This window comes from Thermosipho atlanticus DSM 15807, from assembly GCF_900129985.1.
In the GTDB taxonomy this organism is placed as follows: domain Bacteria; phylum Thermotogota; class Thermotogae; order Thermotogales; family Fervidobacteriaceae; genus Thermosipho_A; species Thermosipho_A atlanticus.
The window spans coordinates 173,015-342,297 of the sequence record NZ_FQXN01000002.1 but is presented as its reverse complement, the minus strand read 5'-3'; the positions used below and the strand labels follow the sequence as shown (position 1 = coordinate 342,297).

Here is a 169,283-nt window from a genome sequence, read left to right as displayed (position 1 = left end):
GAGCTTCAAATATGCATTCTCAGCTCTTAACCTTTCCATTTCTTCTTCTAATGTTTCCTTCTTTGGCCTACCCCTTTTTAGTTCAACTGTTCCATGAGTAAGATAGTTGTTAATCCACAAACGAACTCTGTTTTGATCAATGCCTAAAAGAGATGCAATGGTTCGTTTTGGAAGTTGTTCTTCAAAGTAAAGTCTAATGACTTCTTCTTTTAGTTTAGAAGAATACTTCTTAAATTTCTGTCCTTTCTTTGCCAAAGAAAAACACCCCCTCGTTGGTTTTATTTTACCACTTCGGGGGTGCTTTTTTTTATTGTTTCTTTTTTGGGGTTCAGTGCATTTAATGGGGCTTATTTTTTTAACAAATTTCCAATCATTTCAAAAATTTTACCTTCACTTGCATCCACGAGATTAATTTCACCCGTTCTTTTTTTAATTTCTACTTTTCCATTCTTAAACGCCCTTCCAACGGTTACTCTTAATGGAAAACCGATTAAATCGGCATCCTTAAATTTCACACCAGGAGATACTTCTCTATCATCAATTAACACGTCTACTCCTTGTTCTAGTAAATATTTATATAACTTCTCACTAAATTGTCTCTCATTTCCCCTACCTACAACAGTTATCACTACTTCAAATGGTGCAATTGACACGGGCCAAATTATTCCATTGTCATCATGTAGTTGTTCCACAGCGGCACCTAAAGTTCTTGACACTCCCCATCCATAACATCCCATTATAAATGGTTTCAATTTTCCTTCACTATCCATATATTTTACATTCATAGTTTCTGAGTATTTTGTACCCAATTTAAAAATATGTCCTAATTCAATTCCTTTCTCTCCCTTTAATGGTTTACCGCAAATCGGACAGGGATCTCCTGGTTCAACAATTATTAAATCTGTCCATTCCTGAATCTTAAAGTCTCTACCATGATTCACATTAACATAATGATAATCTTTTTTCATTCCACCAACTATGAAATTTCTCATATATTTCAATCCATGATCTGCAATGATACGAACATCTTCCAGACCAACTGGCCCCAAAAAACCAATAGGAACACCAAATTTTTCTAAAATTTCTTCAGGTAACGCCATTTGTAATGACTGATCATTTAAATATGCTTTCAATTTTTCAAAATTAAGTTCCTTATCTCCTGGAACCAACGCCATTACGAACCCTTCTCTTCCTTTAAAGATCAACGACTTAACAATTCGTCTTACTTCAACATTTAAAAACTGAGCAACTTGTTCAACTGTTTTTACATTTGGGGTAAAAACTAATTCTAAGGATTTCTCCTCTTCATCATATATTCTATATTCACCTTTATAAGGTACCCTCTCATCACTTCCAGCATAACCGCAATCACAATAAAGAATATTACTTTCTCCTGTATTTGCAAATGCTACAAATTCATGTGACTCGCTTCCCCCAATTGCTCCAGAAGAAGCTTCAATAACTGTATATCTTAATCCCACTCTTTCCATTATTTTGGAATACGCTTCTTTAAATTTTAAATATGTTTCATCTAAAGACTCCCATGAGTCGTGAAAACTATAAGCATCTTTCATAATAAATTCTCTAGCTCTTAAAACTCCAAATCTTGGCCTAATTTCATCCCTGTATTTATTTGCAATTTGATACAAACTTATTGGTAATTGTTTATAGGACGTTAGCTCATTTTTTATTAATTCAGTCACTAGTTCTTCATGAGTTGGCCCTAAAGTAAAATCTCTTTCATGTCTATCTTTTAATTTCATCATTTCTGGGCCATAATCATCCCATCTGCCACTTTTTTCCCATAATTCAGCAGGTTGGATTATTGGCATTAATATTTCTTGAGCACCAATTTTATTCATTTCTTCTCTAACTATATTCTCAATCTTCAACAAAGTTTTTCGAGCAAGGGGTAAATACGTGTAAATACCTGCAGCAACTTTTCTAATAAATCCTGCTCTTTGTAATAAAGATTGACTTGGAATTTCCGCATCGGCAGGTTCTTCTCTTAAAGTAGGTGCATAAAGCTGTGAAAATCTCATTCATTCACCTCCAAAAATTTCTCCCACTTTGTTCCTTCAGGAGTATCCAATACTTTTATTCCTGCATTTGCCAGTGCATCACGTATCTTATCTGCAGCCAAATAATTTTTCTCCTTCCTAAACTCTTGACGTACTTTTAAAATTTCATCAATTACTTTTTCTTCGGCCGATTGAACTTCAATTTTTGTACCACTTTCAAATATTCCTAGAATACTACCAAAAACCCTAGTAATTAAATGATATCTTTTCAAAGCTTCGTCATCTTTGCCTTCATCCATTGATTTATTTAATTCTTTTGATAACTCGAAAATTAATGCAATCGCTTTTGGAGTATTGAAATCATCCTCAAGTACTTCGATAAATTTCGCTTCAATTTCTTTCATATATTCATCTCTCTTAGGTACTAAAGGATAAGAGTACTTTTCTTCAAAACGATTTAAAGTTTTTATTACTTTTAAAGCTGCTCTCTTGTTTTCAAGTAAAATTTCATCCGAAAATTCAATAGGAGTCCTGTAATGTTTCGACAATAAAAACAACTTCAACGCATCTTTTCCGTATCTTTTTATTGCCTCTCTTACTAGAAAAACATTACCTATAGATTTACTCATTTTATCTCCACGGGTAATAATCATTCCGTTATGCATCCAATATCTTGCAAAAGGCTTACCGGTCAAAGCTTCGCTTTGGGCCTTTTCATCCTCATGATGAGGGAATATTAAATCTTCTCCACCAGCATGTATATCGAAAGTATCACCCAAAAGTTTCTGCGACATAACTGAACATTCGATGTGCCATCCAGGTCTTCCACAACTCCAAGGACTTTCCCAATTAGGTTCTCCTGGCTTTACAGCCTTCCAAAGAGCAAAGTCAATAGGATCATTTTTCAATGAATTCACTTCTACTCTTGCACCAGAAATAAGTTCCTCTATCTTTTTCCCTGAAAGTTTTCCATACTCCTTATACTTTCTTACACTAAAATAAACGTCCCCATTATTTGCAACATATGCATAGCCCTTTGAAATCAATTTTTCAATTGCTTCAACAATATCATCTACGTAATCAGTAGTTCTAGGATGGAAATTTGCTGCCCTTATTCCAAGGCTTTGAACATCTCTCCAATATTCTGCAATAAAAGTCTCCGCTACATCTTTAAAATCAACTCCCCATTCATTTGCTTCATTTATTATCTTATCATCAATATCTGTAAAGTTTTGAACCATTATAACCTTATAACCTCTATATTCTAAAAATCTTCTAAAAGCATCAAATACTACAGCCGGCCTTGCATTACCAACATGTATATAATTATATACTGTAGGACCACATACATACATTTTCACTATTCCAGGTTCTAAAGTTTCTAATTTTTCCTTTTTACCAGTTTCTGTGTTAGTTATATAAATCGACACTTTATCACCCCAATTGCTTTTCTAACCTTCTAATGATTTTTTCTTTCCCCAGTAAATATACTATGTCAATAAGCTCTGGACCTTCTTCTTTCCCAGTTAAAACAATTCTTAGCTTCATATAAAAATCTTTACCTTTTATCCTTACACCTTTCATAGCATTTTTAAATGCTTGATAAATGTTCTTTTCGTTCCAATTATCTATACTTTGAAGTTCTTTAATTAACTTTCTATATACTTCTTTCAATTCCTGCGCTAATTCAACTTTGATCTCTGGCTCTTTGAAGAAAAATTCAACTAAATGGGGGATATCTATTAATTCTTCTACTCTATCCTTTATCGATTTTAATAACCTAATAAACCACTCTTTATTTTTTTCAAACTCATCCTCTGATACAAACTTAAGAAAATATGGTTTCGTAACTTTCAGCATTTCTTCTTCATCCAACATTCTAAAATGTTCAGCGTTCATCCACTTTAACTTTTTTGGATCAAAAATAGCAGGATTTTTCCCCAACCTATCTAATGAAAATGCCTCTATCATTTCTTCCAGGGACATAATCTCTTTTCCTTCGGGATGGGACCATCCTAGCAGTGCTAAAAAATTTACAACAGCTTGTGGTAAATATCCTCTTTCTCTAAATTCTTCAACCGACGTAGCACCATGTCTTTTACTTAACTTCTTCGCATCTGGACCTAAAATCATTGAAACATGTCCAAATTTAGGGGGTTCCCACCCAAATGCTTCATACAGCGCAATTTGCTTTATTGTATTTGACAAATGATCATCACCTCTAATTACATGAGTAATTTTCATCAGAAAATCATCAACTACACAAGCAAAATTATATATAGGCACACCATTACTTCTTAAAATTGCAAAATCTCCTATTGTTCCCTCTTTAAATACTACCTGTCCTTTAACAATATCGTCAATAACATACTCTTTTCTTGGCATTGAAAAATAAATAGCAGGACTTAAACCTTTTTCTTTATATTCTCTTATCCTTTCTGGTGTAGTAAACTCTTTTAACATTTCCTTTGTATAATGAGGAGGTTTACCTTCGGATAAAAGTTTTTCACGTAATTTTTCTATTTCCTCAGGATATGCATATACTTCATATGCTTTTCCTTCCTCAACTAGTTTTCGAGCATATTTATGATATATTTCAAGCCTTTCACTTTGTCTATATGGACCATATTCTCCTCCAATATCCGGACCTTCATCCCATTCAAGACCAAGCCATTTTAAAGCATTTATTAGTCCTATTTCAAACTCTTTTTCCGATCTTTCAATGTCAGTATCTTCTATTCTTAAAATAAAAGCTCCTTTCATCTTCTTTGCATATAGAAAATTAAACAAAGCAGTTCTTGCACCCCCAACATGTAAAAATCCAGTGGGACTAGGTGCAAATCTTAACCTAACAGTCATTCAGACACCTCCTAATTAGCTTTCTTTAATTATATCACAACTACTTTATCTAAATTTGTCTGAAAAATTAAAATATTTTCATTTAACAAAGAGATTTGTTACAAAAAAGCAGGGAGATAACTCTCCCTGCTTTTGAAAAAACACTAGCTTGTTTTGAAAATATTAAAGACTATTTTTTCATAGAAGGTGGAAGCCATTTCCCGAAACTTCCTTCAGGATTAGTATGCCCAGTCAATGAACCATACATTGTAATAAACCAAGCTAAGAGTGTTAATATTAGTAATATAATTGCCAATGTTTTTACAACTTTATTGTTTCTAAATTTCCACACAATGGGGCTGAGAATACCTGTTAATCCGGCTCCTAAATATGCTAGAAATGTTTCTGTTGGATTTCTTGTAATGCCATATCCTAGAATAACTCCAGATAAAATTACAGCATATGCTCCCGCAGTAAGTGCAAAAATTGTAACCGGCATTAAATCCCAACCTTTTGCAAGTGCATATGCCGCGGCTAAAAATACAAAACCATATAATACAAACGCTTCACCAAATACAATGTTATGTACTCCTGGAAGTGGCCAAGTTAAAACCATATGCAAACCAGAAATTACACCGATAAGACCAACAGCACCAAATGCTGGAGCGAATGATTTGCTTTTTTCAATTTCCATACCAGACCATACAAAGAATAACAACAAAGCAAAACCAGCAACAATATCTCCCATAAAAAGTGTTAAATAATCTACAAACATACTCTCACCCTCCTTGTTAGAATATGGTTTTATTTAAAATACTGTCTAAAAACACTCATAACATACTCTTTTAACCAAGGATACGTTTTTACAAAGTCAAAAATCATTAATTTTAATTCATGTCTAGCCTGTTCCAAAATTTTATTTTTTAATATAAAGTTATACACTACTTTCCATTCATTTTTCTCATAGGCCTCAATTAATGACGGTTCTTTTTCAAAGGCTAAAATAACAGGATAAGAAATTATCCCATTTTTTATATCAAGCATAGTAGATTTTCCAACTTTTTTTGGATCCTCAAAATCCAAAACATCATCTGCTATTTGGTAATACTGCCCTAACCTTTTACCCATTTCATAAAACTCTTCCCCGTGATCTCCTTTAAAAATAGAAGGTATAAAAGTTGATAACCCAAATAAACTACCACTTTTCCCATTTATAATTTCAAAATAAGTTTCTTTAGAAATTGGTTTTCCTTTATTAAACTGCTCTAACATTTCTCCAATTGACATCATTTTAATAACTTTCAAGAAAGCTTTTCTTAATTTTTCAAGTCCTATTTCTTCTACAAGTTCAAAGGCCAAAACTAGTACTATATCACCAATAGCTACTGCTGCAGTTTCTCCAAACAATACATTTATAGTATCTTTTCCCCTTCTTAGTGTAGAGTGATCAATTACGTCATCGTGTAACAACGATGCCAAATGAACAAGCTCTAAGGCTACTAAACTTTTTACATGTTCTTCTTTCAACTCTTCGAAAAATTTTCTAAAGATCATAATTGCTAATTTTACTCTAAGCATCTTACCGGAAAGAGGTAATGATTTAAAAACACTTTCCGGTAACGCTTCTTTCAATATATTTCTAATTTCTTGCCGGACACGACTCAAATCTCTTTCTAACTTTTCAGAGTAACTTTGGATTTGGCTGTTTATTTTTGTCAACAGCATACACCTCCGGGTAATTATCAACATAACTATTTTCTTGCATTTCAATTTCTAATGATCTTTTTAGTTTTTTTAACTGTGATTCCAGTTTTTTAATTTTTTCAATAGTTTCGTCAATAAATTTAATACTATTTGTAATCACATTTATATTCTGATGGCCACAATTAGGACATGTTGTAACAATTATTGAATGTAATTTTTGTTTACTATCAATTTTATAACTCTCACCGCAAATGTCACATAAAATAGTTCCTTCAGTTTCTACACATGGAATTTTGTGTCTATCAATTTTAACAAACATACTATCACCTCATCCAAATTTGTATAAAATACCATAGTTACCCTTTGGATACTTCCACTCTATATTATTAAATGGACATCCTATTCTACAAGTTCCGCATTCTAAACATCCTTCGAATTTTACATCAATTTTTTCTCCATCCCATTCATATACATCTGCTGGGCAAAAATAAGTGCATGGTTTATCTATACATTTTTCTGCACAAATTTTTGGATCTTTTATTTTTAAATGAGCATTTTTTTCATCCGTTCTATACCTATTTAAAAATAATTTATCTTCAATCCTGGGCATTTTCCATCACCTCACAGCTCTCAACAATCTTAAAATATCAAACGTTATTCCGCAAATCCCTCTTTCTTTTAAAATCATTTGAACAATTTCTTTTTCAATTTTTTTCTTTGGAGTCCCATCAACTTGTAAAAATCTTGTAGCTACCTTATTTACAAGTTTTGGATAAAGGTTAATAAAGTGTCTGTTTTTTTCCATAATTGGCATTAAATCTTTGTATTTTTTCAAATCTTTTAATATAAATGAATCATTTAATTTTTCATAATAACTTTTTAAAGTTGTCTCAGATAAATCGCCTTTTTCAAATGCTTCAATTAATGTTTCGGCTGCTAATCGACCAGACGTAATAGCATGATTTGAACCTTCCCTGTGTATTGAATTCACAAGCATTGCAGAATCTCCACAAACAAGAACTCTATTACCATAGATTTTTGGCATGGCATAATATCCACCTTCAGGAATCAAATGTGCCATATATTCCATCGTATTATTTTTAAACTCACCTAATATATCCGATATAACTGGGTGGTTTTTCAAATTCTCAAGAAATTGATAAGGCTTGATTTTACTTTTAATAATATCTTCAATTAGTACTCCAGCGCCAATTGAAATTGAAGATTTGTTTGAATACAAAAATGCCATACCAAACATTCCCTCTGACCAACTTCCCAGAATCTCAATAGTACTACCCTGATCACTATCTACACCAAACATTTTATTCACGACATCTTCGGGTACATTTATTAATTCCTTTACCGCAATAGCAGCCATATTTGGTTTCAAATCTTCTTTTCTTAAACCTGCCTTCAAAGTTAATATTGGATTTACTCCTTCTGCTATAATAACAGCTTTACAATAAATATCCCCTTTCGGTCTTGAAGTTTTAACACCAATAATCTCATCTTTTTCATTCCTTATAAAATCATCCACTTTTGTTTTTGGAATTATTAACGCACCTACTGATTTAGCCTCTTCTGCAAACCATCTATCGAAATTTGCCCTCAAAACAGTAAACGCATTGGGTTCTTCTTTCCATTTTACATTTCTATGACCGACTTTTACTACACCGGTATCGCCCAAAATCCACATGTTTTGCTCTATAACATTCCTTTCAACTGCATTCGATTTCTTTAATTTTTCTACCACGTCAGGAATCATTTCTTTTAAAGGATTAACGTACAAAACACCTCCCATTACATTTTTAGAACCTGGATATTCTCCCTTTTCTACAACTGCAACTTTTATACCATTTTTAGCTAAAACATAAGCAGCAGAAAGGCCAGCAGGACCTGCTCCTATCACGACAACATCAAAATCTATCTTCATTTTTTCACCTCACTTTTGGCTAGCAGCTGCTTTAACTTATCAATGAGGGCAGGGATAACCTTATGTAAATCCCCAACAATTCCAATATCAGCAATATCAAAAATAGGGGCATTTTCATCTTTGTTTATTGCAACAATTATTTCCGATTCCTTAATCCCAACAATATGTTGTATTGCTCCCGAAATTCCACAAGCAATATATAAAATAGGCCTCACAGTTTTACCAGTTTGACCTACTTGATATTCATCGGATATCCAACCAGCTTTTACTGCTGCTCTTGATGCCCCAATCTCACCACCAAGTAAATTAGCAAGTTCTTTAAGTTTTTTAAAACCGTCAGGCCCTCCAACACCTTTACCACCAGAAACTATTACTGGTGCATATTGTAAATTAGATTCAGTTTTAACAGGAATCGTTTCAAGAAATTCAATTAATTTCTTTAGATCTTTTAATTCAATGTTTTCAACAATTATTTCACCTTTTCTTTTAGGATCTATTGGTAAACTTTTCATGACACCTGGTCTAACTGTTGCCATTTGTGGCCTATGTTGAGGACATGTAATTGTTGCCATCAAATTGCCACCAAAAGTCGGTCTTGTCATTGCAAGTATTTTCTTCCCAGTTCTATTATCACTAACTATATCTAAACCTGTACAATCCGCTGTAAGTCCTGTTTCTAACTTTGTGGCTACCATGCCCGCGAGTTCTCTTCCCTCCAACGTTGCTCCAATCAAAAATATTTCCGGATTATATTTTTTTACTACGTTTACTATTGCAGTTTGATATTCGTAATTTATATAACGATTAAATCTGCTATTTTTAACGTAAATAACTTTGTCTGCACCTCTTTTTATAGCCTCATTACATATATTTTCTAATTCATCACCCAATACAATTCCCCACACCTCTGAGTTGTCAAGTTTCGCAGCTAATTCCCTCGCTTTACCAATCAATTCCCACGAAACCGGATGAACTTTTTTGTCATGATGTTCAACTAATACAAAAATTATCTTTTTTTCCATCAGTTATCACCTTCCAAAAGAGATTTCAATGAATCTATAAGTCTAATAGATTCTTTCTTTAGCAATACCTCTAAAAACTTCTCAACAGCTTTTTCAGGTTCTTCATTCTTAGATATAATATCTCCACCTTTTCTAGCAGGTGGAATGTTTGTGTTTATAACTCTAGTAGGTGAACCAAAAAAACCACATTTCTTTGGATCAAGTTCTAACTCTTTCAATGTCCAAGTAGTTGGTTCATATTTAATTGCCCTAATTAGATTTGGTAAATCTGCATAGCGCGGTTCGTTTAATTCATCTGTCACTGTTAGAACAGCAGGCATTTTAATCTTTATTTTTTCGTAGCCTCTATCAAGTCTTCTTACGACTACTAACTCTTTATTTTCAAAATCAATTTTTTCAATTCTAACTACATAAGCTCCTAATGGATAGCCATATCTTGTTGCTATTCCAGGGCCTACTTGTCCTGTATCTCCATCAACCGCTTGTTTACCAAACAAAAGAAGATCAATTTGACCTATTTGTTTTTCTAGTTTTTTCAATCCTCCAAAAATAGTATATGTAGTAGCTAACGTATCTGCCCCCGCAAAAGCTCTATCACTTAACAAAAATGCTTCATCAAGTCCAAAGGAAATAGCATCCTTTAATGCTTCTTTTGCCTGAGGTGGTCCCATGGTTACAACAAATACTTTCGCTCCAAAATTCTCTTTCAATTGTGCTCCTAATTCTAAAGCCCTTTGATCATCAGGATTTATAATCGAGGGAACACCTTCTCTAACTAAGTTATTTGTTTTTCTATCAATTCTGACATTTGTTGTATCTGGAACTTGCTTAATACAAACAATTACATTCATAGCGGATCCCTCCTTAATTTAGCGGGAAAATAACAAAAATTAATATACCCCAAATCGCATGTATAAAAGCGGTAGTGCTTACCTTTCCTGTAAATATATAAATAAATCCCATAATTAACCCTAAGAAAAATGCCCCAGCCATAAGAGCAACATTTCCCGTAAAAATGTGAACAACAGAGTACAATATTGAAGAAATAATTAATGCAGGTGCAATATCCATATTCTGTAGTAAAAATTCTGTAATAAAACCTCTCCAAATTATCTCTTCAAAAAAAGATATTATTATCAAACAAAAAATAATTACCAAGATATTTTGCTCGTTCGCAAGGTTATAAACCAAAACAATATGTTCTTTAAATAGCGGAACAAAAAAAGATATTAAATCGAAAAATAAAAACAGAACATAGCTCAAAACACTCACTATCAAAATGATAGGGAGTTCTAATCTGTTGGGAACAATATTAGCTTTGCCATTTAACATAATAGCGAAAATACCTAAAATAAAAGTCATCGATGTCATACGAATCCAAAAATCAAATATATCAACTTGAAATGCGAAATAAAAACCAATAAACAAAAATACAAGCATGATCACAAAACTTTCGTATTTTATTTTTCTAACTGTTTCCACTTTAAATCACCTCATCATGGAAATTACAACAATCCCTGTAATAATGATTTGTGCCAAAGCTGTCATTTTATCAACATTTGCTACCTCATGAGGAGCTTTTTTCTTTTCACTTTTTTCTTTGATTAGTTTATAAACCTTAAAATATATTGGCAAAACTGCAACACTTAAAAATATAAAAGGAGTAAATACTTTCAAAAAATACAGGATAGTTAAGAAAAAGTAAGCAATAATCGTAAGAAAAATATACAAATATGTTGCATTTTTATCCCCTATTAAAATAGCTAAAGTTTTTATACCAGCTTTTTTATCATATTGAGAATCTCTAATATCGTTGGCATGCAATATTAAATCAGTAAAAATCCCAATTGGAATAGAAAGCAATAAAGCTTTATACGAAAATTTTTGTGTTTGAACATAATAAGAACCTAAAACCATTAACGGACCCATAAGTATGAATACTTGGAACATTCCAAAAGCTTTATATTTCAATTGCAAAGGCTTGCCAGTATAAAAATAGCCAAAAATAATTCCTATAACACCGTACCATATTAACCCTGAGCCTACCTTTTTAACAAGATATAATCCTAAAACTACCGCTAAAATATAACATACAATACTTATACTTATTATTTCCTGAGGGGTTGCTTTTCCATGGATAAGTAGACCACTGGAGCCCAGCGATTCTTTGTCATCTACTCCTTTCATATAATCAAAATAATCGTTAGTAGTATTCACCCCTGCCTGAATCAAAATAGCTGAAAAAAGTGATATAATATAAAGTGAAAAATTGAACTTTCCAGCCAATAAGGCACCAGCAGTTACAGGTAAAAAAGATGCAATAAAAGAAAATGGTCTGACTGCAATTAATATTTTTTTCATTCCCAATCCTCCCTTGAGGTGAAAATGTGTTTGGAAAATGCCAAAAAGACATTAGATACTCAGTAAGAATTTTAATTAGGCTCTCTCTCGAAGAAAAACCAATAAATTCAAAAGCAATTTCTGAACTTGAAAACATTTCTCGGAAATATGCTATGAAACTTCTTTTTTATTTGAAAGAAGCCAATTTAGTGAAAACTATTCGAGGAAAAAATGGTGGTTATACTCTTGTAAAAGACCCACATGAAATATATTTAATAGACATAACTAGGACCTTTAAAAGTAACATAGAAATTGTTAGTTGTCCAAAAGATTGTCCAAATCACAATTTTTGCAAAGCTAGAAAGTTCTGGAAATGGTTAAATAAAGAAGTTTTTAAATTACTTTCCTCAACCTCTTTAAAAGACATAATAGATGGTAATTTTAAAAATTATTTTTCATTTCAATAATTTTTTTAATGTGGGACTTTTCTTGTTCGATGATTTTTTTGATTAAATTCTTTATGTCATTATCATTTACCTGTTCTTTTAATTCATAATATAAAATTATTGAATCCTTTTCAATTTCAATTGCTAGTTCGAAGATTGAATTTAAATTCCTCTTATCAAATGATTCAACAATCCTTTCAAGATCAGGAATTATATAGACACTTGCATACGAAGAAATGTAAGAATCTATTTCATCCCACTCTTTTGTATCAGCAAGTTTGATAAACACCTCAGCGTGCTGTTTTTCCTGTTCAGCAAGTTCCAACAAAGTATCAGTAAATTTTTTGTTAACAACTTTTGCAAGTTCTTTGTAAAAAAATTCACCTTGTTTTTCTACGTTAATAGCCATATTTACTATATTTATAGATTTCATATCTTCACCTCTTTTGTTATATTTTTCGCATAACGTAATATATTATACCAAAAAAGTATATTTTAAAACAAGAGTTAAACAACATCAAAAATTATTTAATATTACAAATCGTTGACAAAATAACTTTTCTGTGTTATACACTTCGAAGAGCACCTTTAATTTGGTCCAGTGAGGCCAGAAAGGAGGAATAGTATGATTCAATTTGAAGAAACGCTGGGAAATTACTACAGCGTAAATGGCTGGAGAAAAGTAGTCCTTTCCATTCAACATTTTGTAGCTATGTTTGGTGCCACCATCCTTGTACCTCTTCTAACTGGTCTTGATCCTTTAGTTGCCCTCTTTACAGCTGGTTTTGGAACATTAATTTTCCACCAAGTTACAAAAAAAATAGTTCCAGTTTTTTTAGGTTCCAGTTTTGCTTTTATTAGCCCAATACTGTTGGTAAAAGAACAAACTGGGAATTTACAATATGCAACTGGTGGAATAGTTGCAGCAGGGGTGGTTTACCTTTTATTTTCATTGTTAGTGAAAATCATAGGAATTCAAAGAATCAAAAAACTTTTTCCACCCGTAGTGACAGGACCCATGATTATAGTAATAGGTTTAAGCCTTAGCCCAGTAGCCATTAATATGGCTTCCAAAAATTGGGGAATCGCCATTATAGTTATCATTTCAATTATCTTAGCTTCAACAGTTTTCAAAGGATTTTTCACCCTTATTCCCATATTAATAGGAGTAACTGTGGGTTACATTGCATCAATTTTAACCGGAACTGTGAACTTTGAGCCTATATATCACAGCTCATTAATCTCTTTACCTAATTTTTTGTTCCCAAAATTTAATCTATCATCTATTATCATTATTGCTCCGGTAGCAATTGCAACTTTCATGGAACATATAGGTGATATAACTACAAATGGAGCTGTTGTCAATAAAAATTTCATAGAAAACCCTGGACTCCATAGAACTTTAGTTGGCGATGGTCTTGCAACAATAATTGCAGGATTTTTAGGTGGCCCCGCAAATACTACATATAGTGAAAATACCGGTGTATTGGCTTTAACAAGAATATACGATCCATCAATTTTGAGACTTGCGGCAATTTTTGCAATTTTGATGTCGTTTTTCTCCAAATTCGGAAGTGTTCTTCAAACAATTCCTAAACCAGTTATTGGCGGAGTAAGCTTAATATTATTTGGAATGATCGCCTCTGTTGGTATAAGAACAATTGTTAATGAAAAAGTCAATTTTTCAAAAGCAAAAAATTTAATAGTAGCATCACTTATACTAACTATTGGTATAGGCGGAGCAAACATTAAGATTGGAACAGTTGAATTTAAAGGTTTAGCTTTAGCAGCAATTGTAGGTGTTATCTCAAACCTGTTAATCCCCGATAAAAACTAATTCAGAGTCCCGTACGGGACTCTGAAGTTTTTAACTATTACGTTTTCCTCAGTAGATAAAATTGACCTGATAAGAAATAAATTACCTTTTTAGGCACAAACTTTAAAAATAAATATAAAATAGTTACTGAATAACCGTAATAAATGTACCAGTACTTTTCTACAAACGAAAGAGGGTCTTTCAAAACAAGAGCTATTAACCCAGAAAGAACTAAATGATACCCGAGAACAAAAATAGTATATCTTCCAAACAACTCCATAAATTTTTTCAATTTCTCAATCTTAATTAGGTTAGATAATGAAATAATTAAGATAATAAATGCTAATTCTCCTATATAAGATAACAAGGGATACTTTCCATAATTGGAATCTCTCCAATCATTGAAACCATTAATTTTAGCAATTATTACAACTATCATAATAGAAAGCAATAACATGATAAAAGGTCTCTTTAATTTATATTTATAACCTTTTTTTCTAAACCAATATCCAAAATAAAACCAAATTAATCCGTGAAATGCTACCTCTAACTTGAAAAATCGAGTTTGATTATGCAAAAAAAACGTTGTGAAAACAGATAGAAAAGGTGTAAAATGAACTAGATTTAGTTTTATTAAAATCATAAACACTATTTCTGCAACAGCAAACATGTACAAATACCACAAAGGCAAAACATTCACAGGCATGTCCATAGGTGCATATCCAAAAATTATGAATTCAAAAAACGTTGTAAAAACAGCGCTACTGTAATGAGTAATTTTATTAATATAGAAATAAATAATGTATCCAATTGTACTCAAAAAATAAAATGGAAACAATAAATTCAAAAAAATCTTTTTTAATTTTATGAAAAAATTCTCATCCTTAAAAAGATAACCTGAAATAAACATAAAAGCAGCTAAAAGATACGAAAGATAAACAACCAATGAATATGGGATATAAGAATGTAAGAGTACAACTATTAAAATTAGTATTCCTTTAGAAATGTCAATTTCACGAATTCTCATTTTTCTCCCCCACTTTTTTAATTATTTTAACATATTTAACAGTTCTGTTAAATTGTATTTGTAGAAAAAATTTTTTAAAATGATAGAATTAATTTGCATAATCTATTAGGGAGGGGAAAAATGAAAATATACATTAAGACATTTGGTTGTCAAATGAATGAAAACGACAGTGAAGTTGCAAAATATTATCTTGAATCCGAAGGCTATGAAGTTATTGACAATGAAGAAGAAGCAGAATTAGTTATACTAAACACTTGTGTTGTAAGAAAAAAAGCTGAAGAAAAATTTTATAGCGCAATTGGTGAGTTGAAAAAGAAAGGTAAAAAAATAGGTGTCATGGGTTGTGGTGCTGAAAAAGAAAAAGAAAATTTATTCAGAAGAGGTGTTAACTTTGTAATCGGCACAAGAGCAATTCCTAAAATTTCTGAAGCTGTTGAATTAATTTTCAAAAATAAAAAAGTGGCCTTTTTTGATGATTATTTAAATGAAATTGATTACAAAAACATTTTAAAGAGAAACTCAAAACACCATGCATGGATTACTATAATATATGGGTGTAACCGTTTTTGTACTTATTGTATAGTACCATACACTCGTGGAAGAGAAAAATCTAGAAAAATGGATGATATTTTAGAAGAAGTTTCAAACTTAACTAAAACTGGAATAAAAGAAATAACCTATCTTGGTCAAAATGTTGATGCTTATGGTAAAGACCTTAATGATAATACTTCACTAGCTAAACTCTTAAATGCAACTGTAAAAATTGAGGAAATCGAGAGGATATGGTTTTTAACTTCATATCCTACAGATTTTTCACTTGAAATAGCTAATGAAATAGCTAACAGTTCAAAAATAGGTAAAAATATTCATTTACCTGTACAACATGGAAGTAACAAAATTTTGAAAAAAATGAATAGAAGATATACAATAGAAGAGTATATTGATTTAGTTAGAGAAATTCGAAAAATTGTTCCTGATGCATCTATTTCAAGTGACATAATTGTTGGTTTCCCAGATGAAACCGAAGAAGATTTTGAGGCAACTGTAAAACTCGTTAAAGAAATAGAATTCGAACGTCTTAATTTAGCAATTTACTCTCCACGCGAAGGAACAATAGCATGGAAGTATTTTAAAGATAACATTCCAAGAATCATTAAGACTAGAAGAATGGCTTATCTTCTTAACTTACAAAAAGAAATCAACAGAAAATTAAATGAAAGATATTTGGAAAAGGAAGTTGAAGTAATTGTAGAATCTGAAAGTAAAAATGGTTTCTTTTTTGGAAGAGATATTAGAAATAAAATTATTGCTTTTAATGCTACTCCAGAATTAATTGGTAAAAAAGTTTTAGTAAAAGTTAACAAAATCACTGCTGGACCATTATATGGTGAGATTGTAAAAATTTTTTAACTATTAGGGGGGGATTTAATGACTAAAAATATTCCTAAAAGTGAAATAATTAAAGAATATATCTTCTCAACTTTCGGTGTTGTTTTAACCGCTCTTGGCTTAGTCATATTTTTAATTCCCAATAACATAGCTGCAGGGGGAGCTTCAGGACTTGCAATAATTTTACATTCGATCTTTTCTCTACCTGTGGGTATTTGGATGTATATCATTAATATCATTCTCTTTTTAATTGCATTTTTGACAATAGGTTTTGACTTTAGCTACAAAACAATATATTGCACCTTTATGCTTAACTTTTTTATAGATTTTTTTGATAGAATTATTAAAATACCGAAATATACTGCAGGAGATTTAATGTTAGCAATCTTTTTCGGCGATATCCTCACCGCCGTTGGGATGGCTATAACTTTTGCACAAAATTCTTCGACTGGTGGAACAGATATTATTGCAAAGATTTTCAATAGATATTTTAGTACACCAATAGGAACAAGTTTACTTATAATTGACTTTACCATAGGTTTTCTTGCAGGCGTCGCTTTTGATCCAAAAGTTGGGATGTATTCAATATTAGCAATCATAATTAATGGTATAACTATAGATTTCGTTATGAAAGGGCTAGAATTAGCAATAACTGTTACTATAATTACCGATAACAACAAACCGATAGCAAATTTTATTCTAAAAGACATGGGTAGAGGATTTACATATTTAAAAGGAAAAGGTGGATATACTGGTAAAGACAGAGAAATTATTTTTGTATCAATTAGACGTAGAGAACTAAACGAGTTAATCCATTTTGTTAAAAGAGTTGATCCAAATGCCTTCGTTATTGTAAACGAATCGAGATACGTTTTAGGTGAAGGATTCAGAAGAAGTATTTAAAAAAGGAGTGGTTAATATGAAATCTCTAGTAATCATTGATCTTCAAAATGATTTCGCAAAAAAAGGTGGAGCATTATACTTTAACGGAGCAGAAAAAGTAATTCCAAGAGTTTTAGAACTAATTAAAATATACAAAAATCAAAACTACCCTATAATTTTCACTCAAGATTGGCATGATGAAAATGATTTAGAATTCAATATCTGGCCCAAGCATTGTGTTAAAAATACCGAGGGTGCAGAAATAGTTAACGAAGTTAAAGAATTAATATTAGGATACAAAAATACTTACTTCATTAAAAAAACAAGATATTCCGCATTTTACAAAACCAATCTCGACGAAATTATTAAAAAACATAATATCAACGAAGTAGATATTGTTGGTTTAGTAACAAATATTTGTGTACTTTTCACAGTTGAAGAATTTAGAAACAGAGATATAGTTGTAAATGTTTACAGAGATGGTACCACAACTTACGATGAAAACATGTACAATTATTCTATAAAACTAATGAAAGAAGTGTTGAACGCAAATATAATCTAGGAGTGTGTTTTATGGAGAAATCGGTTAAAAAAGTTACAATTATAGCTGTATTAACTAATTCAACCTTAGCTTTTTTAAAAGTATTCACAGGATTAATGTTTAATAGTATGGCGGTATTGGCAGATGGAATAGATTCTTCTACTGATATTTTTACTTCGCTGGTAGTATTTTTTGCAACTAGATTTTCTTCAAAACCACCAGATAAATTACACCCTTATGGACATCAAAAAGTCGAAAACATTGCTGCAAAAATCATTTCTTTTGTAATTTTTTATGCTGGAATTTCATTATTAACGGAAAGTTTTAAAAGATTAATAACTGGTAATTATCAAACCATTCTCGGAATTATTCCCATATTAGTCACTATAATTTCTATGGCAGGAAAATTTATACTTTTTATTATGGAATACAAAATAGGAAAAAAATATCAAAGACAATCTTTAATTGCTGAAGCTTTGAATATGAGAAACGACATTTTACTTTCAACTTTAGTGTTTTTTGGAGTATTTTTAAATAAAATTGGCTTGTCATGGGCTGATCCTGTGGTTGGAATGATAATGTCAATTATAATTTTAAAAGTTTCATTCGAAATCTTCAGTGAAAATTTTTATTCTCTTATGGATGGTATTCATCCAAAGGAAGAATGGCTTTATGATATGGTGTTTGAAAACTGCAAAAAATGTGACGGTGTATATAATCCTCACAAAGTTAGAATAAGAAAAATAGGTAATAAATATGACATTGATTTGGATATAGAAGTTGATCCAAACTTAACTGTAAAGCAAGCCCATGAAATAACGAAATGTTTGAGATCTAAAATAATTGATTCTTTAGGTGATGAACTATATGATGTTGTTATACACGTTGAACCACTCCTAAATGATGAAATAGAACCTTATGGTCTAGAAGAAAAAAAATAAGGGCGCGAAAATCGCCCTTATTTTATAATTCAACCTCTTTAAGATATTTCGCTGCATCTTCTGGTGGCACAGGATTAATATAGAATCCTGACCCCCATTCAAAACCAGCAACTCTCGTTAATCTTGGCATAATCTCTACATGCCAATGATAGTAAATTTTACCCTCTTCATATGTTGGTGAAGTATGTATTACAAAATTATAAGGAGGATTGTCTAAAACCTTATATATCCTATACAAAATATTTCTCAAAATTTTTGCAAATTCACTTATTTCATTTTCATCTATAGAACCAAAATTATGGGAATGTACTTTAGGAACTATCCAAACTTCAAATGGAAATCTAGAAGCGTATGGAGCAAAAGCAATAAATGCTTCGTTTTCCTCAACTATTCTTTTGTTTTCAATTGTTTCTTGAGAAATCATATCACAAAAAACACATCTTTCTTTATAATCAAAATAATCCTTTGCGCCGTTTAACTCTTCTAAAACTCTTTTTGGTACACTAGGAATCGCAATTATTTGACTGTGTGGATGTGAAAGAGAGGCGCCTCCCATAATACCATGATTTCTAAAGATAAGAATATATTTTATCCTTTGATCTTTAGCAATTGCGTTAAATCGTTTTACATAAGCCCAAACTACTTCAGTAGCCTGTTTGTCGTCCAGTAAAGCAAAAGTACTGTTATGATCGGGTGTTTCTATGATTACCTCGTGATATCCAAAACCCGTCATTGCGTCATACATACCATGTCCATATTTTTGAATTTCTAATTCCGGATCAACTGCTGGAAACTTATTTGGAACAACTCGAACCCACCATCCTGGAGTATTTGGCTCTGTATCCTCTGGTCTAAATGCTAACACTTCAGGTGGTGTTGTATGCTCATTTCCATAATCGAATGGACAAAAACCACTCTTATTTTTATCTTTTGGAACAGTGAAATCATGTGGCCTTTTTGCCCTTTCAGTTGCAATAATAACCCATCTTTTTACTACAGGATCCTTTCTATACTCTGGCATCACCTTACCTCCCCTGTAATTTCTTATTTTTGGCTGTTTCATACAATTTTAAATATTCTTTTGCAGATCTTTCCCAAGATAAATCTGTTTTCATAGCGTTTTCAACCAGTTTTCTCCAATGAACTTTCTTGTTCTTGTAAAAATCTACCGCCCTCGCAATGGCTTTTAACAAGTATGCGGAACTATATTCTTTAAAACCAAATCCATTTCCTTTAAAGGTTTTTTCATCATATTCTTTCACAGTATCTGCTAAACCTCCAGTATATCTTACAACAGGTATGGTTCCATATCTCAAACTATACATTTGCCCTAATCCACATGGTTCATATCTAGAAGGCATTAAAAACATATCCGAACCTGCGTATATTTTTTGGGCAAGATTAATATCAAAAGTTATATTTGCAGAAACTTTTTCTGGAAATTCTTTTTCCAATTTTTTAAACATTTCTTCATACTTTTTATCACCTGTTCCAAGCAAAACAAATTGCACATCCATAAGAAGAATGTACCTGAGAACATCAGCTAAAATATCCAACCCTTTTTGATCAACTAACCTGGTAATAATTCCAAGAACTGGTAGATCTCCTTGTGGTAATCCCAATTCTTCCTGTAACTTTTGTTTATTTTCATATTTCTTTTCTATTTCTCTTAATGAATAATTTACGTAAATCCTTGAATCCGTTTCAGGATTATATTCCTCATAATCTATACCGTTTAAAATTCCGTATAAATCCGAACTTCTAAGTCTTAAAACACCATCTAATCTTTCACCATATTCCTTTGTTTGAATCTCTTGAGCATACGTAGGACTTACAGTATTTATAACATCTGCAAAAAGAATTCCGCCTTTCAAAAAATTAATTTTTCCATAAAATTCTATACCATTTATATCAAGCACTGACTCAGGTAACCCAGAAAATTTAATATAATCTGGTTCAAAAATTCCTTGATAACCTAGATTATGAATTGTCAAAACAGTTGAACTTTTCTTGTAAAGTGGGTCATCTTTATATAGTGTTCTTAAATAAACAGGTATTAAAGCTGTTTGCCAATCATTCACATGAATTATTTCTACATCCGGAGCTATTAATTTCAAAGTTTCTAAAACAGCTGCAGAAAAATAAATCGCTTGCTCTGCTAAATCCGGCCCACCGTACACATCATCTGAAGAAAAATAATATTCATTTTCAATAAAATAAATCGGAACATTTGTATTAGGAATTTTAGAATAATAAATATCAAATTTTTCTTTTGTATTAAGATAAGGAATCTCTATACTTTCTCTGACTTTCTCTAATTTATATGAATACTTTTCGGCATTAACTTCAACAACTTTATGCTTTGGCATAATTACAAGTGGTGAAGTAGCAAGCTTTTCCAAATATTTTGGAAGTGCTCCTACAACATCAGCCAATCCCCCAACCTTTGCAAATGGATATACTTCATAAGATATTAAAGCAACTTTCATCAATTTCACCCCCATTTTTTCAGGCTAATATAACTATCGTGTGTAAATATCAAATAATCACAACTAGATGCGATCTCACGCACAAATCTTGCACAATCATCATCTCTCAACACTCTCATTATATCATAAAATTCTACTCGAGTCATTACAATATCTCCTGGAAAAAACACTTTTCCTAGGTTTTCCGTTTCTACAACAAAAGATGAATGTTCTCTTGCATGCCAAGGAGTGTAGTAAACTTTTATTTTGTCAAACAAAACATCACCATCATCAAAAGTCTTTACCTTTTTCCAACTGTCTTTTACAAATTTATATTGTTTTCCAACGATCATTCCAAAAGATTCATAGTTTTTATTTAAATAATTTCTATGAATATATATTGTAGCATTTGGAAAAAAAATTGAATTGTAAGCATGGTCAAGATGGAAGTGTGTCAGAATTATATCTGTAATATCATCAACTGCAATACCTAACTCCTTCAAGTTTTGTTCCAAAATACTATGAGTTGAATAATCACCAGGTTCCAATAAAATTTTTCTATTAGAACTTTCTAAAAGTGTAATCGTAGAAAAAGGTGCTTTTACTCTGTCAGGAACACTTATTATTCCACCTTCAACTAAAATTCTTAACTTCATTTAAAAATCCCCCTTATCCTAATCCATATTTTTCAATCTTATAATACAACGTTCTTATACTTATCCCTAAACTTCTAGCTGTTTTAGTTCTATCACCTTTGTTTTCTTTTAAAACATTTTCAATTACCTTTCTTTCAAAGTCTTCAACTAATGATTTTAATGAGCCTTCATATTTGAAATTTTCCGAAGTTTTTTCCAAAAACAATGTCGGAAAATGCCTTTTTTCTAAAATAGTTTCATTAATATTCATATTAATAATCGCTCTACCTATAACATTTTCAAGTTCTCTAACGTTTCCGGGCCAATCATAACTTTTTAAATACTTTACTGCAACGGATGAAACATCATCTACTTTTCTTCCAAACTGTCGTGCAATTTTCTTGGAAAGATGTTTAACAAGCACAGGTATATCTTCCTTTATTTCTCTTAAAGAAGGTAAAAAAATAGGAAAAACATTTAGGCGAAAATACAAATCAGATAAGAATTTTTCTTTTTTTACCAATTCTTCCAAATTCATATTAGTGGCAGCAATTATTCTTACATCAACTTTTTTGACCGTTGTCGAACCTACAGGTAAAAATTCTTTTCTCTCGATAAATCTTAAAATTTTAGCTTGCAAACTAAGGGGCATTTTACCAATCTCATCTAAAAACAATGTCCCTCCATCTGCTTCTTCTAACAACCCCTTCTTTCCTTCCTTTCTTGCTCCTAAAAATGCCCCTCCAGAATATCCAAAAAGTTCTATCTCAAGTATATTTTCAGGAATGGCAGCACAATTCACACTTATAAATGGGCCATTTTTTCTATTACTCTCGTTGTGAATAGCGTGAGCAAAAAGTTCTTTCCCTGTACCGCTTTCCCCCCTCAAAAGAACTGTTACAGGGGTTTTGGCTACTTTTCTTGCCTGTTCTTTGGCCATAAGTATTTTTTCACTTTTTCCAATGATGTCTTCAAATGTATATTGAGCTTTTACTTGCCTCATCATTCTTCTCATTTCTTCAAGTTCTCTTGTCAAATCTAAAATTTTTGAAACGTCATGTACGACTGCAACACTTCCACTGAACTTCCCTCTCACAAACAACGGTTCAGCGTTAACTATTACTTCCTTTTTCATCGGACCAACTTTTAACCTTGCATTGTAAATTGGCTTTCTTGTTTTAGCAATCATTAAATGGATACTTTCACCTTCTGCAATATCCACTGTAGCTGGTTTTCCAATAACCTCCTCAGGTTTAAAACCAGTAAGTTCTGTATAAGCTTTATTCACTAAAATGACATTTCCATATTCGTCTGCAACTGAAATTGCATCGTAAGTTGAGTCAATAATGGCTTTTAATCTTGCCTCGATTTCATGTAAATTTGTTATTTCTTCAGCAAGTTTCTTAACACTTGTAATATCTCTAAAAACAGCAACAGCACCAACAATATTTTCTTCTTTGTCTTTCAAAGGTATCCTTGATGTAACTATAATGTTTTTTCCTACATGTTGCACCTCATCAATTTCAGGTATCCCTGTTCTTACAACAATATGTAATCTTGTATTTGGTACCACTTTCGTAACATGTTTTCCGATAAAATCACCAGATAAATTTAAAAGACGCACGGCAGTCTTGTTTATATACAAGATCCGTGCGCCTTCATCAACAATTATCACGCCTTCAATAATTGAATCTAAAACAGAACGGTATAATTGAGATAATTCCATACTATTCACCTATCACTTTTACTACTATTCTTTTTCTTCTCTGCCCATCGTATTCTGCATAAAAAATTTGTTCCCAGGGACCTAAATCTAGTTTTCCATCTGTTACTGGCAAAATTACTTGGTGATGCGTTAAAATTCGTTTTAGATGTGCATCACCATTATCCTCACCAGTCCAATGATGATGATAATCACCAGTAGGGGCAAGTTTTTCAAGCCATTCCCAAATATCTTTATGCAATCCTGATTCGTCATCATTAACTATTATACCAGCTGTTATATGCATTGCTGATACTAAACAAAAACCTTCTTTTATTCCACTTTCTTCAACAATTTTCTCGACAACATCGGTAATTTTAACTAATTCCTTTCTCTTTTTAGTATTAAACCATAAATATTTCGTATAACTTTTCATTTTTCTTCCCCCTTGTACCTCCTCATTGCACTTTCCAAAATCTTCATTATTAAATCCTCGTAAGTTATACCTGCTGCTTCAGCCATCTTAGTAATATCCGAATAAACCGGGACAAGTTGTGGAAGAGAATTCACTTCAATAAAATAAATATTTCCATTTCTTATTCTAACATCCATTCTTGCATAGTCTTTCAACGAAAGAACTTTGAAAAGTTTTTTTGCATATTTTTCAAGACTATTTTTAATTTGTTCTGGTATTCTTGCTGGACACACATAGTTCGTTTGTTCACCATAATTATGTTTTACATTATACGAATAGAACCGTTCAAGTCCTTCAGGAAGACTCGAAAAATCTATTTCAAGAATAGGCAGTACCTCTAAATCTTCATCATTACCTATTAAACCTACACTAACCTCCATTCCATCAATAAACTCTTCTACTAAAGCAGGTTGTTTAAATTCCTCATGAATCTTTTTTATTTGTTTTCTCATATCTTCTAAATTATCCACAACTGATTCTCTTGTTATACCTTTGGCACTTCCTTCTCGAGGTGGCTTCACAATATAAATTTTATCATCAATTTTTTCAGGTAATTCACCTATATCAAAATACATGAATTCTGGTGTTGGAATGTTATGATATTTCATTATAATTTTTGTCGTAATTTTATCTAAACATAAAGAATGTGAATAAGCATTTGAAGCAGTGTATGGTATGTTTAATGCATCCAAAATTGCTGGAACATGAAGTTGCTTTGTCTCTTTACCACCCTTGTTTGAAAGATTAAAAACAAAATTGTAATCCTTTATTCTACTTATAAATGTCTCATCGAAAGGTACGAGTTCACATTCGTATTTTTTAGATAAAGCTTTCTTTACACTTTCTACCATTTTCTTTTCTTCTTCATTCAAATTGATTTCGTGAACTATAGCAATTTTCATATTCCAGCCTCCTTCCTTATGATCTTCAATCTATCCTTTTCTCTTAAAACATTTCCATTATCATCTATTGCATAACTCGCTCCATTTATGATTCTAGTCTCAAATCTGCCTTTAGCTACTGAAAGCCCCTTTAAACCTGGGGCATCTAAAATCCCAACTTTTACAGCGTTATAGATTACTTCTGGCTCAATCAAAGGATCACTATAACCCTTTCCCAACAACTTTATTGATTCAATTATTTCCATGGCTTCATTTTTTAATTCTTCAACTCTATCTTTTACATCTCTATCTTTCATAAAATCTGGAAATCCAAGCATTGCGTTTCTCATAGCTTGTTTAACCATTTTTACACTTTCAATTATTTCTTTACTTGTTGCCCTTTTAATTGCTTCAGAATATGAAACAACATGTAAAATATCAGGTTTCAAATACATACCGTAAAACATTGTACTTACCAACTGTCCCATAGCTAAAAATTCATCTGCAGGGAAAGAAAGAAGTCCTGTTCTAATCATAGTATAAGAAACAAAATTTTCGTCATGCAATGTTTCTATTAACTGTTTTTTTGCAATTTGCTTTGCTAAATCATATTTTGGTGACAACCCTGGTGGTGTCGTCAACATATATTGAGCAATATAATATCTTACACCTAATTTTTTAGCATTATACGCTGCTAGGTAAAAAGTTGCAACCTCCATTGCATCATGGGCATATCTCAATGACCATTGATGAGCTTCGTTAATTTCTACGGGGACATTATTAACAGCATTCCACTTTATCGCATCTTGATTTTCTTTTATTGCACTTAATAAATCTCTATCTGATCTTCTATCAAGTTCTGAATACCAAGTCAAGGGTATAGCTGCCCAGGCATTGTTAATTGTTTCTTTTAAAATTTTTGAAAACTCAACAAGATTGCGTGTACCAGAATAACTTCTTACTAAAGGATAATTTCCTCGCCGAGAAGCATTATATAATCTTTTAAAATCTTCTGCACTTCTTATTGGTGCTCCACCAGCCCCATCCTGTTTTTTATCCATCTTTTCAGGCTCAAAGAAAAATTGTTGACAATTTTGATCTGGAGCAAGCGAAATAATGTCCAAAAGGCCGGATTCTGCTAACACCTTTATATGTTCCTCGGTCTCCTCTATTGTGGGAAGCCCAATATGATGTCTTATTAAAGGAAATGGACTCTTATATTTAATCCTTTCAGGAAGATTCTGAGGTAGTATTTTATTATCTTCTTTCTTAGCTTCTATATTTCTAAGCCAGAAAACTACTTCTTCTATCTCTTGCGTGCCATCAAATACTTTTGAAATAAAATCAAATTCTTTAGCAACCATCCCTGTTTCAATTGTTCCACCAAATACAAATATTCTATTATTTAGAATATTATTTTCTCTTAACTTATTCTCTAAAACCCTTAATAGTTGTCTTAAAGCGTTAGGATCCAATCTATAACTTATAGCCACAATATCAGGATCTGTTTCTATAATTGCACCTACAAGTTTGTCAATATCAACTGCTCCTCCAAGATAAATTGCTTTATATCCTTCAATTTCGGCTAATTTCAAAAAATTTAAAAGACCAGCAATATGAACACAACTTCCAATTGATGCACCTAATATTTTTTTCAATTTTACACCCCCTCGTTCAACAATTTTTTTATCTCATCTATATTCAAGTTATTAATCCCCAACCTTTGTAAAGTCCTACCTTCTCTGTAAAAATCTCTATTCATCATAATTGAAGCAAGGTATACTATTGAATCAATAGCAGGTGTCTCTATTCCCAATTTTTTCGCCATTGAAGAAATAGGAACAAGACTCATAGGAACATCTTCAAATATATACCTATTTTGAAGACTTGGAGGTGCTATTATACCTTGATATCCACTGTTGTTATGTATAGCATCAAACAAATTATTCCCTTGAACATCATAAGCATAATTAAGCCACTCTACAGCCGACATAGGTTCTATCCCCATAGTTCTCGCCACTAAGCATCTTTCTTGATCTATTTTTTCTAACACTTTCGCAACAGAAGGTGTTATTCCTTCAAGATAAAATTCAAATTTTCCATATGTACTTTCAACTCTTCCAGAATTTAATATTAAAGTAGCCGGATGAAAAACGGCACCTATATTATTAAAACTTGTATATAACGTTGAACTAACAACCTGAAATTCAGGTAATACTTCTTCTAAAACTTCTTTCAATCTATTATTTCTATTAGCAGGTAAAGCCGAAACTGGCACAGCATTTTTTATTCTAAAAATATGGGAAACTCCCGGATTAGAAGTTCTAGAAGCAAAAAGAAATGTTTGAGCTTCGGCAACAATTAAGTCTTTTTTTACCCCCATATTTCTCAAAACATTCCAAAACTCAAGTGCTCCAAAAGTTCTTCCAGGATTCAAAATAAATATTTGACCTTCTCTTACATAATTTGCTACTCTCTTCGCTATATCTGCATGAGCAAATGCAGGAACAACAATCATGATTAATTCTGCATCACTTAATGCCTCTTGAATGTCTGTTGTAATGTTTTCTATAGTTACTTTCCCTGAAACTTCCCCTTCTAGTTTGATAGTTTTTGATTTCATAAATGGAGCTATTCTTCTTAACGTTCGATTATACAGCGTTACTCTATATCCGCGCATTCCAAGAAAACCAGCTAAGGCAAGTCCCCCATTGCCCGCTCCAATAACTGTTATATTCATAAAATCCCTCCTTTATTTTCCCAAAACCTAAAATCAATACATTTTTTCAGGATCAACAATATTTTTGGGCTTACCAGTCTTCAAATAGGAAAGGATATTCTCAAAAAGTTCATCAATTCTTCCAATTTGACCTTCCAATGTAAAACCACCCACATGAGGAGAAATAACCACATTTTTGAAAGTATGGAATGGATAATGAAATGGTAGCACAACTCTTCGATTTTTATCTGGATATTCATACCAGACATCACTAGCAAAACCCAATAGTTTCCCATTACTTAATGCATTATATAATGCCTCCTCATCTATCAGTTCACCCCTACCAACATTTATTAAAAATTTTCCTTCCATTTTATTTAGGATATCCTTATTAATTATGTGAAATGTTTCTTTTGTTAATGGAAGAGTCAAAAATATAATATGTGCAGCCAAGATAGCATCCTCTATAGAATTAGTAATATAATCAAAGCCCTCCAGTTTTTCAATGTGTCTTTTAAAACCAATTATCTTACAATCAAAACCTTTAAGTAATTTTGCTAATTGCCTTCCTATCACACCTGTGCCTAGAATTGAAACACTTTTGTTTTGAAGTGAAATCCAATAATCTTCCTCTCTAAATCCTTTAACAAAACCATGCCAAATACCTTTTATTAAATCATTATGATACTCTACAACCCTTCCGAGTAGAGTTAAAGCAAGCGCCAAAGCTCTCTCAGCAACAATTTTCCCATTACCATGGGAATTAGAAACAATTATATTCTTTTCTCTAATTATCCTCCAAGGAAGTTTATCAGTACCCGTCCACGGAACAAATATGATTTTTAAATTTTTAGCTTTCTTTATTTGTTCTTCCGTTAAAGACGCCCCAATAACTGCTTCAACTTCTGGAAGAATCCCATCAAGATTTTCATTTGTATACCACTCAAGATCATATTTTTTTGAATATAACTTAATTAATTTTTCAAAGTAACTAGTAATTTTTGTTAAAACCAAGATTTTCATATTTATCACCTTTACTTAATAAGTATAAATCCAAAATCATTTATATTCGTCCCAGTGGGTCCTGTTTTCAAAAGATCTCCTGCTAAGAGAAGAGCGTTATAAGAATCGTTATTTTCCAAAAATTCATAAGGATCTTTCCCAAATTTCTTTATTTTTTTTACCGTCTCTCCATCTATAATTCCACCTGCAGCATCTGTTGGACCATCCGTTCCATCTGTCCCTACTGAGGCTACAACAACATTATCCATCCCTTCTATCTCAATTGCAGCCGAAAGAGATAGCTCTTGATTTCTTCCTCCTTTTCCTTTACCCTTTACTTCTACAACAGTTTCTCCCCCAAATATGATACATGCAGGAGTTATAAAACTTGTTTGATCTATACTTTTTGCGATACTTGCCACAAATCTACCTGCCTCTTTTGCTTCACAATTCAGTTGTGTAGTTAAAATATATGTATTAAATCCTTCTTTATTTGCAAATTTTTCTAAAGTTTTGCATGCAAGTTCAACACTTCCAATAATATAATGTGTTGCATTCTCAATTTGCTTTGGTGTCTCTTTTTCAATCGCTTTCATAACTTTTTCCGAAATTTTTAAATTATACTTTTTTATAATTTTTTTTGCATCTTCTTTTGTCATAATATCTGGATATGCTGGGCCCGAAGCTATCGATTCAAGTCTATCTCCTAAAACATCAGACAAAACAAGGGCTGTAATTCTTGCTGGAAAAATTATTTTTGCAAATTTTCCTCCTTTTACTTTTGAAAGTCTTTTTCTAATTGTATTAATCTCCACAATGTCTGCACCAGACTTTAATAATTGCCTTGTTATATCCTGAATCTCTTCAAAATTAATACCATCTTCTGGATATTCAAAAAGTGCCGAACCGCCTCCTGAAACTAAAAATATCAAATGATCATTTTCAGATAAACCACTCAATTTTTCGATAGCATATTTTGTTGCTTTTAATGAATTTTCATCGGGAATTGGATGACCAGCTTCAAAAATTTCAAAATGTTCAATTGGTCCTAATGAATGGTTGTATTTCGTTATCACAATTCCATACTTGACATTTAGTACTTCCGAAGCTGCTTTAGCCATTCGCCATGCTGCTTTTCCAATAGATAAAACATAAACACTTCCTTTGATATCAAGTTCATTTAATTTATCCTTTACAAGTTTGTCCGGTAGAACTTCTATTATAACCTGTTCTACAAATTTTCTCGCTAAAATTTTTAAATTCATTGATTTTCCCCCTATATATACTTAAATTTCATTAAGCAAACTTAAATTTCTAATTTTATTTCTTACTTTTCCTAATTCATATAATCTTTTCACGATAGCCACTTTTTCCGGATTTTCTTCTTGTAAACTCTCGTTAGTCTCTAGCTTTTTTAAAATTCTATCAATATCATTATAACTTAACCCTAACGCTTCTTCATCACTTAATCCTGGAATTAAATCTGGTGAAGCTGGTTTTTTAATTATTTTTTCTGGCACTTCCAGTTGCTTTGCTAATTCATATACTTCAGTCTTATAAAGATGCATAATTGGCTCTATATCTGTTGAATCATCACCCCATTTTACATACAACCCCGTTAAAAATTCTGTCTTATTCGTTGTACCAATAACTGCGTAATTTCTAAGTTCAGCTTCCTTGTATAAATAAACCATTCTAACGCGATGTTTGGCTCTATAATAAGAAATCCCTTTTAAAAACTCAGAATCCTCTGTACCAGAAACATCCATTTCATATGGATTAGAATGTCGGCTATAACTATTCCATCTCTTTTTAGCGTACTTGGCTCTAATATTCCACGGAATCAAAGATGCTGGAGGATAGTAACTATATATACCTAAAGCTTTCAAAATTTTTGAAATTCTTTTAATTTCATAATTTACACCAAACTTTTCACACACTAATATTGCATCTTTTACACTATCAGGCGGACTATCTCTTTCAGGTAATATAAAGCACTTTATTTTATCTTTCTCTATAGCTTTTACCAATAAACCTAATACAACTGCTGAATCAATTCCCCCACTAACGCCTAAAACAGCACCTGAAAAATTGTTTTCTTTTAGTGTTTTTCGAATGAAACTTACGATTTCTTCAATTTTTATCATATTTTCCCTCTTATCTTAGCAATTTCTTGCAGTAATTTTTTCTCAGTTCTCGAAACTCTTCTAGGAATCTCAACTTTAATCCTTAATATTAAATCTCCTCTTTTTCCCGTTCTCATGTCAGGTAATCCTTCACCATAGACATATATTTCTTCTCCATGTTGAACGCCAGAAGGAATTTTCACTTTTTTCTCGTTCCCATCTGGCATTTTCAAAGTTAGTTCTGTACCTAAAATCGCATCAATATAATCAATAGTTAAATCTTTTATTAGATCTCTTCCTTTTCTTATAAAGCCACCTGTACCAATCACTCTTACATGAACATATAAATCACCATAATCTCCACCATAGTATCCAGCATTACCACCTTGTGCTATTCTTAAAACAGTTCCATCTTCTATTCCTGCAGGGATTTTTACCTCAACTTTGTGCCTTTTTTTTATTCGCCCATTACCACCACAAATATGACAAACTTCCCCAGGAATTTTTCCAGTTCCTCCACACTGATTACAAGTATATTGATTCACTATTACACCCAAAAATGTTCTTCTTTCTTCTCTCACCGTACCTGTACCATGACATTTTGGACAAGTAACCCATCCACTTCCGGGTTCTATTCCTTCGCCTTTACAATGATAACATGTTTCGTACCTATCATATTCTAGAGGAACAGTAGTGCCCTTAAATAACTCTTCAAATGATATATCAACAGTTATATTTATGTCTTCACCTCTTCTAGGAGACTTCTGCTTCCTCCTTGAAGAAGTCCTTTGATTCCCAAAAAAAATATTGAAAATATCATTATTAATAAAATCCCCGAAATCTCTAAAAATATCTTCAAAACCACCAAAACCACCAAAGCCGCCAAAACCTTCTGCATTTGGTGGAACGTCACCTACATACCCATATCTATCATACATTGCTCTTTTTTCAGGATCCGACAATACTTCATAAGCTTCTTGTATCTCTTTAAATTTTTGTTCCGCTTCCCTCTTATTCTCGTGGTGTTTGTCAGGATGCCATTTTTTTATCAATTGTTTATATGCCTTACGAATCTCTTCATTAGTTGCATTGCGAGAAACTCCTAATATTTCGTAATAATCTTTTTTTGCCATATATTCACCTCCTAGGCTTGACTGTTACTTTGACTTTTGCAGGTTTGATTACTCTATCTCTGAATTTATAACCATCTTCAACAACTTCAATAATCGTATATTCTTCTTTTTCCTCGTCCATTATTTTTTCTACAGCCTCTTGTTCAAATGGATCAAATTTTTCACCTACAGATAGCTCACTTAAGCCTAAATCTTTAAGAACTTTCATGAAATTTTTATATATCAACTCAATGCCTTTAAAAAACTTTGTATTTTTGATTTCTTCTTCGGCATTTACGAATGCTCTTTTGAAATCATCAATAATTGGTATGAATTTCTCAACTATTCTTCCAGTAGTACTTATCGTAATTTGTTCCTTTTCTTTTGCAACATCCTTTTTGTAATTTTCAAATTGTGATTTTAATATTCTCGCATAGTTTTCAAAATCTTTTAATTGCTTTTCCAATTCCTCAATTCTTTCCTTTAGTTCTTTTATCTTTTTTTCATTATTATTGACTTTTTGGCCTTTTTCAACCTTAACTTCATTTTTTTCATTTGTTTTTTTCTTGCTATCCAAATCTTTTTTCATTCTATCACCTCCATTATTGTACGTTTCTTGATACAACTGTAAAATATTCAGTTAATCTATTCACAACGTATTCTATGCTTTCAAATACCTTGTCATAATCACCGAATTTATCAAAAATCACTGCAATTTTACCTACTTCTCTAGAACCAACAAAATAAGGCACTATAACTACCGTATACTGTTCAAAATTTCTCAGATTATGTTCTTTCCCAATATAGATTCCTTCACCTAAATTAAATATCTGAGAATAAAAATCTATAGAGGTTGATAATCTCACAATTTCTTTCAATTTATTTTCGTCAAATCGTTTTGCATTAATTAAATTAAATACTCCATCAGCAATGTAATCTTCGTATTTTTCGGAAGCAATTCGTTCAGATAATTCTATAAATTCTTTTAATCTTCCCTCAGCCCAAGAAAATCTTTCGGTTATTTCTTTCAATTTCAGTTTAAAATCGCTTAAAAAGGCAGCCTGCAAACTTTTATTTAAGAAATGTTCAATTTCATCTATGTTAAAAATCTCTGAATGTTGAATTGGCAAAACTGTAGTTAATCCTAGTTCTGTGATAATATTCACAATTGAAAAATTACTAGTAACGGGGGTCAAAACAATTCTTTTAATTCTGAGATTCATTGGACTAGGTTTTTCAATAATCACAAAACCTTTTACAGTAGTCGCAAGAAGTTTTGCTGCTCCATGAATTACTTTATCAAGATCTCCTATTGGAAAATTCATTGTCGTATCTACGGAAGAACCTTTCTTTTTTGTCTCTTGTCTTATTTTTAATATTTCATTGACATAAAATCTTAGCCCTTTATCAGTAGGTATTCTCCCTGCTGATGTATGAGGCTGAAAAATATACCCTAAATAATCCAATTTTCTTAAATCGTTTCTTACCGTAGCACCACTCCAATCAAGATTAGTAGTTTCTAAAACTTTTTTTGAACTTACAGGTACACCCGTTTTTACATACTCTCTTACAACACAATATAGGATCTTTTTCTGTCGCTCAGAAAGATCCCTCATTCAATCACCCCACTTATCACTTTCATTATCACTCTTAATAAATATCTGCTAATAGTATAACACAAAAATAATTACTAGTCAAATCACACTGATTTTGTTTAATAAAACTAAAGCGCCCATCGGGCGCTTTAGTTTACAGACATTTCTTTTGTTTCTTTTCCAAGGAGCAAAACAGTTATACCCGATACTCCCGCTAAAATAGCAATAATCAGCAAAGCAATAAAAATGGACTTATCAACAAAATATCCTGTAAAATACGGTGCAATTATTCCGGCAATTCTTGCAATTGAACCAGCCAATCCATTTGCTGTTCCTCTAAATGATGTTGGAAAAAGTTCAGGAGTATAAGCGTACACAAGTCCCCAAACTCCCAATGTAAAAAACGAAATTATCAACATTATTATTAAGAATGAAATATTTCCCGAAACAAAAGGAAGAAGTAAAGCGCTTAAACCCATAGCTATAAAATAAGTTGTTAATGTAGGTTTTCTACCCCATTTTTCAATTAAATATGCTACAGATAAATAACCGGGAAGTTGGGCCAAGTAAATATAGAACGTAAACCATTTTGCTTTAGTAATAGTTATACCAAGTTGAGCAACAAAAATTTTAGGTGCCCAAGAAAACAAAGCATAATACACAAAACTTACTACAAACCATGAAACAATAACAACTATTGTCTTTTTGATATGACTTTTACTAAATAATGCTTTGTATGTGATTTTTACCTCTTCAATTGGTTCTATTTCCCCTTTAACTCTTCCAAATATTTCTTCCAATTTTTTCTTACCATATTTTTTGAAAATATATTTTGGGGTTTCTCGTTCAAAAGATAAAGGAATTAATGAAAATATTCCTAAAATGAAAATATAAAAATTCCATCTCCAACCTAACTTTTCTCCAATTGTAACAGCAAATAAAGCAATTAAAATACTTCCGATAGCCCAACTTGCTTCTAGAAGTACCAAATACCTCCCCCTAAGTTTTATCGAAGTATACTCGGAAAGATAAGTATTTACTGCCGGAAGCAGTCCACCATACCCAACTCCAGACAAAAATCTTAAAAACATAGCTGTATTATACGAAATTGAAATACCAAAAAACACTGTGAAAATAACAGAGATCAAAAGATAAATAATCGTTCCAACCTTTCTTCCAACGTAATCTAAAACTAACCCAGAACTTAATGCACCTACTAGCATACCTAAAAAAACAGAGCTGATCAACGAACTACTTAACGTTGTACTTAAAGCCCACTCCTTCGAAATATCAGGAATAGCAAACGGCATAACCATAACCCCAGCTGCCCCAATCATCCAAAGTATCGAAGTTACCAATAATAATCTTTTCTGATGTTTTCTCGTAACAAGTTTCCCAACTACCTCATCTATTTTCATATGTGCACCTCCTTAATAAGGTAATCACTAATTGCTTCTAAAACTTTTTTCATTGTATCTTTATCAGGAGTTTCAATCGTGTGTATATGTATTCCACCAGAAAGCTCTAATAACGGTCTGGCATGCGTTGATTCCATTAAAGCTATAAACTTTGACACATCATCCATAGTACTAATATCCAATCTTCCAGTGATTTCCCCATAAAGTGGATGCTCTACTATTACATTTACAACTGTTCCTCCAGCATTTACTATTGAAACTAATTCATTGTAGATATCATCAATAGAGTGCTTCACCGCTACCATTTTTCTTATTTTTCCACTAGAATCTTCTAAGATATAACCATCCCTTGTAGAAACAACCTTGTAATTTTGAGTTTTAAGAATCGAAATATATTGAACTATAGCTTGTCTACTCACACCTAGATACTCAGCAAGTTCTTTCCCTTTTACAGGACCTTTTGATTTGGACAAAATTTCCAAAATCTTTTTTAAATTTTCTTTCATTATATCCCTCCTCGCAACAAATTTTACAGCACTTTACAGCTGCTGTCAAGTATATCTAAATACAAACATTAAGAACAAGTAGTATAATAAATAATAAATAAATGAGATACAAAAACGGAGGAGATATTTTGAACAAACACACTTTTGGTAAAGTAAAAAAAGAATTTTATGGTAAAACTTCCAAAGGAATTTCTATATTTCAATATTCACTCATTAATGCACAAGGACTAATAGTTAAGATCATCAACTATGGTGGCATTATTACCAATATCTTAATTCCAAACAAATTTGGAAAATATCAAGATATCGTTCTTGGCTTTGATACTATAGAAGAATACGAAAAATACAATTCAAAATACTTTTTTGGTGCTATAGTTGGAAGATATGCAAATAGAATTGCATATGGAAGATTTACTATTAAAGGAATAACTTATCAACTTCAATTGAACGACAATGGAAGGCCTAATTCTTTACATGGTGGTATAAATGGTTTTCACACCAAAGTTTTTAAGGCTAGTTCGCATCTTACTCCAGAGGGTCCTAAATTAATCTTAAAATATAGAAGCCCTGATGGTGAGGAAGGATTCCCGGGTAATCTAGACATAATGACAATTTATCAATTAACAAATAATAATGAGTTATCAATTGACTTTTATGCAACAACCGATAAACCAACTATAGTGAACTTTACTCAACATAGTTATTTTAATTTATCCGGAATAGGAAATATATACAACCATTTACTGCAAATAAATGCAAATTTTTATACCCCCTTAAACGAGAATTTAATCCCAACAGGTGAAATTCAATCTGTAAAAAACACTATATATGACTTTACAACTCCGATAAAGCTCGAAGAAATTCTCAAAAAAAAGAATTACGAATATGACATTAATTTTGTATTAAATACCTCAAAACATCAACCATCATTAGCTGCTCGCTTACAATCATTAGAAACAGGTATAACGCTTGAATTATATACAACCTTACCGGGTTTACAATTATATACTGGTAACTATCTCGACAATGTTAAAGGCAAATATGGGACAATCTATAAAAAACATTTTGGAATATGCCTCGAACCTCAATTTTTCCCCGATTCACCTAATCATCCAAATTTTCCAAATACTATTCTTGAACCTAATGAATTTTTTCATCACAAAATAGTATATAAATTCATATTCAAATAATATTGACTAAAAAAAAAGCGATTTCCTTTAAAGGAAATCGCTTTTACCACACTTAAATTTATTTTTCTATTCACATTTTTTCATTTTATCGATACAACTTCTACTTCAAAAATCAAATTTTTACCAGCAAACGGATGGTTAGCATCTAAATATACCGTATCACCTTTTATATCTGCTATTTTAACTATAAAACCATTCCCATCAGGTTGTTGAACTTCTAAATATCCGCCGACTTCTATTTCTTCCGGTAAATTGCTCTTCTTAACCGGGAAAATCAACTCTTCTTTTACTGGGCCATATGCTTTGTCAACTGGAATATTTATTGTTCGCTTTTCGCCTACTTCCATACCAATAACGCCTTCCTCAAATCCTGGTATTACTTCATTACTACCCACAACAAATTCGAGTGGCTCTCCCCCAAATGAACTGTCAAAAATTTCCCCATCTTCAAATTTTCCAACATAATGAAGAGTTACAGTATCTCCAATTTTAACACCCATGTTTTCACCTCACTTGTATTAATAATTCAATTATACACTATATAAACGAAAATGCAAATTTGATATATAATTATTACGAGGTGAATAATATGCAATTTAGTGACTTATTCAAAATTGTTAAACAAAAAAAGATACTCCATACAACACACATTAATCCTGATTGTGATGGTATAGCATCCATCTATTGGGGAATAAATGTATTTGGTGGGGATTATTATATCCCAAAAATAACCTTGAGAACTACCAAAGGACTTGTTAAAAAACTAAATTTAAGTGATAATCAAAAAAAAGATTTTACTGATTATGATTTTGTTTTCATCTATGATACCGAAATGAAAGAACATGTTAATTTTATTCCAAAAAACAAACCATACGTTCTATTTGATCACCATCATATGAGAGACAAAGAATTTATTAAAAACTCACTTTTTTCGTATATTTCAGAATCTAGCGCCAACGTTGTTAATTTATACGAATTGTCGAGAGAATTCAACATCGTTTTAAATGATTACGTCCTTTTTTCATTTGCAATTGCTTTATACACAGATACAATAATGTTTAAAACAGCAAGAAAGCAGGAATTTGTTTATTTTTCAAAATTTCTAACAAATCATAGATTTGAAGATATCACTGATACTATTTACTCAGAAGAAATCAATTGGAAAAAGTTTAAAAAGTGCTTAAACAAGTTAGAAATAATACAATTAAATAATTTAAATATAGGAATTTCAGACTTTGAATCTGAAAATATTTACTATTCTTTCATAGAAAGTTTATTTGATGTAATCACTTTAGATGTTCTTATTGGTATTCTACCTCAAGGTCTTAAAATCCACATGAAAAAAAAGCATATCCAAAAAATTTATCATAAACTACTTATTCCTCTCCAAAAAGAATTAAACATTAAAAGATTCCAAGGTTTTTGGCACAATTTCTTTGATTATAAAAAAATTTTAGAAAAACTAAAAGAATACGATAACTCGTAACTCTTTTACTTTTCTTTAATACCAACCAATAATGATATACCTATTAAAATTACTCCTGATATTGTGATTGCTTGTCCAATTCCATATTTATCAGCAAAATAACCTGCAATCACTGAAAACACCGCTGTAAGAAACGTCGTTGTTTGCGATTCCACTGATAGAACAGACGCTAATGCATCTGATTTTACATTTTCACTAATATACGACACTGATATTGGCCTTCTTAGATTCTCAATAATGTATAAAACCACAAAGATAACAATTGATATAACATAAAATTTAAACATATAAGTTAAACCAGCAAATAAAATAGACAAAGCTCCTAGTAACAATGTTAAATTTAAAGCTATTGTAGACCCTTTTCTATTAATTTTCCACGAATTTTTAGAAGCATATGAAGTCAATAAATACAATACAAAATATACTACGCCAATTACTATTGACGACCTCTTCTCATCATTTAAACTTACAAAAATAGGAAGTGTTAAAGCAAAAGTTTCAAGAATTGGCTGTAAGTAATCTTTTAAACTTTTAAATACAGCGGAATATGAAGAAGTATTTAATATTACTCTCAAAACTCTTACATTTGCTACAGCAGTAATGAAATCCTTTAAAGTAGCTTTTTTTGATTTCTTCATTTCCAATTTATCAAGTTCTTTTGGATACGTTGCTAAATTTATAAAATTTAAAACATAAGGAATAATTGTAAAAGCAAAAATTTTTCTGTAATCACCACTCAAAAAGACAATTGCTGCAGCTAGCAATGAATTAATTGCTGAACCCAATTGAGATGCTGCCCTGGTAGAACCATAATATTGTACTTTCAAATTTTCTATATTCTTTAATTTTAAATAATCAAAAATCATTGCTTTGTGTGTACCTGTCCTAAAAGCTTCTCCAAAAGCAAATAATATCATTGCAAAAATATATAAAACAAAAGAATAAGAAAAGTAAAATATAAAAAAAGAAACAATATATGAACTCATTGAAAAAAGCATTGCTTTTTTTCGCCCATACAAATCAGCAACTATTCCAGTAGGAATTTCCAAAATATTAGTAGCAACACTCTTTATTGAATACAGTACACCTATTTGCAAATAACTTAGACCACTGCTTAAAAGAAAAAGTATCAAAAAAGGTTCAAAAAATCTCAAGTTTTTTAGGAAACCATATAATTGGAACTTTCTAAACTGAATATCCTTTTCAAACACTGTCATTCACCTCACAAAATATTGGATCATGTGTTAAACCTAATTTTTTCGCAAATGCCCTACAACCACCCTTGCACTCCTCAAAAAGCTTACAATTTTCGCAATCTCTTGTTAATATGCTTGGATCAAATGCCTCCCATATTTCTTTAAATGACATCTTCTTAATATTTCCCATATAATATTCTGGATCATATCTGAAATGTCCGCAAGGCACAACAGTACCATCTACCAGCACCGACGCATGCGTTTTACCAGCCGTACATTCACCGCCAGAAATATTTTCCTCTACATAAAAGTTCACTTCATTTGCGTATTTCTTAATTATTTCATTTACATACTGTATCATTTCTTTCGTAGGAGTTAAAATATCTTTAAATAGTTCTCCTCTCCCAACAGGAACAAACCTATCCACGTATAAATTCATACCAAATTTCCTTGCAAATTGTACCATATCCTCAAAATATTTATAATTCTGTTTGTTAATAACATGTAAAATTGTTACGTTAAATCCTTCTGTTAAAAAATTTTGCAACCCAGTCATTGTTTTTTCAAAAGTTCCTGCCCCTCTAACAAATTCATGTATCTTTTTGATATGACCATCAATAGAAATACCAATATGCAAATCTGGATTAACTTCTTTAAGTTTTTTAACCACCTGTTTTGTTGCCAAAGAAGCATTTGTATTAAGCATCAAATTGGCACCTAATTTTCTTCCATATGAAATTAATTCAAATATATCCTTTCTAGTTAAAGGTTCTCCACCCACTAAATCAATTATTTCAACACCAGCTTCATATAAATCTTTTATAACTTTTTTCACTTCTTCCGTTGTTAGTTCATTACTTGAAGGTTTTCCAGCAAAGCAGTAACAATGTAAACAAGAATAATTACAAATCGTAGTTAACTCAACTTCAACTATTTTTGCCTTTCGCATTTCACCACCCCTTGAATTTTTTCTTTTTCTCTTTCAATTATAATTATATCAATAACCTATAATAAAACTTGAAAAATTGAAATAAAAAAATAAAAATTGTGTTAAAATTAAATTAGAATGCATAAATATGGGAGGGATAAAATTGAACACAAAAGATTTACTATTAAAATTAACTTCTATTCACGGCCCATCCGGATTTGAAAATCAAGTAATCAAAGAAATACAGAAAATAATGGAAGAATACTCTGACGAATGTCACATTACAAAATTAGGTAGTCTCATTTGCTTGAAAAAAGGAAACGGCAAAGGAAGAATTGGTTTACTTGCTCATGTAGATCAACTCGGATTTGTTGTTAGTAAAATTGATGAAAAAGGATTTGCGTACGTAGAAAAAATAGGAGGTTGGGATCCTAAAGTTGTTGCAGGACAAAGAGCTATCATATATTCAAATGGAAAGATATTTAATGGCGTCTTTGGTTTTTTAGCGCCTCACCTACAAAAATCAAAGGACAGAAAAATAATGCCAAATTTTGATGGTTTGTTTCTTGATATTAGCATGAATAAAAAATGGAAAGAAATAAATGTTGGCGACATAGTAATGCTAGATGATATAAAAGGGTTTGAAACCCAAAATTTTGTTTTTGCTCCTGCTCTTGATAATAGAGCAAGTTGTACTTCGATTATTTTAACGGCTAAAATGCTCCAAAAAATGAACCACTCTTTCGATGTTTTCTTTATTTTTACAACACAGGAAGAAATTGGAGGGCCCGGGGCTCCAACAAGTGCATATTTTTCAGAACTAGATTATGCTTTCGTAATTGATGTAACCCACGGAGATGAGAAAATACCTGGATACGCTAAAATTGAACTCAACAAAGGACCAGCTGTTGGTTTTGGCCCCGTAATAGACAGAGAATTCAATGAAAAAGTAAGGAAAGTTGCTGAAAAATACAATATTAAAACTCAACTTGAACCTATCCCACGAAATTCAGGAACAGACACCGATGAAGTACAACTTGTAAGAACTGGAATAAAAACTCAATTACTTTCCATACCTTTAAAATATATGCACACACCATATGAAAAAGTTTCTATAACAGACGTTGAGAATACAGCAAAATTAATGGCATTTACTATCATTGAAATGGAGGTGCAATGATGTTTCTAAAAGAGCTTTCAGAATTAAATGGAGTCTCTGGAAATGAACATAAAGTTAGAAATTTCATTTTAGAAAAAATCAAAAATAAAGTTGACAAATTTTGGATAGATAGAATGGGAAATTTAATAGCACTAAAAAAAGGGAAAGGAAAAGCTAAAGTTATACTTGATGCACACTTGGATGAAGTAGGATTTATGATTACAAAAATTAACGATGATGGTACTTTTTCTTTTATGCCAGTAGGTGGTGTTGATCCAAGAGTTGCAATTGGTAAAAGAGTAAAAATCAACGATGAAATCCAAGGGGTTATAGGCTTTAAGGCAATTCATCTTCAAAAAGAAGACTACCTGAAAACTCCAAAATTTTCCGATTTAAAAATTGATGCAGGTTTTACATCAAAGACAGAAGCTGAAAAAAAAGTTAAATTAGGTGATTATGTTTCATTCGATACAAAATACACAGAAATCGGAAATTTTGCCACCGGAAAAGCCTTCGATGATAGGGGAGGATGTAGTATTTTAATGGATTTAATCATTAATGATGTCAAAAGCGATTATGATCTTTATTTCGCTTTTGTTGTTCAGGAAGAAACCGGATTAAGAGGTGCAGCTGTTGTTGCTGAACAAATTAAACCCGATTTTGCACTTGCATTTGAATGCACAACAGCTGGTGATAATCCTGAATTAGAAAAAGAACACTGGGCTACACATTTAGGAGACGGCCCAGCTCTAACTTTTCTTCACTCACGTTATGTAATCGATAAAAGAATATTTGATTCTCTAGTTGATGTTGCTAAAGAAAATAAAATCCCATTCCAATACAAAAGGAGAATTGCAGGTGGAACAGATGCTGCGCGGTATGCTAGAAGTATCTATGGAGTACCAGCTGGCGTAATTTCAATTCCTTCAAGATACATTCACAGTCCCGTATCTGTAATTAATCTCAACGATTACAAAAATACTTATCAACTTGCAAAACTGTTTTTAGAAAAAGCACCTATTGAATAATAAAGATTATTTAACAACGAAAAACACCCCCATTTAAAGGAAAGTAATGGGGGTGTTTTTTACAGTAATTTTTGAAAATTATTACTTTACATTTGGAATTAAAATTTTCAAAATTTCTTCATTTTTAATCCTAACATAGCCTTCACTGAGTTCTTTTAAAGCTATACTAACATAGTTATTATCCCAAGTTTTCACATATGCTTTGGCAAATTCCTTTAAATTTTCGGCCCTTTTTGCTACAGCAATAGGAATTGCAAATTTGTATGGAACTTTCTTTAATAACTCATCATAATTGATTACTGGTTTCATCTATCACTTACCCCCTTAAAAAGGTTTTTTATTAATTCTTCTGTTAAAACTCTTTTTGTCCTATATGATTCGCCAATAATTATTGACTTCATAATCTGTATCGATTTCTCTAAATCATCATTAACTATTAAATAATCAAATTCTATCATCTTCGACAATTCCCATTTAGCATTATTTAGTCTTTTCAAGAGTGCTTCAGGTGATTCCGTTCCTCTTTTCAATAATCTATCCTTTAATACCTGATAACTCGGAGGAGCTACAAAAATAAAAACAGCATCATCATAGTTTTTCTTTACTTGTAACGCCCCTTGAACATCTATATCTAATATTATTTTATTACCTTTATCAATGTTTTCAAACACGAATTTTTTGGGGGTACCATATAAATTTCCATGAACTTTTGCCCATTCCAAAAATTCTGAATTTTGAACCATTTCCAAAAACTTTTCTTCTGTAACAAAAAAGTAATCAACTCCATCAACCTCTCCAGGTCTTGGAGGTCTTGTAGTGCAAGAAACCGAAAATACAACATTATCTATTTTATCAATTATTGAATTAATTATACTAGTTTTTCCAACTCCTGATGGCCCACTAACTACAAACAATGTTCCCTTCATATTATCCCTTTCTTCTAATTTTGTCAAGTTGTTCTTCTATTTCAAAAAATGATTGCATAAATCTTTGAGCAATAGTTTCTGGTTGTATGGCACTTAAAATTATATGATTACTATCAGAAATAAGTATTGCTCTAGTTTTTCTACCATACGTTGCATCAATAAGTTTTCCTTCATCTTTCGCATCCTCCTTAAGTCTTTTCAACGGAGCACTTTCAGGATTTACAATTGCAACAATCCTATCACCAGCAATTACATTACCAAAACCAATATTAATAAGCCCAAACATAATTACACCTCCCAAATTTTATTCCAAATTTTGGATTTGTTCTTTTAATTGAGAATTCGTAAATTTACCCTCTATTGCAAGATCACTTAACTCCAACATTCTACTTTTCGACAATATTGTATTAAATTCTCTATGAACTTCTTGAGTCAAAAAGTTAAACAACGTACCTATTGGCCCATCAGAATTCAATAACTCTTTCATTCTATTTAAATGACTTTTCAATCTAACTATTTCTTCCCTTATATCTGCTCTATCTGCAATGAGTGCTACTGCTGTCTCAAATTGATTCATATCTAACTCAATATTTTCTGGAAGAATATCTTGTACATTTTCTTTTATTCTTTGTGCAATAACATTTTTTAAATCCTTAGCATAAAATTCTATTTTAGAAACTATTTCCTCCAACCTTACTAACATATTTTTAATATCTGCCGATAATTTTTCACCTTCACTTTTTCTTTCTTCTAAAAGCTTTTCTAAAGTTTTTTTCAATACAACTTCAACGGTAACCCATAACTTTTCGATTTCTTCATCCTCAATATCAGTTCTAAACAATTCCTTGAACATAAGCAAATCTGACAATTTTATTGGTTTTTGAATACCCAAACTTTCCCGTAACTCTTCCAAATTATCGTAATAAGACTTAGCCATCGCAAAATCTAAATTTATATTAATCGGTTTTAAAAATCGTACATTTAATTTCACACTCACTCTTCCACGGCTAATAAAATTTGAAACAATTTTTGCAATTAAAACTTCCTTTGAACTTAAATAATAAGGAAGAGAAATGTGTATATCCAATCCTTTTGAATTCAAAGTCTTTAATTCACAAGTAATTTTATAATTTGTGTCATAATAATCCAATTTAGAATAACCAGTCATGCTTTTTGGCAAAATAATCACTCCCAAAGACAATTATACACAATTTTTTAAATTATTCAAAATCTTTTTCATGTTTTCAACTCAATTTAAAAAAGACGGGACCCGAAGGCCCCATAATGAAAACTTTATCTCATCCGCCTACTGCTCTCTAACTCTCTTTATTCCTTCTTCTATTGCTAATTTATTTAACTCAATTAAACCAGCTTTTTTCCCAACCAATTTCTTTTCAAGTGCTTTAAAAACACTTTCTTTTGAAACAATTGATGTTGCCCCAATAACTGCCCCCAACATTACCATATTAGCGACTTTCAAATTTCCTAATTTATCTGCTATTTCATTACACTCAATTTTAAAAACTTTCACCCCTTCTCTTTTATTAGGTTCTCTGTCAATCACAGATTTATTCAAGAAGAAGTAGCTATTTTCGGCTAAAAAATCTTGAAATTTTAACATTGAAGGTATATTCATTGCTACAATTACTTCAGCTTTATCAACTACAGGAGAAGCTACTTGTTCATCACTTACAACAACTGTACAGTTTGCAGTCCCACCTCTCATTTCAGGACCATATGAAGGCATCCAGGTAACATTTTTACCTTCAATCATTCCTGCATAAGCTAATACTTGTCCCATTAACATGACACCTTGTCCACCAAAACCTGCAAAAATGAACCTCATTTTTCATCACCAACCTTATCCACAAATACTCCAAGTGGATATTCTGGTATCATTTTCTCTTCAAGCCATTTCATAGCTGAAATAGGATCAATACCCCAGTTTGTAGGACAAGTTGACAAAACTTCAACTAAACCAAATCCTATTCCTTTAATTTGAGCTAAAAATGCTTTTTTAATGGCTTTCTTAGTTTTTTCTACATCTTGAGGTGTTGTAACTTTTGTTCTTGCAAGATATGCAACTCCCTTAGCTTCTTTCAAAAATTCACACATATGCATAGGATAACCATCATTTTCAGCTGTTCTACCATACGGTGTGGTCGTAGTCTTCATTCCAAGAAGAGTGGTAGGTGCCATCTGTCCACCTGTCATTCCATATATCGCATTATTTACAAATATCGTCGTTATTTTCTCACCTCTATTAGCTGCATGCATTATCTCAGCAGTACCAATAGCCGCAAGATCACCATCACCTTGATATGTAAAAACATAAAGATCTGGCCTTGCTCTTTTCATTCCCGTAGCAACGGCAGGTGCTCTTCCATGAGCAGCTATTGTTCCATCCATATTAAAAAATTGATATGCAAAAACCGAGCAACCAATTGGAGCTACAACAAGAGTTTTTTCTCTTATTCCAAGTTCATCAACAACCTCTGCAATTAATCTATGAATAATACCATGGTGACACCCAGGACAATATGTAAATTCCTTGCCACTCAATGACTCAGGCATTTTATATAAAAGTTTTTTCATTATTCTCGCCTCCCAATCTCTCTTTTCAATGCTTCGTAAATCTCGGTCGGTGTAGGCACAACTCCACCCATTCTCGAATAAAATGCAACTGGTTTCTTATTTTTTACTCCTAGTTTTACATCTTCTAACATTTGTCCCATGTTCATTTCAACATCAAAGAATAATTCTACCTTATCAGCCAATTTTTCAAGTGGTTCATATGGAAATGGCCATACAGTAATTGGCCTAAACAAACCAACTTTTAAACCATCTTTTCTTGCCATTTCAACAACACTTTTTACTATTCTTGCAACAGTACCAAACGCAGTTATAATAATTTCAGCATCTCCCGTTTCATACTCTTCCCATCTCACTTCATTTTTCTCAATTTCTTTATATTTCTTAACAAGTTCTAAATTCATTTTTTCCAAAACATATGGATCTATATCAAAAGAAGTAATTATATGTGGTTCTCTATTTTTGGCACCCGTCATTGCCCAACTACTGTGATCAGGTAATGTCGACAAATCTCTAAATTCTGGAAATTCAACTGGTTCCATCATTTGTCCGAGTAATCCATCAGCTAATATAAGGGTCGGCGTTCTATATTTATCTGCAAGATCAAAAGCAAGAACCGTCAAATCAACAGCTTCTTGGACTGTTGAAGGGGCTAAAACAATCAATTTGTAATCACCATGGCCGCCTCCTTTGGTTGCTTGCCAATAATCTCCTTGAGCTGGTTGAATGTCACCAAGTCCCGGGCCTCCACGCACAACATTTACAAAAACAGCGGGCAATTGCGCACATGCCATATAAGATACACCTTCCATCATCAAACTAAAACCGGGGGAAGATGTAGAAGTCATTACTCTTGTACCGGTACATGCTGCACCGTACAACATATTCACAGTCGCAACTTCACTTTCTGTTTGAAGAAAAACTCCTCCAACTTCAGGAAGTCTTTTAGACATATATTCTGGGAGCTCACTTTGAGGAGTTATAGGATATCCAAAGAAATGCCTACAACCAGCTCTTATTGCAGCCTCTCCTATTGCCTCTGTTCCCTTTACCATTACTTTTTCCATACTTTCCCTCCTCACTCTTCCCTATATACTGTTATACAAACATCGGGACACATTCTATAACAAAATCCACAAGCTATACACTTTTCCATATATTTTGCTTCTGCTGGATGATAACCTTTACTGTTAAAGCTTTCAGAAAATTCTATTACTTTTGTAGGACAAGCTTCAATACACAACCCACAACCCTTACACCTTTCCTTATCAATTTCAATATAACCTTTTACTTTAGGCATTTTTCACGACCTCCTTAAAATCCCATTTTCATAAATCTTGTGATTCTAAATACAGGATATTTAGTGTTAATAGCTTTTATAAAATCTGGAACTACTGTAAATTTAACTGGCACTTTAAGTATTTCAGATGCTTTTGAAACTATCTCTTCACCTTCTAAGATAATTTCATTAGTAGTTTCAGTTGATAAATTGGTATTATTCACCAAATACTTCACTTCAACTTTTGCTATTTTCCTCAACTGTTCGTATGTTTTTATAATTCCTTCTACAGTAGAAGTAAATGGTCTTCTAGTATTTATAACCAAGGATACTTCTGCATCTTCAAGGTATGGTTTTAAATACCCAACTACTACTACACCATTTTCTTCACCGCCAACATCCAACACTGTTTTGTATTCTTTATTTTGTAAGTATCCAGCTACAGCACCCGAAATTATCGGCAAGTCTGCATACTTTAAAACCCCTGGAGGAGTAATAACTTTAACTCCTTTTTCTTCCAACTGTTCTATAACATCCCTTGTTCTAAAATAAGGTGATATGATATCCACGTCTGCAATTGCTACTTTGTCATATTCTCCTCTTAAATACAACGCATAATTTATTGCAACCTCAGTCTTTCCACTACCAAAAAGACCAATAAAAACATAATTTTTAGACACTCTTTTGCACCTCTTCTTTATAAATTTTTGCTTTCTCGATTCCTCTCAACACCCTCAATGCTCCCATAGCGAGCGCTTTTTCCTCATCTCCTCCAGGAAATACCAGAACCGGTGCTATAAAACTTACATATTCTTTTAACCATCTCACCATATATTTTTCATCATAAGCTAAACCTCCAGTTAAAACTATTGCATCTACTTCACTTTTCAACGCTGCCGCCATTTTTCCTATCCATTTTGCAATTTGATATCCCATCGCTTTGTATATCAACTCGGCTTCTTTATCTCCCTGATTAATTCTTTGTTGGATTTCCATAGCATTATTCGTTCCAAGATATGCAACAAGCCCTCCATTTCCTTTGATTCTTTTCCTAATAAAGTTATAATCATATTTGCCCGAGAAACACATTTCCACTAATTGTGTAAGTGGTAAAGTTCCACTTCTTTCTGGTGTAAAAGGTCCATCACCATCAAGCGCATTATTAACATCAATTACTTTTCCATTTCTATGTGCACCAATAGATATTCCTCCACCCATATGCACAACAATTAAATTAATTTCTTCATATTTTTTTCCTAACCTTTCCGCTGCTTTTCTAGCAACAGCTTTTTGATTTAACGCGTGAAAAATTGATTTTCTCTCAAATAAAGGATGCCCTGAGATTTTTGCAACTTTCTGCATTTCATCTACTACCACAGGATCTACTATGTAGGCTGGTATATTGTATTTTTTTGAAATCTCGTAAGCAATTACTGCGCCAAGATTTGAAGCATGCTCGCCATACTTTGATTGTTTCAATTCTTCAACCATTAATTCATCAACTTCATATGTTCCACTTGGAATTGGCCTTACTAACCCCCCTCTTCCTACAACCGCGTCGAAATCTTCATAATGATACCCTAACTTACTTAAAAATTCCTCAATTGTTTTAATTCTAAATTCGTATTGATCAATCAACCTTTCAAATTTCGAAAGTTCTTCGGCCGAATATCTGATAGTTTCTGAAGAAATTAATTTTTCATCATTAAAAATTGCCAGTTTTGTACTCGTTGAGCCAGGATTAATTACTAAAATCTTATACATTATAAATCACCTACCATAAGATTAGAAAGTGCTAATGACAATAACTTTGTTTCATCGGAATCGGCCCTAGAAGTCAGAGCTATGGGAACCTTGGCGCCTACTATTGTAGACGCAACTTTTGCTTTTCCCAAAAATACCATTGCCTTATAAAAAATATTACCTGCCTCTATATCAGGCATTATTAAAATATCTGCATCACCAGCAACAGGACTATCTATACCTTTATGTTTGGCGGCTTCAATCGATACCGCATTATCCAATGCAAAAGGACCATCTACAATACAATTTTTTATTTGTTTTCTATCATTCATTTTCGCAAGAACTGCTGCCTCTATTGTTATTGGCATTTTTGAATTTACAATTTCAACTGCTCCTAAAATAGCAACTTTAGGATTTTCTATACCAAGAGCTTTCCTAGCAACATATACTGAATTGTTGATTATATCCACCTTTTGTTCCAAAGTTGGAGCAATAGTCATTCCAGCATCTGAAACAATCAGTAATTTATGATAAGAAGGAATTTCAAAGATACTTACTAGTGATAAAGTCCGGCCTGTTCGCAAGTTATGCTCTTCTTTTAACACTTCTCTCATTAAATCACCTGTTTTAATTTTTCCTTTCATTACAAAATCTGCTTTTTTCTCCGAAACTAAACTAACGGCAGTTTTTGCAGCTTCTGTTTCGTTTTGTTTGTCGATAATTTCATAAAAATTTATATCCATGTCATTTTTTTCAAATATTTCTTTTATTTTAGATGCTTTACCAACCAATATTGCATTAACTATACCTTCTTTTCTAGCTTTTTCAACTGCTTTCAAAACTACCTCATCTTCCGCAACTGCTACTGCTACTGTTTTAGGACCATTAATTTTTGATTTCTCAAGAAATTCACTCAACTTTTTCATATTTCTCACCCCAAACTAAGGCTTGTTCTTCTTTCTTTAAAACTCTTAAAGCTCCCAAAGCAAGCGCTTCCATCTCAAATTCACCAGGAATGGTAAATATAGGCCCAAATTTGTAAATGTAAGACTTTATTTTTTCAACAAAATTAGAATTATTCGCAATTCCTCCAGTAATGACAATTGCATCAACTTTCCCCTTCAAAACTACACACATTCCACCAATTTCCTTCGCTATTTGATACGCCATCGCTTCAACGACCAATTTTGCATGCTCATCACTTTTAGACAATTCAATGGCTTTTTTCATGTCGTTAGTCCCTAAATATGCTACTAATCCTCCCTTTCCTACAAACATTTTTTTAATTTCATTGCGCGAATATTTTCCGGAAAAACATAATTTTACAACATCTCCAACAGGAAGCTCCCCAGTTCTCTCAGGACTGAAAGGACCTTCATCATTTGCGTTGTTCACATCTATCATTTTTCCCTTTTCATGAGCTGTCACGGAAATGCCTCCACCAAGATGTGCAATAACCATATTAAGTTCTTCATACTTTTTTCCCAACTCAAATGCTACTTTCCTTGCAACTGCTTTTATATTCAATGCATGTGCAAGGCTTAATCTTTCAATTTCAGGAATCCCTGAAATTCTTGCTTCATTTATCATTTCATCAACTGATACCGGATCAGTTATGTAAACAGGAATTTTTCCACTAGAAAGTTCATATCCAATAACAGCAGCTAAATTTGAAGCATGTTGAACTCGAGATTTATCTTTTAAATATCTAACCATTTCTTCATTGACTATATAAGTTCCACTTTTTAAAGGTGGTAAAACTCCTCCTCGACAAGCTATTGCATCAAAATCTTCTAATTTATATCCTTCATCATTTAAAAATTCCAATATAGCTTTTTCCCTAAATTCTTTTTGAGCCATAAGATTGTCAAATTTTTCTAATTCACCTACCGGATGTTTCAAAACTTTTTGTACTTTTTTCTTTTCGTTTTCGAAAATAGCAACTTTTGTACTGGTAGATCCAGGATTAATCACTAAAATTAACACTATATCAACCCCTTAGATTTACCATATTCAACAATTACTTCACTTAACCTCTTCACTCCTTCTATAATTTTTTCATGTGAAGGTAGGCAGAATGACATCCTCATCGATGGTGAAACTCTATCATCAGGTGTAAATGCCTGACCTGGAATATAAAAAACTAATTTTTTCTTTGCAATTTCGAACATTTCCATTGTGTCAAAACCTTCAGGAAGTGTTACCCAAGTAAATAATCCACCATGAGGATTAATCCATTTTATTCCATTTATCTTTGAGAAATACTCATCAAAAGCTTTCATCATGACATCTTTCTTGGATTTATATAATTTTATTGTTGGAGCTATTTGCTGAACAAGATCATATCTTTCAAGATATCTTGCAGCTATTCTTTGAGTTAATGCTGAACTACAAAGATCTGTTCCTTGTTTTGCTAAAACAAATTTTCTAATTATTTCTTTATCTCCAAGCACTGCTCCAATTCTTAAACCTGGTGCAAGAATTTTACTGAAAGTATTTAGAAGAACAACTCTACCCCTTTCTGCTAATTTAAAAAACGATGGGATATGTTCCCCTTCGAATCTTAAAAGTCCGTATGGATCATCTTCTAAAATCAATAAATCATATTTTTCAGCTAATTCAATAATTTTTTTTCTTTTTTCAAAAGAAACAGTAACCCCTGCAGGATTATGAAAATTTGGTATCACATAGATAAATTTAACTTTTGGAATTAATCCCTTATTATCCAATTCATGCAATCTTTTCTCCAATAAGTCAACATTCATTCCATCATCCTCTAAAGGTATAGGAATAAATTTAGCATTTCTCATTCTAAATGCACTAGCTGCTCCCAAATAAAATGGATCCTCAACAATAGCAATGCTATCTTCATCTAAAAATATTTTTCCAACAAGCTCAAGAGCTTGTTGAGAACCTGTTGTAAACATTATATTATCCTCGTTTAAATTATCAAAACCATATAGCCTTTCAAGTAAATTGATCATCTGTTTCGCAAGTTCAGGATCACCTTCAGTAGTACTGTATTGAAGAACATAAGCATATTCTTTTTCAATAACTTCCGCTGCTATTTGAGATAATTCCCTCCTTGGAAAAGTCTCAGGATCAGGAACCCCTCCACCAAATGAAATAGCATTTGGAATAGAAGCATATTTCAAAAGCTCTCTGATCAATGATGAACGCAGAGATTTCCCCAATCTCGAATATTTCTCTTTATAATTCATCTTTACACCTCCAAAAATTTTTTATTTTTTTATTTTTTATTTTTTCTAATTTTTTGTATGCAATTTCTTGCATTTTGCAATTTTTTGCGTGCAATTTTTTGCATTTTAAAACAATTGAAAATATTCTATAATAAGTGTACAATATATTTTAGAAATAGTAAAACTCTAAATTTCTAAGTTTTAACTGAAAATTTTAATTTTTTAAGGTTTTATTGAAAAAAATTAATGAAATATACCATTTTCTATTTCTTTAATTTAATTTAAAATATATGTGTAATCTAATCAAATCATAGGAGGTGTATCAAATGATAAAGAAAAACTACTTATTGGCTCCTGGCCCAACTCCAGTTCCTTCTGATATTCTTTTAGAAGGTGCAAAGGAAACTATCCATCATCGAACTCCGCAATTTGTTAGTATTCTTGAAGAAACTCTTGAAGGGTTGAAATATTTATTCCAAACTGAAAACAGAGTTTTTACACTACTCTCTTCCGGTACTGGGGCATTAGAAGCGGCTGTTTCAAACCTTTTAAATCCTGGAGACAAAGCAATTATTGTAGAAGCTGGAAAATTTGGTGAAAGATGGAGAGAAATTGCTGAAGCTTACAACATTAATATTGTATCATTAAAATTAGAATGGGGTGAAGCTGTCACTCCAGAACAAATTAAAGAGGCTATTGAAAAACACCCAGATGCTAAGGCTGTTTTTACAACTTATAGTGAAACATCGACTGGTACAGTAATTGATTTAGAAGGAATTGCAAAAATTACTAGAGACACTGATGTTGTATTAGTTACTGATGCTGTAAGTGCTCTTTTAGCTGAACCCTTAAAAATGGACGAATGGGGAATTGACGTAGTTGTAAGTGGTTCACAAAAAGGTGTTATGCTCCCACCAGGACTTGCATTTATTGCACTTAATGAAAAAGCTTGGAAATTAGTTGAAAATTCCAATAACTCAAGATATTATTTCAATCTAAAGGCATATAACAAAAAATATCCTGACAATCCTTGGACTCCAGGAGTAAACCTCATCTATATGTTAAGGAAAGCTATAAATATAATCAAAAATGAAGGAATAGAAAATGTCTGGAAGAGGCATAAAATGTTAGCTGATGCTACAAGAGCAGCTGTCCAAGCACTGGGACTTGAACTCTTTTCAAAACGTCCTGGTAATGTTGCAACCGCTGTGAAGGTTCCAGAAGGCGTTGATGGCAAAAAACTCACAAAAATAATGAGAGACAAATATGGTGTAACTATTGCAGGTGGACAAGAACACCTTAAAGGAAAAATATTTAGAATATCTACTTTAGGTTATTTAAGTATATTTGATACAATTATAGGAATATCCGCTTTAGAATTTACATTGAATGAACTAGGTTACAAAGTTGAATTCGGGAAAGGTGTAAAAGCCGCTCAAGAAGTACTATATAAGGAGGTAAATAAAGAATGAGAATTCATGTTAATGATCCTCTTGATAAATTGGCAATGGAAAAATTAAAAGCTTCTGGATATGAAGTTACTGAAGGACATTTAGAAAAGGAAGAATTAATAAAAGAAATGCCTAACATTAATGTTCTTGTTGTTAGAAGTGCAACCAAAGTAACTGCCGATGTAATTGAAGCTGGAACAGACTTGAAAATAATTGCAAGAGCTGGTACTGGACTTGATAATGTTGATGTTGAAAAAGCAAAAGAAAAAGGGATCAAAGTCATTAACACTCCAGGAGCAAATGGTATTTCAGTTGCTGAATTAGCTATTGGTTTGATGATTGCTTGTGCAAGACACATAGCAAGAGGTACAATAGATTTAAAAGAAGGAAAATGGACAAAAAAAGAATTAAAAGGTCACGAATTATACAAAAGAACTGCTGGTATTATTGGTTTTGGAAATATTGGGAAAGAAGTTGCAAAACGACTTCTTGCATTTGATATGAAAGTTCTCGCTTATGATCCTTTTGTAAAAGAAACAGATCTTAATGTCGAAATTGTTGAGCTTGAAAGAATTTTCAAAGAATCAGACATCATTACAATTCATGTCCCACTAAATGAGCAAACAAAACATCTTATAAACAAAGAAGCTTTTGATGCTATGAAAGATGGAGTGATAATTATAAACGCAGCAAGAGGAGGTGTAGTAGACGAAAAAGCTTTGTATGATGCCCTTGTTTCTGGTAAAGTTTATGCAGCCGGTCTTGATGTTTTCGAAGTAGAACCTCCAACAGATGAGTTAAGAAAGAAACTTCTAGAACTTCCTAATGTTGTAGTAACACCTCATATAGGAGCCTCAACTGTAGAAGCACAATTGAGAGTTGGACAAATAATTGTCAATAAGATCCTTGAAGAAATCAAAAATCTTTAAATACTCTCAACAATTGAAAAAATAAAAGCCCTCCAAAAAATATTGGAGGGCTTTTTGTTTGGTGGAGCCGATGGGATTTGAACCCACGGCCTCTACCGTGCGAAGGTAGCGCTCTCCCAGCTGAGCTACGGCCCCAACACAAATAATAATTTAGCATATTATGCTTATTTGTCAACTCAACATTTAATTACTTTAAATTTTTCTAATACTTCTATTTTTGCTGAATATTCGAAAAAATCTTTGTTTTTTTTCTTATTTTGCTTTTTTTCTCATATTTTTTTTAAAATTATTACAAACTATAATACAAACAAAAGACAAAGGAGGTGTTTATATTGAATAAGGCATTGGAACTTTCATACAAATACAAGGATGACATTGTAAGGTTCATGAGTGCTCTTATTAAAGCTAAAAGTTATTCAGGTGAAGAAAAAGAAGTAATTGAAGTAATCAAAAATGAAATGGAAAAGGTAGGGTTTGATGAAGTAAGAATCGACGGGTTAGGAAATGTAATTGGGCGTATAGGAAATGGTAAATACAAAATTGCAATGGATGCACATATTGATACTGTGGATATCGGAAATGAAAAACTTTGGGAAAAAGATCCATTTAGTGGAGAATTTGACGATAAATGGGTATATGGAAGAGGTGCATCAGATCAAAAAGCCGGAATGTGTTCCATGGTATATGGAGCAAAAATATTGAAAGAACTTAATCTCATGGATGATTTTACCCTTTATATTACAGGAACAGTCATGGAAGAAGACTGTGATGGGCTATGTTGGAGATATCTGATAGAGAAAGAAAATATAAAACCAGACTTTGTTGTAATAACAGAACCAACATCACTCAATATATATAGAGGTCATAGAGGAAGAATTGAATTTAGAATTAGAACAACTGGTCTATCAGCTCATGCAAGTGCACCTGAAAGAGGCGTTAATGCTATTTATAAAATGGCAAAAATTATTAATGAAATTGAAAAGTTAAATGATAGACTTAAAAGCGATTCATTTTTGGGAAAAGGAACAATAGTTGTTTCCCAAATATTCTTCAAATCTCCTTCACATAATGCAGTACCGGATGAGTGTGAAATTCAAATTGATAGAAGAATTACGGAAGGTGAAACAAAAGAAACTGTTTTTGCCGAAATCAAAGATGTATTTAAAAAAGCAGGTGTTGAAGACGCAGAAATTATTGAATTAGAATATAAAAAACCGTCTTATACAGGTCTCGTATTTCCAACAGAAAAATACTTTCCATCGTGGTCTTTCCCCGAAGATAGCTTAATAGTACGAGCTGCAAAGGAGAATTACTTGGAGGTATTTGGTAAGGAACCACTCATTGATAAATGGATTTTCTCTACAAACGGTACTGTTACCGCTGGAGTATACGGAATTCCCACAGTTGGTTTCGGTCCAGGGGAGGAAAAATATGCTCATGCTCCAAATGAAAAGGTTGAGATTGAACATCTTATTAAGGCTGCTGCATTTTACGCTACTTTCCCAAAAACAATCGTAAATTTACTAAAATCAAGGAGGGATTAAGATGTCAACATTTTTTAGAGGAAGACATTTTATCACTACACAAGAATTTACAAATGATGAAATCGAATTAATGCTTGATCTAGCAAGAGATTTAAAAATCAAATTCACCCATGGAGTACCAACACCTTATCTACTCTACAAAACTCTATTCTTAATTTTCTTCGATGAAAGTACTAGAACCAGAAACAGTATGCAAGCCGGAATTGCTCAACTTGGCGGAACAGGAATATTTCTAACTCCTGATAAAATGCAAATCGCTCATGGTGAAGTAGCAAAAGATACGGGAATTATTCTCTCAAGATTTGGTGATGGAATAGGTATTAGATTTTGTAAATTTAAAGAAGGGAACAAATATATAAGAGAAATGGCTAAACATTCAAAAGCTCCTGTAATGAATTTACAAGATGATGTTTATCATCCATTCCAAGTTTTGGCAGATTTAATGACAATTCAAGAAAAATTCGGAAAGAACCTTAAAGGATTAAAAGTTGGAATCAGTTGGGCATATGCTGAAAGTCATCTTAAACCGTTATCTGTTCCTCAATCTCAAATCTTACTATTCACACGATTTGGAATGGATGTAACACTAGCGTATCCGGAAGGCTTTGACCTTATGCCAGAAATTGTAGAGCAAGCTAAAAAGAACGCAGAAAAATATGGTGGGAAACTAGAAATTTCTCATAAAATGGAAGATGCCTTTGTCGATGCAGACGTTGTAATTCCAAAAAATTGGGGAGGATTCTTTGTATCAGATAATCCTGATGAAATAAGAGCCGAACAAGCAAAACACAAAAATTGGATTTGTACAGAAGAATTAATGAAACTCACCAAAAAACATTCTATTTATATGCATGCATTACCTGCAGATAGAGGAAAGGAAGTAGTTGATAGTGTAATAGATGGCCCACATTCAGTAGTTTATGACGAAGCAGAAAACAGATTGCATACTGCAAAAGCTGTCATGGCATTATTAATGGGAGGAAGATTTTAATAATGCATGACATTGGCATTATAAACGGAAAGGTATTTGTGGATGGAATTTTCATCCATTTAAATGTATATATCAATGCAGGAAAAATCGTTGACTTATCAACAAATTATCAAAAATGCAAAAAAGAAATTGATGCAACCGGGAAGGTTGTCCTTCCCGGTTTTATTGATCCACATGTACATTTCGAATTAAATCTTGGAAAATATACATCTATCGATGATTTCAAGAGTGGGAGTATTTCTGCTTTATTTGGTGGTGTAACTACAATAATTGACTTTTTAGATCCAATAAATTCTCTTGAGCAACTTGAAGAAGCTTTTAATAGAAGATTAAAAGCAGCCAAAAATTCAAGAACAGATTTTTCTTTCCACGTTACTCTTGGTCAGTTCAATGGTGATTTAGATACATTGTTTAAAATGTCAAAAAAACTAGGAACAAGGTCTATAAAAGTATTTACTGCTTATTCTTCTAGTAAAAGAAGAACCTCTGATAAACTGTTGTATAAACTATTTGAAAAATCAAGAGAATATAACGTGCCAATTTTAATTCATGCCGAAAATGAAGATATGATAGTTGAAAATGTTCCAATTAATCTCCATTCGAAAGCAAGACCAGAAATTTCTGAAATTTCTGAAATAATTAAAATTTCTGAATTTATTTATCAAACAAAAGGAACCGCTTATATTGTGCATACAACTTGTGGAACTTCAATTGAAGAAGTTAAAAATAAATTTACAGAAATTCATAACAAGAATTTATTTTTTGAAAGCTGCCCACATTATTTTTATTTTGATGACGAAGTATACAATGGAAAAAATGCTTATCTATACGCCATGACACCTCCTCTTAGAAGTAAAATTGAAAAAGAAAAACTGAAAGCAAACATTGACAATATCTTTTCAATTGGCACTGATCATTGCTCATTTAATAAGAAAGATAAGAGAAAAAAGAAAACAGGAAATCTTCCCATGGGAATTGGAGGAATTGAACATTCATTCGTATTAATGTTTTCGTTATTTGGTGAGAAAATAATCAATAGATTTACAATAAACCCCGCAAAATTTTTCGGTCTATATCCTAAAAAAGGAACACTACTCCCAGGGGCTGATGCTGATATCGTAATTTTCAATCCTAATTATAACGGAAAAATAGTAGAGAGTCATACAAAAGCCGACTACGATCTTTTCTTAAATATGAAAGTCAAAGGAAAAATCGAAAAAGTGATTAAAGATGGAATTTTAGTGATAGACAATCAATTATTAAATTCACCCCTTGGAAAATTTATCAGGAGGTAATATTGATGAAAGCTATAATTAATGCTAACATATTCGATTTTGATAATTTTTATGAAAATTATTATATATTATTCGATAAAGAAATAATTGAAATTGGAAGTATGGAAAAATTTCCAGGTGCATCGTATGTAATTGATGCCCACGGAAATTTTGTAATGCCGGGTTTAGTTATTGGACACACACATATTTACTCAGCTTTCGCAAGAGGATTGAGCCTGCCATTTAATCCCACAAACTTCAAAGATATCTTAAACCAGCTATGGTGGAAACTTGACTCAAAGCTTGGCGAAACTGAAAATTATTTTAGTGCTCTTGTTTCAGGAATTGAATTTATTAAAAATGGCGTAACAACAATTATAGATCATCATGCAAGTGGAAAACAAATTAAGGGAAGTTTAAATACACTAAGGAAAGCATTGTGTGATGAAATAGGATTAAGAGGAATTTTTTGTTTTGAAACAAGTGACAGATTCAACGTAGAAGAATGTATCCAAGAAAATCTTTCATTTTTAAATGAAAATAGTTCTGATATGTATGCAGGATTATTTGGATTACATGCATCTTTAAGCTTATCTGATGAAACTTTAAAAAAAATATCCGAACTTTACAAAGGACCTATTCATATTCACACGGCAGAAAGTATAGATGATGTAGAAGATTCACTGTCAAAATATGGAATGCGAGTTATAAACCGCTTGAATAAATTTGGCCTACTTAGAGAGAATTCTATTCTTGCACATTGTGTTCACGTTACTGAGGAGGAACTTAAACTCATCAGTAAAAATAACTGTTATGTTGCTTTAAATGTTTCTTCTAATATGAATAACGCAGTTGGTCTTCCAGATTACAAAAAAATGAAGAAACATAATGTAAAAACGATAGTAGGTAATGATGGTTTAGGATTTAACTTGGCAAGAGAATTACTAAATCTATTTTTCTCGATGAAATTAAAAGGTAAATCCCCTCTTGCATTCTCGTTAGATGATCTAAAATACTCTATATCAAATACATACGAAATAGCAAGCAAATTACTTAGAATCAAGTTAGGAAAAATACAACCAGGGTATGCCTCTGATTTAATAATTGTTCCATATATTCCACCCACACCTATTAATAAGGAAAACGCTTATGGACATGTTGTTTTTGGCTTGTTCGATAACTTCAGACCATCTCATGTGATTGTCAATGGTAAATTGCTAATGGATAATTACAAAATAACGGTTCCCACAGATGATGTCAATGAAATTTATAAAGAAGCTAGAAAAGTCTCACAAAGATTGTGGGAGAAACTTGGAGGAAGTTAATGTGAAAAAAATCCTTTTAGTTTTTTTGATTGTGTATAATCTTGTTTTTTCAATTGACAATGTTTTTGTTTTCAGAAATAAAGGAATTATTAATGTTCAACTTCCATTTACTTCTGAGCTTGTTCTGCCTTTGAAAAATGAAGAAAACATTATTTTTCTTGAAAAATCTGAATTTTACAAAGTGGATTATTCTGATTTGAAGTATATTGAGTTTCTGATTGTAAGCACAAAGGAAGATTTACAAAATCATTTATCAAAAGAAGTGAAAATTATAAATAATAATCCTTTAGTTTTGGAAAGAAGAGATAGTTCAGAAAAATATGTGTATTTTTATCATCCACAACTCAATTTGTGGTGCAAAACGGAAAAAAACAATTTAGAAGCATTATTATATAACAAAAGGCTTATCGCCAAAAATGCTGAAGGAACCTTATTAATTTCAAAACCAATGTCTTGGAACTTGATTTACGATTTAAAAACAAATGGTGATTTATATTTAACATATATGATTAGTGGTAACTTAGATAAACAAAGTAACGTTTTTTTGATAGACAGTTATTATCAAAGTGATCTATATTCTACAACTAATCTTAAAAAACAAACACTGTATGAACAAAATTATCAAAACTCTGAGAATTTTGGAATACCTGAAATAATAAACGAAAAAGCGGTGATTAATCTCGGAAAAGTTGAAAAATTTAATGGAAAATATTTTAAAGTTTTTAAACTCGGAACCATTAAAAGTTATGAAGATATACCTTCTTTATCTTTTAACTTTTATACAAATTCTTTTGAAAATAAATTTTTCAACATTTACAGACTATTCGAAAATTCTAAAGATAATGGATTAGGTGTTCCATTATTGTCTGGACAAATTAGAATTTATGAAAGATATAATGACACAGAATTTATAAAATACATTTCCAATCTACCCAAAACAGGAGAAAATAAATTTTCTGAAATAAACCTTGGTGAAGGATGGACCGTATACGCAAATCTAGAATTAATAGATAATTATAAAACTGAAAAGTTTGAAGAGAGAACCTTCAAAATCCATATATTTAACACTGAAAACACTAAAAGAAAAATAATGATTTCAATTTCTGGTAATAACCTTGAGTTGAGAAGGATAAATTCTAGTATGGAAATTTCAAAAAAAATAGTTCTCAAAGATAAAATCAAATTGTACTTAATAATTGACAAATCTGGCGTATTAGATATTTCTTTAAGATCTAACCATAAAAACAACTAAAGGGGGAGTTCTCATGGATCTTTCAACAGAATTTTCAGGCATAAAAATCCAAAATCCTGTAATGCCAGCATCAGGACCTTTAGTAGGCGATTATGAAAAGATTAAATTCATTGATTCTACTGGAGTCGGGGCCATCGTTACAAAAACAATTTCTACAAAAGCAGCCGAAGTTCCAAGACCATGTATATACGGAGAAAATAACTTTGCTATGAATGCAGAACTATGGTCAGAATATCCTCCCGAAAAATGGTTGGGTGAATTTTTACCTCGTTTGAGGGAGGAATTGGACAAACCTTTGATCATAAGTGCAGGATATTCAAAAGAAGACATGAAACAATTAATACCAAAATTAAACGAATTTGCCGATGCCTTTGAAATATCCACTCATTATGTTGGAAAAACTTATGAAACTATTGGTGAAATAGTAAAAGCAATTAGAGATAACACAGATAAACCTATATTTATGAAAATGAGTCCACATATTCCAGATCCAATCAAATTCACAGAAGTAGCTCTAAAAAATGGAGCTAACGGTATAGTAGCAATCAATTCTCTTGGTCCTACAGTAAAGATAGATATACAAAACAGAAAAATCTTAATTGGGAATGAAAAAGGTCAAGTATGGCTCTCAGGACCTGCTATCAAACCTGTAGCACTTGCTATTGTAAAAATGCTTCGAGATTCATTTCCTGAAATTACAATTATTGGTGTTGGAGGAATTAAAAGTGCAGATGATGTAATAGAATTCATGTTAGCCGGAGCAGATGCAGTACAATTATTATCGTCTGCATTAATTTTCGGAAAAGACATATATGAAAGAATAATAAATGACTTACCAAAAAAACTTGAAAAATATGGATTTAAAAGTGTTAAAGATATAAGAAATACACAACTTGAAATACCAAGTGTAAAATATGAGCCTAATCATCCTGTTGTAGATCATGAAAAATGTACACTTTGTAGAATTTGTGAAAAAGTATGTCCATATTTTGCAATTACCATTGATACGAAAGTACATATAAATAACGAAAAATGTTTCGGATGTGGCTTGTGTGAAAGTAGATGTCCAGTAAAAGCTATTTCTGGTGTTCTTTGATAATTTCATAAATATTAAACAAAAAATATAAAAATTTTTACACTTAAATTTTCTCAACATATTGACACAAAATATTGCATATGCTATAATTATTCACGGTTTGAGTAACTTGCGGGGCGTAGCGCAGTCGGCTAGCGCGCCTGTCTTGGGAACAGGAGGCCGCTGGTTCAAGTCCAGTCGCCCCGACCAATGCGGGTGTAGCTCAATTGGTAGAGCATCGGCCTTCCAAGCCGAGGGTTGCGGGTTCGAGTCCCGTCGCCCGCTCCAGAGCGCCCGTAGCTCAACAGGATAGAGCACCGGACTTCTAATCCGGGGGTTGTGGGTTCGACTCCCGCCGGGCGCGCCAAAATTAATATAAATTAATTCTCGTGGTGGCTATAGCTCAGCTGGTAGAGCGCCTGACTGTGGATCAGGTGGTCGTGGGTTCAAATCCCACTAGCCACCCCATTTTTGTTGTAATACGCGCCCGTAGCTCAATTGGATAGAGCGTCGGACTTCGGATCCGATGGTTGCGGGTTCAAGTCCTGCCGGGCGCGCCATAGTTTTCAAAGCTTCACTCCTAGATCTAGCACATTTTTCACTTAACAACATCGTAAAGGAGGTTTTAGTATGGAAGTACTTAAAGTTGCATCAGGTTCCAATCCTAACAAAGTTGCAGGTGCTTTAGCTGGTGTTATTAGAGAAAAAGGTAAAGCAGAAGTCCAAGCTATTGGTGCTGGTGCAGTTAACCAAGCTGTTAAAGCCATCGCAATTGCTAGGGGTTATCTTGCTCCAAGTGGTATTGATCTTGTATGTGTACCAGCTTTTACTGACGTTAGCATCGAAAATGAATCCAGAACTGCTTTAAAATTTATTGTATTCCCACGCGAATAATTTCCAAAGAAAAAGTAGACCACGGCCCATACAGGGCCGTGTTATTTTTTTAAATATCTTTTTTCATCCTATATATGCTGAATTTTCTTATTATCGACCTTTTTTCATCAATAATTTTAAATCCCTTTCTCAAGTATAAATTCTTAGCTCTATTACTTTTTTCAACATCTAAGTAAATTTCTTTATAACCTTCTTTTTTGGCTACTCTGATGCAATATTCTAAAAGTTTTGTACCAAGCCCTTGACCTCTAAATCTCTTATCAACACTAATATTCTGAATATATAACCCTTCTAACCCTTCCAAACTCATTAAATTCTTTAATATTACACTTTTTAAAAATAGTATAAATAATTCAACAAGTGAAAATACCTCCATAAAATCTTTTGACTTCCCCTGTGTGTCTCTACTTTTTAAATCATAAACAATTAGTATACCTTTCAATTCTTTATCAAAATATCCATATATATTTTTGCAAGAAAAAACATTTGATTCTTTTTCAACCAGTCTAGCAAGTTTGAAAATAGCCTTTTCTTTCTTTCCAAAAAGAAAAGAAAAAAGCTCTTCATCAGTACTATAGATCAATTCGGCTACTTTCAATAAATCATCTTTTTTATTCACTTTTCTGATCATACTTTAGCCCCCTAAAAAGAAAGGAAGCCTTAAGGCTTCCTTTCTTTTGACAATTATTTCCTTATATATCTTGGGGTATCATCGTACGTTTCGATTTTTCCGTTTAATCCTTTTTGAATATATTCAACTACAACGTCAGCTAAAACAAAACCAGTATCGTATCCTGAAGATTTATTTTCCTTCAATAACGAATATCCGTCACCACCACCAGCCATATAATTGTTTGTAGCTACAAGATATATTTTATTAGGATCAAGTGGTTTTCCGTTAACTAACACCTCAGTTACCTTTCCTCCTTCGCTTTTCCAAGTTAAACCTGCTACATGTAAAAAGGCTCCTTTTCCTTCAGGAATTGTTGCTGCGTATTCAAGAACCTTTAACAATTCCGAACCTTTTAATTTTAAAACATATACGGTATTTCCAAATGGAAGAACTGTTAAAATATCCCTAATTGTTATTTTATCAGGCTTTATTGAAGCTCTTATTCCTCCACCATTTTGTAATGCAATTTCTGCACCAGTTTTCCAAAGCATTGCATCAGTTATAAGATGGCCTAGATTTGTATCACCAGATCTTACATGGGCTCTTTCACCATCAAGTAATATCTTTGTTTCTCCAATGACTGTATCAAGTTTCTCTGAACCCATCTTTGCAAATATATCAAGTGGAACTTTTACATAAAGCGCTTCTTCATTGCCTTCAAGTTTAACCGGAATTGGTGTCCAATTCCAATTTGCTATCTTTCCATTCTCAACATCAAGTTCCAATTTACCTAATATTTTACCCCATTCCCAAGCCTGAACAATTATTGTATTATTGATTACTTTAGCTTTAGCTAATTTTGTATGACTGTGTCCATCAATAATTACATCTATACCATCAACAGCTTGTGCAAGCTGTTCAGAAGTTGTATAATCTCCTTCATGTTCCATTCCCATTCCAAGATGGGTAAGGGCAACAACTACATCAGCTTCTGCTCTTAATTTTGGAACTAATTCTTTTGCTACTTCAATAGCATTTCTAAATTCCAAATCAGAACTGTACAATGGTTCAAGAATTGCTGTTTCTTCAGTAGTTAATCCGAAAATAGCGACTTTTACTCCTCCCACATTTTTGATAATATAAGGTGTAAAAAATGGCTTCCCATTTTTATAAATATTTGCAGATAAGAATGGGAATTTTGCAATACTCATTTGATACTCAAGGACTGATCTGTCTTTATCAAATTCATGATTACCTACTGCCATCGCAGTTAGTTTCATTCTGTTAAGGACAAAAATATCAGGTAACGCATTTAGAAGATCAGATTCAGGAACTCCCGTATTCAAATCACCTGCATGTAAGAATAAAACATTAGGATTAACTGCCCTTTCTTTATCAATTATTGAAGCAATAACAGCAAAACCACCAATATTAGGATTTTTGTACTCACTAAAAGTCCAAGCATGCCCATGTGTATCATTAATATGGAAAATAGTAACTTTCGTTGCAAAAAGACTAATGGCAACAATTAACATAATTAAAACAAACAGTTTAACCTTATTCATACAAACACCTCCTTTTGAAATGTGTTATAATTCTTCCTTAATTAACTGTTTCTTATACATACTTGCATATAAACCATTATTTTCTAGTAATTCATGATGCTTACCTTTTTCAACAATTTTCCCTTCATCAAAAACATATATCATATCTGCATCCTGTAATACCTTTAACCTATGAGTAATAATAACCATTGTTTTATTTTGCATACTTCTTCTCAAACTTTCAATAATTTGCTCTTCTGTTTCTGGATCAACCGCCGAAAGACAGTCATCAAAAATATAAACATCGGCGTCCCTCATTAACGCTCTTGCAATAGTAATTCTTTGTTTTTGCCCTCCTGAAAGGGTCACACCTCTTTCGCCAACAACAGTATCGTAACCTTTTGGGAATCTCTCTATATCTTTATGAACTGCAGATAACATTGCATATTCCTTGACTTTCATTTCATTAAATTCTTCAACACCAAAAGCAATATTATTTTTCACAGTACTCGAAAATAAAAAAGTTTCTTGTGGAACATAAGAAATTTTTGTTCTCACAACTTCGGAAGAAATATCGTTAATATCAACTCCGTTTATAAAAACACGATTTCTTTCCACAGGATATAACTTACTTATAATCTTCACAATAGTAGACTTACCACTCCCGACTGTTCCAACAATCCCTATTAACTGTCCTTCTTCGATAAACATATTTACATTCTTCAAAACAAATCTATCTTCACCAGGATAAGAATAACTAAGGTTTTTTATACTAATACTCTTAATTTTACCGATTTCAACAGGATTCTCTGGTTCCTGCACTTTTGGCATTGTATTCAAAACTTTTAAAATCCTTGAATAAGAAGCTCTTCCATTCTGGACTATATTAATCACCCAACCAAAAGCTGTTAATGGCCAAACAATCATACCAATGTAATTATTAAATGCAAAAAATTCACCTAAAGTAATTTTTGAATTAATAACCATAGGACCACCATATGCGATCGTCAAAAAGTATGATAAAGAACTAACAAAATGAATTAAAGGCCACATTACACCCCAAACTTTAATTAAGGAAATCATTGCCCTAAAGTTTCTAAACGATCTATCCGCAAATATCTCTTGGAACTTTGGCAAAATAGAAAAAGTTTTTACAACTCTAATACCATCTATCGATTCCTCAGTAAAACCACTCAAATCTGAAAATGTATCTTGGACTTTTCTTGACCTTTTATATATGAACTTTCCAAAAATCAATGAAATAATCGCTATTATAGGCAACGGAACAATTGCTACCAACGTTAAATGCCAACCAACACTTGTAGACATAAAAAACAAAGTTATAGAAGACATAAACACAGCATCAACCATCATTACAATACCGGGCCCCAACATTCTCTCTAAATTATTCATATCGTTTGTAAAGTGCGCCATTAAATCTCCACTTCTATGCTTATCAAAAAAAGACATATCAAGCGACAAAATTTTATCATACAACAAATTTCTCGCTTCATATGTAAATTTCCTTGCATTACCAATTATAAAAATTCGCCATAAAAATCGCGTAATAAACATACCAACGGCAATACCAATAATTCCCAACGCCATTAATTTTGCAAGTGATACATCTGGAGTCTCTACATTCAACCCATCAATCGCTCTCGAAATAAATTTTGGAATAATAAGTTGTAACGTATCTACCACAATCAAAGTTAAAATTCCTGCAAGATAAAAAGGCCATCTCTTCTTCAAAAATTCCTTAATCAACAATAACTCACCTCTCAATTTCCATAATTCCCATGAAAATGTCCGTACTACCGTTATTAAATTCAAATTCTCCGTCCGTTGAAGTCGTATTTCCAACAAATACTATTTTATCACCATCTACTAGCGCCTTTTTAATTTCGTCATAACCATAACCTCCTGTCACTCTTGACCAGATAAAAGTACCATTAACAACTTTTGTTATGAAAAAATCGTAAAATCCTTTTTTAAAATAGTAATTTGCGTAGAAATCACCCGATGTAGAATTAGTACGGCCAAAGATCCAAAAATAATTTCCGCTAATCAAAAGATCATTTGCAATATCATTCCCGTTTCCTGAAAATACATATTCTTTTATTTTATTTCCATTTTCATCCAATATAATTAACCATATGTTCGAATTTTCGCTTATTTCTCCATTCTTCCCTCGATAAGTCCTTCCCAACACATATATTTTATTATCATATATTTTCATATTCGTAACAATATCAGAGTCCTCTGTTCCAAAGACACGTAACCACTTAAATTTTCCATCTCTATTTACAGAAAAAACCCATATATCATTGAGACCATAATTTCTTGGAACATCTAAATCACGAGAAGTAGTATTTGCGGCTATAACATAATTATCATTTAATTTCAACAATTTTACACTTTCATCGTATTGACTTCCCCCAAATTTTTTAATCCACAAGATATTCCCACTAAAATCTACCTTCATCAAAAAAATATCACACCAGCCATATAATTTACCAACAAAATTGCTAGACCAACTATATCCAAGAATTAATATTCCATCGTCTTCGATAAGCATATCTGAAGCTACATCCTTAAAAGTTCCACCATAAGTTTTCATCCAACTAACTTTCCAATCTTTTACAGCAGCCAAAAATATATCTCCATGTTCTCTATTTAAGTTTCCTAAAACGTATATTATTTCCCCCTTGTTCAAAAGTTTTACACCATTCCCTTCAACATTTATATTTACTATTTCTTTTTTATTTCCTTCTAATTTTAAAAGGAACGGATACTTTTCATTTTGCGTTCCTAAAATAACATAATAATTGTTATATTTTATGAAATCATTTACTTGATCATCCAAATTAGTTCCAAAAACATTTTTAATTTCTAATTTAGGGCCTGTGCTAAACTCATATACAGGAGAGTCAATTGAAACATATGGATCGGAAACCTTTATTTTCCAATAATATTTAGTATTTGGTTTTAACCCACCCATCTCAAATATTTTACCTTTATAATTTCCAACAATTAGTTTAAGATTCTCTGGACTTTCACCAAAATAAAAATCTACTGTAGGTTCATCCTCTGGATCAAATAGTTCCCATTTAAACACTATCTTATTAGTCACTCCTTTTAAATTATTTGGTGGAAAGTAAATTACATATTCAGGTGGATTATTTATAACTCTGAATTCCTTAAATTCACTGTAAGCTACTTGACCATAACGATCCTCAACTTTTAAACGGAATTTATACTTAACACCAGGTTTAATCTTTATATCATAATAAGAATTATCAACTTGTACTGTTTTTAATTTGCCTTCTTCATCTATTTCTAAAGTATATTTCAAATTTTCTTTCTTTTCCCAATATACCCTTAAGTAATTTCCCACTTTTCTAATCTCAATAACTGGTTTCTTTGGCCCTTCTGAAGCCACTTCAAATGAAAATACTTCACTTTCAGAAATAGCACCATATGAATCCTTTGCTAAAACTTTCCAATAATATATTCCCGGTGCAAGGTCGGAAATTGTAAAAGTACTATTTGAAAGATTGGCAACAAAAAGTTTTGGTTCTTGATATTTATCAAAATAAAGATCATATCTTAATGTATCTCCATCAGGATCGGAAGTTTTCCAAGAAAAAGTGACTCTTTTATCCAAAATTTTGCTCTCATTTTTTGGAAGTTCTAAGACAGGAACTTGAGGAGGGTTATTTACAATTGAAAAAGTATACACAGGACTTTCTATTATTTTTTTTCCATATTTTAAGATAACTTTCCAATAATACTCTCCAGGTTTTAAATTATCTATTTCAAATGAATTCTCTAAACCTTCATAGATTAATTCTGATGGAGTAGCATTTCCTATATACAAAGATTTTAAAAAATCAACATTTTTATCATAAATTACATCCCAAGAAAAGTGAACATTTCTAGAATTTAAGTATGCATTGTTCTCAGGTTCATGCAAAATCAAATTAGGAGGTATTTCTTTAGAGTAATTTACAACTAAATAAATACCACTAAAAGCTGCTATTAAAAATATAATATATATAAGATATTTAATCTTTTTCATAGGGCTCCCCCCTTAAAATGAGGCCTAAAAAACCAGCCCCTTCCACAAAAACGAAAACAAAATTGCAAATAATGGACTTATCCACCAAACATGGTCAAATTTTTTGACCTTCCAAAGTCTATAAAGAAAACCCAACAAAAGGGATATAAAAGCGAAACTTGGTTTATTCGCCAAGAAAAAGACAAAAAAAGCTAACCTTTCAGATATCCCCTCTAAATCTTCAAAATTTTCTATAGCAGGATAAAAATTTCTAAAGAAATAAGAAAGAGCTGTAGTTACCAGAGCCATTCCTAATAAATACATCACAAATTCTTTCGAAAGATAAGAAGTACTAAAATAATTTACAACAGAAAAGTTAAAAATAAGCGCAACCAAAATCCCAGTTAATTCTATAAAATGATAATATAACTTTTTATTCACTTTTATTCTCAGATAATCCAATAATAAGTGGATAGAAATAAAAGAAAATAAAACAATAGGTACATTAAATAAGAGGGTATCAAAAGTAAAAGCCAAAATAGCAAATACAGACCAAATCATATGTTCTACTATTTTCCACCCTTTTAAATGTCTAATTTTACTATTATTCGTAAAACCATGATCAGCTACGTAATGCCCTAAAAATAAGTGAAGCATTTTATTTCTCCCCTTTTCTACTCATGATCATCATTTAATTATCGTTTTCATTATTTTGAGTTTCGTCTTTCTTTATTCTTTTCCTAAATTCATTGATATCTAAGTTTTCCACAAATTTTCTAAATTCATCATCTTCTGTCTCAAAAGCCTTGCCTTCAAATTCCATAGCATGCGAGTCTACTATTTCATCTGAAACAAAAATTGGAGAATTAGTTTTCAAAGCAATTATGATACAATCTGAAGGCCTAGCATCAAACTCTACGAATTGTTCCTCACTCTCTTCAGGAGGAATAGTCAGATCTTTCAATACCACTTTGGCATAAAATGTACTATTTTCTATCTTATGTATCACAACATTTTCAACCTTTGCTTCAAGACCTTCAATAATATTTAACATTAAATCATGGGTAAGTGGTCTTTCAAATTCATTCCTTTCCAAGATCATAGCAATTATACTTGCTTCACAAGCACCAATCCAAATAGGTAATAACTTTTTTGTACCTTCAATTTCCAATAAAACAACCGGAGCGTTATTTAATTTATCCAAAACAAGCGCTCTTACTTTAGCTTTCTTCACTATAATGCCTCCTTTCTAAAAATTCCACTCCTTCTTTTATCACATTTTCTACATGAATTCGAAGTTCTTCCTCACTATTAAAATCTTTTGGATCAATAAAATCGTGTATTTTAATATATACCGGATGTCTTTCAATTAAAAATCTTTTCTTTTTCCATACCCTATGAAGTCCCCAAATTGAAACTGGCAAAACTTTTACTTTATACTTAAATGCTAATTCCAAACTTCTTGGTTTAAAAGATAAAACCTTTCCATCCTCACTTCTGGTTCCCTCCGGAAAAATAATGAAATGTACTCCACGTCTTAATCTTTTAACCACTTCTTTTAGTGCTGCAGCAGTTTGCCTAATATTTCCTCTATCAATCAACACACTATTTAAATATTTTAAATACCAATTAATTCCTGGAACCTTTGCTAACTCTTTTTTTGCAATAAAAGCAGCAGGAGTTACATAACCTATAACAAGTGGAATATCAAGTGCACTTTGATGATTAGACACTATTAAAAAGTTGTTATCTGTTTTACTAATCTCCCCAAATTTATATACTTTTATCCCTAAAAGTTTGAAAGCCATTCTACCAAATGTTTCAATTTGTTTAACAACAAACTTTTTCGAAAGGTTTTTACTAAATAATCTTAACAATCCACCAATCATTAATACTATTCCACCATATACAAATACATATATAGTTGCTCCAACAAATAAGTAAATTGTATAAAAAAAACTTATAACTCTTTTCATACATTCCTCCCAATAACATATTTTTTTATCTTTTCAAAAACTGTTTCCTCCAAAGTCGAAAGCTTTTTCAATTTACTTTCAATTACCTCAAGTTTATTAATTGAGGAACTAGTGGCAGGATTTTTGGGAGCAAACGCGACACAGCTGTCAATATAAGGCAAAATAGAAATTTCATATGTACCAATTTCTTTCGATTTATTTACAATCTCTGTTTTGTCAAAACCTATTAAAGGTCTTAAGACAGGTAATTTAGAAACATTTTCGATACTATGCAAGTTTGTCAATGTCTGACTTGCAACTTGACCTACATTTTCTCCAGTTATAAGTGCTTTTGCCTTTATTTTGGCTGCTAATTTGTTTGCTATTCTCATCATACTTCTTCTTTGAACAATTAGTGAATATCTGTCAGGAACATTATTCTTAATATATTGTTGAATTTCTGTAAAAGGAACAATCCACGCCCTAAGAGAATCTGGTACATAGTTTGCCAAAATGTTTGCAAGATCCAATATTTTTTTTACTGATTTTTCAGTAGTAAAAGGTGGACTTAAGAAACTAATAGTTTCAATATTCACACCTCTTTTCAACATATACCAACCAGCAACAGGACTATCTATTCCTCCACTTAATAATAACAAAGCTTTTCCAGAAACTCCAACTGGTAACCCTCCATATAATTTCTTCTTATCAATAAATACAAACACTTCTTTCTCTTTTATTTCTATTCCTACAGTTATTTCCGGATTATGAACATCAACTTTCAATTGGGGAAATTGTTCTAACAAATAAGCACCAATGTAAGCACTCATCTCTTGAGATTTCATCGGAAACTGTTTAAACGATCTTTTTGTTTCAACTTTAAACGTTTTCTGCTGTTTCAAATTTAGCTTCATCAATTCAAAAGCTGCTTTCTTTATCTTTTCAATATCATGTACTACCGCATAAGCAAAGCTATAATTTTGAATTCCAAATACATATTTAAGTTTATCTTCTATTTCCTCAAATAATTGTTCTTTCAACCTTATAACAATTCTTCCATACCTTTTGTTGATTTCGGGTGGCTTTACGATTTTTCTTATATTTTCTATTAATTTACTTTCAAAATAACCTCTATTCCTACCTTTTAAACCAATTTCTGCATATCTAACAAGTACGACTTTCTCCAAAGTCATTCCTCCTTCCATTTTATATTTTACCACATTTTCGATATAAAAAAAGGCAGCTAAAAGCTGCCTACACATAAGCTCCTAAAAACTGACTTTTATATAATTCCGCATAAAACCCATTTTTTTCCATTAATTCTTTATGTGTACCTTTCTCAATTATCTGTCCTTCATTCATAACAAGTATTATATCTGCATCAACAATCGTAGACAACCGATGAGCAATTACAAAATTTGTCCTACTATGCATCAAATTTTTCATCGCTTTTTGTATGTATCTTTCAGTTAAAGTATCTACATTACTTGTTGCTTCATCAAGAATTAATATATCTGGATCAGCAATAAATGCCCTTGCAATAGTAATTAATTGTTTTTCGCCTTGAGAAATATTTGATGCTTCTTCATTTATTACTGCATCATAACCACCAGGCAAAGCCATTATAAAGTGATGAGCATGAGCTCTTTTTGCAGCTTCAATTACTTCTTCTCGTGAAGCATTTTCTTTTCCATACGCAATGTTTTCTTCAATTGTTCCATTAAATAACCAAGTATCTTGAAGAACCATTCCAAAGATTTTTCTAAGATTTTCTCTTTTAATTCTCCTTATATCAATTCCATCTATAGTTATTTTCCCACCTTGTATTTCATAAAAACGCATTAGTAGATTTACAAGAGTGGTTTTACCCGCTCCAGTTGGCCCAACAATTGCAACTGTTTGTCCACTTTTCACTTCTATATTTAAATCCTCGATAAGTTTTTTATCTGTTCTGTAACTAAAATAAACATTTTCAAACTTCACATTCCCTTTAACTTCTTGAATTTCAATGGCATCTTCAGGATCTGGTAACTCTTCTTCTTCATCCAATATTTCGAAAACTCTTTCGGCAGCCGCTATTGTTGATTGAATCATATTCATTATATTTGCTACCTGAGCTATAGGTTGAGAAAATTGATTTGAATACTGTATAAAAGCTTGTACATCCCCCAACTCTATAGTACGTTTTGTAACCATGATTCCTCCAACAACTGCAACTATAACATATCCTAGATTACTTACAAATCTCATTAACGGCATCGTAATACCTGAAATAAACTGTGCTCTCCAAGCAGCGTTATACAAGTTATTATTGTGTTTTTCAAATTTTTCTATACTTTCTTCTTCTCTATTGTAAGCTTTTACAACTACTAAACCTGCAAACATTTCTTCTACATGACCATTAACTTTTCCTATAGACATTTGTTGCATTTTAAAATATTTTTGTGATCTTTTAACTATGAAACTGATAATTAAAATACTCAACGGTAAAATACCCACTGTGACTAACGTCAAAAGCGGACTTATAGTTAACATCATTATAATCACACCCACAATAGTAACAAGCGAGGTCACAAATTGTGTCAAACTTTGATTTAACGTATTACTTATTAAATCTACATCGTTGGTTATTCTACTTAAAATTTCCCCATGTGTTCTAGAATCATAAAATTTTAAAGGAAGTTTTGTTAATTTATCCATGACTTCTGTTCTTAATCTCTTTACAACTTTTTGTGAAATTCCAGCCATAATATATTGTTGGATGTACATAAATAAAGCATACAATCCATATAGTATTCCAACCTTTATTAATATATTCAAAATCCCCTCTAAATCTATCTTTGCTTTTGGAAAGATTTTCTTTGCAAGAAACCCCTGAAAAATCTTCGTCGTAGCTTTTCCCAGGATTTTTGGAGCAATTATACTCAACACAGTTCCTGTAATAGCAAGTGCAAACACTACTATCAAAGGAATTATATATGGTTTTAAGTATTTCATTAATCTTACAAAAGACTTTCTAAAATTTTTTGGTTTCTCTACAACTCCACGAAGAGGGCCATGACCACCTCGGGGCCTTTGAAAACCTCGATGTTGGACTTTTTCGTTACTCATGCTATCTCCTCCTCAGAAAGCTGCGTGGTGACAATCTCACTATAAACATGAGAAGTTTGCATCAATTCCTTATGTGTACCTATTCCAGCAATTTTTCCGTTATCTAAAACGATTATTTTGTCTAAATTCATAATAGTAGCAACCCTTAAAGAAATAATAATAACGGTTGAATCTTTTAACCTTTCACGTAATGCCATTCTTACTTTTGAATCAGTCTTAAAATCAAGAGCAGAAAAACTATCATCAAATATATATATTTTTTTCTCCCCAATTATGCCCCTTGCTATTGCAAGCCTTTGCTTCTGCCCTCCAGATAAATTTGTTCCCCCCTGTGAAACTTCTGTTTTTATACCGTTTGGAAGTTTCGAAACAAAGTCCCAAGCTTGGGCTACTTTTAACGCTTCTATTATTTCCTCTTCAGTTGCATTCTCTTTACCTATTCTCACATTGTCTTCTATTGTACCTGAAAAAATTACAGGCCTCGAAGGAACTAAAGAGACCATATTTCTCAATTCTTTCTGAGATAAATCTTTTATATTTACACCATCGATCAATATTTCGCCTTTTGAAACATCATAAAATCTCAATAAAAGGTTAATAAGCGTACTTTTTCCTGAACCAGAACTACCAATTATTCCCACAAATTCACCAGGATGAACCTTAAAACTTATATTTTGCAAAGCCGGTTCTTTTGCTTTTTCGTAATAAAAAGTAACATCTTTAAATTCAATTTCTCCTTTCCTTTCTGGTATAACAGGGTTTTCTGGTTCATTTATGCTTGTCTCAGAACTTAAAACTTCATAAACTCTTTCTGCTGAAGCCGATGCTCGTGGAAGAAATATAAAGATCATTGAAATCATTATAAATGAAAACATTATTTGTATAACATATTGCATTACCGCCATAATATCCCCAACCTGTAATGTTCCTTTATCAACCTGAACTGCTCCAATCCAAATCAAAAAAACTATTGTAAAATTCATAACCAACATAATAAAAGGAAAAACTAATGCAAAAACCCTATTCACTTTTAATGTTGTTTGAGTTAAATCTTCATTTGCTATTTCAAATCTCTGTTTTTCATAATTTGTTTTTGCAAACGCTCTTATCACTCTTACACCGGTTAAATTCTCTCTCAAAATTCTGTTCAATTTATCTAATTTTTTTTGCATAGATCTAAATAATGGCATTGTATACTTGGCTATAAAGTATACCGCTACAAACATTACAGGAATCGAAACAAGCAATACCATTGAAAGTTTTGCACTTTTTGAAACTGCCATAATCGTTCCACCAATAGCCATAACTGGGGCCAATGAAACCAACCTAAGCATTAAAAAAACCACAGTTTGGATTTGAGTAATGTCGTTGGTATTTCTTGTAATAAGAGTAGATGTTCCAAATTTATCAACTTCATGTAAAGAGAAATTCATCACTTTCTTAAAAACCATACTTCTTAGATCCTTTCCAAACAACATCGCAACTTTTGCAGCAAAATAAGTAGAAATTACAGCAGATGTAATATTTAAAAGAGTAATTAACAACATTTTTCCACCAATGTTTAATATATAATCTATGTTTCCTCTAACTACACCTTGATTTACAATATCTGCCATTAAATCTGGAAGATATAAATTCAACAATCCTTGGAAAATAACGAAAATTATAGCAAAAGTTATTAAAAACGAATATTTTTTTAGATATTTAAAAAGTTTCATCATGTTTCATCGCCTCCAAATTTTTCAACATTTTCCTTAAAAGGTTTTCAAAAGTTTCAATTTCATCTTTACTGAAATTTCTCAAACTCAAACTCTCAAAATTTTTCATTTTTTCAAAAAGCTTCTCCACAAGCTTCTTAGCTTTTTCGGTTAAATAGACTTTCAATTCTCGCCTATCTTGTTCATTTTGCTTCCTTTCCACCAAACCATGTTTTTCCATCCTTCTCAACATTATTGCAACAGTTGAGGATGTAATATGCATTCTTTTTGCAATTTCATTTTGCGAAATTCCTGGATTGCTGGATATTATAAAAAGCATTGGGACTTGTCCAGGATGAACGTTATCATTTTCTAATGCACTTCTTAAAATTTGAAACCGAACCTTACCAAACTCAGATAATAGTTTAAAAACTTCTGAAAAATCATTAAAATTCATATTTTTACCTCCTATTCTTAAACGTCTAATAGTTTGATGTATAACTATTTTATATCAAATCATTTTCTCAGTCAACATATAAAATAAAAAAGTGGCTCAATAGAGCCACTTAATATATTTTATGCTTAATAAATCTATTAAATATGAATTCCCATACCTTCTGCAGTTTCAATAGCACCCAAAATAGTTTCTGTCAAAGTTGGATGCGGATGGATTGCACTTGCAAGTTCTTCTATAGTCAATCCATGCTTAACAGCTATTACCCCTTCCATTATCATATCTGTAGCCGAAGGTGAAACAATACTAATTCCAACTATTTTTCCTGTACCTTTTTCAGCAATTACCTTTACAAAGCCTTCTCGTTCTTCCATAGTTCTCGCTCTTCCATTTGCCGAAACTGGAAATTTTCCAATAATAACTTTCTCAGGATCAACATCTTTTTCTTTCAAACCTGTAGAAGCAACTTCAGGATTTGAAAAAATTATCGATGGCACAGCATTATAATCCATAACTTTTTCTTCACCGGCTATATTATGCGCTGCAACAATTCCTTCAAACATTGCAACATGTGCTAACATTATCTGTCCTCGAACATCACCAATTGCATAAACATTTTCTATATTTGTTCTCATCTTATTATCTGTTACAACTCCTCTCTTTATTTCCACACCTAATTTTCTAACATCTTCTGGTATATTGGGCTTTCTTCCAACAGCTAATAATATTTTTTCCACAGATAATTCTATTAATTCTTTTTCATTTTGAACAATCACTTTATATCTCTCATTTTCTTTTTTAATATCAGTTACTTTTGTTTTTTCCAAAACTTGAACTCCTTTTTTAACCAATGACTTTCTTATAACTTCTGCAACATCATTATCTTCAAATGGTAAAATATGTTCCTCTAACTCCACAAGTATTACCTTCTTTCCCAACGATGAAAAAAATGTTGAGAATTCTACTCCTATAACTCCACCGCCTATAACTAAAATATCCTCCGGCAATTTTTTCATCTTAAAAACATCATCACTCGTCCAAATTCCTTCTACTTTGTCAAATGGCGAAAAAATTGTAGGGGTAGAACCATGAGCTAAAATTAAATATTTACCCTCTATAGTTTCGTCAGTTTCTTTAATTCTCACATGATTTTTATCTTCGATGATTCCTGTTCCTTTAAAGACATCTATTTTATTTTTCTTCATTAAAAATTCGATTCCTTTTCTCGACATAGTAATAGATTTATTGGTATGCTTCATAATACTTGTCAAATCATATGAAACGTTTTCTACCGAAATACCAAACTTTTTTGCTTTTGAATTAATTTCAGTATATAAATGTGCAGCTGCTAGCATGGCTTTTGTAGGAATACAACCTTTATTTGTACACGTTCCTCCTAAATTTTCTTTTTCTATTAACGCAACCTTCTTCCCTAATTGAGATAACCTAATTGCTGCAACATATCCTCCAGGACCTCCACCAATTATTACAACATCATACATTTTATATCACCTCATTTCAAATTTATTCTTCAACATTATTATATCTTTAAATTCAAAAAATTCAATTCATAAAAAGAAAAACAGGCCCTTTTAAGAGCCTGTTAACTATAAAATCCTTATTATACTGATTTTTCTCACACTCATTTTTCAAGTTCATTCAAACGTTCTTTAACAAAATCTACTATTTCGCCAATATAAGTTTCGGAAAAATCTAACTTAATACCGGCAATTTCATAAATTTTATCTATAGGTGCTTTATATCCTTCTTTTAAAAAGTTGATATAATTTTCTATTGTTTTTTGTGGATTTTCTAAATAATTTTTGTATATAGCTAATGCCCCCAACTGAGCAATACCATATTCAATATAATAAAATGGAGCTTGAAAAATATGGAGTTGGAACAACCATCTATATCTTTTTTCTTCTTCTAACCCTGTCCAATCAACCCCTTGATTAAATCTGTCCATAAGCTTTCCAAAATACTCTGCCCTTTCTTCTGGTGTATGTTCTGGATGAGTATAAATCCATTGTTGAAATGCATCCACAGTCATACACCATGGTAAAAATAAAACTGCATTTTCTAACTCTTCAATCATTGCTTTTTTGAAGTCTTCACTATCTGGATAATACTCTTGCCAATAGTGAAGTGTCAAAAGTTCCATGCTCATTGAAGCTAACTCATTGATCTCCGATCTTGAAGGTCTATAATACATAATTGGTATATTAACTGTTTCGAAAGTATGCATTGCATGCCCTGATTCATGTAATAAAGTTCTTACATCACCACTTTGGCCTGTTGCATTCATAAAAATAAATGGTGCACCAGTTTCAGGTAGTGTATAGTTATATCCTCCAGGAGCTTTTCCTTTTCTATTTTCTAAATCTAACAAACCAGAATTTTTCATCATTTCGAGGCGTTCTCCAAAAATTGGTTTCACTTTACCTAATATTTTTATTGCTTTATTTATAAATTCATCGATAGTTTCAAAAGGTTTTAAAACTTTCCCATCTGCATCAACTGCTCTATCCCATGGTCTCACCGTAACTATACCTAATTTTTTCGCCCGTTTTTCCATTCTTTCTTTAAAAAATGGCATTACTTTTTTTTCAACAGCGTCATGAAAAGCTATTACATCTTTTACGGAATATTCGGTTCTTCCCTTGAGATTATGCATATAATCTCTGTAATTATCAAAACCAGCATTCTTAGCCTGTTTAATTCTAAGCTCCTTTAACTCATCAAAAATTTTGTTAAACTCTTCTTTTTTTGCAAGGATACCCTCAAATCTTTTTCTCCAGGCTCTTTCTCTGATATCTCTATCCGGTGATTTCAAATATGGCAGAAGTTGTTGTAAAGTTTTCTCTTTACCTTCAAATTTTACTGTGATGGAACCAAAAATTGCACCATATTTGTTTGATATTTTTCTTTCCTCCACCTGCAAAGGAATATTTTCTTCTCTGAACATTTCAATATTCCTAGAAATTATATTCATCATGTGCTGGTATTTTTCTGATAAATTTTTCGAAAGGGGCGAATCATATATTTTCTTTTCAAGCTTAAAAGAATATGGTCTAACTTTCGAAACAACATTTGCAAAATAACTGTTGAATTTATCCGCAAACTCTTTTTTATCTGCAAATCTTGTCATATTTATGTATCTCCACCCCATCTCTTCAGAGACTGCATCAGCTAATTCCGTAAACTTCTCAACAATTTCAATGATATCTTTCTCATCATTTATGGGTGTGTCTATAAGCTCATTTAACTTTGCAACAATATCTTCAGCATTTGTTGGATCCAAATCCTTAAAGTACTTTCTTTCTTTTTTTACAACCTTCTCACTCGTAAAAATCATCTAAATCCCTCCTTAGCTATGTACAATTGATTTTTTCCAATTTCCAAATTTCACAAATAACCATGCTAAAATTAAAGCTAATATATTACTTATTATCATAGCAAAAAATAATCCTTTAAAACCAAAACGCGAAGAAAATATTGCAATTAAAGGCACTCTGATACCCCAAAGTCTTGTTATATCAACTATCATTGATAGTTCTGTTCTTCCAGCACCTATCAAAGTATTCGTAAATACAGTCATCGATGTAAAAAACGGCAAAGAAAATGAAACATATTTAAAGAACAAATAACCGACCTGAATTACTTCTGAATCGTTTATAAAAAACTTAGTAAGGTTTCCACCGAACAGAAAAGTTAGTGTACTTAAAGATAAAACAATCAAAAAATTAGTAACAAATGCAATTTTTACTGTTTTTTCAGCGTTTTTTATGTCATTGGCACCTAAAAACTGTCCAATCATAGTTGTAACTGAACTCCCAATTCCAAACGAAATCATAGTAATAAAATTTATTATTCTATTCCCCACTCCATATGCGCTAACCACAGTTGGCCCAAAACTAGAAACAAATCGCATAATTACAACAAAACCCAAAGATGTAAAAGTCATACTTACTGAACCAGGAAGTCCTATCCTAAAAACTTTTTTTATTAATCTAAAATCGGGTTTTAAGCACTTCAAAGCAATTTTAAAACCTCTCTTCCCAGTAAACAAATGATTTATTGAAATCACAGCAGCAACAATCCTTGAAGTAGTGGTAGCAATTGCTGCTCCTTTTACCCCTAATGCTGGTAAAGAACTAAAGCCAAAAATCAATAATGGATCCAATATTATATTTAAAATAGTTGAAATTAACATTATATTCATTGTAAATTTCGAGTCGCCCCACCCTCTTAAAATTGCAGAAACTGAGTTAAAAACAAATGCAAATGGCAATCCTAACATAATTAAATTAAAATAAGAAACCGCATATTTTACAACCTCTTTGCTTTCATTACCAGCTATCAATGAAATAACAGGTTTCGAAATAATAATTCCAATTAAGGAAAGTACAATTCCTAAAATACTTGATATTAGTAAAACTTGACCAGCAGATTTTCTTGCATTTTCATTGTTTTTGGCTCCAGTATACTGAGCAACGAGCGTAACACCCGCTTGTGTAAAACCTATAGATAGAGAAATAAAAACAAAAATAAGAGGCCAAACAATTGTTGGAGCCGAAAATTCTATTTTTCCTAACTTACCTAAAAAATAAGCGTCGACAGCATTGTATAAAGTTTGCATAAGATTTGAAATTATTATTGGCCAACTTAATAAAAATAAAGACGAGAAAATTCCCCTACTAAGCACATCAATCCTGTTTTTTGAATCCAATGTCATCCCTCCGAAAAATCTTTCGCTTTACTAACTATTTTACCACATTTTGTGATATAATAAAAGAAGGAGGTGAAATTATGAACTATAGAAAAGTAGGAAAGTGGGGATTGAAAATAAGCGAACTTTCATTAGGTTCTTGGGTGACTTTTGGCAATCAGCTTGACATTGGAGGAGCAAAAGAAATAGTTAGAGAAGCATTTAAAAATGGAATTAACTTCTTTGATACTGCTGAAGCATATGCAAATGGAATGGCTGAATCCATGCTTGGGGAAATTTTAAAAGAATTCAGGAGAAGCGATATCGTTGTTTCAACTAAGATTTTTTGGGGAGGAAATGGTCCAAATGATAGAGGACTTTCAAGAAAGCATTTAATTGAAGGTATTTGGGGTTCACTAAAAAGGTTACAACTTAATTATGTCGATATAGTGTATTGTCATAGACCAGATCCTGAAACTCCTATTGAAGAGACTGTACTTGCTATGGACTATATTATAAGAAGCGGATTGGCTCTATATTGGGGAACTTCTGAATGGAGTGCTGAACAATTGGAAAGCGCCCATAAAGCTTGTAAAGAACTTAATTGTATTCCTCCTATAGTTGAACAACCCCAATATAACATGTTGGTAAGAAAAAGAGTTGAAAAAGAATATCAACCAATATATGAGAAATATGGAATGGGGCTTACAACATGGAGTCCACTTGCTTCTGGAGTACTAACTGGAAAATACAATAACGGAATTCCTGAAGATTCAAGGCTTGCAAAATTTCCTAACTTAAAAAAACACCTTGAAGAAAGTGGAATATTGAGTGAACAAACATTTGTAAAACTTCAAAAAATTCAAAAAATTGCAGACAGTCTGGATGCAAAACTCTCCCAACTTGCACTTGCATGGTGTCTCTTGAATCCACATGTAAGTAGCGTAATTTTAGGAGTTTCTAAACTAGAACAATTACATGAAAATTTGAAAGCACTTGAAATAAAGGAAAAAATAACGAAAGATATTGCTGATGAGATCAACAAAATATTGGAGGAGGAATAAAATGTTAAAAGAATATGCAGAGGTAGCTCTTAAAATTGGGGTAAATCTTCAAAAAAATCAAATCCTTTTCATAAAAGCCCCAATTGATGCTCGTGAATTTGTAGAAACAATTACAGAACTTGCATTTGATATGGGAGCATACAATGTATATATTAAGTGGAATGATGAAATTGTTAACAAAATTAAACTCAAAAAGGCTCCGGAAGATGCCTTAAAAGACATACCAGAATGGGAAATAAAAGCCACAGAAGAATTAATTAATAGAAAAGCTTGTTTTCTTAGTATAACAGGTGGAGATCCAGATGTTTTAAAAGATGTGCCCCCAAAAAGAATAGGTATTGCCCAAAAGGCAAGAAACAATGCAATGAAAGAAGTTTCTAAGAGAATTATGTCTAACGAAATTAGTTGGTGTGTAGTGGCTTATCCTACTGAAAAATGGGCTTTGAAAGTCTTTAATAAAAATAACACTAAAGAGCAACTCTTAGAATACATTTTAAAAGCATCAAGAATATTTGGTGATCCAATAAAAAATTGGAAAGAACATATTGAAAAATTACAAAGAATCACCAATTTTTTAAACCAAATGCAATTTGAATTTCTGCATTATGAAGGTCCAGGAACAGATCTAAAAGTAGGCCTTCCTAAAAATCACATTTGGATTTCCGGGTCACAAAAAAACAGTGATGGTGTAACTTTTGTACCAAATATTCCCACTGAAGAAATTTTTACCGCACCACATAGGGAACAAATAGAAGGAATAGTAAGAAATAGTTTGCCACTTGTATATGCGGGAAATGTAATTGACAAGTTTGAATTGGAATTCAAAAACGGCAAGGTTGTAAAATATAAAGCTGAAATAGGAGAAGAAGTGTTGAAAACCATTCTTGAAACTGACGAGGGTGCCACCTCATTAGGTGAAGTTGCTTTGGTTTCAGTTGATTCTCCAATATATCAAATGAAAACTATTTTCTATAATACACTATTCGATGAAAATGCCGCTTCTCATTTTGCATTTGGCCGGGCATACACAAGTTGTATAAAAAATGGAGAGAAAATGAGTGAAGAAGAATTGAAAAATATTGGGTTAAATACAAGTATAACTCATGTTGATTTTATGATAGGAAATGAAAACATGAGAGTTACCGGATTTAAAAACGGTGAAAAAATCACTCTTATGGAAAATGGCAGATGGAAAATTTGATGGGTGGTATATGCCACCCATTTCTCGGGGGTTCTTAATTGTTGGAAATAGCGAAGATTGATATAAATTACAAAATTGGTAATTTTAAAATTGAAAAAAATTTAGATTTTCAAAATGAAAATTTGAAAAAAATTTATGAGGAACTCAGAAGTAAATTATCTGGTTTTAAAATTGTTGGTGTAAAACATTTCTCTTTTCAAGAAATATACTTTATTGAAAGAAACAATCACTCTTTAAAGATTCAACTTTTCTACAACAAATATTTCGAACCCACAAAACTAAAAATCCTTCAAGCAACTGATAACCAAATTGCAAATTTATTTCTTTCCCATTTTAAATCTCCAATAAACCAAGAAATAACTAAGGCTTACGTTGATGGTAGTTACAAAAGTTCCGGAAAAATAGGAGCAGGTCTAGTCATAGTTAAAACAGGTGGAATTGAAAAATATTACAAATTCATCACAAAATATGCAAAGCACAGAAATGTAACAGGTGAAATTGTTGCTACACTTTTAGCACTTGAATATGCAAAAAATGAAACGATAAATAACCTTGAGATATTTTACGATTATACTGGAATTGAAATGTGGAGTGTAGGAAGATGGAAACCTAAAACCGAATTGACAAAAAAATATAAAAATTTATATGATAAGTACTCAAAAATTATAAATGTAACGTTTACAAAAGTAAAAGCACACACAGGAGAAAGATTTAACGATCTTGCAGATAAATTAGCTAAGAAAGCAATAGAAGATGAAAAAACTCATGTAAAATATGATATCGAAATTTAAATTTTCTCATTTTCTTTAACCCCAAAAATCAAAGAAAAAAATAAAAAAATTGTAATCCATAATACAGGTATTGTCAAATGGTCACCATATTGCGAATAATCAAAAGATTTCCTTATACCATCGACAATATAAGTTGAGGGAATATACTTCGAAATCTGTCCAATTATTTTTATATTTTTAACATCAAAATAAAATCCTCCTGCAAACATGAACACTTGAAATAGAATATTTCCCAAAACTACATTTGTCTCAGGATTTTTTATTACATTGGCTAAAAAATAACCAATAGAAAGAAAAACTGTTGTTCCTAACGAAGTGTAAAAAAGAGTATTGCTGAAATTATCAAATACATTTATGTGATAAACAACACTTTCGAAAATAAAGAAAATAACAAGTGAAAAAAAGATTTGAACTATTGAAACCAATGTATAAGAAAAATAAAACCTTTTTAAAGAATACGGAGTACTTGCAATTTTTTTTAATATTCCTTGTCTTTTAAAATTTGTTATACCATTGGTATACCCAAAAAATGCAACTGACATTATTATCATAACGATAATTGAAGGAAATAAAAATTCATAATAACTGATATCACCTTTTGTTTTTTTAATTACTTTTATACTTACTTCATTCCAATTATTCGTTCTTTTATAAAATTCAATATCGAAGGTAGAAAAAATATTATAAAATATATCTCTTGCTATTGTAGAATCATCGCGATTGGAAACATAGTAAATTATCAAATTAATAGGTTTGAATAAAGTAGTTTTTGAAAGTAAAAATGCTTTGTGAAATTTAAAATCAAAATCTTTAGGAATTTTAACAATTATGTCTAATTCTCCAGTTAAAAGTTTATCAATATTTTGAACCTGTTTTATCTCAAACTGTTTTGTTTCTCTAAGTTCATCAAATAAATTTTCAAGTAATGTGCTATTCCCCATAACACCCACTTTAAATCTTATATTTCTATCCATTTCTCCAAAAATGGAAGATAATATGAAAGTGAGGAGTATTGGAAAAATAATAAACCAAAAAGTTGCTTCTTTAGATCTTAAAATTTCCAATTTTAACAAATACTTTATCATACACTCAATCCCTCAATCCTTTTCCGGTTAATCTTAAAAATACATCTTCCAATGTAGGATGTCGAACAATAAAATTTTCTATTCCAACTTTTAGAATCTCTTGAATTGTTTTTCTCACATCTTTTGTTTCTATAATAACTTTATTGTTAAAAATTTTCCCCAAATGCCTAGTCTTCTCGTTTTTAGGAACTTCTACTATTACATTTAAATTAGATTTTTCTATAAGGTTTTGTGGTGAACCTGATTCAATAATCTCACCGTTGTCTATGATACAAACTATATCAGCTAGTTTTTCTGCTTCTTCCATATAATGAGTCGTCAAAAAAATAGTTTTTCCTTGATTTTTAAAATTCCGTATTATTTCCCACACGTGTCTTCTCGATTGTGGATCAAGGCCGGTTGTAGGCTCATCAAGGAAAATTAACTCTGGGTCATTTATAAATGAAAGTCCTAAAACTAACCTTTGATACTGTCCACCTGATAAATTTTTTACCCTACTTTTTGCCTTTTCTTTCAAACCAACTAAGTTCAAAATTGCTTCTGGCTCAAAGCCTCTTTTATAAAAACCTCTAAATAACTTTAAAGTCTCAATTACAGTAAGTTCTTTAAAAAGTTCAGTTTTTTGCAAACACACTCCTATTTTCTCTTTTATCTCTCTTGATACAAATTCCGTTTTTTTACCAAAATAATATATTTCACCTTCCGTTTTTTTTCGTAATCCTTCCAATATTTCCACAGTAGTCGTTTTTCCTGCTCCATTTGGACCTAACAGCGAAAAAATACTACCTCTTTCTATTTCAAAACTTATACCTTTTAAAGCTTCAAATTGACCATATAATTTTTTTAAATTTTTAACTTTCAGCACCAAATTATCACCTACTCTTCCTTGAAAAACAAAATTTTCCCACCAAAAGAAAGTAAAAAAAAGCCTAAAATACTCATTATCAAAGAATAAATTAAAAACGAACCATGATTTATTTCTTTTATTCCGTAAGAATATTTAAACATCTCCACCACATATTTTACTGGAGTAAAAAAACTTATACTTTTTAAAAATGGTGGTAAAAAATCTATAGGAAAATAAATTCCAGAGAAAAAAATGAAAATGGTATATAAAAACTGAGCTACAGAGCTTGCCGTTTTGGGAAATAAAATACTCAAAATAACACCAAACCCTATCATACCTAAACTTGAAGAAACGATAGAAATTAGAATCATAAATAGATTTTCTCTAATATCAAATGAAAACAAAAAAATCGAAATAGCTCTAATAAGTAATATTGAAATAAAACTTATTAAAAATTGCGAAAAGGAAAAAGAAAAAACAAATGTGTGAGGTGAAAGAGGAAGGGTTTTAAATTTTCTAATCGTACCATTATTTCTACTTTTCGAAAATAAATTTATTGCGCCAAACATACCTATTGACATTATAGACAATGCAAGAGTACCGGTAAAAATATATTCAATATTAGAAAAGAAAAAAGAATCGACTTTTTCACTTTTAACATTTATTATCTGAGTAACATTATTTATTTTTCTCTCAAGTTCTATTTTGATACCATTGATCCAACTATCAACAGCATACCCATCAGAATTTTTAAAAACAATAACTTTATTGTTTTCAATAATTGCAACTGCATGATAATTGTTTTTACTTTTTATCAATAAATCTTTATTAGTATATCTAACACCTTTTATTGAAATGTCAGTATCTGAATAATAAGCAAACAAATAATCAGTAGATTCACTGAAAACTAATCCAAACAAAAGAAAAAACACCATCGGAAGTAAAATGTTAAAGAAAAAAGAAAACCTATTTCTAAAAGATTCTAAAAAGAATGCTTTTGATAATCCCCAAAAATTTCTCATGATTTTTCCTCTGTAAATTTATCATCGAAAACTTCATGAAAAATTTTGGAAGTAAGTTCATCAATGTTTACAATTCTTATTAAACTCAGGGAAGTTTCATTATTTTTTAAAAATTGTTCTATTTCTTCTGCAAATATTATGGCACACAATTTCTTTGGAAATCCGAAAATTCCGCTACTAATTGCAGGAATAGAGACTGAACTTGCACCTAATTCAGAAGCTTTTTTTAAAACATTTCTAACAACTTTTCTTAATAATTCTTCTTCGTTGTGATTTCCTCCACGCCAGATGGGACCAACAGCGTGTATTATATATTTCGCTTTCAAATTTCCTGCTCCAGTAACTGCTACGTTTCCAACGTCCACTACTCCATTTTTCCTCACATATTCATCACTCTCTTTTTGAATTATTTTCCCACCAACTCTTACTATTGCACCCGCAACTCCTCCCCCATGTTTTAGATGTGAATTAGCAGCGTTCACTATAACTTCTGTGTTTTCTTTCGTAATATCACCTTTGACTATTTCAATCATCGTATTTTTTACTTTCAGTCTTAATAACACTTCCATAATCTTTAACTCCTTTCCAGAGAGTTTCTACAATTTCTTTTATTCTTTTTTCTTTACCAATTGATTTTGGAAAGTAAAAAATTTTATCAGATAGTTCTTTTGGAAGGTAACTTTTTCTAACAAATCCTCCATAATCATGCGGATAAATATAACCACTCCCTGGAAAATTCAATAAATGTCTTGGAACTTTTATATCTTTCGTTTCTTTTGCTATCTCTCTTGCTTTGCCTATAGCAACTGTAGCAGAATTACTTTTTGGTGCAGTAGAAAGATATATAACACATTCAGATAAATTTAACACACATTCTGGAAGCCCTACATATTCAACAGCATAAGCTGTAGAAGCAGCAATAACTAAAGCCATTGGATCCGCAAGACCTATATCTTCACTTGCTAAAATAATCAGTCTTCTAGCAATAAATCTTGGATCTTCTCCTTCTTCTAGCATTCTTGCCAGGTAATATAACGCAGCATCTGGATCACTTCCTCTAATGCTTTTTATAAATGCAGAAGCAAGATTATAATGTTCTTTTTCATTAAATACATATTTTTCTTCTCCAGAATAAAGCTCTAAAATACTTTTATCTATTGTATTTTTTCCCTCGGACTTTGCAATAAAACTAAGAACTTCGTATAAATTTATTGCAAACCTTGCATCACCATTTGAAACCTTTGAGACAAATTCTTCTGCTTCATCTGTCAAAGAAATTTTTTGGATTTCACTTGCTTTTCTTAATAAAGTTACTATATTTTCTTTACTTAACTTTTTGAATGCAATTATCCTTACTCTCGAAAGAAGTGCTTCGTTAATCATTTTGTAAGGATTTTCCGTCGTTGCCCCAATTAATACATAATCACCCGCCTCGATACCTGGCAAAAAAATATCTTGTTGTTTCTTATTAAATCTATGGATTTCGTCAACAAACAAAAGTATCTTTTTGATTTCTTTGACTTTTTTAGCGTATTCAAGTATTTTTTTTATCTCTTTAACTGAAGCAAACGCCCCATTAAAATGATAAACCTCATAATCAGTATATGTGTTAATGAGTTCCATGGTCGAACTTTTTCCACATCCAGGTGGGCCATAAAATATCATTGAATATATCTTCCTGTTTTCAATTGCTAACCTTAAAAATGCTCCTTTTCCAAGAATGTGTTCTTGTCCAACAATATCTTCAAACGTCTTTGGCCTTAAAATTTCGTTTAAACCATTCAACTGTAAGCCTCAACCCCTTTTCCAACTCAATTTTTGGTTTCCACTTTAACTCTTCATTCGCTCTTGTATAACACAACAAGCTCATCCTTATATCTCCTTTTCTCGGGGGGCCATATATTGGTTCTTTATCATAACCAGTAATTTTCTTCAAATAACTGAATAGCTGGTTCACAGTTGTTCCCCGAGAAGTACCTATGTTTATTTCAAGACCGTCTCCTTTTTTCATCGCCCTCAAATTTGCATCTACAACATCAGAAACATAAATATAATCTCTTACATATTCTCCATCACCATTTATTATTACATCTTCACCATTAATCATCCTTGAGGTAAAGATAGCTACAACTCCCGCCTCTCCATAAGGATCTTGCCTGGGGCCATAAACATTAGCATATCTTAATACTGTGTAATTTAATCCAAATTCTTTTTTAGCAAATCTTAAATAGTGCTCCACAGAAAGTTTTGCAATTCCGTATGGTGATATAGGAAACGGACAAATAGTTTCCGGGGTAGGAAAAACATCAACTTCTTCCCCATAAATTGCTCCACCAGTTGAAGAGAAAATTAACTTTTTCACTCCATATTTTATTGAATTTTTTATTAAAATTAGACTACCAACTATGTTTATATCTGCATCTTCAACTGGATTTTTCACAGAAGCTGAAACACTTGCTTGAGCTGCCAAATGAAAAACATAATCAAAACTATATTCTTTGAAAATATTCTCAATACTTTTTTCATCCCTAATATCTGTAACAATAAGTTGAGCATTCTTATTAACATTTTCTTTCTTTCCTTTACTTAAATTATCAACAACAACTACTTCTAACCCCAGTTCAATTAATCTATCAACAAGATGAGAACCAATAAAGCCAGCTCCACCAGTGACCAGTGCTTTCATCAGTCATCCTCCTTTAATCTAATCTTTAGTTTCAATGCTTCCTTTGGAACATTTTTTACCCCCAATTTTTCACGTTGTTCTTTTAGAAACTTAATTAATTTTTGAGTTTTACTTTCATCAAAATCTATCATTAAGGCATAAAACCTTCTCAACTGTTTTCTCGTTTCATGATCAAGACCATATATCATCATTTCAGCAATTTGTTGAGCCCTGTTTTCAGGGAAACCAATTACATACATAAAAAAATACTTTACTCTCATCTCACCATTATGTATGGTTATAGCTAATCTTCTGCCTTTTCGTGTAAGTTTGATAAAACCGTATCTCTCATGTTCAATATAACCTAGGTCTACAAGTTTTTTCACAGCCGTTGTTACACTTGGATAACTAACATCCTTGGACTTTGCAACATCTGAAACCCTGGTGATGCCATCTTTTTTCGACAATTTATAAATTGTAACAAGGTAATTTTCAAGTGTAGGTGTTAACTTCTTCCCAGCCATTAATCTTTCCTCTCCTTTAAGAATTGTTCATAATATTTCCTAACCCTTTTTATATCTTGCCATGTTAAATCTTTTGGAGATCCTTTTGCTTTTGAAGGATTTCTAAGAAGATAACTTGGATGAAACATTGGAAATATTATAATCCCTGCTTTCCACTCAAACTCATTCCCTCTAACTTTCGTAATAGGTAAACTCTTCTCAGCAAAAAAATCTAATGCTGCTTTTCCAAGTGTAACAATCATTTTGGGGTTTATTATTTCAATTTGAGCAAGAAGAAAATGAGAACAAGTTTTCGTCTCATCTTTTGTCGGGGTTCTATTGTTCGGTGGCCGACATTTAACAATATTTGTTATATAAACGTCCTCTCTCTTGATGTTTACTGACTCTAATATTTTTGTCAACAATTGGCCTGCTCTTCCAACAAAAGGTCTACCCGAAAGATCTTCTTCTTCACCCGGACCTTCCCCCACAAACATTATAGGAGCATCTAAATTCCCTTCTCCGGGTACTACATTGGTCCTGTTTTCCCACAAAGGGCATGATTTACAATTTCTAATTCTTTCAACTATAACATTCATCAATTCTTCTTTTGTCATATGATACCTCCAAAATATTAATGTTGTTTAACTTTGTTAGTATTAAAATTATATCATAAAGTTTAACAAAAATAAAAGTGTTCCCCTGTTTTTGGGAGACACTTAAAATTAAAAATAAATTATAAATTTGTTTATCACGCTTAAACTATACCATGTTCATACATCGAATAAATTTCATCTTTCATGGAAAGAAAGACTTTGACTAACTCAGGATTGTACAAAATTCCAGCATTTTTCTCAATTTCTTCAAAAGCAAAGTCATACGGAAAAGCTTCTTTATATGGCCTTTTAGAAACCATTGCATCAAAACTATCAGTTATTGCAACTATCTGGCCTGATATTGGTATTTCCTCTTCTTTTAACCCTTTAGGATATCCACTGCCGTTCCATCTTTCATGATGACTAATTGCGATTTCACTTGCCAACTTAAATATAGAGCTAGTAGTACCTCTTAACATATTAAAACCAATTACTGCATGCTGTTTCATGATTTCCCATTCTGTATTATCAAGTTTCCCAGGTTTCAAAAGAATCCTGTCTGGAATACCAACCTTTCCTAAATCGTGTAACGGTGCAGCTAATCTAATTTCTGAAATGTATTTTACATCAAACTTTGCATTTGAAGCCAATTTACTACTTAAAATTCCTATTCTCATAGTATGGGCATGTGTTTCATCATCCCTATATTCGGATATATGGTATACTAAATTTATACTTTCCATTATTAATAAATCTTTTTCTTCTTTAAGAAAATTTAATTTAGATGAAATTTCTGAAAATGCTTCTGAATAAACTGTATAAAAAGAATGCTTTTCTTTATAAAAATCTTTATATTCTAAAATATCTTTTAATTTGTCATCTATTTCATCAAAATCAATTGGTCTTGAAATAAACATGTCAAATCCGACTTTAGCCGCTTTTTTCATAATATCTTGGTCAGTAAATGCAGTTAACGCTATTATAATAGTTGAGAGTTTTCTTTTTTTTATTTCATTAACCGCTTCTATACCATTAAGATGAGGCATTTGTATGTCCATAAATACAACATCTATTGATTCATTCTCCAATACTTCCAGCGCCTCTTTACCATCGCCAGCCTCTCTAACTTCAAAATCCTTACTTTCTAAATATAATTTCAAAATTTTTCTAATTTGTTTTTCATCATCAACTATCAAAACTTTCTTCATTTTGTTCACCCTCTTTATAAATCACAATTGTTACTATCTTCAACGTCAAATTATACTTTTCAATTAACAATTTTAAGCTGGTCAACTTCTCTATATTTTCTAATATAATAATTACTGTTTCTGTTTCAAAGTAATCAGAAAGTTTTATTTCCTTAATATCTTTCTCAATTATTTTATCTCTTTTCAACTGTAATTTTTCCAAAAGGCTCTCCAATAATCCTTTTGAAATATTTATCTTATCATATATTAATAGAACCCTATCTTTAATTAAACTATCAATCTTCTCCTTTAAGATTTCTATATCTTCACATTTCTGAACTCCAACTTTATTAAACCTGTTTGGTAAAGATAAGCGTGCGCCAGTAAAAAACACAAATTTGGTCTCTTTTAGTACAAGTTCTTTTTCTAATCTCTCAGCTAAACTGATTCCATCTATTTCAGGAAGATTAACGGATAAAACAATTACCTTTGGAACATACAACAATGCTTTTTTGTAACCTTCAGAAGCATTATTTGCATCTTCTATCCTATATTCTTTGAACATTTTTTTCAATAATTTCCTTATACCTTTATGTGGTTCTATAATTAGTATATCTACGCTTTTTTCTTGAACATCAACCTTGGGTTCAACAAATCTTGGAATTTTTACAATAAAGCAAGATCCTTTAGAAGGTTTACTATCAATTTCTATCTTACCGTTCAATTTCTCAACAAATTCTTTCACGATTGATAAGCCTAATCCTGTACTTGATTTGTTTAAGACGTTACCAACAAATGGTTTAAAGATTCTTTCTCTTTCTTTTTCATCTATCCCTTTACCAGTATCACAAATTTTGATAATTAATTCTTCCTCATTTATACTAAATACTCCCTCTATTTTACCTTTCTCAGTGTATTTCACAGCATTATTTAGTAGATTTGAAAGAATAGAAAAAATTACATGAAAATCTCCTGAAAAACTATTTTCACCTTTAAATTCAAACTTGAAATCTAAACCTTTCTTGACTGCAATACTTTCATATTCCTTTATTAACGGCTCCAATTCTTCTACATCCAATTTTTGCATATTCAATCTCATTTTACCTTCTTGAATCCTTGAATAATTCAAGAGATTACCTATCAAATCTTTCATTTGTTTTGATGCCACTAAAATTTCATCAAGTGTGCTTTGTACGTGATCTAAATTTCCAAAAATTCCTTTTTTCATTAGTTGAACATTCCCCATTATTATACTTAAAGGAGTTTTTAATTCATGAGAAAATGCCCTAATAAAATTTTCCTTAAATTTCTGGGCTTCTATTAATGTTTCATTAATTTCCTCGAGCTTTTCGAGGTTTTCTAAATAATTTAATTGAATCTGAAGAGTATACAATATTATCTCAATAGCTTTCAAGAGACTAAGTGGAATTCTATCTGAAATTAACGACTTAATATAAACTGAAAAATTGCCCAACTTTACACTTTCCCAATTTAAGTAATTATCTTCATCACTCAACAAATTATCCGAAGAATAATAAATCATTCTATCTTTATACATTACTACAAACGATGGTATTTCCTTTGTATAATTATAAATTTTTTCTTTAATCAATTCAAACACTTTAACTACATCTGATTTATCTTTTAATTTCATAATTAGTTCAAAAACTTCTCGTGTACCTACAGTTATTAAAAAATTCAATCTTATATTTTTATAAATTTTATTAATATCATCTATACCGAATTTTTTAGATAATAACTCTATTTGTTTTAAAGATGGAAAAATATATTTATTAATTACCGAAAACATTAAAAATAGAGTTGCCAAAAAATTAAAAAGATGACTTAACTCAAAAAATAAATTATATTTATTAACAGAATAAATAAAAAAAACTTGTCCTAATGAAAATAATATTAGAGAATAGAAGAATAATTTCGATTCCTTATAGTAAAAAAAACTACTCGTTGATAATCCAACAATAAATAAAAATTCGATAAACATAGTCAAACCCGTTACATTCCCAGAAAAATAAAACCCACTTGGTAAAAAAATTAGTACAATTAAAAACAAACCCACCGCTAACAAACTTTTTCTTATGTTTCTTATTTTTTTATATTTCATTAGTATATTTAAAATCACTCCGAAAAAAATTAAGAGTCGTGAAATCATAAAATATTTCAGATTATAACCTTCTGCTTTTGCAAAAGGTCCGTCAGGGAAAAATAAGGCATGGATTAAATTAAAAATTCCAGACAAAAGAATAAAATATCCGAAAATAACAATTCCTTTTGGTTTTATTTCTCGTAAAACAACACTCATAACAATAAAAGTAGCAAAAAAAGCTAAAAAATGCATTAATGAAATAATCAAATAAAGATTAAAAACATTTCCTCGCCCCAAGATCGTTATCAGATAATAAAATAATACTAAAAACACAAACAAACTTACTACTTTGTTTAAATTTAGTTCTTTTTGCATTTGGTCATTCCTCCATATTAAAATAATTTATGTTATTATTATAACTCTTTTTGTATATGATTTTCATTCCAAATGACATTGTTTAACATTATTGTAAAAATATCTTAAGCTTGTTGTATAGATTTTTGATATTAAAAATCCTCCATAACAAAACTATCCATTTGTTACAAAATAGAAAACTACAATTATCAATTATTAACCGTTCCTAACAACATATTATGATAAAATAATAACGGACTTATTTAAAACCACAAGGAGGTGTGAAAATGTTGAAGAAATGGGTCTACTTTTTTGCTAACGGCAAAGCTGAAGGACGCGCCGATATGAAGGAATTACTCGGTGGTAAAGGTGCTAATCTTGCCGAAATGACTAACTTAGGTATACCAGTTCCACCAGGTTTTACCATTTCTACTGAAGTTTGTAAATATTATTATGATCATGGGAAAACCTATCCAGACGATTTAAAAGAACAGGTTGATAATGCATTAAAAAGATTAGAAGAGGTCACTGGGAAAAAATTAGGAGATCCTGAAAGACCATTGCTTGTTTCAGTTAGATCTGGAGCTGCTGTTTCAATGCCTGGAATGATGGATACAATTTTAAACCTTGGATTAAATGACGAAACAGTTAAAGGGCTCGCAAAACTTACAAATAATGAAAGATTTGCATATGATGCATACAGAAGATTTCTACAGATGTTCGGAGATACCGCTCTTGGAATATCCCACGCAGAGTTCGAAAAAGCATTGGAGGCAAGAAAGCAAGCAAAAGGTGTAAAGTTAGATGTCGAACTTGATGCCGAAGATCTCAAAGCATTAGTTGAAGATTATAAGGAAATATACAAAAAATTTGGGAAAGAATTCCCACAAGACACATACAAACAACTATGGGCCGCAATTGATGCAGTATTTGGTTCTTGGATGAATGAAAGAGCAATAAAATATAGACAAATAAACAACATTAAGGAAGGTGAATTATTAGGTACAGCAGTCAACATAGTTACAATGGTATTTGGAAATATGGGAGACGACAGTGGTACAGGCGTCTGTTTTACAAGAGATCCAAACACTGGCGAGAAGAAACCTTACGGAGAATTTCTACAAAATGCACAAGGTGAAGACGTTGTTGCAGGTATAAGAACTCCTGTCCCACTAGATGAACTTAGAAAAATTAATGAAAGTGTTTATAACGAGCTTATTTCTATTATGGAAAGACTTGAAAAGCATTATAAAGACATGCAGGATATAGAATTCACCATTGAAAAGGGAAAACTCTACATCCTTCAAACGAGAAATGGAAAAAGAACAAGCCAAGCTGCAATTAAAATAGCGGTTGATCTTGTACATGAAGGCCTTATAGATAAAGAAACAGCAGTAATGAGAGTAAGACCTGAAGACGTAGAAAGAGTTCTCCATGCAAAATTTGATGAAAATGAAATTAAAAATGCAAAAGTTGTCGCAAAAGGTCTTCCAGCTTCTCCTGGCGCTGCAACTGGTAAAGTATATTTTGATGCTCACAAAGCGGAAGAAATGGCGGGAAAAGGTGAAAAAGTTATTCTTGTAAGACCTGAAACAAGCCCTGAAGATGTTGGTGGAATGAACGCAGCTGAAGGTATACTTACCGCAAGAGGCGGAATGACATCCCATGCTGCAGTCGTTGCAAGAGGCATGGGTAAACCAGCAATAGTTGGTGCTGAGGAAATTGTCGTTGATGAGGAAAAATTAGAATTCAGAGTAAATGATGTTGTAGTAAAAGAGGGAGATTGGATTTCTATAGATGGTTTAACTGGAAACGTATACCTTGGAAAAATAACAACAGTTAAACCTCAGGGACTTGAAGGACCTGTTGCTGAACTTTTAAACTGGGCTGATGAAATTAGAAGGCTCGGTGTTAGAACTAATGCAGATGTTCCAAGAGATGCTAAAGTAGCAAGAGAATTTGGCGCAGAAGGAATAGGCCTTTGTAGAACCGAACATATGTTCTTTGAAAAAGACAGAATACCAAAAGTTAGAAGAATGATCGTTGCAAAGACAAAGGAACAAAGAGAAGCTGCTCTTGCAGAACTTCTTCCACTTCAAAAAGAAGATTTCAAAGGTCTATTTAGAATAATGAAAGGACTTCCTGTTACAATAAGACTTATAGATCCACCTTTACATGAATTCTTGCCAAATGATGAAGAACAAATGAAAGAAGTTGCAGAACAAACAGGTATCACTGTTGAAGAGCTAAAGTCTGTTGTTGAACAACTACACGAACTCAACCCAATGCTTGGTCATAGAGGTTGTAGGCTTACTATCACTTACCCTGAAATTGCTGTTATGCAAACAAAAGCAATAATTGGAGCAGCTATTGAATTGAAAAAAGAGGAAAACATAGAAGTTATTCCAGAAATCATGATTCCTCTTGTTGGTCATATTAATGAATTAAAATACGTGAAAAAGGTTGTTACAGAAACAGCAGATGCTCTTATAAAAGAAGAAGGTGTAGATCTTAAATATAAGGTAGGTACAATGATTGAAATTCCAAGAGCTGCTATAACAGCAGATCAAATTGCTCAAGAAGCCGAATTCTTTAGCTTTGGAACAAATGATCTTACACAAATGACATTTGGATTTAGCCGCGACGATGTTGGAAAATTCTTGCCAGAATATCTCGAAAAAGGTATTCTCGAACATGATCCTTTCAAGAGTTTGGATTGGGATGGCGTAGGTCAATTAGTTAAAATGGGAACAGAAAAAGGAAAGGCTGCAAGGAACGACCTCAAAGTTGGAGTTTGTGGCGAACATGGTGGAGATCCTAGATCAATTCTTTTCTTCGATGCAGCAGGGCTTGATTATGTAAGTTGTTCTCCTTATAGGGTACCTGTAGCAAGAATTGCTGCAGCACAAGCAACGATTAAAAATAAAAAATAAATCTTTTAGATTAAGGGCCCTTAGGGGCCCTTTCATAATTGGAGGTGCCTTCATGAGTTTTTTACTTTTAACTATTGCAACCTCTATTGTTCTTTATGTTTTTACTAAATCATTTTGGTTTTTATTATTAATTATAATTGGTGTATACTATTTATTGAAAGAAAATATTAAAATGCAAAATTTTTTAAGCTTAACTTTTATATTAATGATGGCTCTTGTAATTTTATCAAGACTTCGCGGTTATGAACCTAAGGGGCTTAATTTTTTGTTCTATGCTTCATTTGCCTCCATTTTATACGATCTACTAAAAAAGGTATATTGGAGTATTCCATTCTTTGGATTACTTGGTCTGGGTATATCCTATATTGGAACAATTAAATATGGAAACATAGGATATTTTTTTGGATTAATGATTATTCCTATTTTTTTAAGGGAATTTAGGAAAAGGGGGAGTAACATTGAAAATTCTAATACTGGCGGCGGGATTAGGAAAAAGAATGAAATCTAAATATCCAAAAGTTGTTCACAATGTACTTGGAAAACCCATGATTAACTGGGTAATAGAAACTGCTAAGAATCTCGGAAAAGTGGGAGTTGTATTAGGTTACAAATATGAAGAAGTTAAAAAAGTCATTTTAAACAATGTAGAAATATTTATTCAAAATGAACAACTTGGAACAGGACACGCTGTTATGTGTGCAAAAGATTTTATAGATGAAAATGATGACTTACTTATCTTATACGGAGATGTTCCATTTATAACTGTTGAAACTTTAGAAAAACTTAAAAATGAACACGAAATTAAAAATAATGATGTTACCATTTTAACTGCTATATTGGAAAATCCTTCTGGCTATGGTAGGATAATTAGAGAAGGTAATAAAATTAGAATTGTAGAAGAAAAAGATGCAAATGATGAAATTAAAAGGATAAAAGAGATAAATACTGGGATATACATTTTTAAAGGAGAATTTATAAAGAAAAATTTAGCTAATCTTAACAACAAAAACGCTCAAGAAGAGTATTATTTAACTGATATAATATCTTTTTCAAATAAAGTATCTACTGTTTTGGTTGAAGACATTTTGGAAGTTACTGGTATCAACGATAAGTTCCAACTTGCACTACTAGAAAAAGAAATGAGAAGAAGAATAAATACTAAATTAATGCTTGAAGGGGTAAGGATAATTGATCCTGAGAATGTTTATATAGACGCAACTGTTAAAATTGGAAAGGATAGTATAATCTACCCATTTACCTTTATTGAAGGCGAAACTGTGATAGGAGAAGATTGTATAATTGGACCAATGACTCGTATTAAAGATTCTAAGATAGGTAATAACGTAAAAATAATTCGTTCTGAAGTTGAAAAAGCTACAATTGAAGATAACGTATCAGTCGGGCCATTTTCAAGATTAAGAGAAGGAACACACTTAAAAGAAAATGTAAAGATAGGAAACTTCGTAGAAACAAAAAAATCAATTGTAGGAACTAATAGTAAAGCACAACATTTAACATATTTAGGTGATGCAACCATTGGAAATAATGTTAATATTGGAGCTGGGACAATTACTTGTAATTATGACGGTAAAAACAAACATCCAACATTTATCGATGATAATGCTTTTATAGGCAGCAATAGTTCTTTGGTAGCTCCAGTAAAAATTGGGAAGAATTCAATAATTGGTGCGGGTTCAGTTATTACCAATAATGTTCCAGAAGATACATTAGCTCTTGGAAGAGCACGTCAAATTAACAAAGAAGGCTGGGTTAAGACTAAAAGGGAGGAAAATAAAAATGCAGATTCCAAAAAATGAAATGAAAATATTTTCTGGAAATGCAAATAGAAGTCTTGCAACTAAAGTTGCCGACTATATAGGGACTAGACTATCAGATTGTGAAATTGGTAGGTTTGCCGATGGAGAAATAAATGTTAAAATTGGTGAAACTGTTAGAGGACATGATACATTTATCATTCAACCAACCTGCCCACCAGTAAATGAAAATTTAATGGAACTTTTAATAATGATTGATGCTCTTAAAAGAGCCTCGGCAAATAGTATAGCAGTTGTTATACCATATTACGGATATGCAAGACAAGATAGAAAAGCAAAAGGTAGAGATCCAATTACCGCTAAGCTTGTAGCAAATTTGTTAACAATTGCGGGAGCTACTCGCGTTATGACCGTAGATTTACATTCAGAACAGATTCAAGGATTTTTTGATATTCCTTTAGATAACCTTCTTTCTTTTCCAATATTCACAAAAACGTTAAAAGAAGATAAAATAACTACAGATAAGAATTTTGTTATAGTTTCACCAGATGTTGGTGGTGTTAAAAGAGCAAGGCAATTTGCTGAAAGACTCGGAGGACCTTTAGCTATCTTAGATAAAAGAAGGCCAAAAGATAACGTTGCTGAAATTTTAAATATCATAGGTGAAGTTGAAGGAAAAACTGCAATTATAGTTGATGATATTGTAGATACAGCTAGATCGTTAGTTAGTGCTGCAGCAGCACTAAAAGAAAAAGGTGCACTAAAAGTAATTGCTTGTATTACTCACCCTGTTCTTTCTGATAATGCTGTAGAAAGAATTGAAAACTCTGAAATAGAGAAAATATATATTTCCGACTCGATTTATCACGAAAATTTACCCGAAAAATTCAAAGTTGTTTCACTTGCTCCACTTCTTGGTGAAGCCATTATGAGGGTTAGAAAAAATCTTTCAGTAAGTATTTTGTTTAGACAATAATGGAAAAAATAAACCCATAAAATAGAAAAAAAGGAGGTATAACTATGGAACATAGGCTTGAAGCCCTTGTTAGATCTATTGTAGGAAAGAAAAGGGCAGTTAGAAGGTTGAGAAAACAAGGATTTGTTCCTGGGGTCGTTTATGGACCCGATATCGAACCACTATCAATTTCTATCAAAAAAACTGACCTTATTAAGTTGCTTCACGAAGTTACTGAATCCAGTATTATATCTTTAACAGTAAAAGATGAAAATCAAAAAGAAGTCTTCAAACACGAAGTTTTCATTAAAAACATTCAGTACGATAAATTAACTGACGAAGTTAAACATATTGATTTCTATGCTCCAGAAAAAGGACACAAAATGAGTATTAATATACCCATTGAAGTTGTTGGAAAACCTGTTGGTGTTGAAAAAGGTGGAATACTTGAAATTATTCATCACGAGCTTCCAGTTGAAACTTTACCAACCGCAGTTATTGAAAAATTAGAAATCGATGTCTCTAATCTTGATCTTGGTGACTCGATTCACGTTGGTGATCTTAAATTACCTGAAGGTATGACACCTGAGATAGCTGAAGATGAAGTTATCGTTACAATAGCAGCACCTAGAGGACTTGAAGTTGAAGAAAGCGAAGAGACAGCTGAAGAGGAAGAAAATGTTGAACCTGAAGTAATTGAAAAAGGTAAAAAGGAGGAAGAATAATATACATCTAGTAGTTGGTCTTGGTAATCCTGGCCCACGTTATGCCTTTACAAGGCATAATGTGGGTTTTATGTTTCTTGATAAAATAGCCAACAACTGGAAAAGAAAACATAATTATGAGGAAGCGAAAATAAATATTGCTGAAAAGAATGTTCTTTTAATCAAACCTTTAACATTCATGAACTTAAGTGGAGAAATTTTTAATTATATAAATCCATCCGATTTTGATGATATAATTGTAGTATATGACGACGTAAATATACCACTTGGAAAAATTAGAATTAGAAAAAAGGGTTCTGATGGTGGGCATAACGGTTTGAAATCTATCATTGCATATATTGGTGAGCATTTTCCAAGAATAAGAATTGGAATTGGTCCAAAGCCAGAAAACATTGATCTAGTGAATTTTGTTTTAGGCGAATTTAATAATAATGAACTAATGATTCTACATAAAGTGTTAGAAATTACAACAGAAGCTTTGGAAGAAATTGTAGCTGGAAATATTTCCAGCGCAATGAATAAATTTAATTCTTTTGAGGTGAAATTGTGAAATGTCCTCGCTGTGGTCAACCTGCAAATTTTGTTATAAAAGCTGATATTGATGGTATGGAAAAACATATAATATTTTGTAAAAAATGTATGCTTGAAACTTTTAAATTTGATTCTTCTGATTATGCTAAGGCAGGTACTAAACTTTTAGCTACTCATATTGAGTATGTTGAAGAAATATACATTGGTTCAAAAGACTTTGTTGAAGAAAATCTGAGAATTCTCACCCTTATGCCACTTGCAATTCAGGGAATCTTATTTAAAAGTGATGAACTTTCAAGGATTAGAATGACTAAAGAAATTAATACTAGACAAATTTATTTTTTGAAACAGCGATTAAAACTAGCGTTAAAAGCTGAAAATTATGAACTTGCCAACAACTTAAAAAAACAAATTAAACAACTTGAAAATATGTCTGAAATTTAATTTCATCGCTTTTTCTCTTTTTTCATAACGAAAAAACATATCTGGTGAAAAAAAGTGATCATAGCAGCGTTTATTTGTTTGTTTATTTTTACATTTACATTATTTCCTGGTATTTTTGCTATCTTTTCTACATTTATCATTAATGGTAAATTTTCGTTGTTTTTTTTGTTTCAAATCTTAAAGGCTTCCTATTTTTACCAAAGCCTGTTTATTTCGTTTGTTTATTCTATTACCGTTACGGTAATTGGTACGTTCTTCGCTTTTTTTGTATCAAAGTGGATCCATAAATGGAAAGGATTAATGTTCCTTCTTACAATCGTTTGGATTATTCCTCCTTATATAGGTGTTCCAATATGGAGAGCTATTTTAGAAAAAAATAGCTTTATAAATTTGTATTTAAATCCTCTACATTCCTTTTTTACTGCTACTGTAGTATCTAGTTGGTTTTTAATTCCATTTTCATCATTTTTCTTTTATTCAGTTATTGAAAAAATTAATAAAAGGTATTTTGAGGCTTTTTCACTCGAATCTAGTAACTCTACAATATATTATTTGAAAATTGTTTTTCCAAACATTAAAAATGAATTTTACTCTATGCTACTTCTAAATTTTATAAATGCGTTCAAAGATTTTCAAATACCGTGGCTTCTAACTGAAGGTGGTGCCCCAACAAAGTTTGGAATAACTTCAAAAGGAGTTATAGGTGCTACAACAAATCTTGAAGTATTGATATATAAATTTTTCAATTCAGAAACCAATGTCAATGAATTAGGTGCTATTTCAACATTAACAATGCTGTTTATTTTATTATTAATCTTTATCTGGCACAGATTCAAAAACCGACAATTTAAAACTAAACCTAATCTTATATCTATTAAAAGCTTAAGTTTTTTATCATCTTTTGAATTCATTCTGTTAATTCTTTGGAGCCTTTCAATTTTTATTTCGATATATTCTATTTTCTCTTTAGCTTTTTCAGATTCTTCCAATATTTTTCTGCACGGAAAATTTACACTAAACAACTTTAGATTTGTAATCTCAGACAATTTTCTAATTGCATTAAAAAATTCAATTATAATTGCAATTTCAACTGGAGTTTTAACGGCTTTTTTCTCTTCAATATTTGCATACAACATAGCAAGATTTAAAAATGGCGAAAAATTACTATCATTCTTAAACTCGTTGAAAATCATTACAGGTATTCATCTGCTTGTATTCATTTTTTTTATAATGGCAAAACTTAGAATTCTAAATACTTTATCTTCGATTGTCCTCCTCAGTGTTTCAAGAGAAATTCCATTGGGGGCTTTGTTATTCTTCTCGTTCTATAGAGATTTCCCTAAAGAAATATTTTATTTATCAAAAATTGATGGAGTTCCCACGAATAAGTTTTTTACTAAGATTCTCCTACCAAACAGTATTCCTATACTAGTTTCCATATTTCTTTTAGGTTTTTTATCAAGTTTTAATGCATTCATTTCACCATTAATACTTCTTTTTGACGAATCCAAATATCCTGTAAGTATCAAATTATATGAATATGTAGGAACAATAAGCAATCATTACCCTGAATGGAACTATTTTGCAGCAGGTTCAATTCTCAACCTGTTTGTTTTGTCAGTAATTATCTTAATATTAAAAAAATTTATAACATTCTCATATTTAAAAGATTTATAGGAGGTGTATTTTAATGAAAAAATTCGTAATTATTTTATTAACCCTCATTGTAACACTATTATTTCCTTTCCAAATAATGTTAAATGGAAACCAGTATAATTTAAAAATCGATAAAGAGAAGTTCACAATTATCGAACTGATACCACCATTCAGAAAACTAAATCAGATAAAGATAATAACAGACACTAAAGAATACCTTGGAAATAAGTATGATATTTTAGAAAACCTAGACGGTGTGATCAGGTACAATGGTGAAAAAGTTAAAGAAATCAAAATTGATGCAGAAATTTTAAATAAAAAAGAATGGGAAATTTGGGTTTCATGGGAAGGTACTGATTTTATAAAAGAATATTTAAATCAATACTCCTCAAGACACCACTTGTTTTTTAAAATACTTGAAGTTCCTAAAATCTCAACAAAAATTGTAACTATGAGTAAATCTGGTGTTAATCTACCAGAGGTGATAATGGTTAGTGCTTTTGACTTTCCAACTTATCTAGAATTAAATATATTAAAAGACAACTCATTTATTCCTTTTTACTACGATACTCAGGTAGTATATATAAATACTAACATTACTAATATAGACAAACTTAATTGGTCTTTAAACGATTTTGAAAAAATTTCAAAAAATCTCCTAAAGAATGGTATAAAACCAGTAGCCATTAATCCCATAAGTGCATATTGGTTTTCAACATTTTTAATGGGATACGGGAAAATTCCTTTGATTGATAATAAATTTGTTTTAACTGATGAAGCTACTAAAAAAGCTATTGAGTTAATTAAAAACTGGTATAACAACGGTCTTTTTAACTTCAAATTCCTTAATAGAGATGCTCAAATTGCAGAGTTTTTAAAAGGTAACGTAGGATTTCTTTTCCAAGGTTCTTTTTTGATGCCTCTAATTTTAGAAAAAAGTGATAATGTTAAAGTCCTCCCTTTACCTTATCCTATGATACCTTTTAAAGATTATAAAGGATTTGCTACAACTAAAGATGGAAATACTTACTTTACTGCTTGGCTTGCAACATTTTTAAAAAATCCATTGTTTATCAATGAGTTTTCTCAAAAATTCGTGAAATTTTTTGATAATTATATTCCTGATAATATCCCTTTTAAGGAAACTTTTGAATATACCTCAAAAATAGCTCAGCCAATTCCTTTTGATAAAAAATACGTAAAATTTCATAAGAATGTAATGGACATATTAAAATTGATTTTGAACAATTCTATTACAATAGATAACGGTTTGAAAAAATTGGAGGAAATTGTAAACGATGAATAGCTTTATAATTTGGATCACTGGAAAAAGTAAAACTGGAAAATCTACTATCGCTAAAAAACTAAATGAATTTTTTTCAGTAAAAAATTTGAATTCATATATTCTTGAAGGAAAATATACATTAGAACTCTTCAAAGATATAGGTTTTGAAATTAAAAACATTCGGGAGAGAATAAGAAGATTGGGAATCCTTTCCTTTATTTTAGCTGATGCAGGAATTATTCCTATCATTCCGAGTGTTTCTCCTATAAAAGATGAGAGGGAAAGAATAAAAAATAGTTCTATTTTTCCTTTCATTGAGGTCTATTTAAAATGTCCAGAAGAAATAAGAGAAAAAAGATTAACCAAATTAAGTAGTTTTACAGAATACGTAAATAAAATTTACGTTCCCCCGGAAAATCCCGATATTGAAATTGATACACATATTCACAACGTTGAAAAAAGTGTTAAAATTATAATTGAGTATCTTATTATTAACAAATACATAATATAAAGAGGGAAAAGATGGCTTACATCATAGTCAAAGGTGCAAAAGTACATAACTTAAAGAACATAACTGTTAAAATCCCAAAAAATAAAATAACAGTTATTACTGGTATGTCAGGTTCCGGAAAAAGTTCTTTGGCATTAGATACCATTTATGTCGAAGGACAACGAAGATATCTGGAAAGTCTCTCATCATACGCAAGGCAATTTATAGGAGAATTAAAAAAACCTGATGTAGAAAGTATAGAAGGGCTTTCCCCTTCTATTGCCATCAATCAGAAAAGTGTCTCTCACAATCCACGTTCTACTATAGGAACAGTAACCGAAATATATGATTACTTACGAGTTTTATTTTCTCAAATTGGTACACCATACTGCTATAAGTGCGGAAGAACTCTTGAGTCAAAAAGTATTGACGAAATTATAGATGATATTTTTGAAAATTTCAGAGGAAAAAGAATTTATATAGAAGCTCCCATTGCCACTGAAAAAAAGGGAACTTTCAAAGAGGTTTTTGAAAAATTTTTGGAAAAAGGTTACTTAAGAGTTGAAATTGATGGAGAAGTATTTAGATTAGAAGAAGTACCAAACTTGAATAAGAATGTGAGACACAACATTAATCTCATCGTTGATCGACTAACTTTAATTGACGAAAAAGAAATAAGACACAGAGTTTTTGATTCAGTAGAACTTTCTTTGAAAGAAGGAAATGGATTTGTATTAATTAAAGATATCGAAAAGAATAACGAAAAAATCTATTCAGAAAAGATGATGTGTCCTGTTTGTGGCATTTCTATGCCGGAAATTACTCCAAAACTTTTTTCTTTTAACAGTCCATACGGTGCGTGTCCCAGATGTCACGGATTGGGTTTTACTTTAGAAGTTGACGAAAAAAAGGTAATTGACTACGATAAACCTGTATTGGAAGCAATTAAAATTGGGCATAAAGAAAATGGATGGATTCCTAGAAGAATCGTAAGAATTCTAAATACTTACGGTGGAGATTTTAACAGTCCTTTTAAAGATCTTCCTGAAGAAACACAAGAAGCTATTTTATATGGAACTTCTTTTTTTGATGGTTTAGTCGAAATTTTAAGACAAAGATATGATGAATATACATCGGAAGATTCTAGACAATGGCTTGTAGATAAATTTTTTGTGGAAAAGGAATGCCATGAATGTCACGGTCAGAGACTTCGTAAAGAAGCTTTATCAGTTAAGATAAATGGTATAAATATAATGGATTTTACAAATCTTCCAATTTCTAAAGAACTTGAATTCATTAAAAATTTAAAAATGACTCTTTCACAAAAAAAGCTAAAAATTGTTAAGGAACTTCTCGATGAACTTGAAAAAAGACTTCAATTTTTAAACGAAGTTGGTTTAGGTTACTTAACCTTATCACGAAATGTTAAAACTTTATCCGGAGGTGAAGCACAAAGAATTAGGCTAGCTACTCAAATAGGTTCAGGCCTTACGGGCGTCACCTACGTTTTAGATGAACCAACAGTCGGTCTTCATCAAAGTGATAACGAAAGATTAATAAAAACACTTAAAAGACTTAGAGACTTGGGGAACACAGTTATTGTTGTTGAGCATGATGAAGATGTAATTAGAAATGCCGATTATATTGTTGATATAGGACCAGCAGCAGGTATCAATGGTGGTAAAATTATTTATCAAGGTCCAATATCAAAAATCGACGAAGTATTATCTACATCAATTACTGCTCAATACCTTAAAGGAATTAAGAAAATTGAGATCCCAAAATTTAGAAGAAAGGGAAACGGCAAATATCTTGTATTAAAAGGGGCCAGACATAATAACTTAAAAAATTTAGATGTTTCTTTTCCGCTTGGAACTTTTATTTGTATAACAGGTGTGTCTGGTTCCGGAAAAAGCTCTCTTATAATTGATACTCTGTTTCCTGCTCTCATGAATAAACTACATAAATCAAATATGTCTGAAGGGGAATACGACACCATAGAAGGTACAGAATACATTGATAAAGTTATCGCAATTGATCAATCACCGATAGGAAGAACTCCAAGAAGTAACCCAGCTACATATACAAAAGTGTTTGACGAAATAAGAAAACTCTTCGCTATGACTCCAGAAGCAAGAGCTCGAGGTTATACTCCTGGAAGATTTAGCTTCAATGTAAAAGGTGGTAGATGCGAACATTGTCAGGGACAAGGTATAATAAAAGTGGAAATGCTATTCCTTCCAGATGTATACGTTGAATGCGAAGTTTGTAAAGGTAAAAGATACAACTCTGAGACTCTGGAAGTAACATATAAAAATAAAAATATTTCTGATATACTTAAAATGACTGTGGATGAAGCTCTTGAATTCTTTTATAACATTCCTTCCATTAAATCAACTCTTCAAGTTCTATCTGATGTTGGTTTAGGTTATATTAAACTAGGCCAACCAGCAACTACTTTATCGGGTGGTGAAGCACAGCGAGTAAAACTTGCTTCAGAATTGAAAAAACGTTCAACTGGAAATACTGTATACATTCTTGATGAACCAACAGTAGGACTTCATTTTGAAGACGTTAAAAAACTTATTGATGTCTTGAATAGGTTAGTTGATAAAGGAAACACTGTAATCGTAATTGAGCATAATCTAGATATAATTAAAACAGCAGATTATATAATTGACTTAGGTCCTGTTGGCGGTGAAGACGGCGGGTATATCGTAGCTAAAGGCACACCAGAAGAAATTGCAAATTCAAGAAATTCAATAACAGGCAAGTATCTAAAAAAAATACTAAGGTGATAACTATGGAAGAATTACTTGAAAATTTCAAAGACTATCTTGAACATGTTAGAAGACATTCTGATAACACTGTAAAAGCTTACCTTAAAGATGTTAAAAAACTTCTTTATTTCTTAAATAAAGATGTTAAAAGTATATCTAGAAAAGATGTAGAAGAGTTTTTAAAAGCCTTATCAAAAGGAAAGTTACTTGGTATTAGTCCAAGAGAAACAACAATTTCTAGATATATTTCCAGTCTTTCAACATTTTTTAATTATCTAGAATTATCAGGTACAATTTCATTTAATCCAATGGAAAGAATTAAACATCCAAGGATAAGAAGAAAAATCCCAGATTTTTTAACCGAAGAAGAAATTAAGAATTTAATTAATTCTTTCGATGAAGAAAATGAACTCAGACAAAGAACCGCTATTTCTCTTTTGTACTATGGAGGACTCCGTATAGGCGAATTGTGTAATTTAAGAGTTTCAGATATTTCATTTTTGCCACCTTTTTTAAGAGTAGAAATGGGAAAAGGTAGAAAAGACAGACTGGTACCTCTTCCTGAAAAAGTAATGCCTTTATTACATAAATATATCGATACATTCGAACCTAAAATATTTGTATTTGAAAATGGTAGAAAACATGTTCATCCTTCAACAGTTTTCAGATGGGTTAAAGAAGGAGTAAAAAGAGCAAATATAAAAAAGGATGTTCATCCTCATACTTTGAGACATTCATATGCAACACATTTAATAAGAAAAGGAGTAAGTGTAAAGATCGTACAAGAACTCCTTGGGCATACAAATCTAAGTACTACAAGCATTTATTTACATGTTGCTGATCAGGAAAAATTTGACGCAGTCAGAAAATTATAAAGGCCGTCTTAAAAGACGGCCTTTACTAGTTTACACCCTATTATTACATATTTTTATCTCTTTATCGAATAAAAAGCATCAAGTCCTTTATACTCTGCCGCATCTCCAAGTTCCTCTTCAATTCTTAATAGTTGATTGTATTTTGCTATCCTTTCACTTCTTGAAAGAGAACCAGTTTTGATCATTCCTGCATTTGTTGCAACTGCAAGATCAGCAATAAATGTATCTTCTGTTTCTCCTGATCTATGGGATATAACATTTGTCATATTATTTGTTTTGGCCATTTCTATTGTATTCAGTGTTTCAGTAACAGAACCTATTTGATTAAGTTTAATTAATATTGAATTTGTTGCTTTTAATTCTATACCCTTTTGGAGTCTCTTTACGTTTGTTACATACAGATCATCACCTATAATTTGTATCTTGCTACCAACTCTAGCATTGAATTTTGAATATGCGTCCCAATCTTCTTGGTCAAACGGATCCTCAATCGAGATTATTGGATACTTATCAATCAAAGATTCATAATACTCAATCAACTCATCGACGGTCTTGTCAACACCATCAATATGATATTTACCAGTTTCTTCATTATAAAACTCACTTGCTGCAACATCAAGAGCAATGTATATATCTTTACCAGGTTCATATCCTGCACTCTTTATAGCTTGAATTAAAATTTGAATAGCTTCTTCGTTATTTTTCAAATTTGGTGCAAAACCTCCTTCATCACCAACTGCAGTAACATGGCCTTGTTCTTTTAACAACTTTTTAAGCACATGAAAAGTCTCCGCGCCATATCTTAATGCTTCTTTAAAACTTGAAGCACCTGCAGGAACAATCATAAATTCTTGAATATCTAAACTGTTATCAGCATGTGCACCACCATTTATTACGTTCATAAATGGAACTGGCAACACTTTTGCATTAACTCCACCTAAATATTTATACAAAGGTAAATCTAAAGAAGCTGCTGCAGCTCTTGCTACTGCCATTGAAATACCTAAAATTGCATTAGCTCCGACGTTACTTTTATTTTCTGTACCATCAATTTCCAACATTGTAGCATCAAGAAGAACTTGATCATAAGCGTTAAGACCAATTAATTTTGGTGCGAGAATTTCATTAACATTTTTAACTGCCTTAAGTACTCCTTTACCAGAATATCTCGTTTTATCACCATCTCTTAATTCTAAAGCCTCAAATTTACCTGTAGAAGCACCCGATGGAACTATTGATCTACCTATGGAACCATCTTCTAACATAACTTCAACTTCAATAGTAGGATTTCCGCGGGAATCAAGAACTTCTCTAGCTCTAATATCAATTATTTCGTTATACATTTTCAAACACCTCCTATGTTCTTATATTCACACATTAATTATACTCTTTAAATGTTTCAAAAAATGAATAATAAGTTTACAAAAAAAAATAAAAACCCCGCCAACTGGCGGGGTTAAAAAATCTATCTTTAAGTTATTAGAAGCTTGTGCTCCATTCAAGTTTGAGGTACCATTGTGCATCGGTATCATTGATATCGATTACTCCATCGCCATCTTTGTCGTAAAGTGTTCCGTAGAATGCATTAAATGTTGTATTATCATCAATTACACAAGTAAGACCTGCGTTGTAACCAAATACTCCTCCAGCATATTTAGCAGCTGCAGTTAAAGTCAAAGCATCAAGTGGTACTACTTTGACACTAATATCTGCTACAACATTTGTTGCATCTGAAAGATCAGCCCAGTAAAGTCCTACAGAACCTGTAACCATATCAACTGTAACACCTGCAGTTAAATTAAGCTCGATTGCTGATGGTGCGCCAACTAAGTCAGCCCATTTTGCTGTTAATCCAAGATTAAACATGTCAGCTTCATAACCTGCATTTACACTTGCAGTGATTGCTGTAGCTGCTCCAAGAACATCAGCCCAAGAGAGCGATACTCCTGCAGTAAATGCGCTTGCAAAATCTGCACCAAGTGTTACTGGTACTGTAAAGTTTGATGGTGTTGTAAGATCAGCAATAACAAATCCTAAGCTTCCATTAACTGATACATTATCAGTTACACCATAATCAACTGCTGCTGTTACATCAAAAGCTTTTCCAGTTGGTGCATCGTCACCCTTGTAGGTAAGTAAATTAACATTTTCAAACCATTTGAAGTTTTGAGTAAGTGATACAATACCAAATGTACCATTAAATGCTTCGCTTAATCCGTATACTGGGCTTGCCGCACTTGCTACAACTGCTTCAAGAGCTACTGAACCAAAGTCAAATTCTAAGTTTTTATCTGCAGTAACACCAAATTCTAATGTACTTGTTGATGGATCAGTATCAGTATCATAAATTGCTGCTGCAAGGTTAACTCCTGCTATACTGTATTTGACACCTAAGAAATCATCAAACCATACATGACCTGTTGCATCTCCTGTATCGTAATCTACTTCACCTGAAACAAGATCCATAAACACAATTTCTAAACCGTCAACTACTTTTACATTAACATCAATGTTATCTTCCGCTATACCATCAAGCACTGGTGTATCTGGTACATAATCTCCATTAGTATCTGTTAAACCACCAAAGAATTTGTTGAATCCAACTGCACCTTCTGCATAAGTAAGACCAAAGTAATCATTTTCAAATGTTAAGGAGTTAAAACCCCATGTTCCAGCAATAAAATCAAACCAAAAACTTACTCCTGCTTCAGTACTGCCAGTTGGTGAAACACTAAGAGTAAATGAACTCAAACCACCATCAATATCTACACCTTTTTCATCTATACCCAATGAAAAGTAGGCAGAACCTGTCCAAGAAACCTGAGGAGTTGCTGAACCTGCATAAATAACACTAAAAACAAACAATGCTAAAACCGCAACTAACAACTTCTTCATACTAATACCTCCCTCTCAATTAATAAAGTTATATTAACCCTATATTATCATTAATCAAATTATGGATTCATTATACCATAAATTGCTACACCAAGTCCAGCTGCACCTAACAATAATGCGAATATGGATAAGACGTTATTTGTTTTTACTTTTCCGGCTAATTCATCAACTGTTGTTTTATCTGCTTTCGTTTCTAAATTAGCATTAATATTTTCTACATTCTTTTCAACATCTTCAACTTTCTTCCTTAACGCATATTCGACTTCTCCAAGTTTCATTGCCAATCCATTTAAGGTATCGGAATTAAATGTGGCCATTTCCTTTACAGTATTAAGGTTCTTGTTTACACTATTAATTTTTACCTTGATGTATTTCATAAGTTTAACTTCAAGATTCTTTATATTTGTTGAATTTTGATATACAAGATCTCTTAAAACGGGCAATCCATCATTTACTGTAGATTCAATGTTCAAAACTTTACCGGCTAATTCGCTTACTTTCTCATCTGCGTAAGCCTTTACATTTTCTTCTGAAAGATTAATTTTCTTATACAAAAATTCAATCTGACCATTGACATTTGCTAATGCATCATTAACTATTGTATCAACATCTTCTTTTGATGCTTTTGTTTTTAATTCTTCATAAATTGCCATAATATCTTTTTCGTGTGTTTCTAACAAACTATTCATTTTATCAATCTTTACATTTAATCCACCAAGTTCTTTTTTTAACTTACCAGATATATCATAAAGTGCTGTTATGTCGCCTTCATGAATATCAAGTGTAACTTTTAAATTTTCGACAATTGCTAACGCTTTTTCGATATCTCCAACTTTTGCTGCTAACTCATCAAGCATATCGGCGTTACCTTTTACAACTTTGTAAAGAGAACTAATTTGACCTTTATTTGCGTTAATGAGCTTCAATGAATTTAAATATCTGTTTTTAATTACCTCACCTAATTCAAGTTCAATCTTATTCATAAGCCTTGATAATAAAACAGCAACTTCATAACGAGTAACGTTTGTAGCACCCCTAAATGTCCCGTCAGGATAACCTTGAACTATACCTGCATTGACTAATGCCTCAATTGATTCATAAGCCCAGTGGTCTGTTGGTACGTCTTTTAATTGTGCAAAAGCGAATGCTGAAACCAAGATAGCAACAATAATAACAAAATATCTCTTCATAAAAAATACCTCCCTTCCTGATTTGTGTTCCCTTCAAATTCATCATACAATTGTATTATATCATTTTTTGTAAACTTATTTCAAGTATTTTTTAAAATTTCTTAACTTTTAACCTTGATTTTAAAAAATCTTCTCTTGCCAATCCTTAAAATATGTTCATTATCAATTATTACATTATCCTTAAAATTATTAATCCTGTTGTTATCAAAATAAACTCCACCTTGTACAATTGTTCTTTTTATTTCACTTCGACTTGAAAAAATATTTATTCTGTCAATTAAATCAACTATATTGTACTCTCCAGGGGATAATTCTACTTCAGGAATATTTTCTGGAAGTTCTTTTTTCCTAAATACTTTTACAAAATTCTCCTCAGCTTTTAAAGCTTCTTCTTCATTATAAAAGAAACTTACTATTTCGCGTGCTAATTTCATTTTAACATCTCTGGGATTAATTTTACCATCTTTTATCATTTTTTCATAATCTGTTATTTCATTTTCCGGAATATCTGTAAGTAGCCTCATATACTTTATTATAAGAGTATCAGGGATCGACATAATTTTACCATACATTTCGTTAGGTTCATCATTAAAAGCTATATAATTTCCATAACTTTTACTCATTTTAAGATTTCCATCAGTACCTTCAATTATGGGCATTGTAATAACTATTTGAGGTTTTTGGCCATATTCTTCTTGAATTTTTCTTCCAACAAGCAAGTTAAATAATTGATCTGTACCTCCTAATTCAACATCAGCTTCTATTGCTACAGAATCATATGCTTGAGCTAATGGATATAAAAACTCAGAAACACTTATTGGAATTCCTTCTTTCAACCTCTTTGAAAAATCATCTCGTTCTAACATCCGTGCTACAGTATACTTGGCTGATAAATTTATCACATCGGCAAATTTCATATTCCCTAACCATTCATCGTTGAATCTTATTTCTGTTTTTTCCTTATCCAAAATTTTAAATGCCTGTTCTGCGTATGTATGTGCATTTTGTTTTACTTCTGCTTCAGAAAGAATAGGTCTTGTAGAATTTCTACCTGAAGGATCTCCAATTCTTGCGGTAAAATCACCTATTATCAATATTATATGGTGTCCAAGATCTTGAAATTCTTTTAACTTTCTCAAAACAACAGCATGCCCCAAATGGAGATCAGGCCTTGAAGGATCCACACCTAATTTTATCCTCAAAGGCCTTTTTTCTTTCAACTTTTCCAACAACTCCTTTTCGGAAACAAAATCAACTACGTTTCTTTTTATTATTTCTATTTGTTTTTCAGGATCTAAGAAGCTCAAATACACCACCCCAAAATCATTTATCTAGAAATAAAAAATGCTGTTAAAATACTCGAAATGAAAAATAGTGCACCAAAAAGAACAGTTATTTTACCTTCTTTGTCAAGACCTTTCTCTCTACCAAATATTGTGTTCATAGCTCCTGAACCAAACGCACCACCTAATTCCGCAAACTTTCCCATTTGTTTTAGAGACAAAAAAATTAACACAATTGAGATAATTGTATGAATAATTAACATAACACTTGCCATTTCTACACCTCCACCAATTCTTTTTTCAAAAGGTATTATATCATAATTAATTTGTTGAAGCAAATAATCAAACTACTTTTTTCACCAAATTTCCCACTCTATAAATCTGACATACCCCGCAGTAGCTACAGGTATTCCACCTGCAATCTTTCGTTATTTCCTTATTTAAGTACTTTGTATACTCCTTCCACAAAAACGCTTTGGTGATTCCGGAATCTATATGTTCCCACGGAAAATCTGTATTTATATCGTATGGCCCTAAATATTCTTCAATTTCCACTTCAGATTCTTTAAAAGATTCAAGCCAATCTTCAAAACTGAAAAATTCAGTCCAATCATCGTAAAAAGATTTTTTGAATTTTCTAATAAGTACTTCAAAAATTTTCCTGTCTCCCCTAGAAATTACCCCTTCAATAAAACTCTTCTTACCATCACTTATATCAATTCTAGCAAATTTTCTATATGGTCTCAATAAATTATTTACATATTCTGTATACTCGTACGATTGAAGCCTTGCAAACTGAAACGCACTATGTGGTTTAGGAACGAGAAGATTGATAGATGCAGTTATCCTTTGAAATTTTAATCTTTTTATTTCTTTTAACAAAGTACCTATTTCTAGTATATCCTCCTCTTTTTCATTAGGAAATCCCACCATAAAATATAATTTTATTCTATTCCAACCAGCTTTCTTTGCATTAAAAGCACTATTGAAAATATCATCAAAACTGACGTTTTTGTTTATTTTATCTCTCATTTTTTGAGAACCCGCTTCTGGCGCTAAAGTAATTCCTGTTTTTCTGATAGAGGCAATTTTTGATGCCACCTCTACATTAAATGCATCTACTCTTGTTGAAGGAATGGAGATTGAAATTCTATATTTTTTAGAAAATGACAATAACTCATTTACTATTTCCTGTATCAAACTATGGTCCATCGCTGACAAAGAAAGAAGTGACATTTCTCCATATCCCGTCTTATTAATCATTTCAATTGCTGAACTTACTACGTTTTGTAAACTTCTTTCTCTTACAGGTCTATAAACATATCCGGCCTGGCAAAATCTACAACCTCTTGTACAGCCCCTACTTATTTCTATTATCGCTCTATCATGTGTGCTTTCTACATTTGGTAACACTTTATTTACTGGAACTATAGCTTCATCCAAATCGGAAATTATATTTCTTCGTATAATTTTCGGCACATTTGACACTGGAATTATTTTTCGACCAATTTGTTTGTAAAAGATTGGTACGTAAACTCCATTTAATTTGCTAACATATTCTAACCTATCGATTCTTTTCTCACCTTTTGACTCAATAAGAACTTCGATTAATTTTTTAAGATTTTTTTCTCCATCACCGATATAAATAATGTCAAAAGCTTGAGAAATTGGTTCAGGATTGTAAGTTACCGGACCACCACCTATCACCAAAGGATCATCTTCTGCTCGTTGTTCAGCACGAATTGGTATTTGTGAAAGCTGAAGAAGTTTTAAAACATTGGTAAATGACAATTCATATTCTAAAGATATTCCAATAGCATCTAAAAACTTTATTGGTGTTTTCGTTTCGAGAGTAAAAAGGGGAATGTTTTTTGTTTCCATTAATTCTATCATATCAACCCAAGGTAAATATACTCTTTCCGCGTAGACTTTCTCCATCGAATTTAAAAGATGATACAAAATTTCTAATCCGTAATGAGACATTCCAAGCTCATACAAATCGGGAAATGAAAGAGCAATTCTGAATTTACCTTTTGGATCTTTATAAATTGAATTATATTCATTTCCTATATACCTTGCAGGTTTTTTTACTTTTATACCTTCTTCGCTTATAAATTTCAATATTTCAGTCATAGATTCCTCCCTTAATAGAACATATAATACCAAACCCAAATTCCACTATTTTGAAATCTTATTTTTTTCCTAGCTTTTCTCCCAACTTTCTTCTCAAATTTATTATCAGGAGATAAAATATATACATTTGCCTTAGGGAATTTTTCCCATATGTCTTTCAATTCAACATTCGACTTTAATCTTTCTCCGTATGGTGGATTAGTGATAATATAAACTTTCCTATCTATAGGTTCAATATTATTAAAATCTCTTACTTGGAAATCCAAAAAAATTAAATTTAACTTCTTTGAATTTTCTTTCGCAACTTCTATGACTTTAGAATCAATATCAAAACCAATGATTTTTTGTTGATATTCTGTCAAATTGTATAAATTATTTAACTTGTTTCTTTCAGAAAGCCAATATTTATACAAAAACTCCCAATTCTCTGAAACAAACTTTCTATTTATTCCCGGAGGAATTTTCAAAGAATATAAAGCAGCTTCAATCAAAATTGTCCCACTTCCACAAAAAGGATCAATTAACGGAACAGTACCATCCCATCTTGAAAGAAGAAGCATAGCAGCAGCTATTGTTTCTCTTATCGGTGCTTTTGACGTTTTTAACCTATAACCCCTTTTACTTAGAGCTTTCCTGCCTGTTGTATCCAAAAGAACTAACAGAACATCGTTTTTCAAAATTAATCTAATAGGAAAAATGTTTTCTGATCTATAAATTTTTCTCTTAATTCTTTTCCATATCGCCGCAGTGGCCACTGATGTAATTGCACCTTTTGCCGAAAGTTTCGAATTCCTCACAGTTACATCGCTGATTAAAATTTTACCATCATCAATAAACTTATTCCAGTCTATCTCATAAATTACATCAAAAAGTTCATCAAAACTTTCAACTTTTTTCTCATTTAAAACAATGTAAACCCTTTCTGCTGTTCTAAGCCATAAATTTAGTTTTGGAATGTCTCTTATTGCTGCTTCAATAAACAATCTTCCTGAAGTAGATTCTATTATTTTATATCCCATTCTCCTTATTTCTAAAGCAGTTGCTGCTTCTAAACCTGCTGTACAAGTCAAAAGAATTTTCATCCTTTTTTCTCCATATAATAAGCATTAACTGGTATTTCTACTATTAAACCATCAAATTCAAGAGATTGTACCTTTTCAAGAAATTTTTCGATTTTTTCTCTTTCATCAACTACATCTATTATAATCGGAAGATCCTCTGAAAGAGTAAAAAAGTCACTTCTGTGAATATGTCGTTTCTTTCCAAATCCTATTATTCCTTTACAAACAGTTATACCACTCATTCCACTTTTATATGCAAGCTCAACAATGTATTCAGCTAACGGTTTTCCACCTTTTGTGTCTTTCTCCCCCATATATATTCTTAATAATTTCAATGTAGTCTCCCCCTTCCGAGAATCATCCCTAAATATGCAGCTAAAAAACCTAATACAATATTTGAAGCAAAATAAATAAAACCTCTTAATGGTACTTCTATATATAAAACCAAAGCTTCATACGTAAACGTTGAAAAAGTTGTAAATGCCCCCAATAAACCTGAACCAAAAAATAAAATAAAGTTTGAAGGTAATTCGTATCGTTCCTGTGATGTGAAAATAATAAAACTCAACAGGAAGGCTCCTACTACATTCACTAAAACAGTTCCCCATGGAACATAACTAAATGAAAAACTAGAATTAACAAATTTAGAAATATAATATCTCAATAGCGCTCCTAATGCTCCACCTAATGATAATAAAACAATCTTCACTTTCTGTCATCTCCTAGTTCCAATATGTCACCAATTTTTGTAATTATAGAAAATAACTTTTTAAATGCCCTACTTCTATGACTTATTTCATCTTTAACTTTTTGTCCTAACTCTCCAAAAGTTTCCTTATAACCTTCAGGAATAAATATTGGATCATAACCAAATCCCTTTTCACCTTTAACTTCATATGAAATTTCTCCTTCTATTACTCCTTCTACAGAAATTAAAAAACTCGTTTTTGGGTTGTAATAACTTGCCACACAAACAAATTTTGCAGATCTATCTTCTGCCATTTTCATTAATCTCAAAATTTCTATCATCCTTTCTTTATACGGTCTGTTTTCCATAAAACGTGCGCTTTTTACTCCTGGAAACCCTCCAAGATAATCAATAACTAAACCTGAATCATCCGCTACAACAGGTGTCCCAAGAATATTTCCATAATAATATGCTTTTTTTACAGAATTTTCTAAAAAAGTCTCACCATTTTCTTCTACAAAAATTTTTTTAGGAGATTTTTCAATTTCAATTTGAAAATCTTCTAAAATTCTTCTAATTTCCTCAACTTTATGATCATTTGAAGTTGCAACGAATATTTTCATATCTACCTCCTAATAATGATAATTTTCATTATTCATAATTTTAAAACCTCTAAATATTTGTTCAAGTAATATAATTAAAGCCAATTCATGTGTAAATGTTAGCTGCGACAAAGAAATTCTTTCTAATGCTCCGTTAACAATTTTTTCGTCAATTCCCAATGGACCACCAATTACAAAATGAATCTTTCCCTTTAATCTGTAATTTTCTAACATTTTCGAAAACTCAATACTATTTAACATCTTCCCATGTAAATCAATTAAAACATAATCATTTCCTTTTAGTTTTTTTAAGATTTCTTCTGCCTCTCTCTTTAAAACCACACTTTTTGGCAATTTATTTAAATCTCCACCTAATTTCACAAAATTGACTTTAATCTTTGAAAACCTTTTTATTTTGTCAACATAAAAATTATAAGAATCGAAAAGGTGTTTAGAAATCTTACCTGGAATAATTATCTCCAATTCCATATTTTTTACTCCTCCAAAAATTTTTTACAATACCTGTCATTACAAGTAGTTTTTTTTATTAACTTCACAACTTCTTCTCCTATGGGATTCTTTATACCTGAAAGATAATCTGCCGTATGTAAATGTAAACATTTTACCTTTGTCCAATCTCGGATTCCTCCAGTACCAACATTTAAAAGTTTTTCTTTCCACAATTCATATCGTTTTAACTCTTGCACTGTTTCAAAAAATTTTCTTCTTTTTTCTATTACTTCAATATGAGCCTCAAAAACTTTTTCTCTAAATTTTTCATCATTTTCAATTTTTTGCTCAAAATATTTTATAAAACCCTTTTCTTCAAGTCTGGAAATTTCTTTTAGTAAATAAGGGCAAGTTAAATAGTGGATTGTCGGAAAAGGTTTACCATTTTTAATTGGTAAACTTTCAATGACTACAGGAAAATTGTAAATACAAAAATAGGCAACTTTCCAAAAATTAGTTGCCTCTACTTCAAGTTGTTTATTAACAATTTTTCTTAAGGCTTTATCACTAAGGAATTCCATTCAGCTTTCCTCCGATGTTCTATTACATTCAAATTCTCAAAAAGATGGAGTTTCGAATCAATAATACCGGATAAAATTACTATTCCATCTTCTTTTAAATAATTTTTAATATCTTTTAGCGCTTCTATCAAAATTTCGGCTAAAATATTTGATACAATCAAATCAAATTTTCCGGTCACATTTCTTAATAAATTTGATTCTCTAATCTCGACATTTTCCACATTATTAAGTTTTACATTTTCTCTGGCAACTTCGACTGCAATTTTGTCATTATCAACTCCTAACACTTTAGAAGCACCCAATTTTTTAGCCAAAATACTCAATATTCCGCTCCCACATCCTAAATCTAACACTTCCATACCTGGTTTCAAATATTTTCTTAGCATTTCACCCGCCAGTTTTGTAGTAACATGAAGTCCTGTACCAAATGCAAGTCCAGGAACTATTCTTATAACATGTTCTGCATTTATGTTATCATGGTGATCTGGATCTACATATACTCCCTTAATATACTCAAAAGGTTTAGTAATAATGTTCTTGATCCAATCTTCTGAATTAGTTTTCCTTTGTTCTACAAACTCTTTGCTAAACGTTAATTTCTCTTCCAAATACTTCAACTCTTCCGGCTTATCGGAAACAAGAATTAAAAACTTTCCTTCATCATTTTCTAAAGAATAAAAATTACTAAATTCTAAATCATACAACTCTTCTGAAATTTTTTCAAAATCCTCTTCAATTCTATAAACTCTTTCATAAAAAATTCTTGAAGCCAAAATTATTCACCACCAAGGTAAACATTATCACTTTTCAAAACGTACATTCTATTATAAGACGGGAGAAAAACCATGGGATTTGTATGCTTGTTGCCAATTCTAACTTCAAAATGAAGATGTGGACCTGTACTCAACCCTGTTGAACCTACTCTCCCAATAAGTTCTCCTTTTGAAATTGTTTGACCTTTATATACCGACACTCTAGACATATGTCCATATATAATTTTATATTTACCATAATCAACAATAACTGCCAAACCATATCCGCCATATTCACCAGCAAACTCTACAACTCCATCACTTGCCGAAAATATTGGAGTTCCTTCAGGGGCAGCAATGTCTACTCCAGTATGAAAGGACCGTTTATGAAATATAGGATGTTCTCTCCAACCATACGTAGAAGTAATTCTACCAAAAACAGGCCATATAAAATTTTTATCATATACATTAAATGCAAGACCAATATCTTTTACAGGTACAAATAATTTTTGCCCAACAAAAATATAATCATTTTTTAAATCATTTGCCCTTTTTATTGCATCTATAGTAGTAAAAAATCTAAGAGAAATATCATACAACGTATCTCCCTGCTTAACCTCATAAATTATCCCCTCGGGTTGTGGAATCTTTATAACTTGACCAATTTTCAAATTATAAGGATCAACATTATTCCAATCAATCAAAATAGAAGGAGAAACAGAAAATTTTTTTGATAAGGTATATATTGTGTCTCCGGGTTGCAAATAATAGTTAATTATAAAAAAATTGCCTAAAACAATACAATTTACAAAAACTACTATAACAAATAAATATTTTTTCATCAAAACACTCCTTCAGAAATTTTAGCAACAATATTCTACCATATTAAAATTATAATATGCAAACATTTTTTATAAAAAGCCAAAAAAGTTCGAATATTCAGTAATAAAAACAATTAAACAAAATAAACCTCACTATAAAAAAAGATAAGCATCAATAAATGACGTTAAATCTCAGCAAATGATTTTGCGTCTTTATAACTTTTTTGTTAACATTAAAGTGTTAAAAATTCATTTTAAAACAAAAAGGAGCGATTTAATAAAAGCTATGCCACAGATTCGCATAAGTCTTGCAGATGCTCATTAGAAAAGCCTGCAACAAAGTAAGTTTCGTATGAAGTTGATAGATATATAAGACAAGTAAAGTTATATACTTTGGAACTTTGCATACCCAAAATTGTCGTAATGAGAACTTTCAAAAGATTAGATATAATGCTAAATGATTCTCTATACAGTATTTTGTTTAGAGACATCAATTAGGTAACGAATTTTTGTATGAACTTGCACAAGCTTAAATGTCTAGAAAAGTTTTCTCTAAAGCACCTTTAAAATACTTGTTCCCTTTCAATCTGGACAAATAAGATATCCAACTTCTTGAAATGTTGACAAAAACAATTCACACTCCATTTATGTTTGATAGATATTTGGCAATCAAAACAGCAAAATATATTTTCAAACACACAAGAAATCTTGGAGATGAAATACTTTTTAAAAATTATTCAAAAAAGAGCAAAACAAAAAATACTCGAAAAAAATTGTTAAAAATGACTTGTTTAAAACTTTAGAAAAGGAGTTTTTGCAAATATAAAACATTTAATCAACGGTAGCAAAGGATTAGATAGTACATTTATCAAGAACAAATATTTTTTCAATCTCTTAAAAGAATACTCAAAGGAAGTCAAATACCTGTAGAATATTTTGTTAAAAAAGCATTAGAAGTTAAAGTAAATGCTTTATTGGTTTCTCAAACAATAACATAAAAAACATACACATAAAGTATCTTATTGAACTTGTGGAATTTTTAAAAGTTAAAGAAATTAGAAAAAAGCATATTGATAGTCGATGCTCCAAGAATAACACATAAACTTGCGTAAAAACTTGGATATGATGTTGATTTTGATCCCAATATATTTACCAGAAATGCTGGAACATTTATTGCTTACGAAAGGAGGGGTAAAATAAAAAAACTTGTTATTTTCATTATACTTTTTCTTACTTTGACCTATTGTTTTTCTTACAACTTACCACTTGATAAATATTTACATTTGAATATTAGTCTAATGATCTCATCATTTTTCTCACCCATACTTGGAAATCATTCCCCACTTTTTACTCTAATAATTGGTTTGGGAAAAGAAATTTATGATTTAATTTCGAAAAAAGGAAAGTGCGAACTTTATGACCTTCTCGCAGACATTTATGGAACTTTTTTAACTAATTCTTTTAACCTTAATTTTAAAAAATCAAAATTTGCCATAGCTTTTAGTATAATTTTTTAAATCGACCTACATAGCCGAAAAATACAGAGTCTTTAAAATTTTTTTGTTTTAATCAAAACAAAAATGGTAAAATAGTAATGCTAACAACTCAGTAAACATTAAAGAAATATTGAGTTGAGGAGTGAAAGTATGGAAAATATGGAAACTTGTTTTAAATCTATTCCAGAGTGGTATTTGTACGATATGTTTTTCCAACTGTGTAAAGAGGTTTTTCCCGATTTAGCTATCCATAGTCTTGACGTTGCAAAGATTTCAGCGCTTATCATGAAAAGAATTAATAACAATACCGAAGATATTCAACAAACATTTATAGCCGGTTTTTTTCATGATTTAGGATTTGCATTTATGAGAGAAACAATACCAATGGATAGAATAACGGTAACTTTTGATCCTGAAGGTTATTATGTCTTCAATACCTTACCCAATTTTGACAATATGGCTGATAAAGTACATTATGCACTTATCTCATTTAAAGCTTTAAATTACACAAAAGTTCCAAGACTTTCTGAAGAATATTTGCTGGCTATTCTTCACCACCATAACCCAATTAAAGACAATTCAAAGCCTAAAGTATCTCTCATTTCTAACATTTTATTTATTGCTGACAAAATTAGTCTTGCAATAAGAGCTGGACAATTTTCAAATATAAATGAAAATGTATGCTATTTAAAAAAGTTAATAAATAAGTTTAATTTAAAACAAATAGTCCTAGACGCAGTTAATGATTTACTGAGCAATCTCGAAGATATGGCACACATATTCAGCAATCAACATCCAGAAAAATTCTTTAAATTATTTGCACTTGAACAGAGAAGAATTTCTCTTGATATAGCTACAAATTTTTTTGAAATTATTGCTGCATTAATAGACTTCAGATCACTATTTACATATAGGCATTCTTCATCAATTGCTGCACTTGCACGAGATCTGACATTTAGAATTACAGAATCAAAGTATGATGCTCTTCTCATGTACACTGCTGGTCTTCTTCATGATCTTGGAAAAATTAAAACTCCACTAAAAATTTTACACCATCCAGGAAAACTACCCACTTGTGAAATGTTTATAATGAAACAACATATTGTATTTACACGACTACTCCTTGAAAAATACTCTGAATTAAATGAAATTGTGAGTATCAGTGCAGCTCATCATGAAAGGTTAGATGGTTCCGGGTATCCATACGGTTTTACAGAAAGTCAACTTCCTATATTAGCTCAACTACTTCAAGTAGTTGATATCTTTGTTGCACTAACAGAAGAAAGGCCATACAGAAACAAAATTCCAACTACTAAAGCATTTGAAATTTTGGATAAAATGGTCGAAAATAGGAAAATAAATAAAATGATTGTCAATATATTAAAAGAGATGATAAACGAAGGATACTCTTTTGAAAATGTTACTTTTTTATCAAAGATACTCACAAAAGACGAGTTAAACAGTTTATTATCAAACAAAATTAAATAAAATTGTTAGAAAAAAATTTCAATCATAGATTTAAACTTTTAATAAATTTTATTTGTATTACTGTAACAATAATGGATAAAATTATTCCCATAATACCTAAACCATACATATTTTGAAAAATATCTAAAAAAAATCCTCCAATCAGTGGTCCAAATCCAAAAAGCATTCCAATCGTTGCTTCGTGAAACCCTCCTTGTTTTCCTTGGTCGTTTTCCTGCGAACTTAGACCATAAAATATGGCAAATGTGTATGGAATAGCATAGCACATTCCACCCAGGAACGATAAAATGACAAACAAAACTGGCGTCATTTTTAAAAACATCAAGACTGATGTTATTGGCAAAACTAACAAAAACAAAAATGAAATTTTTGGTCTTCCTGCCCATATATTGATTTTTCCAAGTACAATAAAGACAAAAAACACTGCTATATTTGCAAAAACTATTATAAAACCTGTGAAACTCAGGGAAATACCTGACAGACTTATAACTTTTGGGAATAAAGATAATATTGAAGTATATAAAAGTCCCGAAAAAAATAAAGTTAATCTATAAGCTCTTCTATATTTTCTTATATTGGGAAAATCGATTATCAGTTTTTCATTTATCAATTTGCGAGCTGGGATAAAATGAATCTTATCTCCATTTTTATTATAATCTCGCCAAATAATAAAACTTGAGATTAAATTTAAAAGAATTCCATACCAAAATATCAAATAGGGGGTTTTTACAGTCAAAAAAGGCCCAAAAGCCATTCCTAAAATATTTCCAGAGCTCCATGAAAGATTAAACCTCATTGTAATTTTAGAATGATCTATTTTCAAGGAACTTTCACTTTTAGCAATTAATCCCTCTATTTGAGGATAAAAACTTCCAAAAAAAAGGTTGGAAACTATGGCTAGAAAAAACAAAAATACAATACCAGAAAATTGTAGGGAAATAATAATGAAAATTGAAAAAATAATAGTCGATATAAATATGAATTTTTTATGCCCAAATTTATCTCCAATATGCCCAAAACTTAAACTTCCAACAACATACGATGTGGCACCAACAAAATTTATAGCACCAATTATGGAATACGATAAATTCATCCTTGCAGCAGTTGAATTTATAAATGAGGATAAAAGGTAAGCTAAAATTGAAAATATATTTGAGAAAACATGATATTTATGAAAATAACCTCTCAATATATCCCCACCTTATCAAATTAATAAAAAGGAGCGGAATTACCGCTCCTTTTTCTGGTAGCGGGGGCAGGATTTGAACCTGCGACCTTTGGGTTATGAGCCCAACGAGCTACCAGACTGCTCCACCCCGCACCGTCTATAATTATTATACCCTAAAAAACATTATTTTCAAGTGGTGCCGGGGATCGGACTCGAACCGACACGGAGGTGTAACCCCCAGCGGATTTTAAGTCCGCTGCGTCTCCCAATTCCGCCACCCCGGCGCCATCGTTTAAAATTCTACCACAAAATCTAAATTAGTCAATATATCTTGGATATTTATTATAAATTTAAGTATAAATTCAAATACTTAAACATTAACTTACAACAATAAATTCAAACAATGCGCATATTTAAAGCATTATTGCATAATTATAAAATTAATTTGCTTTAAGAAAGTTAATGTAGTATAATTTTATTGACAATTAATTACGGAGGTGTATTTATGATTAATAATATTCCAAAACTGCGTATTGGTGATTTAAAAACAAAAATTCCAATAATTCAGGGTGGAATGAGTGTGGGAATTTCCCTTTCTGGTCTCGCTTCTGCTGTTGCAAATGAAGGTGGAATTGGTGTAATTGGTGCCGCTGGTATTGGAATGCTAGAAAAAGATTTTGAAACTAACTTCAAGGAAGCAAATCAACGAGCCTTGATTAATGAAATAAGGAAAGCAAGAAAATTAACAAACGGAATAATAGGAGTAAATATTATGGTAGCACTCACAGATTATTACGAGCTTCTAAAAACAGCTATACGTGAAAAAATAGATATTGCATTTCTCGGTGCCGGACTTCCCCTGGAAATCCCAATTGAAGAACTTAAAAAGTCTAATACAAAAATTGGTGTAATAGTTTCCTCAAAAAGGGCTGTAGATGTAATTTTCAAATATTGGGACAAAAAGTATAAGATTATACCAGACGCAGTAGTAGTTGAAGGACCTAAAGCAGGTGGGCATCTTGGCTTTAAAAAAGAACAATTGTTTGATCCAAATTTTTCGCTAGAAAAAATTTTACTCGATGTTAAAAAAGCCTTGGAAATATACAAAAATAAATATAACAAAGACATTCCAGTAATAGCTGCTGGAGGTATTTTTAATGGGGCTGACGTATACAAATTTTTAAAATTAGGGGCCGATGGCGTGCAAATGGCTACAAGATTCGTTGCAACATTTGAATGTGACGCATCTGATGAATTTAAGCAAACATATATTAATTGCAAGAAAGAGGACATAGTGATAATTGATAGTCCTGTTGGACTTCCAGGTAGAGCTATTAAAAACAAATTTATAGAATTAGTAACAAAAGGAATTACCAAGCCTGTAAAATGCTACTGGAAATGTTTGAAAACCTGCAATTTTAAAAAAGCTCCTTATTGTATAGCAAAAGCATTGACCAATGCTAAACTTGGTTTTCTCGAAAACGGATTTGCTTTTGCTGGAGAAAATGCATATAGGATAAACAAAATAACTTCTGTAAAAAAATTAATAAAAGAATTATTAAATGAGTTCTTTTTGACTGCTCAAAATGTATAATTCTTAATTGTTTTTATTATAGAATCTCAACACTAAACGTTTTACTTCTTCTTCATCAAAAGTATTATATAAATATTGCTTTTTTGAAAATCTATAACTTTCAAAATTGAACTTTACACCACGAATATTCATTCTCAACCATTTTATCAACCTATTGTATTCTTTTTCACTTATTAATTTACGATTATAAAATGGTGTGTTTTTTTTCGGAATTAATGGATTAACACTTATTGAAATATCGTTGTACCCCATTTTCTTCACAAATTCAATAAATTTTTTCAACTCTTCGTAATCCTCTTGGGTTTCCTCTTCAAATCCTACAATATAATAAAGTTTCACATTTTTAAAATTGTTCTTTCTACCAATTTCTAGAGCATTTATTAAATGTTCAGTAGAAATATCTTTTAAAATAATATTTCTAATTTTTTGAGAAACACCTTCAGGAGCAATAGTAAACGTCTTCTGACCACTTTTCTTCAAAAGGCCCAACAATCTATCGGTAATTTTGTCTGCTCTCATTGAAGAAACCGAAAATTCTATCTTATAATTCTCTAAAATATTTAACAATTTGTCCAACCAAGGATAATCAGTTATCGTTGCACTTATTATTCCTATAGAGCTTTTTTCTTTTCTTAAGAAATCTTCAATAACTTCAGGTGGTACAAATTTCACGGGTTTTTTTGTGTGTCCCATTACACAAAATGCACACCTTCTTATACAACCTCGTCCAATTTCAATAAGCCTTTTATTTTTAAATTCTGAATATGGTGTAATAAAATGTGACACAGGAAATTTTTGTTTTATATCATAATTTTTTAAACTTAAAACACCTCTTGAGTTTAATATATTTGACAATATATTATCAACTAATTCAAAATATTTCAATCCTTCCTTTTTATTTCTTAAAAGCAACTTTATTCCCTCAGAAACGTTCTTAATGTTATACTCTAGATCTCCTACAACTACAATATCAGCAATTGGTTTAACCAACTCAACGTTAAAAAATGTTATAGGACCTCCTATAATTATTGTTGGATGATACTCTTTTCTCATTTCCGCAAGTGGTGGAATACCTAATTTATTCAAAATCTCCACTATGTTCTCTAAATCTAATTCGAAATGAAATGAAAACATAAGAACTCGAAATTGATCTAAAGGAGAAAAAGTCTCTATTGAATAAAATTTTCTAAACCATTTTTCATAGAAAAACCTTTCAACAGCAACTCCTTCCTCCCAGAAAAGCTGTTGAACCCAGCTCCAAGCTAAGGAAGCAGAAGCAACTTTGTAATTATTAGGAAAAATTAAGGCAACCTCTTGGTTGCCATTAAACTTTTTAAACCTTTTCTCTGAATCACTATACTTTTTTACATAAGAAAACTCTCTGAAATCTTCTGTTCTACGCGGTCTCCTCAATTACTTTCCTCCTAAGATAACTTTTCGAAACAATTGCTCTAGTAAATTCTATCTCCGCAATCTTTCTATTTTCTTTGGTAATAACGCTATAAAATTGGATTAAATTTCCTTCAACGTTTGTTACTCTAACTCCAATCACAATTGTTTTGCCAACTACACATGGATTATAATGTTTTATCGAAGCTTTTGTTACAACAGAAATTAAATCTTCCGGTAAAAATTCTTCTAAAACTTTCGCACCAAGTTTCACAGCTTCCTTAAGCAAACCACTCGAAGAAACCAAATGAAGAGATACCATTTCGTCATTTTCATCCCATATTAACGAATCATCAGGTGTAAAATCAATCGTTCTGCTCAGACCTTCGATATTCCTCCACACTTACATCATCCCCTTCGAGGAGATTTCTTAATTCTTCTCCGCTTAGTTCTTCTTTTTCTAACAATATGCTCGCAAGTTCATCTAATTTTTCTCTTTTTCTAGTAAGTATTTCTTTTGCTTTGTTATAGCACGTGTTAACTATATTTTGTACCTCACTATCTATTAGCTTTGCAACTTCTTCACTGTAATTTCTCATCCTCGTAATTTCTTTCCCAAGAAAGATCTCTTGTTCCGTTTTACCCCAAGCAAGTGGTCCAAAATTTTCGCTCATTCCAAGTTCACAAACCATTTTTCTTGCCATTTCCGTGGCTCTTTCGATATCATTTGCCGCCCCACTCGTAACGTCCCCAAAAACCAATTCCTCTGCAGCTCTTCCTCCAAGAAGAGCCGTAATATTATCTATTAATTCTTTTTTACTAATTAAATATTTATCTTCAACAGGCAAATGTAATGTGAATCCTAAAGCACTATGTCCTCTTGGAATAATAGAAACCTTGTGAACTGGATCTGAATTCGGGAGTGCTGTTCCAACTATTGCATGTCCCAATTCATGATATGCAACTATCTCTTTTTGCTTATCTGAAATAATTCTTGACTTTCTTGCAGGCCCCGCAATCACTCTATCAATCGCCTCTTCAAAGTCTGACATGTTAATTTTATCTCTTCCATCTTTAGCTGCTAGTAAAGCTGCTTCGTTAATAAGATTTTCGAGATCAGCTCCAACAAAGCCTGTAGTTCTTTTAGCTAAAACTTTTATATCAACTTCTTCAGTTATCGGCTTTCCTTTAAGATGTATTTTTAAGATTTCTTCCCTTCCCTTTACATCAGGTGGATCCACAACAACCTTTTTATCAAAACGACCGGGTCTTAAAAGTGCAGGATCCAAAATGTCTGGTCTATTAGTTGCGGCCATAACAATAATTCCTTCTCTAACGTCGAAACCGTCCATTTCTACTAACAACTGATTCAGTGTTTGTTCACGTTCATCATGACCACCACCAAGACCTGCTCCTCTGTGCCTACCAACAGCATCTATTTCATCAATAAAAACTATACATGGAGCATTCGCTTTTGCCTGATTAAATAAATCTCTTACACGAGCAGCACCCACACCAACAAATAGCTCTACAAAATCAGAACCACTTATGTGAAAAAATGGGACATTTGCTTCACCAGCTACTGCACGAGCTAGTAATGTTTTTCCTGTTCCTGGAGGCCCAACCAAAAGAATTCCTTTTGGCATTCTTGCACCAATTTTATTGAATTTAGTGGGATTTCTTAAAAATTCAACAACTTCTCGAAGTTCATCTACAGCTTCATCCACACCTGCAACATCTTTAAATGTTACACGTTTTTTACCCGGCATCACTTTTTCAGCCCTGCTTTTTGTAAAACTAAATGCTTGATTATTTCCACGTCCAAGACCTCGAATTAAGAAACCAAACATAAAAAGCATCAAAACAAAGAAAAGTAAATTACCTACGATATTAACCCAAAATGAGCTGTCAACTCCTTTTTCACCACCAACTCTGATACCTTTATTAACCAATTCGTTAATTAAATTCATATCATATTTTACCCATGGAGCATATATATTATACTTTCTCCCTGAGATAGTCGTTAAAACTATATTACCATCATCTTTAATGGTTATCTCTGCAATATCAGAAGATTCAGAATTTACCCTTTTAATAAAGTCACTATAGTACATGGTTGTCTCAGTAGTACTGCCGTTAAAAAAAACACTTTCAAAAATCCAAAACAAAGAAAGAATAATTAACAGCCCAATTATTATTGATCCTATTCCTTTGTTCAAAATGAAAAACCTCCTTTCAACTGCACATTTATCCCTATTACATTATTTTTGTCATCAAGATTTTTACATAAACATTCTTTATCAATATACACTTTAGGAATGTAAATGATTTTTTCCTTATCTGCAAACACAGGTATTATCCTTCTTAAAAAAGAAGGAATCTTTTTTGAAACAAAAATTTCTTTTATTTTCTTTCCAGTTTTTGTTTTGTCCCCATTTCTCCAATTTCTCAAAATCAACTCACCTTTAATTTTATCTTTATTAATAATTATACCATTATTTTCTAATTTAACCACAAAAGGATCTAAATCAATTGTTTCATTTTTATGAACCACATATTCGAAATCATCTTTCAATAGAAATTCACCTAAAAGAGCTTTACCATATGAAACTTCTAATCCAAAATTATTCCAAAAGCTTATTTTAAAAGTTGTTTTTCTTCTACTTAAAACTCCTTTTAATCTATCCAACTTTTCTTTATCTGGAGCTTTTCCATAATAATTTATAGTTATCCGCCTTATAAACTCAACAAAGAGGAACGTATCATCCAAAACATCAAAATACAACCTTCCTCTTATTTTATAAATTTTTACATTTAATTGTTTTTCAATAAATTCGTCTAAATCCCATATATTTTCAATTAACCTTTTCACTGATCTTTCAAAACTTGGATTTAATTGTTTAAAAAGGGGAACTATTTCATGTCTAATAAAATTTCTTGTATATATGGTATTTAAATTTGTTTCATCTATTACATAATCTATTCCATTTTTTTTGGCAAATTCCAATATTTCATCTTTTGAAAAAAACAAAAGTGGTCTAATTGTATTCCCATTTTTAGGTTTCATACCAGGCAATCCGAAAGGACCTGCCCCTCTAGATAAACGAAATAAAACATTTTCCACAAGATCATTTAAGTTATGAGCAACAGCTAACTTATTACACCTCTGTGTTTTTATATTTCTCTCTAAAAATTCATATCTCAACTTTCTCGCAGCTTCTTCAATTGAAAGTTTATTCTCCTCTGCATACTTTGGAACATCTACTTTCCCAGTAATACATTTTATTCCTAATTTATTTGAAAAACTAATTACATGCTCTACATCTTTATAAGCACTTTCTCTTATACCGTGATTTAAAGTGGCACATACTAACTCGATATTTAAATCTTTTTTTAAGGAGTTTAATAAATAAAGTAGCACTAACGAGTCGACTCCACCCGAAACTGCCACTAGTATTTTGTCGTTTTTTTCTACTAATTGCCATCTCTTCAAAATTTCATGAAAAGTTTTAATATCCAACATATAAATCACCTAAGTTATTATACCATTAAAATCTTAAAACTTCATGAGAATTATATTTGCTAAAAAACTGATTATTAGTGTATAATTAAATTGAAATTATTTATAAAAGGAGGTTTCTAGAGATGGAAGAATTAATAAAAAAGCTTACCGAAGTTTCTAGTCCAAGTGGTAGAGAAGACACAATCCGAGAAGTTATCTTAAAAGAATTGGAAGGCTATATCGACGGCTATGAAATTGATAAACTTGGAAACCTTATTGTTTGGAAAAATGGTCAAACCAACAAAAAAATCCTTCTAGATGCACATATGGATGAAATAGGAGTAGTTGTCACAAATATAGATGATAATGGCTTTTTAAGAATAGATATGGTTGGAGGAGTTTCACCATATACAATAATTAATTCAAAAATAAGATTTGGAAATACAGTAGGAATAGTTGGTGTAGAAGGGGAAACAGTAAAAGATTTAATAAGTAATTTAAAAGACTTATCATTTGACAAATTATTTGTAGATATAGGAGCAAAAAGTAAAGAAGAAGCAGAAAACCTTTGCCCAATAGGTAGTTTCGGTACATATGATGGTTATTTCATCAAACAAGGTGACTACTACATTTCAAAATCAATGGATGATAGAATTGGCTGTGTAACAATTATCGAAATATTTAAAAGGGTTCAAAATCCAAAAAATACGATATATGGAGTTTTTGCTGTACAAGAAGAAATTGGTATTGTAGGCGCACAAGTTGCTGGTTACAACATTGATCCAGACGTTGCAATTGCAATCGATGTTACAGCAGCCGGAGATACGCCCAAAGCAAACAAAAGAACTTCAATGAAGTTAGGAAAAGGGACTTGTTTAAAAGTTAAAGATGGTTATTCCATAAGTGATAGAAAAACAATCGAAACCTTGAAGAAATTGGCTGAAAAATATAATATTCCCTATCAAATGGAAGTCTTGATTTTTGGTGGAACGGATGCGCGAGGATATCAAAATACAAAGGCGGGAATCCCCAGCGCAACTGTTTCCATTGCAACTAGATATATCCATACACCCAACGAAACAGTCCATAAAAACGACGTAGAAGCAACTATTCAACTTCTAATAAAATATATAGAGGAGGGAATATAACCTGCCAAAACGAATTTCAAAACCTTTTGAATTAAAAGTATTAAGTGTTTTAATCATTGTTTTATCTATTCTATCCCTTTTACTTTTAATAACTTCAATGTATCTTTACTTAAAAAAAGCATCTGTTGATGTTAATGTTATTTATATTCCAAAACCTATGGAATTAAAAATACCTGAAATTAAAGAAAACAAGTTACCAGAATTTATGGAAGAAGCAACTAGCACAATGATTGAAATTGAGACTTTTGATTACGAAACTCTCATAGCTTATTCTATGGAAATTATTGAAGCTTCTACTGAAGTTTCAACATTTGTTTTGGATTCAAATGATGCTCTGAAAATTATAAGAGTAAACAAAGAATATTTAATAAACAAGCTAAACAACGACAAATATTTTGTAGTAATCCCAGGTAAACATACCTATCCTGGCCTCATCCCGGGCAAATCTGTTTATACTATATTTTTAAAAACTGGTGAAAATTCTTCTCGGCTATTCGAAGATTTAGTAAATCTTCGTATTTTAGGTTATGAAGCCTATGTATTGAAATTTTCAAGAAATACCAAAACATATTTCACTTTATGCTTGGGTGCCTTCCCGGACAAAGATTCAGCATCTGAAGCCTTTAACAAAATCGATTGGGACAAATTGAGAGAACATGTGTACACATATGGCCCATATGTAGGAAGAATTACTCCATAGGAGGTTAAATAAGTGGAAAAAATTATTCTAGGTATTATCCAAGGAGCAACGGAGTTTTTGCCAATTTCCAGTTCAGGTCATCTTGCTTTATTTTCATCTATGTTTAAAATCAACCCTGATTTACCTCTGTTTTCTTTTTTACACATAGCAACTCTATTTGCTATCCTAATTTTTGTCCACAAAGAAATTCTTGAAATTCTAGAAGGTTTGTTTACATTAAACAAAAAATATTACATTTTAGTAATTAAACTAATAATTTCTACAATCCCTGCAGGATTATTTGGAATTTTGTTTAACTCTAAAATTGAAAATTCCTTCAATTCCTTAAAATTAATAGCATTTTTCTTTCTCTTAACCAGTGCAGCCTTGTTTATTTCTGATAATATTGGAAAAGATAAAGATTTCTTTTCAATTAGTTATCTTGATGCTTTAATCATTGGTCTTTTTCAAATGTTAGCAATTTTTCCTGGAATTTCAAGGAGTGGTTTCACGCTATTTGGTGCTCTTCTTATTGGAATGCAAAGAGAAAAGGCATTAAAGTATTCTTTTTTGATGAGTGTCCCAATTATACTAGGAGCAGGCATCTTAGAATTTAAGAATATTCAGTTCAATTACTCAATCTTTGTAACCGGTCTATTAGCTTTCATTGTCGGTTTAATAAGTCTTTACATTTTAAAAAGAGTCACCATTATTAAAAAATTAAAAATTTTCGGGTATTACTGTTTAGTAGTTGCTATTGTAGCTTTCTTCTTGGGGTGATTAAATTATGATAAAAATACACGCACAGCATTTATTAACTCCCACTGGTAATGCACCAAAAAGAGGAAGTGAAATGAAAAAAATTTACGAAGATTTTGACGTGGATATATTTCTTGAAAACGGGAAAGTTGTTGATATAAAAAAACATTCTACAACAGATCATGTGACTTTAGAAGCAAAATTGGTTACCCCTGCTTTTGTCGATGCTCATACTCACATTCCTTTCATTGGAAAAAGAACTAAGGAGTTTTTACTTAGAAACAAAGGAAAAACATATTCAGAGATTCTCAAACAAGGTGGAGGGATTTATAACACTGTAAATCACGTAAAAAAAGCTTCAATTTCAGAGTTAGTTAAAGAAAACCTTAAAACATTGAATTTATTCAAAAGATTTGGAGTTGCCTACATTGAAGGAAAATCTGGTTACGGGCTTGATATCTCAACTGAAATAAAACAATTAAAAGTTATTAAATATTTAAACGAAATATCTAATGTAAAAGTTGCACCAACATTTCTCGGACTCCATGCTATACCAAAAGACATGCCAAAAAAAACATATATAGAAAAAATCAAGGAAAACCTTGATTATATAAAAAAATATACAAATACCATTGATGTATTTTGTGATAAAGGAGTTTTCCTACCTGATGATATAAAAGAACTGTTTAATTTTGCAAAGATTAAAGGATTCAAATTAAGATTTCATGCTGATGAAATAGAAAACGTTGGAGCTACAAAATTGGCCGTAAACCTAGGGGCGATTTCTGCTGACCATCTATTGAAGATTGGTGACGAAGAAATCCACCTTCTCTCAACTTCTTCTACAATTGCCACATTAATGCCGGGAACAAGTTTTTATTTAGGTGAAATATATGCCCCCGCCCGAAAGCTCATCGACAAAGGAGCAGCAATTGCATTGGGATCAGATTATAATCCTGGGTCATGCCCGATTTTCAATCCTTCTTTCATCATGCATCTAGCACTTCGATATTTAAAAATGGAACCTGAAGAAATTTTAACTGCCTACACTTTAAACTCTTCTTATGTCCTTGGAATCGAAAACGGAGCAATTCAGCCAGGAAAATATTGTGATATCGCGTTATGGAATACAGAAGATTTTGTTGATATTCCTTATATGTTCCATCATAACTTTTTGACAGCAATAGTAATAAATGGTAAGGTGACTTTCTATGAAAATATTTAAAAAAACTGATTTTGTAATAATAATTATAGTTTTTTTAACAATATTTATTCCTTTGATTCTTAAAAACGAAACAAATAAAGGAATTTTTGTCGTAAAATTAAATGGACAAGAAATCCTTGAATTAAATACACCTGGAGATTATGAGATCAAAGACGAAAAGGGAAAATTATTGATGATCGCCCATTTTGACGGTAAAAATGTTTGGGTTACCGATTCGATATGTCCATTAAAAATTTGTGAAAAAACCGGGAAAATTTCGGAAGGAGGAAAAATAATCTGCGTTCCAAACAAAATAGTTATAGAGACAAGGAAGCCTCAAGAACTACAAACGTGGTAATGTACTCTTTACTTGTTTCACTTGCCTCAGCAATGTTCATAATTGAAAGATTCATCCCTTATCCTGTTCCCGGTGGAAAATGGGGATTTTCAAATTTTATTGTCCTTTTTGCTGCAGTAAATCTAGGAATAGGTCCTGCCATTATAATTGGAAGTTTAAAATCAATAATTGGATCAATATTTACTGGATTAATATTCACTCCTACTTTCTTTATGGGTTTTCTTGGAGTAATAGCTGCCGCAATTGTTGAAGGATTATTTTCAAAAACAAAATTTTTAGGCTATACAGGATTGAGTTTTTTAGGAATGATATCAAACAATATTGTCCAATTGTATGTTGGCGCACTATTAATCAAAAGTACTGCAATTTTTTCATTTCTACCAATAATGCTTTCACTGGGAGCAATTTCAGCTTTTGCTAATGCCTATCTTGCAAAAAAAATGGAGGAAGTTTTAAATGAAAATAATTTTAGCTTCAAATTCACCAAGAAGAATTGAACTATTAAAAAAATTACAATTACAATTTAAAATACAACCCCCAAATATTGACGAAGAAATTAACGAAAAAGATCCAATCAAACATGTTCTAACACTTTCCAAGCTTAAAGCTGAAAATGTATTTAAAGACTTTAATAGTATAGTTATTGGGGCAGATACAATTGTTTTTCACAAAGAGATTTTTGGAAAACCTAAAGATTATTTAGATGCCTATAACATGCTAAAATCTCTTTCGGGAACATGGCATGAAGTGTTCACAGGCGTCACTATACTTCTAAAAAATGAATCAATATCTTTTTTTGAAAGAACAAAAGTAAAATTTAAAAAACTATCGGATGAACTAATTAAATATTACTTATCAACAGGTGAACCTTTTGACAAAGCCGGAGCATATGCAATTCAAGGTTTAGGAAGTATTTTAATAGAAAAAATCGACGGAGATTTTTATAACGTAATGGGATTACCAATTTCAAAACTCTGGGATGTTTTGTGGAATAGGGGGATAATAAGTGAAACCAAGAGAAAAAATTTTAAACAAAGGTCCTGAAAGTTTAACAAATGGAGAATTATTAGCAATTCTACTTAGAACTGGAAGCAAAGGACAAAATGTTTTAGAAACTTCTAAACTGCTCCTTGAAAATTTTGATAACAGTCTTGTAAAAATCAGCAAAGCAACAATAAATGAACTTTGTAAAATTAAGGGGCTTGGACATGCTAAAGCTACCACCATACTTGCCGTTATGGAATTAGCAAAAAGAATGCTAAAAGAAGACAGAGCTGGAAAACATTTAAATACTCCTGAAAAAGTATATGAATACTGTCTAGATATGAAACATCTTGAACAAGAAGTAGTAAGAGTAATTTTTCTAAATTCAAAACTTCACGAAATATCAAGTAAAGATATTACTATTGGACTTGTAGATACTAGTCTTGCACATCCAAGAGAAATATTTAAAGAAGCAATTAAAAACGGGGCAGTATACATTATTTTAGTTCATAATCATCCATCTGGAGGAATATCTCCAAGTCCGGAAGACAAGCAATTAACGCAAAAAATTAAAGAAACAGGGGAAATAATTGGAATAAAACTGTTAGATCATGTAATAATTGGAAATGGTTTTTACAGTTTCAAACACAATAAGTTAATTTGAGGGGGGAAAGCTTGAAAAAAGTAATTTTTCTAGTTTTAATTTTAGTTTCACTTGTAACATTCTCTGAGCTTATTTACAATGCCTCTACTGCAGCTTTACCAATACCCTCAGAGTGGTTAAACGGGGATAAGAATCTTTATGACATCAAAATAAAAATTGCACCTTGGTTCAGTTTTGGAAAATGGAATACTTTCTTTATCACAAATGATTCTTGGGGATGGGGAGCCTCTACAAATCCTGCAGAAAACGTATTTTATTTATTTAACGAAATACCTCCTTTTTTGAATTTATCCTTTAAATTTTCAAAAAATGGATTTACCCTTTTTTCCAGCGTGAATATACAAAAAGGACTTACCACCCGAACTAAAGAATTTGGAACTAACCTCTTTTTCAATAATTTTAATTTTGAATTGTTATCATTTGATACAAATTTTCCTGAATTGTTCTATATTTGTTATGCAAACAACTTTTCATTTGTTTCAATCGGTAGATATCCTTTAAAATGGGGATTTTCAAAATATCCCATAACAATTTCAAATACAACTTTCCAAGACAATATTACTTTTTCTACAAAAATCAGTAATTTTCGATACACTTATCATTTCATTTCATCTTATCCACTTTTAACACCAGCAGAACAAAATATTCAAAGTACTTACTCTGATCAACATACACCTGGCAAAATTTTTGATGAACCATATAAAACAATAATTGCACATAAATTTGATTTTGAATTTAACAAACTGAAATTTGGAATTGGGGAATTAAATGTAGTCGGCGGAAAAGTTCCAGATATTATAGACATAAATCCTCTTATGTTCTTTCACAACACTTTTGGAGAAGGATATTCAAATGTTCTAGCAAACATTGATTTTAAATACACTATTACCGACAACTTCTATTTGTATGGTGAATTTTCACTAGACGACTTCCAAGTACCTTTTACAGAGGCAGGTTCAAATTATAAACCTGGAGCACATGGTTATAATATTGGCGGAGAGTTCAAGTATAAAAATTTTTCTTTTTGGGTAGAATATGACCATACAAGTGAATGGATGTATATAACAAATTATTTACCATATTTGAATATTAGTGTCCGCCACTTTTTTCTCGATAATTTAACTTCTCCAAATAGGTCACTAATGGATTTCCCTCTAGGGTTTAAATATGGACCTGACGCTACAATGGTTTCAGTAGGTTTAAATTATTCATTTAGCGATTTTAAAATAAAAATTGAATATAACTTTCTTGTAAAAGGAACTGTTATTGATGATGGAATACAAAGATGGAAATGGTTTTGGGATGCATGGTATGGTAATGTAACGCCAGCTGCAACTTATTCCGTTGAAGATTCAGATGATATAATGTATAATATTTTAGATATAAAACTAAATTTCAAACGACTATATTTGAAATTCAAAACCGTTAATTTTGAAGATTATCTATTAGGAGCCTATTTTATATTCTGACTGAAAGGAGAAAAACTATGTATTATCTTACAGGTGCTTTTTATGTGATTTCAATATTAATTTCATTAATAATTGTTTTATACGGAAAATATAAAAATGAAAAAAGAACCAATTATTTACATGAGAATCGAAACCCAGATTATACACCTTTTGTTTCAGTTATAATTCCAACTTGGAATGAAGAAGAAGTTATTGAAAACACTATCAGAACTGTTGAAAATAGCAGTTACAAAAATATTGAAATAATTGTAATAGACGACAATTCAACTGATAATACTTTCAATATTGCCAAAAATTTAGAAAACGAATTTTCTAATCTAAAAGTTTTGTTAAAAAAAGGAAGAAAAGGAAAACCTCAATCTATAAATGAAGCAATGGAAATAGCAAAAGGTGACATTATCTTATTAATTGATGCAGATGCAAGAATTCCCAAAAATTACATCTCTTCTCATATTTTTTGTTTCTCAAATGAGAAAGTGCATATGATCTTCACAAATTTTGAAGCATATAACTTTAAATTCAAACCGGTACACATCATTCAAGAAATTTACTTTAACTTTGTAAAAGCCATTTTTTATTCAAATATTTTTGTAAAAATGATCTTCATGGGAAATGGAGTGTTTTTCAGAAGAGATTTATTAGAAAAAATATTACCAGTTGATCCAGAAACATTGGTAGACGATTTTAGTATGGCTACCAAACTTTCCAAAATGAAGGTAAAAGAATATTATTCCACATATCCCTATATTGGCATACAATTTGTTTCTAATTTTAAAGATTTATGGAAACAACATAAAAGATGGTATGTTGGTGGTTTCCGCGAAATGTTTAAGAGAATTAAAGAGGGACATTTTTTCTATTTATTTGTGTACATATTAATCGGGTTGTTAATCTTTTCGCCAATCTATACTTTATTCATTGATATTTTCTTTAACACTAATTCCTTCTTATACTTATTTGGGTTGGTTGTCAGTGTATATATATTAATGGCAGTAAGTTCATTGGATAGTAAAAAAATGGGCTTTTTCTCTTTGTTGTACTCTTTTATCTTTACTCCATTATTAATGTTATTTGAAATGTTTGTTTTAATTGAAAGTTATATCTTAGGCCCGTTAAATAAAGTAACAGAATGGTATAAGGTAAAAAGAGAAAAAATGTGAGGGAGTTTATATGAAAAATCAACCTTTAATTAGTATTGTCGTACCTGTACTAAACGAAGAAAAAATTCTTGAAAACACACTTAAGAATATTCGCCAACAATCATATAAAAATTACGAACTTATTGTTGTTGACAATGGAAGCACAGATAATTCCGTAAATATAGCAAAAAAATTTGCTGATAAAATTCTTTTTGAGGAAAAAAAAGGCTCAATCAATGCAATGACTACTGGTTTTAAAAATGCCAAAGGAGAAATTATAGTAAATTGTGACGCTGATAGTTTATACCCGACAAATTATTTAGAAAAAATAGTTGAAGCGTTTAATAAAAGTGAAAAAATTGTTGCAGTTTATGGTCCATTAGTTTTCATTGAGAATGGAAAAATATCAAATTTTTTCACTTTGCTTGGTTATACAATAGCAGATTTTCTTTCAAAAGTTTTTACAAATACATATATCGTTGGAGCAGCAAACTTTGCAATAAAAAAGGAAATATACGACAAGGTTGGAGGATACAATACGAACAGTAATTTAGCATCGCAAGATTTTAGATTAGCAAAAAAACTTTCCAAACATGGGAAAGTTAAATTTATTCCAAGCTTAATTGTTCTAACCTCAAACAGAAGATTTAAAGAAAATGGTACATTTAGAGCCTTACTTCACTCATTCAAATTATGGTTCGATGTTGCATTTAACATTAACAAAATAACCTATGACAATTATTATACTCATTCATATTATCAAAAAAAGGGAGCGAATAAAGAAAAATGAATAAAAAAATATATTTTGGAATAATTGGATCAGTGGTAATTTCAGGTCTAGTTCTTTTTGCATATAGTGCAACACTAAGCAAAAATATCATTTTACATATATTAAACTCAATTACTTTAAAAGAACTGATTATAGCCATTATATTAACTATTCTTTCTTTCGTAATTGATGGAATCAAACATTATTTGGTTTTTAAAACTTTAGGGCAAAAAATTAATTTAATCTCTTCAATCAATTCCTGCTTTATAACTGCCTATTTCTCGGCAATAACCCCCTTTTCAGTTGGCGGTCAACCATTTCAAATCTTATATCTTAACAAAAAAGGCGTAAAATCCTCTTACGCCACTCAAGTCGTTTTCCTTAGACTTTTCGAAATGATTTTTCTCATGTTTCTAATTGATATAACATATATTTTCATTTTTTCCAAAAATGTTGCTGGAATCTCAAAAAACCTCGTAAATATTGGAATACTTCTAACTTTTCTTTCTTCTTTTATTATACTTTTGAGTATAATCTTTCCAAAAATGATTTCTAAATTAATATTAACACTTGCAAAAATACCTTTAGTTAAAAAAATTGTCAATTTAGAAAAAATAGAAAAATGGTTTTTAGAATTAGACGACGTTATCAAAAAAATATTTAGAGAACACCCTTTCCTGTTAATTTACGACATGATTATGATGTTTTTTCTTCTTCTATTTCAAAGTTATGTCTTTTATTATGCAATCAGTATTTTTACAAATATAAATATTAAATTTGTTGAGTTTTTTGCTACCATTAACATTGTTAATGCTGTTGCTTTTTTAGTTCCTACTCCCGGTGCAAGCGGTAGTTTTGAATTAGTTTTTACAAACACTTTAAAGCCTTTTGCTATGAATGCAGAATTAATAATAAAAGGAGTACTCTTTTACAGATTTTTATCATACTACCTTGTGTTAACTTTCGGAACTATTATTTTATTCCTCCCAATGTTTAAGAAAATTAAAAAAAGTTAATTCAATTCTTTTTCGGTTTATCTTCACCATTTAAATAAATAAATATACTCACAAACCAAGATATTACCAAACCAATTACTACAAGTATGCCAAACTCTTTTAAAAGTTTTCCTTGGGCCATCATAAAACTTCCAAATGCCATTATGGTCGTAAATATAGATACAGTAACAGCCTTCTCAGTTTTAATAACACTCTCTCTACCGTATCTTATACTATGTGACAGGTGGACCATACTATCCACACCCATTCCCAAAAAGATGGGGACTATAAGAAGATTTAAAAACGTTAAATCAATATTATATCCGAAGTATCCCAAACCTATCGTAGCGAGAATTGACAAAATGACTAAAAAAGAAATTTTAAAGGCTTTAAAAATATTTCTTTGATCAATCATCAAGATTAATAAAATTGCTGCAAAAACAAAATAAACTGCTTTACTTACAGAAGCAACTAAATATCTCATTACCTTATAAAATAACGCTGGATAACCAAATACTGTATAGTTTTTTAATACTTCTCCATAAATCAATTTCAAATTATTATCTATCCATAAATCAATATTTTCTTTTGCATAAATCAAGAAATATTTATTACCCTCTAGATCATTAAAGAACAAGAGAGGAATATCTTTCTCAATATTTGTTAATACATCTTCAAAAGTTTTTGTAGTTCTCAACATTTTTAGTGTTTCAATCAAACTGTTATAAAGTTTGTATTTTTGAAATATCACTACTAAAATTGGTTCATTTACAACATTGAAAATCTCTTTATAAAATGTTGTTTCAATCTCCGAAATTCTTTCAGGATTCTCCACAAAATTCAAAATTGAAAAGGTGTTAGAAAAATATCTTGAATTTTCAAGATATTCCTTTATAGCCTTCAACTCTTCAAAACTCTTAGCACCAACTACTACTTGTCCGATACCAAATTCACCAAATTCTTTAGTAGCCAAATTCAAAGCTATTACTGCTTCAGAATCCTGAGATACAAGACCGGGAGGAGTATAAGAGAAATCTTTTACTGCAAAATAAGCAAAAACACTTGCAACAATTAACACAACCCATACTGCAAGCGTTAATGGATGAAATTTCCTAGTTATTTCTACAAACCTTGAAAAATATTCTTTTTTAGGAATAGTTATTTTACTTATAAATTTATAATAAAAAGCTGGGATCAATAAATTCATAACCAAGAAAAAAACTATTACACCTATCGCTGAGGAAATTCCCATTTGTTTCAATGGGATTGATGGGCTCAACGCAATTGCCAGTAATGCTAATGATGTTGTAATTGCTGAAACTAAAGAAGGCACAAAATTTTCTCTTATAGCTTCAATTATACTCTCTCTGTTTTTACCATACAATCTTAAATTTTCATGAATCTTAGCCGTAATATGTATACCATAGTCTATACCTAACCCCAAAAGCATCGCATTAACAAAAGAGGTTATAATATTTATCTCCTTAAACAATAATATAATAATTCCTAAACTTATTCCCATACTCAACAACATCGAATAAAAAAGGAACAACATGGCAGAAGTACTGCCATATGAAACTAGAAGTATTATTGAAATTCCAATCAAAGATATTATCGTTGTTGTTTGAAAATCTTTTTTTACCTGTTGATTTCCCAAGTAGTTATTCATCGCTGAACCACTGAAAAGGAGTTCAACATTCCACTTTTCAGAAAGTCGTTTTGAAATTTCTTTTAGTTTAGGAATTGCTTCGTTTATAAAGTCAACATCAGTAACTGGTTTAGCCATGGAGAAATTCATTAAAAGAAGCTCTCCATCTTTGGAATAAAGATAATATTTTCTAATACCACTTCTTGCAAAAAATTCATTAACATAATTTGAAACCACACTTACAGAAATACCCAAATTTCTCCAAAATCTAAAATCAATCACTGACCTAGGTTCAACATTAATTACCGCATTATAGTATCCAAGAATATTATTTAAATTACTTTCATCAACAGCAAAAATTCCATATTTTATCATTGTTTCAGGATTGTCAAAAGGTTCTGCACCAGAAATATAAGGAGTTTGTTCGAAACTCTCCTTTAACTCCCTTGCAAATTCCGGGATATTCTTTACTTTTTGAACTTTCACAACTACAAGCAAACTGTTAGAAACTACTTTTTCTTTTGTAAATTTTATCAAGTTATCAAATTCCGGTACTCCTTTGGGAGCAAGTTCTGTTAGTTCAGCATTTACACGGATATTAATAAAGCTATATGTTCCAAATATTATCCCAAGTATTGTAAAAATTAGTATCAACCATTTTGCGTTCTTTAAAACAAATTTCGCTAGAAAATTTTCCAATTCAATGACACCCCCAAAATAAAGAAGAAAAATCCAAGTGTCCTAAACAAAATTATAAATTTACGTTCTTTAAAATTTGAATTATAAAAATTTGAAAACAAAAAACAGATAAAATATGCAAAGTTCCCACTAATATAAAATGGAGTAATTACATTTAAATTAAAAAATATGTAAACTAATATTGGTGCAAAAGCGTAAACCCAAAATCTATATATTTCATCAAATAGAAAAATTTTACCTTTTACAGAAGCAAATAGACTTAAAAGTAAAAAGTAAATAAAAAAATAACTGAGATAAAATCTCCCAAGTGTTATTAAGTAAACACTCAAAATTTTTGATAATAAGGTGTAAATTAATAATGAAAAAATAAATATAAAAAATTTCAAATCGTTTTTCCTCATTTTATAACAACCCCATATTTTTTTAGAATTAACATTTTTATTTTGCTTTTCACATCTTCACTGGAAATACTTACCGAATCCCCTGTTAAAGCTCTTAACAACGCTTTTCCAAAGTTTTTTTCATCAGTTTCAGATAAAACTACGTGTGGCACATAGTAAAATTCATTACCTCTAAATGAAAGGTAAGAAAATTTCTTGCTTCCCCACCAATATCTTTTAGAAAACTCCACAAAATAATAATCAGATTTTGTTGTGTCAAAGTAATATTTTACTTCCCTAACCTTACCAAGACTACTTAATAAAAACTTCCCATTACCATATATACTAGTTTCTGACAAAACCTTTTGCAAAACGAATTCCGTTTTTATTTTTTGAATATGGTCTAAAAAAGGATTTTTAAAAACAAAAAGGGGAGGAGATTGAATTTCCACAATCTCCATATCCTTATTACTTATTACGAGAAAGACAGTTAAAACAATGAAACTAAACACTATCAATAAAAATCCCCAAAAAAATGTTCTCATTTCTTCTCGATTATATATTGTAGTGCTCTTTTTATGTACGGATCATTTACATCAACCTCTGTAAATTCTTTGGTATAATCCACAACTTCAGCTTCATGGACTAGTTTTGTTGCTTCTTCCGTTACCCATATATCAGGCTCAATCCCCACTTTATGAATGTCATTACCATTTGGTGTTTTGTAATGAGCTATAGTAATAAATGCTACACCACCATTACTTAATGGGAAACCACTTTGTACTGACCCTTTACCAAAGGTTTTTTGTCCTATTATCACTGCACGCTTATTATCCTTTAACGCTCCTGTTATAATTTCGGCTGCCGAAGCAGAACCACCATTTACCAGCACAACAATTGGAACTTTTGGGAAATTATTTCCTTTACTTTCATATCTTTCGATTTGCCCCACTCGAGGCTCAACAGTAACAATCAACTTACCCGCGTCGAGGAACATACTACCTATTTCAACTGCACTATCTAAAAAGCCACCTGGATTATCTCTTAAATCAAAAATTAAAGCAACAACACCTTTGTCATATACCTTTGTTAAGATTTCTTCAAGTTTTGTTGCAGATGGTTGATTAAATCGTGTAAGTCTTACATAACCAATACGTCCAACTTCACTCTCAATAAAACCATACTTTACAGGAATAATCTTTATAACTTCTCTTACTAATTCAAAATTTAAAACTTCCTCACCTCTGAGAATGGTTAATTTCACTTTAGTTCCTGGTTTACCTCTCATCATACTTACTGCTTCTAAGTATGAAACATTCTTAACAGGAGTACTATCAATTTGAACAATTAAATCGCCCGCCTTTATACCAGCCCGCCAAGCTGGAGTTCCATACATTGGACTAATAACCTTTATAGCTTTATATTCAGAATCATAAGTCACTTCTATTCCTAAGCCTCCATATTCTCCTTCGTTTTCGATCGACTGCTCTTCATACATTTCTTTGTTATAATAATAACTAAAATCATCACCTAATCCCTTTATCAAACCATCAATTCCATAATCTATCACTTTGTCAACATTAACATTGTCGATATCATAATAATAATTTAAAATGTAATACAATGTTTCAGCAAGTGGAGTGAGATCTTTTTGAAACTGATTGTCAGTCGCCGCTGTTAAAAATATACTTCCAAATAAAGCCAAGATTAACACAGAAATTATCGTCAAAATCCTCTTTTTATTCATCAAAAACACCTCCAATTTTACTATTAACTTTTGTAGCAAAAACTAAATAAGTAGTATGTGCTACCATTCTATCAAATGGTCTTAATCTTTCAGGTACAGGTTTATACCTTCGCATCAAATTCTCCCAAACTTCTACTTCAATAAATGGCATTTCATATAATCTTTCTAAAACTTCTTGTACTTGGTTAGTGGTGGGACAAATAATCCCCATTTTTCCGCCACCTTTTAGAGCAGACCAACATTGTTGAATATAATTATACGGATCTGGGACATCTAACATCAAAGCATCTACGTTTGTTTCATCAAAACCATTAGCGATATCCTTCAATTTTAATTCAACAAAATTTTCTAATCCCCACTCTTTTAAATTTTTCTTTGCCAAATTGTAAAAATCTTCCCTGCGTTCATATCCATATACCTTTCCTTCTTTACCCACGATTCTTGCAAATGCTCCACACATTGCTCCACTACCTACGCCAGTATCTATAACTCTATCACCTGGTTTAATATCCAATTTAAACAAAATATAGGATGCATCCTTTGGATAGATAATCTGTGTTCTTCTTTTCATACTGAAAATCAGATCAATAAACGTCGGCTTTAGAAGATAAAAAACTCTTCTTTTCCGACCCAAAACTATTTGTTCTCCATATTTTTTTCCGATTATGTCGTTCATATCAACATGTCCAAGATGTGTCCCCTTTTTTTTATTAGCTTCCACTCTAATTATTATCTTACTGCCGTCCTCTCCATATAACAAAACTTTATCGCCTTCTTTTATCAAATCACTTCCCCCTTCAAAAATTGTATCCAAATTGTATTGGAATAACATCCAACTTTAAATCATTATACAAGTATATAACTTCATACGAAAAACCAACAAAAAATTGATTAAAGTAATACCTAATCCCCGCAAAAACCATATATCCGACAGAAGAAAAACTGAAATCTATTGGAAAAACAGCTCCACCTTTACCAAACACCGAGAAAATTCCAGACGAAGTTTTAGTATTGTATTTTCCATATGTTGTCAATGAAAAGAAAAAACTGTCAACATCGGTAGTTATAGAAAGTAAATTTAAAGACAAACCAAATTGCGTGTTATCATTTTCATTTAACGGGATATCAACAGAAACATCAAAAAAGCTACTTATAGTACTGTCAGGAGTAAAAACGTAATTATACCCTCCATAGATATCGATAGACAAACCCATTAAAGATAAACCAATTAAAAACATTGAAATAATTAGTTTTTTCATAATTCACCTCCTAATAATTTCTTTAATTGCTCTAATTTTTCTAAATCAATATATAACCTTTCAAAAGTTTTCCCTGATACAGTTATTTTTAAAGGTTTTTCTGTCATTGTTGGTAAATCAAATGTTTTAACACTATAATTTCCAAATGCGTATAACAATTTTGCTAACGCTGGGGAAGTAAGCGTTGTGTTAGGTCTTAATTTTTTTATTATCCCATCTAATTTGAAATAATCAAAAAATTTTAAACCTCTCTGAGAAAGTTTTTCAAAAAGAGTATCAAAATTGTTAGTGTTAATTCCAAAAGCATTTGAAAAATCTTCAACAGTATTATCAAAAATTACATAGTAATCATAAACAGCGTTAACTCCTAACATATCTGCAAGCAAACTTTTTGCCAAAAGAGGACTTTTAAAATCAATCTCTTGTTTACTAGCTGAATTATAAGAATGATCTTTAACTTTCAAAATATAAAGGTTTCTTTTTTCTCCTTGAATAAATATGTAATATCCCACATTATTAGTAGAATCTATAAATAAGTATTGACTAATTATTGATGCATTAAATTCTGGCGAACTTTTTATTGAATATATTTTCCAAAATGTAAAACCTGATATAACTACTATTGTTAGAACTACAATAGATATCCACAAACCTGCACGACTTTTTCTTTTTTTTCTCATAAAACTCCTCCTTTTCTTTTTACTATTATACTATTCCAACTATCTACACTTTCAGGTAATATTAACAAATCTCTGGAAAGCGCGTAAATTATTTTATTCCTTAATACTTCAAAATATGCTATGTCAATATCTTTATATGCTAGTTCTCTAAGTTCCTCTACATTGGGATAAGTCCTTGTTTCTTCAAGAGAATCAGCTAAAAATAAAACTTTCCCATAAACTCCAAAGTTTTTAAAACCTGATGTGTGGAACGCTATACCTGTCAAAATATCATCATCATTTATATTGAACCTTCTTTTAATAAATTCTGCAGCAACTTTTCCATGTAATAAAACAGGGTTAGCTTGATCATGTGTCGAAATTTCTATAGAATAAATTCTAGCTATTTTAACCAACTTTTCATAAATTACATCCCTAAAAATATCATGAGCATACGCCATAAATTCTGCAATATTTTGATCTAAATTATGAATTAACGCTAACGTCTTAGCAAATTTTGCAGTTCCCTCAACATGTGTTAATCTTTCATTTGTAACTAACAATTTCACCATTTCTTTGATTTCTGCTAGTTCTTTATCTATCAATCATACACCTCCTTTATTACATTTTCTACATTATAAAACTGTTCTATATATTCTTCTAAATTTTCCATTGTTCTATAAGCAGCACTTTTATTTATACTTACAAATGATAAAGCTAAGTTAATATAACTTTTGGAATCTTGGAGATCATTTTCAATAACTGAAACGTTAAATTTATTTCTTATATCAGAAATTAACCTTTTTACTATTGAACGTTTTTCCTTTAATGAATTTATACCAAAAAGTTTAATTGAAAATTCCATATAACTTATTGGCATATCACAACTCCTCTATGGTAAAGTTATCATTTGTATATATACAAATTTCACTTGCTATCTTTATTGCCTCCAGAGCAATTTCTTTTGCACTTAAATCTGTATATCTTAAAAGAGCCCTTCCTGCGGCAATTGCATAAGGAGATCCTGAACCTATAGATGCAATATTGTCTTCAGGTTGAATAACTTCCCCAGTTCCGGACACAATTAAAGTATACTCTTTATCTGCTACTAGCAAAAGTGCTTCTAATCTTCTTAAAATTCTATCAGTTCTCCAATCTTTAGCAAGTTCAACTGCTGCTTTTAATAGATTTCCACCCCATTCTCTATATTTTGCTTCAAATCTATCAAAGAGCGCCATTGCATCTGCTACAGAACCAGCAAAGCCCGCTAAAACTTTACCATCTCCCATCTTTCTTACCTTTTTTGCATTTCCTTTCATAATGGTATTTCCATACGTAACCTGTCCATCAGAAACCATTACTACTGAATCATCTTTTCTTACACAAACAACCGTTGTGGATCTCCATTTATTATTCACAAAATCACCTCCAGAGCTTTGCAGCTTTTTTTAATCTATTCATCACTGAAAATAGTATACCACTTTCTTCAAATGCTTCGATAAACCCAACTTGAAAACCCGTTTTGTCAAACAACCTCAATACTTTAAAAAGATTTTGAGCTATTGAATATGGATTTTCAAGTTTTCCAAGAATAATGACCCTTTCTTTAGGATACAGTTTTCTATGTTCTTCCGGACAAATGATAACACCATTTTCTTTTTCCACAAGTTTTAAAATTTTCTCACGTTCATGTCTATAAAACATATATAATGGTTTTTCTGGAGCATAATGCTTATACTTCATTCCTGGAGCCTTGGGATTCTCTACATGATTTGCATTTTTTACAAAATCTGGAATATCTATTTCACCAAATATTTCTCTTAATTCTTCTATTGTTATTGGCCCAGGTCTCAAAACAACAGGTGTACACCCCGACAAATCTATTATTGTCGATTCCAACCCAAAAGGTGTATCACCAGAATCAATTATACAGTCTATTTTTCCATTTAAGTCCTCAATTACAGCAGACGCATTTGTTGGACTTGGTTTTCCTGAAAGATTCGCGCTTGGAGCGGCAATAGGACCAGCAAGTTCACATAATTTTCGAGCAACTGGATGTGCAGGTATTCTGACACCAACAGTATTCAAACCTGCAGTTACAACATCTGGTATACCCTCTTTTTTCTTTAATACAAATGTAATTGGACCTGGAGTAAGTTTCTTTACAACTTTTTCGAACTTTTCAGGTAATATTGCGATATCACTTACACTATTAAAATCACTTACATGAACAATTAGAGGATTATCTGAGGCCCTTCCCTTAACCTTATATATATTACTTACAGCATGTGCATTAAAAACGCTAGCCCCCAGTCCATACACAGTTTCAGTGGGAAATGCCACAAGCCCCCCTTTTTTTATTATCTCTACTGGAATTTTAATATCTATTTCTCCCAATGGATCAATCTTTAAAATTATTGTTTCCACTTTCAAACCTCCAAAGATATTCAAAAATTTTTAAATACTCTTCCAAAAAATCGTCAGTTATATAAATCATTTCAAAATTTTTATTTAATCCATTCAACGTAAAATTGGCAGAACCCAAAATTACCATATTATCGATAATCATAAATTTATGATGTAACATTGGTTTAAATATTATCTTCAAATTTCTATTGGGTATTTCGTTTAAATTTGAATTTATAAACCAAGAGTCCGTAATAATTCTTACATCCAATCCTCTGGATTCTTTGTACTTTAATAGTGTAAAGATCTGTTTATTCGTAAAAGCATAAACTACCACATAAATTCTTTTCCTTGCATGAGATATAAAATCCAATATCTTTTCTTCCACATTATCATAACCTACAACTAAAAATGGTTGACATCCTACTACTTCTCCTTTGTTCCATAAACTTAAGAATAATTTTCTGAATTGTTCTACATAGTTTTCGAAAAAAATAACATCGTTAAAACCCGTCTCAAGCCCACTTTTAGTAAAATTGGCAGACCCAAATAACACTCCTGTTTCATTTACGATAAACTTTGCATGATGTAAAGATTTCTCATAATCCATTTTTACCGAATCTCCAAGTAACGGGCTCGGAGTCTCCAAAAGTATTTTTATATCAATTCCTGAATTGTAAACCTGTTTTATTACTTCTACAATTTTTTCTTCATTTAAACTATACGACGATATATATAAAAAACTTTTTGAGTTTTTTATAAATTCAGCTACAACATCTGTTAAAATTCCATTTTCAGTAAAATAAACTTGAGAACCTATTGAAATAGTTGCAATGAGTAAAAATACAATCTTAACTATTTTCATCTTCGCCAACTTTCAGCAAGGCAAGAAATGCTTCTTGTGGTATACTTACTCGTCCTATTTCTCTCAATTTTTTCTTACCCTCTTTTTGCTTTTCAAGCAATTTCATTTTTCTTGTAACATCCCCACCATAACATTTGGCAAGAACATCCTTTCTTAACGCTTTAACTGTCGAACGAGCTATTATTCTACCGCCTGCTTTTGCTTGTATAGGTATTTCAAATTGATGTTGAGGAATAAGTTCTGCCAGTTTATCTACCAGTTTCCTCGCCATAGTGTATGCTTTATCTTTATGAGCAATCATTGATAAAGCTTCCACCGGTTCTTTGTTTACTAAAATCGTCACTTTAACCAAATCGCTTTTTCTATATCCAATTAATTCATAATCCATTGATGCATACCCTCTACTTAAAGCTTTCATTCTATCAAAGAAATCAAAAATTATCTCTGCCAATGGTACTTCAAAATTTAACACAACTCTTTCAAAACCTGCATTTTCAGTTGATATCATGGTACCTCTTTTTTCGTTCTGTACCAAATTCATTAGTTTTCCAAGATACTCTGGCGGAGTAATTATAGAAAGTTTCACATAAGGTTCATATACCTCTTGTATTTCACTCTCACTGGGAAACTTTGCAGGGTCATTTATTAATAATTCTTCCCCGTTTTTTAACACCACTTTATATTCAACATTTGGAGCAGTTAAAATAACCGCCATTTCAAATTCTCTCTCAAGTCTTTCTTTCACAACATCCATATGTAAAAGTCCCAAAAAACCGCATCTAAATCCAAAACCCAATGCTGGTGAATGGTCAGGATTAAATACTAGCGCCGAATCATTCAATTTTAACTTTTCAAGCGCTTTTCTTAATTCTTCATAATATTCGGGAATGCCGGGATACATCCCTGCGTATACCATTGGTTTAACTTCCTTGTATCCAGGTAATGGTTCTTTGGTTGGGTCTTTAGCACTAGTAATCGTATCACCAATTTTGGCCATCGATACTTCCTTCATTCCAGCAATAATATAACCTATATCCCCTGCGTTAAGAGAATCCACCTTTTTCATTTCTGGTGTAAATGCCCCAACCTCAACGACCTCATATGTTTGTTTATTTGAAAAAGTCATAATCTTATCACCTGATTTTACACTACCGTCAAATATCCTTACATATACTATTACTCCTCTATATTTGTCATATTTTGCATCAAAAATTAAGGCTTTTAATTTATCTTCGTCTTTTCCAGATGGAGCAGGGATTTTTTCTATAATAGCTTCTAAAAGTTCTTCAACTCCAGTACCTTCTTTTGCACTTATTTTATATATCTCATCTCCAGGGATACCTATTAAATCTTCTATTTCAAGTTCAGTTTCCGTTATATTAGCATTAGGTAAATCTATCTTATTTATAACAGGTATTATCTCTAAATTATGTTCAACAGCTTTGTAGGTATTTGCTACTGTTTGAGCTTGGACACCTTGAGTTGCATCAACCAATAAAATTGCCCCCTCAACTGCTGCAAGACTTCTATCCACTTCATATGTAAAATCTACATGCCCAGGTGTATCAACAATATTAATTTCGTAAATTTGTCCATCTTTCTTTGATTTGTAGAAAACTCTAAGAGGATGAGATTTTATTGTAATTCCACGTTCTCTTTCTATATCCATACTATCCAAATATTGCGCCCTCATCTTTCGAGGTTCAATTGCTCCAGTTATTTCTAGAATTCTATCACTGAGTGTAGTTTTACCGTGATCAATATGTGCGATTATACTTATATTTCTAACATTTTTCAATTTCTCCCCTCCTTGAGTTGCATAACAATTTGTTTGAAATATTCGCCTCTCTCTTCAAAATTTTTATAAGCGTCAAAACTTGCTCCACCGGGGCTAAGCATTATAACATCACCTTTTTCTGCAACCGAAAATAATTTTAAAACTGCTTCACTTATACTTTTAGCCTCAAAATAGTTAACTTTTTTGTTTTCTAAATAAGGTTTTAAATCTTCAAATATTGGTCCAACAACTGCTAAAGATTTAGTGTGCTTCTCAAGTACATTTACTAAGTCGGTGTAATCCTCTTTTTTACCAATCCCTGCCATTATTAAATGCAAATTCTCATCGAAATTTTCTACTGCTTTAATAACTGCTATAGCATTGGTTGCTTTTGAATCATTAAAAAATTTAACACCATTTATTTCTGTAACAAATTCCATCCTATGTGGTAATTTTTGAAAGTCATCTAAATACTTTATTTTAAATTCAAAACCCATAGCTTCAATAACTGATTTAGTTGCTGCAACATTTTCAAGTGTTTGTTTGTATCTTAAATGTGGGGGAAGTTTTTCTAAATCAAATGATTTTACAAATGGTATTTTTCGAGCTTTAACCAAATCTAATTTATTTATAATATGCGAATCATCTGGATTATAAACAAAAATATCGTTTTCATCTTGAAAAATAGCTATCTTAAACTTTGACATAACATAATGTTCCATATCAGGATGCCAATTTAAATGATTGGGATAGATATTTAAAATTACAGAAAGATTGGGCTTGAACAATTGAGACCAATACAGTTGAAAACTACTAACTTCTAAAATTAAATAATCTGCCCTTAAGTTATCATTTAACAATTTAGCTACAGGAATACCTATATTTCCTGCTAATAAAGATCTTGTATGTTTATTTAATACATGATGAATCATTGATACAGTCGTACTTTTCCCTACAGACCCAGTAACTGCTACTATATATGGCAACCAACCTAATTTCTCAAATTCGTTGGTACAAAAAGATATTTCTGTATCGACTTTAATACCCTCGCTTATTGCTTTTTTAATAATTTGATTGTCAAAATGAATACCAGGACTAACCAAAATAACATCGTTTTCTAAAACTTTAGATGAATGTCCCAATTCTTCAAAATCGACATTGTTTTCAATTAAAAATTTTCTATCACTATCACTAAGTTTTTTTTGTTCACTTACAAAAACTTTTTCACCTTTTTTTAAAAGATATTTTAATATTTCTTTATTACTAATTCCTAATCCTAATAAAGCATATTTCAATGAAATCACTCCTAAACTTTATTTTAGCATATCCACAAACTTTTTCATTTCTTCTATACAAATATTAGATAAAAATTTTCTTCTCTCTTTTTTATTTCTCAACTCTGTTTTTACATTTACAAGTCCAAAATTTGCATACATTGGTTTTAAATCCGTCGCTGTCGTAACATACCTAATTAATGCTCCAATCATTGTTTTTTCAGGAAATGTAATTAATTCTTTACCATTTAAAACCCTATTAATATTTAGACCTACATAAATTCCACTTGCCGCCGATTCAAGATAACCCTCAACTCCAACAATTTGTCCAGCAAAAAATAAATTTCTATATTTTTTGTGCCTTAAATATTTATCCAAAACTTTTGGAGTATTAATATATGTATTTCTGTGCATTACACCATACCTCAAAATCTCTGCATTTTCTAAACCTGGTATAAGGCGTATTATTCTTTCTTGCTCTTTCCACTTCAATCTAGTTTGAAAACCAACTATATTATACATATTCCCCGCTTCATCTTCTTTCCTCAGCTGAACAATTGCATACGGTCTTTTACCGGTCCTAGGATCTAAAAATCCTACAGGACGTAATGGACCATATGCTAAGGATTTCTTACCGGTATTTGCGATTTCTTCTATCGGCTGACATCTTTCAAATAACAAACTTTTATCAAAATCTTTCATTTCAATTTTCTCGGCTTTTAGTAATTCCTCATGAAATCGTTCATACTCCTCTTTCGTCATTGGACAATTTACGTAGTCTCCACCACCTTCTCCATACCTATTACCAAAAAAACAAACATCAAAATTTATACTCTCACCTGAAATAATAGGAGCTACTGCATCAAAAAAGTTTAAGAATCCATCTGTAATCTTTGAAAGCCACTTTGCAAATTCTCCATCCGTAGTTGGTCCTGTAGCAATTACCCATATTTCATTCGTGTCCAAATCAATTGATTTCACTTCTTCATTAATTACCTCAACAGTTGGAAACGAAGAAATAATATCAGTTATACATTTAGAAAAACCCTCTCTTTCAACAGCTAAAGCTTTTCCGGCAGGTACTCTATGTTTTTCAGCACAATGCAAAATTATCGAATCTAGCATTTTCATTTCTTGTTTTAACACACCTTCAGCATTTTCCAAACTTTCCGATTTTAAAGAATTGCTACACACTAACTCCGCAAAATATTTAGACTTGTGAACTGGTGAAAACTTAAGAGGTTTTTGCTCAAATATTCTTACTGATATACCCTCTTTTGCTAGTTTCCATGCAACTTCTACACCTGCAAGTCCTGCACCAACTATATTAACTCTTTTCAAAAACATCACCCACTTTTAAAAGCTTACCATTTTTTGCTTCCATAAAAGTTATCTTTTTCTTACCTGGAAATTGTATGTTTCTAATTCCAACAACACCGTCACTACAACCTACTATTGCTCCTTCTTCTTTAATCTCGAGTACTTCACCTGGTTTGTTGATATTAGCTTGTTCAAAATAAAACACACCAAAGAGTTTTACGATTTTGCCATTCAAAATCGCTTTTACACCAGGAACAGGATCGTAAGCTCTTATTTTGTTTTTAACTTTTAAACAGCTATCTGAAAAATTGACGTTTAAATCTTCTTTACTAATTTTTGGAGCAAAAGTTGGCTCACCATTTTGTGGAACGAGCTTTGTTGGATAATTTTTTAAAAACTTTTCCAGTGTTTTCTTACCAACTTCTAAAAGTTTTACATACAATTGACCAAACGTTTCATATTCTCCCACAACTATTTCTTTTTGAATAGCAATTGGTCCGTCATCCATTCCTACTCCTATTTTAAAAATAGTAATACCAGTTCTCTTTTCTCCATTTTCTAATGCCCTTTGAATAGGCGCAGCTCCCCTATACTTAGGCAATAATGAAGCATGTACGTTATAAAAAGGGATCGCATCTAGAAAAGGTGATTTTAAAAGTTTTCCATATGCAACTACTATTCCTATATCAGGCTTATACTCCTCAATTATTTTTAATCCTTCCTTGTTCAAACTTTTTGGTTGAAATACAGGAATACCATATTTTAATGCAAGCTCTTTTACCGGTGTTGGTAAAATTTTCTTTCCTCTACCTTTTGGTTTATCTGGTTGGGATATAACGGCAACAACATTAAAATTATTTCTCAATAAATATTCTAAATGTTCGCTGGCGAAATCTGGTGTACCTAAAAATATGATCTTCATGTGTTCCCTCCTTTTCAAAAGATAAGCCCCTAATTGGGGCTCAGCAATTCTTCAAATATTTGTAAAAACATTTCCTTACTAACTTGCTCAGGTCTCAACGTTAAATCATATTTTTTCTTTAAATCATCTAAGTTATTTACAAATGTTTTCAAATTATTATACAAAGTTTTCCTTTTCTGACCAAAACATTTTGAAACAAAATCCCAAAATATTTTTATATCGTATTTTTCATACACTTCCGTGTTTTTAGATATATGTAACACAACACTATCAACTTTGGGATTGGGAACAAAATTACCTTTTGAAACTGTCAATACCTTTTCAACGGTACAGAAGGTTTGTACTACAACAGTCAAAAAACTCCTATTCGAATCACCTATTGGTGCTAAAAGTCTTTCACCAACTTCCTTTTGAACCATTAAATATGCATCTGAGAAATCTGAAAATAAAAGTTTTTTTAATATCGGTCCTGTTATAGAATAAGGAATATTTGAAACCACCCGAAAATGTTTTGGCAAGGTTGAAATATCAAATTTTAAAAAATCTTCAAAAACCAATGTAAAATTTTCAAATTCATTTAATCTCTCGAGAAGAGGCTTCAATCTCTTGTCTATCTCTACTCCTACAACTTTTGCACCTGTTTTCAAAAGTTCTTCAGTTAGAGTCCCAGCTCCAGGTCCAATTTCCAATATCACGTCATCAGCCTTTACATTTGCAACTTCAACAATTTGTCTAGCTATCTCAGTATTTGATAGAAAGTTCTGACCTAAGTTTTTTTTTAACTTTATTCCATATTGTTTCAACAAATCAGAAGTCTTCATTTTCAACCAGCTCCACAGTTATTGAAGAATCGGGATATTCGATTTTGTAAATTTTATTATCTTTTACAGTAATAAGTATTTTTTCATTTTCAAATGAAATCACAAAAGTATCCCCTTTTTTATTTAAAATCGCTTCGCCAACAGCATATTCCGTTTTTGAAGGATTAAATAAAAGCTGAGGTATTACTATTTCAAAAATAGGGGAAGGATATTCAATAATCTTTAAAAAATGTGAAAGCATGAAATTGTTATCTAAAATAACTAAATTCTGCTTGTTCAAAGAAATTGTATTTGAACTAACTTGAGATTCAAAAGTAAAATTCGCAACTTCCCCGTCATAACTTCCTATAATTCTCCCAGTAGTTGTCCCATCAACACTGAATGTTGCAATATAATCTTTAAAATATGGTCCGTCATATGTGGTAGTTGATTCAATTGTATAAAATACTCCATAATCTATAGTAGTAACTACTTGATAAACTTCATCAGTAATTTCTCTTAAAACTGCTGTCCCTAACGGAGTATCGTCAATTTTAATTGAATATATTTCTGAAAAGGAAATTAAAGATAATATCAATAACAAACCAACTAATACTTTTTTCACATTACCACCTCTCTTACTAAATTACTATTAAATTGCTAACACAAATGGAAGTTATACCTAACCCTTTAGATTCGGGGTAAACTTCATTTCCAGTCTTAAATTTCAAGCTTACGGGACAACTTAATGTATCTGAAAGATTGTTTGCAATATCTTCTCTAAATTGCCCAAGTTTGTACTTTGAAATTATTACACAATCTATACTTGTTGGAAAATAACCCTTTGATTTTATCATTCTTAACACTTCTTCAAGCATTTTCATACTACTCATACCTTCTGGAACTTTATCCTCAGGAAAAACTTTACCAATATCCATCTTAAGTGAGACACCAATTAACGAATCTATAATACTATGAACTAAAACATCAGCATCTGAATGCCCTTTTAAACCAAAGTCATATGGAATTTCAATTCCACCTAAGACTAGTTTTCTGTCCTTAACAAGGGGATGAGTATCCCAGCCAATACCACTTGCAGTTTTATAACTCATCTTTTTGTGCATTCTTACTATTCTATCGTTAAAAACTTGACTTTCTACAAACCCAAAAATTCTATATTTTTCCAAGATCGATTTAGGTACATCTGCTATAATTCGAGAGAATTCATGGGAGGTTATAAAATGATATAGCAATTCATACTCTACATCCAATGATTTTCCTGAAACTGAAATCATATAAACATCATCAACAGTAAAATTGATTAGAATTTGCCCTATAATTGAAGATAATTTCAACCCTGTACCAAAGACCTTAAAACCCAACACTTTAAACCATTTTTCGTAACCATGTCTAAAAGCACTTTTAGGAGCAAATAAAAGAACTCCTAATACATTCCCTTTATTATCCTCAAAAACTATGGAATTTTCAGGTAAAAACGGTGGAATTGATCTGGAAACAGCTTTTTCAATTATTTTAATCGGATTTTTAAAGAGAAAATCGAAATACTCCTTTTTTTCACGATAAATTAAGGTTACACATTCTTTATAATTTTTTTCATTTATCTTAGTTATTCTCAAATTTAACACCTCAGCAATGATTGAAGTTTTTTAAATATATTCTCCAGAATTTAACGTTAAACCAGAACGTAATATTTTCTCTATTCCAACTACACAATTTTTACCTATGACAACATTATCTTCGATTATACTATCCATTCCTATTACAGAAATTTCACTGTTATAAACTTTATTATTTAATTTGCTTTCTGCATATTCGCCTTCTCCTATTTTCACTGAATTACCAATAATTGCATTTTCAGCAATTATAGCATTCTCTATATAACAATTCTTCCCAATTTTTACTTTTGACATAACAACTGAATTTTTTATTACTGAATTTTCTCCTATTTCAACTCCTTGAGATATAACCGAACTTTCCACGTTTCCATATATCTCACAACCTTCACTAATCAACGAATTTTTTATCTTTGATTTTTTTGATATATAAGCCGGTGGCATTTCTTCAGAATGTGTATAAATTCTCCAGCTGGCATCATGTATATTGAAAGCAGGTATTACTCTTGTTAATTCAAGATTTGCTTCCCAATAGGAGTATATTGTTCCAACATCCCTCCAATACCCTTCAAAAGGAAAAGCAAACACTCTTTTTGTTTTAATAATCTCAGGTATAATATCTTTCCCAAAATCATGAGAGCTTTCTGGTTTATTTGCATCTTGTATTAAAACTTCTCGAATAAAGCTCCATTGAAAAACGTATATACCTAATGAAGCAAGATTTGATTTAGGTTTTTCAGGTTTTTCCTGAAATTCTATAATCCTATTCTCAAGATCCGTTACCATTATTCCAAACCTGTTTGCTTCTGAAAGGGGTACTTCAAGACATGCTACAGTTGCAAGAGCACCTTTTGAAATATGGTAATCAATTAGCTCGTTGTAATCCATTGAATAAACATGATCCCCGGAAAGGATAACAACATATTCAGGAGAATATTCATCAACAAATTCAATATTTTGATAAACTGCATCAGCAGTTCCACTAAACCAAACTTTTGCCTTTTCAGTAAAATACGGTTGTAATATAGTTATTCCACCATCTTTTCTATCTAAATCCCAAGGTTTTCCAATACCAATATGTTTATTAAGAAGATGGGGTTTATATTGCGTAAGAACTCCTACTTTATAAATACCAGAATTAACACAATTACTTAAAGTGAAATCTATTAACCTATATTTTCCTCCAAATTGAACGGCAGGTTTAGCTATCTTTTCCGTTAAAACTCCTAAGCGAGTCCCTTGCCCACCTGCTAGAATGAGAGCTAAAACATTTTTCATTCTATCAGCTCCTATACTATCATTCTTTTTTCTAACACTACCGGTTCAAAATCTCCAATAAGTGTTTGTCCTTCTCTTACTATACAATCTTTATCAATTACGGCATTTTTAATTACCGCACCTTCTTCCACTAAAGTTCCTTGCATTATTATAGAATTTTCGATCTTGGCACCTGCTTTCACAGTCACTCCTCTAAAAAGTACAGAATTCTTGACCACACCGGAAACAATACAACCGTCAGCAATTATAGAATTTTCAATATCTGACGTTGCAGTAAACTTAGCAGGTGGAAAATCTTTCAACTTTGTAAATACTTTCCCATTTTTAAAAAATAACTCTTCACGAATTTTTCTATTTTCAACAATTTCCATATTAATTTTATAATATTCATTAACTCCTTTTTTTATATTCCTCCAATATCCTTTAAAATCATACGCATAAACTTTGAGTTCATTAATTCTTGGTAAAATAACATCTAACAACAAATCATATTTCTCATTAGGAACAGTAGAATATAACAGTTCCATTAACAAATGTTTATTCATAAAATATACGCCTAAGAATGCTCTCCTTGAAGGTGGATTTTCAACCTTTTCATGAAATTCAACAATTCTCATATCATCATTTACTATTACACTACCATAATCTTTTATATTGTAACTTTCATCAAGTTCTTTTGTTAGTAAAGTTATATCAGCACTTTTTGAAAAATGAAACATATATAAATCGTTATAAAGCATTTTATAAACATGATCTCCAGAACCTATTAGTACATAGTCTTCGTCTCCCCTTTTTAAAATTGTTATGTTCTGAAAAATAGCATCAGCAGTTCCTTTATACCAGTATTGACCATTTAATCCTATATATGGCTGTAAAATAAACAGTCCACCTTTTTTTCTATCCAAATCCCATTCTTTACCAGAACCAAGATGATCCATTAAACTTCTTGGATTATATTGGGTTAATACACCGACTTTAATTATTCCAGAATTTACCATATTGCTTAAAGTAAAATCAATTGCTCTATACTTCCCAGCAATGGGTAAAGCTGCGCTTGCCCTTTTATACACTAATTTCCCGAGCCTTTCACTTTTTCCTCCAGCTAAAATGAGACCTAAAACTTTCAAAATATCACCTCTTCACAATTGAAACCCCAGAGCTTGTACCTATGCTAGTTGCTCCAGCTTTAATCATATTTATTGCATCTTCATATGTTTTAATCCCTCCAGAAGCTTTCACACCTAATTTCCCACTCACAGCCCATCTCATTAAACTTACATCTTCAACTTTTGCACCGTAAGTTCCAAAACCTGTTGATGTCTTCACAAAAGCTGCCCCAGCTTCCATAGAAATTACACAAGCTGCTATTTTTTCCTCATCTGTCAAATAACATGTTTCAATAATTACTTTCACAGGTACACCTGCAGCATTAACAACTGAAGCAATATCTTCGTATACATATTCATAATTACCGGATTTCAAATGTCCAATGTGAATAACCATGTCTACTTCATCTGCACCATCTTCAACAGCTTTTTTTGCTTCAAAAGCTTTCGATTCAATGGATGTTGCCCCCAATGGAAAACCAACAACAGTTACAACTTTCAGATCAGTACCTTCAAGATTCCTTCTTGCTAAAGAAACAAAAGAAGGATTTACACAAACCCCCCTAAAATTATATTCTTTAGCTTCTGCACATAACTTTAATATATCTTGCTCGGTAGTTGTTGCTTTTAAATTCGTATGTTCAAATATATTTATTAACTTCTACCTCCGAAACCTCTATAAATTCTGGATTGTAATTTTCTTTAAACTGTCTAATTCTTTCTTCTACTTTTTCAAGTAAACTCATTATTCCCCTCCTATCTATTTCTTTTTAAATACTCTCGTATTTTTCTGTTAATTTCTCTCTTTTTAATATCCTCTCTTTTATCATACCGCTTCTTCCCTTTTGCTACAGCTATTTCTACTTTTACTAAACCTCTCTCATTGAAATATAACTTCGTAGGTATAATAGTTAAACCTTGCTCTTTTACCTTTCCAAGTAATCGATGAATTTCTTTTTTGTGTAATAATAACCTCCGAGGCCTTTCCGGATCATGATTAAAGATATTCCCATTTCTATATGGGGGAATATTAAGATTTAATAAATATACTTCTCCATTTTTTATCCTACAAAAACTATCTTTAAAATTTGCACCCATATCTCGTAATGATTTAACCTCTGTCCCTCTCAATTCTATACCTGCCTCGTATGTTTCAATAATCGTGTAATCTGAATACGCTTTCTTGTTGGTTGCTATAACTTTCATAATACCTCCTATTTGTGAATTCCTGGAATTTTTAAGTAATTTCTATCTCTGTTCGGAAAGTTTTTGCGAATAGACTCAACATCTTCAAAATTCCTTACTTTATTATCCCTTAACTTAGTAGCATTTTCTATAGGTGTGTACATTGGCTCAAGTTCTGAAGTATCCACTTCTTCAAGAATCTGAAAATAGTCAACAATTTTCTGCATTTCCTTTATAAAAGTTTTTTTGTCACTTATTTTCAATCTAGCCAACATTGCAACTTCGTCAACTAATTTTTCATCTATCTTCATTTATTCACCTCCATCGATTTTCATACCATTCAAAAATATCATTATAAAACTTTTCACGATATTTTGGATCTTCAAACATTTCATGATAACCACCTTCATATTTTATTAATAATTTATCTTCCTTTGGTAATTGCAATCTCTCAAAGAAGGCATATGAACCGTCAAGAGGCGTTATTTTATCCTCCGTTCCAACTAACATTAGTGTAGGAACAACTATATCATTAACTCTACTATGAGCAAGTTGAATATTTTTCACAAGACTTCTTCCCAATTTTACACTAATTCTGTCATGTACCAATTTATCCTTCACATATTTTTCCACAGCCTCTTTGTTTCTAGATAAAAGATTTGGATCTATTCCATTACTAACTGTTAATGAAGGATAAAAATATATCATTATACTTAACAGAACTTTTTGTAAAATAGATGGCTTGATGTACAATGCCGGTGAAGAAACAACCAACGTTTTAACACGATCCACGTTTTCCTGTACATATCTAATAGCAATTAATCCGCCTAAACTATGACCAAAAATATGGAATTTTTCGATATCGTTAGTTAAGTTATTGATCACTTTAATAATTTCTTCAATTGACGTATGTCCTCTTCTTCCTTGGCTTTTTCCATGCCCTGGAAGATCAAAACCTATTACACCAAATTCTCTTTTAATTAGTCCTTCGACTAATTTCTCATATCTGCCTATATGTTCACCCAAACCATGCACAACAACTATCCAACCTTTTTTTCCGCTCCCTTTTCTAAACTGATAAATCACTATATTTCCCCCCGATTATGTTTTACATCTACAATTTCTGGTTTATATTTTTTATCGATAAAATAATTTATCACAAATGCAACACTCATAAATGAAATACCAATTGCAAAACTAAGAAAGTCTGATAATTCAAAAAAACCACCTAACCCAACTCCAACAATCAAGAATACGATAGGAAGACCGTATAAAAAGAACGCAATCAATGCTGGCCTTAATTTCATATCCAATATTAAAAAATCTCCTGGAAAAACTTCTAAGTTTTTCTTTTTTTCAATTTTCATTTCCGTAATGTTCTGAACATTACAACTTCCTGAAAGTGAGCAACTACCACATGCAGTAGTATCTCTTTCGACGTATATATATTTATCATCTATCCTAGAAACTCTAAATACTTCTTTCATTCATATCACCTACTCTATTAATATTAAAAATGGATAATGCACTTGCTCTCCTTCGTATGTTTCAATTTCTAAATTTGGATATTTTTGCTTGACTAACTTTTCTAAAATATTTATTTCAATAGGAGTTGCATCTTTTCCAAGTAAAATCGTTATAATTTCTCTTTCTTCTAAATCTTCAATTTTAGCAAACGCATCTTCTAAAGCTTTTTTGAAATCCAAATCATGTGTTTGAAGTGAATTGTTCACAAATACCAAATATTCATTTTTCTTTATTTTCTCACCATTTAATCTAGCATTCCGAACTGCTCTGGTAACAGACAACGTTACTACTTCCGAAACAGCCTCTTCATAAACTTTAAGCAAGTTCTCTGGTTCTTCATCTGGAACATGTCTTATTAAAGCCGCAACACATTCTTGAACATTTTTTGTGTTCACTACATACACATTTTTATCTTCTATTGAAGATGCCACTTGCCTAGCAGCAAGAATTATATTCGAATTATTCGGAAATATAAAGACATTGTCTGCATTAAGAGCTTCAACTGCCACTTTTATATCTGCCGTACTTGGATTCATCGTTTGGCCACCAATAACAATCATATCTGCACCTAAATCTCTGAGAATCCTTGAAATACCTTCACTTGGAGATACCGCAACAATTGCGTTTTTCTTTCTTGGGCCTTCTTCTTTATACCCCGTTTCAATAAAATGTTCATGCTGTTCTTTCATATTATCTATCTTAACCTTTAAAAGTTCTCCAACTCCCAGAAGTTTTTCAATAACCGTTCCAGGATTATTTGTGTGAACATGAAGCTTTATAACATTATCCTGCACAAAAAATACAACAGAATCTCCTATTTCATATAAGAAATTCCTAATCTCTTCTTCTTGTCCATTATTCAATTCATCAAAAGCTCTCACTATCAACTCGGTACAATACTGATATTTTAAATCTTCAGGTATAAACTGTATTTCTTCCACAGGCATACTAGTAGTTTTAACATCAAGATTAATTGTAGTTTCACCCTGAATGTATTTATAAAATCCTTCCATAATGTAATATAAACCCTTTGCTCCAGCATCTACCACACCTGCATCTCTCAATTTCTTTAATAAATTTGGAGTATCATCAACTGCTTTTTTTAATATCATCAGCGTTTTTTCAAAAAATTCATTAAAATCTTGTGCATCAGAAAGCTCCTCTACTTTTTCAGACAAGTACCTTATAGCTGTCAAAATCGTTCCTTCTACAGGTTTCATAACAGCACCATAAGCCACATCTTTTGCAGATTTAAAAGCAAATGCAAAATCAGCAACTGTAATCTGTTTTACATTTTTTAAATAATCACAAAATCCTCTAAAAATCTGCGAAAGTATCACACCAGAATTTCCTCTTGCACCCATTAAAGTTCCGTTTTTTATAGCATTTAATACCTTTTCCATTGTTACCTTATTCTCTATACTTTCCAAATATTTACATCCTTCTAACATAGTTGCAGACATATTTGAACCTGTATCACCATCTGGAACTGGAAAAACATTTAAAGCATTAATTTCATCTTTATGTTTTAGTAGATTTTCTGTACCTTTCATAAAACAAAGCTTCAGCTTTTCAGCTGTTAGTCTTTTCAAGACATCTACCTCCTTATTTTACATCTATTACATGGACATTTACTTCAACACTTTCACATCCGGCAAATTCTTTTAATTTATGTTTAACGTTTTCAATTATATTCCTTCCCACTTCAGAAATTTTCGTTCCATACTCTATCTCCACGTAGGCATCAACTTTTATATGTCCAAATTCATCTTCCTGAATTTTTACTCTACTTTCTTCACTACCCACAATCTTTGAGAGCCAGTTCTCTGTTGCAATGCTTACTGGTCCATAAGTTTCAAGAATTGCTAAATAAACTAATTTCCTAATCGCATTTAATGTTATATCAAGTTCTCCAAATTCCGTTTGTATTTTCATATGCATTCCTCCTTTCAATTATTCGCATAATCTGTTTTAAAATCCCCTCTTCATCGAGTTCCAATGTTTTTAAAAGTTTCTTTCTACTACCATGTACAATAAATCGATCAGGTATTCCTATATTAAAAATTTTACCGTATTTGTTAAGCGATTCACCAAAACCTCCTTCTATTGAACCTTCTTCAACAGAAAATACGTACTTATGATTGTCTAAAACCCAATTCAAAACTTCTGTGTTTATTGGTTTTATACTCCTAGCAAATACTAAAGTCCAGCCATTTTTTAAGGCTACTTTTAGCGCGTTATTTGTAATTGTACCAGTTGAAATAATTGCTACATTTTTACCGCGATTTAATATTTCCCAATCTTGCAAATCTATCATCTTAATTTTATCATAAATTTGCTCGAATTCACCAAATTCTGAATCCCTAGGATATCTAATTGCAACTGGACCATCAATAGGTAACTTAAAAATTGTATATAACGTGTTAGCCAAATCTTGAACATCTCTGGGAGCATATATTTTAAGATTCGGAATTATTCTTAAATATGCTATATCAAATACTCCATGATGAGTTGGTCCATCTTCACCCACAAGACCCGCTCTATCAATAGCAAAAACAACTGGCAATTTTTGAAGTGCTATATCGTGAATAACTTGATCAAATCCCCTTTGAAGAAAGGTAGAATATACAGCAAACACTGGTTTTAAACCAACCCTTGATAGACCACCTGCAAATGTAACACAAGTTTGTTCGGTAATACCTAAATCGAAAAACCTATCTGGAAATTTTTCTGCAAATTCGTCTAAGCCTGTCCCTCTTTTCATAGCTGCTGTTATTGCTATTATTTTCTCATCTTTTTCAGCAAGTTTTACTAACATTTTTCCAAAAACTTCACTAAAAGAAATAAAACCAGGATGCTTTATAAACGTTCCTGAAGAAATATCAAATTTCCCCGCACTATGATATTTTTCTGGATTTCCCTCTGAAGAATGAAAACCTTTACCTTTTAGAGTATTAACAGTTACAACAACAGGATAATCATAATCTTTTATTCTTCTGAATTCTTCTTCCATCTCTTTTATATTGTGCCCATCGACAGGTCCTAAATGCTTTATAGATAATGCTTCGAAAAAGTCATCACCAGTTATAGACACTTTCAAAGCTTCTTTTAATCTTTTTAATTCTTTTTCAACACTTCCCTTAATAGTTTTTTTCATAGTTTGTTTCATTTCCAAATAAATTTTACTGGTCCTTAATCTATCAAAAAAATTTGATAAAGCTCCCACATTTTTGGAAATTGACATCATATTACTGTTTATAATAACTTTGATTTTTGAATTAAGCGTTTTTATTTGATTTAAAGCCTCTAATGCCTCACCGGAAGTAAGTGCACCATCACCAATAACAACTACAACGTGGGCTTCTTTTCCTTGCAATTTCAAACCTTGTTCGATTCCTAGAGCAGCAGCAATAGACGTGCCAACATGCCCTGCACCAAACCTATCAGCTTGTGACTCGAAAATACTTGTATAACCACTTATACCATCATATTTTCTAATTGTAGGAAATAATTCCCACCTTCCAGTTAACAATTTATGGGTGTAGGTTTGGTGACCAGTATCCCAAATTATATAATCCTTGTAAGGATCAAAAACTCTATACAACGCTAATGTTAATTCTACTGTACCAAGATTCGAAGCTAAATGTCCTCCATTTTTTGAAATAACATCTATTATGTATTCTCTTATTTCCCTTGCAAACTTTTTCAATTCTAAATAATTCATTTTTCTAATTTTAGAGATATAATCCACCCTTTCACCTTCTTATGAAAAACTATCATCTTTATTATTTTATCATACATATAAAAAATCGCACAGCCTCCGCTGTGCGACTTAATTTAAGGAATTCTTTCAACACCCATATACGGTACCAGAACTTTTGGAATTGTTATAGAACCATCTGGGTTTTGATAATTCTCAATAATAGCGACCAATGTTCTTCCAATTGCGACTCCCGACCCATTCAATGTATGTACAAAATGAAGTTTATTATCCCTTCCTCTGTACCTTATGTTCCCACGTCTAGCCTGAAAATCTGTATCGTTACTACAAGAAGATATTTCTTTATACGTATTATACGATGGAAGCCAGACTTCAATATCATAAGTTTTGGCAGCAGCAAAACCCAAATCACCAGTACATAAAGAAACTACCCTGTAAGGAAGCTCGAGAAGTTGTAAAATCTTTTCAGCATCCCTTGTTAACGTCTCAAGATCTTCAAATGATCTTTCCGGGGTAGTAATCCATACAAGTTCAACCTTATCAAATTGATGTTGCCTTATCATTCCCCTCACATCTCTTCCATAACTTCCTGCTTCTCTTCTGTAACAAGGGGTGGATGCAGCAAATTTTTTAGGTAAATCTTTTTCATTTAAAACTTCTCCTGCATACAAAGCAGCAAGAGGCACCTCAGCAGTAGGTATTAAAAACAGATCATCTTTTTCGATATTGTAAGCTTCTTCTTCAAATTTCGGCAATTGACCTGTAAAAATCATTGTCTCTCGCTTCACTAAATGAGGAACC

At 31.4% G+C, this 169,283-nt stretch carries 168 protein-coding genes, 8 tRNA genes and 1 pseudogene (1 of these 177 cut by a window edge); 55 read left to right on the top strand and 122 right to left on the bottom strand.

Going from position 1 to position 169,283, the window contains the following annotated elements; all coding sequences use genetic code 11:
- The 13 genes from BUB65_RS04005 to menA all read right to left on the bottom strand — a co-directional run.
- Positions 1-255 (bottom strand): transposase (locus BUB65_RS04005; RefSeq protein ID WP_143606643.1); only part of this gene is annotated, 255 nt, incomplete at its 3' end.
- 92 nt (positions 256-347) lie between these two features.
- Positions 348-2,042, bottom strand: a complete 1,695-nt coding sequence (locus tag BUB65_RS04000) for a proline--tRNA ligase (protein WP_073072467.1) — start codon at positions 2,040-2,042, stop codon at positions 348-350.
- Positions 2,039-3,451, bottom strand: coding sequence for a cysteine--tRNA ligase (gene cysS / locus BUB65_RS03995; RefSeq protein ID WP_084728022.1), 1,413 nt, complete (start codon positions 3,449-3,451; stop codon positions 2,039-2,041). Before cysS ends, BUB65_RS04000 begins: the two co-directional genes overlap by 4 nt.
- Positions 3,452-3,455: 4 nt before the next feature.
- Positions 3,456-4,880, bottom strand: a complete 1,425-nt coding sequence (gltX, locus tag BUB65_RS03990) for a glutamate--tRNA ligase (RefSeq protein WP_073072465.1) — start codon at positions 4,878-4,880, stop codon at positions 3,456-3,458.
- Positions 4,881-5,049: 169 nt separating this feature from the next.
- Entirely contained in the window at positions 5,050-5,634 is a 585-nt protein-coding gene (locus BUB65_RS03985) for a DUF981 family protein (RefSeq protein WP_073072463.1), read from the bottom strand.
- A 29-nt stretch (positions 5,635-5,663) separates the two neighbouring features.
- Positions 5,664-6,578 carry a polyprenyl synthetase family protein gene (locus BUB65_RS03980; protein ID WP_159429134.1) on the bottom strand — a complete coding sequence of 305 codons (915 nt, stop codon included), beginning with the start codon at positions 6,576-6,578 and terminating at the stop codon, positions 5,664-5,666.
- Positions 6,541-6,882 carry a hypothetical protein gene (locus tag BUB65_RS03975; protein WP_073072459.1) on the bottom strand — a complete coding sequence of 114 codons (342 nt, stop codon included), beginning with the start codon at positions 6,880-6,882 and terminating at the stop codon, positions 6,541-6,543. The genes BUB65_RS03980 and BUB65_RS03975 overlap by 38 nt, the downstream gene beginning before the upstream one ends.
- Before the next feature lie 9 nt (positions 6,883-6,891).
- A complete protein-coding gene (locus BUB65_RS03970; RefSeq protein ID WP_073072458.1) occupies positions 6,892-7,173 on the bottom strand; it encodes a ferredoxin family protein in 282 nt (93 codons plus the stop codon).
- Between the two features lie 6 nt (positions 7,174-7,179).
- Positions 7,180-8,496 (bottom strand): NAD(P)/FAD-dependent oxidoreductase, encoded by a 1,317-nt coding sequence (locus BUB65_RS03965; protein WP_073072457.1) that lies wholly within the window; start codon positions 8,494-8,496, stop codon positions 7,180-7,182.
- Positions 8,493-9,521: an electron transfer flavoprotein subunit alpha/FixB family protein gene (locus BUB65_RS03960; protein ID WP_073072456.1), complete on the bottom strand. Its 1,029-nt coding sequence runs from the start codon at positions 9,519-9,521 to the stop codon at positions 8,493-8,495. Before BUB65_RS03960 ends, BUB65_RS03965 begins: the two co-directional genes overlap by 4 nt.
- Positions 9,518-10,369 (bottom strand): electron transfer flavoprotein subunit beta/FixA family protein, encoded by an 852-nt coding sequence (locus BUB65_RS03955; RefSeq protein ID WP_073072455.1) that lies wholly within the window; start codon positions 10,367-10,369, stop codon positions 9,518-9,520. Before BUB65_RS03955 ends, BUB65_RS03960 begins: the two co-directional genes overlap by 4 nt.
- A 13-nt stretch (positions 10,370-10,382) precedes the next feature.
- Entirely contained in the window at positions 10,383-11,000 is a 618-nt protein-coding gene (locus BUB65_RS03950; RefSeq protein WP_143606666.1) for a CPBP family intramembrane glutamic endopeptidase, read from the bottom strand.
- A gap of 6 nt (positions 11,001-11,006) precedes the next feature.
- Positions 11,007-11,879: a 1,4-dihydroxy-2-naphthoate octaprenyltransferase gene (gene menA / locus BUB65_RS03945; protein WP_073072439.1), complete on the bottom strand. Its 873-nt coding sequence runs from the start codon at positions 11,877-11,879 to the stop codon at positions 11,007-11,009.
- 26 nt (positions 11,880-11,905) lie between these two features.
- Between menA and BUB65_RS03940 the strand changes: the two genes are divergently transcribed.
- Positions 11,906-12,325 carry an RrF2 family transcriptional regulator gene (locus BUB65_RS03940; RefSeq protein ID WP_073072437.1) on the top strand — a complete coding sequence of 140 codons (420 nt, stop codon included), beginning with the start codon at positions 11,906-11,908 and terminating at the stop codon, positions 12,323-12,325.
- Here BUB65_RS03940 and BUB65_RS03935 read toward each other — a convergent pair.
- Entirely contained in the window at positions 12,300-12,737 is a 438-nt protein-coding gene (locus BUB65_RS03935) for a ferritin-like domain-containing protein (protein ID WP_073072434.1), read from the bottom strand. The genes BUB65_RS03940 and BUB65_RS03935 overlap by 26 nt on opposite strands.
- 192 nt (positions 12,738-12,929) lie before the next feature.
- Between BUB65_RS03935 and BUB65_RS03930 the strand changes: the two genes are divergently transcribed.
- Positions 12,930-14,141, top strand: a complete 1,212-nt coding sequence (locus BUB65_RS03930; protein WP_143606664.1) for a uracil-xanthine permease family protein — start codon at positions 12,930-12,932, stop codon at positions 14,139-14,141.
- Positions 14,142-14,178: 37 nt separating this feature from the next.
- Here the strand turns inward: BUB65_RS03930 and BUB65_RS03925 are convergent, their stop codons facing one another.
- On the bottom strand, positions 14,179-15,147 hold the full coding sequence (locus BUB65_RS03925; protein WP_073072432.1) for an acyltransferase family protein: 969 nt from the start codon (positions 15,145-15,147) through the stop codon (positions 14,179-14,181).
- 120 nt (positions 15,148-15,267) lie between these two features.
- Between BUB65_RS03925 and miaB the strand changes: the two genes are divergently transcribed.
- Genes miaB through BUB65_RS03905 form a run of 4 tightly spaced genes read left to right on the top strand, consistent with a single transcriptional unit; the run spans position 15,268 to position 18,900 of the window.
- Positions 15,268-16,557 (top strand): tRNA (N6-isopentenyl adenosine(37)-C2)-methylthiotransferase MiaB, encoded by a 1,290-nt coding sequence (gene miaB / locus BUB65_RS03920; protein ID WP_073072430.1) that lies wholly within the window; start codon positions 15,268-15,270, stop codon positions 16,555-16,557.
- An 18-nt stretch (positions 16,558-16,575) separates the two neighbouring features.
- Positions 16,576-17,439, top strand: a complete 864-nt coding sequence (locus BUB65_RS03915; RefSeq protein WP_073072427.1) for a YitT family protein — start codon at positions 16,576-16,578, stop codon at positions 17,437-17,439.
- Positions 17,440-17,455: 16 nt separating this feature from the next.
- Positions 17,456-17,980, top strand: a complete 525-nt coding sequence (locus tag BUB65_RS03910) for a cysteine hydrolase family protein (RefSeq protein ID WP_073072425.1) — start codon at positions 17,456-17,458, stop codon at positions 17,978-17,980.
- An 11-nt stretch (positions 17,981-17,991) separates the two neighbouring features.
- Positions 17,992-18,900, top strand: a complete 909-nt coding sequence (locus BUB65_RS03905) for a cation diffusion facilitator family transporter (protein ID WP_073072423.1) — start codon at positions 17,992-17,994, stop codon at positions 18,898-18,900.
- Positions 18,901-18,922: 22 nt separating this feature from the next.
- Here BUB65_RS03905 and galT read toward each other — a convergent pair whose 3' ends face one another.
- From galT to BUB65_RS03825, 16 genes are all read right to left on the bottom strand, one after another.
- Positions 18,923-19,921 (bottom strand): galactose-1-phosphate uridylyltransferase, encoded by a 999-nt coding sequence (gene galT / locus BUB65_RS03900; RefSeq protein ID WP_073072421.1) that lies wholly within the window; start codon positions 19,919-19,921, stop codon positions 18,923-18,925.
- 4 nt (positions 19,922-19,925) lie between these two features.
- Complete coding sequence (locus BUB65_RS03895) at positions 19,926-21,389, bottom strand: glycogen synthase (protein WP_073072419.1); 1,464 nt, start codon at positions 21,387-21,389, stop codon at positions 19,926-19,928.
- A gap of 5 nt (positions 21,390-21,394) precedes the next feature.
- Positions 21,395-22,024: an MBL fold metallo-hydrolase gene (locus BUB65_RS03890; protein WP_073072416.1), complete on the bottom strand. Its 630-nt coding sequence runs from the start codon at positions 22,022-22,024 to the stop codon at positions 21,395-21,397.
- 13 nt (positions 22,025-22,037) lie between these two features.
- A complete protein-coding gene (locus tag BUB65_RS03885; protein WP_073072414.1) occupies positions 22,038-23,729 on the bottom strand; it encodes a sigma-54 interaction domain-containing protein in 1,692 nt (563 codons plus the stop codon).
- Position 23,730: 1 nt separating this feature from the next.
- On the bottom strand, positions 23,731-24,141 hold the full coding sequence (locus tag BUB65_RS03880; RefSeq protein WP_073072412.1) for a secondary thiamine-phosphate synthase enzyme YjbQ: 411 nt from the start codon (positions 24,139-24,141) through the stop codon (positions 23,731-23,733).
- Complete coding sequence (locus BUB65_RS03875) at positions 24,138-25,082, bottom strand: D-alanine--D-alanine ligase family protein (protein WP_073072410.1); 945 nt, start codon at positions 25,080-25,082, stop codon at positions 24,138-24,140. Before BUB65_RS03875 ends, BUB65_RS03880 begins: the two co-directional genes overlap by 4 nt.
- On the bottom strand, positions 25,079-26,719 hold the full coding sequence (locus BUB65_RS03870; RefSeq protein WP_073072407.1) for a cobalamin B12-binding domain-containing protein: 1,641 nt from the start codon (positions 26,717-26,719) through the stop codon (positions 25,079-25,081). The genes BUB65_RS03875 and BUB65_RS03870 overlap by 4 nt, the downstream gene beginning before the upstream one ends.
- Before the next feature lie 2 nt (positions 26,720-26,721).
- Positions 26,722-27,801 carry an NAD/NADP-dependent octopine/nopaline dehydrogenase family protein gene (locus tag BUB65_RS03865; protein ID WP_073072405.1) on the bottom strand — a complete coding sequence of 360 codons (1,080 nt, stop codon included), beginning with the start codon at positions 27,799-27,801 and terminating at the stop codon, positions 26,722-26,724.
- 33 nt (positions 27,802-27,834) lie between these two features.
- On the bottom strand, positions 27,835-28,803 hold the full coding sequence (locus BUB65_RS03860) for a 2-hydroxyacid dehydrogenase (RefSeq protein WP_073072403.1): 969 nt from the start codon (positions 28,801-28,803) through the stop codon (positions 27,835-27,837).
- Between the two features lie 11 nt (positions 28,804-28,814).
- Positions 28,815-30,047, bottom strand: a complete 1,233-nt coding sequence (locus BUB65_RS03855; protein ID WP_073072400.1) for a glycerate kinase type-2 family protein — start codon at positions 30,045-30,047, stop codon at positions 28,815-28,817.
- Positions 30,048-30,068: 21 nt separating this feature from the next.
- On the bottom strand, positions 30,069-30,929 hold the full coding sequence (nadE, locus tag BUB65_RS03850) for an NAD(+) synthase (RefSeq protein ID WP_073072398.1): 861 nt from the start codon (positions 30,927-30,929) through the stop codon (positions 30,069-30,071).
- Entirely contained in the window at positions 30,926-32,041 is a 1,116-nt protein-coding gene (gene dnaJ / locus BUB65_RS03845; protein ID WP_073072396.1) for a molecular chaperone DnaJ, read from the bottom strand. Before dnaJ ends, nadE begins: the two co-directional genes overlap by 4 nt.
- Before the next feature lie 4 nt (positions 32,042-32,045).
- Positions 32,046-32,609: a nucleotide exchange factor GrpE gene (locus BUB65_RS03840; RefSeq protein ID WP_073072394.1), complete on the bottom strand. Its 564-nt coding sequence runs from the start codon at positions 32,607-32,609 to the stop codon at positions 32,046-32,048.
- Positions 32,610-32,622: 13 nt separating this feature from the next.
- Entirely contained in the window at positions 32,623-33,636 is a 1,014-nt protein-coding gene (gene hrcA / locus BUB65_RS03835; RefSeq protein WP_073072392.1) for a heat-inducible transcriptional repressor HrcA, read from the bottom strand.
- A 128-nt stretch (positions 33,637-33,764) separates the two neighbouring features.
- Positions 33,765-35,033: an MFS transporter gene (locus BUB65_RS03830; RefSeq protein ID WP_073072384.1), complete on the bottom strand. Its 1,269-nt coding sequence runs from the start codon at positions 35,031-35,033 to the stop codon at positions 33,765-33,767.
- Positions 35,030-35,539, bottom strand: coding sequence for a transcription repressor NadR (locus BUB65_RS03825; protein WP_073072381.1), 510 nt, complete (start codon positions 35,537-35,539; stop codon positions 35,030-35,032). The genes BUB65_RS03830 and BUB65_RS03825 overlap by 4 nt, the downstream gene beginning before the upstream one ends.
- Before the next feature lie 128 nt (positions 35,540-35,667).
- Between BUB65_RS03825 and BUB65_RS03820 the strand changes: the two genes are divergently transcribed.
- Positions 35,668-36,729, top strand: coding sequence for an aldose epimerase family protein (locus tag BUB65_RS03820; RefSeq protein WP_234946747.1), 1,062 nt, complete (start codon positions 35,668-35,670; stop codon positions 36,727-36,729).
- 80 nt (positions 36,730-36,809) lie between these two features.
- Here BUB65_RS03820 and BUB65_RS03815 read toward each other — a convergent pair whose 3' ends face one another.
- Positions 36,810-37,229 carry an FKBP-type peptidyl-prolyl cis-trans isomerase gene (locus BUB65_RS03815; RefSeq protein ID WP_073072376.1) on the bottom strand — a complete coding sequence of 140 codons (420 nt, stop codon included), beginning with the start codon at positions 37,227-37,229 and terminating at the stop codon, positions 36,810-36,812.
- An 89-nt stretch (positions 37,230-37,318) separates the two neighbouring features.
- Between BUB65_RS03815 and BUB65_RS03810 the strand changes: the two genes are divergently transcribed.
- Entirely contained in the window at positions 37,319-38,215 is an 897-nt protein-coding gene (locus tag BUB65_RS03810) for a DHH family phosphoesterase (RefSeq protein ID WP_234946745.1), read from the top strand.
- Positions 38,216-38,220: 5 nt separating this feature from the next.
- On the opposite strand, the gene BUB65_RS03805 is transcribed toward BUB65_RS03810, so the two are convergent.
- Both BUB65_RS03805 and BUB65_RS03800 read right to left on the bottom strand, forming a co-directional pair.
- Positions 38,221-39,426, bottom strand: a complete 1,206-nt coding sequence (locus BUB65_RS03805; RefSeq protein ID WP_200773529.1) for an MFS transporter — start codon at positions 39,424-39,426, stop codon at positions 38,221-38,223.
- Entirely contained in the window at positions 39,419-40,360 is a 942-nt protein-coding gene (locus BUB65_RS03800) for a radical SAM/SPASM domain-containing protein (protein ID WP_073072372.1), read from the bottom strand. Before BUB65_RS03800 ends, BUB65_RS03805 begins: the two co-directional genes overlap by 8 nt.
- A 142-nt stretch (positions 40,361-40,502) precedes the next feature.
- Here BUB65_RS03800 and BUB65_RS03795 point away from each other — a divergent pair, with 142 nt between their 5' ends.
- Together BUB65_RS03795 and BUB65_RS03790 are read left to right on the top strand one after the other, a co-directional pair.
- Positions 40,503-41,519 carry a M20/M25/M40 family metallo-hydrolase gene (locus BUB65_RS03795; RefSeq protein WP_084728020.1) on the top strand — a complete coding sequence of 339 codons (1,017 nt, stop codon included), beginning with the start codon at positions 40,503-40,505 and terminating at the stop codon, positions 41,517-41,519.
- Complete coding sequence (locus tag BUB65_RS03790; RefSeq protein ID WP_073072367.1) at positions 41,519-42,526, top strand: M42 family metallopeptidase; 1,008 nt, start codon at positions 41,519-41,521, stop codon at positions 42,524-42,526. Before BUB65_RS03795 ends, BUB65_RS03790 begins: the two co-directional genes overlap by 1 nt.
- 81 nt (positions 42,527-42,607) lie before the next feature.
- On the opposite strand, the gene rpoZ is transcribed toward BUB65_RS03790, so the two are convergent.
- The 13 genes from rpoZ to BUB65_RS03725 all read right to left on the bottom strand — a co-directional run bounded on the left by rpoZ (position 42,608) and on the right by BUB65_RS03725 (position 52,287).
- Positions 42,608-42,835 carry a DNA-directed RNA polymerase subunit omega gene (rpoZ, locus tag BUB65_RS03785; protein WP_073072365.1) on the bottom strand — a complete coding sequence of 76 codons (228 nt, stop codon included), beginning with the start codon at positions 42,833-42,835 and terminating at the stop codon, positions 42,608-42,610.
- Complete coding sequence (gmk, locus tag BUB65_RS03780) at positions 42,832-43,452, bottom strand: guanylate kinase (protein WP_073072514.1); 621 nt, start codon at positions 43,450-43,452, stop codon at positions 42,832-42,834. The genes rpoZ and gmk overlap by 4 nt, the downstream gene beginning before the upstream one ends.
- Before the next feature lies 1 nt (position 43,453).
- Positions 43,454-43,738: a DUF370 domain-containing protein gene (locus tag BUB65_RS03775; protein ID WP_073072363.1), complete on the bottom strand. Its 285-nt coding sequence runs from the start codon at positions 43,736-43,738 to the stop codon at positions 43,454-43,456.
- An 18-nt stretch (positions 43,739-43,756) separates the two neighbouring features.
- Entirely contained in the window at positions 43,757-44,641 is an 885-nt protein-coding gene (locus tag BUB65_RS03770; RefSeq protein WP_234946759.1) for a YicC/YloC family endoribonuclease, read from the bottom strand.
- 117 nt (positions 44,642-44,758) lie between these two features.
- A complete protein-coding gene (locus BUB65_RS03765; RefSeq protein WP_073072361.1) occupies positions 44,759-45,298 on the bottom strand; it encodes a 2-oxoacid:acceptor oxidoreductase family protein in 540 nt (179 codons plus the stop codon).
- Entirely contained in the window at positions 45,295-46,047 is a 753-nt protein-coding gene (locus BUB65_RS03760) for a thiamine pyrophosphate-dependent enzyme (RefSeq protein WP_073072359.1), read from the bottom strand. The genes BUB65_RS03765 and BUB65_RS03760 overlap by 4 nt, the downstream gene beginning before the upstream one ends.
- Positions 46,047-47,111: a 3-methyl-2-oxobutanoate dehydrogenase subunit VorB gene (locus BUB65_RS03755; RefSeq protein WP_073072358.1), complete on the bottom strand. Its 1,065-nt coding sequence runs from the start codon at positions 47,109-47,111 to the stop codon at positions 46,047-46,049. Before BUB65_RS03755 ends, BUB65_RS03760 begins: the two co-directional genes overlap by 1 nt.
- 11 nt (positions 47,112-47,122) lie before the next feature.
- Positions 47,123-47,344: a 4Fe-4S dicluster domain-containing protein gene (locus tag BUB65_RS03750; protein WP_073072357.1), complete on the bottom strand. Its 222-nt coding sequence runs from the start codon at positions 47,342-47,344 to the stop codon at positions 47,123-47,125.
- Positions 47,345-47,358: 14 nt separating this feature from the next.
- Positions 47,359-48,003, bottom strand: a complete 645-nt coding sequence (locus tag BUB65_RS03745) for a cobalamin biosynthesis protein CobQ (protein ID WP_073072356.1) — start codon at positions 48,001-48,003, stop codon at positions 47,359-47,361.
- Entirely contained in the window at positions 47,996-49,087 is a 1,092-nt protein-coding gene (gene buk / locus BUB65_RS03740) for a butyrate kinase (RefSeq protein ID WP_073072355.1), read from the bottom strand. Before buk (BUB65_RS03740) ends, BUB65_RS03745 begins: the two co-directional genes overlap by 8 nt.
- Positions 49,087-49,992: a phosphate butyryltransferase gene (locus tag BUB65_RS03735; protein WP_073072354.1), complete on the bottom strand. Its 906-nt coding sequence runs from the start codon at positions 49,990-49,992 to the stop codon at positions 49,087-49,089. Before BUB65_RS03735 ends, buk (BUB65_RS03740) begins: the two co-directional genes overlap by 1 nt.
- Positions 49,976-51,055: a butyrate kinase gene (buk, locus tag BUB65_RS03730; protein ID WP_200773531.1), complete on the bottom strand. Its 1,080-nt coding sequence runs from the start codon at positions 51,053-51,055 to the stop codon at positions 49,976-49,978. The genes BUB65_RS03735 and buk (BUB65_RS03730) overlap by 17 nt, the downstream gene beginning before the upstream one ends.
- A complete protein-coding gene (locus BUB65_RS03725) occupies positions 51,052-52,287 on the bottom strand; it encodes an aminotransferase-like domain-containing protein (RefSeq protein ID WP_073072351.1) in 1,236 nt (411 codons plus the stop codon). The genes buk (BUB65_RS03730) and BUB65_RS03725 overlap by 4 nt, the downstream gene beginning before the upstream one ends.
- A gap of 296 nt (positions 52,288-52,583) precedes the next feature.
- Between BUB65_RS03725 and BUB65_RS03720 the strand changes: the two genes are divergently transcribed.
- Positions 52,584-53,738 carry a pyridoxal-phosphate-dependent aminotransferase family protein gene (locus BUB65_RS03720; protein ID WP_234946743.1) on the top strand — a complete coding sequence of 385 codons (1,155 nt, stop codon included), beginning with the start codon at positions 52,584-52,586 and terminating at the stop codon, positions 53,736-53,738.
- Entirely contained in the window at positions 53,735-54,646 is a 912-nt protein-coding gene (locus BUB65_RS03715) for a hydroxyacid dehydrogenase (RefSeq protein WP_073072348.1), read from the top strand. The genes BUB65_RS03720 and BUB65_RS03715 overlap by 4 nt, the downstream gene beginning before the upstream one ends.
- Positions 54,647-54,705: 59 nt before the next feature.
- Here the strand turns inward: BUB65_RS03715 and BUB65_RS03710 are convergent.
- Positions 54,706-54,781, bottom strand: a tRNA-Ala gene (locus tag BUB65_RS03710).
- A gap of 197 nt (positions 54,782-54,978) precedes the next feature.
- Here BUB65_RS03710 and BUB65_RS03705 point away from each other — a divergent pair.
- The 12 genes from BUB65_RS03705 to BUB65_RS03650 all read left to right on the top strand — a co-directional run bounded on the left by BUB65_RS03705 (position 54,979) and on the right by BUB65_RS03650 (position 63,001).
- Entirely contained in the window at positions 54,979-56,190 is a 1,212-nt protein-coding gene (locus BUB65_RS03705; RefSeq protein ID WP_073072347.1) for a YgeY family selenium metabolism-linked hydrolase, read from the top strand.
- Between the two features lies 1 nt (position 56,191).
- Positions 56,192-57,181, top strand: coding sequence for an ornithine carbamoyltransferase (locus BUB65_RS03700; RefSeq protein WP_073072346.1), 990 nt, complete (start codon positions 56,192-56,194; stop codon positions 57,179-57,181).
- A gap of 2 nt (positions 57,182-57,183) precedes the next feature.
- On the top strand, positions 57,184-58,476 hold the full coding sequence (locus tag BUB65_RS03695) for an amidohydrolase family protein (protein ID WP_073072345.1): 1,293 nt from the start codon (positions 57,184-57,186) through the stop codon (positions 58,474-58,476).
- 5 nt (positions 58,477-58,481) lie between these two features.
- Positions 58,482-59,780, top strand: coding sequence for an amidohydrolase family protein (locus BUB65_RS03690; RefSeq protein ID WP_073072343.1), 1,299 nt, complete (start codon positions 58,482-58,484; stop codon positions 59,778-59,780).
- Between the two features lies 1 nt (position 59,781).
- Positions 59,782-61,032: a hypothetical protein gene (locus tag BUB65_RS03685; protein WP_073072341.1), complete on the top strand. Its 1,251-nt coding sequence runs from the start codon at positions 59,782-59,784 to the stop codon at positions 61,030-61,032.
- Between the two features lie 13 nt (positions 61,033-61,045).
- Entirely contained in the window at positions 61,046-62,128 is a 1,083-nt protein-coding gene (locus BUB65_RS03680; protein ID WP_073072339.1) for a 4Fe-4S binding protein, read from the top strand.
- Between the two features lie 112 nt (positions 62,129-62,240).
- Positions 62,241-62,317: transfer RNA gene (locus BUB65_RS03675), tRNA-Pro, on the top strand.
- 2 nt (positions 62,318-62,319) lie between these two features.
- Positions 62,320-62,395 (top strand) — tRNA-Gly (locus BUB65_RS03670).
- Positions 62,396-62,397: 2 nt separating this feature from the next.
- Positions 62,398-62,474 (top strand) — tRNA-Arg (locus BUB65_RS03665).
- A 25-nt stretch (positions 62,475-62,499) separates the two neighbouring features.
- Positions 62,500-62,575 (top strand) — tRNA-His (locus tag BUB65_RS03660).
- Positions 62,576-62,590: 15 nt separating this feature from the next.
- Positions 62,591-62,667 (top strand) — tRNA-Arg (locus BUB65_RS03655).
- 70 nt (positions 62,668-62,737) lie between these two features.
- A complete protein-coding gene (locus BUB65_RS03650) occupies positions 62,738-63,001 on the top strand; it encodes a stage V sporulation protein S (RefSeq protein ID WP_073072337.1) in 264 nt (87 codons plus the stop codon).
- 49 nt (positions 63,002-63,050) lie between these two features.
- On the opposite strand, the gene BUB65_RS03645 is transcribed toward BUB65_RS03650, so the two are convergent.
- The 14 genes from BUB65_RS03645 to BUB65_RS03580 form a co-directional block, all read right to left on the bottom strand.
- Entirely contained in the window at positions 63,051-63,632 is a 582-nt protein-coding gene (locus BUB65_RS03645; protein WP_073072336.1) for a GNAT family N-acetyltransferase, read from the bottom strand.
- 53 nt (positions 63,633-63,685) lie between these two features.
- Positions 63,686-65,179, bottom strand: coding sequence for a bifunctional UDP-sugar hydrolase/5'-nucleotidase (locus BUB65_RS03640; RefSeq protein WP_073072335.1), 1,494 nt, complete (start codon positions 65,177-65,179; stop codon positions 63,686-63,688).
- 24 nt (positions 65,180-65,203) lie between these two features.
- A complete protein-coding gene (locus BUB65_RS03635) occupies positions 65,204-66,925 on the bottom strand; it encodes an ABC transporter ATP-binding protein (protein ID WP_084728029.1) in 1,722 nt (573 codons plus the stop codon).
- A 7-nt stretch (positions 66,926-66,932) separates the two neighbouring features.
- Positions 66,933-69,239 (bottom strand): fibronectin type III domain-containing protein, encoded by a 2,307-nt coding sequence (locus BUB65_RS03630; RefSeq protein WP_073072333.1) that lies wholly within the window; start codon positions 69,237-69,239, stop codon positions 66,933-66,935.
- A gap of 24 nt (positions 69,240-69,263) precedes the next feature.
- On the bottom strand, positions 69,264-69,875 hold the full coding sequence (locus BUB65_RS03625; protein WP_073072331.1) for a hypothetical protein: 612 nt from the start codon (positions 69,873-69,875) through the stop codon (positions 69,264-69,266).
- 34 nt (positions 69,876-69,909) lie between these two features.
- The gene (locus BUB65_RS03620) at positions 69,910-70,452 is read right to left on the bottom strand and encodes a bifunctional nuclease family protein (RefSeq protein ID WP_073072329.1); all 543 of its coding nucleotides are present in this window, start codon (positions 70,450-70,452) and stop codon (positions 69,910-69,912) included.
- The gene (locus tag BUB65_RS03615) at positions 70,439-71,194 is read right to left on the bottom strand and encodes a lysophospholipid acyltransferase family protein (protein ID WP_073072319.1); all 756 of its coding nucleotides are present in this window, start codon (positions 71,192-71,194) and stop codon (positions 70,439-70,441) included. Before BUB65_RS03615 ends, BUB65_RS03620 begins: the two co-directional genes overlap by 14 nt.
- Positions 71,191-72,360, bottom strand: a complete 1,170-nt coding sequence (thiI, locus tag BUB65_RS03610; protein ID WP_143606662.1) for a tRNA uracil 4-sulfurtransferase ThiI — start codon at positions 72,358-72,360, stop codon at positions 71,191-71,193. Before thiI ends, BUB65_RS03615 begins: the two co-directional genes overlap by 4 nt.
- 67 nt (positions 72,361-72,427) lie before the next feature.
- Complete coding sequence (locus tag BUB65_RS03605) at positions 72,428-74,284, bottom strand: ABC transporter ATP-binding protein (RefSeq protein WP_073072316.1); 1,857 nt, start codon at positions 74,282-74,284, stop codon at positions 72,428-72,430.
- On the bottom strand, positions 74,281-76,005 hold the full coding sequence (locus tag BUB65_RS03600; RefSeq protein WP_073072314.1) for an ABC transporter ATP-binding protein: 1,725 nt from the start codon (positions 76,003-76,005) through the stop codon (positions 74,281-74,283). Before BUB65_RS03600 ends, BUB65_RS03605 begins: the two co-directional genes overlap by 4 nt.
- Complete coding sequence (locus BUB65_RS03595) at positions 75,989-76,438, bottom strand: MarR family winged helix-turn-helix transcriptional regulator (RefSeq protein WP_073072312.1); 450 nt, start codon at positions 76,436-76,438, stop codon at positions 75,989-75,991. Before BUB65_RS03595 ends, BUB65_RS03600 begins: the two co-directional genes overlap by 17 nt.
- A gap of 137 nt (positions 76,439-76,575) precedes the next feature.
- Positions 76,576-77,937, bottom strand: coding sequence for a dihydrolipoyl dehydrogenase (gene lpdA, locus BUB65_RS03590; protein WP_073072309.1), 1,362 nt, complete (start codon positions 77,935-77,937; stop codon positions 76,576-76,578).
- Positions 77,938-78,077: 140 nt separating this feature from the next.
- Positions 78,078-79,793, bottom strand: a complete 1,716-nt coding sequence (locus tag BUB65_RS03585; RefSeq protein ID WP_073072307.1) for a M3 family oligoendopeptidase — start codon at positions 79,791-79,793, stop codon at positions 78,078-78,080.
- Between the two features lie 12 nt (positions 79,794-79,805).
- Complete coding sequence (locus tag BUB65_RS03580) at positions 79,806-81,167, bottom strand: MATE family efflux transporter (protein ID WP_143606660.1); 1,362 nt, start codon at positions 81,165-81,167, stop codon at positions 79,806-79,808.
- A gap of 80 nt (positions 81,168-81,247) precedes the next feature.
- Between BUB65_RS03580 and BUB65_RS03575 the strand changes: the two genes are divergently transcribed.
- The 3 genes from BUB65_RS03575 to BUB65_RS03565 are packed head-to-tail and all read left to right on the top strand — an operon-like array spanning position 81,248 to position 84,202.
- On the top strand, positions 81,248-82,210 hold the full coding sequence (locus tag BUB65_RS03575) for a potassium channel beta subunit family protein (RefSeq protein WP_073072304.1): 963 nt from the start codon (positions 81,248-81,250) through the stop codon (positions 82,208-82,210).
- Between the two features lies 1 nt (position 82,211).
- Positions 82,212-83,411 carry an aminopeptidase gene (locus tag BUB65_RS03570; protein WP_073072303.1) on the top strand — a complete coding sequence of 400 codons (1,200 nt, stop codon included), beginning with the start codon at positions 82,212-82,214 and terminating at the stop codon, positions 83,409-83,411.
- A 38-nt stretch (positions 83,412-83,449) separates the two neighbouring features.
- Positions 83,450-84,202, top strand: a complete 753-nt coding sequence (locus tag BUB65_RS03565; RefSeq protein ID WP_084728019.1) for an RNase H family protein — start codon at positions 83,450-83,452, stop codon at positions 84,200-84,202.
- On the opposite strand, the gene BUB65_RS03560 is transcribed toward BUB65_RS03565, so the two are convergent.
- The 10 genes from BUB65_RS03560 to BUB65_RS03515 form a co-directional block, all read right to left on the bottom strand.
- A complete protein-coding gene (locus BUB65_RS03560; protein WP_073072301.1) occupies positions 84,199-85,287 on the bottom strand; it encodes an ABC transporter permease in 1,089 nt (362 codons plus the stop codon). The genes BUB65_RS03565 and BUB65_RS03560 overlap by 4 nt on opposite strands.
- Positions 85,288-85,291: 4 nt before the next feature.
- A complete protein-coding gene (locus BUB65_RS03555) occupies positions 85,292-86,152 on the bottom strand; it encodes an ABC transporter ATP-binding protein (RefSeq protein WP_084728028.1) in 861 nt (286 codons plus the stop codon).
- A gap of 11 nt (positions 86,153-86,163) precedes the next feature.
- Positions 86,164-87,156 (bottom strand): ABC transporter permease, encoded by a 993-nt coding sequence (locus BUB65_RS03550; RefSeq protein WP_073072297.1) that lies wholly within the window; start codon positions 87,154-87,156, stop codon positions 86,164-86,166.
- Positions 87,153-87,725: a macro domain-containing protein gene (locus BUB65_RS03545; protein WP_073072295.1), complete on the bottom strand. Its 573-nt coding sequence runs from the start codon at positions 87,723-87,725 to the stop codon at positions 87,153-87,155. Before BUB65_RS03545 ends, BUB65_RS03550 begins: the two co-directional genes overlap by 4 nt.
- A complete protein-coding gene (locus BUB65_RS03540; RefSeq protein WP_073072292.1) occupies positions 87,682-88,941 on the bottom strand; it encodes a replication-associated recombination protein A in 1,260 nt (419 codons plus the stop codon). The genes BUB65_RS03545 and BUB65_RS03540 overlap by 44 nt, the downstream gene beginning before the upstream one ends.
- On the bottom strand, positions 88,901-89,842 hold the full coding sequence (locus BUB65_RS03535; protein WP_073072290.1) for an SDR family NAD(P)-dependent oxidoreductase: 942 nt from the start codon (positions 89,840-89,842) through the stop codon (positions 88,901-88,903). The genes BUB65_RS03540 and BUB65_RS03535 overlap by 41 nt, the downstream gene beginning before the upstream one ends.
- Positions 89,842-90,345, bottom strand: a complete 504-nt coding sequence (locus BUB65_RS03530) for a metal-dependent transcriptional regulator (RefSeq protein ID WP_073072287.1) — start codon at positions 90,343-90,345, stop codon at positions 89,842-89,844. The genes BUB65_RS03535 and BUB65_RS03530 overlap by 1 nt, the downstream gene beginning before the upstream one ends.
- The gene (locus BUB65_RS03525) at positions 90,345-90,941 is read right to left on the bottom strand and encodes a uracil-DNA glycosylase (protein ID WP_073072285.1); all 597 of its coding nucleotides are present in this window, start codon (positions 90,939-90,941) and stop codon (positions 90,345-90,347) included. Before BUB65_RS03525 ends, BUB65_RS03530 begins: the two co-directional genes overlap by 1 nt.
- A 140-nt stretch (positions 90,942-91,081) precedes the next feature.
- Positions 91,082-92,128, bottom strand: coding sequence for an HD domain-containing phosphohydrolase (locus BUB65_RS03520; protein ID WP_073072283.1), 1,047 nt, complete (start codon positions 92,126-92,128; stop codon positions 91,082-91,084).
- Entirely contained in the window at positions 92,106-94,586 is a 2,481-nt protein-coding gene (locus tag BUB65_RS03515) for an ATP-binding protein (RefSeq protein WP_073072281.1), read from the bottom strand. Before BUB65_RS03515 ends, BUB65_RS03520 begins: the two co-directional genes overlap by 23 nt.
- A 266-nt stretch (positions 94,587-94,852) precedes the next feature.
- Between BUB65_RS03515 and ppdK the strand changes: the two genes are divergently transcribed.
- The 12 genes from ppdK to xerA are packed head-to-tail and all read left to right on the top strand — an operon-like array spanning position 94,853 to position 109,014.
- Positions 94,853-97,498: a pyruvate, phosphate dikinase gene (gene ppdK / locus BUB65_RS03510; RefSeq protein WP_073072267.1), complete on the top strand. Its 2,646-nt coding sequence runs from the start codon at positions 94,853-94,855 to the stop codon at positions 97,496-97,498.
- A 52-nt stretch (positions 97,499-97,550) separates the two neighbouring features.
- Positions 97,551-98,006: a hypothetical protein gene (locus tag BUB65_RS03505; RefSeq protein WP_073072265.1), complete on the top strand. Its 456-nt coding sequence runs from the start codon at positions 97,551-97,553 to the stop codon at positions 98,004-98,006.
- On the top strand, positions 97,957-99,315 hold the full coding sequence (glmU, locus tag BUB65_RS03500; RefSeq protein ID WP_073072263.1) for a bifunctional UDP-N-acetylglucosamine diphosphorylase/glucosamine-1-phosphate N-acetyltransferase GlmU: 1,359 nt from the start codon (positions 97,957-97,959) through the stop codon (positions 99,313-99,315). The genes BUB65_RS03505 and glmU overlap by 50 nt, the downstream gene beginning before the upstream one ends.
- The gene (locus BUB65_RS03495; protein ID WP_073072261.1) at positions 99,296-100,249 is read left to right on the top strand and encodes a ribose-phosphate pyrophosphokinase; all 954 of its coding nucleotides are present in this window, start codon (positions 99,296-99,298) and stop codon (positions 100,247-100,249) included. The genes glmU and BUB65_RS03495 overlap by 20 nt, the downstream gene beginning before the upstream one ends.
- A gap of 44 nt (positions 100,250-100,293) precedes the next feature.
- Positions 100,294-100,953 (top strand): 50S ribosomal protein L25, encoded by a 660-nt coding sequence (locus BUB65_RS03490; RefSeq protein ID WP_073072258.1) that lies wholly within the window; start codon positions 100,294-100,296, stop codon positions 100,951-100,953.
- Position 100,954: 1 nt separating this feature from the next.
- Positions 100,955-101,503, top strand: a complete 549-nt coding sequence (gene pth / locus BUB65_RS03485; protein WP_073072505.1) for an aminoacyl-tRNA hydrolase — start codon at positions 100,955-100,957, stop codon at positions 101,501-101,503.
- On the top strand, positions 101,500-101,928 hold the full coding sequence (locus BUB65_RS03480; protein ID WP_084728018.1) for a hypothetical protein: 429 nt from the start codon (positions 101,500-101,502) through the stop codon (positions 101,926-101,928). Before pth ends, BUB65_RS03480 begins: the two co-directional genes overlap by 4 nt.
- Before the next feature lie 54 nt (positions 101,929-101,982).
- Positions 101,983-103,605, top strand: a complete 1,623-nt coding sequence (locus BUB65_RS03475) for an ABC transporter permease subunit (RefSeq protein WP_073072253.1) — start codon at positions 101,983-101,985, stop codon at positions 103,603-103,605.
- Between the two features lie 13 nt (positions 103,606-103,618).
- Positions 103,619-104,890 carry an ABC transporter substrate-binding protein gene (locus BUB65_RS03470; RefSeq protein ID WP_073072251.1) on the top strand — a complete coding sequence of 424 codons (1,272 nt, stop codon included), beginning with the start codon at positions 103,619-103,621 and terminating at the stop codon, positions 104,888-104,890.
- A complete protein-coding gene (locus BUB65_RS03465) occupies positions 104,883-105,380 on the top strand; it encodes an adenylyl-sulfate kinase (RefSeq protein WP_073072249.1) in 498 nt (165 codons plus the stop codon). The genes BUB65_RS03470 and BUB65_RS03465 overlap by 8 nt, the downstream gene beginning before the upstream one ends.
- 11 nt (positions 105,381-105,391) lie before the next feature.
- On the top strand, positions 105,392-108,157 hold the full coding sequence (gene uvrA / locus BUB65_RS03460) for an excinuclease ABC subunit UvrA (protein ID WP_073072247.1): 2,766 nt from the start codon (positions 105,392-105,394) through the stop codon (positions 108,155-108,157).
- 5 nt (positions 108,158-108,162) lie between these two features.
- Positions 108,163-109,014, top strand: a complete 852-nt coding sequence (gene xerA / locus BUB65_RS03455) for a site-specific tyrosine recombinase/integron integrase (protein ID WP_073072245.1) — start codon at positions 108,163-108,165, stop codon at positions 109,012-109,014.
- A gap of 53 nt (positions 109,015-109,067) precedes the next feature.
- Here xerA and eno read toward each other — a convergent pair whose 3' ends face one another.
- The 14 genes from eno to BUB65_RS03385 form a co-directional block, all read right to left on the bottom strand.
- Positions 109,068-110,357: a phosphopyruvate hydratase gene (eno, locus tag BUB65_RS03450; protein ID WP_073072242.1), complete on the bottom strand. Its 1,290-nt coding sequence runs from the start codon at positions 110,355-110,357 to the stop codon at positions 109,068-109,070.
- A gap of 136 nt (positions 110,358-110,493) precedes the next feature.
- The gene (locus BUB65_RS03445; protein ID WP_073072239.1) at positions 110,494-111,909 is read right to left on the bottom strand and encodes a hypothetical protein; all 1,416 of its coding nucleotides are present in this window, start codon (positions 111,907-111,909) and stop codon (positions 110,494-110,496) included.
- A 59-nt stretch (positions 111,910-111,968) separates the two neighbouring features.
- Positions 111,969-113,099 (bottom strand): S-layer homology domain-containing protein, encoded by a 1,131-nt coding sequence (locus tag BUB65_RS03440; protein ID WP_073072237.1) that lies wholly within the window; start codon positions 113,097-113,099, stop codon positions 111,969-111,971.
- 101 nt (positions 113,100-113,200) lie between these two features.
- On the bottom strand, positions 113,201-114,406 hold the full coding sequence (tyrS, locus tag BUB65_RS03435) for a tyrosine--tRNA ligase (protein ID WP_073072235.1): 1,206 nt from the start codon (positions 114,404-114,406) through the stop codon (positions 113,201-113,203).
- A gap of 20 nt (positions 114,407-114,426) precedes the next feature.
- Positions 114,427-114,657 carry a preprotein translocase subunit SecG gene (gene secG, locus BUB65_RS03430; RefSeq protein ID WP_073072503.1) on the bottom strand — a complete coding sequence of 77 codons (231 nt, stop codon included), beginning with the start codon at positions 114,655-114,657 and terminating at the stop codon, positions 114,427-114,429.
- Between the two features lie 67 nt (positions 114,658-114,724).
- A complete protein-coding gene (locus BUB65_RS03425; RefSeq protein WP_073072233.1) occupies positions 114,725-116,515 on the bottom strand; it encodes a TIGR03960 family B12-binding radical SAM protein in 1,791 nt (596 codons plus the stop codon).
- 11 nt (positions 116,516-116,526) lie between these two features.
- Positions 116,527-117,597 carry a THUMP domain-containing class I SAM-dependent RNA methyltransferase gene (locus BUB65_RS03420; protein WP_073072231.1) on the bottom strand — a complete coding sequence of 357 codons (1,071 nt, stop codon included), beginning with the start codon at positions 117,595-117,597 and terminating at the stop codon, positions 116,527-116,529.
- Positions 117,594-117,911 (bottom strand): DUF190 domain-containing protein, encoded by a 318-nt coding sequence (locus BUB65_RS03415; protein ID WP_073072229.1) that lies wholly within the window; start codon positions 117,909-117,911, stop codon positions 117,594-117,596. The genes BUB65_RS03420 and BUB65_RS03415 overlap by 4 nt, the downstream gene beginning before the upstream one ends.
- The gene (locus tag BUB65_RS03410) at positions 117,908-118,285 is read right to left on the bottom strand and encodes a fluoride efflux transporter FluC (protein WP_073072227.1); all 378 of its coding nucleotides are present in this window, start codon (positions 118,283-118,285) and stop codon (positions 117,908-117,910) included. The genes BUB65_RS03415 and BUB65_RS03410 overlap by 4 nt, the downstream gene beginning before the upstream one ends.
- Positions 118,282-118,887: an RdgB/HAM1 family non-canonical purine NTP pyrophosphatase gene (rdgB, locus tag BUB65_RS03405; RefSeq protein ID WP_073072225.1), complete on the bottom strand. Its 606-nt coding sequence runs from the start codon at positions 118,885-118,887 to the stop codon at positions 118,282-118,284. Before rdgB ends, BUB65_RS03410 begins: the two co-directional genes overlap by 4 nt.
- Positions 118,888-118,896: 9 nt before the next feature.
- Positions 118,897-119,355 carry a 23S rRNA (pseudouridine(1915)-N(3))-methyltransferase RlmH gene (locus BUB65_RS03400; protein WP_073072223.1) on the bottom strand — a complete coding sequence of 153 codons (459 nt, stop codon included), beginning with the start codon at positions 119,353-119,355 and terminating at the stop codon, positions 118,897-118,899.
- Positions 119,356-119,360: 5 nt separating this feature from the next.
- Entirely contained in the window at positions 119,361-119,897 is a 537-nt protein-coding gene (locus BUB65_RS03395; protein ID WP_073072221.1) for a DUF501 domain-containing protein, read from the bottom strand.
- Positions 119,870-120,670, bottom strand: coding sequence for a 50S ribosomal protein L11 methyltransferase (locus BUB65_RS03390; protein WP_234946739.1), 801 nt, complete (start codon positions 120,668-120,670; stop codon positions 119,870-119,872). Before BUB65_RS03390 ends, BUB65_RS03395 begins: the two co-directional genes overlap by 28 nt.
- Before the next feature lie 2 nt (positions 120,671-120,672).
- Positions 120,673-121,491, bottom strand: a complete 819-nt coding sequence (locus BUB65_RS03385) for a peptidoglycan DD-metalloendopeptidase family protein (protein WP_073072219.1) — start codon at positions 121,489-121,491, stop codon at positions 120,673-120,675.
- A gap of 336 nt (positions 121,492-121,827) precedes the next feature.
- On the opposite strand from BUB65_RS03385, the pseudogene BUB65_RS08440 reads away from it, so the two are divergent.
- The 3 genes and pseudogenes from BUB65_RS08440 to BUB65_RS03370 all read left to right on the top strand — a co-directional run.
- Positions 121,828-121,968: pseudogene (locus BUB65_RS08440) on the top strand (lysine 5,6-aminomutase subunit alpha TIM-barrel domain-containing protein); the annotation flags it as partial.
- A gap of 119 nt (positions 121,969-122,087) precedes the next feature.
- Entirely contained in the window at positions 122,088-122,273 is a 186-nt protein-coding gene (locus BUB65_RS08435; RefSeq protein WP_073072217.1) for a lysine 5,6-aminomutase subunit alpha TIM-barrel domain-containing protein, read from the top strand.
- Positions 122,274-123,116: 843 nt separating this feature from the next.
- Positions 123,117-124,454 carry an HD domain-containing phosphohydrolase gene (locus BUB65_RS03370; protein ID WP_073072213.1) on the top strand — a complete coding sequence of 446 codons (1,338 nt, stop codon included), beginning with the start codon at positions 123,117-123,119 and terminating at the stop codon, positions 124,452-124,454.
- A 22-nt stretch (positions 124,455-124,476) separates the two neighbouring features.
- On the opposite strand, the gene BUB65_RS03365 is transcribed toward BUB65_RS03370, so the two are convergent.
- From BUB65_RS03365 to BUB65_RS03355, 3 genes are all read right to left on the bottom strand, one after another.
- Entirely contained in the window at positions 124,477-125,643 is a 1,167-nt protein-coding gene (locus BUB65_RS03365) for an MFS transporter (RefSeq protein WP_073072210.1), read from the bottom strand.
- A gap of 55 nt (positions 125,644-125,698) precedes the next feature.
- A tRNA-Met gene (locus BUB65_RS03360) sits at positions 125,699-125,775 on the bottom strand.
- Between the two features lie 41 nt (positions 125,776-125,816).
- Positions 125,817-125,906, bottom strand: a tRNA-Leu gene (locus tag BUB65_RS03355).
- A gap of 221 nt (positions 125,907-126,127) precedes the next feature.
- Here BUB65_RS03355 and BUB65_RS03350 point away from each other — a divergent pair.
- Positions 126,128-127,216 carry an NAD(P)H-dependent flavin oxidoreductase gene (locus BUB65_RS03350; RefSeq protein ID WP_073072207.1) on the top strand — a complete coding sequence of 363 codons (1,089 nt, stop codon included), beginning with the start codon at positions 126,128-126,130 and terminating at the stop codon, positions 127,214-127,216.
- Positions 127,217-127,219: 3 nt separating this feature from the next.
- Here the strand turns inward: BUB65_RS03350 and BUB65_RS03345 are convergent, their stop codons facing one another.
- From BUB65_RS03345 to tilS, 4 genes are read right to left on the bottom strand one after another with little or no spacing between them, the layout of a single operon-like run.
- On the bottom strand, positions 127,220-128,629 hold the full coding sequence (locus BUB65_RS03345) for a B12-binding domain-containing radical SAM protein (protein ID WP_073072205.1): 1,410 nt from the start codon (positions 128,627-128,629) through the stop codon (positions 127,220-127,222).
- Entirely contained in the window at positions 128,613-129,008 is a 396-nt protein-coding gene (locus BUB65_RS03340; RefSeq protein WP_073072203.1) for a thioesterase family protein, read from the bottom strand. Before BUB65_RS03340 ends, BUB65_RS03345 begins: the two co-directional genes overlap by 17 nt.
- The gene (gene ftsH / locus BUB65_RS03335; protein ID WP_073072201.1) at positions 128,971-130,824 is read right to left on the bottom strand and encodes an ATP-dependent zinc metalloprotease FtsH; all 1,854 of its coding nucleotides are present in this window, start codon (positions 130,822-130,824) and stop codon (positions 128,971-128,973) included. The genes BUB65_RS03340 and ftsH overlap by 38 nt, the downstream gene beginning before the upstream one ends.
- Complete coding sequence (gene tilS / locus BUB65_RS03330; protein WP_073072198.1) at positions 130,821-132,128, bottom strand: tRNA lysidine(34) synthetase TilS; 1,308 nt, start codon at positions 132,126-132,128, stop codon at positions 130,821-130,823. The genes ftsH and tilS overlap by 4 nt, the downstream gene beginning before the upstream one ends.
- Before the next feature lie 122 nt (positions 132,129-132,250).
- Here tilS and BUB65_RS03325 point away from each other — a divergent pair, with 122 nt between their 5' ends.
- From BUB65_RS03325 to BUB65_RS03270, 12 genes are all read left to right on the top strand, one after another.
- Positions 132,251-133,255, top strand: a complete 1,005-nt coding sequence (locus BUB65_RS03325) for a M42 family metallopeptidase (RefSeq protein ID WP_073072196.1) — start codon at positions 132,251-132,253, stop codon at positions 133,253-133,255.
- Positions 133,256-133,352: 97 nt separating this feature from the next.
- On the top strand, positions 133,353-133,955 hold the full coding sequence (locus tag BUB65_RS03320; RefSeq protein WP_234946735.1) for a hypothetical protein: 603 nt from the start codon (positions 133,353-133,355) through the stop codon (positions 133,953-133,955).
- A gap of 12 nt (positions 133,956-133,967) precedes the next feature.
- Positions 133,968-134,714 (top strand): undecaprenyl-diphosphate phosphatase, encoded by a 747-nt coding sequence (locus tag BUB65_RS03315; RefSeq protein ID WP_073072191.1) that lies wholly within the window; start codon positions 133,968-133,970, stop codon positions 134,712-134,714.
- 7 nt (positions 134,715-134,721) lie between these two features.
- Positions 134,722-135,918, top strand: a complete 1,197-nt coding sequence (gene hutI / locus BUB65_RS03310; RefSeq protein ID WP_073072188.1) for an imidazolonepropionase — start codon at positions 134,722-134,724, stop codon at positions 135,916-135,918.
- Complete coding sequence (locus BUB65_RS03305) at positions 135,905-136,255, top strand: NusG domain II-containing protein (protein WP_073072186.1); 351 nt, start codon at positions 135,905-135,907, stop codon at positions 136,253-136,255. The genes hutI and BUB65_RS03305 overlap by 14 nt, the downstream gene beginning before the upstream one ends.
- Entirely contained in the window at positions 136,255-136,752 is a 498-nt protein-coding gene (locus BUB65_RS03300; protein ID WP_073072184.1) for a Gx transporter family protein, read from the top strand. Before BUB65_RS03305 ends, BUB65_RS03300 begins: the two co-directional genes overlap by 1 nt.
- On the top strand, positions 136,712-137,299 hold the full coding sequence (locus BUB65_RS03295) for a Maf family protein (protein ID WP_073072182.1): 588 nt from the start codon (positions 136,712-136,714) through the stop codon (positions 137,297-137,299). The genes BUB65_RS03300 and BUB65_RS03295 overlap by 41 nt, the downstream gene beginning before the upstream one ends.
- Positions 137,262-137,903, top strand: coding sequence for a RadC family protein (gene radC, locus BUB65_RS03290; RefSeq protein ID WP_073072179.1), 642 nt, complete (start codon positions 137,262-137,264; stop codon positions 137,901-137,903). The genes BUB65_RS03295 and radC overlap by 38 nt, the downstream gene beginning before the upstream one ends.
- Before the next feature lie 11 nt (positions 137,904-137,914).
- The gene (locus tag BUB65_RS03285) at positions 137,915-139,372 is read left to right on the top strand and encodes a hypothetical protein (protein WP_073072177.1); all 1,458 of its coding nucleotides are present in this window, start codon (positions 137,915-137,917) and stop codon (positions 139,370-139,372) included.
- A gap of 17 nt (positions 139,373-139,389) precedes the next feature.
- Positions 139,390-140,532: a glycosyltransferase family 2 protein gene (locus tag BUB65_RS03280; RefSeq protein ID WP_073072175.1), complete on the top strand. Its 1,143-nt coding sequence runs from the start codon at positions 139,390-139,392 to the stop codon at positions 140,530-140,532.
- A gap of 10 nt (positions 140,533-140,542) precedes the next feature.
- Positions 140,543-141,301, top strand: coding sequence for a glycosyltransferase family 2 protein (locus BUB65_RS03275; RefSeq protein ID WP_073072173.1), 759 nt, complete (start codon positions 140,543-140,545; stop codon positions 141,299-141,301).
- Positions 141,298-142,296, top strand: a complete 999-nt coding sequence (locus tag BUB65_RS03270; RefSeq protein WP_073072170.1) for a lysylphosphatidylglycerol synthase transmembrane domain-containing protein — start codon at positions 141,298-141,300, stop codon at positions 142,294-142,296. The genes BUB65_RS03275 and BUB65_RS03270 overlap by 4 nt, the downstream gene beginning before the upstream one ends.
- Position 142,297: 1 nt before the next feature.
- Here the strand turns inward: BUB65_RS03270 and BUB65_RS03265 are convergent, their stop codons facing one another.
- The 29 genes from BUB65_RS03265 to serS form a co-directional block, all read right to left on the bottom strand.
- Complete coding sequence (locus tag BUB65_RS03265) at positions 142,298-144,622, bottom strand: efflux RND transporter permease subunit (RefSeq protein ID WP_073072168.1); 2,325 nt, start codon at positions 144,620-144,622, stop codon at positions 142,298-142,300.
- A 397-nt stretch (positions 144,623-145,019) separates the two neighbouring features.
- The gene (locus BUB65_RS03255) at positions 145,020-145,520 is read right to left on the bottom strand and encodes a hypothetical protein (RefSeq protein WP_084728015.1); all 501 of its coding nucleotides are present in this window, start codon (positions 145,518-145,520) and stop codon (positions 145,020-145,022) included.
- Between the two features lie 23 nt (positions 145,521-145,543).
- Entirely contained in the window at positions 145,544-146,749 is a 1,206-nt protein-coding gene (locus BUB65_RS03250; protein ID WP_073072161.1) for a S41 family peptidase, read from the bottom strand.
- Entirely contained in the window at positions 146,742-147,533 is a 792-nt protein-coding gene (locus BUB65_RS03245; protein WP_073072498.1) for a tRNA (adenine-N1)-methyltransferase, read from the bottom strand. The genes BUB65_RS03250 and BUB65_RS03245 overlap by 8 nt, the downstream gene beginning before the upstream one ends.
- Positions 147,534-147,546: 13 nt before the next feature.
- Positions 147,547-148,008: a hypothetical protein gene (locus tag BUB65_RS03240; RefSeq protein WP_073072159.1), complete on the bottom strand. Its 462-nt coding sequence runs from the start codon at positions 148,006-148,008 to the stop codon at positions 147,547-147,549.
- On the bottom strand, positions 148,005-148,688 hold the full coding sequence (locus BUB65_RS03235; RefSeq protein ID WP_073072157.1) for a hypothetical protein: 684 nt from the start codon (positions 148,686-148,688) through the stop codon (positions 148,005-148,007). Before BUB65_RS03235 ends, BUB65_RS03240 begins: the two co-directional genes overlap by 4 nt.
- On the bottom strand, positions 148,685-149,272 hold the full coding sequence (yqeK, locus tag BUB65_RS03230) for a bis(5'-nucleosyl)-tetraphosphatase (symmetrical) YqeK (protein ID WP_234946734.1): 588 nt from the start codon (positions 149,270-149,272) through the stop codon (positions 148,685-148,687). Before yqeK ends, BUB65_RS03235 begins: the two co-directional genes overlap by 4 nt.
- Positions 149,269-149,547 (bottom strand): DUF503 domain-containing protein, encoded by a 279-nt coding sequence (locus tag BUB65_RS03225; RefSeq protein WP_073072154.1) that lies wholly within the window; start codon positions 149,545-149,547, stop codon positions 149,269-149,271. The genes yqeK and BUB65_RS03225 overlap by 4 nt, the downstream gene beginning before the upstream one ends.
- A 1-nt stretch (position 149,548) precedes the next feature.
- On the bottom strand, positions 149,549-150,085 hold the full coding sequence (gene hslV, locus BUB65_RS03220) for an ATP-dependent protease subunit HslV (RefSeq protein ID WP_073072152.1): 537 nt from the start codon (positions 150,083-150,085) through the stop codon (positions 149,549-149,551).
- A 4-nt stretch (positions 150,086-150,089) separates the two neighbouring features.
- Complete coding sequence (locus tag BUB65_RS03215; protein ID WP_073072150.1) at positions 150,090-151,094, bottom strand: L-threonylcarbamoyladenylate synthase; 1,005 nt, start codon at positions 151,092-151,094, stop codon at positions 150,090-150,092.
- Entirely contained in the window at positions 151,069-151,938 is an 870-nt protein-coding gene (locus tag BUB65_RS03210) for a phospholipase D-like domain-containing protein (RefSeq protein ID WP_073072148.1), read from the bottom strand. The genes BUB65_RS03215 and BUB65_RS03210 overlap by 26 nt, the downstream gene beginning before the upstream one ends.
- Positions 151,925-153,736, bottom strand: coding sequence for a translation elongation factor 4 (lepA, locus tag BUB65_RS03205; RefSeq protein ID WP_073072145.1), 1,812 nt, complete (start codon positions 153,734-153,736; stop codon positions 151,925-151,927). Before lepA ends, BUB65_RS03210 begins: the two co-directional genes overlap by 14 nt.
- Positions 153,733-155,010 carry a UDP-N-acetylmuramoyl-L-alanine--D-glutamate ligase gene (gene murD, locus BUB65_RS03200; protein WP_073072142.1) on the bottom strand — a complete coding sequence of 426 codons (1,278 nt, stop codon included), beginning with the start codon at positions 155,008-155,010 and terminating at the stop codon, positions 153,733-153,735. Before murD ends, lepA begins: the two co-directional genes overlap by 4 nt.
- A gap of 18 nt (positions 155,011-155,028) precedes the next feature.
- Positions 155,029-156,336 (bottom strand): methylenetetrahydrofolate--tRNA-(uracil(54)-C(5))-methyltransferase (FADH(2)-oxidizing) TrmFO, encoded by a 1,308-nt coding sequence (gene trmFO, locus BUB65_RS03195; protein WP_073072140.1) that lies wholly within the window; start codon positions 156,334-156,336, stop codon positions 155,029-155,031.
- Entirely contained in the window at positions 156,317-157,231 is a 915-nt protein-coding gene (gene fmt / locus BUB65_RS03190) for a methionyl-tRNA formyltransferase (protein ID WP_073072138.1), read from the bottom strand. The genes trmFO and fmt overlap by 20 nt, the downstream gene beginning before the upstream one ends.
- Before the next feature lie 29 nt (positions 157,232-157,260).
- Positions 157,261-158,052, bottom strand: a complete 792-nt coding sequence (gene rsmA, locus BUB65_RS03185; protein ID WP_073072135.1) for a 16S rRNA (adenine(1518)-N(6)/adenine(1519)-N(6))-dimethyltransferase RsmA — start codon at positions 158,050-158,052, stop codon at positions 157,261-157,263.
- The gene (locus BUB65_RS03180; RefSeq protein ID WP_073072133.1) at positions 158,039-158,656 is read right to left on the bottom strand and encodes a hypothetical protein; all 618 of its coding nucleotides are present in this window, start codon (positions 158,654-158,656) and stop codon (positions 158,039-158,041) included. Before BUB65_RS03180 ends, rsmA begins: the two co-directional genes overlap by 14 nt.
- 16 nt (positions 158,657-158,672) lie before the next feature.
- Positions 158,673-159,677, bottom strand: a complete 1,005-nt coding sequence (locus tag BUB65_RS03175) for a 2-C-methyl-D-erythritol 2,4-cyclodiphosphate synthase (RefSeq protein WP_234946732.1) — start codon at positions 159,675-159,677, stop codon at positions 158,673-158,675.
- Positions 159,678-159,698: 21 nt separating this feature from the next.
- Positions 159,699-160,943: a glucose-1-phosphate adenylyltransferase gene (locus BUB65_RS03170; RefSeq protein WP_073072129.1), complete on the bottom strand. Its 1,245-nt coding sequence runs from the start codon at positions 160,941-160,943 to the stop codon at positions 159,699-159,701.
- An 11-nt stretch (positions 160,944-160,954) separates the two neighbouring features.
- Positions 160,955-162,070: a glucose-1-phosphate adenylyltransferase subunit GlgD gene (gene glgD / locus BUB65_RS03165; RefSeq protein WP_073072127.1), complete on the bottom strand. Its 1,116-nt coding sequence runs from the start codon at positions 162,068-162,070 to the stop codon at positions 160,955-160,957.
- A 4-nt stretch (positions 162,071-162,074) separates the two neighbouring features.
- Complete coding sequence (deoC, locus tag BUB65_RS03160) at positions 162,075-162,653, bottom strand: deoxyribose-phosphate aldolase (protein WP_327192013.1); 579 nt, start codon at positions 162,651-162,653, stop codon at positions 162,075-162,077.
- Positions 162,654-162,805: 152 nt separating this feature from the next.
- Complete coding sequence (gene smpB, locus BUB65_RS03155; RefSeq protein ID WP_073072122.1) at positions 162,806-163,255, bottom strand: SsrA-binding protein SmpB; 450 nt, start codon at positions 163,253-163,255, stop codon at positions 162,806-162,808.
- Positions 163,256-163,263: 8 nt separating this feature from the next.
- Complete coding sequence (gene gatC, locus BUB65_RS03150) at positions 163,264-163,545, bottom strand: Asp-tRNA(Asn)/Glu-tRNA(Gln) amidotransferase subunit GatC (protein ID WP_073072120.1); 282 nt, start codon at positions 163,543-163,545, stop codon at positions 163,264-163,266.
- Positions 163,546-163,549: 4 nt separating this feature from the next.
- Positions 163,550-164,320: an alpha/beta hydrolase gene (locus BUB65_RS03145; protein ID WP_073072118.1), complete on the bottom strand. Its 771-nt coding sequence runs from the start codon at positions 164,318-164,320 to the stop codon at positions 163,550-163,552.
- Positions 164,320-164,721, bottom strand: a complete 402-nt coding sequence (locus BUB65_RS03140; protein WP_073072116.1) for a SoxR reducing system RseC family protein — start codon at positions 164,719-164,721, stop codon at positions 164,320-164,322. The genes BUB65_RS03145 and BUB65_RS03140 overlap by 1 nt, the downstream gene beginning before the upstream one ends.
- A 9-nt stretch (positions 164,722-164,730) precedes the next feature.
- The gene (locus BUB65_RS03135; RefSeq protein WP_073072114.1) at positions 164,731-166,353 is read right to left on the bottom strand and encodes a DAK2 domain-containing protein; all 1,623 of its coding nucleotides are present in this window, start codon (positions 166,351-166,353) and stop codon (positions 164,731-164,733) included.
- A gap of 13 nt (positions 166,354-166,366) precedes the next feature.
- Positions 166,367-166,696: an Asp23/Gls24 family envelope stress response protein gene (locus BUB65_RS03130; protein ID WP_073072112.1), complete on the bottom strand. Its 330-nt coding sequence runs from the start codon at positions 166,694-166,696 to the stop codon at positions 166,367-166,369.
- Positions 166,665-168,512 (bottom strand): 1-deoxy-D-xylulose-5-phosphate synthase, encoded by a 1,848-nt coding sequence (gene dxs / locus BUB65_RS03125; protein WP_073072110.1) that lies wholly within the window; start codon positions 168,510-168,512, stop codon positions 166,665-166,667. Before dxs ends, BUB65_RS03130 begins: the two co-directional genes overlap by 32 nt.
- 86 nt (positions 168,513-168,598) lie before the next feature.
- On the bottom strand, positions 168,599-169,283 hold the 3' portion of the coding sequence (gene serS / locus BUB65_RS03120; protein WP_073072107.1) for a serine--tRNA ligase. It continues 590 nt past the right edge of the window; only the last 685 of its 1,275 coding nucleotides appear in the window; its start codon lies off the right edge, out of view; it ends in the stop codon at positions 168,599-168,601.

What these genes read in the sequence shown, in the direction of transcription:
- BUB65_RS03525 (WP_073072285.1), bottom strand. Translation starts at nt 90,941, where the DNA reads ATGACAAAAGAAGAATTGATGAATGTTATAGTTGAAAGAATTAGAAAT.
- BUB65_RS03700 (WP_073072346.1), top strand. Translation starts at nt 56,192, where the DNA reads ATGTCAACATTTTTTAGAGGAAGACATTTTATCACTACACAAGAATTT.
- dnaJ (WP_073072396.1), bottom strand. Translation starts at nt 32,041, where the DNA reads ATGGCAAAAAAAGATTATTACGAAATATTAGGAGTTTCTCGCAATGCA.
- BUB65_RS03650 (WP_073072337.1), top strand. Translation starts at nt 62,738, where the DNA reads ATGGAAGTACTTAAAGTTGCATCAGGTTCCAATCCTAACAAAGTTGCA.
- trmFO (WP_073072140.1), bottom strand. Translation starts at nt 156,336, where the DNA reads ATGTTTTTGAAAAGAGTTAATATAGTTGGTGCAGGACTTGCAGGTGTA.
- BUB65_RS03235 (WP_073072157.1), bottom strand. Translation starts at nt 148,688, where the DNA reads ATGAGAAAAAAAAGAAAAAGTCGTGCAGGTTTGTGGATATCTATTGTA.
- menA (WP_073072439.1), bottom strand. Translation starts at nt 11,879, where the DNA reads ATGAAAAAAATATTAATTGCAGTCAGACCATTTTCTTTTATTGCATCT.
- BUB65_RS03760 (WP_073072359.1), bottom strand. Translation starts at nt 46,047, where the DNA reads ATGAAAAAACTTTTATATAAAATGCCTGAGTCATTGAGTGGCAAGGAA.
- BUB65_RS03895 (WP_073072419.1), bottom strand. Translation starts at nt 21,389, where the DNA reads ATGAAAGTTGCTTTAATATCTTATGAAGTATATCCATTTGCAAAGGTT.
- eno (WP_073072242.1), bottom strand. Translation starts at nt 110,357, where the DNA reads ATGTATAACGAAATAATTGATATTAGAGCTAGAGAAGTTCTTGATTCC.
- BUB65_RS03465 (WP_073072249.1), top strand. Translation starts at nt 104,883, where the DNA reads ATGAATAGCTTTATAATTTGGATCACTGGAAAAAGTAAAACTGGAAAA.
- BUB65_RS03170 (WP_073072129.1), bottom strand. Translation starts at nt 160,943, where the DNA reads ATGAAAAATGTTTTAGCTCTCATTCTAGCAGGTGGGCAAGGGACTCGC.
- BUB65_RS03965 (WP_073072457.1), bottom strand. Translation starts at nt 8,496, where the DNA reads ATGAAGATAGATTTTGATGTTGTCGTGATAGGAGCAGGTCCTGCTGGC.
- BUB65_RS03595 (WP_073072312.1), bottom strand. Translation starts at nt 76,438, where the DNA reads ATGAATTTTAATGATTTTTCAGAAGTTTTTAAACTATTATCTGAGTTT.
- BUB65_RS03755 (WP_073072358.1), bottom strand. Translation starts at nt 47,111, where the DNA reads ATGGAAAAAGTAATGGTAAAGGGAACAGAGGCAATAGGAGAGGCTGCA.
- BUB65_RS03885 (WP_073072414.1), bottom strand. Translation starts at nt 23,729, where the DNA reads ATGGAATTATCTCAATTATACCGTTCTGTTTTAGATTCAATTATTGAA.
- BUB65_RS03550 (WP_073072297.1), bottom strand. Translation starts at nt 87,156, where the DNA reads ATGAGAAATTTTTGGGGATTATCAAAAGCATTCTTTTTAGAATCTTTT.
- gltX (WP_073072465.1), bottom strand. Translation starts at nt 4,880, where the DNA reads ATGACTGTTAGGTTAAGATTTGCACCTAGTCCCACTGGATTTTTACAT.
- BUB65_RS03385 (WP_073072219.1), bottom strand. Translation starts at nt 121,491, where the DNA reads ATGAAAAAATATTTATTTGTTATAGTAGTTTTTGTAAATTGTATTGTT.
- BUB65_RS03810 (WP_234946745.1), top strand. Translation starts at nt 37,319, where the DNA reads ATGCAATTTAGTGACTTATTCAAAATTGTTAAACAAAAAAAGATACTC.
- BUB65_RS03280 (WP_073072175.1), top strand. Translation starts at nt 139,390, where the DNA reads ATGTATTATCTTACAGGTGCTTTTTATGTGATTTCAATATTAATTTCA.
- BUB65_RS03830 (WP_073072384.1), bottom strand. Translation starts at nt 35,033, where the DNA reads ATGAAAATAGATGAGGTAGTTGGGAAACTTGTTACGAGAAAACATCAG.
- BUB65_RS03725 (WP_073072351.1), bottom strand. Translation starts at nt 52,287, where the DNA reads ATGAATTATAAAGAGAAATATTCGAGATTGGGGAAATCTCTGCGTTCA.
- BUB65_RS03545 (WP_073072295.1), bottom strand. Translation starts at nt 87,725, where the DNA reads ATGGAAGTGTTATTAAGACTGAAAGTAAAAAATACGATGATTGAAATA.
- rdgB (WP_073072225.1), bottom strand. Translation starts at nt 118,887, where the DNA reads ATGAAAATATTCGTTGCAACTTCAAATGATCATAAAGTTGAGGAAATT.
- ppdK (WP_073072267.1), top strand. Translation starts at nt 94,853, where the DNA reads ATGTTGAAGAAATGGGTCTACTTTTTTGCTAACGGCAAAGCTGAAGGA.
- BUB65_RS03350 (WP_073072207.1), top strand. Translation starts at nt 126,128, where the DNA reads ATGATTAATAATATTCCAAAACTGCGTATTGGTGATTTAAAAACAAAA.
- BUB65_RS03490 (WP_073072258.1), top strand. Translation starts at nt 100,294, where the DNA reads ATGGAACATAGGCTTGAAGCCCTTGTTAGATCTATTGTAGGAAAGAAA.
- BUB65_RS03300 (WP_073072184.1), top strand. Translation starts at nt 136,255, where the DNA reads ATGTACTCTTTACTTGTTTCACTTGCCTCAGCAATGTTCATAATTGAA.
- BUB65_RS03630 (WP_073072333.1), bottom strand. Translation starts at nt 69,239, where the DNA reads ATGAAAAAGATTAAATATCTTATATATATTATATTTTTAATAGCAGCT.
- BUB65_RS03325 (WP_073072196.1), top strand. Translation starts at nt 132,251, where the DNA reads ATGGAAGAATTAATAAAAAAGCTTACCGAAGTTTCTAGTCCAAGTGGT.
- BUB65_RS03640 (WP_073072335.1), bottom strand. Translation starts at nt 65,179, where the DNA reads ATGAATAAGGTTAAACTGTTTGTTTTAATTATGTTAATTGTTGCCATT.
- BUB65_RS03930 (WP_143606664.1), top strand. Translation starts at nt 12,930, where the DNA reads ATGATTCAATTTGAAGAAACGCTGGGAAATTACTACAGCGTAAATGGC.
- BUB65_RS03605 (WP_073072316.1), bottom strand. Translation starts at nt 74,284, where the DNA reads ATGAGTAACGAAAAAGTCCAACATCGAGGTTTTCAAAGGCCCCGAGGT.
- BUB65_RS03515 (WP_073072281.1), bottom strand. Translation starts at nt 94,586, where the DNA reads ATGCAAAAAGAACTAAATTTAAACAAAGTAGTAAGTTTGTTTGTGTTT.
- BUB65_RS03395 (WP_073072221.1), bottom strand. Translation starts at nt 119,897, where the DNA reads ATGGAATTCCTTAGTGATAAAGCCTTAAGAAAAATTGTTAATAAACAA.
- BUB65_RS03625 (WP_073072331.1), bottom strand. Translation starts at nt 69,875, where the DNA reads ATGCTTCACTTATTTTTAGGGCATTACGTAGCTGATCATGGTTTTACG.
- BUB65_RS03970 (WP_073072458.1), bottom strand. Translation starts at nt 7,173, where the DNA reads ATGCCCAGGATTGAAGATAAATTATTTTTAAATAGGTATAGAACGGAT.
- nadE (WP_073072398.1), bottom strand. Translation starts at nt 30,929, where the DNA reads ATGATAAAAATTGAAGAAATCGTAAGTTTCATTCGAAAAACACTAAAA.
- BUB65_RS03615 (WP_073072319.1), bottom strand. Translation starts at nt 71,194, where the DNA reads ATGAAAAGAGTTATAAGTTTTTTTTATACAATTTACTTATTTGTTGGA.
- BUB65_RS03875 (WP_073072410.1), bottom strand. Translation starts at nt 25,082, where the DNA reads ATGAAAATTGCTATAGTTCACGAAATCAATTTGAATGAAGAAGAAAAG.
- hutI (WP_073072188.1), top strand. Translation starts at nt 134,722, where the DNA reads ATGATAAAAATACACGCACAGCATTTATTAACTCCCACTGGTAATGCA.
- BUB65_RS03840 (WP_073072394.1), bottom strand. Translation starts at nt 32,609, where the DNA reads ATGAAAAAAGATTTGGATAGCAAGAAAAAAACAAATGAAAAAAATGAA.
- fmt (WP_073072138.1), bottom strand. Translation starts at nt 157,231, where the DNA reads ATGAAGATCATATTTTTAGGTACACCAGATTTCGCCAGCGAACATTTA.
- BUB65_RS03925 (WP_073072432.1), bottom strand. Translation starts at nt 15,147, where the DNA reads ATGAGAATTCGTGAAATTGACATTTCTAAAGGAATACTAATTTTAATA.
- BUB65_RS03680 (WP_073072339.1), top strand. Translation starts at nt 61,046, where the DNA reads ATGGATCTTTCAACAGAATTTTCAGGCATAAAAATCCAAAATCCTGTA.
- BUB65_RS03440 (WP_073072237.1), bottom strand. Translation starts at nt 113,099, where the DNA reads ATGAAGAGATATTTTGTTATTATTGTTGCTATCTTGGTTTCAGCATTC.
- gmk (WP_073072514.1), bottom strand. Translation starts at nt 43,452, where the DNA reads ATGAAGGGAACATTGTTTGTAGTTAGTGGGCCATCAGGAGTTGGAAAA.
- BUB65_RS03560 (WP_073072301.1), bottom strand. Translation starts at nt 85,287, where the DNA reads ATGATAAAGTATTTGTTAAAATTGGAAATTTTAAGATCTAAAGAAGCA.
- BUB65_RS03250 (WP_073072161.1), bottom strand. Translation starts at nt 146,749, where the DNA reads ATGAATAAAAAGAGGATTTTGACGATAATTTCTGTGTTAATCTTGGCT.
- BUB65_RS03690 (WP_073072343.1), top strand. Translation starts at nt 58,482, where the DNA reads ATGAAAGCTATAATTAATGCTAACATATTCGATTTTGATAATTTTTAT.
- BUB65_RS03600 (WP_073072314.1), bottom strand. Translation starts at nt 76,005, where the DNA reads ATGATGAAACTTTTTAAATATCTAAAAAAATATTCGTTTTTAATAACT.
- BUB65_RS03295 (WP_073072182.1), top strand. Translation starts at nt 136,712, where the DNA reads ATGAAAATAATTTTAGCTTCAAATTCACCAAGAAGAATTGAACTATTA.
- galT (WP_073072421.1), bottom strand. Translation starts at nt 19,921, where the DNA reads ATGCCAGAGTATAGAAAGGATCCTGTAGTAAAAAGATGGGTTATTATT.
- BUB65_RS03520 (WP_073072283.1), bottom strand. Translation starts at nt 92,128, where the DNA reads ATGAAGAAAGTTTTGATAGTTGATGATGAAAAACAAATTAGAAAAATT.
- BUB65_RS03750 (WP_073072357.1), bottom strand. Translation starts at nt 47,344, where the DNA reads ATGCCTAAAGTAAAAGGTTATATTGAAATTGATAAGGAAAGGTGTAAG.
- BUB65_RS03905 (WP_073072423.1), top strand. Translation starts at nt 17,992, where the DNA reads ATGGAGAAATCGGTTAAAAAAGTTACAATTATAGCTGTATTAACTAAT.
- BUB65_RS03975 (WP_073072459.1), bottom strand. Translation starts at nt 6,882, where the DNA reads ATGTTTGTTAAAATTGATAGACACAAAATTCCATGTGTAGAAACTGAA.
- BUB65_RS03275 (WP_073072173.1), top strand. Translation starts at nt 140,543, where the DNA reads ATGAAAAATCAACCTTTAATTAGTATTGTCGTACCTGTACTAAACGAA.
- BUB65_RS03130 (WP_073072112.1), bottom strand. Translation starts at nt 166,696, where the DNA reads ATGAAAATACAAACGGAATTTGGAGAACTTGATATAACATTAAATGCG.
- BUB65_RS03890 (WP_073072416.1), bottom strand. Translation starts at nt 22,024, where the DNA reads ATGAAGTTAAGAATTTTAGTTGAAGGTGGAATAATAAGTGTTCCTGAC.
- BUB65_RS03240 (WP_073072159.1), bottom strand. Translation starts at nt 148,008, where the DNA reads ATGAAAAAACTAATTATTTCAATGTTTTTAATTGGTTTATCTTTAATG.
- BUB65_RS03645 (WP_073072336.1), bottom strand. Translation starts at nt 63,632, where the DNA reads ATGATCAGAAAAGTGAATAAAAAAGATGATTTATTGAAAGTAGCCGAA.
- BUB65_RS03855 (WP_073072400.1), bottom strand. Translation starts at nt 30,047, where the DNA reads ATGAATTTAAAAATTTTAGCGAGAAAATTTGTAGAACAGGTTATAATA.
- BUB65_RS03570 (WP_073072303.1), top strand. Translation starts at nt 82,212, where the DNA reads ATGTTAAAAGAATATGCAGAGGTAGCTCTTAAAATTGGGGTAAATCTT.
- BUB65_RS03140 (WP_073072116.1), bottom strand. Translation starts at nt 164,721, where the DNA reads ATGAAAGAAGTATTTAGAGTTTCTAGGATAGATGATAAATATATATAC.
- BUB65_RS03530 (WP_073072287.1), bottom strand. Translation starts at nt 90,345, where the DNA reads ATGGCTGGGAAGAAGTTAACACCTACACTTGAAAATTACCTTGTTACA.
- miaB (WP_073072430.1), top strand. Translation starts at nt 15,268, where the DNA reads ATGAAAATATACATTAAGACATTTGGTTGTCAAATGAATGAAAACGAC.
- BUB65_RS03425 (WP_073072233.1), bottom strand. Translation starts at nt 116,515, where the DNA reads ATGACTGAAATATTGAAATTTATAAGCGAAGAAGGTATAAAAGTAAAA.
- BUB65_RS03320 (WP_234946735.1), top strand. Translation starts at nt 133,353, where the DNA reads ATGTATCTTTACTTAAAAAAAGCATCTGTTGATGTTAATGTTATTTAT.
- BUB65_RS03495 (WP_073072261.1), top strand. Translation starts at nt 99,296, where the DNA reads ATGCAGATTCCAAAAAATGAAATGAAAATATTTTCTGGAAATGCAAAT.
- rsmA (WP_073072135.1), bottom strand. Translation starts at nt 158,052, where the DNA reads ATGAAGACTTCTGATTTGTTGAAACAATATGGAATAAAGTTAAAAAAA.
- BUB65_RS03915 (WP_073072427.1), top strand. Translation starts at nt 16,576, where the DNA reads ATGACTAAAAATATTCCTAAAAGTGAAATAATTAAAGAATATATCTTC.
- xerA (WP_073072245.1), top strand. Translation starts at nt 108,163, where the DNA reads ATGGAAGAATTACTTGAAAATTTCAAAGACTATCTTGAACATGTTAGA.
- lpdA (WP_073072309.1), bottom strand. Translation starts at nt 77,937, where the DNA reads ATGTATGATGTTGTAATAATTGGTGGAGGTCCTGGAGGATATGTTGCA.
- BUB65_RS08435 (WP_073072217.1), top strand. Translation starts at nt 122,088, where the DNA reads ATGTTGACAAAAACAATTCACACTCCATTTATGTTTGATAGATATTTG.
- BUB65_RS03225 (WP_073072154.1), bottom strand. Translation starts at nt 149,547, where the DNA reads ATGCCAATAAGTTATATGGAATTTTCAATTAAACTTTTTGGTATAAAT.
- BUB65_RS03715 (WP_073072348.1), top strand. Translation starts at nt 53,735, where the DNA reads ATGAGAATTCATGTTAATGATCCTCTTGATAAATTGGCAATGGAAAAA.
- BUB65_RS03815 (WP_073072376.1), bottom strand. Translation starts at nt 37,229, where the DNA reads ATGGGTGTTAAAATTGGAGATACTGTAACTCTTCATTATGTTGGAAAA.
- BUB65_RS03955 (WP_073072455.1), bottom strand. Translation starts at nt 10,369, where the DNA reads ATGAATGTAATTGTTTGTATTAAGCAAGTTCCAGATACAACAAATGTC.
- BUB65_RS03910 (WP_073072425.1), top strand. Translation starts at nt 17,456, where the DNA reads ATGAAATCTCTAGTAATCATTGATCTTCAAAATGATTTCGCAAAAAAA.
- BUB65_RS03985 (WP_073072463.1), bottom strand. Translation starts at nt 5,634, where the DNA reads ATGTTTGTAGATTATTTAACACTTTTTATGGGAGATATTGTTGCTGGT.
- BUB65_RS03305 (WP_073072186.1), top strand. Translation starts at nt 135,905, where the DNA reads ATGAAAATATTTAAAAAAACTGATTTTGTAATAATAATTATAGTTTTT.
- BUB65_RS03400 (WP_073072223.1), bottom strand. Translation starts at nt 119,355, where the DNA reads ATGGAATTGGAGATAATTATTCCAGGTAAGATTTCTAAACACCTTTTC.
- BUB65_RS03775 (WP_073072363.1), bottom strand. Translation starts at nt 43,738, where the DNA reads ATGTTTGGGCTTATTAATATTGGTTTTGGTAATGTAATTGCTGGTGAT.
- gatC (WP_073072120.1), bottom strand. Translation starts at nt 163,545, where the DNA reads ATGAAGATAGATGAAAAATTAGTTGACGAAGTTGCAATGTTGGCTAGA.
- hrcA (WP_073072392.1), bottom strand. Translation starts at nt 33,636, where the DNA reads ATGAGGGATCTTTCTGAGCGACAGAAAAAGATCCTATATTGTGTTGTA.
- BUB65_RS03735 (WP_073072354.1), bottom strand. Translation starts at nt 49,992, where the DNA reads ATGAAAAAGTTGAGTGAATTTCTTGAGAAATCAAAAATTAATGGTCCT.
- BUB65_RS03880 (WP_073072412.1), bottom strand. Translation starts at nt 24,141, where the DNA reads ATGAAAAGTTATACGAAATATTTATGGTTTAATACTAAAAAGAGAAAG.
- secG (WP_073072503.1), bottom strand. Translation starts at nt 114,657, where the DNA reads ATGGCAAGTGTTATGTTAATTATTCATACAATTATCTCAATTGTGTTA.
- BUB65_RS03585 (WP_073072307.1), bottom strand. Translation starts at nt 79,793, where the DNA reads ATGATTTTTACGAGTGAGAAGGTTGTAAAAAAAGAAAGAAAGTACTTT.
- BUB65_RS03575 (WP_073072304.1), top strand. Translation starts at nt 81,248, where the DNA reads ATGAACTATAGAAAAGTAGGAAAGTGGGGATTGAAAATAAGCGAACTT.
- BUB65_RS03865 (WP_073072405.1), bottom strand. Translation starts at nt 27,801, where the DNA reads ATGAATATAACAGTTATTGGAGCGGGCAATGGGGGACTTGCCTTAGCT.
- BUB65_RS03210 (WP_073072148.1), bottom strand. Translation starts at nt 151,938, where the DNA reads ATGAAAATAGTTAAGATTGTATTTTTACTCATTGCAACTATTTCAATA.
- rpoZ (WP_073072365.1), bottom strand. Translation starts at nt 42,835, where the DNA reads ATGAAACCAGTAATCAATTATGATGAGTTATTAAAGAAAGTTCCATAC.
- BUB65_RS03370 (WP_073072213.1), top strand. Translation starts at nt 123,117, where the DNA reads ATGGAAAATATGGAAACTTGTTTTAAATCTATTCCAGAGTGGTATTTG.
- BUB65_RS03935 (WP_073072434.1), bottom strand. Translation starts at nt 12,737, where the DNA reads ATGAAATCTATAAATATAGTAAATATGGCTATTAACGTAGAAAAACAA.
- uvrA (WP_073072247.1), top strand. Translation starts at nt 105,392, where the DNA reads ATGGCTTACATCATAGTCAAAGGTGCAAAAGTACATAACTTAAAGAAC.
- BUB65_RS03505 (WP_073072265.1), top strand. Translation starts at nt 97,551, where the DNA reads ATGAGTTTTTTACTTTTAACTATTGCAACCTCTATTGTTCTTTATGTT.
- BUB65_RS03445 (WP_073072239.1), bottom strand. Translation starts at nt 111,909, where the DNA reads ATGAAGAAGTTGTTAGTTGCGGTTTTAGCATTGTTTGTTTTTAGTGTT.
- tilS (WP_073072198.1), bottom strand. Translation starts at nt 132,128, where the DNA reads ATGTTGGATATTAAAACTTTTCATGAAATTTTGAAGAGATGGCAATTA.
- BUB65_RS03765 (WP_073072361.1), bottom strand. Translation starts at nt 45,298, where the DNA reads ATGAGGTTCATTTTTGCAGGTTTTGGTGGACAAGGTGTCATGTTAATG.
- buk (WP_073072355.1), bottom strand. Translation starts at nt 49,087, where the DNA reads ATGTATAAGATTTTAGTAATTAATCCTGGCTCAACGAGTACAAAACTG.
- BUB65_RS03825 (WP_073072381.1), bottom strand. Translation starts at nt 35,539, where the DNA reads ATGAAAGAAAATTTAAAAAAGATTTTGGAAATTTTGTCCAAATCAAAA.
- BUB65_RS03790 (WP_073072367.1), top strand. Translation starts at nt 41,519, where the DNA reads ATGTTTCTAAAAGAGCTTTCAGAATTAAATGGAGTCTCTGGAAATGAA.
- BUB65_RS03860 (WP_073072403.1), bottom strand. Translation starts at nt 28,803, where the DNA reads ATGAAAATCTTGGTTTTAACAAAAATTACTAGTTACTTTGAAAAATTA.
- BUB65_RS03800 (WP_073072372.1), bottom strand. Translation starts at nt 40,360, where the DNA reads ATGCGAAAGGCAAAAATAGTTGAAGTTGAGTTAACTACGATTTGTAAT.
- smpB (WP_073072122.1), bottom strand. Translation starts at nt 163,255, where the DNA reads ATGAAAGTTATAGCAACCAACAAGAAAGCGTATTCAGATTACACGATT.
- BUB65_RS03270 (WP_073072170.1), top strand. Translation starts at nt 141,298, where the DNA reads ATGAATAAAAAAATATATTTTGGAATAATTGGATCAGTGGTAATTTCA.
- BUB65_RS04000 (WP_073072467.1), bottom strand. Translation starts at nt 2,042, where the DNA reads ATGAGATTTTCACAGCTTTATGCACCTACTTTAAGAGAAGAACCTGCC.
- BUB65_RS03470 (WP_073072251.1), top strand. Translation starts at nt 103,619, where the DNA reads ATGAAAAAATTCGTAATTATTTTATTAACCCTCATTGTAACACTATTA.
- BUB65_RS03535 (WP_073072290.1), bottom strand. Translation starts at nt 89,842, where the DNA reads ATGAAAGCACTGGTCACTGGTGGAGCTGGCTTTATTGGTTCTCATCTT.
- BUB65_RS03695 (WP_073072345.1), top strand. Translation starts at nt 57,184, where the DNA reads ATGCATGACATTGGCATTATAAACGGAAAGGTATTTGTGGATGGAATT.
- BUB65_RS03420 (WP_073072231.1), bottom strand. Translation starts at nt 117,597, where the DNA reads ATGAAAATTCTTTTGACTTGTACAGCAGGTTTAGAAGCAGCAACTGCT.